Origin of the sequence: Rathayibacter sp. AY1B7, from assembly GCF_002932735.1 — a bacterium.
Classification (GTDB): domain Bacteria; phylum Actinomycetota; class Actinomycetes; order Actinomycetales; family Microbacteriaceae; genus Rathayibacter.
Map to the genome: position 1 here is coordinate 1 of NZ_PSWK01000001.1, position 230,686 is coordinate 230,686.

The window sequence follows — 230,686 nt, forward strand, 5'->3', positions numbered from 1 at the left end:
CGTGGAGCCACACGTTGCCGACGGCGACACGGAGCGATCGCAGGAACCGTTAGATACGGGGATCGGTCAGTGGGCGCTCGAAGCGGCGATCGGGTTTGACGAGGCGTAGTGCTCATCACCTCGGTTCAGCTCATCTGTGCAGAGCGAATCGGAGGCGCCGGGGTGAACGTGCGGTTGTCGCGCAGCAGGGCCCAAAGCACGCTCACGCGTCGTCGGGAGAGAGCGAGGAGCGCCTGCGTGTGCTTGTACCCTTCGCTACGTTTCTTGAGGTAAAGGTCGCGGTTTGGTCCTTCGCGGATGACGGAGGTCTGCGCTGAGAGGTAGAGCGAGCGGCGCAGATGTCGGTTGTACCGCTTCGGCCGGTGCATGTTCCCGGTCCGGCGTCCGGAGTCGCGCGGAACGGGTATGAGCCCGGCCGCTGCGGCGAGGTGGCCGTCGTCGGCGTAGTTGTCGAGTGGCCCGGCTGCGGCGAGGAATTCGGCTCCGAGGATCGGACCCATCCCGGGCATCGATTCGATGATCTCGGCCTGCGGGTGCGCGTGGAACATCGTGGTGATCTGGTTCTCCAGCGTTCGGAGACGCTTGTCGAGGGCGAGGATCTGCGTTGCGATGTCGGCGATGATCTGCGCCGCGATCGTCTCGTTCCCGATTTGCGTCTGTTGTCCGCTCGCGGCCTCGAGAGCAGCCTCCGCGACCGCCGGCGCGCCTTGCACGCCGCGGCGAGCCAGCCACTTCGTCAGGCGCACCTGCCCCATCCGGCGAAGCGCGGTGGGCGTCTGGTAGCCGGTGAGGAGGGTGAGAGCGCCCTTGTGTTTGGCGTAGTCGAACGCGCGGTCGAGGCGGGGGAAGATGCCGGTCAGGACGTCGCGGAGCCGGTTGAGCATGCGGACGCGATCAGCGACGAGATCGCCGCGATGTGCGATCAGGAGCTTGAGGTCGGCAATGATCTCGACCGGCAGCCTGATTGGGGTCAGGTCGTGCCGGTGCCGCGCCGTCTCGGCGATCACGTAGGCGTCGCGGGCGTCCGTCTTCGCTTCGCCTCGGTATGCGCCGGCCATCCGGTTGACGATCCGTCCGGGGACGTACAGCGCGGACTGTCCGTGGCTTGCGAGCAGCGCGAGAAGCAGCGCAGACGTGGTGCCGACGATGTCGACTGCCCAGGTGAAGTTCTCGCCGAGAGTAAGCACTTCGGCGAGCGGGTCGAGGATCGCACTTTCGTCGTTGCTGACCTTGCGCGACCAGAGCATCGCGCCCTGGTCGTCGATCGCTGTCACCCAGTGATGCGCCTTTCCTGCATCGATGCCCACCCAGATGTGAGCTTGTCGATCGTTCAACCCGTCCTCCTCAGTCGTGATCTGCCTCGTGTAAGCCCGAGGAGCACCCAACCGTCATCTCCGTAAACAGCGACCGAAACGCACATCTCAATTAGCGGCCAGGGGCACCCCAGAGGACCGGACGGCCACTCCTGCTGAGCCACACGATCGGCGACGACAGATAAGCCACATCCGGCCCCCTCGGGCCGCCACCAAACTTACGGAGACGACAGATGAGCACCAGGACCATCACCGGCAACCTCGCCGCCGACCCCGAGGCCGTGCAGGCGGGCCGCGTGCAGATCGTGAAGCTGCGCGTCATCGAGAACACCGGCGAATACCGCGCGGGGGAGTGGACCCCGCACGACGCCCCGACCACGCATTACGTGGAAGCGAAGTTCGAACTCGGCGAGCACGTCCTCGCCTCCCTCCACAAGGGAGACGCCGTGATCGTCGTCGGCTACGAGCGCACCGTCGCCTGGGGAGAAGGAGAGAACCGCCGCACCGGCCGCGTCCTCGAAGCCGACGCCATCGGCCCCAACCTCACCCGCGCGACCGCCGTCGTCACCACGACCACCCAACGCGCACCCCGCCGCCGCGCCGCCTCCGCGGCTGAGTAGGACTCGGTCCTCCGAGATACTCCGCCATCCGCCGCAGAGTTCGCCGTTCTACGGCCTATATTCGCGGTTCTCCGTAGAGGACGGAGGCGGTCCGGGGTTGGGCTGCTGGAAGCTGCCCACGCCCAGAGCGGCGAGTCCCGCGGACACCGCCGCGCCCAGAAGGCGGAAGACGATCACGAATGCCTTTCCGACGAACTTCAACACGTTTGCCATCACGAGACCATCGCTTTCCGGAACTGATCGCAACGCTAGTGGTTCCGAGCGAATCCCGGTGGGTTCTACTCCCAGCCGTTCGCGATCCGGACCGCGTAGAGGATGACGTGATCCTCCGGGATCGCTGCGCGCACTTCCGGGATCGCCGCGGCGCTCGTCGCCGCGTTGCTGCGCACCACCGTTGATGCCGATTCCGCGCGCGTCCGGTGTGCCAGTTCCCACATGCCTCCATCGTCGCATCCGACGCTGACACGACCCGCTCGAGCGTGGGGGCCGGCGGCGCCGGCCCGTGAGGGGCGACCCCCTCACGCTCCCCGGTGTCCCGTTCCGGGGCGCGAGCTGCACTCGCGCAGCGGCGACGGAGCACCGCCAATGGGAGGCCGCGATGCGGCCCGTTCCATCCGTTTTCTTCACCTCTCCGCGGTTCCAACCTATTTCGCTCCACCGGCTGCGTGCCACCGATCCCGGACGCGCCCTACGGGCTTATTTCGCCCGTGATCGGTGTCACTCCGCCGGCTCCACTCAAACGGTTTTCCCCGCCGGAGAGGCAAAGAAAAACGATCAGCCAGGAGCAGGAGCAACACACATGGACACCCTCGAAGCGATCCTCCGTGACCAGACGGTCACCTACCTCGTCAGCAAGAACATCCTCTGCCCGCGCACCGGGGCCGTTCTCGACTCGCGCACCTGTGTCGTCTTCAACGACGCGGACGGGGATCCCGCGGTCGTCATCTCGCCCGAGGGCTGGCAGCAGATCGCGAAGGAGCCCGCCACCCTCGACCGCCTCGCGGAGCGCGGGATCACCGTCGACATCAACACCGCGCTGGCCGCAACCCGCTGAGAGGAACAGACCATGTACCGCACCGACACCGACACCGGCCTCGCGACCCCCGATCAGGTCGCCCTCATCATCACCGACCAGCGCGCTCACTGGGACCAGAACGCCGACGACAGCGACGACGTGATGCTCGCCGCCGTCCGCAACGCCCACGCCCTGCCGGGCGCCGAGCCCGTCGAGGACGACAGCTCCGCCCTCGCCGCCGCACTGATCGCGTTCCTCACCCCGGACCCCGCCCGCACCGCACCGGTCATCGACGCCGACACCGGATGCGCGACGCCCGAGCAGATCGGCCTCATCGTCGCGTTCGAGCGCAACTACTACGAGGAGCACGAGAGCTACAGCACCGAACGGCTGCTCGCGGGCGTCCGCAACACGCTCACCCTCCCCGGGGTGTGGGTGCTCGGAGGGTTCCCCGTCCGGGAGGACGGCACCGACCACGCCGCCGCGCTGATCGCGTTCCTCATCCCGGCGGTGACTACGTGATCGAGCGCAGCCGTGTCGATGAGCGGCCCGGGGCCGCGCGCGCGGCTCATCAGCTCACGCGCCTGTCCAGCGGCCGACTCCAGCAGGAGGCCGACCGTGTGCGCCTGCACGGCGAGCGGCTGACGGGGCTGAGTCGGAAGACGAGCCGCCGCCTGATCGAGCAGGAGGAGGCGATCCGAGCGAACCGGATCGCCGCGGCGGACAGCGCCGCTGAGCGGCGGCTCATCGTCGGAGTCGTCATCGCGACGGGCGCTCTTCTCGCGGTCGGGCTGCGGCTGATCCTCACCTCAGGGCAGCTCCCTCCTCTGTTCTGACGAGCGGGCCGCGCTGACTTGTTGTCATGCTTACAAGTCGGACCTCGCACACCGTCCCGCCTCCGCCCGCGCATCCCGTCAGGGCGAGCAGCAGTGCTCCTGCCAGTGCGATCCCTGCGGTCGTCCGCCTCATCGTGTCCCCCGATCACTCCGCCGCGGCACGTCGCCGGGCGCGTCACCTCGACGCCAACAGCAGCCGCCCGCCCGGACGGAGTCGTCCTGGCGGGCGGGCAGCCCCCGTCCCGGTCACGCGCGCGGGATGACCACCGAGACGCTCGCGCGCGAGGCGCCCGAGACGGCCGTGACCGTGCCGGTGCCGGCGGCGATCGAGCTCTTGCCCGTGCGGAACACCTTGGTCACCGTGGCGCCCGGGGCGACCGCGGCCGAGGACGCCGTGCCGTAGGGCGTCACGACGGTCAGATCGGCGGCCGCGCGGCCGGTGTTCGTCGCCGTCACCGTGACGACGACCTTCCCGAGGATCAGCCGCGAGGTCGCCTTCGCGGTGACGGAGGCGCCGGGCGCAACGCTCGCTCCGGCCAGCGCCGTCGTCACGCCGTCGACGCGCGCGGTGATCGAGACGGTGCCGGCGGTGGAGCCGGTGCGGATCCGGGGGAGCGCGGCGACGCCGTCGGCGCCCGACAGCACCGCGGCGGTCGTCGCTCCGCTCTCGAAGGCCGCCGGCCCGGTGATCGCGAAGCCCACCGAGCGGCCCGCGAGGGCGCGACCGGAGGAGTCGCGCACCAGCACGGACTGCGCGAGGTCGCGCGTCGTCGCGGTCGGCACGCTCTGCAGCGTCCCGCGCGCCTCCGCCGAGGCCGCGAGGGCGATGCCGTTCACCTCGATCTCGGCCACGCCCGTGGACCCGCCGTACTCGCCGGCTCCCCACGCCGTGAACACGAGCCGCAGCGCCGTCGTGGTCACCGGAGCGAACGTCGCGCGGTTCAGCACGTCGCGCTCGCGGCCGGGAGCCGCTCCGCTCACGGGAGTCCAGACGTCGCCGACCAGGTGCTCGACCCGCCACGACCGCGCGGGGATCAGCCCGCGTCCGTCGGCGTCGGCCGCGTCGCTCGCGAACAGCACCGAGGCGCTGTCGACGGTCACGGCGCTCGGCCAGCGCAGCTCGACGTGCTGCTCTCCGACCCGGGGCCAGGAGCCCCAGATCGTCGAGGCGGCGCCGTCGGCGACCGCTCCGACCGAGGTCCACGGCGAGGTGTACGAAGCGCTCGTCGACGAGGCGAGCGGAGCGATGTCGCCGACGTAGTCGGTGCACGGCACGGTCACGGTGACCGTCGCGGTCCGGGTGAGCTCGTCGATCCGGTCGACCCGCACGGACATGCCGGAGTTGAGCACTGCGCTCTCTCCGGCGAGCACGAACTCGTTCGCCTCGCTCGCGTCGCCCGGACGCTCGAGCAGGTCGCCGGCGTACGGCTGGCCCGGGTTCGAGCGCAGGATCTGCACGCCCGAGACGTCGCGGCGCACCTGGAAGGGACTCGTGTACGCGCCGCCGTCGGACGTCGTGTCGGCGCGGTCGTTGTACTGCGCCCAGTAGCGGATGCCCGTGTCCTGCGGGTCGTTCCAGGTGAGCGCACGCCGGCCGGCGGGTCCGGCTCCGAGGGTGTCGAGCGTCGTGGTGCGGGGTGCGCCGCAGACCGGCTGGCGGGTGTTCGGCAGCGTGCCCAGGCGCGCCAGCGACGGGGACGACAGCGGCAGGAACGACCAGGCGCCGCCCATCACGTCGGTCCGGTTGCCGTACTCCTCGCGGCGGCAGTCCGCGGGCAGCGGGGTGGAGGCGTAGTCGCGGGTCGTGGCGCAGTTCACGCTGTAGGCGTGCGGCAGCGAGAGGTTGTGGCCGAGCTCGTGCGCGAGGAAGTACGCGTCCGGTCCGGGCTGGAACGCGCGTCCGCCGTCATCGGGATCGCCGGACTGCTCGCCGTTGGCCCAGTTCGGGCACGGGTCACCCTCAGGCACCATGGCGACCAGGTGCTTGCCCGGTCCTCGCTGCCAGCCGGTCCTCTGCGCGATCCAGTCCTGCAGTCCGCCCGTGTTCGTGCAGCCGATCGGCTGGTCGACGACCTGCCAGTCGACGACCTGGTCGAGCTCGAAGCGGATCGCCCCGCTGGTCTCGCGGGAGTAGAACCGGTCGACGAGGTCGAGGGCGCGGACGGCGTCGGCGGTCGTGTACCCGCCCGGGACGGTGCCCTGCGGAGCGACGAGCGCGATCGTCACGCGGTGCGTCTGCACCTGGGCGCGCGCCGGGATCTCGACGTCGACGAAGTCGGCGTCGAGGGCGAGGGCGGCCTGCTGCGTCGTCGCGTCCGCCTCCGGCTCGATCACGGTGGGCTCGGCGTCCGGAGCCGCGACGGGGCGGTCCGGAGCGGGAGCGGGAGCGGCGGGAGCGGGGGCCACCGGAGCGGCCGCCGCTGGAGCCGCGGCGGGCCCTCCGGCGACGAGCCCGGAGGCCAGCAGCAGTCCGGTGAGCGCTCCAGGGAGCAGGGCGTGTCGTCGTCGCATGGTCGTCCTCTGGGTCGGTCCTCGCTGAGTGCCCCGAGCGGCAGCAGGCGGGGGCACGAGCTCCCGCCGACCTCCTCGCCGCTGAGGAGTCGGCTGACGTTACCGTGAACATCCGTGCAGGAACGGGCAGATGTCCCTCCGCGGCGGCCCCTTTCCGGGTGGGGACCAGAAATGACGAAGGCCGGGAGCGGGACCCCGGCCTTCAGCGACGATCAGATCTCGGTGTGCCCCAGATCCGCCGCGTCCAGCAGTCGGATCTCGGTCTCACATGCAGGGGTCGCAGGTGGGGGAGGGCCGGCATTCCAGCCGGCCCGCGAGGGGCGATCCCCTCACACTCTCTAATGGTCTCGGCTGGCTAGGTGCTGGCTGTCAGGCTGGTTCTGGCTCGCTCGGGCGTGACTCATCACACTCTTGACCGCAGTGTCTTGCTGGGGACCTGTCCGTCCGGGCGAGCTAGTACCGGCGTGACGCTGCGATGGCTAGATAGAAGGTTGTCCGCGACCTGGCTCGCGTGACTCATTAGAGAGATGCCTCCGCGGCGCATCCCACCTGGATGAACCCCTGAGGAGAAGAGGCCACATGATCGTCGCCCGCCACTACGACCACGTCGTCGGAGTCGACACCCACGCCCGCAGCCACACTTACGCGATCGTCGCCACCAAGACGGGCGAGATCCTTGGAACCAAAGCGTTTCCGGTCACGGCGACGGCGATCGACAGAGCGATCGCCTGGGTCAGAGGCGTCACGAGCGGATCGGTCCTGTTCGCCCTGGAGGGCACCGGCTCCTACGGCTCATCACTGGGGCGGGCCCTGCAGCGCGACGCGATCGCGTTCTGCGAGGTCCGCCCACCGAAGAAGTCGAGCCGCGTTCGCGGCAAGACGGATGAGCTCGACGCGATCGCTGCCGCGACCTCAGCGATGGGTATCGAGTTCGACGCGCTGACGCGCCCGAAAGCCGATGGGCTCCGCAACGCCCTCCGGGTCTCGCTCGATGCTCGCCGTGACATGGAGGTCCGTCGCACGAGCGCCCGGAACCAACTCAACGCGCTGGTTCGCACTGCCGACTTCGGCCTGGACACCAGACGCGCGCTCACTGACCGCGGCGTGCAACACCTCGCTGGTCTGGACGTGGAACGCCCAGATGTTGCCGAGCGCATCATCCGAGCCGAAGCGGTGCGACTGGCTACGACCGTGATCGAACTTGGCCGCGAGATGCTGAGGAACCGTGGCTCGCTTGCCGAGCTCGTGGAGCTTCTCGCGCCGGGATTGCAGCAGATTTACGGCGTCGGTCCGGTCACTGCTGCTGTTGCTATTGCTGCGTACTCGCATCCAGGGCGGGTCCGGGGTGAAGCAGCGTTCGCTGCGCTTGCCGGGGTGAGCCCTATTCCTGCATCGTCGGGCAACACGACCCGGTATCGACTGAATCGAGGTGGCGACAGACAGCTGAACCGTGCGATCGACGTCATCGCTCGGGTGCGGATGGTGTCGGAGGAGCGCACCCGCGCCTACGTCACGCGCCGCACCGCCGAGGGGCGAACCGCTCGGGAGATTCGGCGTTGCGTGAAGCGCTACATCTCGCGGGAGCTGTTCAAAGCGCTACAGGTCCGGATGAGCCCGATTGAGCCAGCGGGGTGACGGTCGACGGGTGACTCGAGCGAAGCCTGGGTCAGGCAACTTCTCGGAGCGCGAAGGGTCCGACGTGAAGCACGGTGGAACTCCACGCGGCGATCGTTGCCCATCCGAGGTCGGCATGGGCGGCGACGCCACCTGGAACGTTGCGGGTCCAAAAGGCGTATTCGATGCCGTCCAGCAACAGCGGAACGACGTCCCATGCCTCCCGATCGGCCGCAACGGCTCGTGCCTGGGTCTGAGCGTCGCGCACGGCGGCTTGGGCTTCGTCGTCCGTGAGTCCCGGGGGAATCGCTCCAAGGAAGATGTTGAGCACAGCATGCTCGGCGACCGTCACCGGGTCTGTGACCATGCCGTGGACCGATCCGAATGGTCCTAGTACGGTCCCGAGGCGCGGCATCGTTTGCAAGAACGTCTGACCCTCACTGCCGTCGTTCTCGACCCTGACCGTGGTCTCCTCACGTCGGTCGTTCCAGTGACTGATGCCGTGCACAGCCCATCGGGACTCGTCGGTGTCGGGAACAAGAACGCGCATGACCCCATCTAACCTGCTCACCCGATCTCCTCCAACGGATCGATGCCGGCCAGCGCAGCGCACCGCGTGAACTTGACGGGAACCCATAGAAGGGTCCCCGGGGAGCATGGCTTTAGTGGAAGTTGATCGTGGAGGGCGCAGGTGCCTTCCAGGACTCTTCCTGGTACGAGTGCGGGTCGTGAGCCTCGCGGGGCGGCTCCCCGAACGGATCCTTCGGCAGCGCCGTCGGCGCTGTGGTGAACTTCGCGCGGAGCGATGCGGCGATGGAGCGAATGCGGTAGATCACGGCGTTCATGTCGTTCTCCCGTTCGGGGTGATCAAGCGTCACCTGCCCGAAGCCTACCGACGTCGTTTCTCCGGCGGGGCGCGAGCTCCGCACGCGCAGCGGTGACGGAACACCGCCGGCAGGAGCCGCTACGCGGCCGGATTACCCGTTTTCTTCACCTCTCCGCGGTTTCAACCTATCTCGCTCCGCCGGCTGCGTGCCGTCTCTCTCGGACGCGGTCGCACGCTCCCTTATTTCGCCCGAGAGAGCCGTCACTCCGCCGACTCCACTCAATTGGTTTTCACTCGCCGGAGAGGCAAAGAAAAACGATCAAGAAGACGACAAAAGCCCCGTAGTTGGTCTAGAACCACGGGACTTGTCGCCTCAATGGTCGCACACCGATTGAGGAGAAACCATCGTGACTATCACTACCGGAACCGGGACCGTTCAGCACATCGACCCGACCACCCTCGTGATCGAGCAGAACGTGCGCACCAGCGCCCCGCTGACCAAGGACTTCATCGCGTCGATCCGCGAGAACGGCGTCATCACCCCGGTCCTCGCCCGCCGCGACGAGCACGGCAACGTCATCGTCCGCGCCGGACAGCGCCGCACCCTCGCCGCCCGCGAGGCCGGAGTCGCCACCATCCCGGTCTACGTCGTGGAGGGCGACGAGACGACCGCCGACCGGATCGTTCAGCAGATCATCGAGAACGACCAGCGCGCCGAGCTGAGCGTCGCGGACCGCACCGCCGCGTGGGCGCAGCTCGCGTTCGAGGGCGTGTCCGCCGCGGCGATCGCCAAGCGCACCGGCACCAAGACCGACGCGGTGAAGAAGGGGCTTGCGGTCGCGGAGTCCGCGACCGTCACATCCGTTCTGCACGAGCACGAGCTGACCCTGGACCAGGCGGCGGTGCTGTTGGAGTTCGAGGACGACGCCGACGCCCGCGCGACCCTGATCGAGGTCGCCACGCACGACCCGGCCCGGTTCGAGCACACCGCGCAGACCCTCCGCGACGAGGCCGCGCACCAGGCGCTCCTCGCGGCGATCGCCGCCGAGTACACCGGCAACGGCTTCCAGATCCTCACCCGCTCCGACGCCTACGGCGACCAGGCGACGTGGACGCCGGTGCGGCAGCTGCGCGGCGAGGACGGGAAGAGCGTCACCCCGGAGCAGGTCGCGGCCGCTCCCGGCCGCGGAGTGCTCATCGACACCAGCTGGCGCGGCGAGGTCGAGGTCACGCTCCTGGTTCAGGACCCGACCGCCGCCGGATTCACCTACGCCTACGGAGCCCCCGAGCAGCCGCAGACCGAGGAGGAGGCCGAAGAGGAGCGGGCCGAGAAGTCCGCGGAGCGGAAGGTGCTCATCGCCAACAACAAGGCGTGGAACGCGGCCGAGAAGGTGCGCCGCGAGTGGATCGCGACGTTCCTCGCCCGCAAGACCCTCCCCAAGGACGCGGATCGCGTCATCGCTCTGGGCCTCACCGCTCACCGGTTCGCGGTGTCCTCCGGGATGACGGGCGGCAGCGACCTCGCGCACGCGCTGCTGCGCATCGAGCGCCCCTCCGGCTACCGCGCCGACGCCCTCGCAGCGCTGGTCGAGGCGAACCCCGCGAAGGCCCGCCTGGTCGCGCTGGCCGTCGTGCTCGGAGGCCAGGAGGCGCACACGAGCAAGGAGTCCTGGCGCCGCGGCGACGAGCGCACTGCCGAGCACTTCCGCCAGCTCGCGGCCTGGGGTTACGCGCTCTCCCCGGTCGAGCAGGTCGTCACCGGCGACAGCACCCCCGCCGACGCCGCAGGACTCAGCTAGCCCACCCGGCGGGACCGGCTCGCACCGGTCCCCGCCCCTCCTCTTCTCCCACTGCTGCACAGGAAGGCCCACCATGACCACCACGACCACCGCACCCCGCCCCGCCCACCGCTTCGACCCGTACCAGGAGGACCCGACGCTGCGCGCCGCCGAGGTCGCCGTCGACGCCGCGGCCGCGTCCGGGGACGCCGACGCGACCGCCGCCGCAGCGCGAGCGCTGATCGTCGCCGCGGCCGCCTACGGCTGGCCCACCGCGACCGCCCTCGTCTTCAAATACGAGACGACCGGCCCCATCGCCCACGTCTGGAGACTGTGGAAAGTCCTCGACGCCGACCAGCAGGTCCTCCGCGAATGGGACGAGGAGCCCGGCGACATGACGGACGAGTCCGAGGAGGAGCTGATCGCACTCGACCTCATCAGCAACCGCCGCGCGACCCTCGACTACACCTACTTCCCAAAGCCCATCGGCTCCACGACCCTGATCCTCCACACGCTCGCGCTCTGAGCGCGCGCCGCGGGCCGACCCGAAACGGGCCGGCCCGCACGAGGGGGAACCCCCCTCGACCCTCCGGTCACACGCGTGGAACGGCCACGCGCGCTCGAGCGGTGGTCAGCGGCGAGGACGCGGCTTGTACTTCTTCCCCGCCCGGATGTTCCGGTTCTCGATCACACCGACCACCGCCAGGCCGGCGGCCACGGCGACGATCAGCACCGACCCGAGCACGTTGAACCACTCACCGGTGAACGCCGCGTACGTCTGCTCACCGGCGATCGCGAAGAGCATCAACGACAACCCGAACCACACCATCCCGTTGCTGATCAGCGCAGCACGCGCGAGCTTGGTCCGAGGCTTCGACATGCGCGCACCCCCCCACCGGACCCTGGACGTGTCCACGGGACGGCAGCTGACTAGGGTGCCTCGCAAAGTCGGTCAAACAGAGACCATCCGCGTTCCAAGATGCGGTACGAGGCCAGGAACGGCTGCGCAACAAACTCCGGCACCCCTCCCGCCTTACCCTCGCCGACGCCCGTTCGCCGGTCGGCCGAGCCGAAGCTCGAGCGCTGATAGAGCGACCAGCCGAGAACGTGAGCATCGGCACTCATCTCGCGCCACAGCCGACGAACGGCCTCACGCGGGGCCGGGTCGTGGAAGGCCTGATCAGCGGCGGCACCGATCACGGCCGTCAGGTCGAGCTTGGCCTTCGTGGCTCTCAACGTTTCGACATCGCGGGAACGCTCACTCAGCCACAGTTGCTGGCTTCCCAAGCGAGCGCGATCCTCGGCCGAGAGGCCGGTGCTCCCGAGAAAGTTGTAGTACCTGCGCATCTGCTCGTACATTTCTGCGCTGACGGTCAAACCGCGTTCGCGGCGCGCGGACCGTTCTTCGGGTGCCAGCATCCAAACGGCTTGGGACGCGCCGACCAGCGCGCCTCTCAGCACGGTGAAATGCGCTGAGGGATACAGCGACCTCGCGTTGAGGGCGTCGAGCGCCAAGCGAAGATGTTCACCCGAGGACACGAGCGATATACGCGCGGTCTGACTGATCGCTGCCTGCGGAAAGATCTCATCATCAATCGCGAGCTCGCTCCCTCGCTCGGGTTCTTCTACGCGTTGGGCCCTGAGGCGCCAGCGGTCGAGATCCTCCGCGGTGTCGAACATCTGAATCAGAGCTGACCGCTCAGAATCCGTCAGTCCCATACCCCGCAATGTAGCAACGGGGGATGACGCCCTTGCGCGGGCCGCCGCATCCCCGAGGGGGCGGGCGGCGTCCAGCCCGTCGTCCTTGTCGAAGGAGGCCTCCGTGGGCAACGGACGAGTAATGCTCGAGCGATCGGTTTCCCGTATGGGGCGCGGCAACCGGTACGAGGTGGCGAAGCGATTCCCGGGTTAGCGATCGAGCTCGATGGTCGCGAGCTGGAACACGGCGCAGCGCGGGGCGGCCGCGGCGAAGTCGTCGGGGCCGGCGTTCTCGCCGGCCTCGAAGATGCGGGCGGCCACCTTGCGCCCCTGGCTGTGCTGGTGCCAGTAGGCGCGGAGCACGGGGCCGCGCTGCTCCTCGGGAAGCTCGGTGAAGGTCACTCTCTCGCGTCGTCGGCCGCGCTGGATCTCGCCCTCGCCCGCCGCGCGGACGTTCTTCACCCACTCCATCCGCCGCCCGGCCACGACGTAGCGGGCGCCCTCGAGGCTGACGATCGAGACGGGCGTGGAGCGGGGCTGCCCGCTGATGCGTCCGCGGACGGTGAGGATCCTCGGCGGCCCGGCCGGGACGCCGAGTCGGTTGAGGAGTTTCACCGCCGCGTTGCCGTACTTGAGCAGGGGCGGGAGGTCCGGTCGGTCGTTCATTCTGTGTCCTTCGGGCGGGAGTCGGTGTCGTGGGCGTGGACCGCGGTGCCGATCGCGTGGAGCACGCGCCGGGTGGTGTCGATATCGGCCGGATCGAGCCCTGCGGCAGCGTTCCCCGCCCAGGGCGCGGCGCGGGTCGCCGCGGCGGCGAGCACGGTCTCGCCCGCCGGCGTCAGGGTGACGAGCTGCGCGCGCCGGTGGTGCGGGTTGGGCCGGAAGGCCACGAAGCCGTCGCGCTCGAGATCGTTCACGATCCGCTGGACGTTCTGCCGCGAGACATCGAGGTCGCGGGCGAGCCAGGCGACCGGCCGCGGCACCCCGGCGGCGAGGGCGCCGAGGATCTGCCAGCGCGCCGAGGTCAACCCGAGATCCGCGACGAGGCGGTCCCCGGATGCGGAGAGGACGTTGCTCAGGTGCAGGACGCTGAGCACCAGATCCTGGAAGGGAGGATCGTGCTCGGCCAGCCGGGGAGGGTACATTCGACCACGGTACGTCAACATGCTGTCAAAGCGTCACATTACTGCCGGTATGGGAGGCGACGCGCCCGTCCCGTATGGGGATTCTTTAGCGGATCGATCAGGCGGTCGGTGCGGGTGCGAGTGTTGCGCTTCCGGAGACAACCATCCAGCGCCCGGCGATTCGTTGCCATGCGCGGACGTAGTGAAGCCGAGCCTCAACCCGTTTGCTGTGGTCGATCACAACGACGTCTACGACGGACCTGGTCTGGACGCCGCCGGCAACGGCCAGCGTGCTGCGACTGATTTCAGCAATCGACTCGAACTTCGTTGTGCCCGACGAATGTGCTTCGAGATCTTCGTTCCGGTTGATGATCGAGCCTTCGGGTGTCGTGAAGATCAGCTCGGGTGCGAGCAGTCGACCAAGCGCATCGACGTCACTTGTGCGCATCGCCTCTAGCAATCGATCCTCGGCAGCATCGACGCTTTCGTGGGGCATGGATGGGGACGACATTCCGGAAAGAGTATCTCTGCTCGTCGCGCGGCCTGCGTCCGTATGGGGATCGCTCACCGATACACGCGATTCGTCGCCGTCGGAACGATCGGCAGTTTCTTCGCGCGAAGGATGGTCGCGAGGAGCCAGCCGAGGAGGGAGGCGATGCCTGCCGTGACGGCGTGTTGAGTGATGAGGCTCGCGGAGGAGGGCCAGGTCGCGTTTCCGGACGCGAGTACCAACGCGGTGGAGGCGGCGCCGCCGATCACGAGTCCCAGGCCCAGGAACGCGGCCGCCTGCCCGATGCGCGGGAAGCGGCGTGTCCGCCGGTTGAGCCAGAGACTCGAGGGAAGCCACAGAAGTGCGCCCGCGACAGCGAATGCAGCTGCGGTGCCCGCGAGGATTCCTACTGCGGACCCGCCCGATACATCCCAGCTACCCGCACTCGGCAACAGCGCGACGACCGCAACAGCCGGCCACGCCAGAATCCCCCATGCCAGTTCTCGTGCTCCCATGAGCATCAGGATCCGGCACGTCGGTGAACGCACCATGAATCAGAACCGTTCAGCACGCCAGCGAGCCGCGAGTCAATCAGACGTGTCTAGGACGGGTCCACCGCGGGGAGCGGCACGTGGAGGTCGGACGCCGTGAGCGGAGCTTGGGCCAGCCGTCGGCTGAGCGCGTCGCGCTCCGCCGTGAGTGAGGCGATCGTGGGACGGTCCAGGCGTGGGTCCGCTATGTCGCTGAACGGACTCTCCGTGCCGGTGCGCGCGGACACGAGAGCCGCGTACCTCGATGCAGCGCTCTTCACGTCGGCCGCGGCGCTTTCGATCCGGCCGCGTCGGCTCTTCTTTCCGGAGGTGAGCTCGGCGTGCTTCTCGAGCGCCTCAACGAGCTTGCGGTGGGCTGCTTCGATCTTCTTCGACATGCGCTCATCCTCTCGCGCCGTCCCCTCCACGTTACTCCGGGTGTCCGCCAGGGGTCGGTGCCTGCGACGCGGAGGTGACCCGGCTGCCCCAGTGCGCTCCTGCCGTTCACTCGCCGGTCCGAGAGTGATGCTGTGCAGACGCTGTCGCTCAAGAGATCCGTCGTGATCGCGAGCGCCATCACTCTCCTCGCCCTCGTCGCGGGCGTTGTCCTCGACGGATTCACGTTGGCGTGCAACGAGTCCCTTCCGCCTCAGTGCACGGCGTTCCGTGTCGCGTGGCCGGCGCTGTTCTCTGTCGCCCTCGCAACCCTCGTTCTCCTGGTCGTAGCGATGCGTCTCGGCACGCCCTCTCGCGCTCGATGGCAGTGGCTGATGCTCGGCTCGGGTGTCGTCGGCGCCGTCACCAGCTGGGTTCCGGCTTTGCGTACCGCCGTGATCGTCGGTTGAGCAGCACACGGCACGACTACACGAGCAGGTGTTCCGCAAAGGGATGGTTTACCGGTCGCAGGGGCACCGCCTCACATTGGCGGCTACTGTCCGGCGATCATCGCGAGGGAGGGCGCCCGGCCCTTCTCGATGTGGGTGAAGGCGATCGACTCGGCGAGGCGGTCGTTGCCGGCGCGGATCGCGTCGAGGAGGCCGTGGTGCTCGTCGGACTGCTGGCGCTGGTCGCGTGCGCTGGTGAGGTAGAACAGCCACGTCATCCGCCCAGTGACGGCGCGCATCAGCGAGGAGAGCAGGGCGCTGCCGGCGACTTCGACGATTGCCTCGTGCACGACGGTCGAGGTCTCGGCGACCTCGAGCCAGTCCTCGCTGTCGAGGGCGCGGTGCTCCGCGTCGATCGCGTCGAGCAGCGGTTGCAGTGACGCACCGGCGGCGACGGCCTGTGCGGCCAGCCGCGCGGCGAGGGTCTCGAGGCTGAGTCGGACGTCGAAGAGTTCGACGACGTCCTCGATGCTCCACTGGGCGACGCGGGTGGAGCGGCGTGGGAGCATCCGCACGAAGCCCTCGTTGGCCAGCTGCGGCACGGCCTCGCGCACCGGCAGTCGTGAGACGTGCAGCTCGGCGGCCAGTGAGGCCTCGACCAGCCGCGATCCCTGCGAGTGCTGGCCGAGGATGATCTGCCGGCGCAGCGTCCGGTAGGTCTGGCTGGCGAGCGACTCCTCGGTGCTGGCGAGTGTCATGACGGTCCTCCTCGCGACGCCGGTGCGACCATTCAACACGCTCGGCCCTGCCTGTGCGGTCCGCCGGCCACCCCGCTCGGCCCCGCGCTCAGCCGCCGGGCCAGCTGCGCTCCTTCGGCAGCGGGCGGGCGTAGCTGTCGATCCGGCTGGTGCCGAGCCGCTGCCGGACGAGCGTCTCGACGAGCGCGGCCGCCGCCGCGACCCCGTCGACCACCGGCACGGGCAGCCGCGCGCCGACGTGCTCCTCGAGCCCCGCCATCCCCGCGCAGCCGAGGCAGATCACCTCGGCGCCGCGGGCGATCGCGCGCTCGCCCGCCGCGACGAAGGCGTCGAGGGTCGCCTGCGGATCCTCCTCCAGCTCGAGCACGCCGAGGCCGGTGTCCTCGATCGCGGCGCAGTGCGCGATCAGGCCGGCGGTGGTGAGGCTGTCCTCGATCTGGCCGACCGCGCGGCGGACCGTGGTGACCACTCCGTAGCGGCGGCCGAGCAGCATCGCGAGGTGCGCGGACGCCTCCGTGATGTCGACGACGGGCACGTCGAGCAGCTCGCGGGCGCCCTCGCGGCCGTGCTCGCCGAAGCCCGCCATCACGACGCCGTCGATGCCGGCCGGCAGCCGCTCGAGGGTGTGCAGGACGGCGGCGGCGCTGAGGAAGCTGTCGTACCAGCCCTCGGCCGAGGCGACGCCCCAGCTCGGCGTGATCGCGACGATCTCGGTGCCCGGCCCGACGGCGAGCCGGGCGCGGGCGGCGGCCGTCTCGGTCATCGACTCGGTCGTGTTGCAGTTGACGACGGCGATGCGCATCAGCGGCCCGCCGCCGCGGGGACCCCGGACAGGCGGATCTCGCTGCCCGCGTCCCGCAGCCGCGCCAGATCGATCAGCGCGGCGGCGACCGCGAGGTCCTGCGCGGCGAGGCCGACGGAGTCGAACACGGTGATCTCGTCGTCCCGGGTGCGGCCGGGAGCGGTGCCGGCCACGACGTCGCCGAGCTCGAGCAGCCCGGCCGCCGCGTCGAGGGCGCCCTCCGCGATCGCGAGGACGAGGTCTCCGGACTTCGCCCGCGCGGTGGCCGCGCTGTCGACGACGAGCGTGCCGAGCGCCATCGCCGCGGAGTCGAGCTCGCGGTGCTCCGGCCGCGGACGGGCGCCCACGGCGTTCACGTGCTGGCCGGCGTGCAGCCAGGCGCCGCGCACGATCGGCTCGACCGACGGCGTCAGCGTGCAGAGCACGTCGGAGTGCTCGGCGACGGCCCGCGGATCCGCGGCGCGGGTCACGGGGCGCCCCACCGCCTCCTCGAACCGGTCGAGCGTCGCGTCCGACCGCGACCAGACCACGATCTCGTCCAGGTCGCGCACCGCCTGCAGCGCGCGGACGTGCGCGACGGCGAGGTTGCCGGCGCCGATCAGCCCGAGCACCCGGCTGTCCGCCCGGGCGAGGTGCCGGGTGGCGACCGCGGAGGCGGCGGCGGTGCGCGCCCGGGTGATCAGCGCTCCGTCCAGGACGCCCACGCACTCCCCGGTGAGCAGCGAGGTGACCAGGATGGTCGAGCGCTGCGTCGGCAGCCCGCGCGCCGCGTTGCCGGGCAGGTCGGCCATCAGCTTCACGGCGGCCAGGCCCAGGGCGTCGGAGCGGACCGCCATCGGCAGGATCAGCCCGTCGTCCTCGCCCGCGAGGGCCGTCGGCGCGCCCTGGTGCAGCGCCCCGGAGCCGAGGTCCGCGAACACCTGCTCGACCGCGCCGAGCACGTCGACGTCGTGGAGCAGCCCGGCGATCTGCTCGGAGGCGAGGACGAGCGTCATCAGCGCGCGCCGACCGTCGCGCGGCCGGTCAGCTCGGCGAGGGAGGGGGCGCGGGTGACGAGCCCGGCCTCCGCGAGGATCCGCATCCAGCGGTCGGAGGCGGCCTCGTCGATCACGGTCGTGTCCCAGACCCCACCGGCGGCCATCTCGTCGGCGGCCTCGTGCAGGAGCACCGGGTCGCGGTCGGGCCAGCGCGCGGCGAGCACCGCGTCGATCTCGGCGCCGGCCTCGCCCGCCGTGATCCGCTGCATCGCCGTCTCGATCGCGTCGACGAAGCGCTCGGTGCGGTCGGCGAGCTCCTCGACCCGCTCGGTGCGGGTGTAGTAGACGCTGTTGGGCATCACGCCCGCGTCGAGGTGGCGGAAGACGATCTGCCCGCCGCCGGCCGCGACGAGCTCCTTCGCCGAGAGCAGGTCGAGCACGATCGCGTCGCCGAGGCCGTCGCGGTAGAGCTCGAGCATCATCGCCGTGGACAGGTCGCGCGCCCAGCGGGTGGCGGAGACGTCGAGGCCGGCCTCGCGGATCAGGCCTGCGGTGAACTCGAACGGCGCGCTGCCGCCGGCGCCCGGGGCGAGCACGACCTTGCCGGCCAGCCAGTCCAGGCCGACCGGTCCGGAGCCGTCGCGGGCCACGATCGTCATCGGGAAGCGGTGGTTGAGCTGGCCGACGACGGTCAGCTCGCGGCTGGTGCCGGCGTACATCCCGGGGACCCAGAGCCCGCCGAGGGCGAGGTCGGCGGCACCGGAGTCGAGGTCGTCGAGGACGCCGGTCCAGGGGTCGCAGGCGGTGGCGGTGACGGCGAGGCCGCGCTCGGCGAACAGGCCGCCGACGTCGGCGACGTACTCGGGGAGGTAGTTGAGTCCGTTGGCGGTGGCCGAGACGGTGAGGGTGTCCATGGTGCTCCTTGTGGTGCTGTCCGGTGGTGGGTCGCGCCCCCGGCGCCGGAGCGCCGGGGGCGGGGGTGGGTCAGTGGGCGGCGGCGGCGATCGCGTTCTCGTTGACGTCCTCGAGCGAGCGTCCCCGGGTCTCCGGGGCGAAGCGGGAGGCGACGACGAGCACCGCGTACATCACGGCGGCGAGGCCGAAGACGCCGGCGAAGGCGAACGAGCCGTAGAGCGCGACGGCGAGGAACGGCATGACCGCTCCGGCGATGTTGCCGATGCCGTTGACGATCGAGGCGCCGGAGGCGCGGATCGCGGTCGGGAAGATCTCGGCGGTCCAGGTGGCGAGGGTGGTGTTGGTGACCATCGTGAAGAACTGGAAGAGCGCGCCGAGCATCAGGATCGCCCCGGTGCCGTTCCCGAAGCCGGCGAAGGCGAGCGCGGTGAGGCAGCCGAGGACTCCGGCGGCGCCGACGGCGGTGCGGCGGCCGACGCGACCGGCGATCAGGGCCGCGGTCGTCGCTCCGAGGAGCGAGCCGATGTTCATGATCATCGTGTAGAGCAGGCTCTCCGAGACGGAGTAGCCGCGCTCGACCAGCAGGGTCGGCATCAGGAAGTTCAGCGTGACCTGCGACCCGAAGGCCATCCAGGACGCGACGCCAAGGGCGGCGGTGCGGCGGATCACCGGGCGGCTGAACACCGCGGCGGGCGAGGCCGACATCCGCACGGGCGGCAGATCGTCCGGCGACAGCTCGACGGGCGGGCGGTCAGTGGTGGGGGTGAGCGAGTTCGAGGCGAGGATCGCGAGCGAGCGGTTCGCCTCCTCCGTGCGGCCCTGCGAGAGCAGCCAGCGCGGCGTCTCCGGCAGCTTGCGGCGGTAGAAGACGACCAGCAGCGCGGGGACGGCGAGGATCACGAACGACCAGCGCCACACCGAGTCGGGGCCGCCGAGCGGGGTCTCCAGCGGGCCGAGCAGCAGCAGGAACAGGCCGTAGGAGAGGAAGTTGCCCAGGCCCCCGGCGCCGACGTTGACGGCGCCGATCGCGGTGCCGCGGAAGCGGGTGGAGACCATCTCGGAGAGCATGACCAGGCCGATCATGAACTCGCCGCCGATGCCGATGCCGACGATCAGGCGGCTGACGAGCAGCATCTCGTAGTTCATCGCGACGGCGCTGAGCAGGCCGCCGAGCGTGTAGATCAGCAGGTTGAGGCTGAGCGAGAAGCGGCGGCCGTAGCGGTCGGCGAGGTAGCCGGCCAGCACGCGGCCGATCAGTCCGCCGATGACCGTGGCGGTGTTGATCGTCGTGAGCTGGACGTCGCCGATCTGCAGCGTCTCCTTGATGTGGCTGCCCATGGCACCCACCGAGTTCTGCTCGAGTGTGTTGAAGAACTCCCCGGCGAGGATCAGTAGGAAGATCCAGAACTGCGCGCGGGTGAAGCCGATGGAGTCGAGGACGGAGGCGACCGTGTGGCCTGAAGCGGGCGGAGCGGTGGTGCGGGATACAGCAGACATGTGTAGCTCCCAGCAGGGCGAGGGGGAAAGCGGCTCCAGAGTGATGGTCACCGCGAGGACTCCTCTTTTGTATCCCAAATACCGTTTCGGGCAGGTTTCCACGATGCTACAACCTCCCTCTGAGCTGTCGTAACCGCGCAGAACCGCATACACCTCGAAACGTTCGCTGGCGGTGGTATACAAAAGGGCCTCGATGCGCGCAGGGGCTGCATGGACCCGTAATGCGGGAGATGTGGGGCACGAGCCGCCGTCGTCATGCGTCTCACGACCCCGGCTGGCCGCGTCTTCAGGCCCCCCGAGGAGTAGGGGCGGCGACCTGAGATGCGAACCCGGATCGTCGCGCTCCTCGTTGAGCTGCGCGGGCGCCTTCTCGGCGAAGCTATCCGCCACCCCGCCGCTTCACCGTCGGGCCCGTCGTCACCGCAGCTGTCGTCGAGACCGTCGATCACAGCGTTCTTCCCACGCTCGTCCGCAGATCTTGAGCAGCGCCGGGTTCAGCTAATCCGGCGTCCCGTATGGGGATCGTTCACCGGTACACGCGCACGCAGTAGAACCGGCCGCGGGATCCCGCGGCGAGCAGTGTCCCGACAACCCCGCCCGATGAAGAGTCCCGCTGAGGCACCCCACTCGAAACGGTCCTCGTGGCGCCCCGACGAAGGCGAGCTGCTCCGCGGCGCCGCTGCCTGCGTGCTCCGTCCGGTCGCGACGGCGACGTGTTCCGGTGAAGCGACGCCGTCGGCGACCTGCGGGTCGGGCCGCTGCCGTCACTCGCCGAGCCTGAGGCGGCGCTCGGCATCGGAAGCGATCGCGGCGCCGCTCCCTCCGCCCGGCCGCTCGAGCAGCGGGGGAGCGCCCCCGGTCTCGTGGTGAACGTTCACGTGCAGGCTCCACCCCGCACTTGTCCCGGCCCCTCCCGCCCGCCTAGCGTGGTGCGTGAACGTTCACGCCGACGACGCCGCGAAAGGGTCCCCATGACCGACTCCACCCCGACCGCTCCCGCACCCGGCTGGGCGGTGCTCGGCCCCGGCAGCATCGCGCGCCGGTTCCTCTCCCAGCTGCCGGCGAGCGACCGCGGCGCCCGGCTCGTCGCGGCGGGCAGCTCCGACCCGGGGCGCGCCGCGGCCTTCGCCGCCGAGGCCGTCGAGCACGGCTTCGCGGACGCGACCGCCGGCGATTACGCCGCGGTCCTCGCCGATCCGCGGGTCACCGCGGTCTACATCTCCACCGTGCACACGGGTCATGCCGCGCTCGTCCTGCAGGCGCTCGAGGCCGGCAAGGCCGTGCTCTGCGAGAAGCCGCTCGCCGTCAATCACGGCACGGCGATGGCCCTGGTCGACGCCGCCCGCAGCGCCGGTCTGCCGCTGGTCGAGGCGTACATGTACCGCTTCCACCCGCAGACCGCCGCGCTGCTCGAGCTCGTCCGCGACGGCGCGATCGGCGACGTCGTGCACATCGACGCCTCCTTCTCGTTCCGCACCCCGTCCCGCGAGGGCCGCCTGTACGACGTCGCGACGGCCGGAGGAGGCGTCCTCGACGTCGGCGGATACACCGTCACCGCCGCGGCGGCCGTGGTGCAGGCCGCGACCGGTGCCGCCGTCGCGGAGCCCGTCGAGTTCGACGCGAAGGGCAGCCTCGGCCCGACCGGCGTCGACGAGTGGAGCGTCGCCCGCGCGACCTACCGGGGCGGCATCACCGCCACCCTCCGCACCGGAGTGGCGCTCGACGACGTGAACGCCCTCACGATCCACGGGACGCGCGGCCGGCTGCACGTGGCCGACCCGTGGTTCGGTGCGTCCGACGCGGGCATCGAGATCAGCGTCGTGGGGGAGGAGCCGCGCATCCTCACGTTCGAGGGGGAGAGTCCCTACGCGCTCGAGGCGGATGCGACGACCGACGCCCTGGCGGCCGGATCCGTCGAGGCGCCGCAGATGACGCTCGAGGAGACGCTCGCGACGTCCCGCACGCTCGACCGCTGGCGCGCCGCGATCGGCCTGCGCTTCCCGTTCGAGGCCGAGACCGCGGACATCCCGACGGTGTCCGGACGGCCGCTGCGCGCGGCGTCGGACACCCCGATGCTCTTCGGCGAGATCCCCGGCGTCGGCAAGCGGATGTCGCGGCTCGTGATGGGCGTCGACAACCAGCCGGATCTGGCGCACGCCTCGGCGATCTTCGACGCGTTCGTCGAGCAGGGCGGCACCGCCTTCGACACCGGCTACATCTACGGCGACGGCGAGATGGAGGGCCGCCTCGGACGGTGGATCCGCAACCGCGGCATCCGCGAGGACGTCGTCGTGATCACCAAGGGCGCGCACACCCCCTACTGCGACCCGGAGTCGCTCTCCCGGCAGCTGCTCGAGAGCCTCGAGCGGCAGGGCACCGACTACGCCGACATCTACCTGATGCACCGCGACAACCTCGAGGTGCCGGTGGGGGAGTTCGTCGACGTGATGGACGAGCACCAGCGCGCCGGGCGGATCCGCGCCTACGGCGTCTCGAACTGGACGCCGGCGCGCTTCGACGAGGCGCAGGAGTACGCCCGCACTCACGGGCGGGCCGGGTTCCAGGCGCTGAGCGACCACTTCGGCCTGGCCGAGGCGTACGACGTGCCGTGGGAGGGCTGCGTCCACGTCACCGACCGGGCGTCGAAGGAGTGGCTGGTCGAGCGGCAGATCCCGCTGCTGCCGTGGTCCTCGCAGGCCCGCGGCTTCTTCACCGGCCGCGCCCGCCCGGACGACACCAGCGACGCCGAGCTGGTGCGCTGCTACTACGGGCCGAACAACTTCGAGCGACTGCGCCGGGCCGAGGAGCTGGCGGCCGAGCACGGTGTCGGAGCGACGGCGATCGCGCTGGCCTACGTGCTCGCGCAGCCGTTCCCCACCTTCCCGCTCTTCGGGCCGCGCACGATCACCGAGCTGCGCTCGTCGATGCGCGGCCTGTCGATCGAGCTGACTCCGGAGCAGACGGCATGGCTCGACCTCCGCGCCTGAGCGGTGCCGAGGCCGGCGGCCGCGCGACGATCCACGACGTCGCGGCCGCCGCCGGGGTCTCCCGCCAGACCGTCACCCGCGCGATGAACGGCATGCCGGGCATCAGCGAGGAGACGAAGCGGCGGGTCCTCGACGCCGCGGAGCAGCTGTCCTACCGCCCGTCGCGGTTCGGCCGCGGCCTGGTCACCGGCGGCGAGCACCAGCTCGGGCTCGTCGTCGACGACCTGCGGAATCCGTGGTCGCCGGAGCTCGCCTCGGCCGTCGTCCGGGTCGCGGCGGCGCGGGGCTGGAACGTGTCGCTCGCGGACGTGGGCCTCGCCGCCGACTCCGACCGGATGATCCAGGCGCTGGGCGCGCAGACCGACGCGGTGATCGGCACCTTCGGCGATCGTGCTGCGGAGTGGATCGAGCGGCTCGGCTCCGTGCCCGTCATCGAGCTCGACCCGACCGGCGATCCGCTGCGCGCCGCGGTGCTGCTCGACCACTCCGAGGCCGTCGAGGCGCTGGCCGATCATCTGGCGGGATCGGGCGTGAGGCGCCCGGTGGTCGTCGACGTCTCGCGGGATGCCCGGCCGAGCCGGCGAGCGGAGCTTCTGATCCGGGCCTTCTCCGCGCGCGGACTCCAGGCCTCCGTCGTCCGCGCCGAGGGCCCCACCGCCCAGGCGGCCGCGGACGCGACCGAGCGGATCATCGCTCGGCCCCGGGTCGCCGACGCGATCGTCGCGTTCAACGACCTCTGCGCGCTCGGCGTGCTCTCCGCCTGTCGTCGGGCGGGTGTGGACGTGCCCGGCGACGTCCGGGTGGTCGGGATCGACGGCCTCTCGATCGGGCGGCTGCTCGCACCGACGCTGACCACCCTCGCCGTCGACCTCGACGAGCTCGCGCGGCACGCCCTCGACCTCGCGGTCGCCATGATCGCCGGCGAGCTCCCGCGGGGCGGCCCAGACGTCCACCGCACCGTCCGTCACCAGCTGGTGCTCCGCGAGTCGGCCTGATCGCCCGCCGATCGCGCGGACGGACTCGCCCGCGTGCGCGGCGCGGATCTCCTCGTAAGCGGCTCGATACTCAGCCGGGCGATCCGGTCACCGGTCCGCGAGCTCGTCCAGCGCCGCGAGGATCTTCCTGCGGTCACGGTGCAGCTTCCACCAGCTGACCGTGTGGCGAGCGGTGATCAGGCCGAGCTCCACCAGGTCGCGGAGGCCCTCCTCTACTCGCCGCCCGCTCGCTCCCCGAATTCCACGAGCTTCGCGAACAGGTCCTCGATCAGCCAGCGGGTGTCGAACGCCTCGCAGACCCGGATCGTGTGCGGTCCGGCGTCGGGCAGGAGCTCGCCGTCCGCGGAGAACCGCGGTGCGCGGCGCTCCCGCCAGCGTCCGCCGGCGGGGTTCATCACGGCGCCGATGGCCGGGCTGTCGCCCAGCGACCGGAAGTCGAGCGGCCCGTACGGGATGGTCTCGTTGAACGCGATCAGCTGGTCCACGAGGTGGTCCCCGAGCGGGCTCGTGCCGCGCAGCCGGGTCCGCAGCTCGGCGTGCCCGACTCCGACTCCGGAGTACACGGGCATCGGGATCTGCCAGAGGGCGATGCCCGACTCGAGGACGCGGTTCGCGGCGTGGACGTCGTTGATCAGGTTGAACTCGGGGCTGTAGGCGGGGATCTCGTCGTAGGGCGGGCCGCCGACCCAGACGACCACGACGTCGCGCGAGGCGATCGACGGCTCGAGCAGCAGGGCGGCGGCGACGTCGGTCAGCGGCCCGAGCACGGCGATCCACAGTCGGCCGGCGTCGCGCAGGGCCTCCGCGACGATCAGGCGGGCGCCGTCGGATGCCGTCGCGGGCAGGGCCGACTCGGCGCCGTCGACGACGGTCACCGTCGATCCCGCCAACTCCAGGATGCGGTCGATCTCGGCGCGCGACTCCGGCATGCTCCCCGGCCGGCCGAAGTGCGCCGCGACCAGACCGCGGACGTCGAGGGTCTCGGTCAGCAGCGCCTGGATGATCGCGAACTGGTCGTCGGCCTCGTTCGCGGCGTCGGTGCTGACGATCAGGCGGTGCGGGGGAGGCGGGGTCATGCGGACTCGCGCTGCACGAGGGTCGTCGCGAGGATCGGCTGCCGGTCGACCGGGCGGCCCTGCACGACGGCGACGACGGTCTCGGCGGCGACGCGGCCCATGTCCTCCAGGGGCTGCCGGATGGTCGTGAGGGTCGGATCCGAGGTGGTCGCGATGACGACGTCGTCGAAGCCGATGACGGACACGTCGGCGGGGACGCGGCGGCCGGACGCCTGGAGCACGCGGATCGCGCCGTTGGCCATCAGGTCGGAGGAGGCGAAGACGCCGTCGAGGTCGGGGTGGCGCTGCAGGAGACGCGCCATAGCGGCGGAACCGCTCTCGAGGGTGAAGGCGCCGTGCACGATGGGGCTGGAGTCGAGGCCGAGCTCGGTCAGCTCGTCGCGCCAGCCGCGGATGCGGTCGCGGGCGGGCTCCATGTCGTGCGGGCCGGCGATGATGCCCAGGCGCCGGCGGCCGGAGTCGGCGAGCGCGCGGGCGGCGAGGCGGCCGCCTCCGTAGTTGTCGGAGTCGATGACGATCGCGTCCTCGGGCAGGGCGACGCGCGGGCGGCCGACCCAGGCGATCGGCACGGGGGAGTCGGCCAGCGCCTGGGCGAGGTGGGTGATCTCGTGCTGGAGGATCACGATCGCGCCGTCGACGGCCCGCGAGCGGAGGAAGCGGGGGATGCGGTCGCTGTCGTCGTGGTCGGCGGGCAGCAGCACGGGCTGCACCTCGCCGGCGTAGAGGCCCTTCGCGGCGCCCTTCAGCACCGAGGTGAAGAACGTCCCGGTGAGGCTGTCGAGCTCGTTGAAGGCGACGATCAGGGCGATGGCCCCGGCCCGCCCGCCGCGGAGCATCCGGGCGGCGCTGTTCGCCTCGTAGCCGAGGGACTTCGCGGCGCGCTCGACCGCGGCGGTCATCCGGACGTCGACATTGGTGCCGCCTGCGAGCACCCGGGCGGCGGTGGCGCGCGAGACGCCCGCGGCCTGGGCGACGTCCACCAGCGTGGGTCGAGTCATGCTGCTTCCTTCTGCGAGGGGAGGTTCCGGCTTCCGCGCCTCCCCGCGGAGCACGGTGGGGAGAACGTCGGAGTGAAGACTCGCACGGGGCGGCGGGCGGCCGTCCGGAACTGCTCGATTTGCGAAACTTCCCTTTGATACTAGGCGGAGATCGTTATCTCGCGGAGACCGGTTCTCGCTTGCATCGTGCTCGCGGGCGGGTTAGGTTGGCCGCCAAGAGATCGTTCTCTGAGGCTCGCCCTCACCGAAACCCTGCGAATCCCCAACGAAGAGGAATTGTCGTGAAAAGAAGCCTGACGGCCGTAGCCGCCGCAGCAGCAGTAGTCGCGCTCACCCTGACCGGGTGCTCGTCCGGAGGGGGAGGAGGCGCCTCGGACGACCCGAACGCCGAAGCCACCTTCTGGTCCTTCACCGGCATCAACGCCAAGGACAGCGTCGACGAGTACCTCGCGAAGATGCCCGACGCGAAGATCAAGCTCTCCGAGGTCGGCAGCACGACCGAGACCGCCACCGCCCTCACCGCGGCCCTCGCCGGCGGCAAGGTGCCCGACCTGGTCATGATCCAGAACGACGACCTGCCCCAGTTCGTCGCCAACAGCTCGAACTTCCTCGACCTGCGCACCCTCGGCGGCGACGACGTCGCCTCGACCTACCTCCCGTGGGCCGCCTCCGCCGCGACCGCCGACGACGGCTCCGTCGTGGGCGTCCCGACCGACGTCGGCGGACTGGGCTTCGCCTACCGCGCCGACCTCTTCGAGCAGGCCGGCCTGCCGACCGAGCCCGACCAGGTCGCCGAGCTCTGGAAGGACTGGCCGTCCTTCATCGAGACCGGCAAGAAGTACACCGAGGCGACCGGCAAGCCGTTCGTCGACAACATCGAGACCAGCGTCTTCTTCTCGACCGTCAACCAGGTCTCGGAGAAGTACTACTCGCCCGACGGCGAGCTGGTCTACGACACCAACCCGCAGGTGAAGGACGCGTTCCAGGTCGCCGTGGACACCAAGGACGCCGGCATCAGCGCCGGCATCGCCGCCTGGTCCTCGGGCTGGGCTCCGGGCCGCGCGAACGGCGCCTTCGCCGTGACGATCGCCCCCTCGTGGATCCTCGCCGGCATCAAGACCGACGCCCCCGACACCGCCGGCAACTGGCGCGTCACCAGCGTCCCCGGCATCGGCGGCAACTGGGGCGGCAGCGTCATCGCCATCCCCGCCCGCGCCGAGCACCCCGAGGCCGCCTGGCAGTACATCAAGACGATGATGTCGGCCGAGGGCCAGACCGACCACTTCAAGGCCTCGGGCACGCTGCCCGCCGCCACCGAGGCGGTCGCCAGCGACGAGGTCCAGTCGTACACCGACCCGTTCTTCGGCGACTCGAAGATCGGCGAGGTCATGGCCACCTCCGTCGAGCAGTTCCCGTCCTTCTACAACGGACCGGACACCACCCCGATCAACGGGGCGCTCCTCAACACCCTCGTCGAGCTGGAGGCCGGCAACGTGACCTCCGACAAGGCGTGGTCGACCGCACTCGACACGGCCAAGCAGGCCATCGGCGGCTGATCGCCCCACCCACCCGAGCGGCCCGGCGCCTCGCGCGCCGGGCCCCTCCCCCCTTTCTCGACGGAGGTACTCCCGTGTCAACGGTGACAGCAGCACCACCCCGCAAGCAGCGCAAGCAGCCCAGCGCGCCGGTCCAGAAGGCCGCGCGGATCCGCAACTCCCTCTCGGAGCGGATCGCCCCCTACGCGTACGTCGCGCCCTTCTTCATCATCTTCATCGTCTTCGGGCTCTTCCCGCTCCTGTTCACGTTCTACGTCTCGCTCTTCGACTGGAACCCGATCGGCGAGCAGACCTTCGTCGGCATCGCGAACTTCCAGCAGCTCTTCGCCGACTCCCGGTTCTGGAACGCGCTGGTCAACACCTTCGGCATCTTCATCATCTCGACGGTGCCCCAGCTGCTGTTCGCCCTCTTCCTCGCGCACCTGCTGAACCACGCCCGCCTCCGCTGGGCGAACTTCTTCCGCATGGCTCTGCTGGTGCCGTACATCACCTCCGTCGCGGCGACCGCGATCGTGTTCGCGCAGATCTTCGACAAGAACTTCGGCCTGATCAACTGGTTCCTCGGCATCTTCGGACTGCCGTCGATCAACTTCCTCGCCACGAACTACGGCTCCTGGATCGTCATCTCGACGATGGTCTTCTGGCGCTGGTTCGGCTACAACACGCTCCTCTACCTGGCGGGCCTGCAGTCGCTGCCCCGCGAGATGTTCGAGGCGGCCTCCGTCGACGGCGCGTCCAGCTGGCAGCAGTTCCGCCACCTGACGATCCCGGCGCTGCGCCCGATCATCGTCTTCACCGTGATCATGTCGACCATCGGTGGTCTGCAGATCTTCACGGAGGCGCTCCTGGTGGCCCCTGAATCGGGCCTCACCTGCGGCGCCGGCCGGCAGTGCCAGACGCTGGCGCTCTTCCTCTACGAGCAGGGCTTCGGCCAGTTCAAGTTCGGCTACGGATCCGCCATCGGCGTCGTGCTGTTCGTGATCGTGGTCCTCGTCTCCCTCCTCAACTTCTACCTCTCCACCCGCACCCGGAAGGAGGCCGTCTGATGTCGGATGTGATCGACCAGGCCGTCCCGCAGACGCTGGCCCCCACGGTCCAGAAGGCACAGCTGCCGAAGCGGCGCGGGAAGGGCGGCGGAGTCGGCTGGCCGACCTACGTCTTCCTCGTGATCGCGGTGCTCGTCTCGATCTTCCCGCTCTACTACATGTTCGTCGTCGCGTCGGTCGGAGCGACCGCCGTCACGTCGATCCCGCCGCGCCTGTACCCGGGCACGAACTTCATGGCGATCGCCGAGAAGGTGTTCGACACCGTCCCGTTCATCGCCTCGATGCTGAACAGCCTCATCGTGTCGCTGAGCATCGCCGTCATCTCGGCGATCCTCTGCGCGATGGCCGGCTTCGCCTTCGCGAAGCTGCAGTTCCCGGGCCGCAACGTGCTGTTCCTCATCGTGCTGCTGACCATGACGGTGCCGGCGCAGCTGAGCATCATCCCGCAGTACCTGATCGTCTCGGCGCTCGACTGGGTCGACACCCTCCAGGCGATCATCGTGCCGGGCCTGGCCAGCGCCTTCGGCATCTTCTGGATGCGGCAGCACATGTCCACGACGGTCAGCGACGAGCTGATCCAGGCGGCCCGCATCGACGGCGCCAACTCGTGGCAGCTGTTCTGGCGCATCGCCTTCCCGGTGGTCCGCCCCGCGGCGTTCGTCCTCGGGCTGATCACGTTCACCGCGGTCTGGAACGACTTCATGTGGCCGTTCATCGTCCTCAAGTCGCCGGAGCTGTTCACGGTGCAGATCGCGCTGAAGCAGCTGCAGGCCAACCGCTCGATCGACGTCGCCCTGGCGATGGGCGGATCGTTCATGGCCACCCTCCCGCTGCTGATCGCGTTCTTCTTCGTCGGCCGCCGGATGGTGTCCGGGATCATGGACGGGGCGTTCAAGGGCTGATGCACGACGCTTCCCCAGCACTGCCCGGGACGGACGCCGCGCGTCCTCCCGGGCGGGACTGGCGGGACCGCGCTCTGCCTCCGGCCGAGCGCGCCCGCCTCCTGACCCAGGAACTCACCCTCGAGGAGAAGGCGGCGCAGCTCGGCTCCGTCTGGCTCACCGACTCCGCCGACGACTTCGCCCCGAAGCTCGACGACGGGCCCGCCGCGGGCGACGACCTCTTCACCGGCGGCCTCGGCCAGCTGACCCGCGTGTTCGGCACCGAGCCGGTCAGCGTCCCGGAGGGCGTCCGCCGGCTCCGAGAGCTGCAGGAGCGCGTGGTCGCCGGCAGCCGCCTCGGCATCCCTGCCATCGCGCACGAGGAGTGCCTCACCGGCCTGGCCGCGTACGGCGCGACCGCGTTCCCCACTCCGCTCGCCTGGGCGGCCACCTTCCACGAGGAGCTCGTGGGCGAGATGGCGGAGGCGATCGGCTCGGACATGCGCGCCCTCGGCATCCACCAGGGCCTCGCCCCGGTCGTCGACGTCGTAAAGGACTACCGCTGGGGCCGCGTCGAGGAGACCCTCGGCGAGGACCCGTACCTGGTCTCGCAGCTCGGCGCCGCCTACGTGGCGGGGCTGGAGGGGACCGGCGTCGTCGCGACGCTGAAGCACTTCGCCGGGTACGCCGCCTCCCGCGGCGCCCGCAACCACGGACCCGTCAGCATGGGCCCGCGCGAGCTCGCCGACACGGTGCTGCCTCCGTTCGAGGCCGCCCTGCGGCACGGCGGCGCCCGCAGCGTGATGACCTCGTACACCGACATCGACGGCGTGCCCAGCAGCGCCAGCCGGCACCTGCTGACGACGCTGCTCCGCGACCGCTGGGGCTTCGAGGGCACGGTCGTCGCCGACTACTGGGCGGTGCCGTTCCTCCAGGCCATGCACCACGTCGCGGTCGACGCGGCCGACGCGGGGCGCCTGGCGCTGCACGCGGGGGTCGACGTCGAGCTGCCGCAGACGGCGGCGTACGGCGAGCTGCCGCGCCTGATCCGCGAGGGCGTCGTCGACGAGGCCGACCTCGACCGCTCCGTGGCCAGGCACCTGCGCCACAAGTTCGAGGTGGGCCTGCTCGACGGCGGCCCGCTGGTGCCCGAGGGAGCCGAGGACGTCGACCTCGACAGCGCTCGCAACCGCGCGATCTCGTCGCGGATCGCGGAGGAGTCGGTCGTGCTGCTGCGCGACGAGGACGTCGCGGGGCTGCTGTCCTCCGGCTCGCTCGCCGTCGTGGGACCGGCCGCGGACCAGTTCCGCAGCCTGGTCGGCTGCTACGCGTTCCCCAACCACGTGCTCTCCAAGCACCCCGGGCACGACCTCGGCCTGTCGATCCCGACGGTGCTGACGGCGCTGCAGGAGGAGTTCGGAGCGTCGCGCGTGCGCTTCGCAGAGGGCGGCTCGATCACCTCCGCGTCGACCGACGGCGTGCAGGAGGCGGTGGACCTCGTCCGCGGCTCCGATGCGGCGGTCGTCGTGGTCGGCGACATCGCCGGGCTCTTCGGCGACGGCACCTCGGGCGAGGGCTGCGACGCGGCCGACCTCCGCCTCCCCGGAGCGCAGGAGCCGCTGGTGACGGCCGTGCTCGAGACCGGCGTGCCCACCGTGGTGGTCGTCCTCTCGGGCCGGCCCTACGCGCTCGGGGCGTTCGGAGCGGCGCGCGGACTCGTGCAGGCGTTCTTCCCGGGAGCGGACGGGGCGGCCGCGGTCGCCGGCGTACTCTCGGGCCGCGTGGCTCCGACCGGGCGGCTGCCCGTGCAGATCCCGCGGCTCCCGTCCGCGTCGACCACGTACCTGCAGCCGTCGCTCGGGCTCTCGAACCCCGGGATCACGGCGCTGGACGCGACTCCGCTCTACCCGTTCGGCTACGGGCTGACCCGCGGCGCGGTGACGTACACGGAGCTGGCGACGGCGGCGGAGCTGCCGGTCGGCGGATCGCTCGACGTGGCGGTATCGCTCCGGAACGACGGCGCCGACACGGTCGAGGTGGTGCAGCTCTACGCGGGCTACCCGACCTCGGCGGTGGTGCGGCCGGTCGCGCAGCTCATCGGCTTCGCGCGCGTGCCGATCGCGGCGGGCGAGACGATGACGGTGCACTTCCACGTCGACGCGGCCCGGCTCGCGGTGACGGGGGAGGACGGCCGGCTCGCCGTGGACCCGGGGCCGCTGCGGCTGACGGCCGGCGCCTCGGCGGCGGACGCGGCGGTGACGGCGGAGGTGTCGATCACGGGGGAGCGGCGGCTGCTCGCCGAGCGGGCGCTGCGGACCCCCTGGTCGGTGGCGCGAGGCTGAGCGTTCGGCGCCTCAGGGGGGAGGCGCCGGCCGCTCGCGGGGGCGGGCCGGTGGTGCCGGCTCGCGAGTCCGCAGAAGTCGCGGTGCTCGAGCGCGAGACCTGCGACTTCTGCGGGGTCGGCGGCCGGGAGCGCGACGGCCGCGTAGCACCGGAGGCGCACAGCGCAAGGGGCCCGCGCGAGCCGGGGGCCCGGCCTAGCGTGGAAGGAGCGGCGCCGCCGGTGGCGGGCCGCGGAGAAGACCGATGCAGAGGAGAGTCATGCCCGCCCTGACCGACACGTTCACGCTGTCCAACGGAGTCGCCATCCCGAAGATCGGGTTCGGCACCTGGCAGATCCCCGACGGCCCCGAGGCCTACGACGCGACGACCGCCGCGCTCGAGGCCGGCTACCGCCACATCGACACCGCCCGCGCCTACGGCAACGAGGCGAGCGTCGCCCGGGCACTGCGCGACAGCGGCGTCCCGCGCGACGAGGTGTTCATCACCACCAAGCTCCCGGCCGAGGTGAAGGACTACGAGGGCGCGAAGGCGAGCTTCGAGACCACCATGGCGGCGCTCGAGCTCGACCACGTCGACCTGTACCTCATCCACGCCCCGTGGCCCTGGCAGGACATGGGCTCGGACCACCGCGAGGGCAACATCGCGGCGTGGAAGGCGATGGAGGAGATCCTCGAGGCCGGTCGCTCGCGTGCCATCGGCGTCTCGAACTTCCAGGTCGCCGATCTGGAGTCGCTGATCGCGGCGACCGACGTGGTGCCGCACGCCAACCAGATCCGCTGGTTCGTCGGCAACACCCAGGACGAGACGACCGCGTACTGCAAGGAGCACGGCATCCTCGTGGAGGGCTACTCGCCGCTCGCGACGGGCGGCCTGCTCGACAACTCCGACATCGGCGAGATCGCCGCGAAGTACGACAAGTCGGTGGCGCAGCTCTGCATCCGCTACCTGCTCGAGAAGGACGTGCTGCCGCTGCCGAAGTCGACGACGCCCTCGCGCATCGTCGAGAACGCCGACGTCGACTTCGAGATCTCGTCCGAGGACCTCGCGCACCTCGACTCGCTCGTCGACACGGAGTCCTGACCCGCGGGCGCCTGCTCCTGACGGTCCGGAGGCCGTCGCACTCGAGCTCGAGTGCGGCGGCCTCCTGCGTCTCTTCGCATCCGCCGCCGCCTCCGCCGCCGACTCCGCTCGCGAGTGCGCAGGAGTCGTCGCACTCGAAGTCGAGTGCGACAAGTCTTGGCTTCTCGCCGGATTCCTCCGATCGCGGTTCCGCGAGTGCGCAGGAGTTGTCGCAGTCGGACTCGAGTGCGACAACTCCTGGAGTCTCGGGGTGCTCGGCACAGGAGCGACGGGCGTCCGGCGTCCCGAGGCCGCTCGCGAGTGCGCAGTACTTGTCGCACTCGACGTCGAGTGCGACAACTACTGGCTTCTCGTCGGGCTCATCCCGACCGCGGTTCCGCGAGTGTGCAGGAGTTGTCGCGGTCGGTCTCGAGTGCGACGACTCCTGGCTTCTCGCCGAGGCGAGCCGGGGCGAGGCGGGGCGGGCCGGGGCGGGCCCCGCCCGCCCCGGCCGGCGCCCGCGCGTCAGGCCAGGCGCAGCAGGCGGCAGCCGTGCGGCTCGAGCTCGAGCTCGACGGCGCCGCCGACGATCGGCAGCTCGGCGCCGCTCCAGACGTCGACGGCCGAGGTCGCGCCGGAGCAGCCCAGGTCGGCCAGGTGCGCGGAGTAGGACCGCGCCGACGAGCCCAGCCAGAACACTCCGCGCCACTGCTCGTCGCCGCGCCACGCCGACCACACCACCAGGTCGCCGTCGCGGACGATCTCGCGGCTGCCGTAGCTGCCGAGAAGCGCGAGGACGTCGCCGTTCGTCAGCAGCGCGAGCGTGTCGGCGGGCGTGTCCGGGAGGTGCCCGCCCATCATCAGCGGCGAGCGGAGCAGGCACCACAGCGTCACGAGCGTCCGCTGCTCCGCGGGCGTGAACCGCGAGAGCCGGTCCTCGCCCACGTGCGCGCGTACGCCGATCCGCCCCAGCGGCAGCATGTCGGCGTCGGCCCAGGCGCCGGGGCGCTGGTGCGGAGCCCAGCGCGCGGCCCGCTGGAACTGCTCGTGCAGGTGGGCCCAGTCGTCCCAGAAGTCGTCCGAGATCCGCCACATCTGCGCGGTCGAGCGCAGCAGCTCGAGGTTCTCGAGCGAGAGCTGCTTGCCCGGGGAGAGGCTCAGCACCATCGGGCGGCCGGTCGCGTCGATCGCGCGGGAGAGGGCGGCGATCTCCTCCGCCTGGATCGGCGGGTAGAGCACGTCGTCGAGCTTCACGAAGTCGACGCCCCACGAGGCCAGCTGCGCCATCACGGAGTCGTAGTACTGCTGCGCGCCGGTCGCGCTCATGTCGACGCCGTAGTTGTCGGGGTTCCACGGGCAGACGTTCCCGCGGTCGGCGATGTCGGCGCAGGTCGCCTCCGCCCCGAGCACCGGCAGGCCGAGCTCGACGGCCCGCCGGGGGACGCCGCGCATCAGGTGCACGCCGAAGCGGAGGCCGAGGGCGTGCACGCGCGCGGCCAGCGCCGTGAATCCGCCCGTCGCCGCGGAGGGGAAGCGGCCGACGGCGGGCTGCGGGCGTCCCCAGTCGTCGAGCACCGGCTCCGACACCTCCTGGTAGTCGCTCGTGCCGGGATCGGGCTCGTACCACTGGATGTCGACGACGACCGTGTCCCAGCCGTGCGGCAGGAGGTGCTCGGCGAGGTACTCGGCGTTCGCGAGCACCTCCTCCTCCGTCACCGAGGCGCCGAAGCAGTCCCAGCTGTTCCAGCCCATCGGCGGGCGGCGGGCGGCCTCCGTGCGCGCGGCGATCACGACAGCTCCAGCGTCACGGTCGCGAAGGAGTGCGGGGGCAGCGTGACGCGCAGTCCTGTCGCCGTGGTCTCGATGCCCTCGAGGGCGACGGGGCTCACCTCGTCGGCGGCGCCGGGCCGGTTGTGCGCGTCGGGGCGGTCGGCGGTGAGGAGGCGGCCGATCGCGCCGGTCACGGTCCCGCCGCGGAAGTCGAGGGAGACCTCGAGCGGCTCCTCCAGGTCGACGTTGGTCAGCGAGACCAGGACGCGGCCGTCCTTCGTGGAGGCGGAGGCGGAGGCGACGGGGATCTCGCGGCCGTCGACCGCGTGCGTCGGGCCGGCGACCGTGGTCGGCAGCACCGTCGCGTCGTGGTGCCCCTTGTTCATCTCGAACACGTGGTAGGTCGGCGTGCGGACCATCTCGCCGCCGTCCGGGTCCGTCAGCAGCATCGCCTGCAGCACGTTCACCGTCTGCGCGATGTTCGCCATCGTCAGGCGGTCGGCGAAGCCGTGGAAGACGTCGAAGTGCCAGGCCGCGACCATCGCGTCGCGGATCGTGTTCTGCTGGAAGAGGAAGCCCGGATGGGTCCCCGGCTCCACGTCCCACCAGGTGCCCCACTCGTCGAGCACCATCCCGTACTTCTTCTCGGGGTCGTGGACGTCCATGACCGCGGCGTGCGAGCGGAGCAGCTCCTCGATCCCCTGCGCGGCCACGATCGTGCTCCAGTAGGTGTCGGCGTCGAAGTCGGTCGCGCTGCCCTTCGCGTGCCAGCTGCCGCCGATCGTGTAGTAGTGCACCGAGACCGACTCCCACGGCACGGAGGAGAAGGGATGCCCCTCGATCTCGGGGATCACCTCCATCAGCGTCTGCGTCCAGTGGGTGTCGGCGCCGTCGGCTCCGGCCGCCACGCGGTAGAGCGGAGTGTCGTTGCCGCTCTGCACGAAGGTCCCGAACTGCCGCGCCAGGTCGGCGTAGGCGTCGGCGCGCATGTTGCCGCCGCAGCCCCAGGTCTCGTTGCCGAGCCCCCAGAAGCGGACGGTCCACGGCTCCTCCCGGCCGTGGGAGCGGCGCAGATCGGCCATCGGCGACTTGCCCGCGCCGGTGAGGTACTCGGCCCAGTCCGCCATCTCCTGCACGGTGCCGGATCCGATGTTGCCCGAGATGTAGGCGTCGGCGCCGAGCAGCTCGCAGAGCGCCATGAACTCGTGGGTGCCGAAGGAGTTGTCCTCCGCGACTCCGCCCCACTGCGTGTTGATCAGGCCGGGACGCTCCTCGCGCGGGCCGATGCCGTTGGTCCAGTGGTAGCGGTCGGCGAAGCAGCCGCCGGGCCAGCGGAGGTTGGGGATGTCGAGGGCGCGGAGGGCCTCGACGACGTCCAGGCGGATCCCGCCCTCGTTCGGGACGGGCGAGTCCTCGCCGACCCAGAAGCCGTCGTAGATGCACCGACCGAGGTGCTCGGCGAAGTGGCCGTAGAGGTGGCGGCTGATGGTGGCGCCGGGGCGGTCGAGGTCGACGGTGACGGTGGTGTTCACGGGGTGCTCCAGGGTGGTGGCGGACGGGTCGGCGGCGGTGTCGGCGGTGTCGAGGACGCCGGGGTCGGCGGCGGTGCTCACGCGGTCTCGCGGACGAGCCGCAGGACGATCGCGCGGTCGGCGTGGAAGGTCGGCAGGTCCAGGCCCGCCTCGCCCAGCAGGCTCCCCGAGTAGGCGGGGGCCGGGCGTCGGAGTCCAGCGGCACCGTCGACTCCAGCCAGTGCGGGCTCTGCCAGGGCGGGCCGAGCGAGCCGGGGCGCGCGGTCTCGATCCGGTAGCGCGCCCGCGGATCCAGGCCCGGGAGGCGGACGCGGCGGCGCGAGTCCGCGGTCAGCGCGGGCGTGACCAGCGTGTACAGCGCCTCCGAGCCGTCCGGCGCGACGACGCCCCGCAGCGACGGCGCGTCGGGGTCGGAGTCGTCGCCCCCGACGACCCGGCCGGTCGCGATCAGGCCGCGGTGCTCGCGGTACGCCGCGATCCAGCCCGCCAGCACGGGCTCCTCCTCCGCGTCCAGCTCGCGGAGGTCCCACTCGATCCCGAAGTGGCCGAGGAAGGCGATCGCGCAGCGGGTGTGCAGGTCGCTGGTGCGACCGGTGACGGAGTTGACCGGCGAGGCGACGTGCGATCCGAGCATCTCCGGCGGCACGAGCAGCCCGGTCCAGCGCAGCATCCGCGAGCGGTCCAGCGGGTCCTGGTTGTCGGAGGTGTGCACGCGGTCGGTGCGCTCGAGGATCCCCAGGTCGACCCGGCCGCCGCCGGAGGCGCAGCTCTCGATCTCGAGCTCCGGGTGTCGGGCACGCAGCTCGTCGATCAGCCGGTACAGCGCGAGCGTCTGCTCGTGCACCGCCGCCGTCCCGGTGGCGGGGTGGCCAGCGTCGATCAGGTCGCGGTTGTGGTCCCACTTGAGGTACGCGACGCCGAGGTCGGCGACCAGGCCGTCGAGCACGCCGAGGATGTGCGCGAACGCGTCGGGGTTCGTCAGGTCGAGCACCTGCTGGAAGCGGAACCGCGGCGGCAGCTCCTCGCGGGCCCGCAGGATCCAGTCGGGGTGCGCGCGGGCGAGGTCGGAGTCCTCGTTGATCATCTCGGGCTCGACCCAGACGCCGAACTCCATGCCCAGGCTGCGGACGTGCTCGGCGAGGGGGAGGAGGCCGTCGGGCCAGGCGACGGGGTCGGGCGTCCAGTCGCCGAGGCCGGCGCGGTCGTCGCTGCGGCCGAGGAACCAGCCGTCGTCGAGCACGTAGCGCTCGACTCCGAGGGCTGCGGCGCGGTCGGCCAGCTCGGCGAGGACGGCGAGGTCCTGGTCGAAGTAGACCGCCTCCCAGACGTTGAGCGTCACCGGGCGCGGCCGGCGCGAGGAGCGGGAGACCCCGCGGAGGTGGGCGTGGAAGCGGGCGGCCGCGGCGTCGAGGCCGTGGCCGAAGCTGCCGGAGATCCAGGGGGAGGAGTAGCTCTCGCCGCTCGCGAGGCGCACCTCGCCGGGCAGGAGCAGCTCGCCGCCGCGGAAGGCGAGCCAGCCGTCGCCGCGCTCCACCGCGTGCTCGTGGTTGCCGCCGATGCCGACGTGGCAGAGCCAGACCCGGCCGTCGGCGGAGTCGAAGCCGGGGGTACCGACCGCGACGACCGTCGTCGCGTCCAGGCCGGTGCGGCCGCGCCGCGAGGAGCGGGAGTGGGTGCCGGTGACGACGGGGTGGCGCTGGGGGATCTTCTCGGTGCCCCAGCGGCCGGAGAAGTCCAGGATCTCGCGGGCCTCGGTCGGGATCCGGAGGGCGGGGTCGACGCCGATCACCTCGAGGTGCCCGGCGCCGTCGTTGCGGACCGAGACGCGGGTCCTGAGCAGTCCGGCAGGAGAGAGAACGATCTCTAGGACGACCCCGATCCGGGCCTGCGCGTCGTGCGCCTCGACGGTCACGGCGGCGCTGCCGGCCTGCGCGACCGCGCCCTCCGCGAGGGCCTCCCCGTCCACCGAGACGGTGTCCACGGTCAGTCTCGGCGACCAGCCGGCGCCCTCCCGGTGCACCCGGAGACCCGGCAGGCCGGCCCAGCCGAAGGTGTGCTCGGGCAGGATCCCGGGCTCGTAGGGGACGTCGGAGGAGCCCTCGATCCCCGTCCGCACGGGAGTTCTTGCGAAAGCTGCGAGATCGTCGTCGCTCGCGTCGAGTCGCGGACCCCAGTGCAGCAGCACGGGCAGGTCGCCTCCCGATTGAGTGAGGAGGGCGGACACGTCATCGGCGACGAGATGGATCACTCTCGGGGATTGCATGTCCCCATTCCTATCGTCGATCCTGGTCTGAGTACAGCGAGAGATCGATCTCGGCCCTCGGTCGAATGGACCACCGCGCGGATCGACCCGCGCCGATCGACCACCGCTCGCACCGCTCACCCCCACCACCCACCGCCTCGACGAGGAGCACCCATGCCGCTGACCCACCCGGCCCCGCACGAGACCCGCCTGGAGCGCGGGGTGCTCGACGCGCGGCGGCGGCTCAACCGCGACTACCTCCTCTCGCTCACCGACGAGGGGCTGCTGCAGAACTTCCTGATCGAGGCCGGGATCGGCGACCAGGGCTGGCACCTGCACCCCTCGCAGGACTCGCGCGAGGCCCGCGGCCTCGACCGGCACTGGGGCTGGGAGACGCCGGGCTCGCAGCTGCGCGGGCACTTCCTCGGCCACTGGCTCTCCGCAGCGGCCCGCGAGGTCGCGGTCACCGGCGACCCGCTGCTGCGCGTCCGGATCGACTCCGTGCTCGACGGACTCGAGCGCTGCCAGGAGGAGAACGGCGGCGGCTGGATCTGGGCGATCCCGCGCGGCTACCTCGACCGCCTCGCGACCGGCCGCCCCGTCTGGGCGCCGCAGTACGCGATGCACAAGCTGCTGATGGGCCTCGTCGACCTGCACCTCGACCTCGGCGACGAGCGGGCGCTGCGGATGGCGCGGGCCGCCACGGTCCCGCTGCTGGAGTGGGTCCGCGGATTCGACGACGCCGCGTTCCAGGAGATCCTCGAGGTCGAGACCGGCGGCATGCTCGAGGTCTGGGCCGACCTCCTCGCGATCACCGGCGACCCCGTCTACACCGAGCTGCTCGGCCGCTACGACCGCCGCTCCCTCTTCGAGGGCCTGCTCGAGGGCCGCGACGTGCTGACCAACATGCACGCCAACACCACGATCCCCGAGGTCCTCGGCGCCGCCCGCGCCTACGAGGTCACCGGCGACGAGCGCTGGCGGACGATCGTCGAGGCCTACTGGGAGCAGGCGGTCACCCTCCGCGGCACCTTCTGCACGGGCGGTCAGACCTCCGGCGAGATCTGGACGCCGCCCTTCGCGTTCGCCGCTCGCCGCGGCGAGAAGACGCAGGAGCACTGCGTCGTCTACAACATGATCCGGCTGGCCGACGTGCTGCTGCGCTGGACCGGCGACCTCGCCTACGCCGACTACATCGAGCGGAACCTCTGGAACGGCCTCCTCGCCCAGCAGAACCCGCGGACCGGGATGGTCGCCTACTTCCTGCCGCTCGAGGGCGGCGCCCGCAAGGACTGGGGCAGCCCGACCGAGGACTTCTGGTGCTGCCACGGCACGCTGGTGCAGGCGCACACGCGCCACTCCGGGCTCGTCTTCTACCGCGGCGGCGACGCCGAGCTGACGATCGCGCAGCACGTCGACGCGAGCCTGCGCCTGCCGACCGCCGCCGGCGACGCGGCGGTGCGGGTCGAGGTGCTCGACACCGCCGGCTACGTCGGCCCGGACGCCAACGCGGGTGCCGCGGGCGACGTGCACCGCCCCACCGCCTCGCGGATCCGGGTCGAGATCGTCTCGGAGGAGGGGGTCGCGCTGCACGTGCGGCTGCGGGTGCCGGAGTGGACCGTCGGCGAGCCGGGGGTCGCGGGCGACGCCGAGCGCGTCCGGGCGGGCGACGGCGCGCTCCTGATCGAGCACCCCGGCGGCCGCACGAGCGTCGACCTCGCCTTCGGCACCGAGATCCGCGCCGTGCCGATCCCGGACGAGCCGGGCACGGTCGCCTTCGTCGAGGGCCCGATCGTGCTGGCCGGCCTCGTCGACCGCGAGATCGCGCTGCGGGGGCGCCTCGAGGACGCCCCCGCCCTGCTCGCCCCCGACAACGAGCGGCAGTGGACCCAGTGGCTGCGCGGATACCGCGCCGTCGGCCAGCCCGCCGCCGTCCGCTTCCGGCCTCTGCACGAGGTCGTCGACGAACCCTTCTCGCTCTACTTCCCGGTCTCGGCCGGGAGCTGATGGACAGGATCCCCTCCGTGACCTGCGCTCCGCGCTCATGACCGCCTCCACCGCCTCCCCCGCCGTCCAAGCGATGCCCCGCGGCCGCCTCCTGCTGCCGATCTTCGCGATGCTCGTCGGCTTCGGGCCGCTCACCATCGACCTGGTGCTGCCGTTCCTGCCGACGCTGCAGGACGATCTCGGCGTCTCGGTGGCGACCGCCCAGCTGGTCGTCACCGGCGCCACCTTCGGCTTCGCGGCCGGCCAGCTCGTCTCAGGACCGCTCAGCGACGCGGTCGGCCGCAAGTGGCCGCTCGGCGTCTCGGCGGCGCTGCACATCGCGGCGAGCCTCGTCGCGGCGATGACCTCCGACACCGCCGTGCTGCTCTCGGCCCGCTTCGTCCAGGGCGCCGCCTGCACCGCCGCGGGCGTCGTCGTCACCGCCATCGTCCGCGACCTCTACAGCGGCAAGCGGCTCGTCACGATGCTCGCGAACCTCGCCGTGATCGTCTCGGTCTTCCCGATCCTGGTGCCCTCCGTCGGCGCGCAGCTGACCAAGGTGATCGACTGGCGCGGCTCCTTCCTCGCGGTCGCCGCCTGGGGAGCGCTCGCGACCGTGATCGCGCTCCTGGTGCTGCCCGAGACGCTGCCCCGCGAGCGGCGGCACCAGGGCGGGCTCGGCCCGTCGCTGCGCAACTCCTTCGGGATGCTCCGCCGGCCGCGCGTGCTGGCGCTCGCCGCCGCCTCGGCCGCGGGCTGGTCGGTCGGCTTCGCGTATCTCGCGACCGCTCCCTTCCTCTACACGAACGTCTACGCGGTCGGGCCCGACCTGTACGGGCTGCTGTTCCTGGTCACCTCGCTCGTGACGATCGCGGTCGGGCAGACGACGGGACGAGTGATCGTGCCCCGCTTCGGACCCCGGTTCGCGATGTTCGCCTCGGCGATCGTCACGGCGCTCGGCGCCGTCGTGGTCGCGGTGCTCGCGCTCACCGGCACGCAGCCGCTGCTCGTCGTCGTCGGCGCGCTGACGTTCGCGCTGGCCGGCCGCTCGCTCGGCTTCGCCCCGGTGCAGTACCTCTCGCTGCAGGGCCCGTCGAGCGAGGCGGGCAGCGTCACGGCGATCCTCGGCACGGTCAGCTTCACGGCGGCCGGACTGGTGATGCCGGTGATGGGCGCGTGGGCCGAGATCTCGCTGATCCCGTTCGCGATCCTGCTGCTGCTCGCGGGCCTGGTCGAGGGCGGCGTGGCGCTGCTGTTCCGGCCGGGCTCGCGGCGCTTCGATCCCGGGGCGCAGCGGCTCGAGGACGAGCCGGCCGGGGCCGCCCGACCGGCCGGCCCCCGCGCGCACGACGAGAAGAGCTGAGATGACCCTCCGGGAAGGAACCACCGTGGAACTGCGCTCCGGCGACTACACCCTCCGCGTCGAGGCGGGCGGCCTCGAGGTGCTCGCGGGCGAGCGCGTCCTCTACGCGAACGACCGGCCGCTGCGCGTCACGGTCAAGACCGTCGCCGCGATCAGCGAGTACTCCGGCGCGCCCTACGACGACGTCTCGCTGTCGGAGGGGGCGATCACCGCGAGCGGGACGATCACCGTCCGCTCCGGGTCGGCCTTCGCCGTCACCGACGTCTGGCGCGTCGCGGGCGACGGCTTCTCCGTGCACCGCGACGTCGAGGTGCTGGCGGCCGGCGGCGACCTCGGCTTCTCCACCGCCGTCTCGCTCGGGCTGACCGGGTCCGACGACCTCCGCGACTACGAGTGCTTCGCCCCCGGCGCCTGGTACCGCGACAACGCCTTCGGGCCCGCGGACGCGATGGGCCGCGACCCCGGCGGCGAGTACTTCTGGCGCACCGAGACGCACTACGCGCTGCCGCTGTTCGCCGCGCAGAGCCTCGCGACCGGCGAGACCGTGGCGCTCTCGCGCTGGGCGGCCGACGCGACGCTGCCGCGCCTGGACGTGGTCCGCTCGGAGAACTTCACCGACCCGGAGTGCACCGTCGGCTCGATCGGCCTGAGCCGCCCGCAGGGCACGACGCTGAACTACCTCTACTACGGCTTCGGCGTGCGGACCCCGCTCGACGTGCCGCCCGCGGGCCTGTCGATCGACTACGTCCACCCGGGCGCCGACGGCGAGCGCCCGATCGACAACCCCTACTCCGGCCTCGACTACGACGCCGCCCCGAAGGCCCTGCAGCGGGTGAACCACCCGGTCGGGGTCGGCTTCCGCCAGCGCTACGCCGTCGCGGTCGACCTCGGCCGGTACGACGACTTCGCGACGATGATGCGCGCCACCTGGCGCAGCACCTACGCCCGGCTCCGCGACGACCTGTTCGAGGTCGACAACGAGCGGCACTTCCACCACGGCATGGCGATCCTCCAGCGCCTCACCCGCCGCTACGGCGACTCCTGGGGCCTGCCGTTCGCCTGCCAGCTGCCGGACCTCGACGTCTCGAGCGTCTCCTTCCAGTTCGGCTTCGTCGGGCAGCAGCCCGGCATCGGCTACCAGCTGCTGCGCTACGGCGACCGCGAGGGCGTGCCGGAGGCGTTCGAGCAGGGCGTCGGCATCGTCGACTTCTGGGCGCGGACCGCGCTGCCCGAGTCGGGCCCGCCGCGGATGTGCTTCAACCCCTCGCTCGGCGGCTTCGAGCCGTACCCGCACTACCTGCGGATGCTCGCCGACGGCGTCGAGGCGATCCTCGACGCCTACCTGCACCTGAGCGACCTCGGCGACGAGCGCCCGCTCTGGCTCGAGTTCTGCCGGCGGACCGCCGACTGGCTGCTCGAGGTGCAGGACGCCGACGGCAGCTTCCACCGCGCCTACAACGCCGACGGCTCGGTGCGGATGGACTCGCGCTCGAACACCCCGAGCGTGATCCGCTTCCTCGTGCAGCTGCACCTCGTGACGGGGGAGGGGCGCTACCGCGCGTCCGCCGTGCGCGCCGGCGAGTGGTCGTTCGCGAACATCCACCGCACGCTGGAGTACCGCGGCGGCACCTGCGACAACGCCGACATCCAGGACAAGGAGGCGGGCATCTACGGACTGTTCGGCTTCCTCGCGCTGTACGACCTGACGGAGGAGCCGCGCTGGCTGGAGGGCGCCGTTCGCGCCGCCGACTACACGGAGACCTGGACCTACGCGTGGTCCTTCCCGGTCCGCGCGCCCTGGGCGCATCCCTTCAACCGGTACTCGATCTGCGGACAGAGCATCATCACCCTCGGCAGCGGCGCCGACGTCTACATGGCGGCCTGCTCGTACAGCTACTACCGACTGCACCTGATCACGGGCGACGAGCACTACCGCGATTTCGCCGAGTTCCTGCACCGCAACACCCGCCAGTCGACCGACGTCGACGGCAGCATCGGCTACGCGATGCCCGGCCTCGGCCACGAGAGCGGCGACTTCGCGACCCAGACCCTGCGCAGCCACCACCACTGGCTGCCCTGGTGCACCTTCGTCGAGGTCGACCCGGCCTCGCGCCTGCGCGACACCTTCGGCGTCTACGAGATCGCCGACGCGCAGCGCCTGCCCGCCGCCGAGCTGGCGGCCCGCAACCGCATCTACGACCGGTACGGGCGGTCGGGCGCCTGAGCGCGGGCGGGGTCCGGCAGGTACCTCCGGCTCGCAGCTTCGGCGCACCTCCGGCTCGCGGAACCGCCTCCGGCTCGCCGGATCCGGCTGTTCCCGCGTGCCGAGGCGCGTTCCGCGTGCCGGAGGTCACCCCGGTCGACCTCCGGCTCGCAGATTCATCCCCGGCTCGCCGGATCCGCCCGTTTCCGCGCGCCGAGGAGTGTTTCGCGTGCCGGAGGTCACCGCGGCTGACCTCCGGCCGATCTTCGGCTCGCGGTTCCGCGTCCGGCTCGCTGATTCCGTCTGTTTCGGCGTGCCGAGGCGTGTTCCGCGTGCCGGAGGTCGCCGCGGCTGACTTCCCGCTGACCTCCGGCACACCTTCTGCGCATCTCCGGCAGCCCCGAGACACGTCCGGCTCGCAGAACCGCCTCCGGCAGCACGTCCGGCGGACCTTCGGCTCGCGCGTCAGACTCACAGCACCGATGTCGAAGCGTCGTCCGACATCCGCTGGTTGCTCCGGGGGACCCCGTGACGACGCTGGACCTGATGTCGACTATTCACCCTGCGGCAGGCGGGCCTCGTCGTCGCCATCGTCCGCAGCGATGGCGTCGATCAGGTGCTGAGCATCCGGGAGCGCACGCTGTTCCTCAGGCGCCACCCGAACTCGACCGCGGATGCCGCATACCAGTCCCGCTTCTCCTGCTCATCGAGCTTGTCGATGAGGATCCGGATGTGGCCCCACGGCAAATGTGCCACAGGCTGTGGCACATTTACGAGGTCCGCCCATCCGGCCGCGAAGGACCGCATGTTCAGGAAGATCTGGATAGGCCACGCTTGACGCTAGCCCGTGCAGGAGACCGGCCGACGACCATGCGAGAGCGCTGCTCAATCACGACCTCCGCGGTGCTGAAGGCTTCTGGGCGTAGCTCCTGCGGCTGTCTCTGACTGCTTTCTGCAGCACCCCGGTCAGATCTGGTGTCGGCGGTCCTCAGTACGCTTGGTAGTCATGACAGACGACGGAGCCCGGCACGCGTTCATCTCCTACGTCAAGGAGGACAAGGACCACGTCGACAAGCTCTGCCGTGTCCTCGATGCGGCTCAGATCCCGTACTGGCGTGACCGCAAGGACCTCGCGCCCGGCGATGCATGGAGGCAGAAGATCCGCGACGCCATCCGATCCGGCTCCGTGACCTTCCTTGCTTGCTTCTCTGACTCGTCGCGCGCGCGAGAGACGTCCTACATGAACGAAGAGCTCACCCTTGCCGTCGAAGAGTTCCGGCTCCGCCCACCCGGCGCCACCTGGCTAATCCCCGTTCGCTTCGACGACGGCCAGGTTCCCTTCTGGGATCTTGGTGCGGGGCGAACCCTTGACGACCTGAACTACGCGGACCTCTTTGGAGACAGCTACTCGGAGAACGCAGCTGGCCTGATCGCGACGATGAATCGACTCGTAGGGCTAGGCGTCAGCAGTCCGGCCACGCTCCGCGCTGCACTCGACGAAGCCGTAGGGGAGCGGCGCGGCGCTCTGATGGCCAAGCTGACTAAGGAGATGCTGGCCAACCAGTCGCGGCGCATCGAATTGGACGACCTGATTGGACAGGAGACGCGCACAATCCTCCGAACCATGAAGGACGATGAGCGTTTCTCCGCCTCGTCTCTTCCTGGGAGCGGCAACGAGCGGGTCGCCGCAACAGTGGCTCAGGCTCGCGCGTACTGGGAGCTCGTCGAACCCATGTGCTCGTCGATCCGGATCGCGGCGCGCTGGGCTGATGCCGCTACCTTCACGACGTGGACGGCCGCAGTGCGCGCGATCACCTCAGAGGCCCTCAAGCCTGCGAGTGGCATGACACAGCTCATCAGACTCAGAGCTCTCCCCGCGCTGTGTCTACTCGTCGCCGGCGGTCTCGCCGCACACGCTCAAGGACGCTGGGACAACGTCCGGGCCCTGGCGATCGATACTCAGGTCAGCACCAACGGCAGCGCCCCCGCGCCGCTAGTCGATGTGATCTATCCCTACGGCCCCTTCGAAGATCCCGAGTGGGTCCCGAACGTGCTCGCGCGATCGACGCTCGGGTCCAGTGATCCCGCCACCGTGGTGGAATTGTTCGCGAACCGGAAGCTCACAAAGCTCCGTACCCCGATCGCGGACTGGCTGCATCACGTGCTCCGGTCGATGTTCGAGGATCAGTTCGCGACAGACGACGACTACGACGCCGCCTTCCATTCGACCGAGATCCTCTTCGGGCTCCTCTCCCAGGACGTCGCGATACAGGCAGTGGCCGCAGGCGGATGGCGACGCGACTCGCACTGGTTTGGGAGATCCACCTGGCAGGACAGATGCTCACGAGTCGGCCCCATCAGCGCGATTACCCTCGGTCTCAAGCGGGACGGCGGCCACTGGCCACCGCTGCAAGCAGGGCTTTTCGGAGGAGATATTGACCGGGCGGCAGAAGCAGCCGAACGGTTTCAAGATGTGTTCGAGCGTGTAGCGCGCGACAGAGGTTAGGTCGGCTGACACCGGCGGCTCAGGCTTGGACACCCCCTCCCGTACGGAAAGGGCTCCGCGAACTCAGAGTGGGCCGAGGAACCTATCTATTCTGCTCTGAGGCGAAATCCCGGCAGCTCGGCAGGCAGTGCCTCGCCGTGCTTCGGGGTGCTACAGCGTCGAAGTAGGAGGTGCCGGCGGCCTCGACATTTCGGTTGGCCCGACTCATCAGCTCCCGAAGACCAAGCTGGCATAATGTAGGTCATATCAAAGGAGGGATCAGAGCCACCTCGCCAGCGGCCGCTGCTGCAGGCAAGGATCATCGAGCAATACGCGCCGTAAAGCCACAATTGTAGGGGAGCATAGCGGACGCGCCGCCTTCAAAGACGACAGGAGCAAACTCTGATGACGCGCATTTCATGGGAGAGATATGAGGGCAACGATGTTGAAGCAGTCGTTGCGATGCTCATCAATCGAGAACGCTCAAACTCTGTACGCATTACACCTTCAAAGGGCGATGGCGGCGTGGACATACTTGATAGAGGTGCGGCTGCCCGCGGCGGCGACGTCGTCTACCAGGTGAAACGCTATACAGAACCGCTTTCAGCGAGCCAGCGAAACAATATTGAGGAGTCATGGGCGCGGCTTCAAGCCGATCCTCGGTGGGGGGCGCTCGATGTCCAGGAATGGCATCTAGTTACGCCCTGGGATCCAACACCTGAAGCAGACGCTTGGCTACAAGGCCTCGACAACAGCGAGCGCACTATCGTATGGCACGGCCTGACTTACATCGAGGTCCTCGCCACCAAATATCCGGAGATCATTGACTACTACTTAGATGGTGGAAGGAGTCGCATCGAAGACGCATACCAGGCAGTCGTCGCCATCCTAGCCCCAGCCGATGCGAATTCGAGCTTGGATGTCCCTAACGTTTCTTCCAGGTTGGCGAAAGCGCTCACGGTTCTCGACGGAGATCCCCACTATCGGTACGAGGTTCGGCTCGGAGAAGGAACGGTACCTCATTCGGTCGAACGGCCGAACCTGGTAATGACATGGATTGAATCGCAAGGCCTGGGCAAAAAATGGCAAGCCGTCGACGTCATAGCTCGATGCGCAGCTTCAGTTACTGAGCGGCCGATCATCATCTCAGGTAGCGTGCGCGCGGAAGACGGCTCCGATCTGGCCACGGCTCTTCAAGACTTCGTGGACTACGGCGCACCGTTCGCTGCGCCGGCTGGGGCGTTCGCAGGCAGCATCGACGCTCCCGGAGGTCTCGGCGGCCCACTAACGAACGCGGCGGTGCGAGTCCTACCTGTCGTCGGCGACCTCGGTGCGGACCCGCACCTTATCCTCGCGACCCAATCCCGCGAGGGCTTAGTGATCGCTGAGACAGAGGTCACCCGTGTTGAGCGAAGCGCAGGCACGAAAGGTTTCCGCGTGGTTCTACAGCAGAGGAATAACGTTTTTACGATTGAAGACCGCTACACTGAGACGAAGGGCGGCAAAAGAGTGATCCGCTTTGGTGACTTTTCTCACCAGCCCGCCTTAGAAGTGCGCGCGGCTCTTACTTTCATCACGTCAGCGACCCCTCCGAACATGGTTACGGTGCGCCGGAAAGGCGTGCCTGCCTCGAGCGCGACTGTCGATAAAAACTGGAGCATCGACTTTTCCGATGAAATTAGCCGCGTTCTCGAGGGTGTTGCGGGCCCTGCTGGTATCCTTTCGCGTCTTCAACAATTTACAGGGATGATCGTCAAAATCCCAGACCTAACCAAGACGACTTCTGCTCAGGTAGCAGAGTGGCGGCGCGTGGCGAGGATTCTGGAGGGAGAGGATGTGATGGGCACTTACCCCGAGGGCTACGCAGTCGGGGTCGAACTCGTAGCAGAGGTTGACACGATCCCAGGCCCACTGGCGATTGAAGTTCCCCTCGATGTGACGATTGGACGTCAGGAGATTCAGTTCGGCAAAGCTCTCATGTGGATCGAGGATGCAACGGTCCTAGATCGACGCGAAGTCGACGGTCATTTCTTGCACTGGCTCTCGACGCCCGATCGGCGCATCCGATTCTCCTTACCCAAGGACGATCAGGACGGCCCAGTAGGTGAGCCAGCCTAGCCCAGTTGACGGTACCCCCTTCGAGTTATTGGAAGGAAATACTTCCCGGAGTCCAGTCAACGACTTTTGCGGTGGTTGCACCGGAATCAGAACCAGGGACTATCTTAACGGTGTCTCCGGGGTGCAGTGCCTCGGGATCGGTCCCTGGTGCAAGCTGGGCGGAGTTTGCGGTGCTGGCCAAAGGGTGGTCGATGGCGTACGTACGGTTGCCCAGCTGGAATATTGGTGCTTCCACCTTCACTAAGTGTCCCCCCGCGGCGATACTTGCCACGACGCCCCTGACGCTCGTTGCTTGTGCCTCATCCTCCGGTATCCGGAGGCTAATTGCGTTCCACTCCCAGTGATAGGGTGTGCCCGCATAGATCGAAGCGAGTAGTGAGAGGTAGCGGAACTGGCCATCGGTAATCTCGTTTATGGAGGGCATAACGAACGTAGATGTCGAGTACGTCTGTAAGTGGAAAAGATGCTGTGCGACCGGATGATAGATCGTCTCGAGCGCGGTCGGCAAAACCGTCCCATGCGCTCGGATAAGCGATTGATTAGCGCCGGTTTCCACCGAAATGACGTCACCCTCGCTGATGCTAAGTAATACTTCGAGTTCGGTGAGAACGGCTTCGGGATTTCGTCCGTCAGCGTTGCCCATTCGCACCTTCGCGTCGGCGTCGTCATCTTGCTTGATCCGCAGCTCAAAGTCCAGCATCCCCTCAGGGGTCCCGCTAACGAGGCGCAACCAGCCGGTAGAGCTGCCGACCGTTCGCGCGGATACGACCAGCGGCAAACGGAACCGGGTCTCGCTGTCACTTTTGATGCACCGGAGGTAGAGCGGTGGCAAGTCCTCGCTGGTCGCCTGCACGAAGGAGACGGTTGACTCGATCGGCTCACGCTCTGAGAACGGGCCCCCGACGGTTCTGGTCCTGACGCGGGCGTCCTGGAATGGGATACCCCATTCGGACCAAGCTTGTATGGCTTCATGTTCAGGAGTGTCTGGCGCTGCCAGGAATTCCATGCTCAAACTGATGGGTTCAATCTCCATCGCATCATCGGAGCGCGGCACTACAGACTCGTACTTCCACCGAGAGTCTCCAAGAAAAGTCATGCGGTGGTATACTGCCCGGTCGTCGTCAGTCGGTAACGGAATGTCATAAGCGTTGGCCACCGTGCGCGTGCCGTGCTCGATGCGGTAGTTATCGCTTATTGTATCGCGGATGGCATCTAGCGCATCTTGCCGGGTCTCGATTGCATCAAGCATCTTAAGGGATTCACCGCGTTCGACTGGCGAGGACGCAAGCATTGCCTTTTGGCTAATAAACTGCTCTAGAACCCCTTCGCCGTGAACGAACCTTTGCATGGTTTCGGGATAGCGGTCCGCAAGGCCAGCGATGAAAGCGTCCCCGTCCCACTGGCACGGGAACGGCGCGTCCGCTGTAATCTCGTCGAATAACGCATAGCGCTCGTCGGTTGGCGTCCACGGTGTCACGAGGTGGTATCGGGCAATTCGAGATTCGCCTGGTCTAACATGCTGCTCCATGAACCGTTCCCATGACCCCCTGACCTGGCGGAACTGGCTATCGGTCATGGCCGTCGTAAATCCTTTAACCTGCCATATCTCGAGGCCGCCTGCCGTTGAACGAAGTATGTCGATGCCGCCATCACCCTGAGACGGATTGACCTGCCGTGCGTTAGTGAACTCGCGGCGCAGGAGGGTCGCGACGAGAGACTCGATGGAGTCCCCGCTTCGCCGCTGAATCAGCGGCCAGTCATAGGTAGGCACGGAGCAAGCCTACGAAATGAGTCAAGGACCATGGGGAGACGCGCTGCGACGAAATAGACGCCAAGGTGCCGGGGGGACATGGGCGAGCTTGGCCCGCGATGGTCGGCGGAGCGGAAAGTGGCCCCAGCGCCGCTCGTGCAGCGGCGACGGCGGCTGGGTCGGAGGTGCTGACCTGGCGAGCTTCATTCCAGTCAATCGACGTTTGCACCCGGTTGTCCCTGAACCCGGCGGGGTCGGTGTCGAGCTTCCGCTCCTCTGCCGCGGACCCCTCCGGCTCGCGGTTCCGCGTCCGGCTCGCTGGTTCGACCAGTTTCGGCGTGCCGAGGCGCGTTCCGAGTGCCAAGGCGCGTCGCGAGTGGCAAGGCGTGTTCCGCTTGCCGCAAATCGCTCCAGTCGACCTGTGGCTCGCGATTTTGCGTCAGGCTCGCTGGATCCGCCGGTCCAGCGTGCCCAGGCGGTTTTCGCGAGCCGGAGGTCACCCTCGCGGCCTCAACCGCGCCACTCCACGTCCACGCGCACCGGCTCTGCGCCGATCGGCAGCCCGCCCGACACCTCGCGCCCGTCGACGCGCAGTACCGCGTCGCTCAGCGTCCGCAGCCGGGTCCCGCCCGCCGGCGCCAGCCACTCCGCACCCGGGACCCGCCGCACCGTCAGCGATGCCCGCCCCGGTGTCCACTCCAGCCGGTCCACGACCAGCCCGCCGCGCGCCCGCAGCCCCGTCACCGCACCGCGCGCCCACACCGAGGGCAGTGCCGGCAGCACCGTCAGCGTCTCGTCGTCCGACCCGAGCAGCATCGCCGCCACGAGCCCCGGCAGCCCGCCGCTCGCGTCGAGATTGAAGATGCGCCCCGCGTCGTGCCGGGTCGTCAGCGTCGGCGACCAGTGCTCGACCGCCAGCCACTCCGCACAGGTCAGCGCCGACTCCGCATCGCCCAGCGCCGCGGCCGCCGTGCCCACCTGCACCAGCCCGAACGCCATCTCCATCCGCCCCGGGGGAGCGGTCGGCGCCTCGGCCCGCCACGCGATCTTCGCGGCCACCGTCGCCGCCGCGGCGGCTCGCAGCCGCAGGGCAGCCGGACCGTCGCCCTCGAACGCCGCATAGCCGCCGTACCAGAGCGGGTAGAGCTGAGAGGCGTGCCGGTGCGCGATCTCCTCCGGGAACCGCGGGTCGATCCACTCCGCCAGCGTGCCGTCCTCGGCGACCCGGTACTCCGGCAGCTCCGCCACCACCCGCGCCCAGCGCTCGTCGAGCGAGTCGTCGCCGCGGGCCCGGCCGAGCAGCGCCGTCGCCCGCGCGGCGTCCCGCAGCACGGCGACGTCGATCGTCGCATCGACCGCTATCGGCGAGCGCGCACCACCCGGTGTGTTCTCGGGGGAGTAGGAGGGGACGATCCGGCGCACCCCGTCGACCACGGTCGTTCCGGTCTCGGCGAAGCGCAGCACGCCCTCGGCCAGCTCCCACAGCCGGTCGTCGACGATGCCGCGGTCTCCCGTGGCCGCGACGGCGTCGGAGGCCAGGCGCAGCACCCAGCCGCCGCAGCCCGTCCAGAAGAGGTGCGGGTAGCTCGCCGCGAAGTGGTCGGCGCGGCCGTGGGTCGACATCCGCGACGGCAGGAGCATCCCCTCCGCCCCGTAGACGAGGCGCGCGTTCTCGCGGTAGTCGTCGAGGTGCGGCAGCACCAGCTCCAGGATCGACAGCGCCAGCTCGGGCGTGCCGGTCGGGATCATCCCCGCCATCGCGCCGTTCTGCACGTTGCCGTTCAGCGTGTAGTCGGCCGACCAGGCCGGCCGCCAGGTGCCCTGCCAGACGCCCTGCAGCGTCGGCGGCAGCTCACCGGTCGACGCGACGATGTTCGCGCGGCCGCTGAGGTACGCGAGCTCGACGACGCGGCGGCGCGCGCCCTCGTCGCCGGCGCGGGCCTCCTCCCAGAGGTCCTCGGTGAGCACCGCGGAGGAGGCTCCGGCGAGATCGAGGGAGGAGGCGCCGACCAGCCGGCCGTGCCCGTGGCGCTGGGCCTCGCGCAGCTCCGCCCACGAGGCGTCGCCGCCCGTCGGCTCGCCGCCCGCACGCTCCCGGCCCGTCGGCTCGTCGCCCGCCAGCGACAGATCGACGCGGAGGAGCGCGCCCGCCCCGGCCGCGACCGGCACCGTCGAGCGAGTCACGACGCCCTCCACGTCCCACGGCGCCCCGGTCGCCGCGGTGACCGTCGCGCGGATCCGCTCGCCTCCGGTCTCGGCGCTCCCGGTCCCGGCGACGGCCAGCAGTCGCCCGACCGCACCGCCCTCGACCGTCGCCTCGACCACGGCCGACGCGTCTGGCACGCCCGTGTCGAACGAGGTCGCGTCCCCGGCGCCCAGCCCGAGCTCGACCGTGCTCTCGCCGTCGCGCTCCGACTCCACCCGCAGCCGGACGCTCTCGCCCCCGTGCGGAGCGATCAGTCGCACCGCGTGCCGCCCGCCGTCGAGGTCGGTCCACTCGACCGCGACCTCGCCCAGCAGCGGGTCGAGCAGGCGCCGGCTCGACGCGACCCCGCCGACCGTGCGGATCGACAGCGTCGCGCACAGCCCGAGCGGATCGGTCCAGATCAGGCCGCCGTCGTAGCCGCTCGCCCGCGCCCCGCGCTCGAGCAGGTCGCTCGCCGCGTCGGCGTCCCCGGCCAGCAGGGCACTCCGCAGCTCGTCCCGCACCGGGGCGAGGTCCGGGGCGGCGGGCCGCGCGTTGACGGGGAGGAAGTAGCGCTCGTGCGCCAGCGAGACGGTGAGCGCGTCGGCCGGGCCGTGCACCACGGCGCCGACGCGGCCGCTGCCGACGATCAGGCCCTCCTCCCAGGTCGGGGCCGCAGTGGCGGTGACGAGTGTGGGCGTGCGCGACAGTGCGCCGTCGATCGGGGCGATGATCGGTTCCTTTCGGGCTCGCGGGAGTGCCTGATATGTTGCGTGGACCCTCAAATTACCTCTCCCGGTGCGACGGCGCGCGGGAGTCGAGAGTTAGGAATCCGCGATGACGCGACCGATCACCCTCTTCACCGGCCAGTGGGCGGACCTCCCCTTCGAGGAGGTGGCCCGCCTCGCGGGGGAGTGGGGCTACGACGGCCTCGAGATCGCCTGCTGGGGCGACCACATCGACGTGGCGCGCTGGGACGACGCGGAGTACGTGCAGAGCCGGAAGGACATCCTCGAGCGCAACGGCCTCCAGGTGTTCGCGATCTCGAACCACCTCACCGGCCAGGCGGTCTGCGACGACCCGATCGACGAGCGCCACCGCGACATCCTCAGCGACCGCGTCTGGGGCGACGGCGACCCCGAGGGCGTCCGGCAGCGCGCCGCCCAGGACCTCAAGGACACCGCCCGCTTCGCCGCCGCGCTCGGCGTGACGCAGGTCAACGGCTTCTCCGGCTCGTCGATCTGGAAGGGCGTGGCCATGTTCCCGCCCGCCTCCGACGAGTGGATCGCCGCCGGCTACCAGGACTTCGCCGACCGCTGGAACCCGATCCTCGACGTCTTCGAGGAGGTCGGCGTCCGCTACGCGCTCGAGGTGCACCCGAGCGAGATCGCCTACGACTACTGGACCGCCAAGCGCACCCTCGAGGCGATCGGCCACCGCGCCTCGTTCGGCTTCAACTTCGACCCGTCGCACTTCGTCTGGCAGCAGCTCGACAGCGTCGCGTTCGTGCTCGACTTCGCCGACCACATCTTCCACGTTCACGTGAAGGAGTCGGTCACCAACCTCGACGGCCGCAACGGCGTCCTCGGCTCGCACCTGCCGTGGGCGAACCCGCGCCGCGGGTGGACCTTCGTCTCGACCGGGCACGGCGCCGTCCCGTGGGAGCCGGTGTTCCGCGCGCTCAACGCGATCGGCTACACCGGCCCGACCAGCGTCGAGTGGGAGGACGCCGGCATGGACCGCCTCGACGGCGCCCCCGAGGCCCTGGCCTTCGTGCGGAAGCTCAACGCGATCACGCCGCCGGCCGACGCCTTCGACGCGGCGTTCTCGACCTCGCGCGACTGACCGTCCGCCGCACGCCTGCGTCCCGGAGGCCGGAAGGACCGACTGCCCGCGAGGGCCGTCCGGGCCTCCCGGCCTCCGTCGTGCTGCGACCGCGTCCGCAACCGGGGCCGGGACGCTGCAGCGGGCGCCGAACGGGCCGGAGAGGGCGATCCGACCTCGATCGCCGACGTGATCCAGGTCGGTCTCGGCGGCGGGCCCCCCGCCCCGACCCGGCGGCTCGCCGGGAACGACGGAACGGCCGGCCCCCCGCAGGGAGCCGGCCGTCCGGCCTCGCAGGATCTACAGGCCCTGGGAGAGGCGGTAGTACGCCGCGTTCGAGCGGATGTCGGACTCGAAGCCGCGGAGGGTGGTCGACTCGTCGATCACGAGGAGCTCGACGCCGGCGATGCGGGCGAAGTCCTCCCACGCCTCCAGCCCGATCTGCGTCGTCATCACCGTGTGGTGCGCGGCACCGGCGGTGATCCAGGCGGCGGCGCTGGTGCCGAAGTCCGGGGCGGGCTGCCAGACGGCGCGGCCGACGGGCAGGTGCGGGAGCGTCTGGGGCGGCTCGACGTTCCGGACCTTGTTCGCGACCAGGCGGAAGCGCTCGCGGACGTCGCTCAGGGCGACCACCACGGCGGGTCCGGCGTCGGCGGTGAAGACCAGGCGCACCGGGTCCTCGCGGCCGCCGATGCCCAGCGGGTGGATCTCGAGCGAGGCGCGCTTCGACGACAGGGACGGCGACACCTCGAGCATGTGCGCGCCGAGGATGAGCTCCTCGCCGGGCGTCATGTCGTAGGTGTAGTCCTCCATCAGGCTGGTGCCGCCGGGGAGGCCGGCGCCCATGACGGCGGCGATGCGGATGAGGACGGCCGTCTTCCAGTCGCCCTCGCCGCCGAAGCCGTAGCCGTCCGCCATGAGGCGCTGCACGGCGAGTCCGGGGAGCTGGCGGAGCCCGCCGAGGTCCTCGAAGCTGTCGGTGAACGCCTCGAAGCCGCCCTCCTCCAGGAACGAGCGCAGGCCGATCTCGACCGCGGCGCCGTAGCGGAGCGACTCGTGGCGCTCGCCGCCGGGGAGCAGCTCGGGGACCACGTCGTAGCTCTCGAGGTACTCCGCGACGAGGGCGTCGATCTGCTCGGAGGTGGCGGCGTCGACGCGCTCGACGAGCTCGTTCACGCCCCAGGTGTTGACGCTGACGCCGAGGCGGATCTCGGCTTCGGTCTTGTCGCCCTCGGTGACGGCGACGTTGCGCATGTTGTCGCCGAAGCGGGCGACCTTCATGCTCCGCGAGGCGGACCAGCCGGCGGCCGCGCGCGACCAGGTGCCGATGGCCTCGGTGACGCGGGCGTCGCTCGCGTGGCCGACGACCGTCTTCCGGGGCACGCTCATCCGGCTGAGGATGTAGCCGTGCTCGCGGTCGCCGTGCGCGGCCTGGTTGAGGTTCATGAAGTCGAAGTCGATGTCCTGCCACGGCAGGGCGACGTTCGCCTGGGTGTGGAAGTGCAGCAGCGGCTTGGCGAGCGCGTCGAAGCCGTGGATCCACATCTTCGAGGGGCTGAAGGTGTGCATCCAGGTGATGACGCCCACCACGGAGTCGTCGGAGTTCGCCTCGATCATGGTGCGGCGGATGGCGTCGGAGCTCTTCAGCACCGGCTTCCACTCGACGGTCACGGGGATCGCGCCCGCCTCGTTCAGCTGCGCGACGACGGCCTGCGACTGCTCGGCGACCTGGCGGAGGGTGTCCTCGCCGTAGAGGTCCTGGCTGCCGGTCAGGAACCAGACGGTGCGGGTGGCGAGGTCGGGGATGATGCTCTGGTACACGCTCATGCGATGGCTCCGGTGGGGTTCTGTCCGTAGACGTTCTGGTAGCGGTCGAACAGGGCGTCGATCGACTCCTGCGGGATGGGGACGAGCTCGCCGCCCTGGCGCGCGAGGTGCACGGTGCGGGCGACGTCCTCGGCCATGACGGCCGCCTTGACGGCGTCCTTCGCGTCCTTGCCGATGGTGAAGACGCCGTGGTTCTGCATCAGGACCGCCCGCGAGCGGTGCCCGCTGAGGGTCGCGACGATGCCGCGGCCGATGGAGTCGTCGCCGATGATCGCGAACGGGCCGATGGGGATCTCCCCGCCGAACTCGTCGGCCATCGCGGTGATGACGCAGGGGATCGACTCGGCGCGGGCCGCCCACGCGGTCGCGTAGGTGGAGTGCGTGTGCACGACTCCGCCGACCTCGGGCATCTCGCGGTACACGTAGGCGTGCGCCGCGGTGTCGCTGGAGGGGCTGCGGTCGCTGCCGGGGGTGCCGGGGACGACGTTCCCGTCGAGGTCGCAGAGGATCATGTTCTCGGGCGCGAGGTCGTCGTAGGAGACGCCGCTGGGCTTGATCACGAAGAGGTCGGCGCCGGGCACGCGGCCCGAGATGTTGCCGCCGGTCCAGATGACGAGGCCGTAGCGGACGAGCTCGGAGTGCAGCCGCGCGACGTCCTCGCGGACGCGGGCGATCGCCTCCTCGACGGCGGGGGTCTGGGTGGTCATGCGGTAGCTCCCTGGTTCTGCGGGTCGGTGAGGGTCTCGACGGCGGTCTGCTCGACGGCGAGGCCGGCGCGGTAGCGCTCGAGGTAGGCGGAGAAGCCGGCGACGTCGTCCGCGTCGGGGGCGACGGTCTCGAAGCCGGAGTCGCCGAAGACCTGATCGGTGAGGTACGCGTCGAGCGCGACTCCGCTCTGCAGACGGTAGGCGGCGAGCACCGCCATGCCCCACGGGCCGCCCTCGGAGGCGGTCGCGGCGACCGAGACCGGGGCGTCGAGCGCGCCGGCGAGGAAGCGCTGGGCGACCCCGGCGGTGCGGAACATGCCTCCGTGCGCGAACATCTCGTCGATCCGGACGCCCTCGCCCGCGAGGACGCGCATGCCCAGCGCCAGGGTGCCGAACACGCCGTAGAGCTGCGCGCGCATGAAGTTGGCGAGCGTGAGGCGCGAGTCGGGAGTGCGCACGACGAGCGGGCGGCCCTCGACCAGCCCGGCGATCGGCTCGCCCGCGAGGTGGTTGTAGGCGAGCAGTCCGCCCGCGTCCGCCTCGCCCTCGAGCGCCTCGGCGAAGAGGGTGCCGTAGACGGCGTCGCTGTCGGAGGGTCCGCCGGACGCGGCGGCGAACCGCGAGAACAGGCCGACCCAGCCGGCGAGCTCGCTGGCTCCGTTGTTGCAGTGGACCATCGCGACGAGGTCGCCGGCGGGGGTCGCGACGAGGTCGAGCTCGTGGTGCACGCTCTCGAGCGGGCCCTCGAGGACGACCATGGCGAAGATGCTGGTGCCGGCGCTGACGTTGCCGGTGCGCGGGGCGACGGAGTTGGTCGCCACCATGCCGGTGCCGGCGTCGCCCTCGGGCGGGCAGGCGGGGGCGCCGGGTCGGAGGGAGCCGGTGGGGTCGAGCAGGAGCGCGCCCTCGGCGGTGAGCGAGCCGGCGTCGGCGCCCGCGGGGAGCACGGCGGGCAGCAGCTCGCGCAGCGGCTTCACGGCGCCGGCCGCGCGCTCGTCGTAGAGGTCGACGACGCGCTGGTCGTAGTCGCGGGTCGCCGGGTCGGTCGGGACCATGCCGGAGGCGTCGCCGACTCCGAGGACCTTCTCGCCGGTGAGGCGCCAGTGCACGTAGCCGGCGAGGGTGGTGAGGAAGTCGATCCGCTCGACGTGCGGCTCGGAGTCGAGGACCGCCTGGTGCAGGTGCGCGAGCGACCAGCGCAGCGGGATGTTGGCGCCGAACAGCTCGGTGAGCTCGGCCGACGCGGGACCGGTGCTGGTGTTGCGCCAGGTGCGGAAGGGGACGAGCAGCCCGCCGTCCGCATCGAAGGGGAGGTAGCCGTGCATCATCGCCGAGACGCCGAGCGCCCCGACGGAGGAGAGCTGCACGCCGTGGCGCGACGAGGCGTCGGCGACGAGGTCCGCGTAGGCGGCCTGGAGGCCCGCGTGGACGGCGTCGAGGGAGTAGGTCCAGCGGCGGTCGACGAACTGGTTCTCCCACTCGTGGCTGCCGACGGCGAGGACCACGGACGGGTCGGCCGCGTCGACCAGGCACGCCTTGATCCGGGTGGAGCCGAGCTCGATGCCGAGGGCGGTGGCGCCGCTCGTGATCACGTCGGCGGGGGTGGGCCTGCGCTGGTCCATCATGCTCCTCGCTCGGGCGATGTGACCGTTCACAAAGCCCCGGGTCAGCGTAGGCGAAACGGCTCGGGGTCGGCAAGCGAGGGGCCGCCCGACGGGGTCCGACTGCTCCTCCTCCGCCGCAAGCCCCTTCCGCCGGGGCCGCCCGCTTGGTCGCATGAGGCATGCGTGAGATCAGACTCGTCAGACTCGTCACCCGCCTCGAGAACGCCGCCGCCCTCGATCCGCTCGTCGGCCGGGTGAAGCGGGCCGTGAACGCGGTGGTCCGGCCGCAGCCGGTGCGGGACGTGCTGCACGGCGTCCCGGTCGGCCACCCCGTCCATCCGCTGCTCGTCCTCGTGCCCACCGGCGCCTGGGTGTCGGCGGCGGTGCTCGACCTGCTGCCGGGGAACCAGCGCGCGGCGAGGACCCTCGTCGGCGTCGGCGTGATCAGCGTCCTGCCGACCGCCGCTTCCGGCTTCACCGACTGGTCGGAGCTGCACGAGCAGCAGACCCGCGTCGGGCTGGTGCACTCGGCGGCCAACGTGGTCGCGACGGGCCTCTACGCCGCGTCGTGGGTGCAGCGCCGCCGCGGGCGCACCACGAGCGGGAAGGTGCTCGGGATGCTCGGGCTCGCCGTAGTGTCAGGCGGCGGCTACCTGGGCGGCCACCTCAGCTACCGGCAGGCGGCGGGGGCGAACCACGCGGAGGACGTGCCGCACCGCTTCCCCTCCGGCTGGCAGGAGCTCGGCGCCCTGGCGGACCTGCCGGAGCGCACGCCGGTGAGGAGGGAGGTCGCGGGCCTCCCCCTGCTCGCCTTCCGGCGGGGCGAGCGGATCGACGTGCTCTCGAACGTCTGCAGCCACCTCTCGGGCCCGCTCGACGAGGGCGAGGTCTCGGCGGACGGCTCGGGGGAGGCGTGCGTCGCCTGCCCGTGGCACGGCAGCACCTTCTCGCTCGAGACCGGCGAGGTGCTGCGGGGGCCGGCCACCTCGCCGCAGCCGCGGTTCGAGACGCGGGTGCGCGAGGGGCGCGTGGAGGTGCTGCTGCCGCACGCGGGGTGAGGCGGGGGCCGGTGCTGCTCAGGCCTGAGCCGTCGACGCCCGCTCCACCAGCACCGGCGGCACCGGGCGGTCGACGGCGGGCTCCTCGCCGCGCAGCTCCGCGAGCACGACGCCGATCGTGCGGCGGCCGACTTCCGCGAAGTCCTGGCGGATGGTGGTCAGCGGCGGCTGGTAGTGCGCCGCCTCGGGGACGTCGTCGAAGCCGACGACGCTGAGGTCCTCGGGCACGCGCAGTCCCCGCTCGGTGCAGGCGTGCAGGAGTCCGAGGGCCATCTGGTCGTTGCCGGCGAACACCGCGGTCGGCCGGGGCGAGGAGTCGAGGAGGCGGAGGCCGGCGCGGTAGCCGGACTCGGCGCTCCAGTCGCCCTCCACGACGGCGACAGGGTCGAGGCCGGCCGCGCTCATCCCGGCGCCGAAGCCCTCGAGCCGCGCCTGCGCCTCCACCCAGTGCTGCGGACCGGCGAGGTGCGCGATGCGGGTGTGGCCGAGGCCGACGAGGTGCTCGGTCGCCAGTCGCGCTCCGGCCGCCTGGTCGACGAGGAGCAGGGAGTCGGCGCCGCGGTCCGTCGCGCCGAGCGTCACCGAGGGGACGCCGATCGCGAGGCTCTCGATCGCCTCCAGCGCGCGCTCCTGCGGGGCGAGGACCACGATCGCCTCCACCGACTCCCGCTGCAGGTGGGCGAGACCGTCGGCCAGCGACTCCGCGTCCGGCGCCGCGTTCACGACCGGGACCCGGTAGCCCGCGTCGCGCGCCGCCTGCTCGATCGCGGCCATCGCGGTGGCGGTGCCGTAGAAGCTGTGGCTCTCGGCGGCGAGGATCCCGATCAGGCCGGAGCGGCTCGTCGCCAGGGCGCGGGCGGCGGCGCTGGGGCGGAAGCCGAGGTCCTCGATCGCGGCGAGCACGCGCTCCCGGGTGCGCGGCCGCAGCTGGGGGCTGTCATTGAGCACCCGCGAGACCGTCTGGTACGACACTCCGGCCCGCACCGCGACGTCGCGGATGGTCGGCGCGCGGTCGAGGGGCATGGCCACACCGTAGCGGTGCGTGCGCCCCCGCCCCCTCCCGCGAGACGCCTCCCGGGTGCGCGTCCGTCGGCGGGTCGCGTACCGGAGTGGCGTGCCGCGGGCGCGGGTCAGGGGCCGCCGAGCCAGTGGTCGATGCGGTGGTGGTCGGGGGTGAAGCCGTGGTCGACGCCCCAGAGGACGGCCTGCGTGCGGCTGGTCGCGCCGATCTTGCCGTAGACGCTGCGGATGTAGGACTTCACCGTGTTGGGGCTGAGGTAGGTGAGGGCGGCGACGTCGGCGTTGCTCTTGCCCTGAGTGATGAGCGCGAGGATCTCCGACTCCCGGTCGGTGATGCCCTCGTGGCGGCCCGGCCAGTCGAGGCCCGGTGCGCTGCCCGCCCGCCGCGGAGGATCGCTGACGACGACCTCGCCCGCCGCCACCCGCTCGAGCGCGGCCACCAGCTCCCGCGCCGGCAGGGTCTTGGAGAGGTAGCCGTGGACGCCCTGCTCGAGGGCGTCCGCGATGAGCGTCGGCGCGAAGTTCCAGGTGTAGACGACCACGTGCTCGGCCCGCTCGTTGCGCACCAGCTCCGCGATCTCGTGGTGGTCCGACTCCGGCTGGGCGAACGAGTCGTAGAGGACGACGTCGATCCGATCGGAGAGGGAGGCGTTCGCGTCGATCTCGGCGACGACCACCCGATCGCGGTAGTGGTCGAACATGTGCGCGAGGCCCGTGAGGACGACGTCGTAGTCGTCGACGAGCGCGACGGTGAGGGGCGCGCGGCGGGTCATGGTCGGACGCTACCGCACGACTCGTCGGGGCGAGCACACCCCCAGGGGTGTACCGCCGCCTCCTCCGGGGTGGTTGCGTAGCCACCGGTCCCGCAACCGCGGAACCGATCAGCGGGCCCCCGCCCGCACAACGGAAGGACGACCGCCATGCTCGGTCTCATCATCAGCCTCATCGTCGTCGGACTCATCGCAGGAGCGCTGGCCCGCCTCATCGTCCCCGGGAAGCAGAGCATCAGCATCGGCATGACCATCGTGCTCGGCATCGTCGGCTCGTTCGTCGGCGGCTTCCTCGGCTTCCTGATCTTCCAGCACGACCCGATGGACGGCTTCTTCCAGCCCGCCGGCATCATCGGCTCGATCATCGGAGCGATCATCGTCCTGCTCGTCTACACCCGCTTCGCCGGCCGCTCCGCCGCGCGCCGCTGACCCGCAGCGCACGGCGACAGCGAGGTGGCTGCCGACCCGCGCTCCGCGGGCATGCAGGCACCACGCTGACCGGCGGCCCCGGCCCGGCTCCCTCCACGGGCCGGGCCGTCGTGCTGTCCGCGGGGTGCCCGGGCGACGACCGCGGTCTCCGACGCTGCGTCCGCGGGTTCCGACGCTCCGTCCGCGGAGCCCGCGCCGCGTCCTCCGACCTCCGTGGATCGGCGGCCGAGTCCGTCGACGCCGCGTCGGTGGCGGCCGAGTCCGTCGCCCCAGAGTCGGCAGCCGCGCAGCCCGTCGCCGCCCAGCCGCCGCGCACCGGGGTGCGCGATGCTCGGGCGATGCCGCTCGTCGTCCCCGATGCCCTCGTCCCGCTCGCGCTCCGGCTCGCCCGTGCGAACCGCACCTTCGTCAGCGCGGAGGGAGCCCGTCGCCGCATCCGGGAGCGCGCGCTCCGTCCCGCCTCCTACGGCCCGCCGCCCCGCCTCCGGCCCGGCGTGCGCGTCGACGTGGAGCAGGTCGGCTCCTGGCCGGTCTACACGATCCGCCCGCGGGTGATCCGCGGCGGCGTCGTCTACGTCCACGGCGGCGGCTGGGTGAACGAGATCGCGCCCCAGCACTGGTGGCTCGCCGCCCGCATCGCCGACGAGGCCTCCGTCGCGGTGACCCTCCCGATCTACCCGCTCGTGCCCTTCGGCACGGCGCTCGAGGCGCGCGACGGCGTCCGAGGCCTGGTGCTGCGAAGTCTGGAGCGGCACGGCGCGACCTGCCTCGCCGGCGACTCGGCGGGCGGCCAGATCGCCCTCTCGACGGCTCTCGCCCTGCGCGACGACGGGGTGGTCCTGCCGCGCACCACCCTCGTCTCGCCCGCGCTCGACCTCTCCTGGAGCAATCCGCGCATCCAAGAGGTGCAGCCGACCGATCCCTGGCTCGGCACCCCGGGCGGTCGCGTCCTCGCCGAGAGCTGGCGCGGCGCCCTCGACCTGCTCGATCCCGCGGTCAGCCCGCTGTTCGGCGACCTGGCGGGCCTCGGCCCCCTCACCGTCTTCAGCGGCACGCGTGACGTCCTCAATCCGGACGCCCACGTGCTGGCCGAGCGGGCGGCGGCCGCCGGGGTCCCGTTCGAGCTCCACGAGGCCGTCGGGCAGGTCCACGTGTACCCGCTCGTGCCCACGCGGGCCGGCCGCGAGGCGCAGCACGACCTGGTCGAGGGGCTCCGCGCGGCGGTCTGACCACCGGCCGGCCCAGGCGTCCGGCAGGCTCCTCTCAGTCCGTCTTCCGTATGGCGGACGGCGCCTCCGCCCGCTCGTCCACGACGTCGAGGCGAGCCAGCGCGTTCGCCGTCCCCCGGCGGCCCCGTGTCGCGACCAGGCCGATCATCGCGGCCGCCGCGAGGACGAAGGCGAGCAGCGACCAGAAGCCGCCCTCGACGGCGAGCAGGGTGGACCAGCCGCCCGATCCCGCCGCCCAGCGCACGAGCCGCTGCCAGAGGAGCGGTCGCGGCTCGGGACGCAGGCGCACCACCGTCTCGCCGAGGGTCCGTCCGGACCGCAGCACGATCACGAGCTGGAACAGCGGAGCGACGAACGGCAGGGCTCCGAGAACCACGTCCCCGGGGCTCGAGCGCGTGTCCACCCCCGCGAGCACGAGGCCGACCCCGGTGATCGAGACGAGCGCGCCCGTGATGAGGCTCAGCGCGAGAACGTCGCAGAACATGCCGAACGCGCGGCGGCGGATCGTGACCGGGCGGGCCAGCTCCGGCACCGCGCCCTCGGTCCGGCGGGTGAAGAGGAGGAGGACGGGGGAGAGGAGGGTGCCGAGCAGGGCGCCGGCCGTGTTGGCCAGCAGGTCGTCGACGTCGAAGAGCCGGTAGGCGCACGGGTAGAGGAACCAGTCGCCGGTGAGCTGCGTGACCTCGATGAGGAGCGAGACGGCGAAGCCGACGGCGGTGCCGCCGATCAGCCCGGCGACGAGGCGCCCGCGCAGAGCGAGGTGGCGGACGAGCATCCCGAGGGGGACGAAGAAGACCACGTTCAGGAGCACCTGCGCGGACGCGGGGTTCGTCAGCAGCGCGCGGGGCCCGTCGATCCCGCCCTCCTTCGCGATGTCGCCGACGAAGGCGAACAGGCGCAGCTGCGGACCCGATCCGGTGCGGCAGGCGGCGGCGACCGTCGCCTCGTCGGGCAGGGGGAGGAGCGTGTAGGTGACGAGGGCGAGCGCGTAGACCACGGCGGCGAAGGCCAGCACCGCGTTGCCGATCCCGAGGACGCCGCGGCGCCGGTACTGCAGGGCGGCCCAGGGCACGAGGCCCACGAGGGCGACGGCGGAGCCGAACAGGAGGGCGAGCACGGCGGAGGTCATGCGTCGACAGTAGGAGAGCGGAGGCCGATCCCCACCGACAGGCGCGTCGGGGATCTCCGCCAGCGCGATTCGTCCCTCCCCAGCGCGGGATGCGGGCGCTCCTCCACGGATCCGAGCGATCCCCGCCCGCCGCCACCGCGCCCTGCTAGCGTTTCCTGGGTCGCGTCCAAGAAACGCGTGCACCCCCGACCCCTCCACGAAAGACGTCATGCCGCTGCGCTCCCGCCTCCTCGCCCTCCCCGCCGCCGTCGCGGCCGCCGCGCTCCTGCTCAGCGGCTGCACCGCCGAGACGCCGGACGCCTCCAGCACCCCCGTCGACGGCGGGACGCTGACCTACGCGTCCGGCGACGCCGAGCCCACCTGCCTCGACCCGCACGTCGGCGGCAACTACCCGCAGGCGCTCCTCGCGACGCAGGTGCTCGAGTCGCTCGTCTCGCGCGACGCCGACGGCACCATCACGCCGTGGCTGGCCGAGTCGTGGACCGTCTCGGACGACGCGCTCAGCTACGACTTCACCCTGCGCGAGGGTGTGACCTTCACCGACGGCACCGCCCTCGACGCGGAGGCGGTCGCCGCGAACATCGCGCACCTGCAGGACCCGGCGACCAAGTCCTCCACCGGCTACCTCGCCGTGGCGAAGGTCGCCTCCGTCACCGCGGTCTCGCCGACCGTCGCCCGCTTCACCCTGACCGCGCCGGACAGTGCGCTGCTCGAGTCGCTCGCGCAGCCGTGGACCGCGATCGAGTCGCCCGCCGGCATCGCCCGCGGCGAGGAGGCGAACTGCGAGGCGCCCGTCGGCACCGGCCCCTTCACCGTCTCGGAGTGGGTCAAGCAGGACCACGTGACCCTCACCCGCAACGAGGCCTACGACGCGTCGACCGGCCCGACCGGGGACGGCCACGAGGGCCCCGCGCACCTGGCGAGCATCACCTGGCGCTTCATCCCCGACTCCGCCACCCGCTACGCGGCGCTGCAGTCGGGCGAGGTCGACGTGCTCGACAACGCCCAGCCCGACACCCTGATGGCCGCGACCGGAGCCTCCGACCTCGTCGAGCTCGACGCGCCCCGGCCCGGCTCGGTCAACCGCCTCGAGCTCAACTCCGGCCAGGCGCCGTTCGACGACGAGTCCGTCCGCGAGGCGTTCGTCCGCGGCGTCGGCGTGAACGACGCGATCGACTCCCTCTTCTTCGGCACCGCCGAGCGCTCCTACTCCCCGCTGTCCAGCCGCGAGGCGACCGCGTACTCCGACCCGTCGCTCTTCGAGGACGCCGGGTCCGACTCCGAGACGGCCGCCGCCGAGGATCTGCTCGAGAAGGCCGGCTGGGTGGACTCGGACGGCGACGGCATCCGCGAGAAGGACGGGACGCCGCTGACGCTGCGCTTCCCCGTCAGCACCAACCAGTCGATCCCGGCCGAGCAGTCGCTGTTCGAGCAGATCCAGGCCTCGGCGAAGACCCTCGGCTTCGACGTGCGGATCAGCCTGCTCGACCTGTCGAGCTGGTACACCGCGCTCGCGTCGAACGAGTACGAGCTGGTGAGCGCCCCGTACACGAAGGTCGGACCCGACGTGCTGCGGATCCTCTACTCCTCCTCGGGCATCACCCCCGCGCCGAGCGGCTACTTCGCCAACCACGCGCAGATCGCCGACCCCGCGCTCGACTCGCTGCTCGAGCAGGCGAGCGCCACGACCGACGAGGACGCCCGCGCCGACCTGTACGAGCAGGCCCAGCGGATCGTCCTCGAGGGCTACTGGATCCTGCCGCTCTACGACCAGCAGAACCACTACCTGCACCGGTCGGCCGTCCAGGGCCTCGTCGCCCTCGACACCGTGTCGACCCCCTGGTTCGCCGACGCCTGGGTCTGACCCGGCTCCGGAGAGCCGCCTGCACCGATCGATGAGCGGACGCATGCCGGTCGAGTAGTCGCCGCGGCGGCGCATCGAGACCCCGCGATCGGGATGGGCGGATCTCGAGACGCCCGCTCCGCGGGCTGCTCGATCAGCAGGGGTCCGTCCTCCATGCTGGTCGAGTAGCCGCCGTCTGTCGCGCGTCGAGTCCCCGTGCTCCGGAGGGAGCGGGCCTCGACGACGCCCCGCCCCCTCCATCGCCCCGACCAGAGAGGACGCCCGCCCGCATGATCCGCCGCGCGCTCCTCCGCCTCGGCGGCGCCCTCGTGGTGCTGTGGGCCGTCGCGACCGCCGTCTTCGTCCTCATCCGCCTCGTCCCCGGCGATCCGGCGCAGGCGATCCTCGGCGGTCCGGGCTCGCAGGCGTCGCCCGAGGCGCTCGCCGCGGTGCGGGAGCAGTACGGCCTCGACCAGCCGCTCCTCGTGCAGTACCTGGTGCAGCTCGGCAGGCTCGCGCGCGGCGACCTCGGCACCTCCTACTCCCTGCGCACTCCCGTCGCGCAGATCCTCGGCGAGCAGCTGCCCGGCACCCTCCTGCTCGCCGTGCTCGCGCTCACCGCCGCATGGATCCTGGCGCTGGCGACCGCCCTCTGGTCGACCCGGGGCGGACGCCTCGCCGCCGCGGTCGGGTCCGGCCTCGAGCTCACGGCGGCCGCGCTCCCGCACTTCTGGCTGGCGACCGTGCTGATCGCCGTCTTCGCGACCGCGCTGCGCTGGCTGCCCCCGGTCAGCACAGGGTCGCCCGCCGGGCTGGTGCTGCCGACGCTCACCCTCGCGATCCCGCTGGCGGGCTTCCTCGGCCAGGTGATGCGCCGCTCCCTCCTCGACGCGCTGGAGTCGCCGTTCGTGCTCGCCGCTCGGGCGCGCGGCGAGGGCGAGCTCGGCGTCCGCGCCCGCCACGCGCTGCGCCACGCGGTGCTGCCAGGGGTCTCGCTCTCGGGTTGGGCGTTCGGCTACCTGATCGGCGGGGCCGTGGTGGTCGAGACGATCTTCGCGAGGCCGGGGCTCGGCCGGACTCTGCTCGCGGCGGTGACCGTCCGTGACGTGCCGGTGGTGACGGGTGTCGTGCTGGTCACGGCGCTGGCGTACATCGTCGTGACGCTCGCCACCGATCTGCTGACCCGCGTGATCGACCCGCGGCTGGCCCGGCGGGAGGCGGTCGCGTGAGCGAGCTCGAGCTGCGCGCCGCCCGCCCGCTCCGCCGGGGTGCCTCCCGCCTCCGCGCCGGCGAGGTGCTGGCCGTGGTCTTCGTCGTGCTGCTCCTGCTCGCCGCCGTCGCGCCCGGGCTGCTCGCCCCCTCCGATCCGCTCGCCGTCGCCCCGCGCGACGCCTTCACCCCACCGGGTGCCGCGCACCTGCTCGGCACCGACGAGTCCGGTCGGGACGTCCTCAGCCGCCTCATCGCAGGGGCGGGCGCGTCCCTCCTGATCGGCGCCAGCGCCACCGTGATCGGCCTCGTCCTCGGCGCGGTGCTCGGGGTGGTCGCGGCGTTCGGCGGCCGCGTCGTCGACGGCGTGATCGGCCGCGTGCTCGAGGTGCTCTTCGCCTTCCCCGCACTCCTGCTCGCGCTGCTCGTGATCGTGGTCACGGGTCCCGGAGTCGTCCCCGCCACCATCGCGGTCGGCCTCTCGACCGCGCCGGGGTACGCCCGCATCCTGCGCACGCAGCTGCTCGGCATCCGCGACTCCGGCTACGTCGAGGCGGCGCGCGTGCTGGGGCACGGACCCGTCCGCATCCTCGTCCGGCACGTCCTCCCCAACACCTTCGGGCCGCTCGCCGTGCTGGCGACCCTCGGCGTCGGCCAGGCGATCGTCTGGGCCTCGGCCCTCAGCTACCTGGGCCTGGGCGCCGAGCCGCCCGCGCCGGAGTGGGGCGCGATGCTCTCGGCGGGCCGCACCTACCTCTCGAGCGCGTGGTGGCTGACCGTGTTCCCGGGGCTGGCGATCGTGCTGACCACGATCGCGACGACGGTCCTCGGCGGGCGTCTGCGGGGTGCGCGGTGAGCGCGGTCGTCGTCGAGGGGCTCCGGGTCGCCTTCGACGGAGTCGAGGTGGTGCACGGGGTCTCGTTCCGCGTGGAGCCGGGGGAGTGCGTCGCGATCGTCGGCGAGTCCGGGTCGGGTAAGAGCGTCACCGCGCGAGCGCTGCTGGGGCTGAGCGGAGGCGCCGTGACCGGGAGCGTCCGCGTCGGCGGGACCGAGGTGGTCGGAGCGGGCGAGCGGGAGCTGCGGCGGCTGCGCGGCGGATCCGTCGGCTTCGTCCCGCAGGACGCGCTGCTCTCGCTCGACCCGCTGCGCCCGATCGGCCGCGAGATCGGCGACGTGCTCCGCCTCCACGGCCGCCTCCCCGCGGCCGAGCGCGCGCAGCGGACGGTCGAGGCCCTGGCGAGCGTCGGCATGCCGGAGCCGGCCGAGCGGATGCGGGAGCGCTCCGGCGACCTCTCCGGCGGGCTCCGCCAGCGCGCCCTCCTCGCGGCGGCCGTGGCGCTCGATCCGCCGCTGCTCGTCGCCGACGAGCCGACCACCGCGCTCGACGTCACCGTCCAGGCCCGCGTGCTCGAGCTCTTCGCCGAGCAGAAGGCGCGCGGCCGGGCGCTCGTCCTGGTCTCGCACGACCTCGCGGTGGTGGCGGGCCTCGCGGACCGCATCCTCGTGCTCGCCGACGGCCGCGTGGTGGAGGAGGGGACCGCGGCCGAGGTGCTGCGCGCGCCCCGCAGCCCCGAGGCCCGCGCGCTCGTGGCCGCTGTCCCCGCCGGGCGCCCGCGCGGCTCCCGGCTCACCGACCCGACCGCACCGGCGACACCGCCCGAGACCCCCGGCGAGGTCGTGGTCGCGGCCCGCGGACTCGCCGCCCGCTTCCCGCTGCCCGGCGGAGGAGTGCGGGTCGCGGTCGACGACGTCGACCTCCGGCTGCGGCGCGGCGAGACCGTGGGGCTCGTCGGCGAGTCCGGGTCGGGCAAGAGCACGGTGGCCCGGCTCGTGCTGGCGCTGCGGCGTCCGGACGCGGGCGCCGTCGAGCTGTTCGGCGAGCCGTGGTCGGCAGCGACCGAGCGCTCCCGCCGTCCCCGCCGCCCGCGGATCGGCGCCGTCTACCAGGACAGCCTCTCCTCGTTCGACCCGCGCTGGAGCGTCGGCCGCCTCCTCCGCGACGCCGGCGCAGCCTCCGTGCCCGCGCTGCTCGAGAGCGTGGGGCTCGACCCCGCCCTGGAGCGGCGCTCGCCGCGGACCCTCTCCGGCGGTCAGCGCCAGCGCGTCTCGATCGCCCGGGCGCTGGCGACGCGCCCCGACGTGCTGATCTGCGACGAGCCCGTCTCGGCCCTCGACGTGTCGGTGCAGGCGCAGATCCTCGACCTGCTCGACGACCTGCAGCGCCGTCACGGCCTCGCCCTCCTCCTCATCTCGCACGACCTCGGCGTGATCGCCCACATGAGCGATCGCATCGCCGTGATGCGCGAGGGTCGGATCGTCGAGGCGGGGCCGGCCGCGTCGCTCCTCGCCGCACCGCAGGAGGAGTACACGCGCCGCCTGCTCGCCGCCGCCCCTCGCCTCGAGCGCTGAGCCGTCCGCGGCGCCGCGCCCGCCCGCACCGCCGAGGCGCCGCGCTGCCCGCCGGGACACCGCCTCAGCAGTGGTGTCCCTCGAGCGCAGCGATGTCTCGAAGCGCCCCCCGCGCAAGCCCGCGCCGCGAATCCGCCGCACCTCCACCACGTGTCGGACCTGCGGCGTAGCGTTGCCGAGGTGATGCGCCCGACGACCCAGACCCTCGGCCAGCTCCGTGCCTCCGGGCACGTGCAGAAGAGCCTCCGCACCGAGATCCGCGACAACCTGCTCGACGCCCTGCGCGAGGGCCGCGACCCCTGGCCGGGCCTGCACGGCTTCGCCGAGACGGTCATCCCGCAGGTCGAGCGCGCCGTCATCGCCGGCCACGACATCGTCCTGCTGGGCGAGCGCGGCCAGGGCAAGACCCGCCTCCTGCGCACCCTCGTCGGCCTGCTCGACGAGTGGACGCCCGTCATCGAGGGGTCCGAGCTCGGCGAGCACCCCTACGAGCCGATCACCACGGAGAGCCGCCGCCGCGCGGAGGAGCTGGGCGAGGACCTGCCCGTCGCGTGGAAGCCCCGCGAGGAGCGCTACGTCGAGAAGCTGGCCACCCCCGACACCAGCGTCGCCGACCTCATCGGCGACGTCGACCCGATGAAGGTGGCCGAGGGCCGCAGCCTGGGCGACCCGGAGACCATCCACTTCGGCCTCATCCCGCGCAGCCACCGCGGCATCGTCGCGATCAACGAGCTGCCGGACCTGGCCGAGCGGATCCAGGTCGCCATGCTCAACGTGATGGAGGAGCGCGACATCCAGATCCGCGGCTACGTCCTCCGCCTCCCCCTCGACGTCCTCGTCGTCGCGAGCGCGAACCCGGAGGACTACACGAACCGCGGCCGGATCATCACGCCGCTGAAGGACCGCTTCGGCGCCGAGATCCGCACCCACTACCCGACGGCTCTCGTCGACGAGGTCGCCGTCATCCGGCAGGAGGCGGACCTCGTCGCGACCGTGCCCGATGCGCTCATCGAGATCCTCGCCCGCTTCACGCGGGCCCTGCGCGAGTCGAGCTCCGTCGACCAGCGCAGCGGCGTCAGCGCCCGCTTCGCCATCGCCGGCGCCGAGACGATCGCCGCCGCCGCCCTGCACCGCGCCACCCGCCGCGGCGAGGAGGAGGCGGTCGCCCGCCCCATCGACCTCGAGACCGCCGTCGACGTGCTCGGCGGCAAGATCGAGTTCGAGTCGGGGGAGGAGGGCCGCGAGGACGAGATCCTCGACCACCTGCTCCGTCAGGCCACCGCCGAGACCGTCCGCGCCCACCTGCGCGGCGTCGACCTCGGGCCGCTCGTCGAGGCGGTCGAGAACGGCGCGATGATCACGACCGGCGAGCAGGTGACCGCCCGCGAGTTCCTGGCCGGCCTGCCGTTGCTGGGCGAGGCCCGCGTGTACGACGAGGTCGCCGAGCGCCTCGACGCCGTGGGGGAGGGGCGCCGCGCCGGAGCGGTCGAGCTCGCCCTCGAGGGCCTCTACCTCTCGCGCAAGCTGAGCAAGGAGACGGGCGGGGGCGAGGCCGTCTATGGCTGATGCTCCGCGCGGCAACCGGCGGCTGAAGCGCGACGCGCGCTACGCGAAGTACGACGGGGGACCCGATCCGCTCGCTCCTCCGGTCGACCTGAAGGAGGCCCTCGACGCGATCGGCGAGGACGTGATGGGCGGCACCTCGCCCGAGCGCGCCCTGCGCGAGTTCCTCCGCCGGGGCACCCGCGACCGCGAGGGCCTGGACGACCTGGCCGCCCGCGTCGCCGAGCGGCGTCGCGAGCTCACGCAGAGGAACAACCTCGACGGCACGCTCCGCGAGATCCGCGAGCTCCTCGACAAGGCCGTCCTCGCCGAGCGCAAGCAGCTCGCCCGCGACACGCAGATGGACGACGGCGACCGCGCGCTCGCAGAGATCCAGCTCGACAGCCTCCCGCCCTCGCCGGCCGCGGCCGTCTCGGAGCTCCGCGACTACCGCTGGCAGAGCCCCGAGGCGCGCGCCGACTTCGAGCGGATCCGCGAGCTCCTGGGCCGCGAGATGCTCGATCAGCGCTTCGAGGGGATGAAGCAGGCCCTCGAGAACGCGAGCGACGAGGACCGCGCCGCGATCGACGCGATGCTCCGCGACCTGAACGAGCTGCTCGAGGCGCACGCGCGCGGGGAGGACACCCCCGAGCAGTTCGACGCCTTCATGGAGCAGCACGGCGAGTACTTCCCCGAGGGCCCGGAGTCGGTGGACGAGCTGATCGACGCGCTCGCCGCCCGCGCGGCCGCGGCCCAGCGGATGCGCAACTCGATGACCGCCGAGCAGCGCGCCGAGCTCGACGCCCTCGCCCAGGAGGCCTTCGGCACGCCGGAGCTCATGCAGTCCCTCGGCCGCCTCGACGAGACCCTGCGGGGGCTCCGTCCCGGCGAGGACTGGGGCGGCTCCGAGCGGATGGACGGCGAGCAGGGGCTCGGCCTCGGCGACGGGACGGGCGTGTTCCAGGAGCTGGCCGACCTCGACGCCCTCGCCGACCAGCTCGCGCAGACGGACCGCTCCTCCCTCGACGACCTCGACCTCGACCTGCTGGCGAAGCGCCTCGGCGAGGACGCCTCCGTCGACGCGCAGACGCTGAAGCGCCTGGAGCGGGCCCTGCGCGACTCCGGGACCCTGCGCCGCGGCTCCGACGGCCGCCTCGCCCTCAGCCCGAAGGCCATGCGCCAGCTCGGCAAGGCGCTCCTGCGCGACATCGCCGAGACCGTCTCCGGCCGTCAGGGGGCCCGCGACGTCCGGCGTGCGGGCGCGGCGGGCGAGCGCTCCGGAGCGACGCGCTCGTGGGAGTTCGGCGACACCGAGGCCTGGGACATCCCCCGCACGGTGACCAACGCCCTCACCCGCAGCGCCGGCGAGGGCCGACCGGTCGGCTCGGGGGTGCGCATCCTGATCGACGACGTCGAGGTGCAGGAGACGGAGGCGCGCACGCAGGCCTGTGTCGCGCTCCTCGTCGACACCTCGTTCTCGATGGCGATGGACGGCCGCTGGGTGCCGATGAAGCGCACCGCGCTCGCCCTGCACACCCTGATCAGCAGCCGGTTCCGCGGAGACGCGCTGCAGCTCGTCGCCTTCGGCCGACGCGCCGAGGTGATGGACGTCGAGCAGCTGGTGGGCCTGGACGCGGAGTGGGACAAGGGCACGAACCTGCACCACGCGCTGCTGCTGGCCAACCGCCACTTCCGCAAGCACCCGAACGCGCAGCCGGTGCTGCTCATCGTCACCGACGGCGAGCCGACCGCGCACCTCGAGCCCGACGGCGGCGTCTTCTTCGACTACCCGCCGGACCCGCTGACGGTCGCCGTCTCGGTCCGCGAGCTCGACGCGTCGCTCCGCCTCGGCGCGCACACCACGTTCTTCCGCCTGGGCGACGACCCGGGCCTCGCGCGCTTCATCGACTCGCTCGCCCGCCGGGTCGGCGGCTCGGTGGTGAACCCGGAGGCGGAGGACCTGGGAGCGGCCGTCGTCTCCTCCTACCTCGGCGCTCGCGGCGCGGGTCCGGGAGGCGGCGGGACGCCGGGCGAGGAGCTGTTCGGCCGCGGCTGGAGCTTCTGAGCCGCTCAGGATGCAGGAGGGACCCGCTCCCGCGCCTGAGGATCAGCGCGTCTCCGCCGCTCCGGAGGCGTTCGTCCTGAGTTCCGACCGCGCCCGGCTCAGAACAGCGGCCAGGGCACCGCGGGCATCCCGCCCCGCGGGCCTGGGAAGCGGCCGAAGGAGCCGAGCCGCTCGCAGCGCTTCGCGAACGCGGCGACCTCGTCCTCGGTGAGCAGCTCCGAGAGCGCCTCGCCGAGCGGTCCGTCGATCTGCGCGCGCAGGAGCGCCAGCGCCGTCAGCTCCTCCTCGAGCAGCGGTTCGCCGATCCAGCCCCAGAGGACCGTGCGCAGCTTGTGCTCGGAGTGGAAGGTGAGGCCGTGGTCGACCCCGTAGCGGTGGCCGTCGGGCAGCGCGAGCACGTGCCCGCCCTTCCGGTCCGCGTTGTTGGCGACCACGTCGAACACGGCCATCCGGCGCAGCGCCGTCGAGTCCTCGTGCACGAGGGAGATGTCGCGGTCCTCCTCGTCGCTGCCGTCGAGGACGTGCCGCCATCCGTCGGGCACGGCGTCGGCGGGCACCAGGTCGACCGCGTCCTGGTCCGGATCGATGTCCTGCCAGAGCTGGACCATGCCCGGCCCGAGCGGACCGTCGCGGAGCCACGTGCGCGGCACCACGTTCCAGCCGAGCGCCTCCGAGACGAGGTAGGCGGCGACCTCGCGGCCCGCGAGCACGCCGTCCGGGAAGTCCCACAGCGGCTTCTCGCCCGAGATCGGCTTGTAGACGACGGACGTCTCGCCGAGCTGCGCGAGGAACGTCGCGTTCGAGGCGATCGTGATCCGGCCGGCCAGCTCCAGCTCGCCGTCGAGCCCGCCCGGGTCGCTCATGCGAGCGGGCAGTCGTGCCCGTCGGGATCCATCGGCTCGCCGCAGCGGGGGCAGAGCGGACGTCCGGCGCCGACGACCTCGAGGGTTCGCTTCGCGAAGGCGCGCGCCGTGCCGACCGGGATCTTCACCTGCAGCATCTCGGTGGGCTCGGGCTCCTCCTCGGAGTCGTCCTCCGCCTCGGTCAGCGGGTAGGCCTCGATCACGATCTGCGCGGTGGACGGGTCCCAGCCGAGGCTGAGACCGCCGACGCGGAACTCGGGCTCCACGGGCTGGTCGAGCGGGTCGTTGTCGACGAGCTCCGGGGGAGTGCCGGCGGGGACGCTGACCGGGTTGCCCTGGGCGGTCATCAGCTGGTCGAGGATCTCGTCGATCTTCTCGGCGAGGAGGGCCGACTGCTGCTTCTCGAGGCCGACGCTGACCACGCGGGGCCCGGTCTTGGCCTGGAGGTAGAAGGAGCGCGAGCCGGGTGAGCCGACGGTCCCCACGACGACGCGATCGGGCCAGTCGAATCCGTGCACGATCGGAGGCATGCCCCCAGTCTACGAGCGCCCGCCTCCGCAGTGGCTGCGCGCGTCGGCCTCGGGCGGTCTGCCGATCGAGCGGCCCGCCCCTCCTGCTGACCGAGCCCCCCGCGGAGCGGGCGCATCGAGATCCACCGCCGCCGAGCACCCGCATCCCTGCCGCTCGATCGAGCCCTGAAGCGGCCCTCCCGAACCCGCGCCTACTCGTGCCCCGCCCCGCCACCCACGGCGGCGTCCGCCACGGGGGCCGCCTTCCGCAGCCAGCCCAGGTCCCCGGCGTCCGTGTTCATCGCGACGACCTCGGGCCGCCCCGCGCCGTAGCGGATGATCGACACCGACGCCGGTCCGACGCTGAGCCTCTGGAACAGGTCGAGGTGCATGCCGAGCGCGTCCGCGAGGATCGCCTTGATCGTGTCTCCGTGGCTGACCGCCGCCCACACCGCGCCGGCCCCGTGCTCCTCCGTGACCGCCGCGTCGTGCCGGCGGATCGCGGACACGGCCCGGGCCTGCATCGCGAGCATCCCCTCGCCGCCGGGGAACACCACCGCGGAGGGCTGGTTCTGCACCGTCGCCCAGAGCGGCTCCGTCGCGAGATCCCGCAGCGAGCGCCCCGACCAGTCGCCGTAGTCGCACTCGGTGATGCCCTTGTCGATCACCGTCGCCGGCGATCCTGTCTGCCGCTCGAGGACGAAGCGCGTGGTCTGCCGGCACCGCTCGAGCGGGCTCGACACCACGGTCGCGAGCTCGACCGCCGCCAGCCGCTCCCCGGTGCGCGCCGCCTGCGTGCGTCCGACGTCGTCGAGCCGCACTCCGGCGGTGCGTCCGGCGAGGATCCCCGCGGTGTTCGCGGTGGTGCGTCCGTGCCGGACGAGGAGGAGCGTGGGCATGGGGCCAGCGTAGGCGGCCGTGCTCCCGCCCCGCCCCGCCGAGCTGCCGGGGCCGCGCCCGCGCGTTCAGCGCGACTCCATCGCGGGACGGATGCCCCGGCCGCAGCGCCTGCCTAGGGTGGAGGAGCGGCCGCCCACCGCGGCCCGGAAGGGACACACATGGACGGGACGACGCCCCCCGGCATTCCCCAGGACGGCACGGACACCGAGAGCCCCGCCGCGCGCACCGCCGCCGACGGCACCGCTGCCGAGCACACCGACTCCGCGCACACCGACTCCGCGACCCCCGCATGGGCCGCCCCCGAGGCCTCCGGCCGCCACGGCGAGGTCGCCCTGCGGATCCGCGGCCTCCGCAAGCGCTTCGGCGACAAGGAGGCCGTGAAGGACATCGACCTCGACGTCCCCGCCGGGTCCTTCTTCGGGCTCGTCGGCCCCAACGGCGCGGGCAAGACGACGACCCTCTCGATGGCCACGGCCCTGCTCCGCCCCGACAGCGGCGTCGTCACGATCCACGAGGTCGACGTCTGGAAGGACACCCTCGAGGCGAAGCGGCTGATCGGCGTCCTCGCCGACGGCGTCAAGCTGTTCGACCGCCTCACCGGTCTCCAGCTCGTCACCTACTACGGCCTGCTCTGCGGGCTCGAGCGCTCCGTCGTCGTCGAGCGGACCGACGACCTCCTCGCCCTGCTCGGCCTCGATCCGGCCGACCGCACGCTCGTCGTGGACTACTCCGCGGGCATGACCAAGAAGATCGCGCTCGCCTGCGCGCTCGTGCGCGCCCCGCGCCTCCTGGTGCTCGACGAGCCGTTCGAGTCGGTCGACCCGGTCTCGGCGGCGAACATCCGCGACATCCTCACCGGCTTCGTCGCGTCGGGCGGCACGGTCATCGTCTCGTCCCACTCCATGGACCTCGTCGAGCGGATGTGCGACCGGGTCGCCGTCATCGCCGACGGCCGCGTGCTCGCCTCCGGCACCCTCGAGGAGGTCCGCGCCGGCTCCAGCCTCGAGGAGCGCTTCGTCGAGCTGGTCGGCGGCCGCACCCACCAGGAGGGACCGGCATGGTTGCGCATCTCCTGAGGCTGCGGCTGCTCCTGCTCCGCAACTCGCTGACGCGGAACGTGTGGCAGCTGATCGGCGTGATCCTCGGCGGTCTCTACGCGATCGCGGTGCTCGGCCTGGTCGCGGCCGGCCTGGTCGCGCTCGGAGGCACGGACCCGGCGTTCGCGAACGTCGCGATCGTCCTCGGCGGATCCGCTCTGATCCTCGGCTGGGTGCTCGGGCCGATCTTCCTGTCCGGCTCCGACCAGAGCCTCGACCTGCCCACCCTCGCGACCTTCCCGATCCCGCTGCGGACCCTCCTCCTCGGGCTCGCCGCCGCGGGCCTCGCGGGCATCCCCGGCGTGGTGACCACGCTCGGGGCGCTCGCCTCCGCGGCTGCCTGGTGGAGCCGTCCGATCGGCATCCTGCCCGGCCTCGTCGCCGCGGTGATCGGCGTCGCGACCTGCGTGGTCGCGTCCCGCCTGATCGGCGCGCTCACCACGGGCCTGGGCTCGAGCCGCCGCTACCGCGAGGTGATCGGCGGCGTCGTGCTCGTCGTCGTCATCCTGCTCGGACCGCTCTTCTTCGGCCTGACCAACGTGATCCGCGACGGCCTGGACGTCCTGCCCGTGATCGCGGGCGCCCTCGGCTGGTCGCCGCTCGGCGCGATCTGGGCCGTCCCCGGATCCGTCGTCTCGGGCGACTGGGTCGCGGCGATCGCGCGCCTGCTGATCGGGCTCGCGACGCTGGCCGTCCTCGTCTGGGCGTGGGCCCGGGCGCTGCGGCACGCGCTCGCGGAGCCCGCCGCGTCCGGCGCGCACTCCGCCTCCGGATCCGCGGGCCTCGGCCTGTTCGGGCGCTTCCCCGGCACCCCGACCGGCGCCGTCGCCGCGCGTGCCCTCGGCTACTGGTGGCGCGACCCGCGCTACAGCCGCGGGCTCCTCGTCATCCCCGCCGTCGTCGTCCTCGCCGTGTTCTACTCCGCGATCGGCAGCGGCGGCGACACCTTCGTGCTGCTCTCGGCCGTGCTCGTCGGCCTGATCTTCGGCGTGACCCTCTGCGCCGACGTGTCGTACGACGGCACCGCCTGGGCGGCGCACGTCAGCTCCGGAGTGACGGGGTCGGCCGACCGCGCCGGTCGCGTCGTCGCCGCCGCGATCATCGGCATCCCAGCCGTGATCGTGGTGGCGGTGGGCACCGCGCTGTACGCGGGACGCGCCGACGCGATTCCGGCCGTGCTGGGCATGGCGCTGGCCCTTGTGCTCAGCGGGTTCGGAGTGTCGAGCGTCGCCTCGTCGCTCGTCGTCTACCCCGTGCCCGGGCCGGGGGACAGCCCGCTGAAGACGCCGCCGGGCTCCGGGATGATCTCGAGCGTCGTGATGCTGGGGAGCATGGCCGCGACCGGTCTGCTGGCGCTCCCGTCGATCGTCCTCGGCGCGATCTCGCTCATCGGCGGCGACCCGGCCTTCGGCCTGATCGGACTGGCGGCCGCCCTCGTGCTGGGCACCGTCTTCGCGCTGGTCGGCATCCGCGTCGGCGGTCGGATCGTCGACCGCCGAGCGCCGGAGCTGTTCGCCGCCCTCGTGACGATCGGCTGACGCGGGTGGCGGGGCGCGGGTGGGCGGTGCCCGCCCGCTCCCCGTCTCCGCCCCGCTCCCCGCCCCCGGTCACCGCCTCCGCGAGTGCGCGGAAGTCGTCGCACTCGAGCTCGAGTGCGACGACTCCTGCACACTCGCGGGAGCCGGCGAGGACCGCGCGCACCCGCGAGTGGCCGCGCGCCCGCGAAGGCCCGCACACGGGAGCCGCGGCAGAATGTGGACATGCGCAGCCTCGAAGTCCTCCTCGATCCGGAGTCGGAGGCTCGCGTCCGCAGCCAGTGGGAGGCGCTCGAGGCGGCCGGCATCCCGAGCCTCGCACTGCACACGTCCGCCAGCAACCGCCCGCACCTCACCCTGGTCGCCGGGCCCGAGCTGACCGCCCCGGAGCCGGGCGCGCTCGGTCCGCTGCCGGCGACGGCCGACCTCGGTGCCGTCCTCCTCTTCCCGCACGCCGGGCGCTTCGTCCTCGCCTGGGGAGTGGTCCGCTCGCCCGCCCTCGACGCTCTGCACGACCGGGCCACGCGCCTCGTGCCGGGCGGCGTCGACACCTCGCTGCCGGACGCCTGGACGCCGCACATCAGCGTCTCGCGCCGCCTCCGCGCCGAGCAACTCGGCGACGCCGTCCCCCTCCTCGGCGAGCCGTTCACCGTCGGCCTCGCGGGCGTCCGCTTCTGGGACGGCGACACCCGCACCCTCACCGACCTCTGATCCGGGCGCCGCAGAAGACCCCCGACCTCCCCGCAGCCGCCTCCCCAGCTCCCTCCCTGCGGCCCTTCTCCACAGTTCCCCGGACCCCCGGGGCGGCGTCGGAGGCGGCGGGTAGAGTTCCCCGGGTGACAGAGCCCACCGCGACAGCCCTCCCCGCCCCGCCGCTCGCCGACCCCTCGGCGGAGTCCCGCGGCGGCGTCCGGAGCGACGCGGCGAGCGGCGCTGCGGGCTCCGGATCCTCCGAGGCGCAGGCGATCCTCGAGAAGGTCTTCGGCTACGGCTCCTTCCGCGGCGAGCAGCAGGCCATCGTCGAGCAGGTCATCGGAGGCGGCGACGCCGTCGTCCTGATGCCCACCGGCGGCGGCAAGTCGCTCTGCTACCAGATCCCCGCCATCGTGCGCCCCGGCACCGGCGTGGTCGTGTCCCCGCTCATCGCGCTGATGCAGGACCAGGTCGACGCCCTCCGCGCGAACGGCGTCCGCGCCGAGTTCCTCAACTCCACCCAGGACGCGGGCGAGCGCAGCCGCGTCGAGCGCGCCTACCTCGACGGCGAGCTCGACCTGCTCTACGTCGCCCCGGAGCGCCTGGGCAACGAGGGCATGAAGCAGTTCCTCGCCCGCGGCCGGATCGCCCTCTTCGCGATCGACGAGGCCCACTGCGTCAGCCAGTGGGGCCACGACTTCCGCCCCGACTACCTCGCACTGGGCGAGCTCGCCGAGCGCTGGCCCGACGTCCCGCGCATCGCCCTCACCGCGACCGCCACCGAGGCGACGCACCGCGAGATCACCTCGCGCCTGCACCTCGGCGCCGCCCGCCACTTCGTCTCGAGCTTCGACCGCCCGAACATCCAGTACCGGATCGTCAACAAGGTCGAGCCGCGCAAGCAGCTGATCGACTTCCTGCGGCGCGAGCACGCGCACGACGCGGGCATCGTCTACGCCCTCTCCCGCAAGAGCGTCGAGGCGACGGCCGAGGCGCTGCGCTCGGCGGGCTTCGACGCCGTCGCGTACCACGCGGGCCTCGACTCGCGGGTGCGCGCCGCCGCCCAGTCGCGGTTCCTCCGCGAGGAGGGCGTCATCGTCTGCGCGACCATCGCCTTCGGCATGGGGATCGACAAGCCGGACGTGCGGTTCGTCGCGCACATCGACCTGCCCAAGTCGGTCGAGGGCTACTACCAGGAGACGGGTCGCGCCGGCCGCGACGGACTGCCGTCCACCGCCTGGCTCGCCTACGGCCTGCAGGACGTGGTGCAGCAGCGCCGGATGATCGACGAGTCGCCGGGAGACCTGGCGCACCGTCGGCGGATGTCCGCGCACCTGGACGCGATGCTCGCGCTCTCCGAGACGGTCCAGTGCCGCCGCGTGAACCTGCTCGCCTACTTCGGCCAGGAGAGCACCGCCTGCGGCAACTGCGACACCTGCCTCGAGCCGCCCGCCTCCTGGGACGGCACGGTCGCGGCGCAGAAGTTCCTGTCGACGGTCGTCCGCCTCAAGCGGGAGCACAACCAGCAGTTCGGCGCCGGTCACATCATCGACGTCCTCCGCGGCAAGACCACGCCGCGCACCACCCAGCACCAGCACGACGGCCTCGCCACCTGGGGCATCGGCGCCGAGCTCAGCGACACCCAGTGGCGCGGAGTCGCTCGCCAGCTCCTCGCGCAGGGCCTTCTCGGCGTGAACGACGACGGCTTCGGCACGCTCGTGCTCACGCCCGCGTCCGGCTCCGTCCTCAGCGGCGAGCGGAAGGTCGAGCTGCGGCAGGAGCCGGAGAAGCCGGCCCGCTCCAGCGGATCCTCCCGCTCCGGACGGTCCACCGTGGCCGAGCTGTCGGGTGAGGCTCAGCCGCTGTTCGAGCGGCTCCGGGAGTGGCGCGCCGCGCAGGCCCGCGCGCAGGCGGTCCCGGCCTACATCGTCTTCAACGACGCGACCCTCCGCGAGATCGCGACCGCCGAGCCGGCGACGATGGACGCGCTCAGCATCATCGGCGGCGTCGGCCAGAAGAAGCTGCTCACCTACGGCGAGGCCGTTCTCGCCGTCGTCGCGGGGGAGAGCCCCGAGATCGCCGTCCCGGAACCCGGTGAGGAGGCTCCCGCTCCCCGCCGCGCGCCGGCCGCCCGTGGCGGGTCGTCCCGCTCGCAAGGGGCGAAGCCCTCGTTCGGCCGCGAGTCGTCCGGTCCGCCGGTGTCCGCCGCTCAGCCGCCGGAGGACGACTGGGTGCCGCCGGACGAGCCCGACTGGGAGCCCGGCTGGGACAGCTACTGATCCGTCGCTGAGGCGCGCGGTTCACCACCCGCGACGGAGGCGGGCGCCGGCGCGGGCGATCGTGTTCCGGGCTCCGCGTCGACGATCGTGCCCACCTCGTCACCGACGCGAGCGTCCTCGGTCCGAGGCGCCGGCGAGCGCCCTCAGCCGTTCGCGCCCGTCGACGCCATCCACCCGCCGAGCAGCGTGCAGCAGAACGACACCGCGAGGCCCGCCACCGGCACCCAGAACGCGATGCGCCGCCGCACCAGCAGCACGATCGAGACGACCAGCGCCGCGAGGAACGGCACCCACACTCCTCCCGCGGCGAGGACCATCCCGCCCTCGATCAGGCCGATGTCGCAGGCGTTCGATCCGCCGCACGAGTCGCTGGCCATCGCGAAGAACAGCCCGAAGAACGACAGCAGCAGCGTCACCGCGGAGGCCACGAGGATCAGCACGATCGTCAGCACCAGGTCCCAGACGCGGACCGGGCGCCGATGCGGCACCCCGGATCCCGGCGCGGCCGGAGGCGCGGGAGGCGCGGCCGCGACGTCCACGGGCGGCGCACCCGGAGTCCGGGGAGGCGCTGCCGCGACGTCCGCGGGCGGCCCGGCCGCCGGGTGTCGGGCGGGCGGAGGGGGAGGCAGCGGCGGCTCGCTCATGCCGAGAGACTAGCGAGGCGGCCTCCGGTGCGGCGTCCCTCCTCCGCAGAAGCAGCCCGCAGGGACAGCCCGTTCAGCACACGGACGAGCCGCCCCCTCCTCCGCTCCCGTCGGCAGGGACAGCCCGTCCAGCGCACAGACGAGGCGCCCCGCCTCCGCCTGGTCGGTTCCGACAACGCGCTTCCGCCTCCGCCCGGCGCCGTTTGTGCCCGGGCGACGGAACGTTTCCGCCGCGCCGCCGCGCGACCTACCGTGCGAGGACCGCCTCCGCTGCCGCGCCCGTCGGCGCACGACGCACCGGGAGCGGCCCGAACCGCAGACGGTCGAAGGGACACGAACACCATGGTCAGCACCGCTCCCCACCCCCGCTCCGCCGCCGACGCCGCCGACCGGGCGGCCACCGGACGCACGCGGGCCCGGCGCTCCCGCTCGGGCTCGATCGCGCCCACGCCGCCGGTGGACTCCCTCGGCTCCGAGGTCGACGCGCGCCTGGACGAGGACGGCGCCCCCTCCGTCGACGTCGCCGCCCTCGGCGAGACCCTCCTCGGCGCCTGGCGCGAGCAGCGCCTCGCCAGCCGCGCCCTGACCGCCCGCCCCGAGCTGCACCGCACCGACGGCCTCCCGATGAAGGAGCACCGCCTCCGCGTCTCGGAGCAGATGCGCGTGCTCGCGGCCGAGGGCGGCGTGCACCGCGCCTTCCCGGTCGACCTCGGCGGCGAGGCCGACCACGGCGGCAACATCGCCGGCTTCGAGGAGCTGGTCACCGCCGACCCCTCCCTGCAGATCAAGTCCGGCGTGCAGTGGGGGCTCTTCGGCGCCGCGGTCCTGCACCTGGGCACCCGCCCGCACCACGAGAAGTGGCTGCCGGGGATCATGAGCCTCGAGATCCCGGGCGCCTTCGCGATGACCGAGACCGGGCACGGCTCCGACGTCGCGTCGATCGCCACGACCGCCACCTACGAGGACGGCGAGTTCGTGCTGCGGACGCCGTTCCGCGCGGCCTGGAAGGACTACCTCGGCAACGCGGCGGTGGACGGGCGCGCGGCGGTCGTCTTCGCGCAGCTGGTCACCCAAGGGGTGAACCACGGCGTCCACGCCTTCTTCGTCCCGATCCGCGACGAGCAGGGCGCGTTCCTGCCCGGCGTCGGCGGGGAGGACGACGGCCTCAAGGGCGGTCTGAACGGGATCGACAACGGCCGCCTCCACTTCGACGGGGTCCGCGTCCCGCGCGAGAACCTGCTGAACCGCTACGGCGACGTCGCCGCCGACGGCACCTACTCCTCGCCGATCGCGAGCCCGGGCCGCCGCTTCTTCACCATGCTCGGCACCCTGGTGCAGGGCCGCGTCTCGCTCGACGGAGCCTCGGTCGCCGCGGCGAAGATCGCGCTGACGGTCGCCGTCACCTACGGCGACCAGCGCCGCCAGTTCACCGGCGGCGGCGAGCGGGAGGAGGTGCTGCTCGACTACCAGCGGCACCAGCGCCGCCTCCTGCCGCGCCTGGCCACCACCTACGCCGCCGCCTTCGCGCACGAGAAGCTGCTGACGGCGTTCGACGAGGTCTTCTCCGGCGCGAACGACACCGAGCAGTCGCGGCAGGACCTCGAGACCCTCGCCGCGGGGCTGAAGGCGCTCTCGACCTGGCACGCTCTCGACACGCTGCAGGAGGCGCGCGAGGCCTGCGGAGGCGCGGGCTTCCTCGCGGAGAACCGGCTCACGCAGCTGCGCGCCGACCTCGACGTGTACGCGACCTTCGAGGGCGACAACACCGTGCTCCTCCAGCTGGTCGCCAAGCGCCTGCTGACCGACGTCGGACGCCGCTTCAAGGGCGCCCAGCCCGCGGAGCTCGCGCGGTACGCCGCCTCGCAGGTCGCGGGGGCGACCGTCGACAACTCGGGTCTGCGCCGTCTGGCCCAGGTCGTCGCCGATCGCGGATCGACGGCCCGCTCGGTCGGCCAGCTGCGGGAGGACCAGCGCGAGCTGCTCACCGGCCGCGTCGAGAGCATGGTCGCGGGGATCGCCTCACGGCTGCGCCCGGCGTCGAAGCTGCCCTCCGACGAGGCGGCCCGCCTGTTCAACGCGCACCAGAGCGAGCTCATCGAGGCGGCGCGCGCCCACGCCGAGCTGCTGCAGTGGGAGGCGTTCACGGAGGCGCTCGCCGGCGTCGAGGACGCGGGCACGCGCACCGTCCTCACCTGGCTCCGCGACCTGTTCGGCCTGGGCCTGATCGAGAAGCACCTCGACTGGTACCTCATCCACGGGCGCCTGTCGTCGCAGCGAGCGGTCGCGGTGACGTCCTACATCGACCGGCTGCTCGCCCGCATCCGCCCGCACGCCGCCGACCTGGTCGCGTCGTTCGGCTACGGGCCCGAGCACGTGCGCGCGGCGATCGCGACCGGCGCCGAGGCGGAGCGCCAGGAGGAGGCGCACGCCTGGTACGAGGCCGCCCGCGCCTCCGGCACCCTCCCCACTCCGGAGAAGCGCCGCTGAGCCCCTCCTCGAGATGCCGCTCCGGTACGCGACACGTCGCGCGAGGCGCACCGGAGTGGCATCCCGTGGCGACAGGACGGGGAGGGGCGCGTCAGGACGCGAGGAACGCCAGCGCCTGGTCGCGCTCGGCGCGCAGCTCGAGCACGGACTCGTCGATCCGCGCGCGGGAGTGCGCGTCGATCTCGAGCCCCTCGATGATCCGCCACTCGCCGTCGACGGAGCGGACCGGGAACGAGGAGATCAGCCCCTCCTCCACCCCGTAGGAGCCGTCCGACTCGACGGCGGCCGAGGTCCACGACGTGCCGTCGACCCAGTCGCGCACGTGATCGATCGCGGCGGAGGCGGCGGACGCGGCCGAGGAGGCTCCGCGGACCTCGATGATCTCGGCGCCGCGCTTGGCGACCCGCGGCTCGAACTCCGTGTGCAGCCACTCCGCGTCGACCAGCTCGGGCACCGGCCGTCCGCCGACGGTGGCGTGCGTCGCGTCGGGGTACTGCGAGGCGGAGTGGTTGCCCCAGATCGCGACGCCCTCGATCGCGTCGACGGGGGCGTCGAGCTTCGCGGCGAGCTGCGCGACCGCCCGGTTGTGGTCGAGGCGCGTCATCGCGGTGAAGCGGCCGGCGGGGATGTCCGGGGCGCTGCGCCGCGCGATCCAGGCGTTGGTGTTGGCCGGGTTGCCGACGACCAGCACGCGGATGTCGGAGGCGGCGTGCGCGTTCAACGCGGCGCCCTGGGGCCCGAAGATGCCCGCGTTCGCGGCGAGCAGGTCGGCGCGCTCCATGCCCGCGCTGCGCGGCCGGGCGCCCACGAGGAGGGCGACGCTCGCGCCGTCGAACGCCGCGGCCGGGTCGTCCGTCGCCTCGATCCCGCGGAGGAGGGGGAAGGCGCCGTCCTGCAGCTCGAGCGCCGTGCCCGCGGCCGCGCGGAGGCCGGAGGGGATCTCGAGCAGGTTCAGGCGGACGGGGACGTCCGGCCCGAGGAGCTGACCCGAGGCGATGCGGAAAAGGAGCGCGTAGCCGATGGCGCCTCCCGCTCCCGTGACCGTGACCGTGACCGGAGTGCGCTGCTGGTTCATGCGCCGAGCGTATTCCCGCCGGCTGGGGGAGGGGGAGGAGTCAGCCGGACGGCGGGCCCTCGGCGGGAGGCGCCGTCGACCCGCGGAGCACGAGCTTGTTGCGCAGCCGCACGTGCTGCTCGGCCACGCTCCCGCCGTCGATCAGCGTCAGGAGCGCCCGGGCGGCCGCGCGCCCCACGCGGTGCAGCGGCTGCCTCACCGTCGTGAGCGCGGGGACCACCCGGGAGGCGTCGGGCACGTCGTCGTAGCCCACGACCGACAGCTGCCCCGGCACCGAGAGGCCCAGCGCCCGGGCCGCCTCGATCACGGCGATGGCGGAGGCGTCGTTCGCGGCGAGGACCGCCGTCGGGCGGTCGGGCAGCAGCAGCAGCTCGTGGGCGGCGGCGAGGGAGGGGTCGTGCCGGTAGTAGCCGACCCGTACGAGCGCGGGGTCGTAGGGGAGGCCGGCGTCCGCGAGCGCCCGCTGGTAGCCGGCGCCGCGCCGGTGCGACGACTCCAGGTCGGGGCGGCCCGCGACGAAGCCGATGCGGCGATGGCCGAGCCCGATCAGGTGGCTCGTCGCCAGCTGCGCTCCGCCGAAGTCGTCGGTCGCCACCGAATGCAGCTCGGTCTGCGCGGTCAGCGGATCCACGACGACGAGCGGCAGGTCCGACGAGGGGATCACGCCGGAGGGAGTCACCAGGATCGCTCCCGCTACGTGCGCCTCGGTGAGGCGCCGCAGGGACTCCTGCTCCCAGCCCGCCCGGCCCCGGCGGCTCGCCCCGCTGCCGGCGAGGAGGTCGAACCGGGTCCCCCGGAGCGCCGTCGCCACTCCCTGCAGCACCTCCGTGCCGAACGGCTCGAAGTCGCCCAGGAGCACGCCGATGACGCCCGAGCGCTCCGCGCACTCCGTCGTCACGACCTCCTGCTCGGCCTCCGCCGTCGCCGCCCCTGCGGACATCCTCGTCCCCTCCCGCCGTCCCCGCCCGGCCGCGGCGGAACGCGGTGATCGCCTCGCTGCGCTGCTCCGGACGGTTGAGAACACGTCCTTGCAATCGGGAATGTTCCCGGTAACATTGCCCGCAAGACTAGCTGAGGGAAAGCTCAGCAGTCGAGAGAGACGAGTGTCGGGCAGCCTTTCTCCCCTCAGTGCTGAGGGGGTCGAGAGCTGGAGCTCGCGTGGCCACGCTGTGGAAGCCGCCGCGCACGAGCCGTCCGCCGCTCTCCGCGCGTCCTGCGCTCCAGGCGCGGCCGAACGCCCCTCGGGCTGCGCCGCGCTCCGTCCTCTCGCGGCCTCGGGCCGCGCCACCACTTCGCGCCGTCCGGCGCTCGACCTGATCGGCGACGATGCCGATCGAGTGAGGAACACCATGTCCACGCGACGCACCCCCCGACCCCTCTGGCTCGTCCGCTCGGGCGCAGCTCTCGCCGGCTGCCTGCTCCTGTCCGGCGTCGCCGCCGCGGCCGCGGCCGCCGACACCGAGTACGGCTCCGACGACGTCGACGTGAACGTCAGCATCGAGGAGCTGGAGCAGCCCGGCGCCCTCTCGATGTCGATCGACGGCACCTCCGCCACGCTCGCCGAGGAGGGCTCCACCCCGACCGTGCGCGCTTTCACGGGGCAGCTGCCCGACGTGACCGTGACGGACACCCGGACCGTCGACGAGATCCCGGCCGGAGCCGGCTGGTACGTCCTCGGCTCGGCGAGCGCCTTCACCGGCGACGCGGACCAGGAGGACATCTCCTCCGACCACCTCGGCTGGACGCCGGTCCTCGTGGACGGCGGCGAGTCGGGCCTCGTGTCCGAGGGCGACCCGGTCGACACGATCCTCGACGAGGGTGCCGACGCCGTGGGCCTGTTCGACCAGGAGCTGCTCGCGCTGTCGCTCGACTCGCAGGAGACCGCGACGGACGGGTCCTGGACCGTGTCCGCGGGCCTCACCCTGAAGACCGAGGCCGACGTCGCCCCCGGCGACTACTCCTCCGTCCTGACGCTGTCGCTGTTCGAATGACCCCGATGCGCGCAGTCGCCTCCACGGCGATCGGCGCCCTCCTCGCGGCGGGCCTGCTCGCCTCCGGCGCGGCTCCGGCGACCGCGGCCGGCGCCTGGTCGCCGAAGGCCTCCTACACGTCGACGGACCGCGGCGACGGCACCTACTCCGTGCCGCTGCTGAACGCCGACGTGCCCGACGTCAGCGTCGAGCGCGTGCCCGCGGCCGAGAACGACGAGGGCCGCGACATCTACTACATGATCAGCACCACGATGCACCTGAGCCCGGGCGCCCCGATCATGAAGTCCTACGACCTCGTCAACTGGGAGATCGTCAACTACGTCTTCGACCGGCTCGAGATCGGCGACCGCTTCTCGCTCCGCAACGGGCAGAACTCCTACGGCAACGGCCAGTGGGCCTCGTCGCTGCGGTACCACGACGGCCGCTACTACGCGGTCTTCAACACCAACAACCTCGGCGGCTCCTACCTCTACTCGACCGACGACATCGAGGACGGAGCCTGGACCCGCACAGCCCTCGGCCGCGCCTTCCACGACCCGTCGCTCTTCTTCGACGACGCGGACGGCGGCACGCCGTACATCTTCTACGGCTCCGGATCCACCAGCGCCGTGAAGCTGAGCGAGGACCTGACGACCGTCGTCGCCGAGTACCCGAACATCCTCCGCACCTCGGACTACCCGGGAGCCGGCTACCTCGGCGGCCTGTTCGAGGGCGCGCAGGTGCAGTACATCGACGGGCAGTACTACATCGTCATCATCACCTGGCCCTCGGGCCAGGGCCGCCAGGTGGCGCTGTTCCGCTCGTCCGAGCTGCTGGGCCGCTACGCGACCGCCGACGGCAGCAACCCCTACGAGGGCAGGGGCGTGCTGAACTCCAGCGGGTTCGCCCAGGGGAGCCTCGTGCCGATCGCGAAGGAGGACGGCTCGACCGCCTGGCACGGCATGTTCTTCCGCGACAGCTTCCCGACCGGCCGCATCCCCGGGCTCATCCCGGCGACGTGGAAGGACGGCTGGCCGACGTTCGGGACGAACGGCTCGGTGCCGGTGGGCGGGAGCTTCCCGAAGCCGATCCGCCTCAGCCCCGAGGAGGAGCTGTTCGAGCGGCAGAAGAGCATCGTCGTCTCGGACGACTTCGACAACGACGCCCCGGCGAAGGCCTACCAGGACGAGTCGTGGACGATCCCGCCCGCGCCCGCCTACGACGCGTCGCTGCTCGGCGTGCAGCTGCTCCAGAACCCGGGAGCGGAGTCGGGGACGGCGCCGTGGGCAGGCCAGTTCGGCGCGACGCTGTCGGCCGACACGACCGACCCGGCGTCCGGCACCGCCGCGCTCCGCGTGGGCACCCGCACGCTCAACGGCTCCGGCCCGAGCCAGGTGCTGGCGAACAAGCTGCAGCGCGGCGTGACCTACACCGTGTCCGCGAAGGTGAAGTACACGACCGGCCCCGCGTCGGTCCGCTTCAACCTCTGCGCCGACTTCGGCGCGGGACCCGTGACGATGGCCTCCGCCGCCGTCACGCAGGGGCAGTGGACGACGATCACGGGGACCTACACGGTGCCCGAGACCGCGAACGTCGGCAGCGTGAAGTTCGCCGTCGAGACGCCGTGGGGCAATCCGCAGCCGGCGTCCTCGAGCACCGAGTACCTGCTCGACGACGTCTCGCTCGTCGGCGCCGCTCCCACCCTCGAGCGCCCGACGGCCGCCGAGATCGAGCCGAACGGCTCGACCCTCGCCCTCCCCTGGCAGTGGAACCACGCCCCCGACAACCGCTACTGGTCGCTGACCGAGCGCGAGGGCTGGCTCCGCCTCACCAACGGGAAGGTGCTCAGCGGAACGGCCGCGCACACGCGTCTCTCGGGCTCGCCCGAGATGACGTACCTGGAGGAGGCGCGCAACACGCTCTCCCAGCGCATCGTGGCTCCGAAGCAGTCGGCGGAGGCGGCGTTCGACGTCTCCGGGATGAAGGACGGCGACGTCGCCGGCCTCGCGGCCTACAACCGCGGCTTCTCCTACGTCGCGGTCAAGCGCGTGGACGGCGTCACCACCGTCGGCGTCGTGAACCGCAGCCAGCCGTTCGCGACCACGTTCGATCAGGCGGCCGTGGAGTCCTTCCTCCCCGGCACCACCGCCGCCCTCGGCGACGCCTCGCAGGTGCGCCTGAAGGCCGACCTCGAGCTCTCGGCCCCGGCCGGACAGCTCTGGACGACCTTCTCGTACAGCCTCGACGGGACGAGCTGGACGAAGCTCGGCAGCCGCGTCGGCCCGCAGACCCTCGACGGTCAGCTCACGCACTTCATGGGCCACCGCCTCGGGCTGTTCAGCTACGCGACGAAGACCGCCGGCGGCCACGTCGACGTCGACGAGTTCCTCCTGAGCGACACCCTCTCCTCGGAGGGGAAGGCGCTCGACCGCTCGCAGCTCGACGCGGCCGTCGCTCACGCGGCGACGCTCCGCTCCGACGACTACCCGGCCGACGCCTGGTCCGACCTCCAGTCGGTCCTCGCGAAGGCGCAGGCGGTCGGTACCGCGGGAACGCAGAACCAGATCGACGCCCCGGAGCGCGCGCTCAGCTACCAGCTGGCCCGCCTCGGGACGCTGAAGGAGGCGTCGCTCGATGTGACCGCCGCCGCCGCGACCCGCTGCATTGCGGGGAAGGTCGTCGTGACCGTGCGGGCGACCAACGCCGACGACGTGCCCGTCGCCCTCCGGATGGAGAGAGCCTCCGGCACGAAGACGGTCGCCGCGCTCGCACCCGGCGCCACGACGAGCCACGCCTTCACCACGCGGGCGGCCTCGGTCCCCGCCGCCGAGGTGGTCGTGACCGCGACCGCCACCCTCGACGGCGAGCCGGTGACGACCACGGTGAGAGCGCCCCACCCGGCCGCGTCCTGCGGCTGAGCACTCCGGGGGCGGCCCGCGCGGCCGCCCCCGCCCCCGAACGCGTCAGCGGCACCCGTCGCCGACGATCTCCTGCACGACACGATCAAGGAGGATCCGTGAGATCACCACAACGAGAAGCCGCTCCGAAGGGGCGGTTGCGGCTGAGGCTGCTGGCCACGGCCGCGCTGACCGCGCTCCTGGTGGCACCCTTCGCCGCCCAGACCTCGTCCGCCGCTGAGGCGGAGCTCGTCGTCAACGGCGGCTTCGAGAGCGGCATCAGCAGCTGGTTCGTCAACAACGGCAACGCCGCCGACGCCGGCACCATCGCGACGACCACGGATGCGCGCACCGGCACCGCCGCAGCGCTCGTCACCGGCCGCACGACCACCGGCGCGGGCGCCATGCAGGACCTCAGCGGCAAGGTCGTCGCCGGCCAGACCTACCAGGTCAAGGCGCAGATCAAGTACGAGAACGCCGCGAGCCCCGCGACCAAGCAGTTCTTCGCCACCATGCACTACGGCGGAGGCACCTACACGAACCTCGCGAGCGTCACCGCCACGAAGGGGCAGTGGGCGACGATCAACGGATCGTTCACCATCCCCGCCGGGCAGAGCGTCGCGACCGCGCGCCTCTTCTTCGAGACGCCGTGGACCGCGACTCCCTCGGCCGCGCCCGAGACGCACCTCATGGACTACAAGCTCGACGACGTCTCGCTGGTCGGAGCGGCGCCGCCCGGGCCCGCCTCGCGCACCATCGAGGTCGTGGGCAAGATCCCGGGCGACCACAACCCGCTCATGGGCTGGAAGTTCGGCGCCGACGGCTTCGGCTTCGTCGAGAACGGCCGCGTGTACATGTACATGACGAACGACACCCAGGGCTACGCTCCGAACCCCGCCACGGGCGTCTCGGCGGGCATCGACTACGGCAAGATCAACCAGATCACCGTGATCTCCTCGGACGACCTCGTCAACTGGACCGACCACGGCGAGATCCAGGTCGCCGGCTCCACCGGAGTCGCGCCCTACACCGGCAACTCGTGGGCTCCCGGCATGGCGAAGAAGACCGTGAACGGCGTCGACAAGTACTTCCTCTACTACGCCAACGGCGGCGGCTCCAGCAACGTGATCACCGGCGACTCGCCGGTGGGTCCGTGGACCAGCCAGCGCACCTCCACGCTCATCAACGCGTCCACCCCGGGCGCCGAGGCGGTCGCGTGGAAGTTCGACCCGGCACCGCTCGTCGACGACGACGGCCAGGGCTACCTGTTCTTCGGAGGCGGACCCGCCTCGACCGCGCTCCCCGCGGCCGAGCGCTTCAACAACCCGAAGAACATCCGCGTGATCGAGCTCGGCGACGACATGATCTCGACCCAGGGCACTTCCGCCGTCGTGGACGCGCCCGTCGCGTTCGAGGCGGCCCAGGTGTTCAAGCGCCAGGACAAGTACTACCTCTCGTACTCGTCCCACTTCGGCGGCAACGACTTCGGCGGCAACCAGACCCGCGAGCCCGGCTACCCGGGCGGCGGCGAGATCGGCTACATGATCTCGGACGACCCGATGTCCTGGCCCAAGGAGAACTACGCCGGCGTGATGTTCCCGAACCAGAGCCGCTTCTTCGGAGCCGGCACCGGCGGCAACAACCACCAGTCGGTCTTCGAGCTGGGCGGCAAGTACTACTTCACCTACCACGCGCCGACGCTCAACAAGCGGATCAACGGCGACACCACCCAGGGGTACCGCAGCCCGCACATCCAGGAGCTGCAGTTCAACGCCGACGGCACGGTGCAGCAGGTGGTCGGCGACTACAAGGGCGTCGACCAGGTGAAGGACTTCGATCCGTACCGCACCTTCCCGGCCGAGACCATCGGCTGGAGCAAGGGCATCGCGACGGCGCCGCTCGGCACCCCCGCCGCGGGCGCGACGCAGAACCTCGTGCTGAAGGACCTCGACAACGGCGACTGGACCGCGCTGTCGGCCGTCGACTTCGGGGACACCGGAGCCGCGACGTTCACCGCGAAGGCCAAGGCGCTGCAGGCCGGCGGCACCGTCACCGTCCGCCTCGACTCCGAGACCGGGCCCGTCGCGGGCACCGTCGCGGTGAACGGGACGACCGGTGAGTGGACCGACGTCAGCGCCGCGCTGACCGGAGCGACCGGAGTGCACGACGTGTTCTTCAGCTACTCCGGACCCTCCGGCGACCTGTTCGAGCTCGACACCTTCGCCTTCACCGAGGGCGAGGCGGCTCCGGCGCTCGACATCACGGCGAGCGCGGCGACCCGCTGCATCGCGGGCAAGGCGATCGTCACCGTCCAGGCGAGCAACGGCTCCGACGTCCCCGTCGGCGTGACCTTCACGTCGACGTCCGGCACGAAGTCGTTCACCTCGGTGGCGCCCGGCAAGACCGTGTCGCACGCCTTCACCACCCGTCAGGCGAACCTGCCCGCCGGTGCGGTGACCGTCGAGGCCACGGCCACGATGAACGGCGCCCCCGTCGAGACGGAGGTGAGCGCTCCGTACGCGGCGCGCCCGTGCTCGTAGCGCACGGCTGAACCATCGGGGAGCGCCCCCGGCCCTGCGGGGCCGGGGGCGCTCCTGCGCGTGCGGGGATCTCGATGCGCCCCTCCGGGGCCGCTCGATCAGCATGTGCCGGCCGCGCAGCGGGGTGATGAGACCCCGCTGGATCAGCGGCTGTCGGCCAGGCGCATCGTTCCGCCGGCCTGGGCGGCGAAGGCGCGGGCGGTCGCCGCGATGGTGCGCTGCATGACCCGCGCCGCGGCGGTCGGCGCGAGGTCCGCCGGGCGCGCGAGGCTGATCGTCCGGGTCAGCGTGGGCTTCTCGAGCGTCGGCTCCTCGAGGCGGATCGAGCGCAGCCCCGGGCGCCCCTGCAGCACCATCGCCGGGACGACCGCGACGCCGAGGCCCCGCTCGGCGAAGCGCAGCACCGCGTCCATCTCGGCGCCCTCCAGCACCACGTCCGGCTCCAGGCCCGCGGCGGCGAACGCGGCGTCGGTCGTGCGGCGCAGGTCGTAGCTGGAGTTGAAGACGATCTGCGGGAGGCGGGCGACCGCCGCCAGGTCGAGCGCGCCGGTCGCGGCGAGGGGAGGCTCCGCAGCGGAGGAGACCACGACGAGCTCCTCGACGAGCAGCGGGGTCACCGTGAAGGCGCCGGGAGCGGCCGCGGTCGAGGTCGTCACCAGCGCCAGGTCGAGCTCGCCCCGGGCCAGCCGGTCGAAGAGGCTCCGCGACCCGTCCTCGGCGAGGTGCAGCTCCACGGCGGGATGCGCGGAGTGGAAGGCGTGCAGCACCTCCGCGACGAGGCTGATGCAGAGCGTCGGCGTCGCGCCGAACCGTACCCGGCCGCGCTCGAGCCCGGCCAGCTCGGCCAGCTCGCGGCGCACCGATCCGGCGTCGGCGAGCATGCGCCGGGCGAGCGGCAGCAGCAGCTCGCCGGCCGGTGTGAGGGTGCTGCCGGAGCGCGCCCGGTGGAAGAGCTCGGAGCCGAGGTCCTGCTCCAGCGCGGCGATCCGGCGGCTCAGCGAGGGCTGCGCGAGATGCAGCTCCTCGGCGGCGCGGGTGAAGCTGCCGAGGCGGGCGACCTCGACGAATCCGGTGAGCTGCTCGAGATCCACGTGCATACCCTAAGCGCATGGCCGTGCCCAGCATTATGCATTGGAGTAATCGAAGCGCCGTGCCTAGCGTGGACGCATGACCACTTCAGAGACCACCGCACCGGAGCGCCGGATCTCCACCTCCGTCCTCGTCATCGGCACCGGCGGATCGGGCCTGCGCGCCGCGATCGAGCTCGCCGAGGCGGGCGTCGACGTCCTCGCGCTCGGCAAGCGCTCGAAGTCGGACGCGCACACCTCCCTCGCCGCCGGCGGCATCAACGCCGCCCTCGCCACGATGGACCCCGACGACAGCTGGCAGCAGCACGCGGCCGACACCATCACCGAGTCCTACCAGCTCGCCAACCCGCACACGGTCGAGATCGTCACCTCCAACGCCGCCCGCGGCATCCAGGACCTCGAGCGCTACGGCATGCCGTTCGCCCGCGAGGACGACGGCCGCATCTCGCAGCGCTTCTTCGGCGCGCACACCTACCGCCGGACCGCCTTCGCGGGCGACTACACCGGCCTCGAGATCCAGCGCACGCTCGTCAACCGGGCCGCCCAGCTCGAGATCCCGATCCTGGACACCGTGTACGTCACCCGCATCCTCGTCAACGAGGACGGAGCAGTGTTCGGCGCCTACGGCTTCGACCTCGTCGACGGCACCCGCTACCTGATCCATGCGGATGCGGTGATCCTCGCCGCGGGCGGCCACAACCGCATCTGGCGCCGCACCTCCTCCCGCCGGGACGAGAACACGGGCGACTCGTTCCGCCTGGCTGTCGAGGCCGGCGGGCGGCTGCGCGACCCGGAGCTGGTCCAGTTCCACCCGTCGGGCATCATCGAGCCCGAGAACGCGGCGGGCACGCTGATCTCCGAGGCGGCCCGCGGCGAGGGCGGCATCCTCCGCAACGGCCTCGGCGAGCGCTTCATGGGCAAGTACGACGCCGAGCGCCTCGAGCTCTCGACCCGCGACCGCGTCGCCCTCGCCTGCTACACCGAGATCAAGGAGGGTCGCGGCACGCCGAACGGCGGGGTCTGGCTCGACGTCTCGCACCTGCCGCGCGAGACGATCATGACCCGGCTGCCGCGGGTGTACCAGACGATGCTCGAGCTGCAGATGCTCGACATCACGAAGGACCCGATCGAGATCGCGCCCACGGCGCACTACTCGATGGGCGGGGTCTGGGTGCGCTCGGACGACCACAGCACCGACGTCCCCGGGCTCTACGCGATCGGAGAGGCCTCCAGTGGACTGCACGGCGCCAACCGCCTCGGCGGCAACTCGCTGATCGAGCTGCTGGTCTTCGGCCGGATCGTCGGGCAGGCGGCGGCGGAGTACTCCGCCTCACTGACCGCCCAGACCCGCTCGGCCGCGTCCGTCCAGGTCGCCCGCGACGAGATCGCCGGCCTGCTCGCGGCCGACGGCACCGAGAACGTCCGCGCCCTGCAGCGCGCGATCCGCAACACGATGACCGAGCACGCCGGAGTCGTCCGCGACGAGGAGGGCCTGCTCGCCGGGCTCGCCGAGCTGGACGCGATCGAGGCGCGCATCGCCGACATCGGCGTGCACCCGGACATCGCCGGCTTCCAGGACCTCGCCCACGCCTTCGACCTCAAGTCGGCCGCGATGGCCGCGCGTGCCACCCTCGAGGCAGCGCTCGAGCGCCGGGAGAGCCGCGGCTGCCACAACCGCAGCGACTACCCGGACATCGACCCGGCCCTCCAGGTGAACCTCGTCTGGTCGCCCTCCACGGGGATCACGCGCGAGGAGATCCCCGCGGTGCCGGAGGAGATCCAGGCGCTGATCAGCGGCGAGGTCGCCACCGCGGGCAAGCTGCTCGAGTAGCAGGATCCGCGAGGGCACGACGCCGGCTCCCTTCCGAGGGGCCGGCGTCGCGCTGTGCGCGGCGCTCGCCGCCCCGCCCGGATCTGCACCGCCGGTTCGTCGGCGCTTCGGATGCCTCCGGTGAGGCCGCGGCGCCGACGGAGCACACGTCCAGGAGGAGCGGAAGATACCGCGAGGGCGGCGGCGCCCGCGTCCGCGCGGGAGGCGGCAGCGCATCCCCGCCGGACGCCCGGCCCCTCTCGACTCGCCGACGGCGCGGTCCTACAGTGGCTGCGACGACCCTCGACTCCCGCCGCGGGACCGACGGCGCCGTCGCGAGCGGAGGGAAGCCGTGTCCTCGACCGCTCCCGTGCCCGGACCCGCCGTCGACGCCTCGACGAGGCTCCGCGACTTCCACCAGATCCTCCTCAACACCGCCGTCGCGAACGTGACGACGAGCTTCCTCTGGTTCGCGCTCACGTTCTGGGTGTACCTCGAGACGCGCTCCGTCCTGGCGACAGGGATCATCGGCGGCGCCTACATGCTGCTCGTCGCGGTCTTCGCGATGGCCTTCGGCACGATCGTGGACCGGCACCGCAAGTTCCGCGTCATGGTGTTCGCCGGCGCGGTCACACTCGTGTCGTTCGGCGTCGCGGGCGGTCTCTTCCTCGCGCTGCCCGAGGCGGCGCTCCTGGACTTCCGCGCCCCCTGGTTCTGGGTGTTCTCGGGCACGATCCTCTTCGGCGCCGTCATCGAGAACATGCGCAACATCGCCCTGTCCACGACGGTGACCCTGCTGGTCCCGGTGGAGGGGCACGCCCGCGCGAACGGCCTCGTCGGGACGGTCCAGGGCCTCGCCTTCGTGGTGACGAGCGTCTTCAGCGGGCTCGCCATCGGCCTGCTCGGCATGGGGTGGACGCTGGTGATCGCGATCGGCCTCTCCGCCGCCGCGCTCCTGCACCTCCTCTTCCTGCGCATCCCGGAGGACCGGCCCGCGCCGACGGGGGAGAGGGCGCCGCTGATCGATCTCCGCGGCAGCATCACCGCGGTGCGGGCGGCGACCGGGCTGTTCGCGCTCATCGTCTTCTCGACGTTCAACAACCTGATCGGCGGCGTCTACATGGCGCTGATGGACCCGTACGGCCTCGAGCTGTTCCCGGTCGAGCTGTGGGGCGTGGTGCTCGGAGTGACGGCGACCGGTTTCGTCATCGGCGGTCTGCTCGTCGCGAGGTTCGGTCTCGGGAGGAACCCGATCCGGACGATGCTGCTGCTCGTGATGGCGATGGGCCTGATCGGCGCGGTCTTCACCCTCCGCGACTGGTGGTGGCTCTACGCCGGCGGCATCTGGATCTACATGACCCTGATCCCGGCGGTCGAGGCCGCCGAGCAGACGGTGATCCAGAAGGTCGTCCCCTTCGAGACCCAGGGGCGCGTCTTCGGCTTCGCGGCGGCGTTCGAGTCGGCCGCCGCTCCGATCACGTCGTTCCTCATCGCCCCGATCGCCGAGTTCGCGCTCATCCCGTACATGGAGTCGCCGGCCGGGCGCTCGGCGTTCGGCGGGCTGCTCGGCGACGGCATCGGCCGGGGGATCGCGCTGGTGTTCCTGGTCGGCGGAGTCGTCATGATCATCGCGGCCGGCGCGGCGATGCTCACCCGCTCCTACCGCGTCATGTCGGCGCAGTACCTGCGGGAGGCCGCGGCGAGCGGGGAGGCGGAGCCCGTCGGCACGGAGGCGCCGGAGACGCACCGGACCGCGCCGAGCACCGTCGAGCAGAACCGCTAGCGCCCGCAGACGCCGCCCGTCATGCGCCTCCGGGGGGTCCGGCGGACCGGACGGCGCCGACACGAGGAAGACGTGCCGGACGCCCCCTCCCCAGGGTGCGGCGTCCGGCACGTCGGCTGCGACCACCCGGTCGAGGGGCCCTCCTCGACTCCCGAGCGCTCCGCTGCCCCGCGCCTCCGGAGGGAGACATCGGGGCATGCGGCGCCGGCGGGGGGGGAGGGCTCTGGTTCCCCGCCCCGCCGGCGCCGGCCGCCCGCGAGGGGCGGCGAGGATGCTCGTTCGGGCGTGCCTCGAGTGACGGCTACATGCCGTCACTGAGCATGGACTGCACCAGCTTCACGTGGCGCTCGAGGTTCAGCTGGCTGAACTCGCTGTTGTAGTTGAGGCCGTAGTTCAAGATGTGACCCGGGGTGCACTGGATTGTCGCGTCCGGTCCGTCCCAGGTGCGCAGCAGTGCCAGGGCCGAGTCCCAGCTGCTGTTCTCGCAGTTCGTGTTGAAGGTGGTCGACGTGCCCAAGCCCACGGTGTGCGAGATCTCGTGCATGGCGGTGCCCTCCACCATGTAGACGCGCTCCTTGCCGAAGCGGATCTGGCCGTAGATGTTCGCATCGGCCGTCGGGGTTCCGGGGCTGTACGAGACGGTCAGGGAGCGGGAGATGTTGCTGAGGCGGTTGTAGCGCGCCACGGCGCGGTCCATCGCGTCGGTGATGCGGGCGTAGGCGTCGGCCTCGTCCGCGGTCGGGCTCGCGACGCGGTTCAGCGTCCAGGTGATCTTCTGCACGGTCGGATCGGTCAGTGCCCAGCGCTGGGCCTTGGAGCCGGTGCAGGTCCACTGCTGAATGGGGGAGCCGTCGATCTGGCGGAAGTCCTTGTTGTCGAGGCAGAGGTCGCTGTGCCGATTGGCGATCTCGGCGTAGCCTCCGCCGACGGAGGTGATCCGCCACTGCTGGGCGGTGCTTCCGTTGCAGCTCCACTGCCGCACCTCCGAGCCCGGAGTGGTGCCGAAGTCGAAGTTGTCGAGGCAGAGGTTGCTGAAGGTGTTCTTGATCTCGGCGTAGCCGGTGCCGAGGTCGGTGACCTGCCAGCGCTGGTTGCTCCCCTCGGTGCAGCTCCACTGCCGCACCTCGGCTCCGGGCTGAGTGCCGAAGTCGAAGTCGTCGAGACACATGCTGCTGTGCTGGTTGCGGATCTCCTGCGCCGATCCGAGGCCGGCCGGGGCGGTGGCTGCAGAGGCGGGCGAGCTGATGCCGAAGGTCGTGATGCCGACGACGGCCGCGATCAGGGCGCCGATCAGGCGCTTGGAGGGGTGGGACTTCGTTGTCCGGGACATGGGTGCCTTTCACAGACATCCGGCGTCCCCGAAGGGACGCGGATGAGGGTCGCAGGAAGGAGCCGTGTCCGAAGGGATCGGAGCACGGCAGAGGATGCGCCGGAGCGACCGGGATGGTGATCCGGTCGTCCCGCCGCGGGACGCGTCAGCGCCGACGCTCCGAGTGGGATGGGAAGCTGATCACGACCTGCATGTTGACGTGGACAACCATCGACCGGTCGCGGAGCCGGTGTCAAGTGCCGGTCTCGAGCGGGTCCGGTCCGAGCCCCGCCGGGCGAGGGTGATCCGTCCACGCCGATCCCCGTGCTCGCAGGGAGAGAGCGCTCACACCCGCCTACGCTGCGGCATCGCCCGGGAATCCGCCATTGTTACCGTTAACAAAAGTCGGTACGGTGTCACCTGAAGTGGGCAAGCGCGTCCTCGCGCCTCGCGTCCCACTCCGACCGGTTCGAAGGCGAACCTGAGAGGAACGTCGATGATGACGACAGCACCACCCTCCCGCCGCACCCTCCCGCCGCAGGCCCACGCCCGGCCCCGATGACTGTCGGCCCGGCCGACACCTTCAACGCGGTGACCGCGGTCGGCGCCCGCAGCGCGCGACGTCTCGTCCTCGCACCCACGTCGACCTCCGCCTCCCAATCACGGGTCGCCAGGCCCGCGTCCCGGGCCGCCTTCCGGCGATTCCCTCCCCGCCAGACGGACGCCGGACTCACCACTCCGCCGGCCGATCGCGCGGGCTCCGTCCTCCCCCTCCGACCCCTCACCTGAAGGACCCCCCATGTCACGAACCCCCCGGCAGGAGCGCACCCGGCGCTCACGCCTCCCTCGAGCGGGCGCCGCGCTGACGCTCGCCATCGCCTGCCTCGGCGGCGTCCTCGGACCGATCGGCGCCGCCGGCGCCGCAGAGACCGTCCCCGCTCCCGCGCTGCAGTACTCGTTCGACGGCATCGGCGCGACGCTCGCCAATGGAGCCGTCGTCGCCGACTCCGCTCCGGGCAACCACCCCGGCACCCTGATCAACTCCGGCGCGACCAGCGTCGCGGGTCCCTCCGGCGCCTCCACCGACCGCGCTCTCTCGCTCCCGGGCGGATCGAGCACGTCGGCCGCGCCGCACGTCCGGATCGCCCCGGGCCTGATCCCCGCCGGCACGCAGGACGTCACGATGTCCGCCTGGCTGCGCTGGAGCGGTGCTCCGGACTGCACCTGGCCCTTCACGCTCGGCTCCAGCGTCGACTCCCACGTCCTCTCCACCACGAAGTGCGGACCGGCCGGCTTCGGCGCGATCAAGAGCGGCTCCGAGGTGCGGGCCGCAGGCAACACTCCGGTCGCCGCGAACCGCTGGGTGCACATGGCGGTCGTCGTCAAGGGCGGCCAGTCGGTCTCGACCTACTTCGACGGAGCTCTCGTCGGCCAGGGCAGCACGACCTTCACCGCCGCGTCCGCGATCGGCACGTCCACGTTCTCCGGCTTCCTCGGCAAATCGTTCTACGGCGCGGACGCCTACTGGGCCGGTGCCATCGACGACATGCAGGTCTGGACCTCCGCGCTCACCGCCGGCCAGGTGCAGCAGAGCGCCGCATCCGTGCACTCGGTTCTCGCGAACCAGGACGCCGCCGTCTCGCTCGGCGACACCTCGAACGTGACCTCGAACCTCGCCCTCCCCACGACCGGCGCCAACGGCTCCACGATCACCTGGACGTCGAGCGCCCCCGGCGTCGTCAGCACCAGCGGCGTCGTCACCCGGCCCGCCGCGGGCAGCCCGGACGCCACCGTCACGCTGACCCCGACCGCCGTCCACGGCGGCATCACCGTCGTCGGCCGTGCCACCACCGTGTTCGTCCCGGCGTACGCCGCCGGTGACAGCGCCGAGGCCGAGCTCGCCCGGGCCGTAGCCGACGGCATCAGCAACGATCCCGCTCTCGCCGGACCGGTGCGCGGCAGCCTGAACCTGCCCTCGACCGGAGCCGACGTCGCCGCCACCGCCGCGCGCGCGAACAGCTCCAGCGCCGTGGTCAGCTGGACCTCGTCGAACGAGGCCGTCATCACCTCCGCCGACAAGGGCACCGCGCCGAACGTCGTCGCGAAGGGCTCGCTCACGCGTCCGTCCGCCGACACCACCGTCACCCTCACCGCGACGGTCACCGTCGCCGGCACCACGCCCCTCGTGCGGACCCTCACGCGCACCGTTCCGGCCGCGGCTCCCGTGGCCGCGAGCGACCTCGACGCGTACCTGTTCGCGTACTTCACCGGCGACAGCATCGAAGGCGAGAAGATCCGCTTCGCGACCTCCGACGGCAACGACTCGCTCACGTGGAAGACCCTGAACGACGCCCAGCCGATCCTCACCTCCACCATGGGCACGAAGGGGCTGCGCGACCCGTTCGTCTTCCGCTCGAAGGAGGGCGACCGCTTCTTCCTGATGGCCACCGACCTCTCCGTCGGCACCACCGGCTTCGGCGGATCGACCAACCGCGGCAGCCGCTACCTCGAGATCTGGGAGTCCACCGACCTCGTCAACTGGGGCCAGCAGCGCCACGTCGAGGTCAACCTGCCCAACGCGGGCATGACCTGGGCACCGGAGGCCACCTACGACCCCACCATCGACGCCTACGTCGTCTACTGGACCTCGGCCCTCTTCACCGACAGCACGCGCAACGTCGAGGACGGCAACGGACCGCAGATCCTCACGTCCACCACGCGCGACTTCCGCGACTTCACCACCCCCGAGGTCTGGTTCAAGGCCGCTGACGTCCCCTCGCTCAACAAGAGCAACGGACTGATCGACGCCACGATGCTCAAGGACGGCGACACCTACTACCGCTTCACGAAGGCGACCCAGACCAGCGGCTGCCCCTCGCCCGACATCATCGGACAGAAGTCGACGAACCTCCGCGCCACCACCGCCTCCGGAGCGTGGAGCCTCATCGACACCTGCATCGGCCGCACCGCCGGAACGCCGGAGGTCGAGGGTCCCGAGATCTTCAAGACCAACGAGGGCGACCGGGCGGGGTACAAGTACTTCCTCTGGACCGACAACTACGGCGGACGCGGCTACATCCCGCTCGGCACGAACTCGCTCGAGGGCGACATCCAGTGGACGATCCCCAGCAGCTTCTCGCTGCCGACGTCGCCCCGCCACGGATCCGTCGTCTCCATCACCGCGAAGGAGCGCGACGGGCTCGCCGCGAAGTGGAACCCGTCGCTCCTGGTGACCTCGATCGACGCCGTGGCGCGGACCGTGCAGGCCGGATCGACCACCGTCGACCTGCCCGCCACGGTGGGCGCGACGTTCAAGGACGGCCACCGTGAGACGGTCGCCGTGACGTGGGCGACCGCCGATCTCAGCTCGCTGAAGAAGGCGGGCGACACCGTGCAGGTGCGCGGACAGCTCGCCAACTCGGCAGCGACGCCGGCCATCGCCACCATCACCGCCACGGCTCCTCCCGGACCGTCGCTGACGGCCTCGGCCGCGAGCCGCTGCGTCGCCGGCAAGGTGACGGTCACCGCGACCGGCACCAACACGAGCGGCTCCACGGTCGAGATGACCGTCGGCTCGCAGTGGGGGAGCAGGACCTTCGCCGGGGTCGCTCCCGGCAAGTCCGTGTCCGCCGCCTTCACCACCCGGGCGACCTCGGTCACCGCGGGCGAGGTGAGCGTCGCCTCGAAGGACGCGAACGGCACCAGGACGGCCACCGCGCCGTACTCGGCGCTCACCTGCCGCTAGGCCGGTGACAGGGGAGGGGCGGCGTCCAGCCACCCCTCCCCTGACCTCCTCCGTTCCGGGGCCTCCGGCCACCGGAGCAGGGGAGCATGGACCCTGGGTCCGTGCTCCCCGAATCCACCTCTCCCACGGAAGTAGACGAACAATGCGGTTCCGACGCACGACGGCCCTCCTGGTCGCCGCGAGCCTGACAGCGGGAGGGGCTGCGCTCGGCGCGGCACCCGCACAGGCCGCGGTGCCCAGCCCGGTCCTCTCCTACGACTTCTCCTCGTCCGCCGCCGTCGGCTCCGCCGTGGGCGCGGGCACGACCCTGACCGACTCCGCTGCGGGCCGCTCCGCCACCGTGCGCGGGACCGGAGCGACGACCGTCGCTGGTCCGCGCGGCGGCACCGACCGCGCACTCCGCCTCCCCGGCGGCGCCGCAGGCAGCTCCGCCGCCTACGCCGAGATCGCGCCGGGACTGACCACGGCGGCCACCACCGACGTGACCATGTCGGCCTGGCTGCGCTGGGAGGGGAACCAGAACTGCAGCTGGGCGTACGCGCTCGGGCAGTCGACCGAGCGGTACCTCTTCACCACGCCCCAGTGCGGAAGCAGCCTGATCGGTGCCGTGAAGAACGGCTCGGAGCAGCGCGCGGCCGACTCCGGTCCCGCTGCCACCGGCCGCTGGAGCCACGTCGCCGTGGTCCTGCGCAGCGGCGTCAGCGTCTCGACCTACGTCGACGGCCGGCTCGCCCAGACCACCCCGACCTCCGCGACCGGAGCGGCGACTGTCGGCACCTCCGCCTTCTCCGGCCTCCTCGGCAAGTCGTTCTACGGCCCCGACCCTCTCTTCGCCGGGGCGATGGACGACGTGCACGTCTACTCCTCCGCACTGACCCAGGACCAGGTGCGCGAGGACGCGGCTCCGGCCGCTGCCGCGATCGCTGCATCGGACGCCGCCGCGGCGACCATCGCCGTGACCGGACCCGTCACCAGCGACCTCTCCCTCCCGACCCGCGGCGCGGGCGGCTCCGTCCTCACCTGGGCGAGCAGCGACCCCGCGGTGATCGGCACCGACGGCTCCGTGCGCCGCCCGGCACCCGGCTCGGCGAACGCCACCGTGACCCTGACCCCGACCGCGACGTTCGCCGGATCCGCCGCCACCGGCACCGCGCGAACCGTCACCGTCGCCGCCGACACCGAGGCCGACGCCACGGCGCGCCTGCGCACCGCCCTCGTCGTCCCGCCGACCGTCGCCTCCGGAACCGCTCTTCCCACGGTCGCCGGCTACACCGTGTCGTGGAGCGCGGACGGCGCCGGCCTGTCCGGCGGCCGCCTCGTGAACGACACGGCGATCGACCGGGCGCTCGCGCTCACCGCCTCCGTGAAGGTCGGCGCCACCACGCTGACGAAGACCTTCCGCACCACCGTCCTCAGCGCCTCCACGGCGAAGACCGTGGTGTCGTACACCCGGACGCCGACCGGCGAGGACAAGGCGAACCAGGACACGATCGCCCGCGGCCTCCACCTGGCACTCGGCTCGTCCGTCGCCGACGCGGCACCGCTCTCGGGCAACTCGGGAGTCCTCTTCGCCGACGGGGTCTTCCTCGGGACCGACAAGGCCGACAACCGCGGCCTCGCGAACCCCTCGCTGTTCACCTTCGCCGACGGCACCGTCGGCGTGATCGCCACCCGCGTCCTGCAGTCGGGCGCGTCCGACGGCACCGGGGCCTCGAGCGCTCTGGTCTTCAAGGCCACGGACGCCACCGCGTCCGACTTCACCGAGCTCGGCCTCATCGACCTCGGCACCACCGGCGGCGTCGTCGCGCCGAAGGCCGTCTTCGACACGGACCAGAACCGCTACCTCGTCTCCTGGACGGACTCCTCCGGGGCTGCGAAGTACACGACCGTCACGGACCTCGCCCGCACCGAGCTCCGCGCGCAGGCGTTCTGGCCGAAGGACGGCGGCCGTCGCAGCGTCGTCGTGACCGACGGGAACCGCGGTGCGGTCCTCGGAGGAAGCCCCGCCACCGTCGCCGCTCCCGACCTCTCCGGAGTCCCGGGCCGCGTCGCCGACGCTCTGCCGGGCGGCGCGCTGACGGTCTCCGGCTCCGTCGCCGACTCGCTCGTGAAGAGGTTCGGCCGCACGGTCAACACCGGATCCTCGGTCGCACCGCAGACGATCGATCAGGGCGACACCTCCGCCCTGTCCGGAGTGAAGGCGCAGCTCTCCTACAACGACGGCTCGACCGGCAGCCTCGGCATCGACTGGAACCAGCAGCAGCTCGCCGACCTCGCTGCGAAGGGCCCGGGAACGTACGACCTCTCCGGGACCGTCCGCCAGCGGCAGTACAACGAGCCGTTCGCCTACAACCGCGCGGATCCGACGATCTACCGCTACGAGCGCAACGGGAAGACGCAGTACCTCTTCACCGCCACGGACGACACGAACAACAACAACGTCGCCTCGCAGCACCTGCCGATCCGGGTCGCCGACAGCATCGACCAGCTCAGCGACGACAACGGCGGACGGGCCCGTGAGGTGGACCTCCTCAACCGCACCACGCGGATGGACCGCACCGCCGAGGGCAAGGTGATCGCGGGCTGCTACTGGGCCCCCGAGATCCACGAGATCGGCGGCAAGCTCTCCATCCTGTTCGCCCCGTGCTTCAACCCGGACAACGACCAGTCGAACCAGAACGGTCAGTGGTTCACGGTGCAGGCGCACATCATGCAGCTGCGCGACGGCGGAGACCCCGCGAACCCCTCCGACTGGAGCGCGCCGCGCGCCGTCGTGAAGAGCGATGGGAGCGCCCTCGGACGCCCCGGCACGGGACGCAACATCAGCCTCGACATGACCTACTTCGAGTCCGGTGGAACTGCGTACTACGCCTGGTCCCAGCGCTACGTCGACAACGGAGTGAGCGACCCGGCGACCTGGATCGCCAAGGTCGATCCCGCGAACCCCACCCGCGTCATCGGCGAGCCGACCCCGATCATCGTGCCCTCGCTGACGTTCGAGGACCACCTGTCCGAGGGAGCGTTCGCGATCCAGCGCGACGGGAGGATCACGCTCGTCTACTCCAGCAGCGGCGTCAGCCCGAAGTACATCGTGGGCGGCGCCTGGGCGAAGGAGGGCAGTGACCTGACCGACATCGCGAGCTGGACCAAGTACGACGCCCCGCTCCTGCAGAGCGTCCCCCTGCCCGACGGCGTCCTCGACTACCGCACCTACGAGCAGGGTCCCGGCCACGGAGCCGTCACCCAGGACGAGGACGGCAACGACGTGTACGTCTACCACACCTGGGGCAACGGAGTCGGGGGTGACGGCCGCGACACCCGTCTCGCCCGCATCCACTACGCCGCCGACGGCCGGCCGGTCTTCGACCTGACGCCGACGGAGGAGGTCGCACCCGCGAACCGGACTGTGACCGCCAAGGTCACCGTCACGTCGCCCCTGACCCTGACCGCCACGGCGTCGACCCGCTGCGTCAGCGGGAAGGTCGTCCTGACCACTGTGGTAAAGAACGACAGCCGCTCGATCATGGACATCACGACCGTCACCGCCTTCGGCTCGAAGACCGTGACCGGAGTCGCTCCGGGATCGTCCGCGTCGAGCGCCGTCACCACCCGAGCGGTCTCGATCCCCGCGGGGTCGGTGGCCGCGACAGGAAAGGCCGTCGTCGACGGGAAGACGGTCAGCACGCAGACGAGCGTCGACTACCCGGCGCGCAGCTGCCGCTGAGACGGTGAGGGAGCGGGCGCCACGATCGCCCGCTCCCTCGTCGCCCCGCCCCCGACCGGCACTGCGCCGCCCTGCAGTGCCGCCACCTCAGAAGGACGACCGACGAGATGCACCACAGAGTGAGAACCGGGACGGTCCCGACCATCGGGCCCGTGCTGACGAAGGTCGCGCAGTCGCACACCCTCACCGAGGAGAAGGACGACGGAGCGGCCGGCAGCGCAGCTGCGGTCGGAGGACACGACCTCCTGCTGATCAACGGCAACGCCCTCCCTCTCTCCTGAGCCCCCCTGCGCCGTTCGGACGGGTCCTCGACCCTGATCGCCCGACGATCCCGCCGCGGCGGCATCACCACCGGCTGCGGACCGGGGCGGCGATCGGGCCGTATCCTGCTGTCCGGACCGATCGCTGATGTGCGAACCTCTCCTGAGCGGACTCCCGGATGCGGGCCGACCGTGACCGGTCCGGCCCGTTCCTCTCGTTGCAGCAGGAGACCGCCGTTCCCCAGGAGATACCCGTGATGCGCCTCAATCGATTCCTCGTGTCCCTGGCACGCTCTGCGCGGTGCACGAACCGCTGCGGAGCCTGCGGGCTCGACTGCAGCATCGACGTCTTCATCCTGATCGCGCTCGCGACCGGAGAGAACCGCGACGAGACCCGCCTGCGAGCAGTCCTCGACCTCCGCTCCGGCGACCGTGTCGAGGTCCTCGAGGTGCGCAAGCGGCTCCTCCGGCTCTCCCGCCGGGGCCTGGTGCTCCTGGAGAGAGGCAGGAGGACCGCACTGCAGCGCATCGAGCGCTTCTCGATCACGCGCGACGGCCGGGCCTTCCTGGCGTCCCACGCGAGAGCGCTGGACCTCCTCGCCGAGGAGATCCACGTCGCGCTGCTGTCCCGCTGACGAGCGGAGTGCCAGTGCGGGCGCACGCGGGACGTCTCCTGGTCGGCCGTCGTCGGACCGGTCGTGTCGGTGACGCTCCAGGTGGAGCGACTTCGACACGTGCGTCGCCTCCGACCGCGTCCCGAGCGCTCCGGGGCAGCACGAGGCATCGCCGACCGTCATGGGCGCCGCGCTCGCGACCGTGCTGCCGCGGCGCGAGGCGGTGGCGGCGCTCCTCGAGGACGCCGTCGCTGCTGCATCCTCAGCAGTGCGAGGCGGGCGGGGGACCCGCCTCACGCCGGAACGCGCCCTTCGTGCATCACCCCGTGCTGGAGAGCTGGATGATCTCGGAGATCACCGCGGCTCGAGTGTCGTCCGGTATCCGATCGCCTCCGAGGGAGTGGTGTGACCACAGGCCGTCAGCCGCAAGGCAGGCGATGAACTGGCGGAGAGCGATCGGATCGGTCGCGGTCTCCTCTGCGGAGGGCGTCCACCTTCGGCGCACCTCCGCTACCGGCGCTCGGAGAGCGGTGTCGCTGCCCGTGGCCTGGAGGAGTCCGATCTGCATGTGCGTCGACGGCGTCAGGGCGACGGCGACGTAGGCACTCACGCGCTCCGTCAAGGTGGCCTCGTCCGCGGTCTTCCCCGCGACGTCGATCAGCTGGGCTTCCCAGCCGGCCGCGACGTGCTCCTGGAGAGCATGGGCGAGATCGGCTCGATCGCGGAAGTGGTACATCATTCCACCGCGTGTCAGCCCAGCCTCTTCGGCAGTCGCTTCGAGCGTGACGCGAACAGAACCTTCCCTCGCCGCGACACGGACCGCTGCGTCGAGGATCCGAGTCCGGTTGTTGGGTCGCGTCGCGCGAGGAGACGTCCGAGGAGAAGGCAGGACCTCCTCACCGCTGGGCGGGTTCGGTTCCATGTCGTGATCGATTCCGCCGCTCCCTCGGTCCGAGTGAGCGGCTAGGGACGGCGGGTGCTGAGGCGCCCGGAGGGTGTCGACGCGTCACCGCACGAGCGGGTGCGACAGCGTCGGCCGCCAGTCTGCCATCCTCTCCTGCCGACGTCGGAAGGTGAGGCTCGACCCCCTCGGTGTCGAGCCGTCCTGACGACGGACTGCAGCCGGAGGGACGGCTGTCACGGTCGACGAATCAGCAAGCAACTGTACATTCATGATTGTACAGTTGTGGTACGGTAACGGCCTGCCCAGCTTCGGAGCTGCGGGCGGTCAGATGCACTGCCGGTGCGGGATCCGAGGCTGAAAACCTCCAGCGACTTCATTCCTCAGAAGCCTGGAGGTTTCTTCATGTCCAGAATCGCGGACAAGCCGAACGCCCGCTGGTGGGCGCTCGCCGTTCTCGCCATGACCCAGCTCGTCGTCGTCCTCGACACGACGATCGTCACCATCGCCCTGCCTCAGGCCCAACTGGATCTCGGGATGAGCGACAGCCTGCGCCAGTGGGTCGTCACCGCCTACGCCCTCGCTTTCGGAGCACTTCTCCTTCTGGGCGGTCGGATCGCCGATTACTGGGGCCGCAAGCGCACCTTCATGGTCGGAATGATCGGCTTCGGAGCGGCCTCGCTCTGGGCCGGACTGTCGCAGAGCGGCATGGAACTCGTCATCGCTCGCGGCGTCCAGGGCGCCTTCGCGGCACTGCTCGCCCCCGCCGCACTCGCCATGCTCACCGTGACGTTCGCCCACGGCAAGGAGCGCAATCTCGCCTTCGCCGTCTTCGGCACGGTCGCCGGATCCGGAGCCGCAATCGGCCTGATCCTGGGCGGCGTGCTCACCGAATTCACCGACTGGCGCTGGTGCCTCTTCGTCAACCTCATCTTCGTCGCCTTCGGCCTCGTCGGCGGGGCTCTCGTGCTTCGCGAGAGCAAGGCGGAAGGAGACAACCGCTACGACGTCTGGGGAACCGTCACCGTGACCCTGGGACTGGGCGCGATCGTCTACGGGTTCACCCGAGCCGAGCACGGATGGGGCGCGATCGACACCGTCGCCTTCCTCGCACTCGGCATCGTCCTGCTGACCGTCTTCGTGCTCATCGAACGCAAGGTCGACCAGCCGTTGCTGCCCCTGCGCGTCATCCTGCGTCGTGTGCGAGGCGGCGCGATCCTGATCCAGGCCGCCAATGGCGCCGTGATGATCGGGGCCATCCTCTATCTCGCGTTCTACTTCCAGATCGTGCTCGGAATGGGACCGCTGATGGCAGGACTCGCGAACCTCGCCATGACCGTCGCGATCATGGCGTTCTCGCCCGTCACCACGAAGATCCTCAACACGTTCGGCCCCCGACCCCTGATGATCGTCGGGCCGCTCGTCTCGGCAGCAGGGCTCTTCCTGCTCCTCGGCATCACCCCGGACGGAAACTACTTCCTCCAGGTCCTGCCCGCCCTGGTCGTGCTCGGAATCGGACTCTCCATGCTCTTCGTGCCCGTCCAGAACCTCGCCCTTCTCGGGGTCGAGAACGAGGACGCCGGAGTGGCCTCCGCCGTCGTCAACTCCGTCTTCCACATCGGCGGGTCCATCGGTCTCGCGGTGTTCACCGTGTTCTACGCGAGCACCGCGGACTCCGCCATCGCGTCCGGAACGGCCGAGCTCACCGCATTCACCGACGGCTACAAGGCCGTGTTCCTGGCCGCAGCAGTGACCATGGTCGCCGCCTCCGTCATCGGATTCCTCCTCATCCGAGGGAAGAAGGAAGACCTGAACCCCGCCTGGGACGAGGCGGAGGCCGCCCTCGTCCACTGAGACGATGCCGAAGGGGCGGGCCGGTTCGTGCAGCAGCGGCAGACCGGCTCGCCTCTTCCCGTCCGACTCACGACACCCCGTACGTCGCCGACCGACGACCTCCCCTCGATGGGGAGTCGTTCGTGGATCGCAACGGTCCGGTCGTCCGACGCGGCCGCGTCATCCGGTGGGTCTTCTCCCGCGATGCCGGCTGCACCGCCGAGATCATCGAGGGTCGCGACCCGGTCGCCCGGCACATCACCGCAGACCGGAACGACGACGCCCGGCCGCCCTCAGGTGAGAGGCGGCCGGGCGTCGTCGGTCGGAGGACCCGGTCAGGTCAGCCGCAGCGGAGCGCCGGGTAGGCGGCGCTCACGGGAGCGGAGGCGCTGCCGACGGTGGCGACCCCCTGGACGGTACCGGCGGCGACCGAGGCGGCCCGCGTGGTCACGGCCAGCGAGGCGGTCCGGCCCGCATCGATCTGCTGCGTCTTCGCGCCCCACAGGGTGTTCCAGCGGAGGTCGGCGGTCGACGCGGCCTTGTTGACGGTGGTCAGCGTGACCACCACCTTGCCCGCGACGCAGCGAGCCGCTGCAGTGGCGGTGACGGGCACAGCCGGCGCCTTCACGGTGATCGTCGCCGTGACGGTGCGGTTGGCCGAGGCCACCTCCTGCTCCTTCGAGAGCGAGAGGTCGAGCCGGCCGCTCGCGCGGATGTTCACGCCCTTGAACCAGGTGTTGCGGTCCGAATCGAACAGGCCGCCCGCGTTCTGCGGGTCGGTCGCCGTGTGCGGGTCCGGGTAGGGGCGGGCGTGGTAGGCGAGGAGCAGGTTGCCCGACTCGTCCTCGACGAACGAGTTGTGCCCGGTGCCGGCCTGCTGGCGCGAGAAGTACTGCGTCTCGTCCGCGCCGAGGCGGCCCAGGTAGGTGTCCTCGGTGTCCAGCACGGGGAACGCGGTCTGCGTCCACGTCGCGGGGTTGAGGAGGTCGGCACTCGCGTCGGCCGTGAGCAGGCCGAGCGAGTAGTACTTGTCGACCGTTCCGCCCGAGTAGGTGAGGTACATGCGTCCTCCCTTGGACACGATGAACGGCGCCTCGACGACGCCCTGGTCGTTGCCCTCGGTGGTGTCGGACGGGGTCGGCGAGCGCTTGCCCGACTCCCACGGCTGGCTCTCGCCGTAGATGCGGGTGACCGCACCGGTCACCAGCGGGACGGTGCCCTTGGGCCCCATCGTCGCCTTGGCGAGGGAGAGCGTGTTGCCGTTGGGCAGGACCCAGTAGCCCTGGGTGGCGCCGTTCTCCTGGCGGTCGATGTAGCTGACGTCGAAGGCCGCGCCCTCGAGGACGACCGGCTCGCCCCACTTCGTCTGGTCGAGGAATCCGCCCTCGGCGATCGAGGCGTCGGTCCCGGTGTAGGGGATCAGGACGGTGTTGTCGCACCAGCCGCCCACAGGCGCGTAGCCCTTGTTCATGCCGGCGACGATCCACCAGGTGCCGTTGATCTTGTGGAACTCCTGCGCCCAGATGTATCCGCCCCAGCCGTAGAAGGTGTTCGGGTACTGGCTCTGGCGACCGGGCGTGCCGGCGTCGGGGTCGATCACGATCTGCTCGGGAGCGGAGTCGAGACCGGCGATGGTCTTCGAGCGCTTGAGGCCGATCTTGCGGTAGCTGGAGCTCTCCTCGATCGGGCCGAGCGAGTCCTGACCGTAGTGCGAGCCCGTGAGGTAGTAGTAGCCGTCGTCCTCGTTGAAGAAGACGTGCGGATCCGCGCGGGCCTCGTTGACCATCGCCTCGGGGTCCTGCTGGACGGAGCCGGTGACCCGGTAGGTCCCGGGACGCGAGGTGTCGACGGCGGTGGTCAGATCGTCCTGCCAGTCGACGTTGAGCGACTTGGTCGAGCCGTCGTTGTACTCCATCACGGCCTGCCCCGGGAGCGCTGCGGCGATCGCAGCGGATCCGGCGCCGGAGTCGACGGAGCCGCTGAGCGACTTCACACCGGTGTTCTTCAGGTCGACGTACTCGCGGTAGAACGTGCTGAACTCGGTCGAGGTCAGCGCCGTCTCGCCGGCCTGGCCCTGGGTGAACCCGGCGGGGAGACCCGAGCCCTGGACACCGGGGACGCGGGCGTCGGCGCGGGTGGTCGCTCCGGGAGCGGTGCCGGAGGCGAGGTCCGTGAACAGCGTCACGCGGCCCTCGGTGGTGAGCAGATCGGTCCAGAACAGCTTGTAGACGCCGAGGGCGGAGTCGAAGACGATCCGCGGGTCGGTCACGACCGAGCCCGGCGCGACCCGGAGGACGCGCTGGTCGCGGAACGTGCGGCCGTCGGCGGAGCTCCAGAGGTAGACGGAGTCCGTGGCGTTGTTCTGCGACGAGACCGCGCCGAGCGAGCCGTCCTTCGAGCGGAACAGCAGCGGCGAGCCCATCTGGGCGTTCGGGCGCTGCGCCTGATCGCCGTCCTTGAGGACGGAGAGGATCGACTGCGAGCGGTTCAGCGGCTCCCAGGTGGTCGCGCCGGCGGGCAGTGCGGCCGTGAAGAGCGAGTCCGCGCGGCGGTCGTCGTTGTATGCCAGCGGGTCGTCCTTCACTCCGTTCGTCGTGGTGACGGTCTTGACGGAGGTGGCGATGCGCCCGCCGGGCACGGCGAGGGTGCTGTCCCACGCGTAGGTCTGCCCGGCGACGGCTGCCTGGAGGCGGACGGCGACGGGAGCGGTGAGGCCCGAGAGGTTCACGGCGCCGGTGGAGGAGACGCGCGCGGCGCCGGCGCCGGAGGCGGTCCACGTCACGGTGTTCCCGAGGACCTGCGCGGGCAGGTCGCCGAGCACGGTCGTGGGGACGTCGAGGGCGGCGCGCAGGTCGGTCGCCACGGTGCTGCTCGTCGCGCCCAGCTCGGCCCCGGTCAGGGCGCGGTCGTAGACGCGCAGATTGTCGAGGAGTCCGGTGAAGTACTCCCCGCCGCCCCAGTTGGCCTTGCCGATCTGCAGGACTCCGCCGGTCGATCCGAGGACCGTCGCGAGCGAGGGGCCGGCCGTCGTGACGGCGACGGGCTTCGCGTCGACGTAGAGGCGGGCGGTGCCGGCGCTCAGCACGAGATCGACGTGCTTCCACTCCGTGCTGCTCGGGCCGGTGAGGTTGCCCGAGGAGTCGCGGGCGCCGCTGTTGGCGTACCGCTCGACGGTGATGCCGTTCGTCCTGTCGAGGACGCCGACGTACTTCTCCTGGGCGTAGTCCTGGGTCGCGGCCGAGCGAGCGGCGAAGACCGACCAGCCGACGTTGTCCGCGGCGGCGGGCTTAGAGTCGTACGACAGAGTGACGGAGTCGCGACCCTTCAGCAGCGGCTGCCCGTCGGTCGCAGTGAGGTCGAGCCAGAACGAGGACGACAGCGAGACGGCGCTGCCCTGCCCGGTGCGGCCGGCGACGAGGGTCGGCGTGCCCTTCACGGCGGCGCGGGTCGACCTGTCGGTGAAGGCGCCTCCGCTCGGGGCGGTGTCGAAGGTGAAGTCCGCGAGCAGGCTCTGCGCGGGAGTGGTCGCCGCTGTCGCGGCGACGGCGACCGGCACGGCGGCGCCGGCGGCGAGGGCGATCGTCGCGGATGCGGCGAGGGTGGCGGCGAGCAGGCGCGAGGGCCTGCCTCCGCCCGGGGGTCGTGACGTCATCGTCGACGTGTCCTCTCGGGTTCTGCAGCGAACCGGTGGGCGGACGGGGGATCCCGCCTGCGGTGTGGTCATCGCACGGTACCGGCGATTGTTCACGGTAACAAGGGAGCACGACCATCGGTTGCGAAACTCCCACACCCGTCGGACATCCGGGCGAGCAGAACGCCGAAGCGGGAGGGCCGGCAGCCTCTGCGCCGGCCCCGCCCGGTCAGTGCCCGCGCGCGATCCACTCCTCGCGGTGCGGCGCCTCCGCCCCGATCGTCGTCGAGTCGCCGTGGCCGGTCCGGACCACCGTCTCGGCGGGCAGCGTCAGCAGGCGCTCCGTGATCGAGTCGATGATCGTCGGGAAGTCGCTGTACGAGCGGCCGGTGGCCCCCGGCCCGCCCTGGAAGAGCGTGTCGCCGGTGAACACCGTGCCGAGCGCCTCGGCGACGAAGCAGACGGCGCCGGGGGTGTGGCCCGGGGTGTGCCGCACCTCGAGCTCGACGCCGGCGACGGGCACGATCCGCCCGTCGACCAGGGCGCCGCTCGGGGCCGTACCGGGGTGCACGGCGTCCCACAGCATCCGGTCGGCCTCGTGGAGCAGCACCGGGGCGCCGATCGCAGCGCGGACTCCCTCGACCGCGTCGAGGTGGTCGTCGTGTCCGTGGGTCAGCAGCACGGCGAGGAGTCGGCGCTCGCCGACGGCCGCGAGGATCGCGTCCGCGTCGTGGGCGGCGTCGATGACGACGCACTCGGAGTCGTCGCCGACGATCCAGACGTTGTTGTCGACATCCCAGGTGCCGCCGTCGAGGCTGAAGGTGCCGCTCGTGACGAGCTGCTCGATCCGCGCGCCCATCAGAGCACCACCACCGAGCGGAGCACGTCGCCGCCGGCCATCGTGGCGAAGGCCTCCTCGATGTCCTCGATCCCGATCCGCTCGCTCACGAACTCGTCCAGGGGCAGTCGGCCCTGGAGGTAGAGGCCGGTCAGCATCGGGAAGTCCCTCTCCGGCAGGCAGTCGCCGTACCAGCTCGACTTCAGCGAGCCGCCGCGGCCGAAGACGTCGAGCAGGGGGATCTCGAGCGTCATCTCGGGAGTCGGCACCCCGACCAGCACCACGGTCCCGGCGAGGTCGCGGGCGTAGAACGCCTGGCGCCAGGTCTCGGGGCGGCCCACGGCGTCGATGACGACGTCCGCTCCGAAGCCGTTCGTCAGGGCCTGCACCGCCGCGACGACGCCCGCCTCGTCGAGGCCGCTGGAGTCGATGACGTGCGTGGCGCCGAGCTTCTCGGCCGCAACCAGCTTCTTGGGGTCCCGGTCGATCGCGATGACCGTGCCGGCGCCCGCGAGAGCGGCGCCGACCACGGCGGCCGTGCCGACTCCTCCGCAGCCGATGACCGCGACGGAGTCGCCGCGCGTCACGTTCCCGGTGTTCATCGCCGCGCCGAGGCCGGCCATGATCCCGCAGCCGAGCAGGCCCACCGCGGCGGGGTCCGCCTCCGGATCGACCTTCGTGCACTGCTTCGCGTGCACGAGGGTCTTCTCGGCGAAGGCGCCGATCCCGAGGGCGGGGCTGAGCTCGGTGCCGTCCTCCAGGGTCATCCGCTGCGTCGCGTTGAAGGTGTCGAAGCAGTACCAGGGCTCGGCCCGGGTGCAGGCCCGGCACTCGCCGCAGACCGCGCGCCAGTTGAGGACCACGAAGTCGCCGACCGCGACATGGGTGACTCCCTCTCCGATCGCGCTGACCCGTCCGGCCGCCTCGTGACCGAGGAGGAAGGGGAAGTCGTCGCTGATCCCGCCCTCGCGGTAGTGGAAGTCGGTGTGGCAGACACCGCAGGTCTCGATGTCGACCACGGCCTCGCCCGGGCCCGGGTCGGGGACGACGATGTCGACGAGCTCCACGGGAGCGCCCTTCGACCGGGCGATGACGCCGCGCACAGTGGTGGGCATGGGGGCTCCTTCGACGGGGGCGTGCAGGTCCGATCCACAGTAACGACCGCGGGAGGCGGGTGCGCCGGGTGGACGCGGGCGCTCCCGCCCACTCCGGGGCCGGGCCGCCCGCCTCGCGGACCGCGACCCTGACAGTCGGTAGGGTGCGGGCCATGCGCACTCTGTACCCCGAGATCGAGCCCCACGACTCCGGCATGCTCGACGTCGGCGACGGCCACTCGCTCTACTGGGAGGTCTCGGGCAACCCCGAGGGCAAGCCCGTCGTGTTCCTGCACGGCGGCCCCGGGGCCGGCACCTCGCCCGCCCACCGGCGGCTGTTCGACCCCGAGAAGTACCGCATCGTGCTGTTCGACCAGCGCATGTGCGGCCGCTCGACCCCGCACGCCGGCGAGCCGGAGGCCGACCTCTCGACCAACACCACCTGGTACCTCGTCGCCGACATCGAGCGCCTCCGCGAGCACCTCGGCGTCGAGCGCTGGCTCGTGCTCGGCGGCTCCTGGGGCTCGACCCTCGCCCTCGCCTACGCCGAGACCCACCCCGAGCGGGTCAGCGAGATCGTCCTCCGCGGGATCTTCACCCTCCGCCGCGCCGAGCTCGAGTGGTTCTACGAGGGCGGCGCCGCCGCGGTCTACCCGGACCTCTGGGAGGGCTACACCTCCGTCGTCCCGGCCGGCGAGCGGGGCAGCCTCATCGAGGCGTACTACCGCCTGCTCCACGACGCGGACCCCGCCGTGCACGGCCCCGCCGGTGTCGCCTGGACCACCTGGGAGGCGTCGACCATCACCCTCGTGCAGAAGCCGGAGCTGATCGCGGACTGGTCCGATCCCGTCTTCGCGCTCGCCTTCGCCCGCATCGAGAACCACTTCTTCGTGCACAGGGGCTGGTTGGAGGAGGGGCAGCTGATCCGCGACGCCGGCGTCCTCCGCGACATCCCGGCCGTCATCGTGCAGGGCCGCTACGACATGTGCACCCCGGCCTTCACGGCCTGGGACCTGCACCGGGCCTGGCCCGAGGCCGACTTCCGGATGATCGCCGACGCGGGCCACGCCTTCGACGAGCCGGGGATCCTCGACGCGCTGATCGAGGCGACGGACCGCTTCGCGTCCTGACGGGCGGGGCGGTCCGCGCCTCGCGGCCGGGATGCCCGGGCGCCCGTGCCTGAGCGTCCCGCGCCCGGTGCCGTCGTGTCCCGGGAGCGGGTCTACCCTGATCAGATGCGCGCGGACGACGCCTCCGGGATGGAGGACTGGCCCACCGGCCGGCTGCTCTCCACCGCCTCCCGGATGGTCGAGCACGCCTGGCACGGCGCCCTCGCCGAGATCGGCCTCACCCACGCCGGCCTGATCGTGCTGCACCTCCTGCAGGCGGGTCCCGTCGCGCAGAAGGAGCTGGCCGCCGCGGCCCACGTCGAGGTGCAGACCATGTCGCGCACCATCGAGCGCCTCGAGCGCGAGGGCCACGTCTCGCGCACCACGGATCCGTCGGACCGCCGCCGGCAGCTCGTCGCGCTCACCGACGTGGGCAGCGAGGCCTGGCGCCGGGCGCACCGCCTCGAGGTCGACATGTTCCCGGGCTCGCTCGAGCACGGCCCCCTGCGCGAGGCGCTGCTCGAGATCATCCGTTCGGCCAGCGAGTCGCGCTGGGGCTGACCGCAAGCCCGAGCGGAGCCCGTCCGCGGAGCGCTAGCTTCGTCGGCATGACCTTCAACGACGACTCCCAGCTCAGCGGCGGCAAGGTCCGCCGTCGCGGCCGCACCACCGGCATCGCCGTCGGCGGGGGCGCGGTGGGCGTGGTCGTGCTCGCGCTGCTCTCGCAGCTGCTCGGCGTGAATCTCTCGGGCCTCGGCGAGGTGTTCGGCGGAGGCGGGTCCTCGCCGGAGGGCGTCACCTCCACCGCGGTGGCCTGCGACAGCGGCGCCGACGCGAACACGCAGGTCGACTGCCGCCTCGAGGGTGCGGCCGAGTCGCTCGACCGCTACTGGGGCGAGCAGACTCCGACCCTCGGAGTCGCCTACACGACCCCGACCGGCGTCGACCTGTTCGAGGACAGCACCACCACCGGCTGCGGGAGCGCGACCGCCGCGGTCGGCCCGTTCTACTGCCCGCCGGATCGGACGATCTACCTCGACACCGACTTCTTCGACGAGCTGCGCACCCGGTTCGACACCTCGGGCGGATCGCTCGCGCAGATGTACATCCTCGCCCACGAGTGGGGCCACCACATCCAGAACCTGACCGGCGCGATGGAGTCGGCGGACCGCTCCGGCACCGGCCCCGAGTCGGACTCGGTGCGCCTCGAGCTGCAGGCCGACTGCTTCGCCGGAGCCTGGGTGGGCGACGCCTCGACGGTGCCCGACGAGACCGGCACGCCCTACCTCAAGCCGGTGACGGCGCAGGAGTACCAGGACGCGCTCGGCGCCGCGGCCGCCGTCGGCGACGACCGCATCCAGGAGCAGGCCACCGGCACCGTCGATCCGGAGGGATGGACGCACGGCTCGGCCGAGCAGCGGCAGCGCTGGTTCCAGGCCGGCTTCGAGGGCGACGCCACCAGCTGCGACACCTTCGCGGCCGCGCAGCTCTGACCGGGCGCCGCTGAGGGCTCCTCGCCGCTCCCTGGGGACCCGCGCGGGTCAGGACACGGAGTCGGCCGGCTCCTCCATGTACCACTCGGTGAACGAGCGCGCCCGCCCGTCGGGGGCGAAGCGGATGACCCAGAGGTTCAGGTAGGTGCGGTCGCCCGGGTAGACGGTGCGCCCCTCCACCACCGCGGTCTCCTCCGTCAGCGCGACCAGGCCCCACGCGAACGTCGGGTCGGCGGGCTCCTCCTCCGCCCGCCACCACTCCACGATCGCGTCGCGCGGAGTGATCGCGTAGCGGTGCGGCGCCGTGAAGTACTCGGCGTCCTCGGTGAACAGCGCGGCCACATCGGCCGCGTCGTCCGTGGCCCAGGCCTTCTCGTAGCGGGCGATCCAGCTCTCGATGTCGATCATCCGCCCATCCTCGTCCCGCCCGACGCGCGCGGGAAGGAGGAGGAGGGAACAAAGCGGCGCCCCGCGCCGTTGAGCCCCGAGCCGGTCGAAAGCAGAGCCGAGCGATACGATCCCGCCGACGACGGCCCGCCCGCCGCCGCGGTCCGGGTGCGCGTCCGCCGCCGACACGAAGGACCGCCGTGCCCGACTCCGACAGACGCTCCCTGACCCGCTCGCCGGACCCGCGCCTCATCACCGCCGTCCTCGCCTTCGCGGGCATGAGCGCCTCCTTCATGCAGACGCTGGTCGTCCCGATCCAGTCCGAGCTGCCGACGCTGCTCGGCGCCGACCGCACCGAGACCGCGTGGGTGATCACCGCGACGCTGCTGAGCGCCTGCATCCTCACCCCGGTCTCGGGCCGCCTCGGCGACCTCTACGGCAAGCGGCGGATGGCCGTGGCCGCGCTGGTCGTCCTCGTGATCGGCTCGATCGTCTGCGCCTTCGCGGGCGACGTGTGGACGCTGGTCGTGGGCCGGGCCCTCCAGGGCGCGGTGATGGGCGTCATCCCGCTCGGCATCTCGATCCTCCGCGACACCCTCCACCGCGACCGGCTCCCCGGCGCGATCGCCCTGGTCAGCGCGACCCTCGGCATCGGCGGTGCGCTCGGCCTGCCGCTCAGCGCCCTCATCGCGCAGAACACCGACTGGCACGTCCTGTTCTGGATGTCCGCGGGCCTCGGCGTCCTCGACATCGTCCTCGTCCTCCTGGTCGTGCCGGTGTCGACGCTGCGCTCGCCCGGCACCTTCGACGTGGTCGGCACGATCGGCCTCGCACTCGGACTGAGCGGCGTGCTGATCGCCGTCTCGCGCGGCAACGACTCCGGCTGGACCAGTCCCGCGATCCTGGGCTCCGGCCTCGGCGGCATCGCCGTCCTGCTCCTCTGGGGCTGGTACGAGCTGCGGCAGGAGAGCCCGCTCGTCGACCTCCGGGTGGCCGCCCGCCCCGCCGTCCTCTTCACCAACCTCGCCTCGGTGGCGGTCGGCTTCGCGTTCTTCGGCGCCCAGATCACGCTGCCGCAGCGCCTCGAGCTGCCGACCGCGTCCGGCGTCGGCTTCGGCCTGAGCCTGATCGTGGCGAGCCTCGTGCTCGCGCCCTCGGGCCTGGCGATGATGGCGACGTCCCCGCTCGCCGCCCGCCTCTCGGCGCAGTCCGGGCCGCGGCTCGTGCTGATCGCCGGCTCCGGGCTGATCGCGGTCTCGTACCTGCTGATCCTCCCGTTCGGCGGCGAGGTGTGGCAGATCCTGGTGATCAACGCCCTCATCGGCGTCGGGCTGGGCCTCGCCTACGCCGCGATGCCGACGCTCATCATGCACGCCGTCCCCGCCTCGGAGACCGCCGCCGCGAACGGGCTGAACTCGCTGATGCGCACCCTCGGCACGACGCTCTCCTCCGCCGTGACCGCGGGCGTGCTCGCGCAGCTGACCGTGTCGGTCGGCGACGTGCAGCTGCCGAGCTCGCAGGGCTTCGAGACCACGTTCGTGATCGGCGCGATCGGAGCGCTGGTCGCCGTCGCCCTCGGCCTGCTCATCCCGCGGGCGCCCCGCCCGGAGGCGCGACCCGCTCTGCCCTGACCGGTCCGCGCGTCGTCGGCCGCGAGTGCTCCTCGCCGAGGAGACCTGGTCGCGGCCGGCGACGCGCGGCCCGCTACTCGTCCTCGAGCAGCATCCGCTCGATCTGCAGCTCGCGCAGCCGCGTCGAGGCCTGCAGGTTCTCGCGCGCGGCGAGCACCAGGCGGCACAGCAGCACCAGCAGCACGATCGCGAGCACCGCGACCGCCGTCACGACGACTCCGTACAGCGCGGTCAGGACTCCCCAGGTCTGGATCATCCCTCGACGCTACGGAGCCGCACCCGCCCTCGCGTCCCCCGCCCGACGGAGTGCGCGGGGCGGGGCGAGCGGCCCGTGCAGGGGCAGCGGACGCGCAGAGCCCTGCCCGCAGGGGGTCAGCCCGCGAACGCCCCGCGGTACGCCCGCGCCGGGTGCGTCGTCGGCAGCTCGTCCGTCCCGAACAGCTTGCGGCGCAGCGTCCCCTCGGCGTACTCGGTCTGCGCGAGGCCCCGCTCCTGGAGCACCGGCATCACCCGGTCGACGAACTCCTCGTAGCTGCCGGGCAGGATCCAGTTGACGACGTTGATCCCGTCGATCCCCGCGTCGCGCCAGCCCGCCAGGTGGTCGGCGATCTGCTCCGGAGTGCCGACGACCCGTCCGCGCAGCTTCGCCGAGAGCCGGGCCAGATCGCGGACGGTCGGCTCGCGGTCGGGGGAGGCGTCGCGGATCCACTGCAGGTGGCTCTGGCCGGCGTAGGTCTCGATCGCCGAGAGCGGCAGGTCGGGGTCGAGCTTCTCGCCCGTCGCCGGGTCGAAGCCGAGGTTCGAGTGCACGAGGAACGCGTCCGAGGAGAGGTACTCGTCGATCTCGCGCTCGGCGCGGCGCGCCTCCTCCTCCGTGTCGCCGGTGATGAAGGAGAGGCCCAGGTAGAAGGAGGGCGCACCCGCTCCGCGACCGGCCGCCGCGGCGAGGGCCCGCGTGTCCTCGATCAGCTCGCGGGTCTTCTCCGGCGACCCCGAGAACACGAACTGCGCCTCCGCGTTCCGCGCGGCGAAGCGCCGGCCCGCGGGGGAGGAGCCGGCCTGGAAGAGCACGGGCGTGCGCTGGGGCGACGGAGCCGAGAGGTGCGGCCCCTGCACGCGGTAGCGCTTCCCGACGTGGTCGATGCGGTGGATGCGCGCCGGGTCGGCGAAGGAGCCGCTCTTGTCGCGCAGGAGCGCGCCGTCGTCCCACGAGCCCTCCCACAGCTTGTAGACCACGTCGAGGTACTCCTGCGCCCAGGCGTAGCGTTCGTCGTGCTCCTCGAGCCGGTCGTAGCCGAAGTTGCGGGCCGCGCCGTCGAGGGCGCTGGTGACGATGTTCCAGGCGATCCGCCCCTTCGAGAGGTGGTCGAGGGTCGAGACCTTCCGGGCGAAGTCGAACGGATGCGACTGCAGCACCGAGCTCGTGAACGCGAAGCCGAGGTGCTCGGTGCTCACCGCCAGGGCCGAGAGCAGCACGGACGGGTCGTTGCTGGGCAGCTGCAGCCCCTCGCGGGCGTTGACGTCCCAGTCGCCGTCCGCCGGACCGTAGAGCCCCGCCACGTCGGCGAAGAACATCGCGTCGAAGCGGCCGCGCTCCAGCGTCCGGGCGAGGTCGATCCAGAGCTGCACGTCGTCGAACTCGTGCTGCCGGGCGTCGGGGTGGCGCCAGAGGCCGTGCTGGATGTGGGAGGCGGTGTTCATGACGAACGCGCAGAAGCGCAGCGGGCGGGGCTCGGTGATCACGCTCCCAGGCTAGGCCGGGCGCCTCCCACCGGTCTCGAACGACTCCGCGCGTAGGGTGTCCGACTGTGGAATCCCGCATCCCCGAACCCGCGCACGCCGTCCCTCCGCTGACGGACGCCGTCGCCGAAGCGCTCGACGCCACCACCGTCGCCGAGATCCGCGCCCTGCGCGACGACTTCGCGCGCTTCATGCTCCAGTACAAGTTCGGGATGGACGAGATCGTCACGAAGGTGTCGATCCTGCAGGAGGAGTTCCGCGAGCTGCAGGAGTACAACCCGATCGAGCACGTCACGAGCCGGCTCAAGTCGGCCGACAGCCTGATCGAGAAGATCGAGCGCAAGGGCTGCGAGACGACCTTCGACGGCATCGCCGACGCGATCACCGACATCGCCGGCGTGCGGATCACCTGCAGCTTCGTCTCGGACGTCTACCGCGTCTTCGACCTGCTCACCTCGCAGTCCGACGTGACGGTGCTCGAGGTGAAGGACTACATCGCCGAGCCGAAGGAGAACGGCTACAAGAGCCTGCACGCGATCGTCGAGGTGCCCGTGTTCCTCTCCGGCGGATCGGTCGACGTCTGCGTCGAGGTGCAGTTCCGGACCATCGCGATGGACTTCTGGGCGAGCCTGGAGCACAAGATCTACTACAAGTACGACCGCCAGGTCCCGCAGGAGCTCCTCGACGGCCTCGCCGACGCGGCCCGCACCGCCGCCACCCTCGACGCCGACATGGAGCGCCTCCACCGCCAGGTCCGCGGCCCGCTGCCCGGGGCGCGCACCTACGACGTCTGACGCGCCGCCCCACGCCCCCGATCGGGCCGCCCCGACTCCTGCCGATCGAGCACCCCGCGCAGCGGGCCTCTCGAGATCCCCCTACGGAGTCAGCAGCGGCAGCAGCGCCAGCAGCAGCACCGCGGAGCCGTTCAGCGTCGCGTGCGAGACGATCGCCGCTCCGAGCCGCCCGGTGATCGTCGCGATCCAGCCGTGCGCGAGTCCCGCGGTGACCGTCGTCACGCCGAGCGTCACGATCGTCGCCGGGTTCACCATCTGGTGCCCGTGCAGCAGGGCGAAGACCGCCGTGGACGCCAGGATGCTGAACACCATCGCCCAGACGCGGCGGCCGCGGGTGGGCGGCGCCGACTCCGCGGAGCCCCGGAGCATCCGGTTCCGCACCGCGCGCATCACGACGCCGCGGCAGAGGACCTCCTCGACCAGCGGCGCGACGACGACGGGGATGAGGACCGAGCTCAGCACGAACCACAGCGGATCGGGGTCGATGTCGAGGTTCCCCTGCGCGTCCTGGAGGAGCGGAGCGAACGCGGCGAGCACGAACAGGATCACGACGCGCACCGCGATGCCGAGCCCGATCCCGATGGGCACGTCGATCCAGCGGAACCGCAGCCCGAAGTCGGCCGCCATCGTGCCCAGCCCGCGCAGCCGAGACGCCGCGAACGGGACGATCAGCGCGACGAGGTAGCTCGCGAGCGCCCCCGCGAAGGCGAGTCCGGCGGAGTAGGGGAGCACGCCGAACCCGAACAGCAGGATGAGCACGGCCAGCGGCAGGACGATCCCGACGATCGTGAGCACGGCGGTCGGCAGGCCCCAGCGGACCCGAGGATCGGGCAGGTAGAGGAGGGAGGAGTAGGGCGCGTGGACCGAGGGGAGGGGCTCGGCCGGCCACGACGTCGTCGCAGCGGAGTCGGGCGCGAGCGTCGCGGGATCGGGCGGCGGGAAGGCGTCGGGTTGCATGGCCGGGCCAGCCTACGCAGACCGCCTGGACGGGATCCGGGCTGCAGTCACTGCTCGGCGCGGGCCGGAACGGGAGGGATGTGCGGCGGATCGCGGCGGCGGGGACCCCCGGGTACGAAGAAACCCCCGCCATGTAGAAGCTAGGCGAGGGTTCCAGTGGCTCCGACGGGCGTCGATCCCGTGACCTCACGATTTTCAGTCGTGCGCTCTACCAACTGAGCTACAGAGCCGTTGCGACGTGATGTCGCTGGAGAGGTGATCTCCTGAAAAAGGCCCTTCCTCTCGGAAGGGCCTCTTTGCGACCCTGACGGGACTTGAACCCGCGACCTCCGCCGTGACAGGGCGGCACGCTAACCAACTGCGCTACAGGGCCTCGTTGCGAAGACAAGCATACTGCCTTCGAGGCTGTTCTATTTTCACGCCCCGACCCTCTCGAGCCGGTGCACTTTCCGGTGGTGCTGGTACTTCTGGTGGTGCTGGTAGTACCGACCCATCCGTGACCCCAACGGGATTCGAACCCGTGCTGCCGCCGTGAAAGGGCGGTGTCCTAGGCCACTAAACGATGGGGCCGGAGACTCGCGGGGCGACCCTGCGGCCGACCCCCCATGACTACCGACACGCAAGCATAGGGGGCCGCGGCGCAGGATGCAAAATCGACGGTTCCGCTGGCGGCGTGCACCCCGTCCGGGGTTGACCCGGGTCTAGGAGATCGGGCAGGGCCGCGGTTAGGGTGGGGCGGAATCGCTCTTCCCCCCACCCGCGCGCCGGAGCCGCACCGCCGCGGAGGGAGGGCCCCCTATCCCCGAGGTCCCATGCCCCACTCCCTGCGCCGTCCGCGTCCCGCCCGCCTCCCCGGCGCGCCGCGACTCGGGCGACTCCGAGGTGCTGCCCTGGCCTCCGCCGTCGTCGCGCTCGTCGCCGGCCTGCTCGTCGCCACTCCCGCCCAGGCGGTCGAGTACCCGTCGTGGGCCGACGTCGAGGCGGCGAAGGGCGACACCGCCGCCGCCGCCGCTCAGGTCGACCGGATCACGTCCCTGATCGGCGACCTCCAGAGCGAGGTCGCCTCCGCCCAGCAGCTCGCGCAGCAGCGCGGCGACGAGCACTTCGCCGCTCAGCAGGCGTTCGACGAGGCCTCGGACCAGTCGAAGAAGCTCGAGGACCGGGCCGCCGCCAGCGCCGAGGAGGCCGACAAGGCCTCGCAGCAGGCGGGCCTGCTCGCCGCGCAGCTCTACCGCAGCACCGGCACCGACCTGTCCGTCAACATCTTCCTCGACCAGAAGGCCGGCCAGGCCGACCAGCTGCTGTCGAAGATCGGGAGCATGACCAAGCTGGTCGAGCGCTCCTCCGCGATCTACGAGCAGGCCAGCACCGCCCGCAACACCGCGTCGTCCCTCGCCGACCAGGCCGAGGTCGCGCAGACGGAGCGCGAGCGCCTCCGCGTCGCCGCCGAGCAGAAGCTGGCCGAGGCGACCGCCGCTCAGGAGGCGTCCGAGGCCGCGCTCGCCGAGCAGCAGGAGCAGAGCGTCGTGCTCGAGCAGCAGCTCGCCGCGCTCCGCGACACTGAGTCGAAGACCGTGGCCGAGTACGAGGCCGGCGTCGCCGCCCGCGAGGCCGAGCGCCTCCGGAAGCTCGCCGAGGAGGAGGCCGCCCGTCAGGCCGCCGCCCAGGCCGAGGCCGCGCGCCGCGAGGCCGCTCGGGCCGCAGCCGCATCCAGCGGCGGCAGCGGTGGCGGTGGCGGGTACGTCGCCCCCTCGGGCGGCGGCGGCTCCAGCGCCGTCAGCGACTCCGGCTGGGTCCGCCCTGCCGGAGGCCGCATCACCGGCACCTTCGGCCCGCGCGACAGCATCTCGACCGGCGGAGGATCCTCCGGCTCGTACCATCGCGGCACCGACCTCGCGGGCGGCTGCGGCATCCCGATCTTCGCGGCGCACAGCGGCACCGTCTCCTACGCGGGCCCCAACGGCACCTACGGCAACTGGGTGCTGATCGACCACGGCAGCGGCATCAGCACCGGCTACGCCCACATCATGTCCGGCGGGATCTACGTCCGCGTCGGCCAGCAGGTCCAGGCGGGCGAGCAGATCGCCGCCGTCGGCTCGACCGGCGCGTCCACCGGCTGCCACCTGCACTTCGAGACCCGCGTCAACGGCTCCGCCGTCGACGCCCAACCTTTCATGGCCCAACGAGGAGTCACCCTTGGCTGACGCACAGACGACCGCACGCACCTTCACCCCGGCACCCCGGGAGCGCGCCTGGAAGGGCCGCCTCCCGCTCGTCATCTCCGCCGCCTTCGCGGTCACGGCGGTCACCGCGTCCCTCGGCATCACCCCGGCCCTCGCCGACGACGCGAAGTACCCCTCGTGGGACGACGTGCAGAACGCCAAGAAGGACGAGGCGAGCAAGCAGGCCGAGATCGACTCGATCACCGGCCTCATCGCGAGCCTGCAGACCGCGGTCGACGAGAAGTCGATCACCGCGATGAAGAAGGCCGAGGCCTGGCGCCAGGCCAAGGAGGCGCTCGACGCCGCTGCGAAGGCCGTCGCCGACCTCGAGGAGAAGGCGACCACCGCCTCCGCCAAGGCCCAGACCTCGAAGATGCGCGCCGGCCTGCTGGCCGCGCACCTCTCTCGCGCCGCCGGCGGCGACCTCTCCGCCAGCCTCGTGGCCAAGGGCAAGGACGCGGGCGACCTGCTCTACCAGCTCGGCGCGATGTCGCAGCTCTCGGAGCAGTCGCAGAAGGTCTACGCCGACGCCCTCGCCGACAAGCAGAACGCGGAGTCGCTCGGCGATCAGGCCGACCGCGCCGTCACCGAGCACCAGGCGCTCTCGGACGAGGCCGACGCCGCGCGCAAGGACGCCGACGCCGCCGCCGAGTCGGCCCGCGCGTCGCTCTCGGCGCAGGAGGAGAAGTCGCAGGAGCTGGTCGCCCAGCTCGCTCTGCTGAAGGACTCCTCGGTCGAGGCCGAGACCCAGTACCTCGCGGGCGAGCAGAAGCGCCAGGCCGACGAGGCCGCCGCCCAGGCGCAGGCCGAGGCGGAGGCCGCCGCTCAGGCGCAGTCCACCGCCCGCTCCGCCCAGCAGCAGTCCTCGGCGCAGGCCGACATCGCCGCCCCGTCGCGTCAGACCGCGTCCCTCCCGCAGCCCGCCGCGCCGCAGCCCGCGCAGCAGCAGCCCGCTCCTGCTCCGGCCCAGCCCGCTGCTCAGCCGGTCGCCCAGCCGGCGGCTCAGCCGCTCCCGCAGCCGGTGACCGCTCCGGTCCTGGTGCCGACCAGCGGCGCCGTCGAGAACGCGATCTCGTACGCGATGGCTCAGCTCGGCGAGGAGTACGTCCTCGGCGGCATGGGCCCGGACCAGTGGGACTGCTCGGGCCTCACCAAGGCCTCGTACGCGTCCTCGGGCATCTACATCGGCACCCACTCGGCGACGAACCAGTACAACACGATGGCCGGCGCCGGCAAGCTCGTCCCCTACAGCCAGCGCCAGCGCGGCGACCTGATCTTCTGGGGCGGCGGCGGGGACTACTACCACGTGGCCATCTACCTCGGGAACAACCAGATCATCGAGGCCGCCGACTACGGCAAGCCCGTGCGCATCTGGAACACCTGGGGCACGCCTGCCGGCATGGTCGGCCGCCCGGCCGCGTGAGCCGCGGCCGCACCGCACAACGAGAGAACCCCCTCCTGTCGAGACGACGGGAGGGGGTTCCTTCGTTGATGCGAGGGGTCAGTGACCCTCTTCGGCCAGCTTCTTGATGCCGTCCTGGACGATCTGCTCCGCCTCGGCGGCGTCGCCCCACGCGTCGACCTTGACCCACTTGCCGGGCTCGAGGTCCTTGTAGCGCTCGAAGAAGTGCTTGATCTCGTTCTTCGTCTGCTCCGGGACGTCGCCGATGTCCTGGATGTGCTGCCAGCGCGGGTCCTTCGCGGGGACCACGATCACCTTCGCGTCGGAGCCGGCCTCGTCGCTCATGTTGAGCACGCCGACCGGGCGGACGGAGACGCCCACGCCCGGGAAGACGGGGTACTCGAGCAGCACCAGCGCGTCGACGGGGTCGCCGTCGAGGCCGAGTGTGTTCTCGAAGTACCCGTAGTCCGTCGGGTAGACGAAGGAGGTGAAGAGCACGCGGTCGAGGTAGACGCGACCGGTCTCGTGGTCGACCTCGTACTTGTTGCGGCTCCCCTTGGGGATCTCGACGACGACGTCGTATGCGGCCATGCTCTCTCCTTGAGTCGGTGGCGCCGTGAGCGGCGCATCGGCGGACGGATCGGCCTCCGGAACGCTCGCGCGGGTGCGCGCGCGGGAGGGGCGGATCGCTGGCATTACGTTACTTGATGTGCCCGATCGCCCCCGCCTGACCCCCGCCGTCGCCGATCTGCGGCGGGCGGTGCGCGAGAGCCTCGACGGGCTCGACCCCGGAGCGCTCGTGCTGGTCGCGCTGAGCGGGGGAGCGGACTCGCTCGCGCTCGCGGCGGCGGTCGCCTTCGAGGCCCCGCGGGGCGGGAGGCGGGCCGGCGCGGTGATCGTCGACCACGGGCTACAGGAGGCGTCGGCGGAGGTCGCGCGGCGGGCCGCGGAGCAGGCGCACGCGCTGGGGCTCGCGCCGGTGCTGCGCGAGGTGGTGACGGTGTCCGCCGAGGGCGGTCCGGAGGCGGCCGCCCGCAGCGCGCGCTACCGCGCCTTCGACGACGCGCTGACCGCGACGGGCGCCGCCGCGATCCTCCTGGGCCACACCCTCGACGACCAGGCCGAGACGGTGCTGTTGGGCCTGGCACGAGGAGCCGGTGCGGCCTCGCTGCACGGGATGGCGCCGGTCAGCGGGCCGCTGAGGCGGCCGCTCCTGGGCCTGCGGCGCGAGACGACCCGCCTCGCCTGCTCCGACCAGGGGCTCGTGCCGTGGGACGACCCGCACAACGACGACCCCCGCTACTCGCGGGTCCGGGTGCGGAACCGCGTGCTGCCCGTGCTGGAGGACGAGCTGGGGCCGGGAGTGGCCCAGGCTCTGGCGCGCACGGCCGAGCAGCTGCGGGAGGACGGGGACGCGCTCGACGCGCTCGCCCTCGACTGGGCGCTCGAGCTGGTGGGCCAGGACGAGGCGGGGCACGTCACGGTCGACGCGCGCGGGCTCGCGGCGGACCCGCCGGCGCTGCGGCAGCGGATCATCCGCCTGGTCGTGGCGAACGAGTTCGGAGTCGCGCTCTCGCGCTCGCAGACGCTGGCGGTCGCCGCGCTGGTCACCGACTGGCACGGCCAGAAGGGCGTCGACCTCCCCGGCGTCCTCGCCACCCGCCGCGGCACCACCCTCGTCTTCGCACCCGCGGCCCCCTGACCCCGTCCCCGCGACGCCTGTCTCCGCGAGATGCCCGACCCCTCCCCGCGAGATGCCGCTCCGGCACGCGACTCGCCGACGGAGGTGTACCGGAGCGGAGTCTCGCGGAGGGGAGAGGGGGGCCGGTCACCCGTAGAGTGGCCGGGTGGAAGCAGCCGACATCGCCGACGACATCACCGAGGTCCTCTACACCGAGGCCGAGATCCACGAGCGGATCCGCGACCTGGCCCGCGCCATCGAGCGCGACTACGCGGGTGAGAACCTGCTCATCGTCGGGGTGCTGCGCGGCGCCGTGATGGTGATGGCCGATCTGGCCCGCGAGCTCAAGCTCGACATCGTCATGGACTGGATGGCCGTCTCGTCCTACGGGAGCGGCACCAAGTCCTCCGGCGTCGTGCGGATCCTGAAGGACCTCGACTCCGACATCACGAACCGCAAGGTGCTGATCGTCGAGGACATCATCGACTCCGGCCTCACGCTCTCGTGGCTGCAGGGCAACCTCCGCAGCCGCGGCGCCGAGTCCGTCGAGATCTTCGCGCTGTTCCGCAAGCCCGCGGCCGCCAAGGTCGAGGTCGACGTGGCCTACGTCGGCTTCGACATCCCGAACGAGTTCGTGATCGGGTACGGGCTCGACTACGCCGAGCGCTACCGCAACCTCCGCGATGTCGCCGTCCTCGCCCCGCACGTCTACGAGTAGCCCCGCGGACACCGCGCAGGAGAGCCTCGAGCGGCTCTTCGCGGTGCCGCTGCTGGGCTACCACATGAGCTACCCGACCTCGCTGCGGGCCGACCTCGAGTTCAACTACTGGTGGCTCGCGCACGCGATCGACGCGGCCGTCGACGCCTTCGAGCGCACGGGCGACGAGGCGCACCTGGAGCGGGCCCGGCGGATCCATCGCGCGATCCGCCTCCGCAACGGCGGGCGCCTGGTCAACGGCTACTTCGACGACATGATGTGGCTCGGCGGCGCGCTCGCCCGCCTCGGGGAGGCCTCCGGCGACCCGCGCTTCCTCGACCGGGCCGACCGCCTGTGGCGCTTCGCCGTCGCGAAGGGCTGGAACCTCCGCCACGGGGCGAGCCTCGCCTGGCGCCGCCGGCAGCTGGACTACAAGAACGCGCCCGCGAACGGCCCGTTCGCGATCCTCGGCGCGCGCCTGGAGCGGCTGCGACCGGACGGCCGGGAGGAGCTCTCGCGCGCCGCCCTCGACTGGATGCACGTGCGCCTCCGCGACGACGACACCGGCTTCGTCGCCGATGGCATCGGCCGCGAGGGCGGCTCCGCCCGCGACGACTGGGCCTTCAGCTACAACCACGCCGTCTACGTCGGCGCGGCGCTCGCCCTGCACCGCCTGCGGCCCGACCCCCGCCTGGTCGCCCACGCCTCCCGCACGGCCGAGGATCTGCTGGACCGGCTCGCCCCCGACGGCGTCTTCGTCGACCAGGGATCGGGGGACGGCGCCCTGTTCGGCGGCATCGCCTACCGGCACCTCGTCGACCTCGCCACGACGGCCGGAGTGGCGCCCGCGGTGGCGGCTCGCGTCCGCGGCTTCGTCGCCGGCAGCGTCGCCGCACTGCAGAGCTCGAGCGTCCGCCGCGGGGTGCTGCTGGCCGGGCCCCGCTGGGACGCGCCTCCGTCGCTGCCCGCCACGCTCTCGGCCGAGATCGGCGCCGTGCTCGCCCTGGAGGCGTCAGCGCGACTGGACCGGTCGCCGGTGCCGTCAGACTGACGGGGTGAAGGCACCCGAGAAGCGCACCGTCGCCGTCGTGATCAACCCGAGCAAGTTCGACGACGTCGGCGCCGCGGAGGACCTGGTCGCGACGATCGCGCGCCGCCACGGCTGGAACGAGCCGCTCTGGTTCGAGACCAGCCTGGGCGACTCCGGAGCCGCCGCGGCCCGCGCCGCACTCGAGGCGGGCCCGGACCTGGTCTGCTCGATGGGAGGCGACGGCACCGTCCGCGCCGTCGCCACGGTGCTGCGGGGGACCGGCGTCCCCTACGGCCTGCTGCCCAGCGGCACGGGCAACCTCCTCGCGCGGAACCTCGGGATCCCGCTCGGCTCGCTGCCCGAGGCGGTCGAGATCGCCCTGCTCGGGCAGGACCGCGCCATCGACGTGGGCACGGCCGCGTTCGACGACGGCGAGGAGCGGGTGTTCATGGTGATGGGCGGGGTGGGCCTGGACGCCGAGATCATGGACAAGACGGACGAGGAGCTGAAGAAGCGGGTGGGCTGGGGCGCCTACTTCGCGGCGGGGGCGCCGGCGATGTTCAAGGCCGGATTCGAGGTGACCCTCACGATCGACGGCGCGGAGGAGCCTCCGCAGCGCTGCTTCATGGTGCTGGCCTGCAACTGCAGCTCCGTGGTCGCGAACATCGAGCTGGCCGCGGGCGCGGTGCTCGACGACGGCGACCTGGAGCTGGTGCTGCTGCGTCGGCGCTTCGGCCTCGCGCTGGACGTGGCGACCGGCAACCGCAACGGGCTCGCCTCGCTCCGGCAGTGGCCCGGCCGCGAGTTCTCGTTCGAGCTGGACCAGCCGGTGCTCGCCGAGCTGGACGGCGATCCGGTCGGCCGCACCCGCTCCGGGCGCTTCGGCGTGGATCCGGGCGCCCTGCTCGTGCGCCTGCCGGTGCCGACGCCCCGGAGCCCGGGACTGACTCCGCACGACTCGGTGATCGTCGACACGTCCGCCATCTCGACGCTGCTCCCGGAGCCGCCCTCCTCCTGACGCTTGCGCACTCTTCTTTACGGTTGTAAGTTATCTGACGGACGTAAAGAAGGCGCTCCTCGCGCCGGGAAGAAGGACCCCGTGACCGATCCGCGGCTCACCCGCTCGCGCGAGCTCCTGCTCACCGCGATCACGACGGCCCTCGACCGCCCGGGCGACGACCAGCCCTCCATCACGGAGCTCTGCGGCGCCGCGGGCGTCAGCCGCCCCACGTTCTACCAGCACTTCGGCGATGTGCCGTCCCTGATCGAGGCCGCCGCGGTGGAGCGGATGCACGCGCTGTTCGGCGACGTCGCTCCCGGCACCGCCCCCGCCGACTGGGAGGGGACGGTCCCCCTCATCGTCCGCGGGCTCCTCGAGGGCCTGCTCGTGCACGCCGACTTCTACCGCCGCGTGCTGAGCGGAGGCACGGCCCGCGCCGTGCAGGAGTCGGTCGTCGCGTTCCTCGCGCAGCGGCTCCTCGCCTTCTCGCCCCTCGCCGAGCGCGGATCGGGCGGCGGCGACCACGCCCGCGTCGAGCGCTTCGCCGTCCTCCTCGCCGCCGGCACCACCTGGCTGGTCGTCGGCTGGCTCCTCGACGGCGACGCCCGCCGTCCCGTGGCCTCGGCCTCCGCCGACATCGCCGAGCTCCTCGTCACCGGGGTCGCCTCGCCGCGGCTCGCCGCCCTGCACTCCACGAAGTAGAAGGACAATGACCACCTCCCCGCTCCGCCGCGCCCTGCGCGCCGTGAACCCGCGCCTCGTCGTCGTCTTCGCCGCGATCGCGCTCATCCCGCTGATCTACGCGGGACTGCTGACCTCGGCCAACCTCGATCCCACGCACCACCTCGACACGGTGCCCGCCGCGATCGTCAACGAGGACACCGGCGCGACCGCCTCGGACGGCTCCGCGCTCGCCCTCGGCGACGACCTGACCGAGCAGCTCACCACCGACACGTCCGGCTCGGACTTCGCCTGGACGGCGACCGGTGCCGACGAGGCGTCCCGCGAGCTCGCCTCCGGCGACGTCCTCGCCGTGCTGACGGTGCCGGCCGGCTTCTCGGCCGACGTCGCCTCCGTCGGCGGCGACGACCCCGCCGCGGCCGTGCAGGCGAAGCTGTCGATCGAGACGAACGACGCGGCCAACCTGATCGTCGGCAACATCGCCTCCACCATCGGCACCACCGTGACGAAGACGCTGGAGGAGAAGGTCGGCGCGACCTACCTCGAGAACGTCTACCTCGGCTTCACCGACGTGCACTCGAGCCTCGAGCAGGCGGCCGACGGCGCCGCTCAGCTGGCGGACGGCGCCGGGACCGCGGCGTCCGGCTCCTCCGAGCTGGTCGTCGGGCTCGCGCAGCTGCAGGACGGCACCGCGCAGCTGGCGACCGGCGCCGACTCCCTCCGCTCGGGCGCGGGGAGCGCGGCCTCCGGAGCGTCCGACCTCTCGTCGGGACTCCAGCGGATCGCGAGCGGGACCGGGCAGCTGCCCGACCAGGCGGCGGCGCTCGACACGGGAGCCCGCACGGTCGCCGACGGCGCCCAGCAGCTCGACGGCGGAGCGGCGTCGCTCGCCTCGGGCGCCACCGACCTCGCCGCGGGGACGTCGACCCTGAAGGACGGCGCGGCCTCGGCGGCGTCCGGCGCCGAGGCGCTGGCCACCGGGTCCGCCTCCCTCTCCGACGGAGCGGGGAAGGCCCTCGCAGGAGCCCAGCAGCTCGTGACCGGCGCGGGAGCGCTCGCGACCGCCACTCCGGGACTCGCCACCGGAGCGACCGGAGTCGACTCCGGCCTCGCCTCCCTGCTCTCTCGGTACGACTCGCTGTCCGATGCCCAGCGCGTGGCCGAGCTGACCGCCCTCGAGCAGGGTGCGGCCGCTCTCGCGGGCGGAGCCGCCTCGGCGGACGCTGGCGCGCAGACGCTCGCCTCCGGTGCGACCGCGCTCGTCGGCGACGACGGCAGCGGACTGACGGCGCTCGCCGCCGGTGCCGCCACGGTCTCGAGCGGAGCCGCCGACCTCGCGACCGGCACCGCCGCTCTGTCCACCGGGGCGACCTCCGCCGCCGACGGCGCCCAGAAGCTGCAGACCGGTGCGCAGGCCCTCGCCCAGGGAGCCGCGACCCTCGACGGCGGAGCCGCCCAGGTCGCCGGCGGAGTGGACACCCTCTCCGGCGCGGTCGGCCCGCTCACCAGCGGGATCGCCTCCGCGGCCGCCGGCGCCTCCGACCTCGCCTCCGGGACGGCCGCCCTCGCGACGGGCGCGTCGGACCTCGCGGACGGCGCCGAGACCGCCGCGACCGGCTCGGCCGACGCGGCCACCGGTTCGCAGGACCTCGCCGACGGGATCGACTCCCTCGCCTCCGGATCGCGCACCCTCGACACGAAGCTCTCGGACGGCGCGGACGACGTGCCCACCTACACCGGCGAGCAGGCGCAGGAGCTCAGCACCGTCGCGGCCGCCCCGGTCGGGATCGACGCCGAGCGGATGAACCGCGTGCCGTCCTACGGCTACGGCCTCGCCCCCTACTTCATGGCCCTCGCGCTCTGGGTCGGCGCGCTGGCCTTCTACCTGATGAGCGCCCCGCTCAGCTCCCGCCTCCTCGCCGCGCGCCGTCCCGCCTGGGTCATCGCACTGCGCAGCTACCTGCCCGGCGCGCTGATGGCGGTCGCCCAGGGCGTCCTGGCCGCGCTCGTCATCCGCTTCGGAGTGGGCGTCGAGGCGTCGAACCTGCCCGGGCTGATCGGGATCGCCGTGCTCACGAGCCTCACCTTCGTGGCGATCAACCAGGCGCTGATCGCGCTGCTGGACGCCCCGGGCCGGTTCCTGGCGCTGCTGATGATCGTGCTGCAGCTGTCCTCGGCCGGAGGCACCTACCCGGTCGAGACCGCTCCCGCCTTCTTCCAGGCGATCCACGGAGTGCTGCCGCTGACCTGGACAGTGGAGGCGTTCCGCTCGCTGATCGCCGGCGGCAGCATCGGAGTCGCGCACGCGGTCCTGGTGCTCGTGCTCTGGCTGGTCGGGGCGCTCGCCGTGACCGTGCTGGCCGCCGCCCGCCGCCGCCGTGGCCTCGTGCCCGCCCTCCGCGACCCGGAGCCCCTCCTCGAGTCGGCCTGACCCAGCCGGGCGGTCCCGGTCCGTCCGTCCGCGCCTCCTGCCCCTCGTCGCGGCACGCCCCGCCCGGACACCTTCGCCCCCTCCGAGACCGCAGTAGTCGTCGCTGTCGAGCCCGAGTGCGACAACTCCTGCGCTCTCGCGGCGCGCCCCGCTCGAACACCTTCGCCTCCTTCCCGAGACCGCAGTAGTCGTCGCTGTCGAGCTCGAGTGCGACAACTCCTGCGTTCTCGCGGCGCGTCCTGCTCGGACACCTTCGCCTCCTTCCCGAGGCCGCAGTAGTTGTCGCTGTCGAGCTCGAGTGCGACAACTCCTGCGCTCTCACGGCGCGTCCTGCCCGTGAGGCACCCGCCTCCACCCGCAAGGCAGAGGACGCGGACCGGGAAACGCGTGTCAGCGTTTCCCGGCAGTCCGACAGCACCCGCTCTGCGGAACGCACCCCGTCGCGAAGCCGACCGCGCGCGGGGATGCGGCCCGCCGCATCCCCGCCGGACCACACCGCCCGCGGCCGTTCGGCCCACGGCGAACGCGTGGGCGGCGCTCAGAGTGCGGGAGGTAGCCTGGCAGGCACAATCTCCTCGTCAGAAAGGCGCCGGGTGTCGCACCCGCAACAAGCATGAACGTGAAGCGCATCTTCCGGGGTCCCATCCTCTACGTCGTCCTGGCGATCGTCGCGGTGTGGATCGGCTCCTCGCTGATCACCATGTCCGGCTTCCGGCCGGTCACGACGCAGGAGGGTCTCGACCTCCTGAAGGACGGCAAGGTCGATTCGGCGAAGATCGTGGACGGCGAGCAGCGCGTCGATCTCACGCTCAAGCAGGCCGACGGAGACAACGGCACGCAGGTGCAGTTCTATTACGTGGCCCCTCGCGGCGCGGAGGTCGTCGACGCGGTGTCCGCGGCCGATCTCGGCAGCACCGGCTACAACGACGAGGTCCCGCAGACCAACTGGTTCCTCTCGGCTCTCGGCTTCCTGCTCCCCATCCTGCTGATCGGCGCGTTCTTCTGGCTGATGCTCTCGGGCATGCAGGGCGGCGGCAACCGCGTCATGCAGTTCGGCAAGTCGAAGGCGAAGCTCGTCTCGAAGGAGTCACCCAAGGTCACGTTCGGCGATGTCGCCGGCGCCGACGAGGCGATCGAGGAGCTGCACGAGATCAAGGAGTTCCTCAAGGAGCCCGCGAAGTTCCAGGCCGTCGGCGCCCGCATCCCGAAGGGCGTCCTGCTCTACGGCCCTCCCGGCACCGGCAAGACCCTGCTGGCGCGCGCGGTCGCGGGCGAGGCGGGCGTCCCCTTCTACTCCATCTCCGGATCGGACTTCGTCGAGATGTTCGTCGGCGTCGGCGCGAGCCGTGTCCGCGACCTGTTCCAGCAGGCGAAGGAGAACTCCCCGGCCATCATCTTCGTCGATGAGATCGACGCCGTCGGCCGCCACCGCGGCGCCGGCATGGGCGGCGGTCACGACGAGCGCGAGCAGACCCTCAACCAGCTGCTGGTCGAGATGGACGGCTTCGACGTCAAGACGAACGTCATCCTGATCGCGGCGACGAACCGTCCCGACATCCTCGACCCCGCGCTGCTGCGTCCGGGCCGCTTCGACCGCCAGATCGGCGTCGACGCCCCCGACCTGCTCGGCCGCAAGCGGATCCTCGAGGTCCACGGCCGCGGCAAGCCGCTCGCCGGGGGAGTCGACCTCGAGGTCGTCGCCCGCAAGACCCCGGGCTTCACCGGCGCCGACCTGGCCAACGTCCTCAACGAGGCCGCACTGCTCACCGCCCGCTCCAACGCGCAGCTGATCGACAACCGCGCGCTCGACGAGGCGATCGACCGCGTCATCGCGGGGCCGCAGCGCCGCACGCGGGTCATGCGCGACAAGGAGAAGCTGATCACCGCCTACCACGAGGGCGGACACGCTCTGGCGGCGGCGGCGATGCGCCACACCGACCCCGTGACCAAGGTCACGATCCTTCCGCGCGGTCGCGCCCTCGGCTACACGATGGTGCTCCCGCTGGAGGACAAGTACTCCACGACCCGCAACGAGCTCCTCGACCAGCTCACGTACGCGATGGGCGGCCGCGTCGCGGAGGAGATCGTCTTCCACGACCCCACCACCGGAGCGTCGAACGACATCGAGAAGGCGACCTCCATCGCACGCAAGATGGTCACCGACTACGGCATGTCCGCGAACGTCGGAGCGGTCAAGCTCGGCCAGTCGTCGGGCGAGATGTTCCTCGGCCGCGACATGGGCCACCAGCGCGACTACTCCGAGCAGATCGCCGAGACGGTCGACGCCGAGACGCGACAGCTCATCGAGCAGGCGCACGACGAGGCGTGGCAGGTCATCAACGACAACCGCGACATCCTCGACCGCCTCGCGATGGAGCTGCTCGAGAAGGAGACGCTCGACCACGACCAGCTGGCCGAGATCTTCAAGGACGTCCGCCGCATCGACGAGCGCCCGCAGTGGCTCTCGAGCGACAAGCGCCCCCTGTCCGACCTGCCGCCCATCGCGGTCCCGGTCGCCAAGGCGCCGATCGACTCGGGTGCGACCGACGGGGGAGTCTCCTCCGCTGGTGCCGACGAGGTCGCGCCGAAGCGCCCGCCGCTGATCAACCCGCGCCCCGCGACGGCGTAGCGCGCGCGTGCCCGTCGACAAGGCGCGCATCGAGGCGGCCGTCGCCGAGATCCTCGCGGCCATCGGGGACGACCCGGGCCGCGAGGGACTTCTCGACACGCCGCGGCGGTTCGCCGAGGCGTACGAGGAGTTCTTCGGCGGGTTCGACGACGACGCCGCAGCCCAGCTGACCGAGACGTTCGCGGTGGTCGAGGGCGGCCAGGAGTCGCCGCTCGACCAGACGGTGATCGTGCGTGACCTCGCCTTCCGCTCCGTCTGCGAGCACCACCTCCTGCCGTTCCTCGGTGTCGCGCACATCGCCTACCGGCCGCGCGAGCGGGTCGTCGGCCTCGGCCGGCTGCCGCGCGTGGTCGAGACGGTCGCATCGCGACCGCAGATCCAGGAGCGGATGACCGAGCAGATCGCCGACGCGCTCGAGCAGGGCCTCGCTCCCGAGGGAGTGCTCGTCGTGGTCGACGCCGAGCACGGCTGCGTGCGGATGCGCGGGCCGCGCCAGACCGCGAGCTCGACCGTGACGGTCGCCGCCCGCGGCTCCCTCGCCGACCCGGCCGCCCGCGCCGAGATCGTCGCGCTGATCGGCGCCGCCCGGGAGGAGTGACGTGGACACCACCGTCGCCGACCTCACGCCGACCGGACGCGCCGCGCTCCTCGGGATCCTCAACGTCACTCCGGACTCGTTCAGCGACGGCGGCCGCTGGCTGTCCGTCGACGACGCCGTCCGTCACGGCCTCGACCTGACCCGGCCCGCCGGGGACGGGCCCGCCGCGTTCGGCGCGGACCTGGTCGACGTCGGCGGAGAGAGCACCCGCCCCGGTGCGGTGCGCGTCGACTCCGCCGCCGAGCAGGGCCGCGTGCTGCCCGTCGTCCGCGCCCTCGCCGCGGAGGGGGTGCGCGTCAGCATCGACACGATGAGCGCCGCCACAGCGGAGGCCGCTCTGGACGCGGGCGCCGTCGTCGTCAACGACGTCTCCGGCGGCCTCGCCGATCCGCGGATGCTCCCGCTCGTCGCCGAGCGCGGCGCCGTCTACATCGCGATGCACTGGCGCGGGCATAGCGCGGGCATGACCGCTCTCGCGTCCTACGGCGACGTGGTGGCGGACGTCCGCGGCGAGCTCGAGCGCCGCGTCGACGCCGCCCGTGAGGCCGGGATCCGGGACGACCGCCTCCTGCTCGACCCCGGCCTCGGCTTCGCGAAGGTCGGCGCGCACGACTGGGCGCTGCTGGCCGGGCTCGACGCGATCGTCTCGCTGGGCTTCCCGGTCCTGGTCGGCCACTCGCGCAAGCGGTTCCTCGCTCCGTTCGCCCCCGCCGGCGCCCCGGCCGCCGAGCGCGACGAGGTCTCCGCCATGCTGAGCCTCATCGCCGCCGAGCACGGCGCCTGGGGCGTCCGGGTCCACGACGTCCGCTCGTCCGCCCGTGCCCTGGCCCTCGCCGCCCGACTTCAGGAGGAGACCCCGTGACCGCGATCGACCCCGCCGCCCTCGCCGTGCGCGACTCCATCACCCTCACCGGGCTGCGCGTGCGCGCGCACCACGGCGTCTTCGACTTCGAGCGCGAGAACGGACAGGACTTCGTGATCGACGCGACGGTCTGGCTCGACACCGCGCCGGCGGCCGAGGGCGACGCGCTGGCCGAGACGGTGCACTACGGCGAGCTCGCGATCGCCCTGGCCGACGCAGTGACCCGGGACCCGGTCGACCTCATCGAGACCCTGGCCGAGCGCCTCGCCCGGGTGGCCCTGGGCTTCGCCGCCGCCGACGTCGTCCGCATCACCGTCCACAAGCCGGACGCGCCGATCCCGCTGCCGTTCGAGGACGTGGCCGTGCAGATCACGAGGACCCGCTCGTGAGGCCGCGGCAGGAGCGCGTCCGCCCTGTGCGCCACGTCGTGCTCGCGCTCGGCAGCAACCTCGGCGACCGCCTCGCGCACCTCGAGGAGGCGCTGCGGGCCCTCGCCACGACGCCGGGCCTGCGCATCGAGGCGGTGTCCAAGGTCGTCGAGTCGCCCGCGTGGAAGCCCGAGGGCGTCGACGAGGACGCGCCCGGGTACCTCAACGCGGTCGTGACCGGCTCGACCGTCCTCGAGCCCGACGACCTGCTCGCGGCGACGGCGGCGATCGAATCGGCCGGCGGCCGGATCCGCGGCGAGGGCGAGGTGCGCTGGGGCGACCGGACCCTCGACATCGACGTGATCGCGGTCGGCGGCGTGCTCCGCGACGACGCGCACCTGACCCTCCCGCACCCGCGGGCGGCCGAGCGGGCGTTCGTGCTCGAGCCCTGGCTCGACGTCGAGCCGGCGGCGGTCCTTCCCGGAGCCGGACCCGTGGCCGAGCTGCGCGCACGGGCGACCGATCGCGTGACCGACCACCCGGCCGGGTTGACCTGGCCGGGGCGCGACTCCGCCCGCGGCAGCACCGCCGACCCCGAGAGCAGGACCCCGTGAGGCGCACCCGCATCAGCACCCTGCTCGGACTCGGCCTCGCCGGGGCCGTCGCGGGGTTCCTCCTCGACCTCGCGATCGCCGCCGCCGGCCGCCCCGTGCTCATCCCGCCGCTGACGGTTCCGCTGACCCTGATCGTGGTCGCGGCCCTCGTGCTCGGCTTCGCCGTCCCGATCCACCGCGCCACGAAGGGCACGCTGCGTCGGCCCATCGATCCGTTCCGGGCGATGCGCGTCGTGGTGCTGGCGAAGGCGTCCAGCCACGTCGGTGCTCTGCTGCTCGGAGCCTCCGGCGGCATCCTGGTGTACCTGCTGAGCCGTGCGATCCCTTCGCTAGGCTCCGTGTGGCAGGACGTCGCGACCATCGTGGGTGCGCTCGTCCTGCTGGTGGCCGGCCTGGTCGCCGAGCACCTGTGCACCATCCCGCCGAGCGACGACGACGACAGCGCCGTCGGCGAGGTGAACCACGCCTGACGCCGACGCCCGGATCGCCGCGGGCAGTGAGGACGACGCCATGCCCGCCGAGCCCGAGGACGCGTCGCCGACGACCCGCCGCGACGCGAGGGGACGCCGGCGGGACCGCCTCGACATCACGGGGGAGTGGCGCCGCGTCTCGCCCCGGTACGTCGCGGTCGAGATCGTGTCGGCCGTCGTGTCGAGCGTGCTGCTGCTCGCCGTGCCCGTGGTGCTGATGCTGATCGGCCTGCCGTGGGGCTGGATCCCGATGGCCGCCGCGGCCGCCCTCGCGGTGACCCTCCTGATCGTGGCCCCGCGCCGTGCGCGCGCCTACGGCTACCTCCTGCGCCAGGACGACCTGCTCTTCCGCCGCGGCATCATGTTCCAGCGCTTCGTGTCGGTGCCGTACGGGCGGATGCAGCTCATCGACGTCAACCGCGGGCCGCTCGCCCGGGCGCTCGGCCTCGCCGACCTCCGCTTCGTCACCGCCGCCGCGGCGACCGGCGTCAGCATCCCGGGCCTGGCCGAGCAGGATGCGGAGGAGCTCCGCGACCGCCTGGTCGAGCTCGCCGAGTCGCGCCGGGCCGGCCTGTGACCGAGCTCCGCGCCGTCGAGACGGACCTCGCCGACGGGGAGTGGCACCGCCTCCATCCCGCGACCCCGGTCCTCAAGGGCGGGATCGGCCTGCTGGTCGTCCTCGGCATCGTGATCACGAACCTCCGCGAGCGCCTGGTCGAGCTGTTCCTGCCCGGGCCTGAGGGGTACGAGAGCGGCGATCCGGTCGACGAGCTGCTGCGCCGCGGTCTCGTCGGCTGGGCGCTGCTGGCGGTCGCGGTGGGCCTGGCGGTCGCCGTCTTGGCGTTCTGGCTGTCCTGGCGGATGCACACCTTCCGCATCACGGACGAGCTCGTCGAGGTGCGCTCCGGCGTGCTCTTCCGGACCAACCGGCGGGCGCGGCTGGACCGCATCCAGGGCATCGCGGTGCAGCGTCCGCTGTTCGCGCGGCTGTTCGGGGCCGCGAAGCTCGAGGTGAGCGTGGCCGGGCAGGACGCGAACGTCCAGCTGTCGTACCTCGGCTCGCGGCTGGTGGACGCCCTGCGCCGCGACATCCTGCGGCTCGCCTCCGGGGTGCGCGAGCGGGAGGCGACGGTCGACGGTGCGGCTCCGGCGGGCGGGTTCCTGGCGCGCCGGCTGGAGGAGTTCGGCGAGCCTCAGGACGAGACGCCGCCCGAGTCGGTCGTCTCGATCCCGCCGGGCCGACTCCTCGGCTCGCTCGTCTTCAGCGGCTTCACGCTGTTCCTGGCCGCCTCGGTCGTCGCCGTGGTGTTCGTCGCCGTCTACGGCTCGCCCTACGTGCTCTTCGCGATCCTGCCGGGCCTGATCGGCTCGGGCAGCTATTACGTCCGCCAGTTCGTGCGCTCGCTCCGGTACTCGATCGCCGCGACGCCCGACGGAGTGCGGGTCGGCTACGGCGTGCTCTCGACCAGCAGCGACACGATCCCGCCCGGCCGGATCCACGCCGTCGAGATCACGCAGCCGCTGCTCTGGCGCCCCTTCGGCTGGTGGCAGGTGCGGATCGACCGCGCCGGCCACGCGGCCTCCCGCGGGGCGAACGGCGAGCCGAACACCACGATCCTGCCCGTGGGCGACCTCGCCGCGGTCGAGCGCGTCCTCGCCCTCCTGCTGCCCGGACCGGCCGAGGGAGCGGAGTCGACGCCCGTCGGCGACGCGCTCCGGCACCGCGACGCGGCCGGCTTCACCCGGGCGCCGCGCTCGGCGGTGTGGCTCCGCCCCTTCTCGTTCCGGAGGACCGGGTACCGGCTGACGGACGAGGTCGCGATCCTGCGCAGCGGAGCGGTCTGGCGGCGGGTCGCCGTGGTGCCCCTGGCGCGGATGCAGAGCGTCGGGGTCCAGCAGGGACCGCTCCAGCGCCTGCTCGGGCTGGCCTCGGCGCGGGTGCACACGGTGGCCGGCCCCGTCACTCCGCTCGTGCCGGTGATGAGCGCAGCCGACGGACTCGCCTTCTTCGAGAGCCTCGCGACGGCCGGAGTGCGGGCCGCCGACCGCGACGCGAGCCACCAGTGGGGGCGGCGGGCGGCCGCACCCGCCCTGCCCGACTGGCCCGCTCCGGAGGGGGAGCCGCATGCCTGAGAACCGCCGCGACGGACGCCTGGGCGTCGGCGTGATCGGTGCCGGACGCGTGGGCCCGGTGCTCGGTGCCGCGCTCGCCGGGGCCGGCCACGCCGTGATCGGTATCGCCACCACCAGCGAGAGCGGCCGCGAGCGCGCCGACGCGCTGCTCCCCGGAGTCCCCGTGCTCGCGATCCCCGAGCTCGTCGAGCGCAGCGAGCTGGTGATCGTCGCCGTCCCCGGGAGCGAGATCGCCGCCCTGGTCGCGGGGCTCGCCGCGACCGGAGCGTGGCAGCCCGGCCAGCTGGTGCTGCACACGGCGCCTGAGCACGGCTACGGGGTGCTCGCTCCGGCGCTCGCCTCCGGGGTCATCCCCCTGGCAGTCCACCCGGCGATGGCCTTCAGCGGCACCAGCCTCGACCTGGCGCGCCTCGCCGAGACCTACTTCGCCGTGTCGGCACCGGGCCCGGTGCTGCCGATCGCGCAGGCGCTGGTGGTCGAGATGGGCGGGGAGCCGGTCACCGTGGCGGAGTCGGACCGCGCCGCCTACGCGGAGGCGGTCTCGACCGCCACGACCTTCTCGACCGCGATCGTCGACCAGGCGGCGGGACTGCTGGCAGGCATCGGCGTCGAGAAGCCGGGCTTCTTCCTCTCCAGCCTCGTCCGCTCCTCCGTCGACGACGCCCTGCGCCGCGCGGCGGGCTGACGCGCGGTGCCGCTCGTGACGCCGCTCCCCGGGTGGGACGCCGCTCAGGAGGCGGTGCCTCGCGGAGGAGCACGGCGTCCCGGTGCCGAGGGCCCCGGCGGCCGCGGGACCGCCGGTAGCATCGTCGGGTGATCAGCACCGTCCACCGCATCGGCGACCTCCGCGAGCGGCTGCAGGAGGCGCGGCGGGCCGGTCGGCGCATCGCGCTCGTGCCGACGATGGGCGCCCTGCACGCCGGGCACCTCGCCCTCGTCGAGCGGGCGCGCGAGCTGGCCGACGTCGTCGTCGTGTCGGTGTTCGTGAATCCGCTGCAGTTCGGTCCGACCGAGGACCTGGACCGCTACCCGCGCGACCTCGAGGGCGACACCGCCCTGCTCGACGCGGCCGGGGCCGACCTCCTCTTCGCTCCGGGAGTCGCCGAGATGTATCCCGACGGGCCGTCCTCGACGCGGGTCGTCGCGGGCGAGGTCGGCGGCCTCTACGAGGGGCGCGCGCGGCCGGGCCACTTCGACGGGATGCTCACCGTCGTCGCCAAGCTCCTGAGCATCGCCCAGCCGCACGTCGCGGTCTTCGGGCAGAAGGACGCGCAGCAGCTGTTCCTCGTGCGCCGCATGGTCCGCGACCTCGACCTGCCCGTGGAGATCGAGGGCGTCGGCATCGTGCGGGAGGAGGACGGGCTCGCCCGCTCCAGCCGCAACCGCTACCTCGAGGAGGAGCAGCGCCGCGCGGGCCTCGTGCTGCCGCGCCTCCTCGCGGCCGCCGCGGAAGCCGCGGACCGCGGTGCCGCCGCGGCGATCGAGGCCGCCGAGGCCGTCGCGCACGCCGAGCCGCTCGTTAAGCTGGACTACCTCGTCGTCGTGGATCCCGCGACGCTCCTCCCGGTCGACGTCGACCACCGCGGCCCGGCACTCGTGCTCGTCGCCGCGATTGTCGGCACCACCCGCCTCCTCGACAACGCCCCGATCCTGCTCGCCTGATCGCGGCCGTCCGCCCCGAACCGAAAGCACCGCGACCCCTCATGGCCGACACCCCCGACGTCCCCGAGACCACGACCCCCGCCGCCGAGCAGGCCGACTCCGAGCAGGCCGCCGCCGAGCGGGCCGCGCAGCAGGAGGCCTCCGAGCAGAAGGCCGTCCGCCTCGCCAAGCGCGAGCGCCTGCTCGAGCTCGCAGGCGACGACCTCGGCGCCGGCGCCTACCCCGTCGCGGTCGGAGTCACCGACACCATCGCGGCCGTCCGGGCGCGCCACGAGGGCATCGAGCCGGACGTGAAGACCGGCGAGCGCGTCGGCCTCGCGGGCCGCGTGGTGTTCCAGCGCAACACGGGCAAGCTCTGCTTCGCGACGCTGCAGGCCGGCGACGGCGAGCGGATCCAGGCCATGGTCTCGCTCGGCGACGTGGGCGAGGAGTCGCTCGCGGCGTGGAAGGAGCTCGTCGACCTGGGCGACCACCTCTTCGTCGAGGGCGAGGTCGTCTCGAGCAAGCGCGGCGAGCTGAGCGTGTGGGTGTCGGAGTGGACGATCGCCGCGAAGGCGATCCTGCCGCTGCCGAACCTGCACAACGAGCTCGGCGACGAGACCCGGATGCGCCAGCGCTACCTCGACCTGATCGTGCGCCCCCAGGCCCGCGAGACGGTCGTCACCCGCGCCCGCGTGAACGCCTCCCTCCGCGACACCTTCGCCTCGCACGAGTTCCTCGAGGTCGAGACCCCGATGCTGCAGGTGATGCACGGCGGCGCCTCCGCCCGCCCCTTCGCCACGCACTCGAACGCGTTCGACACCGAGCTGTACCTGCGCATCGCGCCCGAGCTCTACCTCAAGCGGGCGGTCGTCGGCGGCATCGACCGGGTCTTCGAGATCAACCGCAACTTCCGCAACGAGGGCGCCGACTCCACCCACTCGCCCGAGTTCGCGATGCTCGAGGCCTACCAGGCGTACGGCGACTACAACTCGATCGCCGACCTCACCCAGGAGCTGATCCAGAACGCGGCGCAGGCCGTCGCGGGCTCGCACGTGGTCACCTGGGCCGACGGCACCGAGTTCGACCTCGGCGGCCGGTGGGACCGCATCTCGATGTACGAGAGCCTGTCGCTCGCGGCCGGAATCGCGATCACGCCGGAGACGGAGCTCGCCGAGCTCGAGACCCTCGCCGCGCGCGAGGGCGTCGAGGTGCACGTCCCCACGCACGGCAAGTACGTCGAGGAGCTGTGGGAGCACTTCGTGAAGGGCGGCCTGACGCGTCCGACCTTCGTGATGGACTTCCCCGTCGACACCTCGCCGCTCGTGCGCGCGCACCGCAGCATCCCGGGCGTCGTCGAGAAGTGGGACCTCTACGTCCGCGGCTTCGAGCTGGCCACCGGCTACTCCGAGCTGATCGACCCGGTCGTGCAGCGCGAGCGCTTCGTCGAGCAGGCCCGCCAGGCCGCCGCCGGCGACGACGAGGCGATGCGCCTGGACGAGGACTTCCTCCGCGCCCTCGAGCACGGCATGCCCCCCACCGGCGGCATGGGCATGGGCATCGACCGCCTCCTGATGGCGATCACCGGCCTCGGGATCCGCGAGACGATCCTCTTCCCGCTCGTCAAGTAGGGTCGCAGGAGCCGAGGGGGAGACATGGTCAGGGCATCGAGCATCGTCGCGGCCGTCGCGGCGGGCGTCCTCACGATCGCGCAGTTCGGAGTGGGGACCGCGGTCGCCGCGAGCGTCCTCACCTCCTCCGGCGACGTCGGCACCGCGCTGGCCGACCGGCGGGCGGCCGAGGCGTTCACGCCCGACCCCACGATCGCCGGCTTCGCGGAGCGGACCGCCATGTCGGACCGCGGCCGCGCCCTCTACTACGCGTCGAGCCCGTCGGTCGAGCCGACCGCCGGCTTCAACGACCTCTGCGGCTACGGTGCCTCCGACGACATCGTCCTCGGCTGCTACACCGGCACCAGCATCTACATCTCGGACGTCGCCAACCCCGACCTCGACGGGATCCGCGACGTGACGGCGGCGCACGAGATGCTGCACGCCGCGTGGGTGCGGCTCGACGCGGAGGAGCAGGCCGAGCTGGGCGACGAGCTCGAGGCCGCGTACGAGACCCTCCCGCAGGACGGCACGATCGCCGAGCGCCTCGAGCTGTACCGCACCGGCGGCCTCGGCGAGCGCGTCAACGAGCTGCACTCGATCCTGGGGACCGAGGTGGCCGACCTGCCGCCGGCGCTCGAGGCGCACTACGCCGAGTTCTTCGACGACCGCTCGGTCGTCGTGGGCCTGAACGCCCGCTACGAGGCGGTCTTCACCGATCTCGAGAACCGCATCGAGGACCTGGTCTCACGGATCGAGACGATGTACGCCGACCTCACGGCGCGGGTCGACGCGAACAACGCCGAGTACGACGCGCTCAACGTCGAGATAGACGACTTCAACTCGCGCGCCGACAGCGGCGACTTCGGATCGACGGCCGAGTTCGAGACGGAGCGCGCCGATCTGCTCGCCCGCAGCCAGGCCGTTGACGCCACCCGCGCCGCCATCGACGCGGACATCGCCGTGTACGACGGCCTGCGCTCGGAGCTGGAGGGCCTCAACTCCGACGCCGCGGCGCTGAACAAGTCGGTCGAGAGCCAGTAGCGCCCAGCGCCCGCGAAGGCCGCTGGGCGCACGGGCCTCCGGGCTCACGGCTCCCGCGCCGGTGCCGCCAGTATGATCGCCGCATGGATTGGGAGCTGTGGAACCAGGGGCTGTGGGCCCTCGTGCCGACGATCACGGTCGGAGCCATCTTCTGGTTCGTGATGCGCGCCCTCATCCGCTCGGACCGCAACGAGCGCCGCGCGTACGACCGCATCGAGGCCCGCGAGCGCGAGCGCCGCGGCCTGCCTCCCCGCGACGCCTCCTGACCACCGCCGCCGCGCGGGTGCCTCCCGCGCCCGCTGAGCGGCTCCGCACGACGAACGAGGAGGCGCGGTGCCCGCACCCGACTGGGCGGTGATCCTCCCGATCGCGGCCGTCGTCGTCGAGCTCGTGGTCCGCGTGATCGCCGTGATCGTCGTGCCGCGGAACCGCCGTCCGACCACCGGCCTCGCCTGGCTGATGGCGATCTTCCTGATCCCGTACGTCGGCATCCTGCTGTTCCTCTTCATCGGGAGCTACCGGCTGCCGCGCAAGCGCCGCCGGAAGCAGCAGGAGATCAACCGGTTCATCCTGGAGTCGACCGACGGCATCGACCGCGTCGCCCGGGAGCACCCGTGGCCGCAGTGGCTGGAGTCGGTGGTCACCCTCAACCGCAACCTCGGCGCGATGCCGCTGGTCGGCGGGAACGACGCGCGCCTCCAGGGCGACTACGAGCAGACCATCCGCGCGATGGCCGCCGAGATCGACCGCGCCCGCCGGTACGTGCACTGCGAGTTCTACATCCTCGCCGCCGACTCGACCACCGCGCCCTTCTTCGACGCGCTCGACCGCGCGGTGGCGCGCGGGGTGCGGGTGCGGATCCTCCTCGACCACATCGCGTCGATCCGCGTGCCCGGCTACTACAGCGGCACCCATCGCCGGCTGCGCGCCCTCGAGCGGGCGGGCGCCTCGTGGTCGTACATGCTCCCCGTGCGGCCGTGGCGCGGGCAGTACCAGCGGCCGGACCTGCGCAACCACCGCAAGCTGCTGATCGTCGACGGCAACGCGGCCTTCATGGGCTCGCAGAACGTCGTCGACTCCAGCTACAACAAGCGCGGCAACATCCGCCGCGGCCTGCACTGGCACGACCTGATGGTGCGCCTCGAGGGGCCGGTGGTGCAGGGCATCAACGCCATCTTCATCACCGACTGGTACAGCGAGACCGACGAGCTGCTCCTGCGGGAGTCGGAGCCGATGGAGGCGCTGCAGCAGCGCGACACCATCGACTGCCAGGTGGTGCCGAGCGGCCCGGGGTTCGAGGGCGAGAACAACCTGCGCCTGTTCCTGACGCTGCTCTACTCGGCGCAGAAGTCGATCATCATCACCAGCCCGTACTTCGTGCCCGACGAGGCGATGCTCTACGCGATCACGACGGCGACCCGGCGGGGCGTGCACGTGGAGCTCTTCGTCTCCGAGATCGGCGACCAGGCCGTGGTCTACCACGCCCAGCGCTCGTACTACGAGACGCTGCTGACCGCGGGCGTGCGCATCTGGATGTACCGCAAGCCGACCATCCTGCACGCGAAGCACTTCACGATCGACGACGACGTCGCCGTGATCGGCTCGAGCAACATGGACATGCGCTCCTTCACGCTCAACCTCGAGGTCTCGCTGATGGTGCGCGGCTCGGAGTTCGTCGAGGATCTGCGCCAGGTGCAGCAGGACTACCGCGAGCACTCCCGTGAGCTGACCCTCCGCGAGTGGCGGCAGCAGCCGCTCCGCTCGACCCTGCTCGACAACCTGGCGCGGCTCACCTCGGCGCTGCAGTAGCGCGGCTCCCGTCCGCCCGCAGGCGGAGGATGCGCGGCCCCGGCTCGTCGCGCAAGGCCCTGTGCGGGCCGCCGCGCCCCGCGTAGCGTCGGAGCGTCCTCAGCACCATCCGGTTCCGCCTGCCCGGCGCCGGGTTCGAGAAGGGAACGGACATGACGGCATCCCGTACGACGCGCATCCTCATCCTCGGCGGCGGCTACGTCGGCCTGTACACGGCCTGGGGCCTCGAGAAGAGACTGGGGGAGGCGCCGATCGACGTCACCGTCGTCGAGCCGAACCCCTACATGACCTACCAGCCGCTGCTGCCCGAGGTCGCCGGCGGGCACGTCCAGCCGCGCCACGTCACGGTGCCGCTGGTCTCCGCGCTCAAGCGCACCCGCGTGATCCGCGGCGCGATCACCGGCGTGAGCCTCGCCGAGCGCAGCGCCACCGTCGCCGCGATGGACGGCTCCACCCGCACGATCGAGTTCGACCAGGTCGTCTTCGCGCTCGGAGCCGTCACCCGCACGTTCCCCACGCCGGGCCTCGCCGAGCACGGCATCGGCTTCAAGACGGTGGAGGAGGCGGCGCACCTGCGCGACCGCGTCATCGAGAACATCGCGAAGGCGGCGCTCACCACCGACCCCGCCGAGCGCCGGCGCCTGCTCACCTTCGTCTTCGTCGGTGGCGGCTACACCGGCGTCGAGGCGCTGAGCGAGCTGCTCGACCTCAGCCGCAAGACCCTCGCCGCGCAGCCCTCGCTCTCGATGGGCGACGTCACCTGGCACCTCGTCGAGGCACTGGACCGGGTCGCCCCCGAGGTCGGTCCCGAGCTCTCGAAGTGGACGCTCGACCACCTCCGCTCGCGCGGCGTGCACGTGCACCTGAAGACGACGATGCCCTCCTGCGAGGACGGCGTCGTGGAGCTCTCCTCCGGCGAGCGCATCCCGACGGCCACGATCGTGTGGACCGCCGGCGTGAAGCCGAACCCGATCCTCGACGCGACCGACGCGCCCCGCGGGCCGAAGGGCCACGTCATGGCGGATGCGCGCCTGCGGGTCATCCGCGAGGACGGCGAGCCGGTGGGCGGCGCCTGGGCGGCCGGCGACGGCGCGCAGGTGCCGGACCTCACCAGCGAGAAGCAGCCCGCGTACTACCCGCCGAACGCGCAGAACGCGGTCCGGCAGGCCAAGCTCCTGGCGCGCAACATCATCGCCGACCTCACCGGAGGCACCGTGGAGGAGTACCGCCACGCCTCCGTCGGGACCGTCGCCGAGTACGGCATCGGCAAGGGCGCGGGCCTGATCAAGGGCGTGAAGCTGCGCGGCCTCCCCGCCTGGCTCGCGCACCGCGCCTACCACGGAGCGGCGATGCCGACCCTGGACCGCAAGTGGCGGATCATCACGGGCTGGCTCGTCGACGCCGTCACTCCGCGCGACCTCTCGCCGATGAGCGCGCTGCAGGATCCGCGCCGCGCCTTCCGCGAGACGGCCGAGGCCACCGATCGCGAGGCCGCTGCGAAGGCCGCCGCGAAGAAGGAGTCGGACGCGTCCTGACGCGCCGGTGAGAGCGCGGGAGTCGCGGTGGTCGAGCGGGATCATCGCGACTCCCGCGCTCCCGAGTCGGCGGCCCCGCCTCGGAGCGCCTCGGCCTGACGGTCTCGGCTCAGGCCCGGCGGCGCGGCCTGAGGCGCACGGTCGGCAGCACGGGCGCGGGGAGCGCGCGTCCGCCGTACCCGTCGACGGTGCCGAACGGTCCCGCGGGATCCGCCCCGGCGATCACGTCGGACTGCCAGCGCTCGCGGGCGGCCGCCACGTCGTCGTGGCTGCGGCCGACGAAGTTCCACCACATCACCAGCTCCTCGGCGAACGGCTCGCCGCCGAGCAGCACCACGCGGGCTCCCGCGTCCCCGGCGGTCAGCACCAGGTGCGAGCGGCCGGGCGCCAGGTAGGCGAGGTCCGAGCGCGGGACGTCCGCACCCTCGACCGCCACGGGGCCGGCGTCGACGAGCACGCCGTACTCCCACGACTCCTCGACCGGCAGCTCGACCCGGGCACCCGGCTCGAGGTCGATCTGCGCGGCGACCAGCGGAGTGAAGGTGCTCGCGGGCACCGACGCGCCGAGCATCCCTCCGACGAAGACGCGCACCAGCGCGCCGGGCAGCTCCACGGGCACGCCGCGGTGGTGCTCGAAGAACGGATCGACGAGCCGCGCCTCCTCGGGCAGCGCGACCCAGAGCTGCACCCCGTGCAGGACGGGCGCGCCCCCGGTCGAGACCTCCGAGTGCGAGATGCCGCGTCCGGCCGTCATCAGGTTGAGCTCGCCCGGGCGCACCACGGCGAGGCTGCCGACGCTGTCGCGGTGCTCGATCTCGCCCTCGAAGAGCCAGCTCACGGTCTGCAGGCCGGTGTGCGGGTGCGGCGGGACGTCCATCCCGGCCTCCTCGCCGAGCCGCACCGGGCCGTAGTGGTCGGCGAAGCACCATGCGCCGATGGTCGAGCGCGAGCGCTGGGGGAGGGTGCGGCGCACCTCGATCGCGCGCGGACCGCCGAGCGGGACGAGCCGTGCCTCCAGGATCTCGACCGCGCCGGGCTCGCGAGGGACCGGCTCCGCGGCGACGGGGAGCTCGTCGGGATGCTCCTCCAGGTTGCTCATGCGGGAAGTGTATGCCTTCGCATGGACCGGTGGACGGGACCGCCGCCCGCACCCCTCCCGGATCGCGTGCACGCCCAGGGCGAACAGGCCTGCTCACCGGGGGGAGCGCTGGTTACAGTCGACGTATCGGAGCCCACCCCTGCGGGTTCTGTAGGGAGTGACAGCATGTTCGAGAGATTCACCGATCGCGCGCGGCGCGTCGTCGTCCTGGCCCAGGAAGAGGCCAAGATGCTCAATCACAACTACATCGGCACGGAGCACATCCTGCTCGGCCTGATCCACGAGGGCGAGGGAGTGGCCGCCAAGGCGCTCGAGTCCCTCGGGATCTCGCTCGACGCTGTGCGCGAGCAGGTGCAGGACATCATCGGCCAGGGGCAGCAGCAGCCGACCGGCCACATCCCCTTCACGCCTCGGGCGAAGAAGGTCCTCGAGCTGTCCCTGCGCGAAGCGCTGCAGCTCGGCCACAACTACATCGGGACCGAGCACATCCTGCTCGGCCTCATCCGCGAGGGCGAGGGCGTCGCCGCTCAGGTGCTGGTCAAGCTCGGTGCCGACCTGAACCGCGTGCGCCAGCAGGTCATCCAGCTGCTCTCCGGCTACCAGGGCAAGGAGCAGGTCGCCGTGGGCGGTGAGCAGCAGCAGCCTCAGGGGGGATCGCAGATCCTCGACCAGTTCGGACGCAACCTCACCCAGGCGGCGCGCGACAACAAGCTCGACCCGGTCATCGGGCGCGAGAAGGAGATCGAGCGGGTCATGCAGATCCTCTCCCGCCGCTCCAAGAACAACCCCGTCCTGATCGGCGAGCCCGGCGTCGGCAAGACCGCCGTCGTCGAGGGCCTCGCCCAGGCGATCGTGCGCGGCGACGTGCCCGAGACGCTGAAGGACAAGCAGCTCTACACGCTCGACCTCGGCTCGCTCATCGCCGGGTCCCGCTACCGCGGTGACTTCGAGGAGCGCCTCAAGAAGGTCACGAAGGAGATCCGCACCCGCGGCGACATCATCACCTTCATCGACGAGATCCACACCCTCGTCGGCGCAGGGGCCGCTGAGGGCGCGATCGACGCCGCCTCGATCCTCAAGCCGCTGCTCGCCCGCGGCGAGCTGCAGACCATCGGCGCGACCACGCTCGACGAGTACCGCAAGCACTTCGAGAAGGACGCCGCTCTCGAGCGCCGCTTCCAGCCGATCCAGGTCGCGGAGCCGTCGCTGCCCCACACGATCAACATCCTCAAGGGGCTGCGCGACCGCTACGAGGCGCACCACAAGGTGTCCATCACCGACGGCGCGATCGTCTCGGCGGCCAATCTGGCCGACCGCTACATCAGCGACCGCTTCCTCCCCGACAAGGCGATCGACCTGATCGACGAGGCCGGCGCACGCCTGCGCCTCTCGATCCTCTCGGCGCCGCCGGAGCTGCGCGACTTCGACGACCGCATCGCCGTGGTCCGCTCCGCCAAGGAGGCCGCGATCGAGGACCAGGACTTCGAGAAGGCCGCGTCGCTCCGCGACGAGGAGAAGCAGCTGCTCGGTGAGCGCCTGCGCCTCGAGAAGCAGTGGAAGTCGGGCGACGTCAAGGCCACCGGCGTGGTCGACGAGGGCCTGATCGCCGAGGTCCTCGCCCAGGCGACGGGCATCCCGGTCTTCAAGCTCACGGAGGAGGAGTCCTCGCGGCTCGTCTTCATGGAGAAGGCCCTGCACCAGCGCGTCATCGGCCAGGAGGAGGCCATCGCGGCACTCTCGCGGACGATCCGCCGCACCCGCGCGGGCCTCAAGGACCCCAAGCGCCCCTCGGGCTCGTTCATCTTCGCCGGCCCCACGGGCGTCGGGAAAACCGAGCTGGCCAAGGCGCTCGCCGAGTTCCTCTTCGACGACGAGAACGCGATGATCTCGCTCGACATGTCGGAGTACGGCGAGAAGCACACCGTCTCGCGGCTGTTCGGCGCCCCTCCCGGGTTCGTCGGCTTCGAGGAGGGCGGCCAGCTCACCGAGAAGGTGCGCCGCAAGCCGTTCAGCGTGGTCCTCTTCGACGAGATCGAGAAGGCGCACCCGGACATCTTCAACTCGCTCCTCCAGATCCTGGAGGAGGGTCGACTGACCGACGGCCAGGGCCGTGTCGTCGACTTCAAGAACACCGTCATCATCATGACCACCAACCTCGGTGCTCGTGACATCGCCGGTGGTCCCGTCGGGTTCCAGATCGAGGGCGACAACGCCACCGGCTACGACCGCATGCGCGGCAAGGTCAACGAGGAGCTCAAGAAGCACTTCAAGCCCGAGTTCCTCAACCGCGTGGACGACGTCATCGTCTTCCCGCAGCTGTCGAAGCCCGAGCTGCTCCAGATCGTCGACCTCTTCATCAAGCGCCTGGGCGACCGCCTGCTCGACCGCGACATGACGGTGGAGCTGACGCAGCCGGCCAAGGAGCGCCTGATCGAGGTCGGGTTCGACCCGGCCCTCGGTGCGCGCCCCCTGCGCCGGGCGATCCAGCGCGAGATCGAGGACCAGCTGTCCGAGCGGATCCTGCACGGCGAGCTCGGCGCCGGAGACCACATCCACGTGGACTTCGCCGACAACAGGTTCGTCTTCACCACGACCCCGCGCCTGATCTCGATCAGCGCCGGCGCGTCCACCGGAGCGGCCACGGCCGGCCCGGCGACGCCCGACCTGATGTCGTAGCAGGCTGCCGAACGACGACGTGCCCGTCCCCTCTCGCGAGGGGGCGGGCACGTCGTCGTCCGGGGGTGGGCGCCTGCTCGCAGGATCCCGCGCCCGGTGCGGCCTAGGCTTGTCGAATGGCCGATTGGAAGTACCCGGTGCGCCGCGCGCGCACGAGCGATGTCCCCTTCATCCAGGAGCTGAGCGAGCCGCTCGTGAACGAGCGCATCCTCCTGGGCAAGGACCGCGTGGTGCTCTACGGCGCCGTGCAGGAGTTCCGCATCGCCGAGGACGGCCATGGGACGGCGATCGGCTGCGGTGCGCTGCATGTGATGTGGGACGACATCGCGGAGGTGCGCACCCTCGCGGTCGCGCAGGACTGGCTCGGGAGGGGTGTGGGCCACCACATCCTGGAGCGCCTCGAGAACGACGCGCGCGAGCTCGGCCTGAAGCGCCTGTTCTGCCTCACCTTCGAGGTCGACTTCTTCGCCCGCCACGGCTTCGAGCCGATCGGCGAGAAGGTCGTCGACCCCGAGGTCTACGCCGAGCTGCTCCGCTCTCCCGACGAGGGAGTCGCCGAGTTCCTCGACCTCGCCCGGGTGAAGCCGAACACGCTCGGCAACACCCGCATGCTGAAGACGCTCTGACCGCCGCCACGTCGTAGCCTGTCCCGGTGACTCCGCCGCCCCGCCGCCTGCCCTCCCGGGTCTACCGGCGACGCCGCGCCGGAGTGCTGCTCGCGCTGGTCGTCATCGTCGCGGGCCTGGCGGTGGTGCTGTCGCTGCTCCCGCGGATGACCGGCTCCGACGCCGCGTCGAGCCCCACGCCGACCGTCGTGCTGCCGACGCTCTACCCGACCACCTCGCCCGGTGCGACGCCCGGCGCCGCACCCGCCTGCTCGGCCGACTCCGTCGCCGTCACCGCGGTCACGGACGCCACGAGCTACGCGCCCGGCGAGGATCCGCAGCTCTCGCTCTCGCTGGCCAACATCTCGAGCACCGACTGCGTGATCGACGCGGGCACGAGCAAGCAGGTCTTCACGATCACGAGCGGCTCCGAGCAGATCTGGACCTCGACCGACTGCCAGACCGGCGCGGCCGATCTGCCGGTGCTCCTCCAGGCGGGCCGCTCGGTGATGGGCAGCGCGCTGACGTGGGACCGCACCCGCTCCTCCGCCGACACCTGCTCCGGCGGACGCGAGGCGGTCGAGGCGGGCGGCGCCGCCTACAACCTGTCGGTGTCGGTCGCCGGCATCCCCTCGGGCTCGCCCACGCAGTTCCTGCTCCAGTAGTCCGCCCGGGGGACGTGCCGGGCGTGCGTCGGCGCGTAGCATCGCAGGCATGTGGGGGCTGCTCGGCACGATCCTGTCCGCCTCGACCGGCCGGGCGGGGGTGGTCGCGCGGCGCGCGGCGGCCGTGGCCCTCGCGGTCCCGCTGCTGGTCGGCGGAGCGGCGGCGCAGGCCGTGGCGGCTCCGCAGCCCGTCGCGGCTGCGCAGCCCGTCGCGGGTGTCGTGCGCGCGGATGTGGACGGCTTCCGGTTCTCGGAGTACTCGGCCGACTTCCGCCTCGACCGCGACGAGGAGGGCCGCTCGACGCTGACCACCGTCGAGACCTTCGTCGCCGAGTTCCCGCCGTCGCAGAACCGCGGCATGCAGCGCGCGATCCCGCTCGACTACGAGGGGCACCCGACCGACGTCGACCTGGTGTCCGTCACCGACGGCGACGGGGAGGCGCGGCCAGTCGACACCGAGCGCGAGGACGGCTTCCTCCTGGTCACCAGCGCGGCGGACGAGTTCGTCAGCGGCAGCCAGACCTACGTCTTCACTTACACGCAGCACAACACGACCCTGCCTGGATCCGGCACGCGCAGCGGCGAGGACGAGTTCTACTGGGACGTCAACGGCACGGGCTGGCGCCAGTCCTTCGACCGCTACGACGTGCGCGTCGAGCTCGCCGGGTCGCTGGCCTCCGCCGCGACGGGGACCGTCAGCTGCTACCGGGGACCGGAGGGCTCGACGACGCCCTGTCCCATCGGCCGCGACGGCGCGGTCGTCACGGCATCGGGGGAGTCGTTGGCTCCGGGGGAGAACGTGACCGTGGCGATCGGCTTCGCTCCCGGGACCTTCACGCCGCGCGACGACCGCTACCTCGCCTCCGGCTGGTCCTGGGTGCAGCTGGGTGGCCTCGCCGCGGTCCTGATCGGCCTCGCGCTCGCCGTGCACCGCCGCCGGACCGTGCTCCGCGACGCTCCCGGCCGCCCGACCGTCGTCGCCGAGTACGACCCGCCCGCGGAGGGGCTGTTCCTCTCCGCCGCGCTGCTGCGGAAGACGTCGAAGGCCCCCGCGGCCGGACTCCTGGACGCCGCCGTCCGTGGTCTCGTGCGCATCGAGGAGACGGGGGAGGGGCGGAAGCAGGAGTACGCCGTGCGGGTGCTCGACCCTGCTACGACGCCGACGCGACGCGCGGGACGCCCGCGGCCCCTCGCGTCCGACGACCGCGAGTTCCTCGACATCGCCCTCGGCCGGGCGCCGGGGACGGTGCGTGAGCTCTCGGGCAAGGACAAGGAGTTCGGCAAGGCCGTCGGACAGTTCCGGACCGCGCTGGGCAACAGGGTGACCGAGGCGGGACTGAAGAAGGCCGGGACGATCGGCGGCAGCGTGCTCGTGATCGTCCCGCTGCTGCTGGGTGTCATGGCCGCCTTCCTGGGCGCGATCCTCCTGATGACCCGCTCCTTCGGCGGAGCGCTCCCGCTCGTGCTGATGCTCGTCGCGATCGTTGGGGCCGTCGTCGGGACGATCCTGGTCTCGAGGGTGCCGCTGACGGCCGCGGGCGCGGAGTTGCGCGACCATCTGCGCGGGCTCGAGCTGTACATCCGCCTGGCCGAGGCCGACCGGATCGCGATGCTGCAGTCGCCCCGCGGGGCGGATCGGCGCACGGTCGGACCGGTCGAGGTGGTCGAGGTGACGGAGCGCCTGCTGCCGTGGGCCGTGCTCTTCGGTTTCGAGAAGGAGTGGTCGGCGGAGCTCGCGTCGGCCTACGAGCGCACCGGCGAGGAGCCGGTCTGGTACTCCGGACCGAACGGCTTCCACGCGGCGGCGGGGGCGGCGTCTAGGGGCAGGCTGCGACGGGCGGCCGCGGCGGAGCGGACGCGCGCGTGGTCGGGCGGAGCTGTCGGGCAGTGCCCATCGAGCCCGTGTTCGCCTCCGGTGGCGATCCTCGACCATGCGGTGGACGGGGGCGCCGGCGGCTCCGAGCGGTGGACGGGTGCGTGTGCGGCGTGCCGGGGACGCGGCGGTCAGTGCGTGGGCACCCGCTCCGGACGGATGCGCTCGGGAACGGGGACGAGCGCGTGGGTGATCGCGCTCGAGAGGGTGAAGGCGCTGGAGTCGAGGTGCGAGGAGTGCCCGAGTCGTGTCGCTTCGGAGGCGCGCTGCTTCGCTCCGGAGGCGGGCCGGATGTCTCCCGAGAGGCTGATCTCGCCGAACGCGGCGATCCCGGGCCGCAGCGGCGTGTAGGCGTGGGCGGAGGCGATGGCGACCGCGATCGCCAGGTCCGCCGCCGGCTCCATGAGCTTCACGCCGCCGACGGTCGACACGTAGACGTCGCAGCGCCGCAGGGGGATGCCCGCCTGCCGCTCGAGGACGGCGAGGATCATCGCGACCCGGGACGCGTCGACTCCGTTCGTGACGCGGCGGGGGTGCTCGCCGTCGTTCGCGATCACGAGCGCCTGGATCTCGACGGGGAGCGCGCGGCGTCCCTCCATCGCGACCGTGACGCAGATGCCCGGGGTGGGGAAGCGGGTGCGGCTGAGGAACAGACCGCTCGGGTCGGGGATCTCGGCGATGCCCTCGGCGGTCATCTCGAAGCAGCCGACCTCGTCCGTCGGGCCGAAGCGGTTCTTGAGCGAGCGGACGAAGCGCAGCGCCGTCTGCCGGTCGCCCTCGAAGTGGCAGACCACGTCGACCAGGTGCTCGAGCAGGCGCGGCCCCGCGATGGAGCCGTCCTTCGTGACGTGTCCGACGAGCACGAGGGGGAGCGCCCGCTCCTTGCAGACGCGGATGAGGGTCGCGGCGACCTCGCGGACCTGGCTGGGACCGCCGGGCAGGCCGTCGACGGTGTCGCTCGCGACCGTCTGCACCGAGTCGACGATGAGCAGGTCCGGTCGGACCTCGTCGATCTGGCCGAGCACGGTGGCGAGGTCGGTCTCGGCCGCGAGGAAGAGGCTGTCGTGCATCGCGCCGGTGCGCTCGGCCCGCATGCGCACCTGCGCGGCCGACTCCTCCGCGCTGACGTAGAGGACCCGCTGGCCCTCGGCCGCGGCGCGGCTCGCGACCTCGAGCAGGAGGGTCGACTTGCCCACGCCGGGCTCTCCCGAGAGCAGCACGACCGCACCGGAGACGATCCCGCCGCCGAGCACGCGGTCGAGCTCGCCCACGCCGGTGGGGCGGTGCGCCGCCGACGTGGTCTCGATCTCGGTGATGGGCCGCGCGATGCGGCCGGCGGCCGGAGCCACAGCGGCGACCGCGCGGACGAGGCCGGTGCGCTCGGTGCTCTCGATCACGGAGCCCCACTGCTGGCACTCGCCGCAGCGGCCCACCCACTTCGCGGTCGTCCACCCGCACTCCGAGCAGCGGTACGGGGCGGTGCGCGTCTTCGAGGAGGCCATGAGGTCCTTTCGGGGCGGAGGAGGGGGACGAGCGCGACGCTACGGGGGACCCCCGACACCGCCGCTCGTTCGAACGTGTCTTCGACAGTACCGTCGACCACCGACGCCGGGAGCGGGGCGCGCCAGGCCGGGGGAGAGGTCGCGTGGAAGCCGTCTGTGGAGGAGCGTCGTCGCGGAGGGGCGGAGGCGGAGGATCGCGCCTCGGAAGACGACTCCCGAGCGCCGCTCCGTCGGCGTCGGACGTCTGCGGGAGACTGGGGGACATGCCCTCGACAGTGCACGTCCTCAAGTCCGGCCGCCCGCTCGGAGTCAGCTGGTCCGGCCCCGAGGGCGCCGAGCGGGTCGTCGTCCTGGCGCATCCCGCTCCCGGCTCCTCGGACCTCGACCCCGACCCGGAGGCGACCGCGCGCCACGGGGTGCGCCTGCTCTCGTTCGACCGCCCGGGCTACGGCGCCTCCTCCCTTCTGACCGACCTCGACCCCGCCGGAGCGGGCGTCGGAGCCAGCCCCGAGCAGGCCGCCGCCGACATCGCGGAGTACCTCGCGACCGTCGACATCGCCTCCGTCAGCGTCGCCGGCTGGTCGGCGGGAGGCCGCGTGGCCCTCGCGCTCGCCGCGAACTACCCCGGCCTCGTGGAGCGCGTCGCCGTGATCGGCACGCCCGCTCCCGACGAAGCCGTGCCGTGGGTCGGCGACGAGAACCGCGCCGAGCTCGCGCGCCTGGCCGAGCTTCCGCTCGACGAGGCCGTCCGCTCGCTCACCCGCACGCTCGAGGGCGCCTTCGGCCCGGCCCCCGCCCCGGACGCCCTGCTCGGGATGCTCGGCTCCGGCGACGCCGACACGGCGGTGCTCGAGACCCCCGGAGTCCGCGAGCGCCTCTCGCGCATGCTCGAGCGCGCCGTCGCCCAGGGCGCCCTCGGCATGGCCGCCGACCTCATCGGCTACGGCGTGCAGGAGTGGGGCTTCGCCGTCGAGTCCGCCGAGCCGCCCGCGCTCCTCCTCTACGGCGCCGAGGACGCGGTCGCCGGCCGCCGCCACGCCGAGTGGTACGCCGCACGGCTGCCCGACTCCCGCCTCGAGGTCGTGCCCGGCCGCGGCCACCTGCTCGCGATCCCGGAGTGGGACCGCGTGCTCGGCTTCCTCCTCCCCGCCTGACGGCGGCCCGTCCGCTCGATTGGCGCGACTTCCGGCCGTCGCGTACACTCGACCCCGGTACCGTGTCCGAGCGGCCGAAGGAGCATGTCTCGAAAACATGTGTGGGCTTGCGTCCACCGTGGGTTCAAATCCCACCGGTACCGCCAACGAGAAGGCCCCCCGCTTCCACGGAAGCAGGGGGCCTTCGTCGTTCCCGGCGTCGTGCGGCGGTCGCGACGTGCGGGTCAGCCGGTGTGGAGCAGCCAGGAGCGGCCGGCGCGCAGGGCCCGGTACAGGCGCCTGATCGCGTGGTCGGCCTCGGCCGAGCCGACGTCCGAGAAGGAGCCCGCCCCGCCCCAGAGCCCGAGCGCGTCGGCGGCCGCCGCCCGGACGTCTCGGCGGGTCGTCGCTCCGGCGAACAGCTCGTCGAGCCGGTCCGCGACGCGGGCCCGCGCGCCGTCCTGCTGCGACCGTGCGACGTCGCGCACCTCGGCGACGGCCGCCGTGATCTCGGCGAGCACAGCGGGGATCGTGCGGTCCATCCTCCTGAGCCTAGGAGCGCGAGCGCGAGCGCTGCGAGGCGGCGTGGGTCAGGAGCGTCGCCACGACTCCGACGAGCACGCCCAACGCGGTCTCGAGCGCCCGGTCGCGCAGCAGCACGAGCTCGTCGACGGGGTGCGCGAGCTCGACCATGAGGATCGCGAGCGGAGTGACGAAGGCGAGGGTCAGGCCGTAGTTGCGGCCGACGACGAGCTCGGCGGTCATCTGGAGGAGCACCACCACCACGATCACGGCGAGCGGGGAGAGCGGCAGGGCCAGGAGCGCGGCCGCGATCAGCACTCCGACGATCGTGCCGAGCATCCGGTGTCCCGCGCGCACGAGCCGGGCGCCGGCGTCCGCTCCTGAGACGGCTGCGACGGCGGAGACCATCGCCCAGTAGGGGTGGCCCAGGCTGGTCGCGGTCGGGATGGTGCCTGCAACCAGGACGACGGCCCCGAAGCGGAGCAGGGCGGCGCGCGTCGCCGGACGGGCCGCCACCGCGCGGAACGAGGTGCGCCACGGCGTCGGGGCGAGGCGGCGTGCGCGGGGGAGCGCGAGACCGCTCAGGCCGACGACGAGCGAGAAGGCGGCGGAGCCCGCGGCGAGAGCGACGGCGAGCGGGATCCGCGAGGGCTCGGACGGGACGGACGCGCACGCCGTGACGGCGAACACCGGGAACAGCGGGCCGGGCGGATGCCAGTGCAGGGCGTCGCTGAGATAGGCGGCCGCGACGGTCACGGCGACCACGACGGGGATGATCAGCCAGTCGCGGTGAGGAGAGAGGGAGACGACGGTGCCGAGGGTCACGGTGGTGACGAGGAACGCGGCTGCCGACAGCTGCATCAGCAGGCGCGGCCGGTGCGTGTGCTGGCGTCCGTAGAGGGCCGTGAAGGCGCCGAAGGTCGCATAGAGGGCGAGATCGGTGCGGCCGAGCGCCCAGAGGACGAGCAGCGGGACGGCGATCGAGACGCCGGCGCGCAGGGCGACGCGATGGGCGCCGGCGTGCGGGCCGAAGGCGAGGAGCTCGCGGGGGTGGGGCAGAACGGGGGTGGCGGCCATCGGGTCCTCTGATCGGGGTCCGAGCGGCGGCGGCCGGAGAAGTGTTTCACGGGTGAATCAGATATACTTTACGTGTGAATCAGTCTGAAAGCCAGCCGGGCGACGCGGTCGACGAGATCAGGGCGGGCTGGGCGGTGCTGCGGCCCGGGCTCGACACCTCCGCCGTCGACGTCGTCGGGCGGGTGATCCGCGCCTCCGCGCTGATCGTGCGGGCGACGGAGGAGCTGCTCGCCGCCCACGGGCTGACCCGCGGCGAGTTCGACGTGCTCTCCACGCTGCGTCGCGCCGGCGCTCCGCAGTCGCCGACGACCCTCCGGACGATCGCCCTCGCCTCCGCTCCCGCGATCACCAAGCGCGTGCACTCGCTGGAGCGTCGGGGCCTGGTGCGGCGCGCCGCGAACCCGGCGGACGGGCGCGGCTCGCTCATCACGCTGACTCGCGAGGGGGAGGAGCTGGTCGACCGGGCCTTCCCCGAGGTGCTCGACGCCGAGCGGGCGCTGCTCTCGGGGGTGCCCGCCGATCTGCGGGCGGAGGCGTCGCGCTCGCTCCGCGCGGTGCTCGCGAGCGTCGAGGCGGCCGCGAGCCGGTGATGCGCGCGGGGACCGCGAGGCAGCGGGTGCTCGCTACCGTGGTCCCATGCGCCTGACCTCGAGCTTCACCGTGCCGACGCGGCCGCCGGTGCTGCAGCTGGTCAAGACGGCGGCGGCCACGGTCGTCACCTGGCTCCTCGCCGGCGTCGTCTTCCCGGGGACGTTGCCCGTCTTCGGCGCGATCGCCGCGCTCCTCGTCGTCGCGCCGAGCATCAACCAGTCGTTCTCCAAGGCCCTCGAGCGCTCGGTCGGCGTCATCATCGGCGTGATCGTCGGATCCGTGATCGGCACGGTGCTCGGCGGCGAGAGCATCATCGTTCTCCTCGCGATCGTGGCCGCGATCGCCGTCGGGTGGGCCGTGCGCCTGACCCCCGCCTCCGCGGTGCAGATCCCGATCAGCGCGATGCTCGTGCTCTCGGTGGGCGCGGTCACGCCGAACTACGCGCTCGACCGCATCCTCGAGACCCTGCTGGGCGCGGCCGTCGGAGTCGTCATCAACGTGCTCATCGTCCCTCCGGTCGTGCTGGCGCCGGCCGAGCGGGCGATCGGAGACCTCACCGCTCAGCTCGCCGCTGCCCTCGACGACCTCGGCGACGCCCTCCAGGCCCCCGTCCCGCGACGTCGGCTCGACGAGCTGCTCATCAACGCCCGGCTGCTGCAGACCATGCAGAGCAAGGCGGAGGAGGCGATCGCGACCGGCGAGGAGTCCCTCCGCCTCAACCCGCGCCGCTCCGCCCACCGGGACCGGCTGCTGGCCCTCGACTCCGTCGTCCCGCGGCTGGGGCGCATCGTGACCCGGGTCCGGGGCATGACGCGGACCGTGCACGACCTCTACGACGACGAGCTCGTCGGGGAGCCGACGATCGCCGACATCGCCGTCCAGCTGCACCGGGCCGCCCACGATCTGCGGCTCCTCGTGCAGTCCTCGGTCGACGTTCCCGAGCCGGAGGCGATCACCGACGAGCTGCCCGCTCTCACCGCGCCGCTCGTGATCGCGACTCCGCACCCGCAGCACTGGATCCTGCTGGGGGCGCTCGCCGAGGACCTGCGGCGCATCCGCGAGGAGATCGTCGGCGCGGAGTCCTGACGGGCGGGCGCCGAGTGGCGTCGGCGGGAGGGCTGCTCTTGCTGCGCTCGGCGTCTCACGCCGCGCGACGTGCGGGTCGTGGTGGCCTGTGGTGGTCAGCCGTCCTGCTCGCCGTCCTCCCTCGATCCGCCGCCCTCGACGAGCTCGCCGTCGCCCGGGTCGGCAGCGACCTGGTGCAGTGCCTCGGGATCGCTCGCCTCGGCGTGGAGGGTCTTGCCCTCGGCGATGAGGGAGTCGTCGTCCACGAGGATCCCGGCCAGCTCGGTGATGCGTCCCCGGAGAGCGCCGATCGGGTCCTCGGTGGGCGCGTCCTCCTCGGAGTGGTCGACCTCCGAGTCGGGGTAGCGGCGGAGGGCGGCCTCGTCCCGGTCGGGCTGCGGCGCCCGCGCGTGCTCGACGCAGAGGCGGGCGACCTCCTCCGCGTGCGCGTGCATCACGGAGTGGGAGGCGTCGGGGATCTCCCAGGCCCGCGCGTGCGGCATCGACCGGGCGATCTCCTCCGCCCACTCGCGCGGCACGAGCCGGTCGAACTCGCCGCGGATGACGAGGGCGGACGCGCGGATCCGGGGGACGGTCTCCTCGATCCGGTAGTGCATCATCTCGGGCAGCACGCGGGAGAACCAGCGCGGTCCGCAGAGGAGGTAGGCGCCCGCGGCGAGGATCGCGACCTTGAGGGGCTCGCGGACGCTCGACTGGGCGAAGCGGAGCGCGGCGGTCGGGAGGCGGCGCTCGTGCCGGTTCATCACGGGTCCGAGCAGGACGATGGTGGTCAGCTCCGGACGGCGGGCGGCGAGCTCGGCCACCACCTGCGTCCCCATCGAGTGGCCGAGGACGACGGGATCGTCGAGGCCGAGCTCGTCGATGACCGCGCCGACCAGCTCGGCGTAGTCGCCGATGTCCATGCGCCGCGCGTCGATCGGGTGCGGCACGCCGCCGAACCCCGGCAGATCGAGGGCGTGCACCGGACCGAACTCGTTGAGCGCGGGCGCGAGGCGCTCGAAGTACGTGGCCGCGACTCCGATCCCCGGCACGAGGACGAACGTGCGCTCGCCGTCGCGCCCCACCGTGCTCACCCGCGCCCAGACGTCGCGATGGTGCACGCGCTGGACCGAGACGTCGGTGCTGCGGGTGCGGCGGTGAGGATCCCGCCCCCGGGAGCGCGTGGTCGCGAAGACGTCGCGGACTCCGCGCCGGAGAGTCGTGGCGAGAGTGGGGAGGAGGTCGCTCGGGCGGAGCACGGGGCCTCCTTCGATCGGGGGAGTCGGTCGCTGCGAGCCTAGGCGCTCGCCGCCGGGCTCAGATCAGCATGTCGTCCGACCTGTGGAGGATCAGACGGGCCGGCCCGGTGTGGAGGACGCCGTTCGTCAGAGGAGCGGTCCGGACGCCGCCGCGCCTCCGCATCGCCCGGAACGCCCCGGGGGCGAGCACGACGTCCATCCAGGCGCAGGGGTTCGCTGGTCGTCCGCCCTGGAACTCGATCCGCTCCCCGCCCTGCTCGATCGCGAACGTGCGGCCGGCGAGCGCATCGACGTCGGCGCCGCGGACGATGATGTTGCGGCGGGTGTCGGCGGGGTCGAAGGGCCCTGCGCCGAGCTCGGCGGCGATGTGCTCGAGGGTCTCGACCGCGAAGAGCGTGATCGCCGCGGGGCGGTGCGCGCGCTGGGCGAAGAAGCGGTCGCCGACGATGCCGAGGCCTGCGCGGATCTCGATCCGCTCGGGCTGCTCGTTGCCCTCGGACGGCACCGGGCCATCGGCGGGGCGGCCCTCGTAGCGGTGCAGCGGAGAGACGACGAAGCCCACGAGCTCGATCGCGGCGGCCTCCATGAGCCCACGGTACGCCGTGAGGGGGAGCAGCGGCGTCCGCCCGTCGGAGGCTCTGCGGCGCGTTCCGAATTGCCAGGGAGGAAGGGGCGCCCGGGCGCCACAGGAGCGTCCAGGGAGGGAGCCCTCGCTGCCGCCGCCGCCGATTCGCGGAGGGGGCTCCCGGCATGTATAGTTGTACCTCGTTGCGTGCGCCTCTGGCCCACGCAATGGACTGCGCCCGTAGCTCAACGGATAGAGCATCTGACTACGGATCAGAAGGTTGGGGGTTCGAATCCCTCCGGGCGCACTCTGGTTGAGACAGAGCAGAACGGTCCGCTTCGGCGGGCCGTTCTCGTTTTAACGGTCGCTCGTTCCGGTGGCTGTCGGCGTCGGTCTCCCGGTGAGTGCAGGGCGAGGGAACAGCCGGTTCTCCGCCTCGCAGGACGCCTCTTCGCGCCGTCGACGACGTCGGCCGTCTTCCGCCCGCATCCGCGATCAGTCCGCGCCCGCGCTCGCCCTCAGTCCTCGCAGGCTCTGCGATCACGTGTCGCGAACACGCAGCTCGGCTCTTCTCGCGCGCCGTTTCCTCCTCCACAGCGCCCATCTCGCGCCGTTCTCCACGGATGCAGCCGTCCCGGCCGCGGTGACGTCGAACCGAGCAATACTCTCCTTCCGTGGGGCTGAACGGTCGCCGCCGACGCAGTGCGCTCGGTCGGCAGAGGAGAGGACATCGGATGAGTCGAACGGAACAGTCGGGGCGGGACGAGCGCGGACGACCCCGAGCGCGGACGGCGCGAGCGCTGGTCGGCACGACGGCGGGCTGCGTGCTCGTGAGCGGGCTGCTGGGCGGAGGCCTCGCGCCGCCGCCCGCCCTCGCCGCCGACGGTCCTCACACGACGATCGAGAACACCCTCCTGCAGGGAGGCGCGACGAACGCCGGCGTGACGACCGTCTCGGCCTGGGTCCAAAAGGGCGAGACGCTCCGGGTGGACCTCCACCCGCTCCAGGCGGGCTCGGGGACCGGCGAGGGCGAGACCGGCGGCGGTACCGCCCGGGTGACGGCTCCGGGCGGAGCCGTCCTCGACGAGCAGGACTTCGCGCCCGGAGCGGCGCCCTCGGTGTCCGCCGGCGGCTCGTTCGTGGCAAACGAGACCGGGGTCTTCCAGATCCGGGTGTCCGACGACGACGTGACGGCGCCGGTGAACCTCGTCTGGAGCATCGGCGTCCAGGACGCGCGGGGCGCGGCGGTCGCGGGCCGGGTGTGGTCCGAGTCCTATGCGATCCAGTCCGGGGCGAAGGAGTCCTACTCCTCGCCCGAGGAGCGGCGCTCCTCCTTCACGCTCCACGCCGTCACGGAGACGGGCGCCCGCTACGAGCTGGGGCTGCGCGGCTACGACGGGGTCGCCTCGACGGTCCAGGCCACGAACAAGGGCAACGTGAAGGTCGGGTCGTCCGATCCGTCCTACCTCTCGGTCCCCATGCCGCAGTCGAGCGAGGCGGGCGGCATCGGGGCGCAGTACGTGCAGGCGTCCGGACGCTCCGGGATCGACGGCCTGCAGACCTACAAGCTCTTCCTGGACCCGCCGTCGTCCGACCTGCCGGAGTCGATCGCTCCGGCCTACCGCGCGCCGACGATCGAGGGCCTCGCCTTCCGCCGGTCGACCGCGGGCTCCGACGCGGGCACGCTGACCGGCGTCCTGGGGACGCAGCCGGGCACCGTCGTCGTGGACGTCGATGCGGACGGGGACGGCTCCTACGACGGCGAGCGCGACGTGCACCTCACCCGGATCGCGGGGACGACCGGTCCCTTCTCGGTCGATTGGGACGGACGGGACGCGAAGGGCGGGACGGTCGACGTGACCGACCCCGACGTCACCTTCCGCGCCTCCATCGGCCGCACGAACGAGTTCCACTTCACGCGGGTCGACGCCGAGACGTCCGCCGGCGGCGTATCCGTCGTGAGGTCGACCGGCGGCGGCGACGACCCGTCGATGGTCCACTGGGACGACTCGCTCCTCGCCGGATCGAACTCGGAGCGGTACTCCGGCACCTCCGCGGTGACGTCCGGCGACGGCGGCACCGACTCGTCCGGCGGGGTGCACCGCTGGGAGGGCGACGACTCCGGGCGAGGCCGCATCCCCAACGCCAACGACTCGGTGCACGGCTCCTACGGCGACCTGCGGGCGATCGACGACTGGGCCTACGGCTCGGACGGTGCGGTCGCGGTCGCACGCCTCGATCCGCTCGCGCCGCACGTGACCATCGCGAAGACCTCGTCGGTCGACTCCGCCACTCCGCTGCTCCGCGGCGCCCGCGTGCCCTACCGGGTGACGCTGACCTCGGACGGGACCGGGGACTACTCCGACGCCGCCGTCATCGACTACCTCGACAAGGGCGTGCTCGACGACGCCGAGCTCGACTCCGGCTCCCTCCGCGCCTCGCAGGGCACGGCCACGATCGATGCGGAGACGGGCCGCATCTCCTGGGCGGCCGGCAGCCTGCCGGTCGGGGCGACGGCCGAGCTGACCTTCGACGTGATCGTGACCGGCGAGGGGGACCGTGCGCTGACGAACACGGCCTGCCTCGCCGATGCGCCCTTCGCTCCCGCCTCGTCCGGCACGGGGACCGACGCGAACCCCTGCGCCACCGTCCCGCACGACATCGGCGAGGGGTCGCTCCTGATCCGGAAGACCGCGTCCCAGGCGAGCGCCGAGCACGGCGGCACGGCGGGCTTCGACATCGTCGTGGCGAACACCGGAACGGTCGACGCGACGGACGTGACCGTGACCGACGTCCCGACGCTCGACCACCTGCTCGAGGCGACCATCGAGAACGGCGCCGGAGGAACGCAGCCGGCCACGGAGCCCGTCACAGGTCTCGACATCCCCGCCGGCGGCCAGGTGTCGCTGCACGTCAGCGGCCGGGTCGCCGACGGGTACGACGCCGCGACCCTGCCCAACCGCGTCTCGATCACCCACCAGCCCGAGGGCTTCGACCCGCCGACGGTCGAGAACGCCTGCGCTGACGATGCGACGTCGTCCTGCGCCGAGATCCCGGTGCCGCCCGTCGAGGGCAGGCTCTCCATCGAGAAGACGGCGATCGGGAATCAGGTCGACCACGGCGGGCGTGCCGGGTTCCGGATCGTGGTCGCCAACGAGGGGGCTCGGCCGGCGGACGGGGTGACCCTCACCGACATCCCCGAGCTCGCGCACCTGAGCGACGTCACGATCTCCCGGGACGGCGGCCCGGCGTCGTCCGACCTGACTGTCGAGAACGTGTCTCTGGCACCGGGAGCGTCGACGACGTTCACCGTGACAGGACGGGTCGCCGACGGCGTGGACGCGTGGACCATCCCCAACCGGGCGCGCCTGACCGAGGTCCCGGAGGGCTTCGATCCGACGACCGTCCTGCACCCGTGCGCGGACGACGGCGGAGCCAGCTGCGCCCAGGTGGCGGTGCCTCCGGTCGGACTCGTGCCGACGGTGCTCGCCTCGACGGGAGCGGCGGCCGGGCCCCTCGCGGCCGGAGCCGGCGCTCTGCTCCTGGCCGGCGGCGCCCTGACGGCGCTGCGCCGTCGCTCGACCCGCACCTCGTGAACCGGAGCCCGGGCCGCTGCAGCGCGGCCCGGGCTTCCGGACCCTCTCCTCGAAAGGCACTACTGCATGACCGAGCACGGCCTCCCGTACCGCATCACCGAGCGCTTCCCTCTCCCCGATGGACGCGTCGGCGTCAGCACCTGGTGGTCCGCCGACCCGGAGCAGCTGGAGCAGCAGCTCCGCACGCGCTCCGGGCATCCGCATCCCGAGAGGGAGCCGGTCCGGAGACTGCACCTCGCGACCGCGACGATCGTGCTGATCGAGGAGCGGACCGCGGGAGGCTTCCGCCCGCTCGACCCCCACCTCCGAGCCCGCACCGATCCGCGCTGGCGCCGGGCTCTCCTGCGGTCGCGCAGGTCGGCCCGGCTCCGACGGGTCATCGGTCCGCGGGACCTGCCGAGGACGGATCCGCCGGTCGAGGTGTCACGGCACGTCGATCCGACACGTCGAGTGTGAAGGAGGCGGGCGGAGAGCTCGGCGCCTGATGCGCGGTGAGGGTCTCCCCGCAAGGACGCCGTCGGGTCAGGCGGCTTCCTCGAGGTCGTCCTCGACTGCGACGGGCGCGTCGACCGGGGCGCACGGGGGAGCCGACTCGGCTGGGGATGCCGAGGCCGCGATGCGCGAGCGCTCGAGCCCGGCGAGGAGCACGGCGAAGGCCTCCTCGAGCTCGGCGGTGTCGCGGAGCAGGAAGCGCTCGCCGCTCGTCGGGTCGAGGCGGACCGTCCGGTAGGCCGGGCGGGGGAGATCGGAGACCAGGGTGATGATGCCGAGGACGACGCCGCTGCGGCGGGCGCGCGCGGTCCAGCGGTTGGCGTGGGTGCGGAGAAGGATCATGACCGGGGCCGTCCTCGGTGACGTGGTGCAGGAGCGGGGGGAGGGGGGTGTCGCTGGCGGTGCGGGGATCCTCTCGAAGCTTGCTGCACGAAGGGCCTCCGCTTCCTGTGCTTGACAGCAGAGCCGAGCAGCGGTCACCGGCGCCGGGCGGCCGCCGCGGCGTGCAGGGCCCGCAGGAACTCGGGGACGACCGGGTTCCCGGTGTCGCGGGCGAGCACACCGATCTCACGGCTCGCGCCCGGATCGTCGATCGGGATCTCGCGGACGTCGTCGTCGACCGAGGACGGGCTCGGCGGCAGGATCGTGAGTCCGAGGCCGGCTGCCGCGAGTCCCCGGGCGGCGCGGTAGTCGCCGACCTCGAACGCCGGCACGGGGTCGCGGCCGTCCACGGCGAGCAGGCGCCGGGCCGACTCGTGGAGGCCGTAGCCGGGCGCCAGCATGATCAGGTCGAGGCCGCGGAGGTCCTCCACCGTGACCGAGCGCCGCGAGGCCAGCGGATGACGGGGGTCCACGACCGCGAGGAGAGGCTCCGAGTAGAGGGTCGTCGTGGTGGTTCCGGGGAGATCGGGCGGATCCGCGACGATCGCCAGCTCGGACTCGCCCTCCGCCACGGCCCTCAGGCAGAGGGCTCGGGAGCCGTGACGGAGCCCGAAGCCGACTTGCGGCCAGCGGCGGCGGAACCGGCGGATCACATCCGGCACGAAGCTCTCCCCGAGGAGCGTCTGGAAGGCGAGGTCGATCCGGCCGTGCTCCACGTCGCCCGCCTGCCGCACCTCCGCGAGCCCGGCGCGGATCACCGACATGCCGTCCTGAGCGGCCTCGGCGAGACGGGTCCCCGCCTCCGTCAGCACCACCCCGCGGCCCTCCCGGCGGACCAGGGGAGTGCCGACCAGGGCGGACAGCCGGGCGAGCGACCGGCTCGCGGTCGGCTGCGGGATCCCGAGCTCGGCGGCCGCCGCCGTGACGCTCCCGGTCTGGGCGACCGCGACGAGCAGGGGCAGGAGGCGGAGGGTCGCGGGCCAGTCGTCGGACACGCCACCACCCTAGATCCGGACATGACCAGAACGCATGAACAGTACGAGAAAGAACATTAGTCATGCACCCGCAGGCGGTCTACCGTCGGAACCATGAGCACCGCCGCACGCACCCGACCGATGCGCGCAGCGGCCCCCTTCTCGCAGCGGCGGCTGACCGTCGCCCTCCTCGCCGCCGGAGTCGCGACCTTCGCCGAGCTCTACGCCGTGCAGAGCGTCCTCCCGCAGCTCGCGCGGGAATGGGCCCTCGCCCCGTCCGACGCCGCGCTCACCGTCTCGGCCGCGACCCTCGGACTGGCGCTCTCGGTGCTCCCGTGGGCCTCGGTGGCCGAGCGCATCGGACGGCTCGAATCCATGCGGATCGCGGTCCTCACGTCCGTGGTCCTGGCGCTGCTCGCCTGCGTCGCCCCGACCTTCGAGCTCCTGCTCGTCCTGCGCTTCCTCGGGGGAGCGGCACTGGGTGCCGTCCCGGCCCTGGCCGTCGCGGCGATCCACGACCGGGTCGGAGGCGCCGGAGCGACGGCCGCCGCGACGGCGTACGTCTCCGGGACCACGATCGGCGGTGCCGCCGGACGCCTGCTCGCCGGACCGCTCGCGGCGGCGCTCGGATGGCGCGGAGCCCTGCTCGTCGTGACGGCCGTCTGCGCGGCGGCGGCGATCGTCTTCGCCGTGCTCGCGCCCCGGGGCGGCGGCTGGCGCGAGGCGGCCCCCGGCGGCTGGCGAGCGAAGACGGCGCAGGTGCTCCGCGATCCGATGCTCGTCGCGATCGCGCTGCAGACGTTCCTCGCGGTCGGCGTGTTCGTCGCGGTCTACAACTACCTGGCGTTCCGGCTCGAGGCGCCGCCGTTCGCGCTGGCGCCCGCGCTCGTCTCCCTCCTCTTCGCCGCCTACCTCGCGGGAACCGTCTCCTCCCGGCTCGCGGGGAGATGGGGGCCGCGGATCGGTCCCCGCCTCGTCATGCGGATCGGCGTCGCCCTGATGATCGTCGGACTGCTGGTGATGCTCGCCGAGAACGTCGCCGTGGTGATCGCCGGACTCCTCGTCTTCACGGCCGGCTTCTTCGCCCTGCACGCGACCGGCGCCGCCTGGACGGGAGCGCGGGCGGCTCCGGCACTCCGAGGGCACGCCGGTGCGGTCTACACGATCGCCTTCTACGCGGGCTCGGCCGCCGGCGGCTGGCTCCTCGGCCTGGCCGTCGGAGCCGGTGGCTGGCCGGCGCTGACGGCGGTGACGATCGGCCTGCTGCTGGTCGGAGCGGGGATCGTCAGCCTCCCGTCCCGCACCACCGCGGTCGGGCGGTGAACCCCCGCCTCCGCCGACCGCACCCCGAGCTCCGCCCGGCACCTCCCCGCAACGGGCGAGGTGCGACATGATGGCCCGACTGCACGAAGCGGGGGACGGCATGGCGCGGAGAACCGGAGCGGACGGCTCCCCACTCGAGAGCGGCGGAACGGGCGAGGGCGGCACCGACCCGCGCTACCACGCGGGCTTCCAGCGCGGCTACGACGGACGCGGCGCCGAGCGGCGTGGCAGCGGCGAGGAGCGCCTCCGCTCCCCGTTCCTGTCGGGCGGGACCTCGGGCATCGGGCGATCGGCCGGCCGGAGAGGCGGCGCGTCCGCTCCCGAGCACGAGGAAGCGTGGTCGGTCGGCGGTCCGACGGGCTCCCGAGTCTCCGGCCGACGGACAACTCCGGAGCGCGCGAGAGCGGCGGTGCGGGCCGTCCCGACACCCGCGGAGCCGACCGCGCCCCGACCCGCGGAGCCGACAGTCCCACTCCCGACCGAGCCGACCGTCCCGCTCCCCACCGAACCCGACTCCGCTCCCGGCGACGCGGCACCCGACTCCGGTGACCGTCACGACGCGACCGACGCCGACCCCCGCCCCGCTGTCTCCACTCGCCGCATCGCCGGAGCCCTGGCGGTCGTCGGCGGCGTGAGCGTCCTCGTCGGACTCCTCGCCCTCTGGAACAGCTCCCACAGCTGGTACGACTACTCGCCGTCGCAGAGCGCCTTCGGGCCCGAGCAGTACCTCCGCGTGCTCAGCGACAACGCGATCGGACCGTTCCTCACCGTCGGCCTGATCGCGCTCGGCCTGGCGGTCGTGGTGCCGCTGCTGAGGGCTCCCCGCCGATGAAGCGGGTCCGCCTGCTCTGGGCCGCCGCCATCGCGGCCACCGTCGTCCTCTGGGCCGCAGTGCTCGCGCTCCCGGTCGTGGTCCTCCTGCTGCCGAACCAGTACCAGGGCGACTCGATCACGGTCCCGCCGGAGCTCTACGTGCGGCAGGCGCTCGCGATGGTCGCGCCGCCGCTCCAGACCGCCGCCCTGGTGATGCTGGGGGCGCTGATCGTCGTCGCGGTCGCGCGGCGCCCGCCGGCGAAGGCCCGTACGACGGAGGCGGCGAGCGGCTGGGACGACGCCGTGCTCCTCGACCCGGACGGCCGCGAGCAGCACGGGACGGGCCCCGCAGGCCGCTGAGCATCCCCTGCTCGATCGGAGTCCGCCTCCCGGGAGCACCCGCTGCTCCCCGGTCTAAGCCGCTCCTCCGGACGCACCCGCCCCTCACGCCGGCAGCAGCTGGAATCGCTCCCGCGCCGCTCCGCCGGCGACGAGGTCCGCGAGCAGCTCGCCCAGGACCGGTCCGAACGTGAAGCCGTGCCCCGAGAACCCGGTCGCCAGAGTCACGCGGCCCACGCGGTCGATCACGAAGTCCTCGTCCGGCGTGCTGTCGTAGAGGCAGCTGATCGGAGCGGCGCTCGCCGCGTCCACGCCCGGGATCCACTCCGCGACGTAGCCGACGAGGCGGGCGAGCGCCCGGGGCTCGGGCTCGAAGGTGCGCTCGTCCGGATCGACGACGACACCGGTGCCGTGCTCGCCCACCTTCACCCCGACTCCGGGCGTCGCGAGCCCGTAGACGACGGGCAGGCCGGCGCGGTGGTGGGCGAAGCTCGGCCACGAGTCGAGGGGCAGATCGGTCGCGAAGTGCGCGGGCTGCTCCTGCGTGACGCGCAGCGGAGGGAGGCGTCGGCCGGCCGCGCGGACGAGGCCGTCCACGAGCGGAGGCGTCCAGGATCCGCCGGCCACGACGACCGCGTCGGCGTCGAGGGCGCCGTCGGTGGTCAGCACGCGCACGTCGTCGGCGCGCTCCTCGATGCCCAGCACGCGCGTCCGCGTCCGGAGGACGGCGCCGCGTCCGAGGGCGGAGTCGAGCATCGCGTCGATCGCGGCCGCCGCGTCGAGGCGTCCGCCCTCGGGGTGCAGCAGGACGTCTGTCTCGAAGCGGAGTCCCGGCCAACGCCGCTGCGCCTCGTCCGCCCCGATCCGTACCACGGTGATCCCGTCGCGCAGGAGGACAGCCTCGACGGCGGCCAGGACGGCGGGGTCGCCGTGGTCGATCGCGCCGACCGGGTGCAGCAGGCGGCGGCCGGTCTCGGCCTCCAGCCGTGCCCAGGCGCGCCCGGCCCGTCCGGTGAGGGCGCGGTAGTCGTCCTCGAGGTAGCCGCGGCGGAAGATGCGCGTCTCGCCGTGGGACGAGCCGCGGTCGTGGCCCCGCTCGAACTGCTCGACGAGCACCACGCGATCGCCGCGCTCGGTGAGGGCGCGGGCTGTCGCCGCTCCGACCAGGCCGGCTCCGACGACGACGACCTCTCGGGTCACGGGGTCTCCCGGGAGGCGCGGCGCACGCCGAGCAGGACGACCAGGCGGAGGAACCCGACGAGTCCCATGCCGATCAGTGCGGCGATCAGCATCAGCACGGCGACACCGGCCACCCAGGTCGTGTCGCCGGTCACCGACTGCGCCGCGAACTCGGTGCAGAACAGCGCCAGCCCGGCGTAGCTCAGGATGAGGACGGTGATCGTCCCGGGGCGGCGGAGGCGCTGCGCGGGCGTCCGCCAGAGGGCGGGCGGCTCGAGCCAGCGGCGCAGCAGCCGGATCACGAGGGTGCCGACCAGGCCGAGGAAGCCGGCCGCGATCAGGATGATGCCCGCGCCGCCCAGCCCCGACGCCTCGACGCCGGCCAGCTCGAGGGCGATCCCGATCGCGACGCCGACGGCTCCTGCGCCGCCCGCGATCATCGCCGCCCACACCCCGAAGCCGCCGCGGAGGACGCTCTCGCGCTCGGGACGTGACGGGTCGGCGTCCATCGGCCGCTGCTGGCGCGGACGGATCGGCGCAGGGGGAGCCGACGCCGGCGCTGCTGCCGGAGCGGCCGCGGCCTCGGACACGCCCCAGACCGGAGCGGCGTCCGGCGTCTGCGACTCGATCACGTTCTCGCGCACCGGCACGTAGCGCAGCGGCGCGTCGATCCGCACCTGCGGCCGCCCGCGCACGACGATCGTCGCCCCCAGGTCGGCCCCGCGCTCCAGCGCGACGGGTCCGAGGAGGAGCCCGACCGCCGGATCGATCCGCCACGCGTCCGACCGGGGAGCCGACCCGTACCACTCCGCCGACACGGCCCCGCCGAGATCGACCGCGATCGGCCGCCCGTCGGTGTAGCTCGTCACCGGCACGAGCGACCGGCCGGAGTTGCGCACCCGCGCGCCCACCCGCCACCAGTCGTCCCCGGCGTGCGTCAGCCGCACCTCGACGTCGACCAGCGATGCCGGCACCGCCCGCCGCCGTCCGATGACCACCGCGACGACCGCGAGCCCGGCGATGACCAGCCCGCCGAGCAGGCCGACCACTCCGATGAAGATCTCCATGGGAGCAGTCAAGCAGGCGCGGGTCGCCGATGCGGGCGCGACGAGGTGGCCTCCGGGAGGCTCGATCCCGGCCGTCGACGCCGTCGCTCCGCGCGGCCGCCCCGTTCCCGACGCTCCGCCCGACCGTCGAGCCCGGAGCGGGTCACTCCGCATACTGAGGAGGCGCGTCGCGTCGACCGCATCGCGGGTCTCGTGGCAGGAGGGGTCGATCATGCGCCACTGGCCTACGTCCCCCGTGCGCCGGCGCCCTCGTCGACGGGCCGGTGCGATCCTCGCTCTGCTGGGGGCTGCGGCGCTCGCCGTCGCAGCCGTCGCACTGTCGGAGACGGCGGGAGGAGGCGGACCGGAGGCGGTGTCCTCCTCGGCCGGTGCTTCTGCGGCGTCGAGCAGTCCGGCTGCTCCCGCGCCGAGCAGCCCCTCGGCGGACGTCGAGCCGTCCGCTCCGGAAACGGAGCCGTCCACTCCGGAAACGGAGCCGTCCACTCCGGAAACGGAGCCGTCCGCTCCGTTCCTCGCGACGCTGGCCGCTCTCCCCGCGGTCGAAGGCCCCGCCGCCGTCCCCTACGACCGCGACCTCTTCGGACAGGCGTGGTCGGACGTCGACCGCAACGGCTGCGACACCCGCAACGACGTCCTCGGCCGTGACCTGCTCGCCCCCGTGTTCAAGCCCGGCACCCGCGACTGCAAGGTCCTTACCGGCACCCTGATCGACCCCTACGACGGCACCTCGGTCGCCTTCGTCTCCGGGACCGACACCTCCCGCCTCGTGCAGATCGACCACGTCGTCGCCCTCGGCTGGGCGTGGCACCACGGCGCCTGGTCGTGGACGGACGACCAGCGCCTCGCCTTCGCGAACGATCCCACGAACCTCGTCGCCGCGTCCGAGCAGACGAACCGCGCGAAGAGCGACGCCGGCCCGGGGGAGTGGCTGCCACCGGCCGCGGAGCTGCGCTGCGGGTACGTGGAGCAGTTCGTGGCGGTGCTCAGCGACTACGGGCTCGGGATCGATGCGCGGGACCGGGCGGCGTCGGAGGCGGTGCTGGCGGGGTGCGGGGAGTGAGGGGGAGAACCTCTTTCCTCTGATGGAGGGTCGTCCCGACGCCGCAACAGCGGCAGACGCGACTACAGTAGCGTCTTTCAACTACGACAATAGTGAGTAATGGTCTCTTCCGTGACCTCTTTTCTGGGACCCATGCGGCACAAAGTTCAGCACTTACGCAAAATGAGTAACTCTGTCGCTAACACGAGTGCATCTCGACAGAACGTGTTCCGAGCATTTCTAGTCTCGCGAGATGCCTCCCGTTACTCCCGCCACACTCTCACTTGAACTGGGCGTTTCTCAGCGTCGAATCCGAAGCCTCCTCCGCTCCTCCTACGGAACTCTTCCCGCGGAGGAATCCCGGTGGGATCTGACCGAAGAGCAGGCGGAGGCTGTCCGCTCCCGTCTGCTTCGACGAGACACCACCGAGCGTCGGTTCACCTTGGAAGTGGGCGACCAGGTCCTCCGGCGTGATATTCACCGCGCCTACGGAGGGCAGCAGCAGCAGGGAATCGTGACGCCGCGAGCGCTCCGTGAAATCTTCATCTTCACCGATCCGGCGAAGGGAGCTCGATACGGCTACGACCGGTTCGAGGGACTTCGCGAGGACGGGTCCTACTCCTACACGGGAGAAGGGCAGGTCGGTGACCAGGTTTTTCTTCGCGGCAACAGGGCTCTCCGGGACGCGGCACAGGATGGGCGGGTGCTTCGACTCTTCACGGTGCAGGGAACGAGCGTGACCTACATCGGTGCCTTCACGACAGGGACTCCGACCTACCGGTGGGAGATCATCCCGGACACCGAAGGGACGCAGCGACGCGGCATCATCTTCACTCTCCTGCCGCTTGCGGCGGACATCACTCGGCTGCCGACCTACGGTGGCACGCAGGAGTCCGCTGCCTCGCTCGGCGACTGGACGCCTCCCGAGCACTCCGACATCGTCATCGCGGGTGCGGATGTCAGCCCTCTCGATGACCGGGTCGTCTCCCGAATCGAGTTCGAGCTGCAGTCCGACTTTGGGCTCTGGCTGACCGAGAACGGCACGCCGCCCAGTCGTCTGACGCTCCCGGTCGGCAGCTCACGGGTCGAGCCGGACCTCTACGTCCGATCGAGCGGCTGGATTGTCGAAGCCAAGAAGTCGACCGCCCGGTCCTTCGTCCGCATGGCCATCGGGCAGGTGCTCGACTATGCCCATCTTGCGCAGCGCGAGGGCTACGCGGCAGTCCCCGTCATCCTGCTTCCCGGTCGCCCGGAAGAGGACATGCTGGATCTCATCCGCAGCCTCTCGATCATCACAGCGTTCAGGTCTGACGAGGGCTTCGACCTCATCAATCCGTAGAGGAAAGAAGCCGAACGGCCGGCAGATCGGGGTGGGCCCACTCCAGTCCGGGGAGTTCGCTCGGAAGGAGCCAGAGGAGTTGGTCGTGGTCGGTGCTCTCCGTGGGGCGTGGGCCACGAACCACGGCTCGGAAGCAGTGCAACCGAATGGTGAGAGCGCCGACCTCCGTTTCGTCTGACGTCAGCTTGGGGCCGACCTCGATCTCCACGCTCAGCTCCTCGCGGATCTCCCTCTCGAGGGCGCCTTCAGCCGTTTCGCCAGGTTCTCTCTTGCCGCCGGGAAATTCCCAGAGCCCGCCCGCCGCCTTGTCCGCCCGCCGACGGCAGGCAAGAATACGGCCGCGATCGCTGATGACCGCCGCAACGACGTCGAGAGTGTCCACGTGTCCATCATGCCGACACCGGTGCAACAACCGCCCGTACGCGATGGCCGTGCGCACGCCCCCCTCTTTGACGCCCCACCCACCCCCGTGTTACGTTCGCTCCCGGACATGTGACTGGTCGTGCAGGCAGGATCCGACGAAACGCGTAATGAGCGTCGTCGGGTCCTTTTTTTGTGCCCGGACGCCTCCTGACGCTCCGCCGGAGCACCGATGACGGTGCCGGAGGGGGCGGGGACGGCGACGGACGGCCGGGCAGCACAGCGCAGGGAAGCGCGCGTCCCCACACACCCGGAGGAGTACCGATGAGTACCCAGGAGAGCGCGAAGGCGATCCTCGAGCACGTCGGCGGCGCCGCCAACGTGGCGAAGCTGCAGCACTGCTCGACCCGTCTGCGGTTCGCGCTGGCGGACGACGCGAAGGCCGACGTCGAGGCGTTGAAGGCGGTGCCCGGCGTGATCGGTGTCGTCACCGGCCCGCAGACGCAGGTCATCGTCGGCAGCGGCGTCAGCGAGATGTACGCGGCGGTCGAGAAGCTGCGCGGCGGCACCACCGCATCCGCGGAGCAGGCGAAGCAGCCGCGGTCCCTCAAGCGCCTCGGCGCGACGATCATGGACTTCGTGGTCAGCGTCTTCACGCCGATCATCCCGGCCATCGCGGGCGCCGGCATCTTCAAGTCGTTCCTCGTCCTCGCCTCGGCGCTGGGCTGGCTCGACCCGGCCTCCGACAACTTCAAGCTGCTGTCCGCCATCCCGGACGCGGTGTTCGGCTTCCTGCCGCTGCTCGTCGCCTACACGAGCGCGAAGAAGCTCGACGTGAACCGGCCGCTGGCGCTCGGGCTCGTCGGCGTCCTGGTGTTCCCGGCGTTCACGACGCTGCTCAACCAGGAGGGCGGCGTCGCGCTCTTCGGCATCCCGGTGCCGGTCATCGCCTACAACGCGCAGGTGTTCCCGGCGATCCTGGCCGTGCTGCTGCTCTCGGTCGTCGAGCGCTTCTTCACGAAGCACTCGTGGGGTCCGATCCGCACGTTCTACGTGCCGCTGATGTGCCTCGTGATCGTCGCTCCGGCCACGATCTTCCTGCTCGGCCCTCTCGGCTACTGGCTCGGCTCGATGCTCACCGGCGCGATGATCGGCCTCTACGGGGCGCTCGGCTGGGTGGCCGTCGCGCTGCTGGCCGGCGTGCTCCCGCTGATCATCTCGGTCGGCATGCACAAGGCGTTCATCCCGCCGACCATCGCGACGATGGCCAGCGCGGGCAAGGACACCTTCTACCTCGCCTCCTCGCTCGCCCACAACGCGGCGGAGGCCGGCTCCAGCCTCGCGATCGCCCTGCGCACCAAGAGTGCGACCCTCCGCGCCACCGCCTTCTCGGGCGGCCTCTCGGCCCTCTTCGGGATCACCGAGCCGGCGCTCTACGGCGTCACGCTGCAAAACAAGCGCGCCCTGGTCTCCGTCATCACGGGCAGCGTCGTCGGAGGCGCCTACATCGGCGCCACGCAGGTCGCCGCGTTCGCGCTGGTCAGCCCCGGCGTCGCGAGCATCTCGATGTTCATCGACGGGCTGAACCCCTGGAACCTGCTCAACGCCGTGATCGGCCTGCTGATCTCGGTCGCCGTCTCGTTCGTCGTCTCCTTCGTCATCTGGCGCGACGACGCCTCCGCCAGCGTCCAGGCGCTCGGCGACGTGGCGGCCGCCGCCGGGAGCCCGCTCGCGCTGCAGGCGCCGCTCACCGGCTCCGTCATCCCCCTCTCGGAGGTGCCGGACCCCGTGTTCTCGGCCGGCGTGCTCGGCGAGGGGCTGGCGATCCGCCCCACCGACGGAGCCGTCCGGGCGCCGTTCGCGGGCGAGGTCATCGCGCTGCTCTCCTCCCGCCACGCCGTGGGGCTCCGCCGCGCGGACGGCGTCGAGGTGCTCATCCACGTCGGCATCGACACGGTGCAGCTGGACGGCGCGCCGTTCGAGGCGCACGTCGCGGTCGGCGACCGGGTCGAGGCCGGGCAGCTCCTCCTCACCGCCGACCTGGCCGCGATCACCGCGGCCGGCTACGACACAACGACCCCGGTGCTCGTGACCAACTCCGCCGAGTACACCGTGCTCGTCGAGGCCGCCGAGCGGATCACCGCCGGCGACCGGATCATGACCGTGACGCAGAGAGAGAAGGAGCTCGCCGATGGCGCTTCCTGACGGATTCCGATGGGGCGGCGCCCTCGCCGCCAACCAGGTCGAGGGCGCGTGGCGCGAGGGCGGGCGCGGCCCGGCGGTCAGCGACGTCGCCTCCTACAAGCCGAAGGCGGACCCGAAGGAGTACGCGATCCACCACCGCAACACGGTGGAGAGCATCACGGCGGCGATGTCCGACGACGACACCGAGTACTACCCCAAGCGCCGCGGCATCGACTTCTACCACCGCTACCCCGGCGACCTCGCGCTGTTCGCCGAGATGGGCTTCACCACCCTCCGCGTCTCGATCGCCTGGACCCGCCTCTACCCGACGGGGGAGGAGGCGGAGCCGCTCGAGGAGGGCATCGCCTACTACCTCGCCCTCTTCACCGAGATGCGGCGCCTCGGGATAGAGCCGCTGGTCACGCTCTCGCACTACGACCCGCCGCTCGCGCTCGCGCTGAAGCACAACGGCTGGGTCGACCGCCGCACGATCGGGCTGTTCGAGCGCTTCGCCCGCACCTGCTTCGAGCGCTTCGGCCACCTCGTCGACATGTGGCTGACCTTCAACGAGATCGACGGCATCATCCGCCACCCGTTCACCTCGGGCGGGATCATCGAGGAGACCGTCGAGGGCAGCGTGGAGCAGGCCTGCTACACGGCGCTGCACCACCAGTTCGTCGCCTCCGCCTCGGTCACGAGGACGCTGAAGGAGCTGTGGCCCGAGTCGCGGATGGGCTGCATGCTCACGATGCTGACCACCTACCCCAACACCTGCCACCCCGACGACGTCGCGGCGACGCAGGCGAAGGAGCGGATGCTCTACCTCTGCACCGACGTCCAGGCGGGCGGCGCCTACCCGCGCCTGGCGCTGCGGGCGCTCGAGAGCCGCGGGGTCGAGATCCCGTTCGAGGCGGGCGACGTCGAGCTGCTGCGCGAGCACCCGGTCGACTTCATCTCGTTCAGCTACTACATGTCGATGACCGAGTCCGTGCGCCCCGACGCCGAGCGCACCCCCGGCAACACGGTCCTCGGCGTCAAGAACCCGTTCCTCGAGTCGAGCGAGTGGGGCTGGCAGATCGACCCCGTCGGCCTGCGGATCTCGCTGATCGACCTCTACGACCGCTACGGCAAGCCGCTGTTCATCGTCGAGAACGGCCTCGGGATGCGCGACGAGCTGACCGAGGACGGCCGGGTCCACGACCCGTACCGGATCGACTACTTCCGCGCGCACTTCGAGCAGATGATCCAGGCGGTGGACGAGGGCGTGGAGCTGCTCGGCTACGTGAGCTGGGCGCCGATCGACCTGATCAGCGCCTCCAGCTCGCAGATCTCGAAGCGCTACGGGTTCGTCTACGTCGACATGGACGACCTCGGCCACGGCAGCACCGAGCGCTACCGGAAGGACTCGTTCTTCTGGTACCAGAAGGTCATCGCCTCCAACGGCGCGGATCTGGGATGATCCTCCTCTGCCCGGAGGCGCCGTCCGGCTCTCCGGGCAGAGGCCCCGCCACCCCCACCCCAGCCCTGACGCGGCCGTCGACGGAGACACGCATGCAGACCATCAAGAAGGTGCTCAACTCGAGCGTCGTCCTCGTCGTCGACGAGCGCGGCGTCGAGCGCGTGCTCCTGGGCAGGGGGATCGGCTTCGGAGCGAAGGCCGGCGAGGCGATCGAGCCCTCGAGCGTCGACCAGGTGTTCGTGGCGCTGGACGACTCGGATCAGCGCAACCTCGTCGAGCTCCTGGCGCAGATCCCGCCGGAGTTCGTCGAGCTCACCCGCGCGGTCGTCGCCGACGCGGAGGAGCAGGGGCTGAAGCTCGACCCGCACGTGTACCTCGCGCTCACCGACCACCTGCACTTCGCGGTGGAGCGGCAGCGGCGCGGGCTCTCGGTCGCCAACCGGCTGGCCTGGGAGATGCGGACGGTCTACCCCGTGCAGTACGCGGTGGGGGAGCGGGCGGTCGAGCGGATGCGCGAGCGCCTGGACGTGGAGCTGCCCGCCGACGAGGCCGCGAACGTCGCGTTCCACCTCGCCAACGCGGAGCTCGGCAAGGTCGGGATCGACTCGCTCCGGATCGTGCAGCTCATCCGCTCGGTGACCGCGATCATCCAGCACTCCAGCGGAGCCGCGCTCGACCGCGACGACCTCCGCTCCGCCCGCTTCGTGGCGCACCTGCAGTACTTCGCCGAGCGCTTCTTCTCGGGCGGCCTGCTCGAGAGCGAGGACGACTTCCTCTTCACCAGCCTCAGCGCCCGCTACCCGCGCGCGATCGCCTCCGCCGAGCGGGTCCGCTCCTTCGTGGCGGCCGAGTACCAGGCCGCCCTGCCCAACGAGGAGGTCGCCTTCCTGGCCCTCCACATCGCGCGCGCCGCTCCGGAGTAGCGCGCTGACCCCGGAGAACCGCATGCACCGCACCACCCCCGCCCGCCCGACGACGCCCGCGAGCGAGCGCCCGTGAGCGGCACGATCCACCTCGTCCGCCACGCCGAGACCCTCTTCAACGTCGCCGGCCAGCTGCAGGGCTGGTGCGACTCGCCCCTGACCGAGCGCGGCGAGCGCCAGGCGGCGGCCCTCGGCGAGCGGATGCGCGAGGTGCCGCTCGTCGCGGCGTTCACGAGCGACCTCACCCGCACCCGCACCACGGCGGCGGCGGCGCTCGCCGGGCACCCGTCGCTCGAGGCCGAGCCGATGGTCGAGCTCCGCGAGTGGCACTTCGGCGCCTTCGAGGGGCAGCCGAACGCCTCGCTCTGGGAGCCGGTGTTCGCCGATCACGGCTACTCCTACGTGCCCGCCTCCGCCGACTGGCCGCGGATGACCGACGCCGGTCTCGACTCGGTGCTCGACGCGATCCATCGCCACGACCCCTCCGGCCGGGCCGACAGCGGTGCCACCGTGCGCGCCCGCGTGGAGGCCGCGATCGCGCGGTTCGCGCCGGCGGCCGAGCACGGGGACGTGCTGGTCGTGACGCACGGAGCGGTGCTCGGGAGCATCCTCCGCGCGCTCGACCCCGCGCACCGGCCGCAGCGGGGCTACCCGAACTGCGCGGTCGTGTCGGTGACGGACGGCGTCATCGGCGAGGTCGACGGGAGCTGCGCGACGGCCTGACCCCGCCCCTCCTCCTCCACGGACGCCCCTGTGCGCTCCGGTCGCCGACCGGACGAGCACGGGGGCGTCCGTCGTGCTCGGGACGCAGGCGGCCCGCACCCGGGCCGCCCCCGGACCTGCACGCGCGGCCGCCTCGGGACCTGCACGTCCGGTGATGCGGGACCTGCACTTTCGGCCACCTCGGCGCTGTACCGAAGTACAGGAGCCCGTCGCGAGAGCGTCCGTAGCGTCTGAGGAGTCAAGAGAAACGACTTCGAGGAGATGACATGCGAGGGCTTCAGCTCAGCGGCGTGAGCCGTGCATTCGGCGGCCACCGGGTCCTGCACGACGTGGACCTGTCCGTGGGCCGCGGCGAGATCGTCGGCTTCATCGGCGGCAACGGCGCCGGCAAGACCACGACGATGCGGCTGATCCTGGGCCTGCTCACCCCCGACACGGGGACCATCACCTGGGACGGCGCGCCGATCACCGCCGAGGACCGCCGCTCGATCGGCTACATGCCGGAGGAGCGCGGCCTCTACCCGCAGATGCGGGTCCGCGAGCAGGTGATCCACTTCGCTCTGCTCGAGGGGCACGACGCCCGGGGAGCCCGTGAGACCGCCGAGGAGGTGATCGACGCGCTGGGCCTGGCCGAGCGGGCCGACACCCTGGTGCAGGACCTCTCGCTCGGCAACCAGCAGCGCGTGCAGCTGGCCGTGTCCCTGGTGGGCGATCCGTCGCTCCTGGTGCTGGACGAGCCCTTCTCGGGGCTCGACCCGGTCGCCGTGGAGACGATGGCCGGCCTGATCCGGCAGCAGTCCGCCCGCGGCGTCGGCGTGCTCTTCTCCTCCCACCAGCTCGACCTGGTCGAGCGCCTCTGTGACACCGTCTGCGTGCTCGACTCCGGCCGCGTGACCGCGAGCGGAGCGGTGGCCGAGCTGCAGGACGACGGCCGCAGCCGCTGGCAGCTGCAGTTCTCCCGCCCCCTGGACGACCTGCTCGTCGCCGAGCTCGGCGTCACACCGGGACTGTCGGCCGAGCCGGTCCCCGGTGAGCCGGAGTCGCTGCTCGTCTCGATCGAGGGCAGCGGCCGGGACGTCCCCGAGCAGGTGCTCGCGACCCTCACCCGCCACGGCGGCCTCCGGAGCATCCGCACCGCGCAGCGCTCGCTGACCGAGCTGCTGTCCGAGCGGCTCACCGCCGCCTCCACCCCTGCGGCCGAGCGCCGCCTCGAGATCCAAGGAGCAGGACGATGACCACCACGCACCCCCGCGCCGCCCACGCCCGGACCGCCGAGAGCTCCGCTCCTCCGACGCCGGCCCGGGGAGCCGCGACGATCGTCCGCCGCGAGATCCTGACCCGCACCGGGAACCGCACGATCCTCACCGCGACCCTCGCGCTGGCCGCGATCGCCGGCCTCGGCGCCGGGATCGGCGGCTGGTTCCTGGTCGACGCGACGAGGGAGGCGGGGACCGTGGTCCTCGACACCCGGATCCTGTTCGCGACCGCGATGATCAGCGCCCTGCTCGCCGCGATGGTCTACTCCTCGTCGAGTCTGGCCTCGGGGGTGGTCGAGGAGAAGTCGTCCCGGATCGTCGAGATCCTGCTGACGAAGATCGGCGTCGCCCCGCTGCTCGCCGGGAAGATGATCGGCGTCGGCCTGGTGACCCTGGCCCAGCTGCTCGTGATCGGCGGCGCCGTCGTCGGCGGGTTCAGCGTGGTCGGCGGGTGGTCGGTCCTCGAGATCGAGCTCGGCCCGAGCCTGGTCTGGTTCCTCGTCTGGTTCCTGCAGGGCTACGTGCTCTTCGCGCTCCTCAGCACCCTGCTCGCCTCGACCGTGTCGAGGCAGGAGGACCTGGGCACCGCCGCCATGCCGCTCTCCGTCGTGCAGATGGCGCTGCTGATCATCGCGCTCTACGTGGTGCCGGCGAACCTCGACGAGGCCTGGGTGCACGCGCTCTCCTTCGTCCCCCTCTTCTCCTCCTACCTGATGCCGATGCGCTTCGGCCTCGACTCGGTCGGCACCCCCGAGATGGTGATCGCCGCCGTCGTCGCCGCGATCACGGTGCCGCTGCTGTTCCGCCTGGTCGTCCGCGTCTACCGCAACAACGCGCTCCGCACCGGCTCCCGCGTCTCGCTCCGCGCCTCCCTCAAGGCCGCCGACGCCTCCTAGGCCCGGCTCCCGATATCCACCACCACCCCTCGGAAGGACACCACCATGACCACCTCGCGCACCGCCTCGACCCGCCCCTCGCCCCTCAAGAAGCTGCTCGTCAACACCGCCCTCCTCGTCGGGGGAGCGGGCGGCGCCTACCTCGTCGTCACCTACCTCTTCTGATCCGCTCGACCGACCGAAGGACACGATCGTGACTCTCCTCGCGACTCCCGGGCTCCGCCCCGCGACCCCCGGGCACCGCCCCGCGGATCCGGCGGCCCTCCGGGCGGCGGCCTCGACCGAGCGGCTGCTCGGCGGCGGACGCCACCGCGTCGCCGCGATCGACCGCCCCGCCTTCGCCGGCCGGAACGCGTCGTGGACGATGACCCTCGACGACGGCGCCCGCGTCTTCGTCAAGCACGTCTCGCCCCGGACGGCGGGCCCCGCGGCCTTCCGCCGCTCCAGGGACTTCGCCGGCTTCGCCGCCCGGAGCCCCGAGCACGCCCCGGCCGGACCCCGCCTGCTGGCGGCCGACGAGGACGACTCCCTGCTGGTGTTCGAGCACTGCCCCGGCACCAGCCTGGCCCTCCTGCTCGTGGAGGAGCGCGTCCCCGCGGACTTCCCCGAACAGGCCGGCCGGCTCCTGGCCCGGCTGCACGCCGGCCCGGTGGCGGGCCTCACCGCGACCTCGCACCCCAGCCCTCCCGTCGAGATGCTGCGCGTCGGCATCCCGCACACCCGCTACGTCGACCTCACCCTCGCCGAGCTCGCCTTCTGGGGCGACCTGCAGCACGACGAGCAGCTCGTCTCGGCCACGGAGGATCTCCGCGAGTGGGAGAGCGGCAACCGCACGGCCCCGATCCACGGCGACCTCCGCCTCGACCAGTTCCACCTCCGCGACGGGCGCCTCCAGCTGCTCGACTGGGAGGAGTTCGGGATCGGGGATCCGGCCCGCGACCTCGGCACGCTGGCGGGGGAGTGGATCCACCGCGCGGTGCTCGACACCGTGACCACCCGGGAGGGCGCCTCCGCTCCTCCCCTCGCCTTCGACACCGCGGCCGCGGACGCCCGCATCGCGGAGCGGATGGCGGCACTGGTCCCGAGGATCCGGCGGATGTGGCTCGCCTACGCCGCCGAGACCGCCGGCGCGGACGACGCCCTCGCCGTCCGCGCCACCGCCCACCTGGGCTGGCACCTCGTCGACCGCACCCTCGCCCGGGCCTCGATGGTCTCCCGCCTCCCCGGGATCGAGCGGGCCGCCGCCGGCATCGGCCGCCGCGTCCTGCTCGCCCCCTCCGCCTACTCCACCGCCCTCGGATTCGACAGGAGCCCGCGATGACCGCCCTCACCACCCGCTCCGTCCTCGACGAGGCCGTGATCAGCGTCGACGCCGACCGGCTGCGGGCTGAGGTCGACGGGACCGTGATCGAGGCCACCGGGCCGATCGGGCTGCGGGCCCGACTCGCCGCCACCGTCTACACCCACCTGCACCTCCGGAACCCGCTGCTCGGCGAGACCGCCGGAGGCGACGGCCAGGACCTCGCCCCCCGGCTGATCGACGCGATCCCGCACCGCACGGTCCTGCAGCCCGCTCCCTCCGGGGTGCTCGGCTCCGCCACCGTGCAGGGGGAGGAGCGCCGGGTCGTCGAGCTGGGCCGCGTCCGGGTCCTCGTGCCCGAGGTCGATCTCGTCCGCTCCGCCGACGGGGCCGTCGCCGGCGTCCGGCTGCCGAGCTGGCGCACCCGCACCACTCCCGGCTACCTCCTCGCCCTCGGCCCGATGGGACTCGATCCCGCCGACCGGGTCGTGCGCCTCTCGCTCGTCGCCGACTCGGCGGAGGACGCGCTCGCCCTGTGGGGCCCGCTCCTGGAGGCGCTCGCCGCCTCCGGAGCCCGCCACCAGGCCAAGGCGCTCTCGGACCCGCGGGCCTTCCCCCGCTCCGACGCCCTCGTCGTCTACCTGCCCGCCGACTCCGCCGACGACGTCGCCCGGAGGATCACTCCGCTGCTCGATGCCCGGCCCTCGCCCCGCACCGCCGTCTCGGCCTTCGCCGAGAGGCTCGCCGACGGCCTCGCCTACGCCGAGGACCCGGCCGACGAGCGCTCCTCCTACCGCGGACTGAGCTTCGGCCAGCACCGCTCCCGCGTCCTCGCCGAAGCGCTCCTGCGCTCCTCGGCCGAGACGATCCCCGCCGCCGACGCCTGGGCCGACGCCGCCCGCGCCGCGCGCATCGACCCGGACCGCCCGGGACTCACCGCCCGCTAGGGCCCCACGAACCTCCCCTCGATCCCGAGGGGACCACCACCTCAGCCCGAGGTACTCCACGAAAGGGACACATCATGACCACCATCTCCACCGACGCCCAGTCCGCCGACCTCACCGCCCTCGCGGGAGCGCACGACACCTTCGCCACCGTCGACGAGCTCGGCTCGGACGCCGCGACCGAGGCGCCCGCCACCACGCCCCTGTGCGTCGGCATCATCGTCGGCGCCACCCTCGGCGCGGGCTGCTGACCCGGCCCTCCTCCCGCCCGGGTGCTCCCGCAGCACCCGCTCCCCGGCCCTCCGGCCGGACCACCCGCACCACTCCCCGCACGACCCGGCGGATCCGCCGCCACCACTCATCCAAGGAGAACACCATGTCGACCATCACCGCCCAGACCGTCCAGTCCGCCGACCTCGCCGAGCTCGCCACCGCCCACGACACCTTCACCGCCGCCGACGAGATCGGCACCGACGCCGCCTCCGAGGCGCCCGCCACCACCCCGTTCTGCGCCGGCGTCATCATCGGCGTCACCCTCACCGCAGGGTGCTGACGGGCACGGGGCGACCGGTCCTCGACCGCGTCGCCCCGGCCCCTCCCGGGCGCGTGCCGTCCGCTCGCGCCGTCCGCCCATCCCCGTCCGCCCTTTCCGCGGGCACGGTCCGCCCGTCCGCCGCCGTCCTCACCGCCGGCCGCGACCCGATCCGCCCTCCCGCCCGCCGCCCTCTGAGGAGACCGCCATGACCACCCCGCCCGGTGCGCAGAGCGCCGCACTCTCCGACCTCTCGCTCGGCCGCTTCGGCTACTCCCGGGTGGCCCTCGTCCTGACCGGCTCCGCCATGACCCAGGTCATGCCCTACTGGATCCAGTGGGCGCGCGCCGCCGCTCCGGCGACCGAGTTCCGCGTGCTCGTCCGCGACTCGGCCTACCGCTTCACCACCCGGCACAACCTGGAGTCGCGACTGCGCGGCCGGATCCAGGACGACCGCTGGGACGACGAGATCGTCGTCGCCCACGTCGACCTCGCCGAGTGGGCCGACCTCATCCTGATCTACCCGGCCACCCTCGACTACGCCTCGCGCCTCGCGCACGGCATCACCGACTCCCCGTCGCTGCTCGCGGCCCTCACGACGGAGGCGCCGGTGTGCATCGCTCCGTCGCTGCCGCCGCGGGCGCTCGGCAACCCGGTCGTCGAGTCCACCCTCGCGCTGCTGCGCGAGCCGGCCAACTTCACCGTCATCGACCCCGTGCCCGGGCCGAGCGAGTCCAGCGACACGGCGCTCGCCTGGGTGCCGCCCGCGTTCCCCGCGGTGCTGCGCCACTTGGAGTCGCTGCGCACGGCACCGGCGGCCGCGGAGGAGGCGAGGTCGGCGTGAGCACCACCGCCCCTCCGCGGGCCCTCGTCACCGGGCTGCTCGTCACCGAGCTCTCGGAAGGACCCGACGGGACCACCGTCTGGACCCGCCGCCTCGGAGAGCAGGCGCCGCTGCCGTTCTCGCCGGTGCCCGTCCGCCTCGCAGCGCCCGATCCCCGGATCGTGCCGGGAGGCGCCGACCCGTCGATCCGCCGCTACCGCACCACCGCCCGCGCCCTGCTGCCCGCGCTCCTCCACGAGCTGTCGGAGGAGGCGCTCGTCTCCGTCGGCCGCGAGTGGAAGGGCGCGCTGGACGCGCTCCACGGCGCCCGGCCCGCCGGGGAGCCGCTCCCTCCGCGTCCGCTGCAGCGCGCCCGCGGCTGGCTCGCCGGTGGCTGGGCGCCCGCCGCCGAGGAGCTCGGCGCCGGCGGTCTCCTCGAGCTCGCCGACTGGGCGGAGGCGGTCGTCGCCTCGCCGGCCGCGGTCGTGGTCCACGGCCACCCCGGCCTCGCCCACCTCGTCGTCGGCGGGACCCGCGTCGCTCTGCTCACGGGCGAGGACGTCGGGCTCGCCGACCCGGTCTGGGACGCCGCCTGGGTGCTCGGGGAGCTCGCAGAGCTGCACGCCTTCCACCTCGCGCTCCGCCCGGCCCTCGACGCGCTCCGCCGCGGACTCTCGCTCGAGGAGGACCACGACGCCGAGCTGCTGCGCGTCGGCACCGCGTTCCGGCTGGCCCAGCACGCCGTCGACTGGCACCGCTCCGGGGGCGCCAGCAGCGATCAGGCGCGGCTGCTGCTGCGCCTGTCCGCCGCACAGCTGGGGGAGCGGGCGGAATGAGCGCCCGCGACGTCCCGACCCTGTCCGCCGCCCTGCCCTCCGGCGCCCGCGCGCTCGTCGTGCACCGGCCGGAGGTCCGCAACGACTCGGTCGCCCTCGCCGTGCCCGCCGGTATGCGCCACGAGCGCGACGGCGAGGAGGGGATGCTGCACCTGATCGAGCACCTCGTCTACCAGGACAGCGAGGGGGTCGCCGGTCTCGTCCGGCAGACCCGCGTCGCCGAGAGCGGCGGCGTCCTCGGCGGTCACACCCATCTCGACTACTCCGAGTTCTTCGAGACGGGCTCTCCCGGGTCGGCCGCCGTGATCGCGGAGCGGCTCGTCGAGCAGGTCTTCCGCCCCGCCTTCCTGCCGGAGCAGATCGCGGAGCAGATCCGCGCGGTCGCCTCTGAGCGGGCCGCGCGCCTCGCCCCCGCTCCGGGCGGCGTGCTGCCGTGGCCGCACCTGACCGCCCGCTACTGGGCCGACGCCCCCAACGCGCACGACGGCAGCGGCGACCTCGACCTCGAGGGCCGCGCGACCGAGCCCGTCCTGCGCGCGCTGCACCGGCGCCACTACAGCCCGGCCGGCTCCGTGCTGGTCGGCGTCACGGCCGACGACCCCGCCCGGCTCCTGGACCGCCTGGTCGCGGCCCTCGCGGAGGCGCCCGATCGCGCGGCAGGACCGGTCGCCGTCCCACCTGGGACGGCCCGCCCCGAGTACCGCGGCGAGCCCGCCGCCCGCCGGCTCGCCGCGACCGCCGCCGCGCCGTCGACCCGCGTCTCCGACGAGCTGCTCGGCGACCTGATCGCCGCCGAGGCGCTCGCTGCGCAGGCCGGACTCGACGCGAGCGCCGGACTCTTCGGCCCGGGCGACACCGTCGCCGACGACCTCTTCGTGCTGGTCGACGACACCGCCGTGCCCGTCGATCCGTGGCACCGCCTCCGCGCCCTCGCGGTGAGCGACGACTCCGCCCTCGAGCACGCCCGGCATCGCGCGGTGCTGCGTGCGGAGCGGCTGGTGCACGACGACGAGCGTCTGGCCCGCACCGTCGCCCGGGATGCCCTGCTGCGCGGTGCGCCCGGCTTCGCGGGCGAGCTCGTCGACTCCCTCGCCGCGCGGCCGCCGCGCCCGCTGCTCGCGGACGCCGCGGCCCGCCTGGCCGAGCAGCCCTTCGCCGCACTGGGCGTTCCCGCCGCCTCCACCCCTCCAGGAAGGAGGAGCCCATGACCGCCGCACCCCCGCTCGCCGTCGTCGACGAGCGCTCCCGCTTCGCCGTCGTCGCCCTCGGCTGGCGCGACCCGGCCGGAGACGACGGGCCCGACCGCGCTGCCCGCCTCCGCTCGGCCGTTCCCCCCGGAGCGGTCTCGCTCGCGTGGACGGCGACGGCCGGGGCGCAGAGCCTCACCGCGGTGCTCCCTCCGGAGGGCGCCGCGGCCTGGACCGCCCTGACGCTCGAGCGCGCCCAGGGAGCCGGGGATCCGGTGCTCGCCGTGGTCGGGCCCGAACGCGCCGTCTGCGAGACGTCCCGGCCCGTCTCCGTGCCCGCCGCGGCTCCGCTGCCGAGCGCTCTGCACCAGTCCCGCGAGCAGGGCTACGAGAGCACGATCGTCACCGGCGCGGACCCGTCCGGCGAGGTCGGCCACGCCGCGACATTCCTGGCGCTGTGCCGCCTCACCGCGGGGGCCGAACCGCTCGTCCCCGCCGCACTGCGCTCCGCCGGCGGCGATGCGGTCGCCCAGGTCGCGCGGGGCCTGCGCTCGAGCCGCCCGTCCCTCACCTGGCAGGTCGTCTCCCCGGCCGGCCAGGGCATCCCGACCCTCGAGACCGTGCTGCGCACCGTCCTCGACGGCCGCGCCGCGCACGGGGAGGGAGCACGCGCCGCGCACGCGTTCGCGCGGGCGAACCTCCTCCGCGCCTGGCGGTCGCCCGAGACGCTCGCGCGCACCCTGGTGGAGTACGAGGTGATGGGCTGGGGCGGCGCCCTGGTGCTCGATCCGGAGCCGGCGCTCGCCGCGGTCGACGAGAGTGCGCTCGAGCGGGCGGTCGCGGGGCTCGTGCGGCCCGTCGCCGACGTGGTCGGCTGGGGCTGAATCCGGCGGGCTCGATCAGCTCCGGCCGGGACGCGTCCCCAGGTCGACGAGCCCGTGCTCGATCACCGAGACCAGGATCTGCACCCGGTCGCGCACGCCCAGCTTCTCCATCACCTTCACGAACCGCGCCTTCACGGTCGACTCGGTGACGAACAGCTCCTGCGCCATCTCGCGGTTGCTCATCCCGCGGGCGAGCAGGCGGATCACCTCGAGCTCCTTCTCGGTGAGCGCCTCGAGCAGATCGGGGTCCGGCACCGTCTCCGCCGGCACCGACTCCTCGAGCCCCTTCACCACGTGGCGCGTGACCTCGGCGGAGAGCACGGACTCGCCCGCGAGCACCGCGTGCACCGCCGCGATGATCTCCCGCGGCTTCGTGTCCTTGACCAGGTAGCCGGAGGCGCCCGCGCGGAGCAGGTCGACGACGTAGCGGTCCGTGGTGAACGTGCTGAGCCCGAGGATCGCGATGCCCGGGTGCTCGGCGTGGATCCGCTCGGTCGCGGCGACGCCGTTCATGACCGGCATCTGCATGTCCATCAGGATCAGGTCGGGCTGGAGCGTCGCCGCCTGCTGCACCGCGATCCTCCCGTCGGAGGCCTCGCCCACCACCTCGATCGCCGGGTCCTGCGAGAGGTAGTCGCGGAGGATCTCGCGGGTCATCGATTCGTCGTCCACCAGCAGCACGCGGGTCATCGCTCTCGTCCTTCGTCGGTCGCCCCCGCGACGAGCGCACCGGACGCCCGGCCCTCGAGGGGGATGGTCATGGTCGTGGTCCAGCGGCCGCCGCGGGCTCCCGCGTCCAGCCGCCCGCCGAAGACGGCGCAGCGGGCCGACATCGCCTCGATCCCGAGGTGCGAGGAGACGATCGGAGCCGCGGAGGCGATCGCGTTCGAGGAGCTCAGCTGCACCTCGCCCCCCGACACCTCGAGCCGGAGCTGCACCTCACCGGCGGTGTCGCCGTGCTTGAGCACGTTCGTGCCCAGCTCCCGGACCGTGCGCCGCAGCACCTGGCGGAGGCTCGCGGGCACCTGCGCCACGGAGCCCGCCACGTCGAGGCGGACCCGGAAGCCCGCGCGCTCGATCGCGTCGGCGACGTTCCGCACGTCGTGGACGAAGCCGACAGCGGTGGTCGTGGCGCCCGAGACCTCCGGGGTCCCGAGCAGGTCGGAGTCGCCGCGGGCGGGAGCGCCTGCCTCGTCCTCGTCCTGGAGGAGCGTCACGAGGCTCCGCAGATCCTGCAGTGCCTGCTGCGCCGCGTCGCCGATGCTCTCGAGGATGCGCTCGGTCTTGGCCGGGTCCTCGACCGAGGTCGCGCGGCGGGCCTGCATGGCGATGATGGTGACCTCGTGCGCGACGATGTCGTGCAGCTCGTGCGCGAGCCGGGTCCGCTCCTCGTTGCGGATCCGCGCCTGCTCCTCCTGGATGCGGTCGGCCCGGCGCTCGCTCCGCTCGCTGCGGCCCCGGAAGGCGTTCAGGCCCAGCCCGGCGGTGCCGCCGAAGAGGACGAACGCGCCCAGGACGTAGACGGCCGTGCCCATGGCGCGGTCGACGAGCAGCACCGCGGGCAGGAGGACGAGGGTGCCGAGCACGAAGACGAGCCCCGCGCGCCAGGGGAGGAGGAAGGTGACGAAGCCGACCACCACGATGGTCGGGAAGATCAGCGCCGCGAGCAGCAGCGGCGGGGCGCCGAGCATCAGGACGACGGCGTAGACGAGGTAGAGCGAGACCGCCGCGGGGATCGCGCCGGCGAGCAGCGCCAGGAGCGGCAGGTAGGGGAGCGCCAGCTCGATCCAGCCGCGGACCGACGTGAGGTCGACGCTGCCGCCCATCAGGTCGATGACGACGAGGAGCGTGAAGGAGCCGAGGAGGAGGGACCGGGTGATCCAGCCGCCGGGCAGCGTCCGCACGTCGTTCGTCCACCGCGTCGTCCCCACCACGGGACCAGGGTACTGAAGCCTTCTCCGAGCCCCGTCGGCCTTCCGTACAAGGGCGGACTGGTCTTTCGTACAGGAGCGGTGCGACGGGGCGTCGCCATGCTGGTGGAGCGGTCGAGCCGATCGCACCCCTCGATCACAGGAGAACGACCATGGCCCCGATCCTCGCCGCCGCCGCACTCGCCCTCGGAGCCGTCCTCGCTCCCGCCGCTGCTCCTGCCGCCGCTCCCGTGCAGGCCGCCTCGTCCGCCGGCGTGCAGACGGTCGCCGCCTCCTACGAGCTGCCGAAGGTGCAGAAGCCGGGCGGCATGGAGTCGATCCAGGACCGCGGCGCCCTCTGCAACCTCTTCGGGATGTGCTGAGCGCAGCTCTCGGACCGGGTCAGCCCTTCAGCGGGTCGTTGCCCCAGTTCATCAGGGAGTAGCGCCACTTCGTCTCGGTGACATCGCCCGAGGGACGCTGCTTCGCGTGCCGGTGCACGTAGCCGACGACCTTCGTCATGTGGGCGTAGTCGTCGTCGCTCAGGTCGGCCTGCTTCGTGCCGAGCAGGTCGACGATGCGGCGCCCGCTCTCGTGGCCGACGGACTCGCCGCCGCCCTCCGGCTTCTGGCCGACCTCCTTCGACTCGTCGGTGCCGAGCCACTCCTCGAGCTCCTTCGCGGTCATGTTCACGGCGTCGTGGAACTCGTCGCGGGTCGTCCGCTTCTCGTCGTCGGTGGGCATCGCGGGGCTCCTCGGGTCGGTCGGTCCGGGTCGGTCGGTGACCTCCAGCGGAGCGTGTCGGAGGGGGAGAGGTCAAGCCCCGTGCGCGGTTCCAGGGCGCGCGTAGCGTCGGAGGAGTCCGCACCAGCCGACCACCGCCGACGTCCGCCGCCGGCAGAGAAGAGGCCCACATGCCCTCCCGCAACACCCTCGTCCGCAGTCTCCACGACCTCGGAGCCGCCGCCTGGTTCGGCGGCTCGCTCATGGGCGCCGTCGGCCTGAACGGCGCCGCGTCCACCTCGTCCGACCCGGCGGAGCGCCTCCGCCTCTCCTCGAACGGCTGGGCCCGCTGGACCCCTGTGCAGCTCGCCGCGATCGCCGCCCACGGCGTCGGCGGCATCGGACTCGTCCTCGCCAACAAGACCCGCCTGGCCAACCAGCAGGAGAGCCGCACGAACACCGTCGTCAAGACCGTCGTGACCGGGCTCGCCGGTGCCGCCTCGGTGATCGCCGCGGTCGCCGGAGCGACGCAGGCCAAGCACGCCGACGAGGGCGCCCCCGGCGTGACCGAGGCGTCGGAGGAGAACTCGCAGGAGCTGACCACCGCCCTCCGCGTGCAGAAGGTCACCCAGTGGGCCATCCCCGTGCTGACCGCCGTCATCATCGTCCTCGGCGCCCAGCAGGGCGAGCAGCAGCGCCCCGTGAAGGGCCTCTTCGAGACCACGGCGCGGATGTTCCGCAAGTAGTCCCCGCGCTCGCGCGCAGAACGTCGCCGAGAGTGCCCGCCGTCCCCCGAGGGTGGAGGGCGGCTGCTCTCGGCCGACGTTCTGCGTGCGGGGTCCGGCTAGCGGCGCGAGGGCCGGCGGCGGACGGTCAGCGCGAGGGCTCCCGCTTGCGAACACGTCGCCTGGTCGGCGTCGGAGCCCTCGGTCCCCTTTTCGACCGTCTCCGGGAACACGCGCCCACCGATCGCTGCCTCTCGATCAGGCGCTACGCTCCGGCATCCCGCTGCTCCTTCTCGGACGTCAGAGCGTCGATCCCGTTCTCGTGCCCGACACAGCTGGCGACCGTGTCCGGATCGATGCCCAGCGCGTAGCGGACCTCCTGTCCGGCGCTCTGCTGTTCAGTAGTGGCCTCAGGGAACGTCGAGTAATAGGCGTCACTGAAATCGGCCGAGTTGGCCATCGTGTTGAGAGTGGACATCTCGGCGATGTAGGAGCCGCGGATCGTCGCGATCTGCTCGGAGACATCGCTCGGCCAGTGGTAGTACGAGTCGTCCAGGAGCGTGAGTGTCCGTCTTGTCAGATCGAGCCGAGCAGACGCAGCGGCGTGCACGCCGGAAGGGTCCGGGTCGCCACCGTTCAGAAGCTCGTCCTCGCCGGATGAGAAGGCGTCGCTCAGATTCTTGATCGCGATGTTGTTGGGGCAGACGAGGTCGAGATAACGGGACGCCGCTTGTGCGGTGTCGAGCTCGACGAACGCAGGTGTCGCGGGCGCCGCAGGTGCAGGGGTCGTCGACTCGGCCGGAGCTGCTGCGGGCGCGGAAGCCGTGCAGGCAGTCAGGAGGAGCATTGCCGCACTGAGAGCTGCAGGGAAAAGGGCTTTACGCACGGCGGCTACTCCGGGGTCGCCGAGCAGAGCGCCGACGCGAAGGCCCCGGTGCTGGTCTGCTCGGCGATGACCTCGCCGTCGAGGGTGATTCGGCAGCTGATCTCGCCTTCGTCATCGCTGCCGTTCGAGGCGGTCAGCGTGAAGCTCTGGAAGGTGAAGTCGCCTCCGGTCTGGACTTGCAGCTCCTTCGTGAAGGGGAGCGCCTGACCGGTGGCCTGCTCGGAGCCGGAGGTTCCTCCGTCGTAGGTCGACCAAGTGATGGAGGCCGCGGTAGCCGAGCCGGTGACCTCATAGACGAGCGTCCGCGGCACGGCAGCGGCCTCGGAGCTCTCGGCCTGCGCGGTGGCGATCGCGTTCGAGACGCCGCTCGCGAATCCGGCCGTGTAGACGATGGCGAGAATGATCGAGAGGACAAGCGCGATCACGTTGAGGACGGTGCCGGCGATGGCCGTGCCGCGAGAGCGGCCCTTGAGGAAGAGGCCGATGATGCCGAGGACGAGTCCGATGAAGGCGAGGAAGCCCGAGGCGTAGTTGACGATCGGGATAAGGGCGCCGATGAGCGCGAGGATTCCGATGATGAGGGAGGCGAGGCCCAGCCCGTTGCCGGTCTTCTTCGGAGCGGAGGGGGCGGAGCCGGGGAATACGGCGGGGTTGAACTCGGTCATCTGCGGAGTATGTCAGAGGCTGACAGGCAGCTGAGAATCCAGAGAGCGGTATTGCTTAGAGATGCCGTCCCGCCTGTGTTGACCCGGCTATCTCTACATAGGTAGCCTCAATCCCGTGCAGCCACTCCCTCGCCTCACGTCCGCCACCGCGGACGTCCTCCGGACCCTCCTCGATGCCGACGGCCCGACCTGGGGCATGGTCGTGATCAAGGCCACCGGGCGACCGGCGGGCAGCGTCTACCCGATCCTGGAGCGGCTCGAGGGAGCGGGCTGGGTGGTCTCGGAGTGGGAGGCCGCGAGCGAGCGGAGCGGCCCGCGTCGCCGGCTCTACGAGCTGACCGCGGAGGGCGCCCCGGCAGCCCGGGCCGCCGTCGAGCGGATGCGGTCGACCGCGCGGACGGCGCCGCGAGCGGCGGAGGCGACCGCATGAGCGCGCTCCTGCGGCTCCTGTCGCTGCTCCTGCCCCCGCTCGCCCGCGAGCGCTACCTCGAGGAGTGGCGGGCCGACCTGGCCGGGGCCGCCGAGCTGGGACTGCCCCGGCGCGGCATCGTCCTCGGAGCGCTCGCCCTGCTGGCGAGCGTCGACCGCGACCTGCCCGCGCACACCGGCGAAGCGCGGGGCACGCTTCCGCGCCGCCTCGCCCGCCGCGGACTCGCGCTCTTCGCCGCGGCCGCGCTCATGCTGAGCGGCATCGCGCTGACCGGCGGCGGGATCGTCCCCGAGCCGGGTGCCGCCTCCGACACCGCCCTCGCCGCCGTCGGCGCCGTGCAGACCGCGGTGCTCGTCGCCGCCGTCGCGGTCGCGGTCCTCGGCGCGGTCCACCTCCTCGGCGCCGCGGCGTCGGCCCGCACGGTGCTCGCGCGGATCTCCCTGGTCGCGGCCGTCGTCGGCCCGGTGCTCACCGCGGCCGGCCTCCTCCTTCCCGGACCCCTCGCCCTCGTCGGCCTGCCCGTCTCCCTCGCCGGACTCGTCTGCGGGGCGATCGTCCTCGGCGGCTCGCGGACCATCGCCCTCGCACCGCGGACGGCGACCCGCGCTCAGCGCCTCCCCGTCGCCCTCGCGGGCCTCGCGCTCGTGGCGGGCGTCTCGGTGGTGGGTGCCGTGGATCTGCTGGTCTGGAATCCGCAGGCGAAGGTCCCCGGCGTGGCCCTGGCGGAGATCTACGCGACCATGTCCGAGCGCGACGGCTTCGAGTTCGGCTCCCACGCGATCTGGGTCACCGGCTGGGCCGCGTTCTGGACGGCCGCCGCGATCGTCGTGACGGTCGGCGCCCTCGTCGGCCGGAGGTCGCCGCTCACTCCGCGGCGGATCGCGGTGCTCATGCTCGCCCTGGTCGCCGGCGCCGTCGTCTTCCGCTTCTTCGCCGGGTTCGGCTTCGGGATGTCGGTCGCCGACACCTTCGTCACCTCCGGCGGCGACGGCTCCCTGGTCTCGGCGATCCTGCCGCCGCTCGGACAGTTCGCGCTCGCCGGCGCCGCGATCGCGGTGGGCTGGGCGCCCCGGGTCGCCCGGCCGGCGGCGGCCTCCGCGGCCTGACAGTGCTCGTGCCGGCGGAGACTTTCGCCCTGGCGGCTCGGGATCCGCGAGAACGGGACTGCCTGCCGACGTACTTCCCTTCGTGGCGAACACGAACGGCCCGTTCCGGCGCGGCCGAGCGCCCGCCGACCTACTCCAGCCGGCGCAGGAAGCGGGCCGGCTGGTCGAGGAAGCCGCGCCAGGTCCGCACCAGGTCGAGGTCGTCGTAGCGGCAAAGGCGCAGGCCCGTCTCGTCGAGCTCGTAGAGGTCGGCTCCGGGGAGGGCCGCGAGGATCGGCGAGTGCGTGGAGAGGACGACCTGCGAGCCGCCGGCGACCAGATCGCGCAGCTGCCCGATCAGGGCGAGGCAGCCCGACACCGAGAGGGCCGACTCCGGCTCGTCGAGGAGCCACAGCCCGCTGATCCGGGAGCGGTTCGCCACGATGTCGAGGAACGACTCGCCGTGGCTCCGCTCGTGGTATCCGCCGTCGATCCCCACCTCCTCCAGGTAGCTGAAGAAGCCGTGCATCGTCTCAGCGCGGAGGAAGAAGCCGCGCTTGGACGCCCCGGCCCCGCGGACCAGCTGGAGGTGCTCGGCCAGGTCCGACTCCGAGGCGCGGGAGGAGTGCATCGCACCCGTGGATCCGCCCTCCGCGTTCAGCCCGTAGGCGAGGGCGACCGCCTCGAGCAGCGTCGACTTGCCCGAGCCGTTCTCGCCGGTGATCACCGTCACCTGGCCGAGATCCCAGCCCTCGGCGAGCACTTGCCGCACGGGCGCGAGCGTCGCGGGCCACCGCGCGAGGTCGGCGGGGTGCTCGGGTCGGGCCTGCACGCGGCGCACCGGGAGGGTCGAGAACACCCGGTCAGTCAAGCAGGTCGACGCTCCAGCCGGCCTCGGCCAGCGCGCGGGCCGTGTCGGCGCGGGGGGAGTAGGGGAGGTCGTCGGCGCCGACCACGCGGTAGTCGGTGTCGCCGGGGCCGACCCAGAGGACGGAGTCGGACGGGCCGGCCCGGTGCAGCGCGGCGCGGACGGCGTCGGCCGGCTCCGCGATCTCGAGCACCTCGCAGCGCTCGACGCGGCGGGCGCCGTCGACCAGGGCGCGGCGGATCCGCGCGGGGTCCTCGAAGCGCGGGTGGTGGTCGGTGACGATCACCAGGTCGGCGCGCTCGGCGGCGGCCCGGCCCATCGGCGCGCGCTTGCTCGGGTCGCGGTCGCCGTCGGCGCCGAGGAGGACGAGCACGCGGCCGGGCGTCACCTCGCGGAGGGCGTCGACAGTGCGCGCGACCGAGTCGGGTGTGTGCGAGAAGTCGAGGAACACCCGCGGCCCGTCGGCGCCGGACACGAGCAGCGTCCGCCCGGGCACGGTGACGTCGATCCCGGAGCCGACCGCTGCGGCCACCCGGTCGCGCGCGTGGCCCGCCTCGATCAGCATCACCAGCGCGAGCGCCGCGTTCGAGGCCATGTGGCGTCCGAGGAGCGGGACGGAGGTGGTCGTCGACCAGCCGTCGCGGGCGGTGAGCCGGAAGCGGGTGCGGTCGACCGCGGTCTCGAGCACGTCGATCCGCCAGTCGGCTCCGTCCCCGGCCGAGAGCGTGACGACCGGGACGGAGGCCTCGCGGGCGACCCGGCGCCCCGCCTCGGTGTCGACGACCACGACGCCGCGGCGGCTCCGCTCGGGCGTGAACAGGCGCTGCTTGGCGCGGAGGTACTCGTCCAGGTCGCCGAAGTCGTCGAGGTGGTCGTGGCTGAGGTTGGTGAAGCCGGCGACGTCGAGCACGATCCCCTCCATCCGCGAGCGCACGAGCGCCTGAGCGCTGACCTCGATCGCCGCCGCCTCGACGCCGTCCTCCGCCATCCGGGCCAGGAGCGCGTGCAGCTCGGAGGCCTCGGGCGTGGTGAGGCGGCTGGCGACGACGTGGTCGGCGCTGCGGCGCTCGGCGGTGGAGCTCAGCCCCGAGACGACGCCCAGCTGCCGGAGCACCGCGTCGAGGAGGTGCACGGTGCTGGTCTTGCCGTTGGTGCCGGTCACGCCGAGGAGCACCGGTCCGCTCCTCGTGCCGTACACCTGCGCGGCGACCGGGCCGAGAGCCGTGCGGGGGTCGTCGCTGAGGAGGACGGGCAGTCCGGAGGCGCGGGCCTCGTCGAGCCCGCCCGCGTCGGTGAGCACGGCGACAGCTCCCGCTGCCGCTGCGTCGGCCGCGAACCGGGCGCCGTGGCTCCTCCTCCCGGGGAGCGCGGCGAAGAGGGCGCCGGGGCCCGCCTCGGTGTGCGCGACGGTCACCGCGGTGATGCGGACGTCGGAGCCGTCGCCGTGGAGGCGGAGCCGATCGCTCGCGAGGTCGGCGAGCGCGACACCGGCGGCGTGGAGCGGTTCGAGGAGCCGGAACACCGGCATGCGGGCCTCCTGCGGGGCGGGCCCTCGGCGACCGGAGGGGGAGGGCCGGGAGGCCCATGCCCCAGCCTGCGCGCCGCTCCCCCCGATCGGGGAGGCCCTTGCCACCGCCCGCCCGGGCCGCTACCCGCCTCCGCCTACTGCCGCGAGAACGCCTCCTGGTACAGCGCCGCGAGCTCGGGGGAGCTCTCGCCGCTGAGGCCGCAGGTCAGGATCGTGTCGCCGTCGGCCGCGACCAGGTAGTCGACCCCGGTCTCGAAGACGATGGGGGCCCCGTCCACCGCCGTCTCCCTGCCCTGGGTGACCGTGACGCCGTCGCCGACCTCGCCCGCGTAGCGCTCGAGCACGTGCAGGGTGACGGTGCTCCCGTCGATCGAGCGGACCTCGGCCCGGAACGCGAGCTGAGCGGGGGCCAGCGCGGCGGCCGTCACCGGCGAGCACGCGGCCATCGGCCCGCCCGTGCTCGGCAGGATCAGCGTCGAGGTGCTGCCCCCGCCCACGCCGAGCGCGAAGGGCAGCAGGAGGGAGGCGGCGGCCCCGGCGCTCAGCGCGCCGACTCCCACGATCAGCCAGGGGGACCGGCGGCGGGAGTGCACCGTCCGCGTGCCCTCACCCGTCGCGGCGGCGATCTGCTCGGCGAGCTCGTCGCGGTCGAGCGCGGGGAGGCTCCGCGCGGGGTCGACCGTGCGGAGGAGGCGGCGGACGTCCTCGTCGTCGGTTCCGGTCATCGGAGTCCCCCTTCGGGCGCGTGCGGGTCGGTGGAGTCGTAGAGCTCGGCGAAGCGGCGCCGCGCGCGATGGAGGCGGATCGAGACGGCGTTCGCCGTGACTCCGAGGACCGCGGCGATCCCGCGGACGTCGAGCTCCTCCCACGCCCAGAGGCGCAGCAGCTCGGCGTCCTGCTCGCGCATCCGGGCGAGCACGAGGCGCACGGTCTCCTCCGCGCCCGACGCCTCGCCCTCGTCGATCTGCACCTGGGGCGGATCGACGACCGCGATCCGCTGGGCGAGCATGACCTGCCGGCGCTGCATCCGCCGGGCGTTCTGCAGCTGGAGCCGGGCGACGCCGATCGCCCACGGCACCGGGTCGTCCTCGGGGACGTCGGCGCTGCGGCGCCAGAGCGCCGAGAGCGTCGCGGCGAGCACGTCGTCGGCGGTGGCGGAGTCGGTGCGCCGCCAGAGGTAGCGGCGGACGGGATCGGCGACCGCGGCGGCGACCGCGGCGAACCGGTCGGGACCCGCGAGGGGAGCTGGCATGTGCCTCATGCTCCCTCCTGTCCGGGATCGGCGCACATCTTTCACCGGCGCGCCGGGCGGGACTCCGCGCTCTCCCAGCACCGCGGGAGCGCGGGTCGGCGCTCAACGCCGCGAGGTGCCCACGAACTCCAGCCAGCCGGCCACGAACGGCTCGATGTCGTCCACCTCGTTCAACGCGAGAGCGTCCAGGTCGACTCCGCGGCACTCCAGCGTGAGGACGTGCCCCCGCACCCAGGCGGCCGCGCGCACGGCCCCGGCTCCCTCCCACACCTCGAAGGGCTCCGGAGCCCCGTCGACCGGGATCTCCGCGATCCGCGTGGGAGCGGGCAGCGCCTCCGGCTGCACGAACGAGACGGGCGCCTCCTCCCGGCAGCAGAGCAGCGCGACGTCGTGCCGCGGATCGCCGAGGGTCGTGCGGATCTCGACGGAGGGCCACGGCCCGCCCGGGACCGCCTCGTCGGCGAGGAACGAGAGCCCCCGCGGGCCGCCCGTCAGCGTCCACTCCGCCAGCAGCCGCGGACCGTTCCAGCCCGAGACCGCCCAGAGCGGGAGGTCGCCGAACGACCCGCGGATCCGCGCGACCCGCTCGGCGAGGTGCGCGGAGAACTCCTCCTCGCCGAGACGCCGCGCTCCGTCCATGGCCCGATCGTAGGTCGGGTGCCGCGGCACGGCCAGACCCCTCGCTACTGTGAACGTCGACCCCCGCCTCCCTTCCCCGCCGAGGAGCCCCATGCCCATCTGGACCCTGCACGGAGACGGCCGCACCGTCGAGCCCGGCGCCGTCGTCGCCCCCGGCGAGCGGCTCGCCTGGCCGGCGACGATCGCCATCGGCATCCAGCACGTCGTCGCCATGTTCGGAGCGACGTTCCTCGTGCCCGTGCTCACCGGGTTCCCGGTCGCCACGACCCTGCTCTTCTCCGGAGTCGGGACGCTGCTGTTCCTCTTGATCACGCGCAACCGGCTCCCCAGCTACCTCGGCTCGAGCTTCGCGTTCATCGCGCCCGTCACGGCCGCGACCGCCGTCGGAGGGACGGGGTCGGCGCTCGCCGGAGTCGTCGCCGTGGGCCTCCTCCTGGCCGCCGTCGGCGTCCTCGTGCAGGTCGTCGGCCTCGGCTGGATCGACAGGCTGATGCCGCCGGTCGTCGCCGGCGCGATCGTGGCCCTGATCGGGTTCAACCTGGCTCCGACCGCGTACCTCAGCTTCAAGCAGGCACCGATCACCGGGACGATCACGCTCGCCGCGATCATCCTGTCGAGCGTGTTCCTCCGCGGCTTCCTCGGCCGCGTCTCGATCTTCCTCGGCGTGGTCATCGGCTACGTCGTCGCCCTGCTCCGGAACGAGATCGACTACTCCGCGGTCGGTGCGGCCGACTGGTTCGGGCTGCCGCCGTTCACCTTCCCCGACTTCGCCTCCGGATCCACGTGGTCGGGCATCGCGATGTTCCTGCCGGTCGTGCTCGTCCTCATCGCCGAGAACGTCGGACACGTCCGCGGCGTCGCGACGATGACCGACGCCTCCGCCAACGCCAGCACCGGCCGGGCCCTGATCGCGGACGGTGTGGCGACCACCCTCTCCGGCGCCTTCGGCGGCTCCGGCACCACGACCTACGGCGAGAACATCGGAGTGATGGCGGCCACCCGCGTGTACTCGACGGCCGCCTACTGGGTCGCCGGCGTCACCGCGATCCTGCTCAGCCTCTCGCCCAAGGTCGGCGCCGTCTTCAACTCGATCCCGGCCGGAGTCCTGGGCGGCGCGACCACCGCGCTCTACGGCCTGATCGGCGTGATCGGCATCAAGATCTGGATCGACAACCGCGTCGACTTCTCGCGCCCGGTCAACCAGTACACCGCCGCGGTCTCCCTCGTGATCGCCATCGCCGGCTTCTCGTTCTCCTCCGGTGGCTTCGAGCTCGGCGGCATCGTCCTCGGCGCCGGCGCCGCCCTCGTGATCTACCACCTGGGCAACGCCATCGCCCGCTGGCGCCGCACCGGCGCCGACGACGGCGGCCCCCTCCCCGCCATCGGCCAGCTCGGCGGCGACCCGCAGGACCGCTGACCGCGGCCTGCTCCGTCCTGCCGCTCCCGAGACGCCGCCGTGCCGTCCGGACGCCGCCCTCCCGCGGACGTCCCGGCGCGCACGGCGGCGTCTCGGCACCCGACGGAGCCGTCCCGGCGCGCGCACCGCAGCACCGCCTCCGCTTACCACGTTCGGGTCAGTCCGCAACCCGGTGCGCTCCCAGGCGGCTCCCGCCTAACGTCGAGCGTGACGACCGCAGCAGCGGAACGCCGCACACCGAGTGAGACAGCAAGGAGCACCACCGTGCCGCAGATCATCGAGACCGTCGACGTCAACGTCCCCGTGTCCGTCGCCTACAACCAGTGGACCCAGTTCGAGGAGTTCCCGCGCTTCCTCGACGAGGTCGAGTCGATCCAGCAGGTCACCGACACCCTCACCGTCTGGAAGGTGAAGGTCGGCCCGGTCGAGCGCGAGTTCGAGGCGAACATCACCGAGCAGCACCCCGACGAGCGCGTCGCGTGGAACAGCACCGGCGGCGAGACCGACCACGCCGGCGTCGTCACCTTCCACAAGCTCTCCGACACCGAGACCCGCGTCACCGTGCAGCTCGACTGGGAGCCGAAGGGCTTCCTCGAGACGCTCGGCTCGCTCGTCGGCGCCGGCAGCCACGCTGTGAAGAAGGACCTGAACAACTTCAAGGAGTACATCGAGAAGCAGGGCACCCCCGACGGTGCCTGGCGCGGCGACGTCGAGGCCTGAGCCGTGACCGACGCAGCCACCTCGTCCGAGGGCGAGAAGAAGGCGAACGGTCTCGGCGACGACGAGACCATCCCGCACTCCGAGGACGGGCTGGCGGTGGGGGTCTCCGGAGACTCGCACTTCAACCCCGAGGAGGACGCTCCCGAGGAGCCCTCCGAGAGCTGACGCTCTCCTCCGGGGAGCCCGACCGCTCTCCTCCGCGAGATGCCACTTGTGCACATGACACGCCGCGAGGCGTGCGCACAGGTGGCATCTCGCGGTTGAAGGCTCAGCGCCAGGCCCGGGTGTACTGCGGGGGCACCGGCAGGTCCGCGCCGAGCTCGTGCGCCATCCGCACCGGAGCGTTCGGGTCGCGCAGCAGCTCGCGGGCGAGCAGCACGACGTCGGCGTCGCCGTTCGCGACCACGCCCTCCGCCTGCTCCGCCGTGGTGATGAGTCCCACGGCGCCGACCAGCGCACCGGTCGCCCTCCGCAGGTCGCGCGCGAACGGCACCTGGTAGAGCGGCGCCACCGGGATGCTGGCGTGCACGAGTCCGCCGGTCGACACGTCGAAGAGGTCCACGCCCTCGGCGCGCGCCCACTCCGAGACGGTGATCGTCTCCTCCAGTGTCCAGCCGCCCTCGGCCCAGTCGGTCGCGGAGAAGCGGACGAGCAGAACGAGCTCCCCGATCTCGGCGCGGACCGCGCGGACGACCTCGAGCAGCAGGCGTGCCCGGTTCTCGAGCGAGCCGCCGTAGGAGTCCTCGCGGGTGTTCGAGAGCGGCGACAGGAACTGATGGAGCAGGTACCCGTGCGCGGCGTGCAGCTCGATCACGTCGAAGCCGGCGTCCGCGGCGCGGCGGGCGGAGGCGCGGAACGCCTCGACGAGGCCGGGCAGATCCTCCGCGGCCAGCTCGCGCGGCTCCGCGTAGCCCTCGAACGCGACGGCCGAGGGAGCGACGGTCGGCCAGCCGCCGTCCTCCAGCGGCACGGATCCGCGTCCGCTCCACTCGCGGTAGGTCGACGCCTTCCGGCCCGCGTGGGCGAGCTGCACGCCCGCGAGCGCGCCCTGTCCGTGCACGAAATCGACGATCGGAGCCCAGGCGTCGCGCTGCCCGTCGTTCCACAGCCCCGTATCCCAGGGGCTGATCCGCCCCTCGGGGACGACGGCGGTGGCCTCCGCGATGACGACGCCCGATCCGCCGCGCGCGAGCCCGCCGAGGTGCACGAGGTGCCACGAGGTGGGCACGCCGTCCTGCGCCTCCACCGAGTACTGGCACATCGGTGCCGCCCAGAGGCGGTTGCGCGCGGTCCTCGAGCGGAGCGTCAGCGGCTGGAACAAGGCGGTGTCGGTCATGTCTCTCCTGTCGTGCTTCTCCGCGGAACGCCGCTTCGGTAGGCGATACGCCGGTGAGGGCGCACGCCGGCGGCATCTCGCGGAGGGGGTCACGTGCTCCAACCGGGAGGAGAGCCCGGCTATGCCCGGATCAGCGCGGCCAGGTCGCCCCGGGCGCGTCCTGCCAGACGGTGCTCGGCGGAGCGAGCGACTCCAGCTCCTCGAACAGCGCGTCGGGGATCTCGAGCGCGTCGTCGGCCACGAAGGAGTCGTAGTGCTCGGCGGACGTGGCGCCGACGACCGTCGTCGTCACGCGGGGGTCGCGCGTCGAGAACTGCAGCGCGGCGGCGGCGAGCGGCACGCCCGCCCGGTCGCAGGCCGCTCCCATCGCCGCGACGGCGTCGACGATCTCGTGCGGCGCCGGCCGGTAGGCGTAGGAGGCGACCGGCTCCGGCCAGCGCGCGAGGGCGCCTCCGCCGTAGACCGCCGCGTTGACGACGATCACGCCGCGGTCGACGGACGCGCCGATCAGCTCCTCCGAGGAGCGGTCGACCAGCGTGAAGCGGTTGTGGGTGATCACGGCGTCGAAGAGGCCGGTGTCGACGTAGTGGCGCAGCATCGGCGCGGGTCCGCCCGAGATCCCGATCGAGAGGGCGACGCCCGCCTCCTTCATCGCGACGAGCGCGCGGACCGGGCCGTCCTCGGCGAAGGCCTCGTCGTACGAGATGCGCTCCGGGTCGTGCAGGTAGAGCAGGGGGAGGACGTCCATCCCGAGGCGCTCGCGGCTCTCGTCGAGGCTGCGGCGCATCCGCTCGGCCGAGTAGCTGCCGGTGCTCGGGTCGCGGTCGAGCTTGGTGACCACGGTGATCCCCTCGGGGACGCCGCCGCGGGCCTGCAGGGCCTCGCCGATCAGGCGCTCGCTGTGGCCGCCGGCGTACTCGTTGGACGTGTCGACGACGGAGACGGCGCGGGTGGCGGCGTCGGAGTCGAGGACGCGCTCGAGGGCCGGCACCCGGTCGAGGTCGGCGACGCGCTCGGGGCGCCAGGAGGTGCCGAGGGTCAGCCGGGTGACGGTGGCGCCGGACGGGCCGAAGGGCCGGAGGCGGGAGGACTGCGGAGTCATCCGCTCAGCCTGGCAGCGCCGGGGTCCTCCCCGCATCCCGCGGAGGATGAACGGTCAGTGGACGAGAGTGCTCAGCCCGACCACGCCGAAGCCCAGGAGCGTCGTCGAGAGCGTCCCGGCGGAGAGGTGGGCGATCCGGAAGACGGCGATGGAGCGGAGCGGCGCGGCCGCCTCCGAGGTCGACGAGGTGTCGTGCTCGACGGGATCCCTCCGCGGGGCCTTCCGCGGGGCGCGATGACCGGGCGGCGGACCGGCGCGAGGCCGCCGTGACGGCCGGACGCGGGCCGGTGGTGCGCCCTAGGCTCGGCGCGTGACCGTCGATACCGCCGCCGCCGACTCCTCCGCCCGCTCCGCCGTGCTCGACGCTCTCGCCACTCCGGCGCTGGTGCTCGACGAGGCGGTGCTCGACCGCGACATCGCCGCCGTCGCCGCGGCTGCCCGCGAGCGGGGTCTGGCGCTCCGCCCCCACGCGAAGACCCACAAGTCGCTCGAGATCGCCCGGCGCCAGCTCGCCGCGGGGGCCGTCGGGCTCACCGTCGCGACCGTCTCGGAGGCCGAGGTCTTCGCCGCGGGAGGGATCCGCGACCTCTTCATCGCCTACCCGCTCTGGGTCGACGCCGAGCGCGCCGGGCGGCTCCGCCACGTCCTCGCGAGCGCCCGTGTGCGGGTCGGCGTCGACTCGGCGGAGTCGGCCGAGCGCCTGGCCGCGGCCCTGCCCGAGCGCGAGGGGCTCGAGGTCGTCGTCGAGATCGACTCCGGCCACCACCGCAGCGGCGTGCTCCCCGCGGAAGCCGGCGCGATCGCCGCGGCCGCCGTCTCCGCCGGGCTCGACGTCGCCGGCGTCTTCACCTTCCCCGGCCACAGCTACGCGGCCGGCAACGGAGCGGCGGCCGCCCGCGACGAGGCGCGCGCGCTCGCCGAGTCGGTCGCGTCGCTCGCGGCGTCCGGAGTCGAGGCCCGCGTGGTCAGCGGAGGCTCGACCCCCTCGGCCGCGTTCGCCGACTCCTCGGTGCTCACGGAGCTGCGCCCCGGGGTCTCGGCCCTCGGCGACGCCCAGCAGTGGGAGATCGGCACGATGACGCCCGAGGACATCGCCGTCACCGTCCTCGCCACGATCGTGTCCCGCCGCGGCGACCACCTGATCGCCGACGCGGGCAGCAAGGTGCTCTCCTCCGACCGCGGCGCGGCCTCGAGCGGCTTCGGCCGCCTCCCGGAGCACCCGGAGGCGCGCATCCCGGTGCTCTCGGAGCACCATGCGACGATCACCGGTGTCGACCTGCCCGTGGGGACGCGGGTGCGGATCGCGCCGAACCACGTCTGCGTCGCGGTGAACCTGGCCGACGAGTACCGCGTCCTCCTCCGCGACGGCGGCGGCGCCGTCTGGCCCGTCGACGCCCGCGGGCGGAACAGCTAGGCGATCCGCGAGCGCGGGATCCGCAGGCCGAGCAGCGCGCTCGCCGCCAGCAGCACGAAGGCGGAGGCGAAGGCCGCGGTCGGCGATGCGGCGTCGGCGAGAGCGCCTGCGAGCAGCGGCCCGATCACGCCGCCCAGGTCGGACGCGGCCTGGAACACCGAGACCGGCTTGCCGCCGCGCTCGCCCGCGGCGTCGCCGACCAGCGCACCCGGGGCCGTGCCCATGAAGGCGGCCGCCGCTCCGTAGACGCAGAGCAGCACGACGAGCAGCCACAGCTCCGAGACGAACGGCATCGCCAGCATCGCCACCGCCGCGACGGAGAATCCGCCGATCAGCGCCGGGCGCCGGCCGACCGTGTCGACGAAGCGGCCGGCGGGCGCTAGCGCGATCGTCTGCACCACCGCGGCGATCGCGAACGCGATGCCGGTCCAGGCGGGCTGCCCGCCGAGCCCCTCGACGACGAGCACGGGGACGAGCGTCGCGCGGACTCCCATCGCCGACCAGCCGAGGGCGAAGTTCGCCAGCACCGCGCTCTGGTACCGGCGGTCGCGGGCGACCTCGCGCAGGGGCTTCGTCCTCGCCGCGGCGGACGGTGCCGCGTCGCGCTCCGGCCGCTGCAGCAGGATCAGCCCGACGAGCCCCGCGATCGCGAGCGTGCCGGCGTAGAAGAAGAAGGGGGCGGTGAGCGAGATCGCCGTGAGCACGCCGCCCACCGCGGGGCCCGCCATGCCGCCGAGCAGGAAGCCGCCCTGGTAGAAGCCGATCGAGCGGCCGCGCCGCTCCGGGCTCGCGGTGCGCAGGAGGAGCGTCATCGCCGCGACGGAGAACATCGCGGAGCCGATGCCGCCGACTCCGCGCAGCAGGAGGAGGTGCGGGTAGTCGGAGGCGAAGCCGACCAGCGCCGAGGAGAGCGCGACGATGCCGATGCCGACGGCGAGCACGACCCGCTCGCCGAACCGGTCGACGAGCGGCCCCACGAACGGATTCGCGACCAGCCGCATCAGCGCGAACGCCGAGACGACCGCGCCGACCGCCGTGTAGTCGACGCCGAAGCTGCGCACGTAGGTCGGCAGCACCGGCACGACGACGCCGAACCCCAGCATCACGAAGAAGGCGACGACCCCCAGCACGAGCACGTCCCGCGGCAGTCGCTCGCTGTCTCGGGAACGCCACGGGAATCGCACCTGTCGACGCTACCCCCTGCCGGGGGCCCCACCCGACCCTGGGCGGGAACCCGTCGGGCAGCACGCCGGACGCGCCGGGCGGACCCGTTCCGCGCCGCGCGCCCGGTCGGCGAGCCCGGGCCGGGTACGGTCCTCGGATCCACCGCGGAGGAACCCGGCGGACCCGGGAGCGGACCGCCTCCGGGACCGGCCCTCGACCGACGGGACACCCTTGAGACGCACCACCACCGTGCCGGCCGTGCTGGCGACCACGCTCCTCCTCACCCTGTGCGGGGAGCCGGGCGGCGTGCAGGATCCCGCCCCGTGCCATCCGCTTGAGGACGCCTGAAACGCGTACGCGACGGAGTTCGATCCCGGACTCCGCGACACGTTCCGCGAGACCCTCCTCCGCTTCGACGACGGCTCCTCGACCAGCACGGCGGCCCACGCAGCAGGCCTCGCCACCGTGAACCTCCTGCAGGCGATCTCCGGTGATCGACGCGCGAGCGAGTACTTCTGGAACGCAATTGACCTGATCGGCGTATTCGACGGGTTTCACCGCCGATAGGGTGTGACTGTGTGTACTTCGCGCACTCCATCCGGAGGTCTAACGACGTGGCTGCGCCCTGGCTGTCTGCTGCGGAGATCGCCGCCCACCTGGGCATTGCGAAAGATACCGTCTACGACTGGATCGCCGACAAGAGCATGCCCGCCCGCCGCGTCGGCCGACTCTGAAAATTCCAGGTCAGCGAGATCGACGAATGGGTGCGCAGCGGCGGAGCGGCGCCCGGGCACCAAGACGACGAAGGCGACACGTGACGATTGCTCCGCAGTGTCGGAGGAACGACGTATCCTGATCAACTTGCGATTTTCCAGAGAGGGGCGTCCGTGAACAGCAATTCGCCCGCAGCGCCGCGCTACGCGCTCTCGTTCACGACCGGCGGCCTCCTGGAGCGTGAGGCCGCAGTATTGGCACCAGTCTACGTCGAGCATCGTGATTGGGTGAAGGTACGCGACCTTGCGGTCGACGAGAACCTCCTTCAGGCCCGGACCTACCGGACGGGGGTGCGGCTCGTTCGAGAGACCGTCAAGCGCCTGTCAGCACTCTCAGACCTCGAGGTTGTGTTCCTCGACGAGGTCAACGCTTCCGAGCGCGGCCACCTCATGTGGGCCGCGGCTTGCCGCCGCTATGACCTCATCGGAGAATTCGCCGAGGAAGTCCTGCGCGAACGCTTCCTCATCTTGGCGAACACCGTCGCCTATGAGGACTACGACTCCTTCTACCGCGCCAAGGCCATGTGGCACGACGAACTAGACGACGTCACGGACCTCTCCTACAAGAAGCTCCGAGAGGTGCTGTTCAAGATGATGGTCGAGGCGGGGCTGCTGACCACTCAGCGCGCGATCGAACCCGCTCTCCTCTCCGCTCGCGTCGCCGAGTGCCTCAACGAGCGCTCACCGAGCGATATCCGCTTCTTCCCGACGAGGGTGGCCTGATGCCCCTGCACGCCAAGCCCGCACTGGCTCAGCAAGAGGAGCACCTGTTCAGGGTGCTCAGCAGCGAGCGTTTCCTCAATATGGAGGGCCTCGGCAACGAGGTCGCTCACTTCATCTATGACTACGACCCGACGTGGGCGCTTGGCGTCGCTCAGACCAGGAAGCGCCTCAAGACCAAACTCGACACCGAGCGCGGCATCAAGGTCCTCGAGATCAATCTCTACGACTTATGCGTCGAGTTGCTGAAGAAGCGCAACGTATGGGAGCGCGTCCTCGCCGCCGAGCCGACGATGGACAAGCCCGACTTCCTCAAGATGCTTCAAAACATGCTCGACCCGCAGATGCACCTGGCTCTGGCGATTAAGGAGCGCATCGCAGCCGAGTCGTTCCAGATTCTTTTCATCACGGGCATCGGTGAGGTGTTCCCGTTCGTGCGCTCGCATACAGTGCTCAACAACCTGCAAACAGTTGTCTCCGACAGGCCGATGCTGATGTTCTTCCCCGGCCGCTACGACGTGTCGGCCACGCAGGGCTCATCACTGGTCCTCTTCGGCCAGCTCAAGGACGACTCCTTCTACCGCGCGAAGCGCATCCTCGACCAGGAAGCATGACCCGATGAAACTCAACGAGATCTTCCTCAAAGACGTCGCCCGCTCGATCGAGGGCGTCGTCAAGGCCGACGATGTCGACCACCTGGGCGTCGAGGTCGAGGAGTACGTCTTCACTAACGACGCCGCGAAGGGCGTCGCACCGCTGCTGGAGGAGTACAGCAACTACACGAACGCCAACGGTGTGTGGATCTCCGGCTTCTTCGGCTCCGGTAAGTCTCACCTGCTGAAGATGCTCGCGCACCTTCTCGGTGACGTCGAAGGCCAGGCGTTCCCGCGCGAGAGGGTGAGCGAGAGCTTCCTGGCCAAGACAGAGGATGCGATGCTCATCGCTTCGCTGAAGAAGGCCGCCGCCATCCCAGCCAAGAGCCTGCTGTTCAACATCGACCAGAAGGCGACTCTGATCGCCAAGGACCAGACCGACGCCCTGCTCAAGGTCTTCGTCAAGGTCTTCGACGAGAGCCGCGGCTACTTCGGCAACGACGGCGCTGTCGCCCGGTTCGAGGAGGATCTCGACAAGCGCGGCCAGTACCAGGCATTCAAGGCCGCCTTCGCCAGGCAATCCGGCATCGACTGGTCGCAGGGGCGCGAGCAGACCGCCCTGGAAGGTCACAACATCGACAAGGCGTTCGTCGAGGTCAACGGTGAGGCGAACCCCGGCATCATCGCGCAGTACCAGAAGTCCTACGCCGTGTCGATCGAGGACTTCGCCACCTCGGTCAAGGCGTGGATCGATAAGCAGGAATCTGGCTTCCGGCTCAACTTCTTCGTCGACGAGGTCGGCCAGTTCATAGCCGACGATGTCAAGCTGATGCTCAACCTTCAGACGATCGCCGAGTCCCTGAACACGAGGTGCAAGGGGCAGTCGTGGGTCTTCGTCACCTCGCAGGAGGACATGGACAAGGTCATCGGCGACCGCACCAGGCGGCAGGGAAACGACTTCTCCAAGATCCAGGCTCGATTCAGCGCCAAGGTAAAGCTCACCAGCCAGGACGTCGAAGAGGTCATCAACAAGCGTCTGCTGGAGAAGAACGATGCAGGCGCCGCAGAGCTCATGGCCATCCATGCCAAGGAAGGTGCTAACTTCAAGACGATCTTCGACTTCGTCGACGGCGCGAAGACCTACCGCAACTACGTCGATGGTGGACGGTTCATCAGCACGTATCCGTTCGTCACGTACCAGATCCCGATGTTCCAGGCCGCGATCGAGGGCCTATCCGATCACAACATGTTCGAGGGCAAGAACAGCTCGGTCGGCGAACGCTCGATGCTCGGCGTGGTCCAGGAGGTCGCAAAGCGCATCGGCACCGAACAGGTGGGCTACCTCGCAACCTTTGACCAGATGTTCGCGGGTATCAGCGCCGCACTGAAGTCAGCTGCCCAGAGCGCGATCCTTCAAGCCGAGAAGCATCTGCCCGACCCCGGCTCCGACATCACGATCCTCGCCAATCGGCTGCTCAAGGCGCTGTTCCTGGTCAAGTACGTCGATACCTTCAAGGCCACGCCCCGCAACCTCACCGTGCTTGTCTACGACCGCTTCGGGCTCGACCTCACTGCGCTGGGCAAGCAGGTGCAGGAGGCGCTCAACCTGTTGGAGGCTCAGTCGTACGTCCAGCGCAACGGCAACATCTACGAGTATCTGACCAACGAGGAGCAGGAGATCGAGAAGGAGATCAAGGCGGTTGACATCGACTCCTCGGAGATCTCCGGCAAGCTTTTCCGGTACCTCTCCTCCGACATCCTCAAGATCAACAAGCTCAAGTACGTCAAGAACGGCCAGGACTTCTCGTTCGGCTACAAGCTCGACGACGTGCCCCAGGGAACCCAGCGCGAGCTGACCATCCACTTCATCACGCCCGAGACGAGTTACAGCGACTCCGAGATTGCGGCGCAGAGCATGGGCAGAGACGAGCTGCGGATCTTCCTCGGCCGCGACAAGCGGCTGCTCGCGGACCTGCGCCTGCTGCTCAAGACAGAGAAATACACAAAGCAGCGCACCAACTCCGGTGCCACGCCCTCAATGCAGGCGATCCTCCAGTCCAAGCAGGTACTCAACTCCGACCGCGAGAAGGAGCTTATCGAGCGCCTCCGCCAGGCGGTTGGCAAGGCCCAGCTCATCATCAACGCCGCCGAAGTCACCTCCAGCTCACAGGACGCCGTCGCGCGCGCGGCCGACGGGTTCCAGGAACTCGTCAGCCGGACCTACACGAGCCTCGGCCTGCTCGGCGGCAAGGTGTTCCCCGAACAGCAAGTCACCAGCGCGGTGCAGAACGACACAGGGCTGTTCGACGCGGCGACACTCAGCGCACTCAAGTCGCCGGGCACAGAGATGGAATCCTGGATCATTACCCAGACAGGCCTGGGCGAACAGGTGACGGTCAAGAAGATCGTCGACCGCTTCGAGACCAAGCCCTATGGCTGGGATCTTGGCTCTATCGAAGTCGTTCTGGGATGGCTCGTCGGCAACGGCAAGGCGGCATTCAGCGTCGACTCCAACCCGGTCGTCCGGACTGAGGCAGCACCCCTCATCCGAAACACCGGCAAGCACCATCACGTCGTGGTCGCACCGCAGAAGGCATACGACCACGCGAAGGTCGCCGCGTTCAAGAAGTTCTGCACGGACTTCTTCGACGAGGGCGCCGTGCCGAGCGACTCTGCCGAGTTGGCCGAATTCGGCAAAGGCAAGCTCGCGTCCAGACGCGATGAACTCAATGCCCTCGTCAGTAGCAGTCGGTACCCGTTCATCGGCCAGCTCTCCGGCGTCGTCGCCCTACTTGACGAGGTAATCGGAAAGCAGGTCGACTGGTACCTCAGCGACTTCGACAAGGCCGACGAGCTGCTCGAAGCGAAGGAAGACATAATCGACCCGATCAAGTCCTTCCTCAACGGCCAGCAGGCCAAGATCTTCGACGAGGCTCGAGCTCTCCTTACCGCAAACATGGGAAACCTCGGTTACCTTCCCGCGGGCAGCGACGACTCAGTCAACGCCCTACTCTCAGACGCGAGCGCCTTCCGCGGCTACAAGATGAACCATCTGAAGGCGGAGTCCGATTCTCTGCGGGGGGCGATCGACGACGTCGTCTCTGACAAGCGCACCGAGGTGACGGCGGCGATCGATAGGCGTAAGGCCGAGATCCTCGGGAGCGCCTACTATGCCAAGGCCACCCCAGCCGCGCAGGAGAGCGTGATCCGGCGGATCGACGGCATTCTCGCGCGACTCGGAGGCGAGACTCAGGTGGCGCTCATTCTCCAGGTGGGCGCGAGCTTCGACCAGGACGAATACCCGGAGTTGCTGAGTCGGCTCGTTGCGGCGCAGCAGGGTGGGAATGGCGATGCCCCGCCGCCGAAGCCGATGGTGTCGGTCAAGTCGATCAGTGTGCCTGGCGCTTCGGGCGTCTTGGAGTCCGAGGCTGACGTCGACACCTACCTTGCCAAGTACCGCGCCGCGCTCGTCGCGACCCTCAACGACGGAAAGCGAATCACGCTGTAATGGACACCGCATCACTCAAGTCCTTCGCCACGTCGGCGCGCACGGAACTCATCCGCGAGGTGGGCGCGCGCATTGCAGCCGTGCTCACCCAGGGGTCGCCCGAGCGCGTCGAGCAACAGGGAGCCGTGAGCGCACTGGAGCGCGCCATCGCTGCCGCGGGCGGTGACGACGAGGGCAAGGCCCATGTGGCCGACAAGGTTGCCTACATCTGGTTCAATCGCATCATCGCCCTGCGCTTCATGGACGCCAACGGTTACACGGGCGTCGGCGTCGTCTCGCCCGCAGCCGATCAGGTTGCGCAGCCCGAGGTGCTGGCCGCCGCCAAGCGCAGTCAGATCGACGGCGACGTAGTCAAGGGCGCGAACGCGGCGACCGTCACTGGGTTGCTCAACGGCACCCGCCAGCCGCGCCCGGGCGTCGATGCACAAGCCGAGGCCTACGCGCTCCTCCTCGCGGACTACTGCCGCTACTGGAACCGAGCCATGCCCTTCATGTTCGAGCGTGAGGGCGACTACACTGAGCTCCTCATCCCCGCCAACCTGCTCGCGGAGGACTCCACCCTGGATCGCTCCGTTAACGTGCTCACCGAGGAGGTCTGCCAGGATGTCGAGGTCATCGGCTGGCTCTACCAGTTCTACATTTCCGAGCGCAAGGGCGAGGTCTTCGCCGGGTTCAAGAAGAATAAGAAGGCCGGCGCCGACGAGATCCCTGCCGCCACCCAGCTCTTCACCCCGCACTGGATCGTCCGGTACCTCGTCGAGAACTCCCTCGGTCGCCTGTGGATGCTCAACCACCCCGAGTCCCGAGTCGTCGACCAGATGGACTACTACATCGCCCCGGTCGACGAGGAGACCGACTTCCTCAAGATCAGCAAGCCTGAAGAACTCAAGGTAATCGACCCGGCGTGCGGCTCGGGGCACATGCTCACCTACGCTTTCGACTTGCTTTACGCGATCTACGAGGAGGAGGGTTACGCCCCGTCGCAGATCCCGCGCCTGATCCTCACGAACAACCTCTATGGAACCGAGATCGACCGGCGCTCCGGTGCTTTGGCCGCGTTTGCCCTGACGATGAAGGCCGCGGCCAAGCGCAAGCTGTTCCTCAAGAACCCGGTCGAACCAAACATCGCGGTCCTCGACCCCATCACCTTCACTCCAGACGAGCTGGAATACCTCGTCACGAAGGACGGCGACCGTCACGCGGAAGAGGCGTACTGGAACCAGTTCGCGGACGCCGACACTATCGGTTCGCTCATCCAGCCAGATTCGGATCTCACCGTCCGGCTCGCTGGCCACCTCGCGAAACTCGATGCCGACGGCGACATCCTTCGCACCGACGCACTCAACTGGGCCCAGAAGGCGGTCCGCCAAGCGGAGTTCCTCATGCGGCAGTACTCGGTACTTGTGGCCAACCCTCCCTACATGGGTCGGGGAAACATGGGGGACCTGCTGACGAGCTTCGTAGATTCCCGCTACGACGACTCGGCCTGGGGCCTGGATGCCTGCTTCATCTCCCGAGCTGGCTCGCTGGTGGTTCCCGGAGGGATGAGCGCCCTCGTGACGATGCAGAGTTGGATGTATCTGTCGTCATTCGAGAATCTTCGACGGCGCCTACTTGAGACTAGGGCGATCGCGACGCTCTGCCACCTGGGCACAGGTGTGTTCGACTCCTTTGGTGGCGAGGTGGTTGCAGTTGTCGCGACGGTGTTTCGCCACGCGGCTTTACCTGCGCTGGGAACATACCTACGACTTCTCGGTGAGGAAGACCCGAAACTCGCGGTTCGCGTAGCGGCACACGATCCTGACGACCCGCGGCATTTCGAACGTTCTTCGCACGATTTCCTTGCCCTGCGCGGCGCGCTTCTCGCATACTTCGCAGATGCCTCGATTTCAGACTTCTTGGCTGGTCCGCCTATTCGCAAGTATCTCCAAGCTGGTGTTGGTTCGCAGACAGGTGCCAATGGTCGGTTCGTCCGCTACTGGTTCGAGGTTTCCCGGAGCGACCTAAACGTGGCCGGAAAGGAGGGCATGGATCGAGCTAAGTGGACGCCTTCGACGAAGGGGGGAGAGTTCCGTCGGTGGTACGACCCAACTCTCAGTGTGATGGATTGGCGAGGCAACGGCGGGCTGATTAAGCAGCAGAGCTCGGGGGCTGTGATCCGCAATGCCTCCCTGTACTTCCGGGAGAACCTCTCGTGGACAAAAATCGGCACGCGGATCCCCTCCTTCCGGTACAGCGACGCAAGAGTTGTTCACAACGATGCGAGCTGCTTTGTCGTTGCCAGCAGCACGCCTCTCGATAGCATTTCGGCCTATCTTAACTCCCGAACTGTGACATCGCTCGTGAAGGAGCTGAACCCGACGTTGAATCTGCGGCCCGCTACGCTTCTTGATTTCCCATTCGTCGAGGTGAGTCCGGAAGCGGGCAAGACTTGCCGAGAGTTGAGCAAGCTCGATTGGGATCGCGAAGAATTGTCCTTGGATTTCACGCGGTCCGCCCTCCTGTCGGATGGGCGGCATGGGCGAGTGATCGATTCAGTCGCCGCCGTTCACGCCGAGAGCGCTTCGATGACCGCGGCACTGGCGCACTGTGAGAATGAGATCGAAAGGGAAGTCGCAGAGGCCGCTGGACTGCCCAAACCCGCGGAAATCCCGTGGAGTGAGCACTCGTTGCTTGCAAACCCCAGCTTTCGCTACGGTCCGGGGCGGTCGACGACTGAATACCAGTCGCTTGCTACTGCGGAATTAATTCGCGACTTTGTCTCGTATTCGGTTGGGTGCATGTTCGGGCGCTACGGCCTTGACGAACCGGGGCTGATCCTCGCCGACCGGGGCGCGACCGCCGAGGACTATCTCACGAAGTGCCCCAAGCCCACGTTCATGCCGGACAGCGACAACGTCATCCCGATTGTGGAGGGCAACTGGTTCGAGGACGACATTGTCGAGCGGTTCCGCCAGTTCCTTCGTGCTGCGTTCGGTGAGCAGCACTTCGAGGAGAACCTGCGGTTCATCACCGAGTCACTTGGGGTGAAGAACCTTCGCGACTACTTCGTGAAGTCGTTCTACAAGGACCACATTAAGCGGTACAAGAAACGGCCGATCTACTGGTTGTTCTCTAGTCCCAACGGCTCATTCAACGCGCTGATCTGCATGCACCGGTACACGCCGTCGACGGTCTCGGCGGTGCTGACCTACTTGCGTGAGTACGTGACCAAGCTGGAGTCTGCCCTCCAGCACGCCGAGCGTCTTGGGAACGCGAAGGAGGCGGACCGGCTCCGAAGGATGCTCGTCGAGCTGAACGAGTACGAGCACGTCACGCTCTTCCCGAAGGCGTCTGAGAACGTCCTGATTGACCTCGATGACGGCGTGAAGGCGAACTACCTCAAGTTCGGTGTGGCACTCAAGAAGATCCCTGGATTGGAGGCAGCGAGTGACTGATCTGACCTCCGTCCAGGACGCCCTCCAAAGCCGACTCGCCTCGGAGCGCGTTGTGTTTTGGAACGATCCCGCCGGCGAGTACTCCGCCGACGTCGATGTGCTCGATCTCGGCGCGGCCAACGTCATCCGTGTCGAGGGCAACGAGTTCGGCGCGAAGAATGCAGTTCTCGCCGATCACGTCAGCAGGTACGTCGTCTATCGCTCGGGCGACATCCCCCGCGGGACCGCGAATTGGCTGCTGGATCTCGAACTCGCGTACGGCGTGTTCACGGCCGACAGGGCCTCCATGCTCCAGCAGGAGCTTGGCCTGGGCGACCCCGCCCTGTTGCCGGTGATCGAGCGGCACCAGAAGTTCCTCGCTGCGAACAACCGCAAGCTGGCGCTGGAGAAGCTCCTCAATGAGGGAGACGACGCCGCGCGCCTGCGTGCCAAGATGTGCCAGGTGCTGGTCAAGGCGCCAGGGAACAAGCTCACCGACATCGTGCGGGAACTGTTGGTTGAGAACGCTGTTGGGAAGAGCGCCAAGTTCGAGGATCTCGTCACCTTCGGGCTCGATCAGTTCTTCTGGGATGGGCTCGCGAGCATCTATAAGTACGCGAGCGTGACGCCGACGATCGACGATTTCGTCCTGTGGATGTTCGGCCGCGCCAGCGAAGACTTCGCGTCGGCCACCCCCGACGAGTTCCGCAATATCCGCAGCGACTTCAACGCCCTTCGCTACGACGTCCGCAGTCAGGACACGATGACGACGCTCGCCTCGCGCGCGGCTGACGCACTTGACGTGAAGTCCAAAATAGAGCGTCGCGACTACCGCGAGCTGGCCAGGATCACGATCTTCGAGGAAATCGACCGCAAGGTGATCGTAGACCTTGCCGCTGCGGTCGCTACTCAGTCGGTGACGCCGCGCGAGGTTGCCGACATCGTGCGGCAGCGCCAGGAGAGCCTGTGGAAGGCTAAGTACACGAAGCTCTACCAGGCCATTCAGAGCGCCTCAGAGTTGCTCGCCGCGATTGTTGGCCTCCCGCACATCATCGCCTCAGTCGCCGTCGGGTTGGAGAAGTACCAGTCCGACTGGTTCCGCATCGACCAGCACTACCGCTGGTTCACCTACGCCCACCAGACCGCCGACTTTCAAAAGCCGCTCGAATCGCTCAAGGCCGAGGTAGACAAGCAGTACGCCAACAAGTACCTCTACGTCTTCGGCGGGCTCTGGCAGCAGGCTCTTGAGCCCATGAGCGATTGGAAGTCAGCGACGCTCGCGCCGCAGGCGAAGTTCTTCGACCGTCACGTCGCCCCTGTCGTCAAGGACGGCCGGACCAAGGCAGTCGTCATCGTCTCCGATGGCGTGCGTTACGAGATCGCAGAGGAACTCGCGTCGATGATCCGCGGCGAGGACCGATTCGACGCGTCACTCTCGGCCGTGCTCGGCTCGCTGCCGAGCTACACCCAGCTCGGTATGGCGTCGCTGCTGCCGCAGTCGAGCCTGGAACTCGACCCCGAGGGAATGCCGGTTCTGGCCGACGGGAAGCCGACGAACGGAACCGCGAACCGCGACAAGATTCTGCAAGCTGTCAAGGGGCACGCCATCACCGCTTCCGAGGTCCTCGCCATGCCGGGGAGCGAGCTTCGTGAGCTGTATAAGAAGCACCAGATCTTCTACGTGTACCACGACCGCATCGACGCTGCGGGTGACAAGGCCTCGACCGAGCGGACAGTCTTCGAGGCCGCCGAGGAGACGCTACGCGAGTTAGTGTCGCTGGTGAAGAAGTGGACAAGCGCGAACGCGACGAACATCCTGATCACCGCCGACCACGGGTTTCTCTATCAGGACATCCCGCTGGAGCAGGCGTACTACGTCTCGGAGTCTCCCCAGGGTGACGCGGTCACCAAGACCAACCGTCGCTACGCGCTCGGCCGAGCACTCAAGCCGTCCCCGTCCTTCATGACGTTCACCGCGGCCCAGGCCGGGCTCACGGGACACCTCGACATCCAGATTCCCAAGTCGATCCATCGCATCCCGCAACCCGGCGCTGGCACCCGCTACGTCCACGGCGGCGCATCTCTTCAGGAGATCGTCGTTCCGGTGATCTCGGTCAACAAGAAGCGCAAGACCGACGTTCGTCGGGTCAACGTCGACCTCATGCCCGAGACCGACAAGATCACTACTGGGCAGCTCGCGGTCAAGCTGCTCCAGCGCGAGGCCGTTACGGACAAGATCCAACCGCGTCAGGTCCGAATTGGGCTTTACGTGGGTGAGACGCTGATCTCCGACCAGCCTGTCTTTACCTTCGACAGCGCATCCGACGACCAGCGCGATCGGTACCAGAAGGCCGTGCTGTACCTGACCCAAGACGCCGACGAGTTCAACAACCGGCCCGTCGAGTTGCGGCTCGAAGAGCCGATCTCGAACACGACGCAGTGGAAGTTGTTCTCGAAGGGGAACTACACCATCAAGCGGTCGTTCACGACGGACTTCGACTTCTAGGAGAGCCATGACCAACCTCGAAGACGCACTCGACGAGATCGACGTGCGTGCCGTGGCTGAGGCGACCGACGCCGCGCCGACAAAATCCGCGCTCGACGACAAGATCAACGAGCACTTCGCCGGTGCCGTCGTCCGTAAGGACCTCGTCAAGGCAGTCCGCGGCAACGCCGTGGTGCCTTCCTACGTGCTGGAGTACTTGCTGGGCCAGTACGCGGCCTCCGATGACGAGGCGACGATCCGGGCCGGGATCGACAGCGTGCGACAGATCCTCGCAGCTCACTACGTCAACCGCAACGAGCACATGCTCGCGAAGTCGGAGATCCGCCGCAAGGGCCGGCACCGCGTGATCGACAAGGTCACCGTCACGCTCAACGAGAAGAACGACGTCCACGAGGCGGAGTTCGAGAACCTCCAGATCAAGGGCGTCATCATCGATGACGTCACGGTCAAGCACAACCCCAAGCTCCTTGTCGGCGGCGTCTGGTGCATCTGCGACATCGAGTACTTCCACTCCGACGACCAGCGTGTCGTGCCCTGGATTCTCGACAAGCTCAAGCCCATCCAGGTTGCCGGCGTCGACATCGACCACTACCACGACGCCCGCAAGGCATTCACGACCGAGGAATGGATCGACCTGCTCATGCAGTCGATCGGCCTCAACCCCGAGCAGTTCAACGAGCGCGGCAAGCTCATCGCGCTGACCCGGCTCATCCCGTTCGTCGAGCGCAACTACAACGTCGTCGAACTCGGCCCCAAGGGAACCGGTAAGTCACACACTTTCAGCGAGTTCTCCCCGAACGGCATCCTCATCTCCGGCGGCGAGGTGACGGTCGCCAAGCTGTTTGTCAACAACGCGAGCGGGCGTATCGGCCTGGTTGGCTACTGGGATTGCGTCGCGTTCGACGAGTTCGCAGCCAACCGGCGCGCCAACCAGAACCTCGTCAACGTGATGAAGAACTACCTCGCGAACAAGTCGTTCTCGCGCGGCACGAGCATCTACGGAGCCGAGGCCTCGATGGCCTTCATCGGCAACACGACGCACACCGTGCCATACATGCTCAAGAACTCCCACCTGTTCGACGAGCTGCCCGACGCCTACCGCGACCCCGCGTGGCTTGACCGCATTCACCACTACATCCCCGGCTGGGAGGTCGCGGCGATCCGATCGGAAATGTTCTCCGCCGGCTACGGGTTCGTCGTTGACTACCTCGCCGAGATTCTGCGTGCGAAGCGGTCGGAGGACTTTTCTGACAAGTACAGGGACTACTTCACGCTCGACACCTCGATCTCGACGCGCGACCAGGATGGCATCCGCAAGACCTTCTCCGGGCTGATGAAGCTCGTACACCCGACGGGTGACGCAATCGAGGAGGAAGTACGTGCGTTGCTGGAGTTCGCGGTCGAGGGCCGCAAGCGAGTGAAGGACTCGATCCTGCGGATCGACGCCACGATGCGGGATACTCCCGTCCATTTCCGGTACGCCGACAAGGCAGGCGTGTGGCGCGACGTTGCGACTCTCGAGGAGAGCCAATACCCGACGCTGTACCGGCGGGATTGGGACACCGTTGGCCGCGGCGACGGCGATGGGGGCGATGATGAGGCCACGTCCGTTCCGGTCGCTCCGGAAGGCGGCGACGCACCCGCCGCCGCAGCTCAGATGTCGGCACCCGATGTGCTGCTGACTGAAGGGCACCGGGACTTCTCAGCCGGCCAGAGGGGTGTCTCCTACGAGTCCCTCCTCCTGCCTTACGTTAGCGGCGCATCCAAGATCGTGATCACGGACCCCTACATCCGAATGCCGCATCAGGGGCGCAACCTCGCGGACCTGCTCAGCCTGCTTGCCTCGGCCAAAGACGACGCCGACGAGATCGACGTCGTACTCGTCACCACAGAGGAGCCGAAGGCGGAGTTCAAACATGGCCAGCTGTTGATGCTCAAGTCGATCAAGGATGCGTCCGACGCGGTAGGCGTTCGCCTCGCCGTACGGCTCGACGACTCGATCCACGACCGTCGCATCGAGACCAACCACGGCTGGCGCGTCGACCTGGGCAAGGGCCTCGACATCTGGCAGAAGCCGAGCGACAACCCCTTCGACTTCGGCCGCAACCGTCAGGAGTTCCGCCTCATCGGATCGTCGTTCACGATCCACTACGTGAAGATCCCCGCAGTGAGCCGCGGAGAGGCGGAGTAGATATGTCGGAAGAACGCCCCAACGTCGAACCGCACAGAGGTTGAGCGATGCCAATTCCGTTGACCCTCATGGCTGACGAGACAGCGTCGCTTCGCGCCGCAATGAGAGATGCGTAGGTCACAACGCGCGACTACTACATCGAGACCGCTCGAACCGATCACCTCGATGCTCTCGCGACGCGAGCTCGGTTGTTCGTCGGGGCCGTGCAAGTGCTCAACGACTGGCTCCAGCAGATCGGTGGCTCCGCGAGCTACAACGCCCTCTTCGCGGCCCCGCGAGACCCCGAAGCCAATCTCATCGACGCGTGTCGGTACGCGCGGAACGTCACGCAGCACGCCCTTCACCCGGTCGCCCCTGATCGCCCCAATGCAATGGTCGGCGGATTCTATGGGCTCAGGGCGTACGCGTCTTGGGCGGAGATCCCTGCCGCAGCCCACCAACGGCTGCGGACGAACACCCAGGCATAGAAGGGCCACTTCGACTCCGAGCTGCGGGGCCGCGAAGTCACAGCCACGATGTTCCGGGTGCTCCGCTTCTTTGCACGCGTCGCGCCCGATATCGTCGCACGTGATGCGACGGGAGAATGGGTCGGTTTTCCGCTGCGCAACCAAGCCGGTGTGGCCGCACTCCTGCACCCCGAGGAGTCTAGTGACCACGCTGGCGCTCGTGCTTGGCCTGACGGGCGACGGCCCGGGAGTGATGTACGGGTTGTGTTTGGCCGTCTCACTGCTGACGGAGCGGACTGCCTGGCCGGGTTCACGTTCACGGGACAGCACGCCTTCGTGCAGTTCGTGGAGCCCCGGGACCAGGTAGCAGCCGACGTCGCCCTCGGGTATCGGTGCCGTGAGTGCGCCGAGGCGGGAGCCCCGCTGTCGTTCGACCACCACGGTGAGCAGCTGACGACGGGGAGCAGCGCCGACCACGGGCGCCCGCCCTGGGTCGTCGATCCGCCGCCTCAGTCGGAGAGCGGCACGATCGAGCCGACGATCCCGGAGTAGCTCACGTAGTAGAGGACGCCGTCGCGGTGGAGGACGCCGCGGCCGGGGTAGCTCTCGTCCGGATCGTCGGGCCCGTCGAGGAAGCCCGGCGCCGCGGTGTCGTCGGCGGTGAACCCGTCCGCGAGGAGCGCGGCGCTCCGATCCGGCCACTCCGCGTCCGGGACCGCCAGCTGCCCGACCACGACCGAGACGTCGCCCTGGCCGGTCCACCGGCAGAGCACCCCGTCCTCGGCGATCTCCTGCACGACGGGGTAGTCGACGTCGTACGCCGTCGCCTCGGGCGCGAGGGCGAGACCGTCCTCGGCGAGCGACGCCTCCTCCTCAGCGGTGAGCAGGTCCTCGCAGGGGAGCAGGGCGGTGGCCGGGGTCGCGGTGGGCAGCGGAGTCGCGCTGCTGGCGCTCGCGGTCGGCACGGCACTGCTCGTCGTCGGAGCGCTCGAGACCAGCGGTGGAGCTGTCGTCGGGGCCGTCCCCTCGTCGGCGCTTCCCGTGCAGCCGCTCAGCGCGAGCAGCCCCGCCGCGCAGGCGAGCAGCGCACCGGCGCCCCTCGCGGTCGTCGTCCGGATCATCGCGAGCCCCCTCGTCCGCGGCGGCCGCGTCGCCGCCCCCTCGATCCTCTCCTCCGCTCTCGCCGGCTGTCCACCGCCCCCGGCCGGCGCCGGGGCGACTACCGCTTCGGCCCCGCGCCGATCGCCCAGACCCGCGGCGGCACGGTGCCGTTGACCGCGTGGTCGCCGACGATCCGCGCCTTGAACACCCACGGATTGTGGCTGGCGGCCGTGCGCGCATTGCGCCAGTGCCGGTCGAGGTTCTTGCGGGTGCTCACCCCGGAGGCGCCCAGCGCGTCGAAGAGGTCGGAGGTCGCCCGGGTGGCCAGCTGTGTCAGGACGATCTGGGCCTGCGCCGTCTCGAGCTCGGCGAGGTCGTTCTGCCGCTCGTCCTCGAGCGGGTCGCCGTCGAGGGCCGCGTCGTGCGCCCGCTGCAGCGCGACCGCCGCGCGCTCCACGATCGCCGCTCCCGCATAGGCGGCGGCCGAGACCTGCCCCACCACCTGCAGGATCTGCGGATCCGCCGCGAACGACTCGGCGTTCCCGTGCGAGAAGATCCGGGTCCGCGCCCGCACCTCGGCTGCGATCTCGCGCTCGGCCCCCGCGATCGAGCCCGCCAGCACGGCCAGCAGCACCGCCTGGTAGAACGCGGTCTGGTAGCGGAACCGGGTCTCGAAGTCGATCACGTCCTCGGCCGCGACCACCGCCTCCGTGAAGGTGCTCGTCCCCGAGCCGGTGGTGCGCTGGCCGAAGCCGTCCCAGTCGTCGGCGTGCTCGACGCCCGCCTGGCGAGCGTCGACGATCGCGATCACCTTCTGCCCGGTGTCGGTGCGCTGGGCGAAGGTGTCGATCCAGTCGGCGAAGACGCTGCCGGTGGAGTAGTACTTCGTGCCGGTCACCGTGAACCGCGTCGGGTCGCCCTCGACCGGAGCGACCTTCGTCTGCACGTCGCCGATCGCGACCGTGCCGACCTCGGTCCAGGCGTTGCCGCCGAGCTCGCCGTCGGCGAAGCGCCGGAGCCAGCGCTCGCGGGTCCCGTCGGTCGCGAGCAGCCGGTCCTCGACCAGGGCGAAGTGGCCGCGGAGCGCCTGGGGGAGGTTGGAGTCGGCGGCGGCCAGCTCCGTCAGCAGGCGGAACAGCTGGGGGAGGCTCGCGCCGGCCCCGCCGGACTCCAGTGGCACGCGCACCGCGCCGAACCCGGCGTCCGCCAGCGCTCGGATCTGCGCGACCGGCAGCTCGCGCGCGCTCTCCCGCGCCGCCGCCCCCGCCGCGATCTCGGCGAACAGCGGCCGGAACCGCCCCGCCAGTTCCTCGTAGTCCACCTCGGGCACGGCCCGCACGTCGGTCGCGGTCATCGTCGGCTCCTGTTCCGCTGCGCCCACCCCGGGCGGCTCGTGCTCGACGGTAGGGGAGGAGCCCGGTCCGCGGTCCGCCCGTGACGCCCGGTGTCCCTCCGTGACGCCCGGTGTCCCTCCGTGACCTCCGGTGTCCCTCCGTGACGCCCGGATCGGGGAATGCCTCGCCCCCGGGGCTGTTGGCCCAGGGGATGTCCTCCACCACTCCCGTCCCCCCGTCCGACCCCCGCAGCGTCCTCGTCGTCGGTGCGACGGGCATCGGCGGCTCCGCCCTCGTCGACCTGCTCACCGAGCAGGGGTGGCCGGTGACCGCCCTCTCGCGCCGCCCGATCGACGCGCTCCCCGGCGTCACTCCGCTCGCCGCCGACCTGCGCTCCGCCGAGGACCTGGCCCGCGTTCTCGCCGACCAGCGCCCCACGCACGTCTTCTTCACCGCCTGGTCGCGCCAGGCGACGGAGGAGGAGAACATCGCGGTCAACGGCGGCATGGTCCGCGACCTCCTCGCCGCGCTCGCGCACGCTCCCGTCGAGCACGTCGCGCTGGTGACCGGCCTCAAGCACTACCTCGGCCCGTTCGAGGCGTACGGGCAGGGCGCGATGCCCGACACCCCGTTCCACGAGGAGGAGGAGCGCCTCGACGCCCCGAACTTCTACTACGCGCAGGAGGACGAGCTCTTCGCCGCGGCCGGGCGCGCCGGGTTCACCTGGTCGGTGCACCGTTCGCACACGGTCATCGGGCACGCCGTCGGCAACGCGATGAACATGGGGCTGACCCTCGCGGTCGCGGCGTCGATCCACCGTGCCGAGGGCACCCCGTTCGTGTTCCCCGGCTCGCTCACGCAGTGGAACGGACTCACCGACATGACCGACGCGACGATCCTCGCCGAGCAGATGCTCTGGGCGTCGACGTCGGAGGCGGGCCGTGACCAGGCCTTCAACGTGGTCAACGGCGACGTCTTCCGCTGGCGCTGGATGTGGACCCGGATCGCGGAGCACTTCGGCGTCGAGCCGGTCGGCCCGGGGGAGGAGCCGCAGCCGCTCGAGCAGCAGATGGCCGGTGCCGAGCCCGTCTGGCGGCGCCTCGTCGACGAGCACGGGCTGATCGAGCCCGACCTCTCCCGCGTCGCCTCCTGGTGGCACACCGACGCCGACCTCGGCCGGAACCTCGAGGTCGTCACCGACATCGGCAAGTCCCGCCTCGCCGGCTTCACGGCGTTCCACCGGACGGTCGACTCGTTCACGGCGCTCTTCGACCGCTACCGCGCGGAGCGCCTGATCCCCTAGCGGTTCGCTGCGGCACCCCTCGCGATGAGCACGTCCGGCGAGAGCTGGTGGCGCACGAAGCGGAGGGTGAAGCTGCGGCGGTCTCCTCCGGAGACCCGCTCGGCGAGGACGCGGATGCCGAGGACGGCGACGACGCGCCACTGCTCGGTCTCGTGGGCGACGACGGCGCAGAAGAGGTCGCCCGGGCGCACCTCGTCGACGGTGGTGGTGAGGCTGTTCGTTCCGTGGGTCATCTGGCCGCTCCTGGTTCCGGCGGACCTCGCGGACGGCGCTTCGGGTGCGCCGCGCAGCCGTCCGCCGGTCGCTCGAGAGGGGGGCCCGAGCGGCCGGCGGCCGGTCATGCGTGCGACAGCAGGGACGAGCCCGCCGGAACGACCCCGTGCCGCAGGAGCAGTGTAGGACTGCGACCCTGACCGTGGCGCGGAATGTCAACCACTTGCGAGCGCGCTCCCGGGGTTCTCAGGCCCGGAGACGACGGAACCCGCCTCCCGGGCGGGAAGGCGGGTCGTGTCGGTGTGCGGCGGCGGAGCCTGATCGGGAGCGGCTCCGGCGCGGAGGGTCAGGCGGCGGGCTCGGCGCGGCGCAGCGGGACGGCGGCGTTGCTCGTCGGCTCGGGCACGATGCGGAGGCCGGCGCCGCTGTTGGCGCGCTCCATGAGGGCCTCGACCCACTCCGGGTTGATCGTGGGCTGGCGGCTGCCCTTGAACTCGAACTGGATCGGGATGGTCGGGTGCATCCACACGCCGCGGCGGCCGGTGCCGGCCTGGGGGCTCGCGTCGAGGGTGAGCAGGAAGCGCTCGTCGCGGCGGAACTTGTTGATGATGACGATCTGGAGGTGGGCGAGGGCGCGGTCCTCGACCTCGATGGCGGCGGGGGGAGTGCCGTACAGGATGTTGCCCATGGTGTGCTCCGATCTGACGTGCGAGTGGCTGACGTCCGTCACTCTATATCGCTAGAAAGACTTCCTACTAGTTGAGCTAGCTACTTACTTCGCGGAGTGCGTTTTCTGTCCATCGCCGCCGGACGACTCGATTCTCCGACGGATCCGGGGCGCGGCAGAAGACCCTCGGAGTGAACTCCTGGGGACGCGCGGTCGCGGCCGTGGGGACGCCGGTCAGGCGCGGCGCTGCTCCAGCACGCCGTCGGCGTACTCGCCGATCGGCTCGCCCGCGAGCTCCTGGGCGGCGTCGACCGTCTCGGAGTCGGCCGGGCGCTCGACGATGTCGCGCATCGTCTGCAGGAAGCGGATGACGGTCCCGGCCTCGGAGGGGTTGAGCGTCTCGGCCGCCTCGAGCATGCGGCGGTGCATCTCGTCGAGCGTCTCGCGCACCTCGCGGTGGGAGGTGGGGGTGGCGACGATGCGGATGGCCCGGCGGTCGCTCGGATGCGGCTCCCTGACCACGTGCCCGCTCTTGACCAGCCGGTCGATCAGCACGGTCGTGGAGGCGGAGGAGATGCCGAGGTAGGAGGCCAGGTCCTTCGGGCTGACGTGCACGCCCTTCTGCTGGCGGCGCATGAGGAACTGCACGGCCAGCAGGTCGTTCTCGCCCATGCCCATGGATCCGCGGGTCCGTCGGCGCATCGCGGCCTCCGCCGTGCGGAAGGCGCGCATCGCGGCGAGGACCTCCACCGCTCCGGGCTCGGTCGCCTCACCCGAGAACCAGAAGGCCCCGGGTCGCTTCAGCGTGACCTCATCCATGCCGAACAGTCTAGACAGTCTCGTAGCAAGAACATCTAGACAAGCCAACCTCCCTCGAGGTGCTTGCCTGGAAGGGCGGCGACCACTACGAAGGGACTACTAGTTAGACGAGCTAGTGACTCATTCGCGGAGGGAGCTGCCCGTGCTGGACGAACTCGACCGCCTGCAGCCGCTCCCCGCCGACGTCGTGGATCCGCTGGTCGGCTCCACCCTGGCCGGTCGCTACCTCGTGCTCGAGCGGGTGGGGGAGGGCGGCAGCGCCGTCGTCTACCGCGCTCGCGACCTCCGCCTCGCCCGCCAGGTCGCGGTCAAGGTCCACCGCGACATCCCGGACACTCCCAACGAGCGGGCGCGGCGCGAGCGCGAGATCCGCTTCCTGATCGACTCGCGTCACGCCTCCGTGGTGGACGTCCTCGACCAGGGCGAGATCCCCGGCGAGGAGGGCGACCTCGCGTTCCTCGTCCTCGAGTACTTCGACCGCAGCGACCCGGCGGCCGACTGGTTCGGCTCCGGCGATGAGCGGCTCGTCGCGGAGGTCGGCGCTCAGGTGGCCGATGCTCTCGCGCACCTGCACGCGCAGGGCGTCCTCCACCGCGACGTGAAGCCCGAGAACGTCCTCGTCCGCTCGCGCGCCACCACATCCGGCTTCTCCGCGCACGAGGCCAAGCTCAGCGACTTCGGGATCGCCCGCTCGGTCGACGACGCCCGGCTCACCCGCTCCGACGTGCTGGTGGGCACCGCCGCGTACCTCAGCCCCGAGAGCCTCGGCTCCGGCCCGGTCGGACCGGCGTCCGACGTCTACTCGCTCGGGCTGGTCCTGCTCGAGGCCGTCTCGGGCCGCAGGGCCTACACCGGCACGACGCTCGAGATCTCGATCCAGCGCCTCCACCACGCGCCCGTCGTCCCGGAGTCGGTCCCGGCGGAGTGGCGCGAGCTGCTGACCGCGATGACCGCTCTCGATCCGGCCGACCGCCCCTCCGCCGAGGAGGTGGCACGCCGGCTCTGGGCGCGCCTGGCCGGCGGCCCCGCCGCAGCCCCCTCCCGCAGCGGAGTCACGGGCACGGTCGCCCTCGTCGCCGCGGGCCTGGTCGGCGCGGTGACGGCCCTCTCGCTCACCGGCTGGCTGGGCTGAGCGCCCCGAGCGGTCCTCGTCCGCTCAGGTTCCTCGCGAGCGTGCTCCCGTAGGCTCCGGGCGACCCTCGACCGACCCCGAGCCGCGTCGCCGCGGACCGAACGGAGCCGATCCCATGAGCCCGCGCCGCCTCTTCCGCCTGCTGTCGATCGTCGAGGCGGTGACCTGGACTCTCCTGATCGTCGGGATGCTGCTGAAGTACGCGGCCGGAGCCGGCGACTGGCCGGTGAGCGTCGCCGGGCCGATCCACGGGTTCGCGTTCCTCGCCTACGGAGCCGCGGCCCTGGTGCTCGCGGTGAACCAGCGGTGGTCGGCGGGCGCGACGGCGCTCGCGGTCGTCAGCGCGGTCGTGCCCTACGCGACGGTCCCGCTGGAGCGCGGCTTCGAGCGCCGCGGCCTGCTGGAGGGCCCGTGGCGGACGCACGCGACGGACGACCCGCGCGACCGGCGCGTGACGAGCCGACTCCTCCGCTGGGCGCTCGCGCGGCCCGTGCTCGCCGGGGCGCTGGTCCTGGCTCTGGTCGCCGTGGTCTTCGCGGCGCTGCTGGTGGTCGGCCCGCCCGG

192 protein-coding genes, 5 tRNA genes and 3 pseudogenes (1 of these 200 cut by a window edge) are annotated in these 230,686 nt (G+C 71.7%); 121 read left to right on the plus strand and 79 right to left on the minus strand.

What is annotated here, in order from left to right:
• Positions 1-125 precede the first annotated feature (125 nt).
• Positions 126-1,334: an IS110 family transposase gene (locus tag C5C95_RS00005; RefSeq protein WP_104226504.1), complete on the minus strand. Its 1,209-nt coding sequence runs from the start codon at positions 1,332-1,334 to the stop codon at positions 126-128.
• Between the two features lie 212 nt (positions 1,335-1,546).
• Between C5C95_RS00005 and C5C95_RS00010 the strand changes: the two genes are divergently transcribed.
• From C5C95_RS00010 to C5C95_RS00025, 4 genes are all read left to right on the plus strand, one after another.
• A complete protein-coding gene (locus C5C95_RS00010) occupies positions 1,547-1,933 on the plus strand; it encodes a single-stranded DNA-binding protein (RefSeq protein ID WP_104226503.1) in 387 nt (128 codons plus the stop codon).
• Positions 1,934-2,732: 799 nt separating this feature from the next.
• Positions 2,733-2,987 carry a hypothetical protein gene (locus tag C5C95_RS00015; protein ID WP_104223237.1) on the plus strand — a complete coding sequence of 85 codons (255 nt, stop codon included), beginning with the start codon at positions 2,733-2,735 and terminating at the stop codon, positions 2,985-2,987.
• Positions 2,988-2,999: 12 nt separating this feature from the next.
• The gene (locus tag C5C95_RS00020; RefSeq protein WP_104223236.1) at positions 3,000-3,470 is read left to right on the plus strand and encodes a hypothetical protein; all 471 of its coding nucleotides are present in this window, start codon (positions 3,000-3,002) and stop codon (positions 3,468-3,470) included.
• The gene (locus tag C5C95_RS00025; protein WP_146087024.1) at positions 3,467-3,784 is read left to right on the plus strand and encodes a hypothetical protein; all 318 of its coding nucleotides are present in this window, start codon (positions 3,467-3,469) and stop codon (positions 3,782-3,784) included. Before C5C95_RS00020 ends, C5C95_RS00025 begins: the two co-directional genes overlap by 4 nt.
• Positions 3,785-4,030: 246 nt before the next feature.
• On the opposite strand, the gene C5C95_RS17230 is transcribed toward C5C95_RS00025, so the two are convergent.
• Positions 4,031-6,295 (minus strand): Ig-like domain-containing protein, encoded by a 2,265-nt coding sequence (locus C5C95_RS17230; RefSeq protein WP_181027133.1) that lies wholly within the window; start codon positions 6,293-6,295, stop codon positions 4,031-4,033.
• Between the two features lie 579 nt (positions 6,296-6,874).
• Here C5C95_RS17230 and C5C95_RS00035 point away from each other — a divergent pair.
• The gene (locus C5C95_RS00035; protein WP_104323519.1) at positions 6,875-7,930 is read left to right on the plus strand and encodes an IS110 family transposase; all 1,056 of its coding nucleotides are present in this window, start codon (positions 6,875-6,877) and stop codon (positions 7,928-7,930) included.
• A gap of 31 nt (positions 7,931-7,961) precedes the next feature.
• Here the strand turns inward: C5C95_RS00035 and C5C95_RS00040 are convergent, their stop codons facing one another.
• Together C5C95_RS00040 and C5C95_RS00045 are read right to left on the minus strand one after the other, a co-directional pair.
• Positions 7,962-8,480, minus strand: a complete 519-nt coding sequence (locus C5C95_RS00040) for a hypothetical protein (protein WP_104323520.1) — start codon at positions 8,478-8,480, stop codon at positions 7,962-7,964.
• Positions 8,481-8,571: 91 nt separating this feature from the next.
• Positions 8,572-8,787 (minus strand): hypothetical protein, encoded by a 216-nt coding sequence (locus C5C95_RS00045; RefSeq protein WP_146076862.1) that lies wholly within the window; start codon positions 8,785-8,787, stop codon positions 8,572-8,574.
• 355 nt (positions 8,788-9,142) lie between these two features.
• Here C5C95_RS00045 and C5C95_RS00050 point away from each other — a divergent pair, with 355 nt between their 5' ends.
• A complete protein-coding gene (locus tag C5C95_RS00050) occupies positions 9,143-10,534 on the plus strand; it encodes a ParB/RepB/Spo0J family partition protein (protein ID WP_104323521.1) in 1,392 nt (463 codons plus the stop codon).
• A 73-nt stretch (positions 10,535-10,607) separates the two neighbouring features.
• The gene (locus C5C95_RS00055; protein WP_104323522.1) at positions 10,608-11,039 is read left to right on the plus strand and encodes a hypothetical protein; all 432 of its coding nucleotides are present in this window, start codon (positions 10,608-10,610) and stop codon (positions 11,037-11,039) included.
• Positions 11,040-11,144: 105 nt separating this feature from the next.
• Here the strand turns inward: C5C95_RS00055 and C5C95_RS17065 are convergent, their stop codons facing one another.
• The 7 genes from C5C95_RS17065 to C5C95_RS00085 all read right to left on the minus strand — a co-directional run bounded on the left by C5C95_RS17065 (position 11,145) and on the right by C5C95_RS00085 (position 14,753).
• Positions 11,145-11,393 carry a hypothetical protein gene (locus C5C95_RS17065; protein WP_146087025.1) on the minus strand — a complete coding sequence of 83 codons (249 nt, stop codon included), beginning with the start codon at positions 11,391-11,393 and terminating at the stop codon, positions 11,145-11,147.
• 50 nt (positions 11,394-11,443) lie between these two features.
• Positions 11,444-12,232, minus strand: a complete 789-nt coding sequence (locus C5C95_RS00060) for a hypothetical protein (RefSeq protein ID WP_146087026.1) — start codon at positions 12,230-12,232, stop codon at positions 11,444-11,446.
• Between the two features lie 189 nt (positions 12,233-12,421).
• Positions 12,422-12,877 (minus strand): nitroreductase family deazaflavin-dependent oxidoreductase, encoded by a 456-nt coding sequence (locus tag C5C95_RS00065; RefSeq protein WP_104323524.1) that lies wholly within the window; start codon positions 12,875-12,877, stop codon positions 12,422-12,424.
• A complete protein-coding gene (locus C5C95_RS00070) occupies positions 12,874-13,356 on the minus strand; it encodes a MarR family winged helix-turn-helix transcriptional regulator (RefSeq protein ID WP_104323525.1) in 483 nt (160 codons plus the stop codon). The genes C5C95_RS00065 and C5C95_RS00070 overlap by 4 nt, the downstream gene beginning before the upstream one ends.
• A gap of 97 nt (positions 13,357-13,453) precedes the next feature.
• Positions 13,454-13,903 (minus strand): nuclear transport factor 2 family protein, encoded by a 450-nt coding sequence (locus C5C95_RS00075; protein ID WP_146087027.1) that lies wholly within the window; start codon positions 13,901-13,903, stop codon positions 13,454-13,456.
• Positions 13,900-14,376 carry a hypothetical protein gene (locus tag C5C95_RS00080; RefSeq protein WP_146087028.1) on the minus strand — a complete coding sequence of 159 codons (477 nt, stop codon included), beginning with the start codon at positions 14,374-14,376 and terminating at the stop codon, positions 13,900-13,902. Before C5C95_RS00080 ends, C5C95_RS00075 begins: the two co-directional genes overlap by 4 nt.
• A 50-nt stretch (positions 14,377-14,426) precedes the next feature.
• Positions 14,427-14,753: a hypothetical protein gene (locus C5C95_RS00085; RefSeq protein WP_104323528.1), complete on the minus strand. Its 327-nt coding sequence runs from the start codon at positions 14,751-14,753 to the stop codon at positions 14,427-14,429.
• Positions 14,754-14,885: 132 nt separating this feature from the next.
• On the opposite strand from C5C95_RS00085, the gene C5C95_RS00090 reads away from it, so the two are divergent.
• Positions 14,886-15,200, plus strand: coding sequence for a hypothetical protein (locus C5C95_RS00090; protein WP_104323529.1), 315 nt, complete (start codon positions 14,886-14,888; stop codon positions 15,198-15,200).
• Between the two features lie 83 nt (positions 15,201-15,283).
• Here the strand turns inward: C5C95_RS00090 and C5C95_RS00095 are convergent, their stop codons facing one another.
• The 5 genes from C5C95_RS00095 to C5C95_RS00115 all read right to left on the minus strand — a co-directional run bounded on the left by C5C95_RS00095 (position 15,284) and on the right by C5C95_RS00115 (position 20,128).
• Positions 15,284-15,937: a GntR family transcriptional regulator gene (locus tag C5C95_RS00095; protein WP_104224667.1), complete on the minus strand. Its 654-nt coding sequence runs from the start codon at positions 15,935-15,937 to the stop codon at positions 15,284-15,286.
• Between the two features lie 88 nt (positions 15,938-16,025).
• On the minus strand, positions 16,026-16,739 hold the full coding sequence (locus tag C5C95_RS00100) for an aspartate/glutamate racemase family protein (protein WP_104226500.1): 714 nt from the start codon (positions 16,737-16,739) through the stop codon (positions 16,026-16,028).
• Positions 16,739-17,734, minus strand: a complete 996-nt coding sequence (locus C5C95_RS00105; RefSeq protein ID WP_104323530.1) for an ornithine cyclodeaminase family protein — start codon at positions 17,732-17,734, stop codon at positions 16,739-16,741. The genes C5C95_RS00100 and C5C95_RS00105 overlap by 1 nt, the downstream gene beginning before the upstream one ends.
• Positions 17,734-18,630: an ABC transporter substrate-binding protein gene (locus C5C95_RS00110; RefSeq protein ID WP_104323531.1), complete on the minus strand. Its 897-nt coding sequence runs from the start codon at positions 18,628-18,630 to the stop codon at positions 17,734-17,736. Before C5C95_RS00110 ends, C5C95_RS00105 begins: the two co-directional genes overlap by 1 nt.
• 70 nt (positions 18,631-18,700) lie before the next feature.
• Complete coding sequence (locus C5C95_RS00115) at positions 18,701-20,128, minus strand: MFS transporter (RefSeq protein WP_104323532.1); 1,428 nt, start codon at positions 20,126-20,128, stop codon at positions 18,701-18,703.
• Between the two features lie 971 nt (positions 20,129-21,099).
• Between C5C95_RS00115 and C5C95_RS00120 the strand changes: the two genes are divergently transcribed.
• Both C5C95_RS00120 and C5C95_RS00125 read left to right on the plus strand, forming a co-directional pair.
• Positions 21,100-23,115, plus strand: a complete 2,016-nt coding sequence (locus tag C5C95_RS00120) for an aldo/keto reductase (RefSeq protein WP_104226498.1) — start codon at positions 21,100-21,102, stop codon at positions 23,113-23,115.
• The gene (locus C5C95_RS00125) at positions 23,094-24,110 is read left to right on the plus strand and encodes a LacI family DNA-binding transcriptional regulator (protein ID WP_104269806.1); all 1,017 of its coding nucleotides are present in this window, start codon (positions 23,094-23,096) and stop codon (positions 24,108-24,110) included. Before C5C95_RS00120 ends, C5C95_RS00125 begins: the two co-directional genes overlap by 22 nt.
• A 212-nt stretch (positions 24,111-24,322) precedes the next feature.
• Here C5C95_RS00125 and C5C95_RS00130 read toward each other — a convergent pair whose 3' ends face one another.
• Complete coding sequence (locus C5C95_RS00130) at positions 24,323-25,186, minus strand: nucleoside hydrolase (protein WP_104323533.1); 864 nt, start codon at positions 25,184-25,186, stop codon at positions 24,323-24,325.
• On the minus strand, positions 25,183-26,184 hold the full coding sequence (locus C5C95_RS00135; protein ID WP_104224675.1) for a LacI family DNA-binding transcriptional regulator: 1,002 nt from the start codon (positions 26,182-26,184) through the stop codon (positions 25,183-25,185). The genes C5C95_RS00130 and C5C95_RS00135 overlap by 4 nt, the downstream gene beginning before the upstream one ends.
• Positions 26,185-26,465: 281 nt before the next feature.
• Between C5C95_RS00135 and C5C95_RS00140 the strand changes: the two genes are divergently transcribed.
• The 5 genes from C5C95_RS00140 (at position 26,466) to C5C95_RS00160 (ending at position 33,090) form a co-directional block, all read left to right on the plus strand.
• Entirely contained in the window at positions 26,466-27,740 is a 1,275-nt protein-coding gene (locus C5C95_RS00140; RefSeq protein ID WP_104224676.1) for an extracellular solute-binding protein, read from the plus strand.
• 83 nt (positions 27,741-27,823) lie between these two features.
• Positions 27,824-28,786: a carbohydrate ABC transporter permease gene (locus tag C5C95_RS00145; RefSeq protein WP_104224677.1), complete on the plus strand. Its 963-nt coding sequence runs from the start codon at positions 27,824-27,826 to the stop codon at positions 28,784-28,786.
• On the plus strand, positions 28,786-29,688 hold the full coding sequence (locus C5C95_RS00150) for a carbohydrate ABC transporter permease (RefSeq protein WP_104224678.1): 903 nt from the start codon (positions 28,786-28,788) through the stop codon (positions 29,686-29,688). The genes C5C95_RS00145 and C5C95_RS00150 overlap by 1 nt, the downstream gene beginning before the upstream one ends.
• Positions 29,688-32,009: a glycoside hydrolase family 3 N-terminal domain-containing protein gene (locus C5C95_RS00155; RefSeq protein ID WP_104323534.1), complete on the plus strand. Its 2,322-nt coding sequence runs from the start codon at positions 29,688-29,690 to the stop codon at positions 32,007-32,009. The genes C5C95_RS00150 and C5C95_RS00155 overlap by 1 nt, the downstream gene beginning before the upstream one ends.
• A 259-nt stretch (positions 32,010-32,268) precedes the next feature.
• Positions 32,269-33,090: an aldo/keto reductase gene (locus C5C95_RS00160; protein ID WP_104226493.1), complete on the plus strand. Its 822-nt coding sequence runs from the start codon at positions 32,269-32,271 to the stop codon at positions 33,088-33,090.
• 504 nt (positions 33,091-33,594) lie between these two features.
• On the opposite strand, the gene C5C95_RS00165 is transcribed toward C5C95_RS00160, so the two are convergent.
• The 3 genes and pseudogenes from C5C95_RS00165 to C5C95_RS17980 form a co-directional block, all read right to left on the minus strand.
• Positions 33,595-34,860 (minus strand): glycoside hydrolase family 27 protein, encoded by a 1,266-nt coding sequence (locus C5C95_RS00165; protein ID WP_258072596.1) that lies wholly within the window; start codon positions 34,858-34,860, stop codon positions 33,595-33,597.
• Positions 34,857-36,452 carry an alpha-N-arabinofuranosidase gene (locus C5C95_RS00170; protein ID WP_374954303.1) on the minus strand — a complete coding sequence of 532 codons (1,596 nt, stop codon included), beginning with the start codon at positions 36,450-36,452 and terminating at the stop codon, positions 34,857-34,859. Before C5C95_RS00170 ends, C5C95_RS00165 begins: the two co-directional genes overlap by 4 nt.
• Before the next feature lie 415 nt (positions 36,453-36,867).
• Positions 36,868-38,634: pseudogene (locus tag C5C95_RS17980) on the minus strand (alpha-galactosidase); the annotation flags it as partial.
• Between the two features lie 153 nt (positions 38,635-38,787).
• Here C5C95_RS17980 and C5C95_RS00180 point away from each other — a divergent pair.
• The 3 genes from C5C95_RS00180 to C5C95_RS00190 are packed head-to-tail and all read left to right on the plus strand — an operon-like array spanning position 38,788 to position 44,186.
• Positions 38,788-40,620 carry a beta-L-arabinofuranosidase domain-containing protein gene (locus tag C5C95_RS00180; protein WP_181125494.1) on the plus strand — a complete coding sequence of 611 codons (1,833 nt, stop codon included), beginning with the start codon at positions 38,788-38,790 and terminating at the stop codon, positions 40,618-40,620.
• Between the two features lie 37 nt (positions 40,621-40,657).
• Positions 40,658-41,962, plus strand: coding sequence for a multidrug effflux MFS transporter (locus C5C95_RS00185; protein ID WP_104261407.1), 1,305 nt, complete (start codon positions 40,658-40,660; stop codon positions 41,960-41,962).
• Between the two features lie 25 nt (positions 41,963-41,987).
• Entirely contained in the window at positions 41,988-44,186 is a 2,199-nt protein-coding gene (locus tag C5C95_RS00190; RefSeq protein ID WP_104323630.1) for a hypothetical protein, read from the plus strand.
• 591 nt (positions 44,187-44,777) lie between these two features.
• Here the strand turns inward: C5C95_RS00190 and C5C95_RS00195 are convergent.
• Positions 44,778-44,972, minus strand: a complete 195-nt coding sequence (locus C5C95_RS00195) for a DUF1016 N-terminal domain-containing protein (protein WP_104323536.1) — start codon at positions 44,970-44,972, stop codon at positions 44,778-44,780.
• 199 nt (positions 44,973-45,171) lie between these two features.
• Between C5C95_RS00195 and C5C95_RS00200 the strand changes: the two genes are divergently transcribed.
• Both C5C95_RS00200 and C5C95_RS00205 read left to right on the plus strand, forming a co-directional pair.
• Positions 45,172-46,671: a toll/interleukin-1 receptor domain-containing protein gene (locus C5C95_RS00200; protein ID WP_104323537.1), complete on the plus strand. Its 1,500-nt coding sequence runs from the start codon at positions 45,172-45,174 to the stop codon at positions 46,669-46,671.
• Positions 46,672-47,055: 384 nt separating this feature from the next.
• A complete protein-coding gene (locus C5C95_RS00205; protein WP_104323538.1) occupies positions 47,056-48,768 on the plus strand; it encodes a restriction endonuclease in 1,713 nt (570 codons plus the stop codon).
• Positions 48,769-48,793: 25 nt separating this feature from the next.
• On the opposite strand, the gene C5C95_RS00210 is transcribed toward C5C95_RS00205, so the two are convergent.
• Both C5C95_RS00210 and C5C95_RS00215 read right to left on the minus strand, forming a co-directional pair.
• Entirely contained in the window at positions 48,794-50,539 is a 1,746-nt protein-coding gene (locus C5C95_RS00210) for a hypothetical protein (protein WP_146087029.1), read from the minus strand.
• 489 nt (positions 50,540-51,028) lie between these two features.
• Positions 51,029-53,488 (minus strand): glycoside hydrolase family 95-like protein, encoded by a 2,460-nt coding sequence (locus C5C95_RS00215; protein WP_104323540.1) that lies wholly within the window; start codon positions 53,486-53,488, stop codon positions 51,029-51,031.
• 52 nt (positions 53,489-53,540) lie between these two features.
• Between C5C95_RS00215 and C5C95_RS00220 the strand changes: the two genes are divergently transcribed.
• Entirely contained in the window at positions 53,541-54,548 is a 1,008-nt protein-coding gene (locus C5C95_RS00220; protein ID WP_104226056.1) for a sugar phosphate isomerase/epimerase, read from the plus strand.
• A 279-nt stretch (positions 54,549-54,827) separates the two neighbouring features.
• Here C5C95_RS00220 and araA read toward each other — a convergent pair whose 3' ends face one another.
• Genes araA through C5C95_RS00235 form a run of 3 tightly spaced genes read right to left on the minus strand, consistent with a single transcriptional unit; the run spans position 54,828 to position 58,683 of the window.
• A complete protein-coding gene (gene araA / locus C5C95_RS00225) occupies positions 54,828-56,354 on the minus strand; it encodes an L-arabinose isomerase (RefSeq protein ID WP_104323541.1) in 1,527 nt (508 codons plus the stop codon).
• On the minus strand, positions 56,351-57,061 hold the full coding sequence (locus C5C95_RS00230) for an L-ribulose-5-phosphate 4-epimerase (RefSeq protein WP_104224687.1): 711 nt from the start codon (positions 57,059-57,061) through the stop codon (positions 56,351-56,353). Before C5C95_RS00230 ends, araA begins: the two co-directional genes overlap by 4 nt.
• Positions 57,058-58,683, minus strand: a complete 1,626-nt coding sequence (locus C5C95_RS00235) for a xylulokinase (protein ID WP_104248018.1) — start codon at positions 58,681-58,683, stop codon at positions 57,058-57,060. Before C5C95_RS00235 ends, C5C95_RS00230 begins: the two co-directional genes overlap by 4 nt.
• Before the next feature lie 161 nt (positions 58,684-58,844).
• Between C5C95_RS00235 and C5C95_RS00240 the strand changes: the two genes are divergently transcribed.
• Positions 58,845-59,723 carry a Rieske 2Fe-2S domain-containing protein gene (locus tag C5C95_RS00240; RefSeq protein WP_104225039.1) on the plus strand — a complete coding sequence of 293 codons (879 nt, stop codon included), beginning with the start codon at positions 58,845-58,847 and terminating at the stop codon, positions 59,721-59,723.
• 18 nt (positions 59,724-59,741) lie between these two features.
• On the opposite strand, the gene C5C95_RS00245 is transcribed toward C5C95_RS00240, so the two are convergent.
• Both C5C95_RS00245 and C5C95_RS00250 read right to left on the minus strand, forming a co-directional pair.
• Positions 59,742-60,746, minus strand: a complete 1,005-nt coding sequence (locus tag C5C95_RS00245) for a LacI family DNA-binding transcriptional regulator (RefSeq protein WP_104225040.1) — start codon at positions 60,744-60,746, stop codon at positions 59,742-59,744.
• Between the two features lie 107 nt (positions 60,747-60,853).
• Positions 60,854-61,516 carry a response regulator transcription factor gene (locus C5C95_RS00250; protein ID WP_104225041.1) on the minus strand — a complete coding sequence of 221 codons (663 nt, stop codon included), beginning with the start codon at positions 61,514-61,516 and terminating at the stop codon, positions 60,854-60,856.
• Between the two features lie 147 nt (positions 61,517-61,663).
• Between C5C95_RS00250 and C5C95_RS00255 the strand changes: the two genes are divergently transcribed.
• On the plus strand, positions 61,664-61,942 hold the full coding sequence (locus C5C95_RS00255) for a GlsB/YeaQ/YmgE family stress response membrane protein (protein WP_104225042.1): 279 nt from the start codon (positions 61,664-61,666) through the stop codon (positions 61,940-61,942).
• A gap of 338 nt (positions 61,943-62,280) precedes the next feature.
• Complete coding sequence (locus tag C5C95_RS00260; RefSeq protein ID WP_104269145.1) at positions 62,281-63,171, plus strand: alpha/beta hydrolase fold domain-containing protein; 891 nt, start codon at positions 62,281-62,283, stop codon at positions 63,169-63,171.
• Between the two features lie 34 nt (positions 63,172-63,205).
• On the opposite strand, the gene C5C95_RS00265 is transcribed toward C5C95_RS00260, so the two are convergent.
• A complete protein-coding gene (locus C5C95_RS00265) occupies positions 63,206-64,300 on the minus strand; it encodes a VanZ family protein (protein WP_181125496.1) in 1,095 nt (364 codons plus the stop codon).
• A 208-nt stretch (positions 64,301-64,508) separates the two neighbouring features.
• On the opposite strand from C5C95_RS00265, the gene C5C95_RS00270 reads away from it, so the two are divergent.
• From C5C95_RS00270 to C5C95_RS00295, 6 genes are all read left to right on the plus strand, one after another.
• A complete protein-coding gene (locus C5C95_RS00270; RefSeq protein WP_104323543.1) occupies positions 64,509-66,164 on the plus strand; it encodes an ABC transporter substrate-binding protein in 1,656 nt (551 codons plus the stop codon).
• 269 nt (positions 66,165-66,433) lie between these two features.
• Complete coding sequence (locus C5C95_RS00275) at positions 66,434-67,372, plus strand: ABC transporter permease (protein ID WP_104262316.1); 939 nt, start codon at positions 66,434-66,436, stop codon at positions 67,370-67,372.
• A complete protein-coding gene (locus tag C5C95_RS00280) occupies positions 67,369-68,208 on the plus strand; it encodes an ABC transporter permease (RefSeq protein WP_104323544.1) in 840 nt (279 codons plus the stop codon). Before C5C95_RS00275 ends, C5C95_RS00280 begins: the two co-directional genes overlap by 4 nt.
• Positions 68,205-69,761: an ABC transporter ATP-binding protein gene (locus C5C95_RS00285; protein WP_104238832.1), complete on the plus strand. Its 1,557-nt coding sequence runs from the start codon at positions 68,205-68,207 to the stop codon at positions 69,759-69,761. The genes C5C95_RS00280 and C5C95_RS00285 overlap by 4 nt, the downstream gene beginning before the upstream one ends.
• A gap of 183 nt (positions 69,762-69,944) precedes the next feature.
• On the plus strand, positions 69,945-71,327 hold the full coding sequence (locus tag C5C95_RS00290; RefSeq protein ID WP_104262318.1) for a magnesium chelatase: 1,383 nt from the start codon (positions 69,945-69,947) through the stop codon (positions 71,325-71,327).
• Complete coding sequence (locus tag C5C95_RS00295) at positions 71,320-73,368, plus strand: VWA domain-containing protein (RefSeq protein WP_104255505.1); 2,049 nt, start codon at positions 71,320-71,322, stop codon at positions 73,366-73,368. The genes C5C95_RS00290 and C5C95_RS00295 overlap by 8 nt, the downstream gene beginning before the upstream one ends.
• Before the next feature lie 98 nt (positions 73,369-73,466).
• Here C5C95_RS00295 and C5C95_RS00300 read toward each other — a convergent pair whose 3' ends face one another.
• From C5C95_RS00300 to C5C95_RS00310, 3 genes are all read right to left on the minus strand, one after another.
• A complete protein-coding gene (locus C5C95_RS00300; protein ID WP_104226043.1) occupies positions 73,467-74,231 on the minus strand; it encodes an SCO1664 family protein in 765 nt (254 codons plus the stop codon).
• Positions 74,228-74,761 carry a DUF3090 domain-containing protein gene (locus C5C95_RS00305; RefSeq protein WP_104225051.1) on the minus strand — a complete coding sequence of 178 codons (534 nt, stop codon included), beginning with the start codon at positions 74,759-74,761 and terminating at the stop codon, positions 74,228-74,230. The genes C5C95_RS00300 and C5C95_RS00305 overlap by 4 nt, the downstream gene beginning before the upstream one ends.
• 191 nt (positions 74,762-74,952) lie before the next feature.
• Positions 74,953-75,639, minus strand: coding sequence for a histidine phosphatase family protein (locus tag C5C95_RS00310; protein WP_104262322.1), 687 nt, complete (start codon positions 75,637-75,639; stop codon positions 74,953-74,955).
• A 159-nt stretch (positions 75,640-75,798) separates the two neighbouring features.
• Between C5C95_RS00310 and C5C95_RS00315 the strand changes: the two genes are divergently transcribed.
• The 4 genes from C5C95_RS00315 (at position 75,799) to recQ (ending at position 81,244) form a co-directional block, all read left to right on the plus strand.
• On the plus strand, positions 75,799-76,716 hold the full coding sequence (locus C5C95_RS00315) for an ABC transporter ATP-binding protein (protein WP_104225053.1): 918 nt from the start codon (positions 75,799-75,801) through the stop codon (positions 76,714-76,716).
• The gene (locus C5C95_RS00320) at positions 76,698-78,275 is read left to right on the plus strand and encodes a transporter (protein ID WP_104323545.1); all 1,578 of its coding nucleotides are present in this window, start codon (positions 76,698-76,700) and stop codon (positions 78,273-78,275) included. Before C5C95_RS00315 ends, C5C95_RS00320 begins: the two co-directional genes overlap by 19 nt.
• 222 nt (positions 78,276-78,497) lie before the next feature.
• Positions 78,498-78,983: a 2'-5' RNA ligase family protein gene (locus C5C95_RS00325; protein WP_104226039.1), complete on the plus strand. Its 486-nt coding sequence runs from the start codon at positions 78,498-78,500 to the stop codon at positions 78,981-78,983.
• Between the two features lie 125 nt (positions 78,984-79,108).
• A complete protein-coding gene (gene recQ / locus C5C95_RS00330) occupies positions 79,109-81,244 on the plus strand; it encodes a DNA helicase RecQ (protein ID WP_104323546.1) in 2,136 nt (711 codons plus the stop codon).
• 143 nt (positions 81,245-81,387) lie between these two features.
• Here recQ and C5C95_RS00335 read toward each other — a convergent pair whose 3' ends face one another.
• A complete protein-coding gene (locus C5C95_RS00335) occupies positions 81,388-81,888 on the minus strand; it encodes a DUF6264 family protein (protein ID WP_219813061.1) in 501 nt (166 codons plus the stop codon).
• A gap of 342 nt (positions 81,889-82,230) precedes the next feature.
• On the opposite strand from C5C95_RS00335, the gene C5C95_RS00340 reads away from it, so the two are divergent.
• On the plus strand, positions 82,231-84,375 hold the full coding sequence (locus tag C5C95_RS00340; protein ID WP_104261146.1) for an acyl-CoA dehydrogenase: 2,145 nt from the start codon (positions 82,231-82,233) through the stop codon (positions 84,373-84,375).
• A 91-nt stretch (positions 84,376-84,466) separates the two neighbouring features.
• Here the strand turns inward: C5C95_RS00340 and C5C95_RS00345 are convergent, their stop codons facing one another.
• Positions 84,467-85,450 carry a malate dehydrogenase gene (locus C5C95_RS00345; RefSeq protein ID WP_104224379.1) on the minus strand — a complete coding sequence of 328 codons (984 nt, stop codon included), beginning with the start codon at positions 85,448-85,450 and terminating at the stop codon, positions 84,467-84,469.
• 40 nt (positions 85,451-85,490) lie between these two features.
• A complete protein-coding gene (locus C5C95_RS00350) occupies positions 85,491-86,390 on the minus strand; it encodes a LacI family DNA-binding transcriptional regulator (RefSeq protein ID WP_104226034.1) in 900 nt (299 codons plus the stop codon).
• A 409-nt stretch (positions 86,391-86,799) separates the two neighbouring features.
• On the opposite strand from C5C95_RS00350, the gene C5C95_RS00355 reads away from it, so the two are divergent.
• The 3 genes from C5C95_RS00355 (at position 86,800) to C5C95_RS00365 (ending at position 92,857) form a co-directional block, all read left to right on the plus strand.
• Complete coding sequence (locus C5C95_RS00355) at positions 86,800-87,441, plus strand: hypothetical protein (protein WP_104233676.1); 642 nt, start codon at positions 86,800-86,802, stop codon at positions 87,439-87,441.
• Positions 87,442-87,446: 5 nt separating this feature from the next.
• Positions 87,447-90,338: a family 43 glycosylhydrolase gene (locus C5C95_RS00360; RefSeq protein ID WP_258072598.1), complete on the plus strand. Its 2,892-nt coding sequence runs from the start codon at positions 87,447-87,449 to the stop codon at positions 90,336-90,338.
• A gap of 98 nt (positions 90,339-90,436) precedes the next feature.
• Positions 90,437-92,857 (plus strand): family 43 glycosylhydrolase, encoded by a 2,421-nt coding sequence (locus C5C95_RS00365; RefSeq protein WP_219814729.1) that lies wholly within the window; start codon positions 90,437-90,439, stop codon positions 92,855-92,857.
• A 143-nt stretch (positions 92,858-93,000) separates the two neighbouring features.
• On the opposite strand, the gene C5C95_RS00370 is transcribed toward C5C95_RS00365, so the two are convergent.
• Positions 93,001-93,954 (minus strand): LysR family transcriptional regulator, encoded by a 954-nt coding sequence (locus C5C95_RS00370; RefSeq protein WP_104314433.1) that lies wholly within the window; start codon positions 93,952-93,954, stop codon positions 93,001-93,003.
• A gap of 70 nt (positions 93,955-94,024) precedes the next feature.
• Here C5C95_RS00370 and C5C95_RS00375 point away from each other — a divergent pair, with 70 nt between their 5' ends.
• Together C5C95_RS00375 and C5C95_RS00380 are read left to right on the plus strand one after the other, a co-directional pair.
• Positions 94,025-95,776 (plus strand): L-aspartate oxidase, encoded by a 1,752-nt coding sequence (locus C5C95_RS00375; protein ID WP_104224384.1) that lies wholly within the window; start codon positions 94,025-94,027, stop codon positions 95,774-95,776.
• Positions 95,777-96,107: 331 nt separating this feature from the next.
• Positions 96,108-97,538, plus strand: a complete 1,431-nt coding sequence (locus tag C5C95_RS00380; protein ID WP_104224388.1) for an MFS transporter — start codon at positions 96,108-96,110, stop codon at positions 97,536-97,538.
• A 301-nt stretch (positions 97,539-97,839) separates the two neighbouring features.
• On the opposite strand, the gene C5C95_RS00385 is transcribed toward C5C95_RS00380, so the two are convergent.
• The gene (locus C5C95_RS00385) at positions 97,840-98,868 is read right to left on the minus strand and encodes an RICIN domain-containing protein (protein ID WP_104323549.1); all 1,029 of its coding nucleotides are present in this window, start codon (positions 98,866-98,868) and stop codon (positions 97,840-97,842) included.
• A gap of 778 nt (positions 98,869-99,646) precedes the next feature.
• Here C5C95_RS00385 and C5C95_RS00390 point away from each other — a divergent pair.
• The 4 genes from C5C95_RS00390 to C5C95_RS00400 all read left to right on the plus strand — a co-directional run bounded on the left by C5C95_RS00390 (position 99,647) and on the right by C5C95_RS00400 (position 107,211).
• Positions 99,647-102,592 carry an immunoglobulin-like domain-containing protein gene (locus C5C95_RS00390; protein ID WP_104226028.1) on the plus strand — a complete coding sequence of 982 codons (2,946 nt, stop codon included), beginning with the start codon at positions 99,647-99,649 and terminating at the stop codon, positions 102,590-102,592.
• A 142-nt stretch (positions 102,593-102,734) separates the two neighbouring features.
• Positions 102,735-106,316, plus strand: a complete 3,582-nt coding sequence (locus C5C95_RS00395) for a family 43 glycosylhydrolase (protein ID WP_104323550.1) — start codon at positions 102,735-102,737, stop codon at positions 106,314-106,316.
• Positions 106,317-106,423: 107 nt separating this feature from the next.
• Positions 106,424-106,597: a hypothetical protein gene (locus C5C95_RS17235; RefSeq protein ID WP_181125498.1), complete on the plus strand. Its 174-nt coding sequence runs from the start codon at positions 106,424-106,426 to the stop codon at positions 106,595-106,597.
• 233 nt (positions 106,598-106,830) lie between these two features.
• Positions 106,831-107,211 (plus strand): hypothetical protein, encoded by a 381-nt coding sequence (locus tag C5C95_RS00400; RefSeq protein ID WP_104315548.1) that lies wholly within the window; start codon positions 106,831-106,833, stop codon positions 107,209-107,211.
• 298 nt (positions 107,212-107,509) lie between these two features.
• On the opposite strand, the gene C5C95_RS00405 is transcribed toward C5C95_RS00400, so the two are convergent.
• A complete protein-coding gene (locus C5C95_RS00405; protein ID WP_104262333.1) occupies positions 107,510-108,112 on the minus strand; it encodes a TetR/AcrR family transcriptional regulator in 603 nt (200 codons plus the stop codon).
• Between the two features lie 384 nt (positions 108,113-108,496).
• Here C5C95_RS00405 and C5C95_RS00410 point away from each other — a divergent pair, with 384 nt between their 5' ends.
• Positions 108,497-109,945, plus strand: coding sequence for an MFS transporter (locus C5C95_RS00410; RefSeq protein WP_104323552.1), 1,449 nt, complete (start codon positions 108,497-108,499; stop codon positions 109,943-109,945).
• 319 nt (positions 109,946-110,264) lie between these two features.
• On the opposite strand, the gene C5C95_RS00415 is transcribed toward C5C95_RS00410, so the two are convergent.
• The 3 genes from C5C95_RS00415 to C5C95_RS00425 all read right to left on the minus strand — a co-directional run bounded on the left by C5C95_RS00415 (position 110,265) and on the right by C5C95_RS00425 (position 115,508).
• A complete protein-coding gene (locus tag C5C95_RS00415) occupies positions 110,265-113,576 on the minus strand; it encodes a family 43 glycosylhydrolase (RefSeq protein ID WP_104261158.1) in 3,312 nt (1,103 codons plus the stop codon).
• 208 nt (positions 113,577-113,784) lie between these two features.
• Positions 113,785-114,414: an MBL fold metallo-hydrolase gene (locus C5C95_RS00420; protein WP_104323553.1), complete on the minus strand. Its 630-nt coding sequence runs from the start codon at positions 114,412-114,414 to the stop codon at positions 113,785-113,787.
• Positions 114,414-115,508 carry an S-(hydroxymethyl)mycothiol dehydrogenase gene (locus C5C95_RS00425; protein ID WP_104226021.1) on the minus strand — a complete coding sequence of 365 codons (1,095 nt, stop codon included), beginning with the start codon at positions 115,506-115,508 and terminating at the stop codon, positions 114,414-114,416. Before C5C95_RS00425 ends, C5C95_RS00420 begins: the two co-directional genes overlap by 1 nt.
• A 152-nt stretch (positions 115,509-115,660) precedes the next feature.
• On the opposite strand from C5C95_RS00425, the gene pip reads away from it, so the two are divergent.
• The 3 genes from pip to C5C95_RS00440 all read left to right on the plus strand — a co-directional run bounded on the left by pip (position 115,661) and on the right by C5C95_RS00440 (position 118,089).
• The gene (gene pip / locus C5C95_RS00430) at positions 115,661-116,617 is read left to right on the plus strand and encodes a prolyl aminopeptidase (RefSeq protein WP_104224398.1); all 957 of its coding nucleotides are present in this window, start codon (positions 115,661-115,663) and stop codon (positions 116,615-116,617) included.
• 105 nt (positions 116,618-116,722) lie between these two features.
• Positions 116,723-117,157: a MarR family winged helix-turn-helix transcriptional regulator gene (locus C5C95_RS00435; RefSeq protein ID WP_104247849.1), complete on the plus strand. Its 435-nt coding sequence runs from the start codon at positions 116,723-116,725 to the stop codon at positions 117,155-117,157.
• A gap of 47 nt (positions 117,158-117,204) precedes the next feature.
• A complete protein-coding gene (locus C5C95_RS00440) occupies positions 117,205-118,089 on the plus strand; it encodes a neutral zinc metallopeptidase (protein WP_104224400.1) in 885 nt (294 codons plus the stop codon).
• Positions 118,090-118,137: 48 nt separating this feature from the next.
• Here C5C95_RS00440 and C5C95_RS00445 read toward each other — a convergent pair whose 3' ends face one another.
• A complete protein-coding gene (locus tag C5C95_RS00445) occupies positions 118,138-118,497 on the minus strand; it encodes a nuclear transport factor 2 family protein (RefSeq protein ID WP_104323554.1) in 360 nt (119 codons plus the stop codon).
• A 179-nt stretch (positions 118,498-118,676) separates the two neighbouring features.
• Between C5C95_RS00445 and C5C95_RS00450 the strand changes: the two genes are divergently transcribed.
• Entirely contained in the window at positions 118,677-120,107 is a 1,431-nt protein-coding gene (locus C5C95_RS00450) for an MFS transporter (protein ID WP_258062342.1), read from the plus strand.
• A gap of 73 nt (positions 120,108-120,180) precedes the next feature.
• Here the strand turns inward: C5C95_RS00450 and C5C95_RS00455 are convergent, their stop codons facing one another.
• Both C5C95_RS00455 and C5C95_RS00460 read right to left on the minus strand, forming a co-directional pair.
• Positions 120,181-120,363 carry a hypothetical protein gene (locus tag C5C95_RS00455; protein ID WP_104224402.1) on the minus strand — a complete coding sequence of 61 codons (183 nt, stop codon included), beginning with the start codon at positions 120,361-120,363 and terminating at the stop codon, positions 120,181-120,183.
• A 116-nt stretch (positions 120,364-120,479) separates the two neighbouring features.
• Entirely contained in the window at positions 120,480-121,808 is a 1,329-nt protein-coding gene (locus C5C95_RS00460) for an NtaA/DmoA family FMN-dependent monooxygenase (RefSeq protein ID WP_374954305.1), read from the minus strand.
• A gap of 230 nt (positions 121,809-122,038) precedes the next feature.
• On the opposite strand from C5C95_RS00460, the gene C5C95_RS00465 reads away from it, so the two are divergent.
• Positions 122,039-122,641: a GTP pyrophosphokinase family protein gene (locus C5C95_RS00465; RefSeq protein ID WP_104224409.1), complete on the plus strand. Its 603-nt coding sequence runs from the start codon at positions 122,039-122,041 to the stop codon at positions 122,639-122,641.
• Positions 122,642-122,722: 81 nt separating this feature from the next.
• On the opposite strand, the gene C5C95_RS00470 is transcribed toward C5C95_RS00465, so the two are convergent.
• The 4 genes from C5C95_RS00470 to C5C95_RS00485 form a co-directional block, all read right to left on the minus strand.
• Positions 122,723-123,598, minus strand: coding sequence for a CPBP family intramembrane glutamic endopeptidase (locus tag C5C95_RS00470; protein WP_104224403.1), 876 nt, complete (start codon positions 123,596-123,598; stop codon positions 122,723-122,725).
• Between the two features lie 157 nt (positions 123,599-123,755).
• Positions 123,756-123,828: transfer RNA gene (locus C5C95_RS00475), tRNA-Phe, on the minus strand.
• Positions 123,829-123,897: 69 nt separating this feature from the next.
• Positions 123,898-123,971, minus strand: a tRNA-Asp gene (locus C5C95_RS00480).
• 124 nt (positions 123,972-124,095) lie between these two features.
• Positions 124,096-124,168 (minus strand) — tRNA-Glu (locus C5C95_RS00485).
• Positions 124,169-124,410: 242 nt separating this feature from the next.
• On the opposite strand from C5C95_RS00485, the gene C5C95_RS00490 reads away from it, so the two are divergent.
• The gene (locus C5C95_RS00490; RefSeq protein ID WP_104291751.1) at positions 124,411-125,802 is read left to right on the plus strand and encodes a peptidoglycan DD-metalloendopeptidase family protein; all 1,392 of its coding nucleotides are present in this window, start codon (positions 124,411-124,413) and stop codon (positions 125,800-125,802) included.
• Positions 125,795-127,243, plus strand: coding sequence for a C40 family peptidase (locus C5C95_RS00495; protein ID WP_258072599.1), 1,449 nt, complete (start codon positions 125,795-125,797; stop codon positions 127,241-127,243). The genes C5C95_RS00490 and C5C95_RS00495 overlap by 8 nt, the downstream gene beginning before the upstream one ends.
• Positions 127,244-127,321: 78 nt before the next feature.
• Here C5C95_RS00495 and ppa read toward each other — a convergent pair whose 3' ends face one another.
• Positions 127,322-127,813: an inorganic diphosphatase gene (gene ppa / locus C5C95_RS00500; RefSeq protein WP_068255683.1), complete on the minus strand. Its 492-nt coding sequence runs from the start codon at positions 127,811-127,813 to the stop codon at positions 127,322-127,324.
• A 118-nt stretch (positions 127,814-127,931) separates the two neighbouring features.
• Here ppa and tilS point away from each other — a divergent pair, with 118 nt between their 5' ends.
• The 21 genes from tilS to C5C95_RS00605 all read left to right on the plus strand — a co-directional run bounded on the left by tilS (position 127,932) and on the right by C5C95_RS00605 (position 150,055).
• Positions 127,932-128,924, plus strand: a complete 993-nt coding sequence (tilS, locus tag C5C95_RS00505) for a tRNA lysidine(34) synthetase TilS (RefSeq protein ID WP_104323555.1) — start codon at positions 127,932-127,934, stop codon at positions 128,922-128,924.
• 145 nt (positions 128,925-129,069) lie between these two features.
• The gene (gene hpt / locus C5C95_RS00510; RefSeq protein ID WP_104323556.1) at positions 129,070-129,621 is read left to right on the plus strand and encodes a hypoxanthine phosphoribosyltransferase; all 552 of its coding nucleotides are present in this window, start codon (positions 129,070-129,072) and stop codon (positions 129,619-129,621) included.
• Positions 129,587-130,651, plus strand: a complete 1,065-nt coding sequence (locus C5C95_RS00515; RefSeq protein ID WP_104323557.1) for a glycoside hydrolase family 76 protein — start codon at positions 129,587-129,589, stop codon at positions 130,649-130,651. Before hpt ends, C5C95_RS00515 begins: the two co-directional genes overlap by 35 nt.
• A gap of 4 nt (positions 130,652-130,655) precedes the next feature.
• Positions 130,656-131,648: a diacylglycerol kinase family protein gene (locus tag C5C95_RS00520; protein WP_104323558.1), complete on the plus strand. Its 993-nt coding sequence runs from the start codon at positions 130,656-130,658 to the stop codon at positions 131,646-131,648.
• An 81-nt stretch (positions 131,649-131,729) separates the two neighbouring features.
• Entirely contained in the window at positions 131,730-132,332 is a 603-nt protein-coding gene (locus tag C5C95_RS00525; protein ID WP_104323559.1) for a TetR/AcrR family transcriptional regulator, read from the plus strand.
• Positions 132,333-132,339: 7 nt separating this feature from the next.
• Positions 132,340-134,742: a YhgE/Pip domain-containing protein gene (locus C5C95_RS00530; RefSeq protein ID WP_104323560.1), complete on the plus strand. Its 2,403-nt coding sequence runs from the start codon at positions 132,340-132,342 to the stop codon at positions 134,740-134,742.
• Between the two features lie 613 nt (positions 134,743-135,355).
• A complete protein-coding gene (gene ftsH / locus C5C95_RS00535) occupies positions 135,356-137,371 on the plus strand; it encodes an ATP-dependent zinc metalloprotease FtsH (protein ID WP_104224104.1) in 2,016 nt (671 codons plus the stop codon).
• A 7-nt stretch (positions 137,372-137,378) separates the two neighbouring features.
• Complete coding sequence (gene folE / locus C5C95_RS00540; RefSeq protein WP_104323561.1) at positions 137,379-137,969, plus strand: GTP cyclohydrolase I FolE; 591 nt, start codon at positions 137,379-137,381, stop codon at positions 137,967-137,969.
• Position 137,970: 1 nt separating this feature from the next.
• On the plus strand, positions 137,971-138,831 hold the full coding sequence (folP, locus tag C5C95_RS00545; protein ID WP_104323562.1) for a dihydropteroate synthase: 861 nt from the start codon (positions 137,971-137,973) through the stop codon (positions 138,829-138,831).
• Positions 138,828-139,220, plus strand: a complete 393-nt coding sequence (folB, locus tag C5C95_RS00550) for a dihydroneopterin aldolase (protein ID WP_104347803.1) — start codon at positions 138,828-138,830, stop codon at positions 139,218-139,220. The genes folP and folB overlap by 4 nt, the downstream gene beginning before the upstream one ends.
• A complete protein-coding gene (folK, locus tag C5C95_RS00555; RefSeq protein ID WP_104269134.1) occupies positions 139,217-139,813 on the plus strand; it encodes a 2-amino-4-hydroxy-6-hydroxymethyldihydropteridine diphosphokinase in 597 nt (198 codons plus the stop codon). Before folB ends, folK begins: the two co-directional genes overlap by 4 nt.
• The gene (locus C5C95_RS00560; RefSeq protein WP_104238407.1) at positions 139,810-140,283 is read left to right on the plus strand and encodes a DUF3180 domain-containing protein; all 474 of its coding nucleotides are present in this window, start codon (positions 139,810-139,812) and stop codon (positions 140,281-140,283) included. Before folK ends, C5C95_RS00560 begins: the two co-directional genes overlap by 4 nt.
• 40 nt (positions 140,284-140,323) lie before the next feature.
• Positions 140,324-140,860 (plus strand): PH domain-containing protein, encoded by a 537-nt coding sequence (locus C5C95_RS00565; RefSeq protein WP_104238408.1) that lies wholly within the window; start codon positions 140,324-140,326, stop codon positions 140,858-140,860.
• Positions 140,857-142,416 (plus strand): PH domain-containing protein, encoded by a 1,560-nt coding sequence (locus C5C95_RS00570; protein ID WP_104323563.1) that lies wholly within the window; start codon positions 140,857-140,859, stop codon positions 142,414-142,416. The genes C5C95_RS00565 and C5C95_RS00570 overlap by 4 nt, the downstream gene beginning before the upstream one ends.
• Positions 142,409-143,101 carry a Rossmann-like and DUF2520 domain-containing protein gene (locus C5C95_RS00575; RefSeq protein WP_104224097.1) on the plus strand — a complete coding sequence of 231 codons (693 nt, stop codon included), beginning with the start codon at positions 142,409-142,411 and terminating at the stop codon, positions 143,099-143,101. Before C5C95_RS00570 ends, C5C95_RS00575 begins: the two co-directional genes overlap by 8 nt.
• Before the next feature lie 128 nt (positions 143,102-143,229).
• A complete protein-coding gene (gene panC / locus C5C95_RS00580; protein WP_104323564.1) occupies positions 143,230-144,078 on the plus strand; it encodes a pantoate--beta-alanine ligase in 849 nt (282 codons plus the stop codon).
• Between the two features lie 41 nt (positions 144,079-144,119).
• Positions 144,120-145,688, plus strand: coding sequence for a lysine--tRNA ligase (gene lysS / locus C5C95_RS00585; RefSeq protein WP_104323565.1), 1,569 nt, complete (start codon positions 144,120-144,122; stop codon positions 145,686-145,688).
• Between the two features lie 24 nt (positions 145,689-145,712).
• Positions 145,713-146,711, plus strand: coding sequence for a hypothetical protein (locus C5C95_RS17240; RefSeq protein WP_104255539.1), 999 nt, complete (start codon positions 145,713-145,715; stop codon positions 146,709-146,711).
• An 83-nt stretch (positions 146,712-146,794) separates the two neighbouring features.
• The gene (locus C5C95_RS00595; protein ID WP_104224094.1) at positions 146,795-146,977 is read left to right on the plus strand and encodes a hypothetical protein; all 183 of its coding nucleotides are present in this window, start codon (positions 146,795-146,797) and stop codon (positions 146,975-146,977) included.
• 67 nt (positions 146,978-147,044) lie between these two features.
• Complete coding sequence (gene cls / locus C5C95_RS00600) at positions 147,045-148,520, plus strand: cardiolipin synthase (RefSeq protein WP_104224093.1); 1,476 nt, start codon at positions 147,045-147,047, stop codon at positions 148,518-148,520.
• Between the two features lie 152 nt (positions 148,521-148,672).
• Positions 148,673-150,055, plus strand: coding sequence for an NAD(P)/FAD-dependent oxidoreductase (locus C5C95_RS00605; RefSeq protein ID WP_104323566.1), 1,383 nt, complete (start codon positions 148,673-148,675; stop codon positions 150,053-150,055).
• Positions 150,056-150,164: 109 nt separating this feature from the next.
• Here C5C95_RS00605 and C5C95_RS00610 read toward each other — a convergent pair whose 3' ends face one another.
• Complete coding sequence (locus C5C95_RS00610; protein WP_104323567.1) at positions 150,165-151,154, minus strand: pirin family protein; 990 nt, start codon at positions 151,152-151,154, stop codon at positions 150,165-150,167.
• 165 nt (positions 151,155-151,319) lie between these two features.
• On the opposite strand from C5C95_RS00610, the gene C5C95_RS00615 reads away from it, so the two are divergent.
• From C5C95_RS00615 to C5C95_RS17735, 4 genes and pseudogenes are all read left to right on the plus strand, one after another.
• Positions 151,320-153,830 (plus strand): ATP-dependent Clp protease ATP-binding subunit, encoded by a 2,511-nt coding sequence (locus C5C95_RS00615; protein WP_104234294.1) that lies wholly within the window; start codon positions 151,320-151,322, stop codon positions 153,828-153,830.
• A 116-nt stretch (positions 153,831-153,946) separates the two neighbouring features.
• The gene (locus C5C95_RS00620) at positions 153,947-154,456 is read left to right on the plus strand and encodes an amino-acid N-acetyltransferase (protein WP_104224089.1); all 510 of its coding nucleotides are present in this window, start codon (positions 153,947-153,949) and stop codon (positions 154,454-154,456) included.
• Between the two features lie 26 nt (positions 154,457-154,482).
• Positions 154,483-155,100, plus strand: a complete 618-nt coding sequence (locus C5C95_RS00625) for a hypothetical protein (protein WP_104224088.1) — start codon at positions 154,483-154,485, stop codon at positions 155,098-155,100.
• A 49-nt stretch (positions 155,101-155,149) separates the two neighbouring features.
• Positions 155,150-156,823: pseudogene (locus C5C95_RS17735) on the plus strand (DUF2207 domain-containing protein); the annotation flags it as partial.
• Positions 156,824-157,104: 281 nt separating this feature from the next.
• On the opposite strand, the gene radA reads toward C5C95_RS17735, so the two are convergent.
• On the minus strand, positions 157,105-158,475 hold the full coding sequence (gene radA / locus C5C95_RS00635) for a DNA repair protein RadA (RefSeq protein WP_104224086.1): 1,371 nt from the start codon (positions 158,473-158,475) through the stop codon (positions 157,105-157,107).
• A gap of 263 nt (positions 158,476-158,738) precedes the next feature.
• On the opposite strand from radA, the gene C5C95_RS00640 reads away from it, so the two are divergent.
• The gene (locus C5C95_RS00640; RefSeq protein WP_104323569.1) at positions 158,739-159,629 is read left to right on the plus strand and encodes an alpha/beta fold hydrolase; all 891 of its coding nucleotides are present in this window, start codon (positions 158,739-158,741) and stop codon (positions 159,627-159,629) included.
• Between the two features lie 56 nt (positions 159,630-159,685).
• Positions 159,686-159,775, plus strand: a tRNA-Ser gene (locus C5C95_RS00645).
• Positions 159,776-159,853: 78 nt separating this feature from the next.
• Here C5C95_RS00645 and C5C95_RS00650 read toward each other — a convergent pair.
• Positions 159,854-160,150 (minus strand): hypothetical protein, encoded by a 297-nt coding sequence (locus C5C95_RS00650; protein WP_104262352.1) that lies wholly within the window; start codon positions 160,148-160,150, stop codon positions 159,854-159,856.
• A 10-nt stretch (positions 160,151-160,160) separates the two neighbouring features.
• Positions 160,161-161,207, minus strand: coding sequence for an FUSC family protein (locus C5C95_RS00655; RefSeq protein ID WP_104323570.1), 1,047 nt, complete (start codon positions 161,205-161,207; stop codon positions 160,161-160,163).
• A gap of 74 nt (positions 161,208-161,281) precedes the next feature.
• On the opposite strand from C5C95_RS00655, the gene C5C95_RS00660 reads away from it, so the two are divergent.
• Together C5C95_RS00660 and C5C95_RS00665 are read left to right on the plus strand one after the other, a co-directional pair.
• On the plus strand, positions 161,282-161,797 hold the full coding sequence (locus tag C5C95_RS00660) for a MarR family winged helix-turn-helix transcriptional regulator (protein ID WP_181125500.1): 516 nt from the start codon (positions 161,282-161,284) through the stop codon (positions 161,795-161,797).
• Between the two features lie 46 nt (positions 161,798-161,843).
• Complete coding sequence (locus C5C95_RS00665) at positions 161,844-162,884, plus strand: aromatic acid exporter family protein (RefSeq protein ID WP_104225996.1); 1,041 nt, start codon at positions 161,844-161,846, stop codon at positions 162,882-162,884.
• Between the two features lie 95 nt (positions 162,885-162,979).
• Here the strand turns inward: C5C95_RS00665 and C5C95_RS00670 are convergent, their stop codons facing one another.
• Both C5C95_RS00670 and C5C95_RS00675 read right to left on the minus strand, forming a co-directional pair.
• On the minus strand, positions 162,980-164,122 hold the full coding sequence (locus C5C95_RS00670) for an alpha/beta fold hydrolase (protein WP_181125501.1): 1,143 nt from the start codon (positions 164,120-164,122) through the stop codon (positions 162,980-162,982).
• A 58-nt stretch (positions 164,123-164,180) separates the two neighbouring features.
• Complete coding sequence (locus tag C5C95_RS00675) at positions 164,181-164,708, minus strand: MOSC domain-containing protein (protein ID WP_104225994.1); 528 nt, start codon at positions 164,706-164,708, stop codon at positions 164,181-164,183.
• 213 nt (positions 164,709-164,921) lie between these two features.
• Between C5C95_RS00675 and C5C95_RS00680 the strand changes: the two genes are divergently transcribed.
• From C5C95_RS00680 to C5C95_RS00690, 3 genes are all read left to right on the plus strand, one after another.
• Positions 164,922-164,994 (plus strand) — tRNA-Arg (locus C5C95_RS00680).
• 427 nt (positions 164,995-165,421) lie between these two features.
• Positions 165,422-168,283 (plus strand): DUF11 domain-containing protein, encoded by a 2,862-nt coding sequence (locus C5C95_RS00685; RefSeq protein WP_146087030.1) that lies wholly within the window; start codon positions 165,422-165,424, stop codon positions 168,281-168,283.
• 66 nt (positions 168,284-168,349) lie between these two features.
• Positions 168,350-168,739: a hypothetical protein gene (locus C5C95_RS00690; RefSeq protein WP_104239289.1), complete on the plus strand. Its 390-nt coding sequence runs from the start codon at positions 168,350-168,352 to the stop codon at positions 168,737-168,739.
• Positions 168,740-168,805: 66 nt separating this feature from the next.
• Here C5C95_RS00690 and C5C95_RS00695 read toward each other — a convergent pair whose 3' ends face one another.
• Entirely contained in the window at positions 168,806-169,117 is a 312-nt protein-coding gene (locus tag C5C95_RS00695; protein ID WP_104249716.1) for a hypothetical protein, read from the minus strand.
• Positions 169,118-169,251: 134 nt separating this feature from the next.
• The gene (locus C5C95_RS00700; RefSeq protein WP_104239291.1) at positions 169,252-170,151 is read right to left on the minus strand and encodes a LysR family transcriptional regulator; all 900 of its coding nucleotides are present in this window, start codon (positions 170,149-170,151) and stop codon (positions 169,252-169,254) included.
• Between the two features lie 93 nt (positions 170,152-170,244).
• On the opposite strand from C5C95_RS00700, the gene C5C95_RS00705 reads away from it, so the two are divergent.
• From C5C95_RS00705 to C5C95_RS00715, 3 genes are all read left to right on the plus strand, one after another.
• Positions 170,245-171,453, plus strand: a complete 1,209-nt coding sequence (locus tag C5C95_RS00705; protein ID WP_104323574.1) for an MFS transporter — start codon at positions 170,245-170,247, stop codon at positions 171,451-171,453.
• A gap of 67 nt (positions 171,454-171,520) precedes the next feature.
• A complete protein-coding gene (locus C5C95_RS17740) occupies positions 171,521-172,285 on the plus strand; it encodes a hypothetical protein (RefSeq protein ID WP_146087031.1) in 765 nt (254 codons plus the stop codon).
• Positions 172,282-172,626, plus strand: a complete 345-nt coding sequence (locus C5C95_RS00715; RefSeq protein ID WP_104323576.1) for a hypothetical protein — start codon at positions 172,282-172,284, stop codon at positions 172,624-172,626. Before C5C95_RS17740 ends, C5C95_RS00715 begins: the two co-directional genes overlap by 4 nt.
• An 84-nt stretch (positions 172,627-172,710) precedes the next feature.
• On the opposite strand, the gene C5C95_RS00720 is transcribed toward C5C95_RS00715, so the two are convergent.
• On the minus strand, positions 172,711-173,805 hold the full coding sequence (locus C5C95_RS00720) for an FAD-dependent oxidoreductase (RefSeq protein ID WP_104323577.1): 1,095 nt from the start codon (positions 173,803-173,805) through the stop codon (positions 172,711-172,713).
• A complete protein-coding gene (locus C5C95_RS00725) occupies positions 173,802-174,851 on the minus strand; it encodes a hypothetical protein (RefSeq protein ID WP_104323578.1) in 1,050 nt (349 codons plus the stop codon). The genes C5C95_RS00720 and C5C95_RS00725 overlap by 4 nt, the downstream gene beginning before the upstream one ends.
• Positions 174,852-175,062: 211 nt before the next feature.
• On the opposite strand from C5C95_RS00725, the gene C5C95_RS00730 reads away from it, so the two are divergent.
• Positions 175,063-175,911: an HNH endonuclease family protein gene (locus tag C5C95_RS00730; protein ID WP_104323579.1), complete on the plus strand. Its 849-nt coding sequence runs from the start codon at positions 175,063-175,065 to the stop codon at positions 175,909-175,911.
• A gap of 427 nt (positions 175,912-176,338) precedes the next feature.
• The gene (locus C5C95_RS00735) at positions 176,339-177,229 is read left to right on the plus strand and encodes a hypothetical protein (protein ID WP_258072600.1); all 891 of its coding nucleotides are present in this window, start codon (positions 176,339-176,341) and stop codon (positions 177,227-177,229) included.
• Here the strand turns inward: C5C95_RS00735 and C5C95_RS00740 are convergent.
• Positions 177,219-177,611 carry a (deoxy)nucleoside triphosphate pyrophosphohydrolase gene (locus C5C95_RS00740; RefSeq protein ID WP_104323581.1) on the minus strand — a complete coding sequence of 131 codons (393 nt, stop codon included), beginning with the start codon at positions 177,609-177,611 and terminating at the stop codon, positions 177,219-177,221. The genes C5C95_RS00735 and C5C95_RS00740 overlap by 11 nt on opposite strands.
• A 302-nt stretch (positions 177,612-177,913) precedes the next feature.
• Between C5C95_RS00740 and C5C95_RS00745 the strand changes: the two genes are divergently transcribed.
• The 14 genes from C5C95_RS00745 to C5C95_RS00800 all read left to right on the plus strand — a co-directional run bounded on the left by C5C95_RS00745 (position 177,914) and on the right by C5C95_RS00800 (position 191,536).
• A complete protein-coding gene (locus C5C95_RS00745; RefSeq protein WP_104225132.1) occupies positions 177,914-179,794 on the plus strand; it encodes a beta-glucoside-specific PTS transporter subunit IIABC in 1,881 nt (626 codons plus the stop codon).
• On the plus strand, positions 179,781-181,232 hold the full coding sequence (locus C5C95_RS00750; RefSeq protein ID WP_104256263.1) for a glycoside hydrolase family 1 protein: 1,452 nt from the start codon (positions 179,781-179,783) through the stop codon (positions 181,230-181,232). Before C5C95_RS00745 ends, C5C95_RS00750 begins: the two co-directional genes overlap by 14 nt.
• 92 nt (positions 181,233-181,324) lie before the next feature.
• Positions 181,325-182,155 carry a PRD domain-containing protein gene (locus tag C5C95_RS00755; RefSeq protein WP_104225973.1) on the plus strand — a complete coding sequence of 277 codons (831 nt, stop codon included), beginning with the start codon at positions 181,325-181,327 and terminating at the stop codon, positions 182,153-182,155.
• A 72-nt stretch (positions 182,156-182,227) separates the two neighbouring features.
• Complete coding sequence (locus tag C5C95_RS00760) at positions 182,228-182,878, plus strand: histidine phosphatase family protein (RefSeq protein WP_104272819.1); 651 nt, start codon at positions 182,228-182,230, stop codon at positions 182,876-182,878.
• Between the two features lie 290 nt (positions 182,879-183,168).
• The gene (locus tag C5C95_RS00765; RefSeq protein WP_258059757.1) at positions 183,169-184,113 is read left to right on the plus strand and encodes an ABC transporter ATP-binding protein; all 945 of its coding nucleotides are present in this window, start codon (positions 183,169-183,171) and stop codon (positions 184,111-184,113) included.
• Positions 184,110-185,030 carry an ABC transporter permease gene (locus C5C95_RS00770; protein WP_104225127.1) on the plus strand — a complete coding sequence of 307 codons (921 nt, stop codon included), beginning with the start codon at positions 184,110-184,112 and terminating at the stop codon, positions 185,028-185,030. The genes C5C95_RS00765 and C5C95_RS00770 overlap by 4 nt, the downstream gene beginning before the upstream one ends.
• Before the next feature lie 193 nt (positions 185,031-185,223).
• A complete protein-coding gene (gene lxmK / locus C5C95_RS00775; protein WP_258059357.1) occupies positions 185,224-186,351 on the plus strand; it encodes a class V lanthionine synthetase subunit LxmK in 1,128 nt (375 codons plus the stop codon).
• Positions 186,348-187,277: a T3SS effector HopA1 family protein gene (locus C5C95_RS00780; RefSeq protein ID WP_104323582.1), complete on the plus strand. Its 930-nt coding sequence runs from the start codon at positions 186,348-186,350 to the stop codon at positions 187,275-187,277. Before lxmK ends, C5C95_RS00780 begins: the two co-directional genes overlap by 4 nt.
• Positions 187,278-187,351: 74 nt before the next feature.
• Positions 187,352-187,525 (plus strand): hypothetical protein, encoded by a 174-nt coding sequence (locus tag C5C95_RS17245; RefSeq protein ID WP_181027122.1) that lies wholly within the window; start codon positions 187,352-187,354, stop codon positions 187,523-187,525.
• 125 nt (positions 187,526-187,650) lie between these two features.
• A complete protein-coding gene (locus C5C95_RS17250) occupies positions 187,651-187,827 on the plus strand; it encodes a hypothetical protein (protein WP_181027123.1) in 177 nt (58 codons plus the stop codon).
• A 187-nt stretch (positions 187,828-188,014) separates the two neighbouring features.
• Positions 188,015-188,650 carry a flavoprotein gene (locus tag C5C95_RS00785; protein WP_104225100.1) on the plus strand — a complete coding sequence of 212 codons (636 nt, stop codon included), beginning with the start codon at positions 188,015-188,017 and terminating at the stop codon, positions 188,648-188,650.
• Positions 188,647-189,465 carry a hypothetical protein gene (locus C5C95_RS00790; protein ID WP_104323583.1) on the plus strand — a complete coding sequence of 273 codons (819 nt, stop codon included), beginning with the start codon at positions 188,647-188,649 and terminating at the stop codon, positions 189,463-189,465. Before C5C95_RS00785 ends, C5C95_RS00790 begins: the two co-directional genes overlap by 4 nt.
• On the plus strand, positions 189,462-190,673 hold the full coding sequence (locus C5C95_RS00795; protein ID WP_104323584.1) for a pitrilysin family protein: 1,212 nt from the start codon (positions 189,462-189,464) through the stop codon (positions 190,671-190,673). The genes C5C95_RS00790 and C5C95_RS00795 overlap by 4 nt, the downstream gene beginning before the upstream one ends.
• Positions 190,670-191,536, plus strand: a complete 867-nt coding sequence (locus tag C5C95_RS00800; RefSeq protein ID WP_104225097.1) for a hypothetical protein — start codon at positions 190,670-190,672, stop codon at positions 191,534-191,536. Before C5C95_RS00795 ends, C5C95_RS00800 begins: the two co-directional genes overlap by 4 nt.
• A 15-nt stretch (positions 191,537-191,551) precedes the next feature.
• On the opposite strand, the gene C5C95_RS00805 is transcribed toward C5C95_RS00800, so the two are convergent.
• The gene (locus C5C95_RS00805; RefSeq protein ID WP_104323585.1) at positions 191,552-192,226 is read right to left on the minus strand and encodes a response regulator transcription factor; all 675 of its coding nucleotides are present in this window, start codon (positions 192,224-192,226) and stop codon (positions 191,552-191,554) included.
• The gene (locus C5C95_RS00810) at positions 192,223-193,470 is read right to left on the minus strand and encodes a sensor histidine kinase (RefSeq protein ID WP_258059356.1); all 1,248 of its coding nucleotides are present in this window, start codon (positions 193,468-193,470) and stop codon (positions 192,223-192,225) included. The genes C5C95_RS00805 and C5C95_RS00810 overlap by 4 nt, the downstream gene beginning before the upstream one ends.
• Before the next feature lie 149 nt (positions 193,471-193,619).
• On the opposite strand from C5C95_RS00810, the gene C5C95_RS00815 reads away from it, so the two are divergent.
• Positions 193,620-193,829 carry a hypothetical protein gene (locus tag C5C95_RS00815; protein ID WP_104225965.1) on the plus strand — a complete coding sequence of 70 codons (210 nt, stop codon included), beginning with the start codon at positions 193,620-193,622 and terminating at the stop codon, positions 193,827-193,829.
• 19 nt (positions 193,830-193,848) lie between these two features.
• On the opposite strand, the gene C5C95_RS00820 is transcribed toward C5C95_RS00815, so the two are convergent.
• Positions 193,849-194,190 carry a DUF3140 domain-containing protein gene (locus C5C95_RS00820; protein WP_104246984.1) on the minus strand — a complete coding sequence of 114 codons (342 nt, stop codon included), beginning with the start codon at positions 194,188-194,190 and terminating at the stop codon, positions 193,849-193,851.
• A gap of 170 nt (positions 194,191-194,360) precedes the next feature.
• On the opposite strand from C5C95_RS00820, the gene C5C95_RS00825 reads away from it, so the two are divergent.
• Entirely contained in the window at positions 194,361-194,915 is a 555-nt protein-coding gene (locus tag C5C95_RS00825) for a hypothetical protein (RefSeq protein ID WP_104323586.1), read from the plus strand.
• 244 nt (positions 194,916-195,159) lie between these two features.
• Here the strand turns inward: C5C95_RS00825 and C5C95_RS00830 are convergent, their stop codons facing one another.
• Both C5C95_RS00830 and C5C95_RS00835 read right to left on the minus strand, forming a co-directional pair.
• A complete protein-coding gene (locus C5C95_RS00830; RefSeq protein WP_104257117.1) occupies positions 195,160-195,741 on the minus strand; it encodes a hypothetical protein in 582 nt (193 codons plus the stop codon).
• 44 nt (positions 195,742-195,785) lie between these two features.
• Positions 195,786-196,445 (minus strand): MmpS family transport accessory protein, encoded by a 660-nt coding sequence (locus tag C5C95_RS00835; protein ID WP_104261034.1) that lies wholly within the window; start codon positions 196,443-196,445, stop codon positions 195,786-195,788.
• 115 nt (positions 196,446-196,560) lie between these two features.
• Between C5C95_RS00835 and C5C95_RS00840 the strand changes: the two genes are divergently transcribed.
• On the plus strand, positions 196,561-196,875 hold the full coding sequence (locus C5C95_RS00840; protein WP_104249735.1) for a PadR family transcriptional regulator: 315 nt from the start codon (positions 196,561-196,563) through the stop codon (positions 196,873-196,875).
• Positions 196,872-197,981, plus strand: a complete 1,110-nt coding sequence (locus C5C95_RS00845) for a hypothetical protein (protein WP_104323587.1) — start codon at positions 196,872-196,874, stop codon at positions 197,979-197,981. The genes C5C95_RS00840 and C5C95_RS00845 overlap by 4 nt, the downstream gene beginning before the upstream one ends.
• 130 nt (positions 197,982-198,111) lie before the next feature.
• On the opposite strand, the gene C5C95_RS00850 is transcribed toward C5C95_RS00845, so the two are convergent.
• The 5 genes from C5C95_RS00850 to C5C95_RS00870 all read right to left on the minus strand — a co-directional run bounded on the left by C5C95_RS00850 (position 198,112) and on the right by C5C95_RS00870 (position 202,247).
• A complete protein-coding gene (locus C5C95_RS00850) occupies positions 198,112-198,819 on the minus strand; it encodes an AAA family ATPase (RefSeq protein WP_258063598.1) in 708 nt (235 codons plus the stop codon).
• Between the two features lie 4 nt (positions 198,820-198,823).
• On the minus strand, positions 198,824-200,356 hold the full coding sequence (locus tag C5C95_RS00855) for a Mur ligase family protein (RefSeq protein WP_104323588.1): 1,533 nt from the start codon (positions 200,354-200,356) through the stop codon (positions 198,824-198,826).
• A gap of 134 nt (positions 200,357-200,490) precedes the next feature.
• Positions 200,491-201,081, minus strand: coding sequence for a hypothetical protein (locus C5C95_RS00860; protein ID WP_104237812.1), 591 nt, complete (start codon positions 201,079-201,081; stop codon positions 200,491-200,493).
• Positions 201,078-201,608 carry an RNA polymerase sigma factor gene (locus tag C5C95_RS00865; RefSeq protein ID WP_181027124.1) on the minus strand — a complete coding sequence of 177 codons (531 nt, stop codon included), beginning with the start codon at positions 201,606-201,608 and terminating at the stop codon, positions 201,078-201,080. The genes C5C95_RS00860 and C5C95_RS00865 overlap by 4 nt, the downstream gene beginning before the upstream one ends.
• 102 nt (positions 201,609-201,710) lie before the next feature.
• Positions 201,711-202,247, minus strand: a complete 537-nt coding sequence (locus C5C95_RS00870; protein WP_104323589.1) for a hypothetical protein — start codon at positions 202,245-202,247, stop codon at positions 201,711-201,713.
• A gap of 91 nt (positions 202,248-202,338) precedes the next feature.
• On the opposite strand from C5C95_RS00870, the gene C5C95_RS00875 reads away from it, so the two are divergent.
• The 3 genes from C5C95_RS00875 to C5C95_RS17255 all read left to right on the plus strand — a co-directional run bounded on the left by C5C95_RS00875 (position 202,339) and on the right by C5C95_RS17255 (position 204,549).
• On the plus strand, positions 202,339-203,664 hold the full coding sequence (locus tag C5C95_RS00875; RefSeq protein WP_104225956.1) for a uracil-xanthine permease family protein: 1,326 nt from the start codon (positions 202,339-202,341) through the stop codon (positions 203,662-203,664).
• A gap of 264 nt (positions 203,665-203,928) precedes the next feature.
• Positions 203,929-204,384, plus strand: coding sequence for an SRPBCC family protein (locus C5C95_RS00880; protein WP_104224157.1), 456 nt, complete (start codon positions 203,929-203,931; stop codon positions 204,382-204,384).
• A 3-nt stretch (positions 204,385-204,387) separates the two neighbouring features.
• Entirely contained in the window at positions 204,388-204,549 is a 162-nt protein-coding gene (locus C5C95_RS17255; RefSeq protein WP_167299017.1) for a hypothetical protein, read from the plus strand.
• A 103-nt stretch (positions 204,550-204,652) separates the two neighbouring features.
• Here the strand turns inward: C5C95_RS17255 and C5C95_RS00885 are convergent, their stop codons facing one another.
• The gene (locus tag C5C95_RS00885; protein ID WP_104323590.1) at positions 204,653-205,720 is read right to left on the minus strand and encodes an NADH:flavin oxidoreductase/NADH oxidase; all 1,068 of its coding nucleotides are present in this window, start codon (positions 205,718-205,720) and stop codon (positions 204,653-204,655) included.
• A gap of 130 nt (positions 205,721-205,850) precedes the next feature.
• Positions 205,851-206,822 (minus strand): aldo/keto reductase, encoded by a 972-nt coding sequence (locus C5C95_RS00890; protein ID WP_181125503.1) that lies wholly within the window; start codon positions 206,820-206,822, stop codon positions 205,851-205,853.
• Positions 206,823-207,132: 310 nt separating this feature from the next.
• On the opposite strand from C5C95_RS00890, the gene C5C95_RS00895 reads away from it, so the two are divergent.
• On the plus strand, positions 207,133-208,236 hold the full coding sequence (locus tag C5C95_RS00895) for an alanine racemase (RefSeq protein ID WP_258072601.1): 1,104 nt from the start codon (positions 207,133-207,135) through the stop codon (positions 208,234-208,236).
• Here the strand turns inward: C5C95_RS00895 and C5C95_RS00900 are convergent.
• Entirely contained in the window at positions 208,233-209,420 is a 1,188-nt protein-coding gene (locus C5C95_RS00900; RefSeq protein ID WP_244229579.1) for an MFS transporter, read from the minus strand. The two genes, C5C95_RS00895 and C5C95_RS00900, sit on opposite strands and share 4 nt — an antisense overlap.
• A gap of 594 nt (positions 209,421-210,014) precedes the next feature.
• On the opposite strand from C5C95_RS00900, the pseudogene C5C95_RS17985 reads away from it, so the two are divergent.
• The 7 genes and pseudogenes from C5C95_RS17985 (at position 210,015) to brxL (ending at position 223,107) form a co-directional block, all read left to right on the plus strand.
• Positions 210,015-210,218: pseudogene (locus C5C95_RS17985) on the plus strand (helix-turn-helix domain-containing protein).
• Positions 210,219-210,287: 69 nt separating this feature from the next.
• Entirely contained in the window at positions 210,288-210,896 is a 609-nt protein-coding gene (locus C5C95_RS00910; protein WP_104323592.1) for a DUF1819 family protein, read from the plus strand.
• The gene (locus C5C95_RS00915; RefSeq protein ID WP_104323593.1) at positions 210,896-211,507 is read left to right on the plus strand and encodes a DUF1788 domain-containing protein; all 612 of its coding nucleotides are present in this window, start codon (positions 210,896-210,898) and stop codon (positions 211,505-211,507) included. Before C5C95_RS00910 ends, C5C95_RS00915 begins: the two co-directional genes overlap by 1 nt.
• 4 nt (positions 211,508-211,511) lie before the next feature.
• Positions 211,512-214,994 carry a BREX system P-loop protein BrxC gene (gene brxC / locus C5C95_RS00920; protein WP_104323594.1) on the plus strand — a complete coding sequence of 1,161 codons (3,483 nt, stop codon included), beginning with the start codon at positions 211,512-211,514 and terminating at the stop codon, positions 214,992-214,994.
• Positions 214,994-218,431, plus strand: a complete 3,438-nt coding sequence (gene pglX, locus C5C95_RS00925) for a BREX-1 system adenine-specific DNA-methyltransferase PglX (protein WP_104323595.1) — start codon at positions 214,994-214,996, stop codon at positions 218,429-218,431. The genes brxC and pglX overlap by 1 nt, the downstream gene beginning before the upstream one ends.
• Entirely contained in the window at positions 218,424-220,916 is a 2,493-nt protein-coding gene (gene pglZ / locus C5C95_RS00930) for a BREX-1 system phosphatase PglZ type A (protein ID WP_104323596.1), read from the plus strand. The genes pglX and pglZ overlap by 8 nt, the downstream gene beginning before the upstream one ends.
• 7 nt (positions 220,917-220,923) lie before the next feature.
• Positions 220,924-223,107, plus strand: coding sequence for a BREX system Lon protease-like protein BrxL (gene brxL / locus C5C95_RS00935; protein WP_104323597.1), 2,184 nt, complete (start codon positions 220,924-220,926; stop codon positions 223,105-223,107).
• Between the two features lie 955 nt (positions 223,108-224,062).
• On the opposite strand, the gene C5C95_RS00950 is transcribed toward brxL, so the two are convergent.
• Both C5C95_RS00950 and C5C95_RS00960 read right to left on the minus strand, forming a co-directional pair.
• Entirely contained in the window at positions 224,063-224,674 is a 612-nt protein-coding gene (locus tag C5C95_RS00950) for a hypothetical protein (protein ID WP_104350865.1), read from the minus strand.
• A 98-nt stretch (positions 224,675-224,772) separates the two neighbouring features.
• Positions 224,773-226,008: an acyl-CoA dehydrogenase family protein gene (locus C5C95_RS00960; RefSeq protein ID WP_104233459.1), complete on the minus strand. Its 1,236-nt coding sequence runs from the start codon at positions 226,006-226,008 to the stop codon at positions 224,773-224,775.
• Positions 226,009-226,199: 191 nt separating this feature from the next.
• Here C5C95_RS00960 and C5C95_RS00965 point away from each other — a divergent pair, with 191 nt between their 5' ends.
• Positions 226,200-227,291, plus strand: coding sequence for an SDR family oxidoreductase (locus C5C95_RS00965; protein WP_104323602.1), 1,092 nt, complete (start codon positions 226,200-226,202; stop codon positions 227,289-227,291).
• Here the strand turns inward: C5C95_RS00965 and C5C95_RS00970 are convergent.
• The 3 genes from C5C95_RS00970 to C5C95_RS00980 form a co-directional block, all read right to left on the minus strand.
• Positions 227,288-227,524, minus strand: coding sequence for a hypothetical protein (locus tag C5C95_RS00970; protein WP_104225949.1), 237 nt, complete (start codon positions 227,522-227,524; stop codon positions 227,288-227,290). The two genes, C5C95_RS00965 and C5C95_RS00970, sit on opposite strands and share 4 nt — an antisense overlap.
• A gap of 326 nt (positions 227,525-227,850) precedes the next feature.
• Complete coding sequence (locus C5C95_RS00975) at positions 227,851-228,192, minus strand: ATP-dependent DNA ligase (RefSeq protein ID WP_104224199.1); 342 nt, start codon at positions 228,190-228,192, stop codon at positions 227,851-227,853.
• A 213-nt stretch (positions 228,193-228,405) separates the two neighbouring features.
• Positions 228,406-228,990, minus strand: a complete 585-nt coding sequence (locus C5C95_RS00980) for a MarR family winged helix-turn-helix transcriptional regulator (protein ID WP_104224167.1) — start codon at positions 228,988-228,990, stop codon at positions 228,406-228,408.
• Between the two features lie 142 nt (positions 228,991-229,132).
• Here C5C95_RS00980 and C5C95_RS00985 point away from each other — a divergent pair, with 142 nt between their 5' ends.
• A complete protein-coding gene (locus C5C95_RS00985) occupies positions 229,133-230,122 on the plus strand; it encodes a serine/threonine-protein kinase (RefSeq protein WP_181125505.1) in 990 nt (329 codons plus the stop codon).
• Positions 230,123-230,237: 115 nt separating this feature from the next.
• Positions 230,238-230,686 carry the 5' portion of a DUF3817 domain-containing protein gene (locus C5C95_RS00990; RefSeq protein WP_104225947.1) on the plus strand. 16 nt of this gene lie beyond the right edge of the window, so 449 of the gene's 465 nt are visible here — the first part of the coding sequence; its start codon is at positions 230,238-230,240; its stop codon lies beyond the right edge, outside the window.

Excerpts from the sequence above, each read along its gene's own strand:
- C5C95_RS00610 (WP_104323567.1), bottom strand. The coding sequence starts at position 151,154 with ATGAGCAACCTGGAGGAGCATCCCGACGAGCTCCCCGTCGCCGCGGAG.
- C5C95_RS00595 (WP_104224094.1), top strand. The coding sequence starts at position 146,795 with ATGGATTGGGAGCTGTGGAACCAGGGGCTGTGGGCCCTCGTGCCGACG.
- C5C95_RS00325 (WP_104226039.1), top strand. The coding sequence starts at position 78,498 with ATGCGCAGCCTCGAAGTCCTCCTCGATCCGGAGTCGGAGGCTCGCGTC.
- C5C95_RS00395 (WP_104323550.1), top strand. The coding sequence starts at position 102,735 with ATGCGGTTCCGACGCACGACGGCCCTCCTGGTCGCCGCGAGCCTGACA.
- C5C95_RS00125 (WP_104269806.1), top strand. The coding sequence starts at position 23,094 with ATGGCTCGACCTCCGCGCCTGAGCGGTGCCGAGGCCGGCGGCCGCGCG.
- C5C95_RS00565 (WP_104238408.1), top strand. The coding sequence starts at position 140,324 with ATGCCCGCCGAGCCCGAGGACGCGTCGCCGACGACCCGCCGCGACGCG.
- C5C95_RS00640 (WP_104323569.1), top strand. The coding sequence starts at position 158,739 with ATGCCCTCGACAGTGCACGTCCTCAAGTCCGGCCGCCCGCTCGGAGTC.
- C5C95_RS00695 (WP_104249716.1), bottom strand. The coding sequence starts at position 169,117 with ATGATCCTTCTCCGCACCCACGCCAACCGCTGGACCGCGCGCGCCCGC.
- C5C95_RS00805 (WP_104323585.1), bottom strand. The coding sequence starts at position 192,226 with ATGACCCGCGTGCTGCTGGTGGACGACGAATCGATGACCCGCGAGATC.
- C5C95_RS00095 (WP_104224667.1), bottom strand. The coding sequence starts at position 15,937 with ATGACACTCGCCAGCACCGAGGAGTCGCTCGCCAGCCAGACCTACCGG.
- C5C95_RS00375 (WP_104224384.1), top strand. The coding sequence starts at position 94,025 with ATGACCACTTCAGAGACCACCGCACCGGAGCGCCGGATCTCCACCTCC.
- C5C95_RS00865 (WP_181027124.1), bottom strand. The coding sequence starts at position 201,608 with ATGCCAGCTCCCCTCGCGGGTCCCGACCGGTTCGCCGCGGTCGCCGCC.
- C5C95_RS00685 (WP_146087030.1), top strand. The coding sequence starts at position 165,422 with ATGAGTCGAACGGAACAGTCGGGGCGGGACGAGCGCGGACGACCCCGA.
- C5C95_RS17065 (WP_146087025.1), bottom strand. The coding sequence starts at position 11,393 with ATGTCGAAGCCTCGGACCAAGCTCGCGCGTGCTGCGCTGATCAGCAAC.
- C5C95_RS00650 (WP_104262352.1), bottom strand. The coding sequence starts at position 160,150 with ATGGACCGCACGATCCCCGCTGTGCTCGCCGAGATCACGGCGGCCGTC.
- C5C95_RS00070 (WP_104323525.1), bottom strand. The coding sequence starts at position 13,356 with ATGTACCCTCCCCGGCTGGCCGAGCACGATCCTCCCTTCCAGGATCTG.
- C5C95_RS00730 (WP_104323579.1), top strand. The coding sequence starts at position 175,063 with ATGCGCCACTGGCCTACGTCCCCCGTGCGCCGGCGCCCTCGTCGACGG.
- C5C95_RS00465 (WP_104224409.1), top strand. The coding sequence starts at position 122,039 with ATGCTCCAGTACAAGTTCGGGATGGACGAGATCGTCACGAAGGTGTCG.
- C5C95_RS00100 (WP_104226500.1), bottom strand. The coding sequence starts at position 16,739 with ATGCGCATCGCCGTCGTCAACTGCAACACGACCGAGTCGATGACCGAG.
- C5C95_RS00655 (WP_104323570.1), bottom strand. The coding sequence starts at position 161,207 with ATGGCCGCCACCCCCGTTCTGCCCCACCCCCGCGAGCTCCTCGCCTTC.
- C5C95_RS00055 (WP_104323522.1), top strand. The coding sequence starts at position 10,608 with ATGACCACCACGACCACCGCACCCCGCCCCGCCCACCGCTTCGACCCG.
- C5C95_RS00060 (WP_146087026.1), bottom strand. The coding sequence starts at position 12,232 with ATGGGACTGACGGATTCTGAGCGGTCAGCTCTGATTCAGATGTTCGAC.
- C5C95_RS00725 (WP_104323578.1), bottom strand. The coding sequence starts at position 174,851 with ATGGAGATCTTCATCGGAGTGGTCGGCCTGCTCGGCGGGCTGGTCATC.
- C5C95_RS00085 (WP_104323528.1), bottom strand. The coding sequence starts at position 14,753 with ATGTCGAAGAAGATCGAAGCAGCCCACCGCAAGCTCGTTGAGGCGCTC.
- C5C95_RS00160 (WP_104226493.1), top strand. The coding sequence starts at position 32,269 with ATGCCCGCCCTGACCGACACGTTCACGCTGTCCAACGGAGTCGCCATC.
- C5C95_RS00915 (WP_104323593.1), top strand. The coding sequence starts at position 210,896 with ATGCCCCTGCACGCCAAGCCCGCACTGGCTCAGCAAGAGGAGCACCTG.
- C5C95_RS00260 (WP_104269145.1), top strand. The coding sequence starts at position 62,281 with ATGCCGCTCGTCGTCCCCGATGCCCTCGTCCCGCTCGCGCTCCGGCTC.
- C5C95_RS00360 (WP_258072598.1), top strand. The coding sequence starts at position 87,447 with ATGCGCGCAGTCGCCTCCACGGCGATCGGCGCCCTCCTCGCGGCGGGC.
- C5C95_RS00855 (WP_104323588.1), bottom strand. The coding sequence starts at position 200,356 with ATGCCGGTGTTCCGGCTCCTCGAACCGCTCCACGCCGCCGGTGTCGCG.
- C5C95_RS00130 (WP_104323533.1), bottom strand. The coding sequence starts at position 25,186 with ATGACCCCGCCTCCCCCGCACCGCCTGATCGTCAGCACCGACGCCGCG.
- C5C95_RS00385 (WP_104323549.1), bottom strand. The coding sequence starts at position 98,868 with ATGTCCCGGACAACGAAGTCCCACCCCTCCAAGCGCCTGATCGGCGCC.
- C5C95_RS00245 (WP_104225040.1), bottom strand. The coding sequence starts at position 60,746 with ATGCCCCTCGACCGCGCGCCGACCATCCGCGACGTCGCGGTGCGGGCC.
- C5C95_RS00345 (WP_104224379.1), bottom strand. The coding sequence starts at position 85,450 with ATGAACCAGCAGCGCACTCCGGTCACGGTCACGGTCACGGGAGCGGGA.
- C5C95_RS00980 (WP_104224167.1), bottom strand. The coding sequence starts at position 228,990 with ATGGATGAGGTCACGCTGAAGCGACCCGGGGCCTTCTGGTTCTCGGGT.
- C5C95_RS00305 (WP_104225051.1), bottom strand. The coding sequence starts at position 74,761 with ATGCCTCCGATCGTGCACGGATTCGACTGGCCCGATCGCGTCGTCGTG.
- C5C95_RS00835 (WP_104261034.1), bottom strand. The coding sequence starts at position 196,445 with ATGACCGAGTTCAACCCCGCCGTATTCCCCGGCTCCGCCCCCTCCGCT.
- C5C95_RS00185 (WP_104261407.1), top strand. The coding sequence starts at position 40,658 with ATGACCGCCTCCACCGCCTCCCCCGCCGTCCAAGCGATGCCCCGCGGC.
- C5C95_RS00230 (WP_104224687.1), bottom strand. The coding sequence starts at position 57,061 with ATGACCACCCAGACCCCCGCCGTCGAGGAGGCGATCGCCCGCGTCCGC.
- C5C95_RS00250 (WP_104225041.1), bottom strand. The coding sequence starts at position 61,516 with ATGACCCGCCGCGCGCCCCTCACCGTCGCGCTCGTCGACGACTACGAC.
- C5C95_RS00370 (WP_104314433.1), bottom strand. The coding sequence starts at position 93,954 with ATGCACGTGGATCTCGAGCAGCTCACCGGATTCGTCGAGGTCGCCCGC.
- C5C95_RS00065 (WP_104323524.1), bottom strand. The coding sequence starts at position 12,877 with ATGAACGACCGACCGGACCTCCCGCCCCTGCTCAAGTACGGCAACGCG.
- C5C95_RS00845 (WP_104323587.1), top strand. The coding sequence starts at position 196,872 with ATGAGCGCGCTCCTGCGGCTCCTGTCGCTGCTCCTGCCCCCGCTCGCC.
- C5C95_RS00275 (WP_104262316.1), top strand. The coding sequence starts at position 66,434 with ATGATCCGCCGCGCGCTCCTCCGCCTCGGCGGCGCCCTCGTGGTGCTG.
- C5C95_RS00340 (WP_104261146.1), top strand. The coding sequence starts at position 82,231 with ATGGTCAGCACCGCTCCCCACCCCCGCTCCGCCGCCGACGCCGCCGAC.
- C5C95_RS00015 (WP_104223237.1), top strand. The coding sequence starts at position 2,733 with ATGGACACCCTCGAAGCGATCCTCCGTGACCAGACGGTCACCTACCTC.
- C5C95_RS00575 (WP_104224097.1), top strand. The coding sequence starts at position 142,409 with ATGCCTGAGAACCGCCGCGACGGACGCCTGGGCGTCGGCGTGATCGGT.
- C5C95_RS00455 (WP_104224402.1), bottom strand. The coding sequence starts at position 120,363 with ATGATCCAGACCTGGGGAGTCCTGACCGCGCTGTACGGAGTCGTCGTG.
- radA (WP_104224086.1), bottom strand. The coding sequence starts at position 158,475 with ATGGCCTCCTCGAAGACGCGCACCGCCCCGTACCGCTGCTCGGAGTGC.
- C5C95_RS00235 (WP_104248018.1), bottom strand. The coding sequence starts at position 58,683 with ATGGACCAGCGCAGGCCCACCCCCGCCGACGTGATCACGAGCGGCGCC.
- C5C95_RS00105 (WP_104323530.1), bottom strand. The coding sequence starts at position 17,734 with ATGACGCTCGTCCTCGCCTCCGAGCAGATCGCCGGGCTGCTCCACGAC.
- C5C95_RS00890 (WP_181125503.1), bottom strand. The coding sequence starts at position 206,822 with ATGACTCCGCAGTCCTCCCGCCTCCGGCCCTTCGGCCCGTCCGGCGCC.
- C5C95_RS00350 (WP_104226034.1), bottom strand. The coding sequence starts at position 86,390 with ATGTCCGCAGGGGCGGCGACGGCGGAGGCCGAGCAGGAGGTCGTGACG.
- C5C95_RS00300 (WP_104226043.1), bottom strand. The coding sequence starts at position 74,231 with ATGAGCGACCCGGGCGGGCTCGACGGCGAGCTGGAGCTGGCCGGCCGG.
- C5C95_RS00410 (WP_104323552.1), top strand. The coding sequence starts at position 108,497 with ATGTCCAGAATCGCGGACAAGCCGAACGCCCGCTGGTGGGCGCTCGCC.
- C5C95_RS00355 (WP_104233676.1), top strand. The coding sequence starts at position 86,800 with ATGTCCACGCGACGCACCCCCCGACCCCTCTGGCTCGTCCGCTCGGGC.
- C5C95_RS00080 (WP_146087028.1), bottom strand. The coding sequence starts at position 14,376 with ATGGTGCGTTCACCGACGTGCCGGATCCTGATGCTCATGGGAGCACGA.
- ppa (WP_068255683.1), bottom strand. The coding sequence starts at position 127,813 with ATGGCCGCATACGACGTCGTCGTCGAGATCCCCAAGGGGAGCCGCAAC.
- C5C95_RS00135 (WP_104224675.1), bottom strand. The coding sequence starts at position 26,184 with ATGACTCGACCCACGCTGGTGGACGTCGCCCAGGCCGCGGGCGTCTCG.
- C5C95_RS00715 (WP_104323576.1), top strand. The coding sequence starts at position 172,282 with ATGAAGCGGGTCCGCCTGCTCTGGGCCGCCGCCATCGCGGCCACCGTC.
- C5C95_RS00270 (WP_104323543.1), top strand. The coding sequence starts at position 64,509 with ATGCCGCTGCGCTCCCGCCTCCTCGCCCTCCCCGCCGCCGTCGCGGCC.
- ftsH (WP_104224104.1), top strand. The coding sequence starts at position 135,356 with ATGAACGTGAAGCGCATCTTCCGGGGTCCCATCCTCTACGTCGTCCTG.
- C5C95_RS00315 (WP_104225053.1), top strand. The coding sequence starts at position 75,799 with ATGGACGGGACGACGCCCCCCGGCATTCCCCAGGACGGCACGGACACC.
- C5C95_RS00180 (WP_181125494.1), top strand. The coding sequence starts at position 38,788 with ATGCCGCTGACCCACCCGGCCCCGCACGAGACCCGCCTGGAGCGCGGG.
- C5C95_RS00405 (WP_104262333.1), bottom strand. The coding sequence starts at position 108,112 with ATGGAACCGAACCCGCCCAGCGGTGAGGAGGTCCTGCCTTCTCCTCGG.
- C5C95_RS17235 (WP_181125498.1), top strand. The coding sequence starts at position 106,424 with ATGCACCACAGAGTGAGAACCGGGACGGTCCCGACCATCGGGCCCGTG.
- C5C95_RS00750 (WP_104256263.1), top strand. The coding sequence starts at position 179,781 with ATGGCGCTTCCTGACGGATTCCGATGGGGCGGCGCCCTCGCCGCCAAC.
- C5C95_RS17240 (WP_104255539.1), top strand. The coding sequence starts at position 145,713 with ATGGTCAGGGCATCGAGCATCGTCGCGGCCGTCGCGGCGGGCGTCCTC.
- C5C95_RS00200 (WP_104323537.1), top strand. The coding sequence starts at position 45,172 with ATGACAGACGACGGAGCCCGGCACGCGTTCATCTCCTACGTCAAGGAG.
- C5C95_RS00390 (WP_104226028.1), top strand. The coding sequence starts at position 99,647 with ATGTCACGAACCCCCCGGCAGGAGCGCACCCGGCGCTCACGCCTCCCT.
- C5C95_RS00415 (WP_104261158.1), bottom strand. The coding sequence starts at position 113,576 with ATGACGTCACGACCCCCGGGCGGAGGCAGGCCCTCGCGCCTGCTCGCC.
- C5C95_RS00195 (WP_104323536.1), bottom strand. The coding sequence starts at position 44,972 with ATGCGGTCCTTCGCGGCCGGATGGGCGGACCTCGTAAATGTGCCACAG.
- C5C95_RS00425 (WP_104226021.1), bottom strand. The coding sequence starts at position 115,508 with ATGCCCACCACTGTGCGCGGCGTCATCGCCCGGTCGAAGGGCGCTCCC.
- pip (WP_104224398.1), top strand. The coding sequence starts at position 115,661 with ATGCGCACTCTGTACCCCGAGATCGAGCCCCACGACTCCGGCATGCTC.
- C5C95_RS00320 (WP_104323545.1), top strand. The coding sequence starts at position 76,698 with ATGGTTGCGCATCTCCTGAGGCTGCGGCTGCTCCTGCTCCGCAACTCG.
- C5C95_RS00705 (WP_104323574.1), top strand. The coding sequence starts at position 170,245 with ATGAGCACCGCCGCACGCACCCGACCGATGCGCGCAGCGGCCCCCTTC.
- C5C95_RS00290 (WP_104262318.1), top strand. The coding sequence starts at position 69,945 with ATGCGCCCGACGACCCAGACCCTCGGCCAGCTCCGTGCCTCCGGGCAC.
- C5C95_RS00825 (WP_104323586.1), top strand. The coding sequence starts at position 194,361 with ATGCCCTCCCGCAACACCCTCGTCCGCAGTCTCCACGACCTCGGAGCC.
- C5C95_RS17250 (WP_181027123.1), top strand. The coding sequence starts at position 187,651 with ATGTCGACCATCACCGCCCAGACCGTCCAGTCCGCCGACCTCGCCGAG.
- C5C95_RS00690 (WP_104239289.1), top strand. The coding sequence starts at position 168,350 with ATGACCGAGCACGGCCTCCCGTACCGCATCACCGAGCGCTTCCCTCTC.
- C5C95_RS00220 (WP_104226056.1), top strand. The coding sequence starts at position 53,541 with ATGACGCGACCGATCACCCTCTTCACCGGCCAGTGGGCGGACCTCCCC.
- C5C95_RS00435 (WP_104247849.1), top strand. The coding sequence starts at position 116,723 with ATGCGCGCGGACGACGCCTCCGGGATGGAGGACTGGCCCACCGGCCGG.
- pglX (WP_104323595.1), top strand. The coding sequence starts at position 214,994 with ATGGACACCGCATCACTCAAGTCCTTCGCCACGTCGGCGCGCACGGAA.
- C5C95_RS00115 (WP_104323532.1), bottom strand. The coding sequence starts at position 20,128 with ATGTCTGCTGTATCCCGCACCACCGCTCCGCCCGCTTCAGGCCACACG.
- C5C95_RS00420 (WP_104323553.1), bottom strand. The coding sequence starts at position 114,414 with ATGGGCGCGCGGATCGAGCAGCTCGTCACGAGCGGCACCTTCAGCCTC.
- C5C95_RS00035 (WP_104323519.1), top strand. The coding sequence starts at position 6,875 with ATGATCGTCGCCCGCCACTACGACCACGTCGTCGGAGTCGACACCCAC.
- C5C95_RS00675 (WP_104225994.1), bottom strand. The coding sequence starts at position 164,708 with ATGGAGGCCGCCGCGATCGAGCTCGTGGGCTTCGTCGTCTCTCCGCTG.
- C5C95_RS00460 (WP_374954305.1), bottom strand. The coding sequence starts at position 121,808 with ATGAACACCGCCTCCCACATCCAGCACGGCCTCTGGCGCCACCCCGAC.
- C5C95_RS00150 (WP_104224678.1), top strand. The coding sequence starts at position 28,786 with ATGTCGGATGTGATCGACCAGGCCGTCCCGCAGACGCTGGCCCCCACG.
- C5C95_RS17740 (WP_146087031.1), top strand. The coding sequence starts at position 171,521 with ATGATGGCCCGACTGCACGAAGCGGGGGACGGCATGGCGCGGAGAACC.
- C5C95_RS00885 (WP_104323590.1), bottom strand. The coding sequence starts at position 205,720 with ATGACCGACACCGCCTTGTTCCAGCCGCTGACGCTCCGCTCGAGGACC.
- C5C95_RS00830 (WP_104257117.1), bottom strand. The coding sequence starts at position 195,741 with ATGCTCCTCCTGACTGCCTGCACGGCTTCCGCGCCCGCAGCAGCTCCG.
- araA (WP_104323541.1), bottom strand. The coding sequence starts at position 56,354 with ATGAGCGTGTACCAGAGCATCATCCCCGACCTCGCCACCCGCACCGTC.
- C5C95_RS00795 (WP_104323584.1), top strand. The coding sequence starts at position 189,462 with ATGAGCGCCCGCGACGTCCCGACCCTGTCCGCCGCCCTGCCCTCCGGC.
- C5C95_RS00755 (WP_104225973.1), top strand. The coding sequence starts at position 181,325 with ATGCAGACCATCAAGAAGGTGCTCAACTCGAGCGTCGTCCTCGTCGTC.
- C5C95_RS00815 (WP_104225965.1), top strand. The coding sequence starts at position 193,620 with ATGGCCCCGATCCTCGCCGCCGCCGCACTCGCCCTCGGAGCCGTCCTC.
- C5C95_RS00515 (WP_104323557.1), top strand. The coding sequence starts at position 129,587 with ATGTCGCCGTCCTCGCCCCGCACGTCTACGAGTAGCCCCGCGGACACC.
- C5C95_RS00470 (WP_104224403.1), bottom strand. The coding sequence starts at position 123,598 with ATGCAACCCGACGCCTTCCCGCCGCCCGATCCCGCGACGCTCGCGCCC.
- C5C95_RS00965 (WP_104323602.1), top strand. The coding sequence starts at position 226,200 with ATGTCCTCCACCACTCCCGTCCCCCCGTCCGACCCCCGCAGCGTCCTC.
- C5C95_RS00780 (WP_104323582.1), top strand. The coding sequence starts at position 186,348 with ATGACCGCCCTCACCACCCGCTCCGTCCTCGACGAGGCCGTGATCAGC.
- C5C95_RS00265 (WP_181125496.1), bottom strand. The coding sequence starts at position 64,300 with ATGACCTCCGCCGTGCTCGCCCTCCTGTTCGGCTCCGCCGTCGCCCTC.
- C5C95_RS00010 (WP_104226503.1), top strand. The coding sequence starts at position 1,547 with ATGAGCACCAGGACCATCACCGGCAACCTCGCCGCCGACCCCGAGGCC.
- C5C95_RS00205 (WP_104323538.1), top strand. The coding sequence starts at position 47,056 with ATGACGCGCATTTCATGGGAGAGATATGAGGGCAACGATGTTGAAGCA.
- C5C95_RS00530 (WP_104323560.1), top strand. The coding sequence starts at position 132,340 with ATGACCACCTCCCCGCTCCGCCGCGCCCTGCGCGCCGTGAACCCGCGC.
- C5C95_RS00770 (WP_104225127.1), top strand. The coding sequence starts at position 184,110 with ATGACCACCACGCACCCCCGCGCCGCCCACGCCCGGACCGCCGAGAGC.
- C5C95_RS00860 (WP_104237812.1), bottom strand. The coding sequence starts at position 201,081 with ATGACCGGAACCGACGACGAGGACGTCCGCCGCCTCCTCCGCACGGTC.
- C5C95_RS00155 (WP_104323534.1), top strand. The coding sequence starts at position 29,688 with ATGCACGACGCTTCCCCAGCACTGCCCGGGACGGACGCCGCGCGTCCT.
- C5C95_RS00445 (WP_104323554.1), bottom strand. The coding sequence starts at position 118,497 with ATGATCGACATCGAGAGCTGGATCGCCCGCTACGAGAAGGCCTGGGCC.
- C5C95_RS00950 (WP_104350865.1), bottom strand. The coding sequence starts at position 224,674 with ATGATCCGGACGACGACCGCGAGGGGCGCCGGTGCGCTGCTCGCCTGC.
- C5C95_RS00975 (WP_104224199.1), bottom strand. The coding sequence starts at position 228,192 with ATGGGCAACATCCTGTACGGCACTCCCCCCGCCGCCATCGAGGTCGAG.
- C5C95_RS17245 (WP_181027122.1), top strand. The coding sequence starts at position 187,352 with ATGACCACCATCTCCACCGACGCCCAGTCCGCCGACCTCACCGCCCTC.
- brxC (WP_104323594.1), top strand. The coding sequence starts at position 211,512 with ATGAAACTCAACGAGATCTTCCTCAAAGACGTCGCCCGCTCGATCGAG.
- C5C95_RS00255 (WP_104225042.1), top strand. The coding sequence starts at position 61,664 with ATGCTCGGTCTCATCATCAGCCTCATCGTCGTCGGACTCATCGCAGGA.
- C5C95_RS00745 (WP_104225132.1), top strand. The coding sequence starts at position 177,914 with ATGAGTACCCAGGAGAGCGCGAAGGCGATCCTCGAGCACGTCGGCGGC.
- C5C95_RS00490 (WP_104291751.1), top strand. The coding sequence starts at position 124,411 with ATGCCCCACTCCCTGCGCCGTCCGCGTCCCGCCCGCCTCCCCGGCGCG.
- C5C95_RS00620 (WP_104224089.1), top strand. The coding sequence starts at position 153,947 with ATGGCCGATTGGAAGTACCCGGTGCGCCGCGCGCGCACGAGCGATGTC.
- C5C95_RS00665 (WP_104225996.1), top strand. The coding sequence starts at position 161,844 with ATGCGCCTGACCTCGAGCTTCACCGTGCCGACGCGGCCGCCGGTGCTG.
- C5C95_RS00785 (WP_104225100.1), top strand. The coding sequence starts at position 188,015 with ATGACCACCCCGCCCGGTGCGCAGAGCGCCGCACTCTCCGACCTCTCG.
- C5C95_RS00335 (WP_219813061.1), bottom strand. The coding sequence starts at position 81,888 with ATGAGCGAGCCGCCGCTGCCTCCCCCTCCGCCCGCCCGACACCCGGCG.
- C5C95_RS00875 (WP_104225956.1), top strand. The coding sequence starts at position 202,339 with ATGCCCATCTGGACCCTGCACGGAGACGGCCGCACCGTCGAGCCCGGC.
- C5C95_RS00310 (WP_104262322.1), bottom strand. The coding sequence starts at position 75,639 with ATGCCCACGCTCCTCCTCGTCCGGCACGGACGCACCACCGCGAACACC.
- C5C95_RS00295 (WP_104255505.1), top strand. The coding sequence starts at position 71,320 with ATGGCTGATGCTCCGCGCGGCAACCGGCGGCTGAAGCGCGACGCGCGC.
- C5C95_RS00960 (WP_104233459.1), bottom strand. The coding sequence starts at position 226,008 with ATGACCGCGACCGACGTGCGGGCCGTGCCCGAGGTGGACTACGAGGAA.
- lysS (WP_104323565.1), top strand. The coding sequence starts at position 144,120 with ATGGCCGACACCCCCGACGTCCCCGAGACCACGACCCCCGCCGCCGAG.
- C5C95_RS17230 (WP_181027133.1), bottom strand. The coding sequence starts at position 6,295 with ATGCGACGACGACACGCCCTGCTCCCTGGAGCGCTCACCGGACTGCTG.
- C5C95_RS00240 (WP_104225039.1), top strand. The coding sequence starts at position 58,845 with ATGCGTGAGATCAGACTCGTCAGACTCGTCACCCGCCTCGAGAACGCC.
- C5C95_RS00615 (WP_104234294.1), top strand. The coding sequence starts at position 151,320 with ATGTTCGAGAGATTCACCGATCGCGCGCGGCGCGTCGTCGTCCTGGCC.
- C5C95_RS00820 (WP_104246984.1), bottom strand. The coding sequence starts at position 194,190 with ATGCCCACCGACGACGAGAAGCGGACGACCCGCGACGAGTTCCACGAC.
- C5C95_RS00605 (WP_104323566.1), top strand. The coding sequence starts at position 148,673 with ATGACGGCATCCCGTACGACGCGCATCCTCATCCTCGGCGGCGGCTAC.
- C5C95_RS00120 (WP_104226498.1), top strand. The coding sequence starts at position 21,100 with ATGACCGACTCCACCCCGACCGCTCCCGCACCCGGCTGGGCGGTGCTC.
- C5C95_RS00870 (WP_104323589.1), bottom strand. The coding sequence starts at position 202,247 with ATGGACGGAGCGCGGCGTCTCGGCGAGGAGGAGTTCTCCGCGCACCTC.
- C5C95_RS00970 (WP_104225949.1), bottom strand. The coding sequence starts at position 227,524 with ATGACCCACGGAACGAACAGCCTCACCACCACCGTCGACGAGGTGCGC.
- C5C95_RS00110 (WP_104323531.1), bottom strand. The coding sequence starts at position 18,630 with ATGGACACCCTCACCGTCTCGGCCACCGCCAACGGACTCAACTACCTC.
- C5C95_RS00440 (WP_104224400.1), top strand. The coding sequence starts at position 117,205 with ATGACCTTCAACGACGACTCCCAGCTCAGCGGCGGCAAGGTCCGCCGT.
- brxL (WP_104323597.1), top strand. The coding sequence starts at position 220,924 with ATGACCAACCTCGAAGACGCACTCGACGAGATCGACGTGCGTGCCGTG.
- C5C95_RS00800 (WP_104225097.1), top strand. The coding sequence starts at position 190,670 with ATGACCGCCGCACCCCCGCTCGCCGTCGTCGACGAGCGCTCCCGCTTC.
- C5C95_RS00020 (WP_104223236.1), top strand. The coding sequence starts at position 3,000 with ATGTACCGCACCGACACCGACACCGGCCTCGCGACCCCCGATCAGGTC.